This window comes from Planococcus sp. TJ-301 (genome assembly GCF_058268475.1).
The window spans coordinates 1151590-1382275 of record NZ_JBZDOH010000001.1; the positions used below are offsets into that span (position 1 = coordinate 1151590).

Sequence of the window (230686 nt, forward strand, 5' to 3'; positions counted from 1 at the left end):
TTTGACATCTTCTTCGCTATGAAGCAAGTCATCAAAACTTATATAAAGATAGTACTTGTTCTCGAAATGGTAAATGGCTGATTCAATTGGCACATATTCAAGCCGGCGTGCTAGAGGCACCAAGTCCTCTACTTGCAAGACATTAAATGTATAGTCCATTTTCTTTAAATCCGGCTCTTCAAATACCGGTTCAAACTCATCGAATTCCGGTGCAACAGCATCTTCACTTCCGAATAATTTACGTCTTTCTTCTATATCATCAGGCAGATCGAGCTTTTGGCCATCTTTAGTAAGCTGAGCTCGCGTAACTGTCACTTCCAGCCCTTTATCCATCGCTTGCACTTGAATCCATAATGGGCCTTCCATAACAAAATCTGCTTCTTCATTAACTTCGTCCATCATTTCCCAAAAAAGCTCTTCGCTTTTATCCCGGTTAAACCAAATTTCATCACGGCTAAAACCTCGTTCTTCAACATCTAGATAGGAAATGTAAAATTTTACTGTGTTGTCATTAATTCTTTCGATCTCCATTTTACACCTCTCCTTTCGAAATGGACTAAGAGGATCGTCCTAATAGGCCGTGCAATGATGCTAGCCCCATTATAGCCTTTTTCCTGGTGAATGAGAAAACTTATGCCTGTATATAGGTTCTTCAGGTACGTAAGAGTTTAGTCGATTCAAACGATAAATGCAAATAGTTGAGACGGCTTAAAATATAAAGAAAACTGCCCGGGATCTATTATGAATTGTCATAAAGACCGGGCAGCAAGTTAAATCATGTTCAGTTAACCATACGCTGAGCTTCGAGCAATTGGTACGCTCTGACTTTACGAGGAAGGAAGCGACGAATTTCATCTTCATTGTATCCGACCTGTAAGCGTTTTTCGTCCATGATAATCGGGCGGCGAAGCAAACCAGGATATTCTTGGATCAATTCATACAAGCGCTGAAGAGGAAGGCTTTCGACATCCACATTCAGTTTTTGGAATATTTTAGAACGGGTCGAGATAATTTCATCTGTACCGTCTTCAGTCATTCTAAGAATCTCTTTGATCTCGCTGATTGTCAGCGGCTCAGAGAAGATATTGCGTTCTGTATATGGAATATCGTGTTCTTCCAGCCACGCTTTTGCTTTTCGGCAAGACGTACAGCTTGGAGAAGTAAATAGTGTAACCATCATGGTGAAGCACTTCCTTTCGGATTCAAGTTAATTCGATGAATGATTATTAAATTAGAATCACTATAATGTAGAAGCTTTACATTCATTATACAACATTTGAGTTCAAATGGATATACTGTTGTTAAAAAAATATGCCGAAAGCTTATATATTGTCACATAATCGCTATATAATATCTGATTACCATTAACTTATATATAACAATAATTTACCCGCCCTCGTCCACTTTAAACCCTGTTATCAAAAAAAGTATTCTCAATTACAATTGCCCTTTGAAAACAAGTTTTCACTTTTCTTGCTCTTATTATAACGTTTCAGCTAGCAGAAAGTTTCAAAAACAAAACCTCCAACGTTAACCGTTGGAGGTTTTAAAGTTTTATGGTGTGTAGTCGACTCCTTGGGAATAGGTATTTCCAGCATTCCAAAGCAAAAACTCGTTAATGCCGTTATCGTTTAGCGCTTTTATCTGCGCTTGGACTTCGGCTTTGCCATAATTCTTATAGTTTCCTGCTCCTAGATAGGATGCTGTGAAATCTTGCAGCCAAGGACGTGAAACCGGGGCTGTTTTTAATTCCGCCAATTTCTTGTTTTCCATTTTGGCATATTCCGATACTAGTTTATACGGTTCTAGGTCCGGTTTCGGAATGCCGAAATACGCGGTCCAATGGCTAGGATAAATCATTGAAGAAATGACATCGACGTTTTCGGATATTTTCCCGAAATTCTGGCCAATGCCAGGCGCTTCAGCAAGCGTTGCCGAATAGCCGAAAATATCGACAGAAACCTCTACATCGTATGGTTTCAATTGTTCTCGTGCATACGCCACAAAATCCGTTACAGCGCTTACACGGCTTTGTACAGGGTCTTGAGAAGAATCGCCGTATTCACCCATTGAATAGTCCAATACATCCGCACGGTTTTCGAAGCCTTCGGGAAATCGCACATAGTCAAACTGAATTTCTTTAAACCCAAGTTTTGCAGCTTCAATTGCAATTTGTACATTGTAATCCCAAACTTCTTTTAGAAAAGGATTGACGAAAGATTCCCCGCGCCCATTCTTCCACACTGCGCCATTATCAACGAATGACAACTCCGGCCGCTTTTCTGCAAGGATGGAATCTTTAAAGACCACTACGCGTGCAATCGGGTAAATTTGCTTTTCTTCAAGCCTTTCCAGAACGGCTCTAGGATCTTTGATAAACGGTTTACCAATATCCATAGCGGCCAAATCTGTTCCCTCTTTAGGCATATAAGTCAAATGCCCCAGATCTTCTTTAATGTCAATTACCATCGCATTCAACTCCGTCTTATCGACAAAATCGACCAATCTTTCAAAGCGTTCACCACCTGCTGAATTGCCTGTGACAAATATGCCGCGTACAGCATCCGGGTATTCAAAATTCAATCCTGAGTCAAATCGATATAATGCTGAAGTTGTCAAAAGTTCCATATTAAATTCTGTGCCTTTATAGCTGCGTGGTGTGAACTCCGGCGATGCATCGTCTTCAGCTGCCGCCACTGGAGTCCCCAATAAAGAACTCATCAATAACACGCTAACAATTGCCCATTTCTTTTTAATCATGTTGCACCTGCTTTCTTTCTATTCTTCTATTCCAATTTTATCATTATTTAGGTAAATAGAAAGAAAAAAAACAACGATGCCATATATAGGCATCGCTGTTAAAAATTTTTCATCTTACGGCTACTGACGCTTTTAACGCTTCAAACTCTGAAGTCGAACATTGAACGAAATGGCCAGGCGTTATTTCTCTCATTTGCACATCATCTTTTTCTGTGTAATTATGCGACGCTGGATCGTAAGATTTACGGACCCGGTTGCGTTCATAATTCGGATCCGGAAGCGGGATCGCAGACAATAGGGATTGCGTGTATGGATGCATCGGGTTGTTGTACAAATCTTCCGCAGGCGCCAATTCGACCAATTTCCCGAAGTACATGACTCCGATGCGGTCTGAAATGTATTTGACCATTGAAAGGTCATGCGCGATGAAAAGATAAGTCAAACCCTTTTTTTCCTGCAATTCTTTCAGCAAGTTGACTACCTGTGCTTGAATCGAAACATCCAATGCAGAGATCGGCTCATCAGCGATGATGAAATCCGGATCTACTGCTAGGGCACGCGCGATTCCAAGACGCTGGCGCTGTCCGCCTGAGAATTCATGTGGATAGCGGTTGGCGTGCTCTTTGTTCAAGCCGACCGTTTCCAATAATTCAAAAACCATTTGTTTGCGTTCCGCCCCGTTTTTTGCCAAGCCATGGATGTCGATTCCTTCAGCAATGATGTCCATGACTTTCATGCGCGGGTTCAATGAAGCATAAGGATCTTGGAAAATCATCTGCATTTTGCGGTTGAATTTCTTTAGATCTTTTTTAGACTTTTTGCCGTGGACGTTTTCACCTTCATAAAAAACATCGCCGGAAGTTGCATCATATAAACGGATGATCGAACGGCCGGTTGTGGATTTACCACAACCGGATTCGCCGACCAAGCCCAAAGTTTCGCCTTTATAGATATCAAAGCTGATATCGTCAACTGCTTTGACCTCGTTGGCTTTGCCGATGTTGAAATGCTGTTTCAGGTTTTTGATTTCCAATAACTTTTCAGCCATTATACAGCTCCTCCTTCATAATATCTGCTTCCCGGAAATTTCTTCATCCGTTCGATGACAGATAACGGCGGCTCTACTCTCGGAGCGTCCGGATGCAAGAGCCAAGTGGCCGCTTGATGGGTTTCGCTCACCTTAAAGAATGGAGGGTTTTGTTCCATGTCGATTTGCAATGCGTATTCACTGCGAAGTGCAAACGCATCGCCTTTTGGAGGTGCCAATAAGTCTGGCGGCGTCCCTGGAATTGCATACAGTTTCGATTCTGCAGTATCCAATGACGGCATGGAGCTTAGTAGTCCCCATGTATAAGGATGCTGTGGATTGTAAAAGATTTCATCGACAGTGCCGATTTCAACAATCTTACCACCATACATTACAGCAACTCGATCAGCTACATTTGCCACTACACCAAGATCGTGTGTGATGAAGATAATCGAAGTATCGATTTTTTTCTGCAGATCTTTCATTAATTCCAAAATCTGTGCTTGAATCGTAACATCCAATGCCGTTGTCGGCTCATCCGCAATCAGAATCTGCGGGTTGCAGGCCAAGGAAATCGCAATAACGATTCGCTGGCGTTGGCCTCCTGAAAATTGGTGAGGATATTGTTTCATCCGCAGCTCTGGTTTCGGCATACCTACAAGGCGTAAAAGGTCGATTGCCACTTTTTTCGCTTCTGATTTACTGATTTTTTGGTGCTTTAAAATCGGTTCAGTGATTTGGCGGCCGATTGGCATGGTCGGATTCAAAGAAGTCATTGGATCCTGGAAAATCATCGAAATGTCTTTTCCACGGATTTTCTGCATTTCTTTATCGGTAAGTTTCGTCAAGTCGCGTCCGTCAAACAAGATTTCGCCGTTTTTGAAAACAGCTGATTGTTCAGGCAGCAAGCGCATGATGGATTTTGTCGTTACCGATTTACCGGAACCCGACTCCCCCACAATCGCCAAAGTCTCACCTTTATATAGATCGAAGTTTACTCCCCGAATCGCTTTTACTTCCCCGTTAAAAGTATTGAAGGAAAGCTCGAGGTCTTTTACTTGTAAGATTTTCTTCATTTTAAACTTTCCTCCTTAATCTTTCATCTTAGGATCTAGCGCATCACGCAAGCCGTCACCGATCAAGTTAAAGCAGATCATGATCAAACTCAAGAGAATTGCTGGGAACGCTAAGATATGCGGCTGGAATTGAAGCAGCTTATAGCCGTCGTTGATCAACGTTCCAAGAGACGCATCCGGTGCTTGAAGGCCCAGACCGATAAAGCTCAAGAAGGCTTCGAAGAAGATGGCACCTGGAATCGTAAACATTGTATTGATGATGATAATGCCCAGAACGTTAGGCATCAAATGTTTCCAAATGATATGAGAGTCACTGGCACCTAAAGTTCGTGAAGCAAGAACAAATTCTTGGTTCTTGTATTTTAGGACTTGCCCACGGACGACTCGTGACATTCCGGTCCATCCGGTTATCGTCAAGGCGATGATAATTGCTATTATACCCGGGTCCATAATCAGAATGAAAAGGATTACGACAACAAGGTTTGGTATACCCGTTAAAATTTCGACTATACGCTGCATAAAATCATCGATACGACCTCCGAAATAGCCGGAAATCCCGCCGTAGATGACGCCGATCAGCATATCAATCGCTGCTGCGACAAAGGCGATGAACAAGGACACTTGCGTCCCTTTCCAAAGGCGTGAGAACATATCGCGGCCAAGGCCGTCAGTGCCGAACCAATAATTCACTTCGACATTTTTCAAGTCATAGATATCAACATCTTTGCCACCTAAATTGCCATGTCCATCAAGGATGCCCAAATTCTCCATGACCGGAATTTTAGGCGGCAAGTTAGCATGTGTGATTGTTTGCGCGTTTGGTTCGTAAGGGCTGATCATCGGCCCCACGAAAGACATGATGACAATTAGCGTGAAAAGGACGATGCTGAATATCGCTCCTTTGTTTTTTCGCAGGCGAAGCCATGCATCCTGCCAAAAGCTCATGCTCGGTTTTGATATGCGTTCAGCTTGATTTGCATCAACCGTTATACGCTCGAACGAGCCTTTCGGCAAATTTTCTAGATTTTGTGTCATTAGTTTTTACCTCCTGAAAGACGGATCCGAGGATCGATGATGCCATATAGAATATCCACTATTAAAATGACGACAATCAAGAATACTGAGAAGAAAATCGTCGTGCCCATAATAATAGAGAAGTCATTAACCATAATGGATTTCACGAATTGTTCACCTATTCCTGGAATCGCAAAGATCTGCTCCACAACCAGTGAACCGGTCAAAATGCCGACTGCCATTGGCCCAAGAACGGTTACCAAGGGAATCAATGCATTACGGAAAGCATGTTTGAATGCGACTTCAAATCCGCTTGACCCTTTTGCTTTTGCAAGAGTAATATAATCCGAGCTTAAGACTTCAATCATTTCTGTTCGGATGAAACGCGCTGCAGTTGCCAACGGGAACATCGCCAATGCGATCGATGGCAGGACACTGGACATAAAGCCTTCTTTCCAGAGCGCAACCGGGAACCATTCCAGCTTAACGCCGAACCAGTATTGGAGAAGTGAAGCGAAAACGAAAGACGGTATCGATATTCCGATAATCGCTACCAACGTACTGGAATAATCCACCCACGTGTTTTGCCTCAATGCGGCAACCATGCCGAGGAGCACCCCAATAAATGTGCCTAGAACCATGCCTTGGAAACCGATTTGTGCAGATGGGCCCATGCGGCTCAAAATCAAGTCTGTAACATTGGCGCCTTTAAATTGGTTGATCGAGATGCCTAGGTCGCCTTGTACTAAACCGAACATATAGTCGAAATACTGAACTGGAAGAGGTTCGTTCAAACCATACCTCGCTTCGACAACCGCTCTTTGTTCAGGAGATAGTTTACTTGCGGAAGCAATAGGGGATCCTGGTAAAATTTTCATTAAGAAAAATGTGAATGTAGCAATCAGTGCTAAAGTGATTACCATATAAATCAATCGTTTTCCGATATATCTTGCCATGTTGCACCTCCAAGAAGATTAGATCTATTTTACATGGGCCATGAACATCTACAAATGGGTGCCATGTTCTTTTCATTAGTTAGCTGAAAATGGTCAATTTTCAGTGAATTTTCATACATTAGAAAAGAGAGTATATCGAACAAACTTATACGATATACTCTCTTACTATTTGTTTTTCACAGTGGCCAGTTTACAGAATTATTCTTTGCCTGATACGAATGCCCATTTGTAGCTATAATCTCCACCGAATGGGTGAGAAACGATACCTTGAACATATGGTTTTTGAAGTGACATAACACCGCGTTGGTAAATTGGCGCGATAGCAGCGTCATCTTCGATCAAGATTTTTTCAGCTTTAGCCATTGCATCCCAACGACCAGCAAGGTCTTGAGACAATTCGCCTTTAGCTTGTTCAATCAATTTGTCAAACTCAGGGTTAGAGTAAGACATCAAGTTGTGTGAAGAACCAGTTACGAACAAATCGATGAATGTCATTGGATCCTGGTAATCAGGGCCCCATCCAGAGTTTTGGATATCGTAATCTTGCGCCTCATCAAGTTCTAAACGAACGTTGAATGGTACAGCTTTAAGGTTTACAGTCAAACCTTCAAGATTTGCTTCAAGTTGTGCTTTCAAGTACTCATCCATTTTCTTAGCAAGCTCAGAGTCTCCGCCAAGCAATTCAAGAGTAACTTCAGTTTCGCCAAGTTCTTCTAAGCCAGTAGCCCAGAATTTTTTAGCTTCTTCAGCATTGAATTCGTTCATGTCGCCGTTTACTTCACGGAAATCCGCGCCGCTCTCGTCGAAAGTGAATTCAGTTGGTACTAAGTAGTTAGCTGGAAGTGATCCGTTAGCCAATACTACGTCAGTTAAATCTTGTTTGTTGAACGCCAACGAAAGTGCACGGCGGATGTTTTCGTTCGCAAGTGGAGTTTTTTCACCATTGCGTTCTTGGTTGAATTTCAAGTAGAAAAGAGTTGGTTCAAGTTCTTTGATAACTTCTGCATCATCAGCGTATTGCATAGCGTACTCGCCTGAAAGGCCAGCGCGATCTTTTTCGCCTGAAGTGTAAAGGTTAACTGCAGTACCTGGCTCTTTAACTACGTCAACATTGATTTTTTCAAGTTGAACTGTTTCAGCATCCCAGTATTCAGCATTTTTTTCCATTGACCATTTAAGTCCAGTGCCATCCCAGTTAGTCAAGACGAAAGGACCGTTTGAAAGTAAGTTGTCTGAGTTAGACGCGTAAGCATCGCCTTTTTCAGTAACGAAAGCTTCATTTTGCGGGTAGAAAGTTCCGAAAGCCATTAATGACATGAAGTAAGGAACTGGGCGCTCAAGAGTAACTACTAGAGTTTTCTCATCAGTAGCTTCGATTCCTAGTTCAGCTTTGTCCATTTTGCCTTCAGAGATTGCTGTAGCGTTTTTGATCGTTCCAGCCATCATGTATGGACCATAAGGTGATCCAGTAGCCGGGTCGATCGCGCGCTGCCATGAGAAAACGAAATCTTGCGCTGTAACTGGCGTACCATTAGACCAGTTTGCATCACGCAATTTGAACGTGTAAGTCAAGCCGTCTTCGCTGACTTCTGGTTCGCCTTCAGCTAGAGCTGGCTCAGCAACGTTTTCTTGGTTCAAGCGGAACAAACCTTCGTTAACGTTGTTCAAGATGTTGAATGCTACAGAATCTTCAGCGATAGCTGAGTCCATTGAAGGAATTTCTGCGCCTTCCATCAAGTTAAGTTCTTGTACTGCATCTGGTTCTCCTGCAGCAGGTGCTTCAGTAGTTGTTCCTTCTTTTTCTTTCTCTGGTGTTTCAGATCCTTCTTCGCTTCCGCCGCCACATGCAGCTAAAAATGCGCTTAGAACTAAAACTAGGCTCATTAGCCAAAATAACTTGCTGTTCTTCACGTACGTGACCCCCTTAAGTTTTCTGAAAAATTGGTACACTGTTAATTATACATATTCTTTTTTCCTTGTACAGCGTTTTTTTTAACCAGATTACAATCTGATGACAGCAAGATGTCAAAGAAAAGTCGTGAAGTAGCGTGAATATTGGGTTTGTAAGCGTTTACTAAGGAAAAATTTATCATTTTTTTTTGATTTTTTTTTGTAAATCTTCTACACTATATTAGAACTGAGGTGCAAAAAAATGAAAAAATCTTTTATCGGTATATTAATAATTCAATTTCTAATCTTGTTGACCATGACTTTTAGAAGTGATCCATTCTCTCTTTTATCCTACATTAATACTTCTTTCATCTATGGAGGGGTATTGGTTTTCATCGGTTTATGGGTTTTTGTGATTAGAACCGGTGTATTCGATATCTTCACGATGAGTATGCGGAAAGTGTTTAAAGGAAAGTCGACACTTGAAGACGATGAGATGAGGCTCCCTTCGCAAACAATGGCTTTCTCCAGCTCCCCTTTGTTGATCATCGGCGGAACTACGCTGCTCGTTATGGGAATCTGTTTGCTGATTTATATGATGTAGATATTGCGCTGAATTTCTCCTTTGGTTTATAATGGATGAATATATGAAGCTATGATAAAGAGTAGTAGGTGGTCTTCCTTCTATAATAGAGAGTCTGTGGTTGGTGGAAACAGGCGAAGGATTCCATTGAATGGACTTTTGAGCTGAAACGGTGAAGCAACGTAGCCGTTTCCGTGTTCTTCACGTTATGAAGAAGAGTGGCTGGAAACGGCAACTAGGGTGGTACCGCGGAAAAACACATCATTCGTCCCTTTATGCAGGGATGTGTGCTGTGTTTTTTTATTTTGAGGAGGAATTGTCGATGAAAAAGATTTTTTCAGGCGTACAGCCTACCGGTACAGTGACTTTAGGAAACTATATCGGTGCATTTAAACAATTTACGGACCTTCAAGACGAGTATGATTGCATATTTTGCATCGTCGACCAACATGCCATCACGATGCCGCAGGACAGTAAAGAACTGCGGAGGAACATCAAGTCCTTGGCGGCATTGTACCTTGCAGCCGGCATCGATCCGGAGAAAGTGACCCTGTTCATTCAGTCGGAAGTTCCAGCACATGCCCAGGCGGGATGGATGATGCAATGCATCTCGACTATCGGAGAACTTGAACGCATGACTCAGTACAAAGATAAATCGGCTAAAAACGCTTCTGTCTTGGCTGGACTATTGACGTATCCCCCATTAATGGCGGCTGATATCCTGTTGTACCAAACCGATATTGTCCCTGTCGGAGATGACCAGAAGCAACATATCGAATTGACACGCGATCTGGCAGAGCGGTTCAACCGAAAATTCAATGATATTTTTACGATTCCAGAAATCCGCGTCCCGAAGAATGGCGCACGCATCATGTCGTTGCAGGACCCAACGAAAAAGATGAGCAAGTCCGACACCAATAAAAAAGCGGTTATTACATTGCTGGATGATCTGAAAACGATAGAAAAGAAAATTAAAAGCGCCGTTACCGATTCCGAAGGCATCGTCAACTACGATCCGATCAATAAACCGGGAGTAGCAAATCTATTGACCATTGAAGCTGCATTGACCGGTGAAACCATTGACAGCCTGGTTGCTAAATATGAAGGCTCCGGCTACGGGGATTTCAAATCTTCTGTCGCCAAAGCAGTTACAGAACATTTGGCCCCGATACAAGAGCGGTATGCTGCATTGATCGACTCAGATGAACTGGACAAAGTTCTTGATGCTGGCGCAGAAAAAGCCAATGCCCTGTCAAATAATACATTAAAGAAAATGGAAAATGCCATGGGCCTTGGCCGTAAAAGAAAATAAAACAAAAAGGGCTGCAGGGATTGCAGCCCTTTTTGTTTACTCTTTTCCAGAAATATACGCCCATTTGTAGCTATACTCGCTTCCAAATGGGTTTTTTATTATGTTTTTCACATATGGTTTTTGCAACGACATGTATCCCATTTGATAGGTGGGGGCAATGGCCGCGTCTTCTTCGATCAGGATTCTTTCAGCTTCTGCCAATGCTTCCCATCGTGCATCCTGCTCTTGCGCTAGCTCCCCTTTTGCTGATTCAACCAATGCATCAAATTCTTCGTTTGAATAAGACATCAAATTGAGTGGAGAATCTGTAACAAACAAATCAATAAATGTCATTGGATCCAAGTAATCCGGACCCCATCCTGTATGCAGGAACTCATAATCCTGTGCTTCTTCAAATTGCAAAAGAGCTTCAAAGGGCACTGTTTTTATATTTACTGTCAATCCTTCCAAGTTTTCTTCCAGTTGACTTTTCAATTCTTCATTTAAGTTAATAAATACTTCATGATCTTCGCTTAAAAGTTCCAGTGTTATTTCATCCAGCCCTTCTTCTGCTAATCCAGTCTTCCATAGCTCAGCGGCTTCTTCAGCATTGAATTCCAGCATATCGCCATTTACAGAACGAAAATCTTTTCCGCTTTCATCAAAAGCGAATTCTATTGGCACTAAATAGTTTGCTGGCACTGAACCATCCGCTAAGATAGTGTCTACCATTTCCTTCTTATTATAAGCTTGTGACAGGGCTCTTCGAATATTTTCATTTGCGAATAAGGTTTTTTCCCCGTCACGCAGCTGATTGAATTTTAAGTAGAAGATGGCAGGACTTTGCTCTTCTACCACTTCCGGGTCATCAGCATATTGCTTCGCAAATTCACCAACAAGATACGTACGGTCTTTTTCATCTGAAGTATAAAGCTCAACTGCATCCGCAGGATCTTTTACGACATCAAAATTTATCGTCTCAAGAACAACTGTTTCTGCATCCCAATATTCTTCATTTTTCTCCATTGACCAAGTTGTTCCGCTGCTTTCCCAACTAGCCAACGTGAATGGCCCGTTATAAAGTACTTGATCAGCGTTTGTTGCATAAGCGTCTCCGGCTTCTGTAACAAACGCTTCATTTTGCGGAAAGAAGGTCGGGAACGCCATTAGGGAAATAAAATACGGCACTTGCCGCTCAAGCGTAACAACCAATGTTCTTTCATCCGGTGCTTTTATCCCTAATTCAGAAGCTTCCATTTCACCCGCAGCAATAGCTTCGGCATTTGCGACAGTGCCTGCCATCATGTATGGACCATAAGGCGATTTGGTAGCCGGGTCAATTGCCCGTTGCCAAGCGTAAACAAAGTCAGCTGATGTAATGGGTGTACCATTTGACCAATTAGCCTCACGTAAGGTGAATGTGTAAGTCAACCCATCTTCACTAATGTCTGGTTCTTCTGCAGCAAGAGCCGGAATCGCTTGATTATCTTCGTCTAGACGGAAAAGCCCTTCGTTAACGTTGGTCAACACGTTAAAAGTACCGACGTCTCTTGCAAGTGCCGAATCCATCGAATTAAATTCACCGATTTCTATTAAGTTTAAGATTTGTTCATCATCCCTCTCAAGACTTTTTTCGTTCCCACTCCCTCCTGTTTCTGTCGCCTCACCATCGCTTTGTACCGTCTCTGTTTTAGTTTCCCCTTCTTGTTCGCTGCAACCAGACACAACGACAACTGCCATTAAAACTAAAACAATCAATAAAAAAACTTTGGTGGCATTCACTTTCAGTCCTCCTTCGAGTTGAGTTGATATGTATGCTTTAATTATACGCCTTTTCATTGAAATTGATATCATTTATTTGATAATTCAGATAATTCTGATCAAATTTATATCATAAACTAAGTTTGCTAGCTATTAAAATTCTTTCTAGTATAGAAAAAACATAGCATTATATAATTATTTTCCGAAAAGCCATAAAGTAGTTGCTTAGCTTAAATACATAGCTTTCAGTTCTCGCAATTAAACGATTCCTCATTAAGTGGTTGCTTAAGACAAATAAAAAACGGCAAGCTGCAAAAATAGCCTGCAGCTTACCGTTTTCATTTATCAAACTTTAAATTTTCTTGAATACCAAAGAAGCATTGTGCCCGCCGAATCCAAGTGAATTGCTCATCGCGTATGTCAAATCCGCTTTGCGCGCTTCATTTGGTACGTAATCCAAATCACATTCCTCATCCGGCGTGCTGTAATTCGTCGTTGGAGGCATTATGCCTTCTTTCAACGCAAGCGCAGTGAAGATTGCTTCAATGCCGCCAGCCGCTCCTAGGAGATGGCCCGTCATCGATTTCGTCGAACTCATGCCAAGCTTATAAGCGTGCTCACCAAAGACCGTTTTCACTGCCATCGTTTCGAAAAGGTCATTATAAGGTGTACTTGTGCCATGCGCATTGATATAGCCGACATCGGTTTTCTCAACACCGCCGTCTGCAAGTGCCTGTGCCATTGCGCGTGCTGCACCTTCTCCGCCTGGTGCCGGAGCTGTGATGTGGTGCGCGTCACCCGTTGAGCCATAGCCCACTAGTTCTGCATAAATTTTTGCGCCGCGTGCTTTAGCCTGCTCATACTCTTCGAGAATGATGATGCCGGCCCCTTCGCCGATGACAAATCCGTCGCGGTTCTTGTCGAACGGACGTGAAGCAGTCGCTGCGTCCGGGTTTGTTGTCAATGCGGTATTCGCAGTAAAGCCTGCCACAGACAATTGTGTAATTGGCGCTTCCGCACCGCCCGTGATCATTGCATCCGCGTCGCCGCGCTGGATGACTTTGAATGCATCACCGATGGAATTCGTACCTGATGCGCATGCTGTTACGGAACAAGAATTGATGCCTTTCGCGCCGAAGTAGATGGAAACTTGCCCTGACGCCATGTCAGGAATGATCATTGGAATTAAGAACGGGCTGATGCGGCGGACACCTCTCGTGTTCAAAACATCCATTTGGTTTTCAATCGTTTCCATACCGCCGATTCCTGACCCAATCCATACACCTGTGCGCAAAGCATTCTCTTCATTCAATTCCAGTCCAGAATCTTTCATCGCCATAATCGATGCAGCTAATGCATAATGCGTAAAGCGGTCCATTTTTCGAGCTTCTTTCTTTTCAACATATTCTTCTATTGAAAAGTCTTTTACCTCCGCAGCGATTTTGGCCGGGTATTTATCCGGATCTAACCGAGTCAACGGGCCAACACCGGATTTCCCGGCTTTTACTGCTTCCCAAGTTGTTTCAATGTTATTTCCTAAAGGAGTCACTGCCCCAATGCCTGTAACTACTACTCTACGATTTTCCATTCTATTCTATCTTCCTTTCGCTTAACCTTTTATTTGCCCCATCGCATTGCTATCGCGCCCCATGTTAAACCGCCGCCGAAACCGACCATAACGACGACATCGTCATCTTTGATCCGGCCTTCTTCCACATCTTCCACCAATGAAATCGGAATCGATGCTGCTGAAGTATTGCCATATTTGTGGATGGTCTTCGACATTTTCTCAATCGGTAGATCCAAACGGGTGCGAGAAGCTTCCATGATTCTGATATTCGCTTGGTGAGGGACAAGGAAATTCACATCTTCCTTTGTTAGTCCCGCTTTTTCAATTACATTGATCGCAGATTCGCCCATTTGCCGAACTGCGAATTTGAACACTTCCCGTCCGTTCATCACCAAATGGTCTTTCTCGTCCTGGAAAAGATGCTTTCCGCCGGTGCCGTCCGCTCCAAGTTCAAACGACAAGATTCCCCGTCCTTCTGAAACTTTGCCCATGATGACCGCTCCGGCTCCATCGCCGAAAAGCACAGCTGTATTGCGGTTTTCCCAATCGGTGATTTTCGATAATTTCTCGACGCCGACGACTAGAACGTATTTATAAGTGTCAGACTCGATAAATTGCTTCGCTGTAATCACGCCGTACATGAATCCCGCACAGGCTGCAGAAACATCCATTGCCGCTGCATGCTTGGCTCCGATTTCTTGCTGGATCATGCTTGCTACGGATGGGAACGGCTGGTCAGGCGTTACTGTTGCAACCAGAATCATTCCGATTTCTTCTGGATCGATGCCGGCGTTTTTTATCGCCTGATTTGCAGCTTCCAACGCCATATGAGATGTATCCTGGTCGTCTTTCGCAATTCTGCGCTCTTCAATGCCAGTCATTGTGCGAATCCATTCATCTGAAGTATCCAGGCTTTTTTCCAAATCCTTATTCGTCAATATACCCTCTGGCAAACATCTTCCTACGCCGAGTATCCCTGCATTCATGATTGGTCCCTCATTTCAATTAACATCAATTATTAGTACCTGGTAATAATAATACGTCATTTGCCCATTTATTTCAACTCGCTGACAAATTTCGGACAAATAATCTTTGAAAATCGGAAACTTTCTTTCTGTCTGTGAACCGGTATGATATGATTAACACAGATATTTCTATGTCGAGGTGAAAATTGATGCAATTTCTAGGTACATTCTTTTGGTCTTTCTTGTTGATTTCGTTATTGAATTACGTAGTAAGCGCAGTGCAGAACGTTCCATTCGACTTTATGGTGGGTGTCTATATTTCTGTAGCTGTGGCAATCTTGATATTCGTCCTGTCTTCATTGATCCCGGACGGCCCTGCACCTGAAAAACATTAATAATAGAAGAAAAGAAGCGTAAGCCGGAATTCCGGATTACGCTTCTTTTTTTATGATGGCCAAACGGTTGTCTTCCATTGTCAGCTGCAAAGTAGAGTTTGGTTGGATATCCCCTTTGATCAGCTCACGTGCGATATTGGTTTCTATTTCCCGCTGAATAAAACGTTTCAGCGGACGTGCTCCAAAAATCGGATCTGTCCCCGCTTCAACTACATAGCGAATGACTGATTCATCAACATCCAATTTTAATTGCTGCTGGGCCAAGCGTGCTCCGAGTTCTGCAAGCATTTTTTTGGCGATGCCATAGAAATGGCTATTATCCAAGGCATGAAAAATGACGATATCGTCTATACGGTTTAATAGTTCCGGCTTGAAATGCTTGCGGAGCTCCGCCATGATGATGTCATCCAATGAATGCTCTTTCGTTTCCTGCCCGATAAACGCCGATCCGATATTTGATGTCATGATGACGACGGTATTGGAAAAGTTCACGAGCCGTCCGTGGCTGTCCGTGATACGTCCGTCATCCAGAATCTGAAGCAATATATTGGCTACATCAGGATGTGCTTTTTCAATTTCATCCAACAGCACAACCGAATACGGATTTCGCCGCACCGCTTCCGTCAATTGGCCGCCTTCTTCATAGCCGATATATCCAGGAGGCGCTCCCACCAAGCGGGAAACACTGTGTTTCTCCATATACTCCGACATGTCGATGCGGATGAAATGATCTTCCGAATCGAAAAGGTTGGCAGCCAATGCTTTAGCTAGTTCCGTCTTCCCTACCCCTGTTGGTCCAAGGAAGATAAACGAACCTATCGGCTTTTGCACGTCTTTGATGCCTGCTCTGGCCCGCCATACGGCTTCAGTCACCAACTCTACCGCGCGATCCTGGCCGATTACACGTTCTTTCAATGTATCGCCGAGGCGCAGCAATTTATCCCGTTCCCCTTCAACCAATTTCGTCACCGGAATTCCCGTCCAACGGGCTACGATCCCAGCAATTTCCTCTTCCGTCACTTCTTCCCGCAACAGGCGTTCCGCCCCTTCTTTCTCGAGGTCCGATTCTAACGAAGCCAATTCTTTCTCAAGTTCAGGAATCTTGCCGTGGCGCAGCACTGCAGCGGCGTTCAAATCGTAGCGGTTTTCAGCTTCTTCAAGCTGTCTTCTATATTGGTCCAGCTTTTCGCGTTTTTCCTGGATTTTCTTCAATGCTTCTTTTTCAGAAGTCCATTGCTGCTTCATGCCGGCGGAAGACTCTTTCAGCTCGGCAATTTGCTTGCGGAGCGTTTCCAGGCGTGCTTTGCTGGCTGCGTCTTTTTCTTTCATCAATGCCTGCTCCTCGATTTCAAGCTGCATGAGCTTGCGGGTCACTTCGTCGAGCTCTTGGGGCATCGAATCGATTTCTGTGCGGATCATTGCGCACGCCTCATCGATCAAGTCGATCGCTTTGTCCGGAAGAAAACGCTCTGTAATATAACGGTCCGACATTGCCGCAGCCGCTACAATTGCTCGGTCATGGATGCGCACCGCGTGGTGCAATTCAAAACGTTCTTTCAAACCGCGTAAAATCGATACGGTATCTTCCACAGAGGGTTCACGCACCATAACTTGCTGGAAGCGCCGTTCCAGTGCTGGATCTTTTTCGATGTGCAATCGATATTCATCTAATGTGGTTGCTCCGATGCAATACAGTTCGCCGCGCGCAAGCATCGGCTTCAGCATATTCCCAGCGTCCATTGCGCCTTCCGTTTTACCGGCGCCGACAATCGTGTGGATTTCATCAATGAACAAAATGATTTGGCCAGCACTATCCTTGACTTGTTTCAAAACGCTTTTCAAGCGCTCTTCGAATTCTCCGCGGTACTTAGCACCAGCAATCAATGCGCTCATATCCAGCTCATAGATAACCCGATCCTTCAGACCTTCCGGCACATCGTTGCGCACGATGCGCTGTGCCAAACCTTCGACAATTGCGGTTTTCCCTACGCCCGGCTCACCGATCAATACAGGGTTGTTTTTCGTTTTCCGCGATAAGATACGGATTACATTGCGGATTTCCTGATCCCGGCCGATGACGGGATCCATTTTCCCGGATTTCGCCTGCTCCACCATATTGCGTCCATATTGTTCAAGCGGCGATTGCTGTTCTTGATTCTGGTTTGGAAATTGAACCATTCTGCTCACTCCTTTAAAAGTTTGACCTTTCTTGACTAATTCAATTATATGAAATTCGCCCCTTAAAAGCAAACGATTAAACCATAAAAAAAGGCCCTCAGGAAAAATGAATTTCCGGAAGACCTATCCGCTTTAACGGATGCCAAGCGCCATTTTGGCGTAGCGCGACATATTTTCTTTGCCCCATACCGGCTGCCAGACGATTTTTACATCGACTTCTTCAATTTCAGGCAGTTCGTATAATGCTCTTTTCACCATATCAACAATCTGGGGCCCCATTGGGCAACCCATTGAAGTCAATGTCATTGTTACGACAGCAAAACCGTCTTCTGACATATCCACGTCATAGACTAAGCCGAGGTTTACAATATCGACACCCAATTCCGGGTCGATAACTTGTTCCAAAGCGCCCATCATACTGTCTCTCATATCTTGATCCATTTAAAGTCCCTCCTTCTTCTGCTCTTTCTATCTTAACAAAGTTTCCGTGTATTTCAAATTCCCCTGCTTATTGTCCTGCCGTATGCCTCGCCAGCCAGTCGGTTGCCGCCAGCATCCCGCTCCGGCTGACAGCATGCCCCGCTTCTTTGTCACGCATAAAATAGAGGCGTTCGGGAACTTCTGCATAATCTTCCACTAATGCTTTGTAAAAGCTGAATATCGGCGAAAATGGCACAGTGGCGTCTTGTTCGCCATGCCAAAAAAACACCGGCCGGCTATTGAAAATCGATTTGTTCTTCGTAGCATCGAAATGCTCCAGCGTTTGCAACATTTTGCGCCGCTCTTCCTCTGTAATAGGCAGCTTGAATCCTTTTGACTCAAATTGCTGCATTTGCGCTTTCGCCAATTGGACATAGTTTGCGGCACCCATCATGACGGCCGACGCTCTGATCCAAGGATAAACAGTCAGCGCACCGAGTGTCGTGATGCCTCCCATGGAAGTGCCCCCGACGCCAATCTCACCCGTAGCCAATTGCTTTCTATGTAATTCATTATTCAAAATTTCCAGCTCTTCGATCGACATCAGTACCACTTCCCAAAAGCGCAGGCTCATCTGGATCCCGTCTAGCCCTTCTTCCCGTTCCCCGTGGAGATGTGCATCCGGCAACAATACACGGAGGCCTTTTTCAGCCAATTGATAGGCGTAATGCAGATTATGTTCTTTAGCGCTCATATGCCCGTGAAAAAATACCACGGTCGGCAGCCGTTCGTCGATTTTGTCATCCGGCACCACATGCAGCAGCGGTATGCCTTTCCAACTTTCTCTCTCTACACGCATCGATCTCACTTCCTTCCCTTTCATCCTATCAATGTTCTGAAACACCGGCAAGCATTCCACAGCCACCTAAAAAATTTCCAAAAACGGTTGATCAGCTATCAAGTTTCTTTGACGAAACAGTTGCCTTATCGCTACACTATATAATAGAGAGAAAGGAGACGGATACCATGAAACAACACCTGATTGTACTGGACTTGGACGGGACGCTATTAACCGATCAGAAAGTCATATCACCTAAGACCAAGCAAACCTTATTCCAAGCTATTGAGGCGGGGCATCAAGTTATGATTGCCACTGGCCGCCCTTATCGTTCGAGTGAACCTTATTATAAAGAGTTGGGTTTGCAGACGCCGATAGTCAACTTCAATGGCGCTTTTGTGCACCATCCAACAAATAATAGTTGGGGGACGCACCATACGCCTATTTCGCTGGATGTCGTCCATGAAGTCGTCGAGTCAATGCATGATTTCAACTTCCATAACATCATTGCGGAAGTATTGGACGATGTCTACGTCCACCACCACGATGAAAAACTGATGGACATCTTCAGCATGGGAGACCCAAGCATCACGATCGGCGATTTGCGGAATTACCTGCGGGTAGATCCGACTTCAATGCTGATTCACGCACCTTATGAAAAGGTTGAATTGATTCATGCACATTTGAACTCTGTCCATGCGGAAGTCATCGATCATCGCCGCTGGGGTGCTCCGTGGCACGTTATCGAAATAGTCAAAAGCGGCTTGAACAAAGCGGTCGGAATTGACCGCGTCTCCAAATCACTCGGCATCGCAAAAGAAAACATCATTGCTTTCGGAGATGAAGACAATGATCTTGAAATGATCGACTATGCAGGAGTTGGAGTTGCAATGGGCAACGCTATCGGCCCCTTAAAAAATATCGCCAATGAAATTACATTGACGAATAATGATGACGGCATCGCCGAACTGCTGATTGACCGTTTGAAATTAACTAAATAACATATTGCAGGTCCAAAATAAAAAGGAGGATTTTTATGAGATTATTTGCTGACAGCGCTTCTGATTTGCCGAAACAGTTTTTCGTAGACGAAAACGTTGATTACTTCCCATTGCGCGTCCATATCGGCACCGCAGAATATGAAGACATCCGCACAATCCATTCCAAAACTGTTTACGATGCGATCCGTTCAGACATCCAACCGAAAACTTCGCAAGTTTCACCGGAAGAAATGATGAACACATTTGAAAAATTGGCGAAAGACGGAGAAGAAGGGCTTTATATCGCCTTCTCTTCAGAATTGTCGGGTACATACAATACAGCGGTCATGGTCGCTGACCAAGTCCGCGAAGACCATCCCAATCTGGATCTGACAATCATTGATTCGAAAGCTGCATCACTTGGCTATGGAATGATCGTCAAAGAAGCCGCGCGTCTCCGTTCTGAAGGACAGCCGCGCGCCGCTATCATTGACGCAGTCAATTTTATGGTTGCACATCTGGAAAGTCTATTTACAGTTGAAGATTTGGATTATATGGCGAAAGGCGGGCGTATTTCCAAAGGAAGTGCCTTTGTCGGCGGCATATTGAACATCAAACCCCTACTTCACGTAGAGGACGGCAAACTAGTACCAATCGAAAAATTGCGCGGCCGGAAAAAAGTACTGAAACGCATGGTTGAATTAATGAAGGAACGCGGCTCCGATTGGAAAGAACAGACGATTTCAATCAGCCATGGCGACGATATCGAGTACGCGCTGATGTTGAAACACGAAATCGAAGATCAGCTCCAGCCGAAAAACGTGGAAATCTATTTGATCGGCTCTGTCATTGCAGCACACACTGGCCCTGGAACGCTCGCTGTATTTTTCCTAAGCCAATTGAAAGCCTGAGGTGAACAGACAATGAGGAAGATTGTAATCATTGGAGCGGTCGGCGGCGGCGCGACTGTCGCGGCGCAAATTCGATTTTATGATAAAGAGTCCGCCATCGCGGTGTTTGATCGCGATTCGACGATGAGCTATGCTGCTTGCGGCACGCCTTACGCTATTGGCGAAGTCATTGAAGACCCTGAGTCTTTGCTGATGGCAGACCCTTCATCTTTCAAAGAAAAACGCGATATCCAAGTTTTCCTAAAGCACGAAGCGTTAGAAATCAAACGCAGTGAAAAGGCTATCACAATAAAAAATACGACCACTGGTGAAAAATTCGATGAAAGTTATGATGTGCTAATCCTGGCAACAGGCGGCTCCGCAATTGTACCTGACATCGACGGATTGTTCTCCGCCGAAGTATTTGTACTCCGGAGTTATGGAGATATGGAGAAGATCAAAAAATTCATCAAAGAACGCAAGCCTAACAGCTGCTGCATTTCAGGTGCCGGGTTTATTGGCATCGAAATGGCTGAAAATTTGAAGGAGCTTGGCATTGATGTGAACCTGGTCCATAAATCGCCGCACGTCATGTCGATCCTTGATGAAGACATGTCTGCTTTGGTCAAAACAGAGCTGCAAGCGAATGGCGTCAATGTCAGGACTGGCGTTAATGTAGAAAAAGTTGACCGGAACGCGGTAACTTTATCAAATAGCGAAACATTTGAAACAGATTTCCACATCCTGAGTGTAGGCATCAAGCCTAATACGGAACTGGCTGAAAAAGCAGGGCTCCCGATTGGCGATACAGGCGGCATCAAAACAAACGGCTTTATGCAAACAGCCGATCCAAGTATTTACGCTTTAGGGGATTCATCTGAAAATACTGATCTCGTAACTGGTGCTCCAAAGCGCATCCCTCTAGCATGGCCTGCCCATCGGCAAGCCTACCTGATTGCGCGCCATTTGACCGGCAACACCATTCCGAAAACCGGCTTGCTTGGTACATCCATTGCCAAAGTATTTTCGAAAACTATCGCCATGACGGGATTAAGCGAAACGATGATACAGGAAAGCGGACTTCCTTATGAAACCGTCATCCATAAAGGCAATTCAAATGCCGGCTATTATCCTGACCATTCAAGATTAACGTTGAAAGTGCATTACCACTCCGAGTCCCGCAAAATTTTAGGTGCTCAATGTTTTGGCGGAAAAGGCGTCGACAAACGGATTGATGTAATCGTCACTGCCATGTACGCTGGCCTAACGGTAGAAGATCTGCAAGCGCTGGAGCTTTGCTACGCCCCACCGTATTCTTCACCTAAAGACCCGATCAATATGATCGGCTATAAAGCTGTTAAATAAGAAAAAACGGTCCCTCGAAACAGGGACCGTTTTTTCTTATTTTTTTTTCGCAGCTCCGTCAGCTTTGCGCTGCTTTCCTTTTCTCCAGACTAACCAGATGAAAAACATGAACAAGACATAAAGGACAGCAAGCGCCGCCAGATAAGCAGTATTCAATCCTTTTTCTTCTGTCACGTGGAATGTATCGGCAATTTCCCGGTCAAGCGTGATGCGATAATTGCCATTGCTTTCCTGACGCACAACGTCGCTTTCAAACAATCCGCGCATTTCTTTATCGCTGCCGATTTCTGCCGCAGGGATGCTGATGCTTTTCGTCGACGATGAATTATTGATCGCAACAATCCACATTTCCTCTTCGTTAAAACGCTTGTAGACGATCCAGCCGTCTTCTTCATGAAGCACTTCGGTTTCTCCTGTGCGCATTGCCTCGGAAGAGTTCCGCAGCGAATTCAAATTCGTGATGTGGTCAATCAATTCTTCTTCCACTGCCAAATCCATAATCTGATGCGACTCAGGCAACTCACTGCCGTTCATCGCTGTTTCCGAACCGTATTGCACGACTGGGATTCCAGGCATCGTCAACAGCTGGGTCATAATCAGGCGCCAGCGCGTCGGTGGAAATCCTCTCTCTGCAACAGCGTCGGCAGTAAACCGGGAACCGAGAAGCGAATCAACGCGGACCAGGTCTTCCGGACTTTTCTCAATAAGTTCGGGCAGCCCCGAAGAATCTTGGTCGAAGTTCTTATAGCTGCTTCTGAGCACTTCTTCCGCACCAGGCAATACAACTGCGTCCATGCCGTCTATCCCTTCACTTTCCTGATCATTGATCAGGTAAACGTTGCGGATATTTTTCATTTCGCTGGAAAAGATTTCGATAAATCCAGTATCGACCTTATCCGATTCCAACAAACGCAAACCATCAACTTCATATTTCTTGATGAAATCGCCGATTGCGGTCACCAATTGCTTTTGGGCTTCAGAATTCGATGTATCAAGTGCTAATGTGCCGTCCGTGTTCTCGGTAAACCACTCTGGATTTTCAGCCGCCCAGGCGTGATCCCTGCTCAGGCTTTGCGTCGGAATATCCACCATGACTTTCATGTCTTCTTTATGGCTTTGTTCAATCAGGGCCTGAAGCTCTTCTTCGGTTCCGAAGTGGCGCTCCAACTGGCTATAATCCAGCACAGTCTTGCCGTCATATGTAGAAGTGGCAAAAACGGAGCCAATCGACATCATCGTGAAACCCATGTCCTTTATGTGCATCATTTGATCTGAGAGGCCGGCAAAATCCCCGCCGCTGAATGCCGCTGGGTCTTGTGCGCTCACTTCAAAATCATTGTCGATCTTTTTATTGAAATACCGGTCAACCAATACATCGTAGATGATTTCGTCCTCAATCGACCGTTCTTCCGCCGCCGCAGCGGGTTCGATCGGACTTAACAACAGTGCTCCGATCAGCACGCTTAATAGCCATTTTGCTTTCAATCCAATATCCTCCCTCAATGAGGCTCAATTAATCCGTTTCACTCGGTCTATTTTATCAAAAATCCACAGTTCCCTGTTGAAGAAAATGCAAATAACCAACAGTTGTCCGGCACTTTCGTCTAAACTGTGAATTTCAGCATAAAAAAACAGGCGCAAAGTGCGCCTGTTTTTCTAAAGATCATGCCAGGAAACTAATGCCTACTGGCAATTTGAAGCCTAGGAACATTGTTACAAATAAAAAGACAGCGAACAACGCCCAGAATAAAGTGACCGGTTTTTGTTTTTTCGAGCGTACCAGCACCATTTCCATCATGCCAATTGTCAATATTCCGAATAGGAACTTCATGCCGTACAACATTGCATCATAAGAAGAATGTTCGACGAACAAAGTCAATCCGGAAATCACGATCAGAATGTAGAACAAGCGAAGGACCATATGCGTAATCTTGCGCCCTTTGCTTTCTTTGGCCATGAATGCAGCCACTAGAAACAAGACAATGCCGATGACCCAAGTCGTAATGTGTAGATGTGTAGTATCAGTTAAGAAAGCCAAATCGTCACCTCTTCTAAAATTGTCTTTTTCAGTTTAGCATAACTTTGCACCTAAAAGACATGTTTGCCGTTATGACAAATGTGTGACGAGTGTGCCGATTGATTCGATTGATACTTTAACTGTATCTCCAGCTTTCAGGAATTTTGGCGGGTTAAACCCTTTCCCCACTCCTGCAGGTGTTCCTGTCAAGATTACATCACCTGGTTCTAGCGCGATGTATTTCGATACTTCCGAAATGATGTCATCTACGCGGCGGATCATATTTTCCGTATTGCCATTCTGACGGACTTCATCATTCACTTTGGTGACGACTGAAAGGTTCTGAGATTGTGGTATCTCATCTTTAGTGACGAGATATGGTCCCATCGGGCAAGAACCTTCAAGGCTTTTCCCTAGGAAGTACTGTTGGTGTTTCGTTTGCAGATCGCGCGCCGTTAAATCATTGGCGATTGTGTATCCAAAGACATAATCGTAAGCCATCTGCTTCGGAATTTTTTTGCCTGCCTTACCGACTACAATAGCCAATTCGCCTTCATAATCATAAGCTTTTGTTAAGTCGCTATGGACTGAAACCGTTGCTTCGTCTCCAACAATTGTACTCGGCGTTTTAGTGAAGACCACCATTTCAACAGGTGCTTCCCCGCCCATTTCCTTCGCGTGGTCCGCGTAATTCTTGCCGACACAGATAATATTTTTAGGTGTCCGTGTAATTGGCGCTAGCCATTCGATATCTGAAAAAGAGAGTTTGAATTGCTCAGGATGTTCAGATTTTCCAGCTGCTTCAATCAGTTTCCGCATTTGTTCAACAAATTCCATTCCCTCGGAAACCCCTTCAACAAGCTTTTGTGGAAAAGATGGCAGCACTTCCAGCTCTTGCTGAATCGCTAATACATCCCATACTGCTTCTTCTTTCTTAACTTTCGGTCCAAAACGTTCTTCCCCTTCAAATCGAAAAGATAACAGCTTCATACTTCAAACACTCCTTTTCTATGATTCCATTCATTATACACATTCATTGTTTTGAATTGTTGCTTTTTTCGAAATTTCGTCCGTAAGTCGCTTTTTTCCATACAAACTCAAGTGGTCCTTGTGAAAATTTGGAAAGCCATATTTCTGCGAAGATAAGTTGTACTGCAAAAATCCCTAATGCAATCAAAGTGCCGACCGCTATGTCCACCTGGCCATAAAGCCCGAATCCATAAGAATAGAAGATGAATGTCGCAATCAATGATTGCATGATGTAAATTGTCATCGACATGCGCCCCACATTGGCTAGTGGGTGGAAGAGTTTACGGAAACCTTTATAACGCGACAGCAAAACGATTGCCGCAGCATAGCCGATTGAAACTAAAGGTCCACCTAGGGAATCCTGGACATACATGAACGCATAGTTTTTTTCAAAAAGGAACGGCGTTGATTTTAATAGAAGCCCTATTCCCAATCCTCCAACAGCTAGTGCTGTCCATACACCCTTTAGCTCCGATGCCCGTTCGACAAGCCGCCATTTTGCAGCAGCCGCTCCGAGCATCATATGCGGCAGAATCATTACAAGCAGCAAAAGATAAGTCGATGGGTTGTTCCCGTTCATCCAATCATCCAAGCGCTGACGAAAAATTTCAGCGAATGAACCCCTCGGATAAGCTGAAAGCGAGTTTTGGACTTCTTGCATGCCCGTGTAGAAATTCGGATCTACTGACACCGCGATGAACATCAACGCAGTCAAGAAAAACTGCGGGATGGCATACAGCAAAGCCGCAAATCCCAATAGCCACGCCGAAGGCAGCCGCAGCATGCCAATCAGCAAGATTCCCGATATGGCATAAGTGATCAAAATATCCCCATACCAGATTAAAAACGCATGCACAATGCCGATCAGCAGCAGGAAAGCCAGGCGTTTTACTGCCAGCGGTGCAAATTTCCGCCCGCTCTTCTGCGCTTTAACGAACTGCATTGCTAAACCATACCCGAATAACATAGAAAATAACGGGTAAAAACTCGCTTGCACAAATATATCCAGAAAAGTGAATACCTCCGTATCCCATTCGCCGTCAAACCAGCTATAAGGATCAATATAAGAAAATGGTGAGTGGAACGCAGGCATATTGATCAACAGGATTCCAAGAAGCGCAAATCCTCTCATCAAGTCCAATGCCTCAATTCGTTCGTTGGTAGCCACAGGTTGTATTTTCACTTAAATCCCCCTAAATCTTCTCTGTCCGGTCAGCGGCGAACAAATACAGCAGGCGTTCTTGGATGCGGATCTGCAGAATAGCCTCTGCCGCTTCCTGGTAAACGGCTAATTGTACACTGTAGCGCGATGCCATCTCCTGTCCGATATCCGCAATTCCCCGGACACTATCCGTTTTATAATCCAGCAGAACCCAGCCCCCCTCTTCTTCAAAAAGGCAGTCAATAATCCCCTGGATGATTTGGTGGTCGCCATCTTGGTCTTTTTTCGCATAGGTAAAGGGAACTTCGCGTTTAATGTTCTTGGACCTCGACAAGCGGCCGTATAGCTCACTGCTGTAAAATTTACTGATGCTGCTGGCGCGGACAGCCTTTCCTTCGTCTTCCGATAATATTTCCTTGCCTACCAGCTCTTCTATGAATTCCTGGATTTCAGGCACAGACATTTTTTTGTCCAGTGGAATATGCTGCATGACAGCATGGACGGCGGTGCCGACATCTGCAGCCGACATCCGTTTTTCCTGCATGAAGTCCGGTCGGTGGGCCAATGCGCGCTTTACCGCGCCTTCGGTTGCATTGATAAATGATTCTGGTTCATCCAGCCGCTGCAGCATCTGCAGGCGCTTCATCTCGGAGACAGATTGCTTCGACCTTTTCTCGACTGCTTGTTGATGCGGATAGCGGAAATCGAATCTTCGCCACACTTCATCCGTGTAATCGATATCCCCCGTCTCCGCATGGAGCAATTCTTCGACGTCCAACACTGCTGGCAGCAATGAAGTGGATTCGATGATGCTGACATGGAAACGGGAGTGGTGCGGCAATTGCTGTCCGCCAGTGCCGAATATTTCTGCTGCATCAGGATGGCGCGACAATGCAGGACCAATCCAATCGAGATACGTTTTCGCACGGGAACGCAGGAAATCAGGCATCAAAATCTGCGGGGAGTTGACCTTCCATTTTTCAAGCAGCCGGTCTATGTCTTTAACTGAAGCCGTCATGTACAAGCGTTCTTTGGCGCGTGTCATCGCAACATATAAGACTCGCATTTCTTCCGCTTTCATCTGCAGTTGTTTCATTTCTTTTACCGCCAAAAATGGCAGTGAGGTATATTCCAAGCGGGTATCCGGATTGATGGCTTTTACAGCCAGCCCATAATCCTGGTCGAATAGATAAGATTTCCGAAAATCCATTTCGTTGAACGATCGGCCGGTTCCGGCAAAAAAGACGACCGGAAACTCCAAGCCTTTCGATTTATGCACGGTCATCAAACGCACGACATTTTCTTTTTCACTCAACGATTTAGCGGTTCCCAAATCGTCCCCGCGTTCGCGCATCCGGTCGATAAAGCGCAAAAAGCGGAACAGTCCGCGGAACGAGGTTTTTTCATATTCCAGCGCACGGTCATGCAATGCACGCAAATTCGCTTGGCGCTGCTTGCCGTTCGACATGGCCCCGGCCATTTCATAATAATTCGTGTCCAGGTAAACCTGCCAAATTAATTCTGCAAGAGAGCCCCGGCGAGCCAGGTTTCGCCAGTCTTCCAGCTGGTAGGTAAAGCGTTGAAGTTTTTCTGCTGCTGCCGGGTCGATGCCCGTACCGTTGCGGATAAACGTTTTCGCCGCTTCATAGAACGAAGCGTTCGGTGCAGCCAAACGGATTTCCGCCAATTCATTTTCCTTCAATCCGATGAATGGAGCCCGCAGCACCGATGCTAGCGGGATATCCTGGTACGGGTTATCGATGACGCGCAAGGTGTTGAGCATAATCATTACTTCCAGCGCATCAAAATAGCCGCCGGTGAGTTCTGCGTATAGCGGAATTCCTGCCGCCTTGAACTCATCCGCAAAATCGCCCGACCACGTCATCGATCTCATCAAGACGACAATGTCGCTGTATTCCAGCGGCCGATTGTCCTGCTTCCATGGATCATAGACAAGCGTCCCTTGCGCCATAAGCTTGTGGATTTCGCCTGAGATAAAACGTGCCTCCCATTGTGACTTCGCCATATCATCTTCCGGCTCTTCTTCCGTTTCCGGCTCATGGATCAGCACCATTTCGAGCGGCACTTCCATTTCTGGGAACGGCGCTTGATGCTTCAATTCGGCGGACGCGTCGTAAGTGATTTCCCCGACGCGCTCACCCATGATCTGTGAAAATATATAATTTGTGCCATCGAGGATTTCTCTGCGGCTTCTGAAATTGGCGTTCAAATCGATTTTCAGGCCAGTGCCTTCCGCCTCAGCCGTGAAGCGTGAATATTTGCCGAGGAACAGCATCGGCTCCGCCAAGCGGAAGCGGTAGATTGACTGCTTGACGTCACCTACCATGAACAAATTGCCTGCTGCCTCCGTGCCGGATTTCACCAACGACAGGATCTTTTCCTGCAGCATATTCGTATCCTGGTATTCATCCACGAGCACTTCCTTGAATTGCCGCTGGTAGTCTTTTGCGATGTCCGAAGGGTTTCCGCCATCACTCAAAATCTGCAGCGCGTAATGCTCCAAATCTGAAAAATCGACAATTGCCCGGTCAATCTTCAAAGCTTTATAACGTGAACCGAAAGTCTTCGTTAAAGCTGTCAATGTTTCCATCAACGGTGCCATTTCACGCATTTCTTCAAGCAGCCGTTTTGGTCCCCTTGTAAAATAAGACTCAAAAATGCCATTGACGAGTTTTTTCACTTCGTTGCGTCGCGCCTTTGCTTCTTCCGCCAGTTTCGCATCGCATGAATCTTTTTTAATTGACGCCGCTTTTGGCCATGCCACTGATTTGCTCAGTTCATGCAGGCTTTCCCAAGATTCATCCAGTGCCCCAATTGCACTCTGGATGACCGCAATGTCCAAATCGAATGTGCCCACAAGAACCTCAGGGCCTTCCGGTTCGAGTGCCAGCGCCTTGCCTTCATGCGCAAGCTGCAGCGCTTCATCAAAAGCATGGCGGATTGCCATTTTCAAATCACCGATAAACGGCAAATCATCAATTGACGCGCTTTCCGGCACTGCATATAGCGCCGGCACTTGGTCCAGCCATTGCTCAGGGTCCGGATGGACGCGCGAATAATCGTAAAGCTTATTCAACAGAACTTCCATCGCCTGGTCGTTGCGGTCTGAAGTGAAACTGTCGGCTAAACGGTATACAGCTTCAGCCCCTTCGCCTTCATAAGCTTCTTCAAGCACCGCTTCTAGCACATCGTCCCGCAGCAGCGCCGCTTCGGTTTCATTGGCGATGCGGAAGCCTGGATCGATTTCAAGCAGGTACGCATACTGCTTCACCACTTGCAGGCAGAATGAATGCAAAGTCGAAATTTGCGCTTTGTTGATGAGGCGCAATTGCTTCCGCAAATGCTTCGATTCCGGATTTTCAGCCACCGCTTTTTCCAGCGCCCCCAGCATGCGGTGGCGCATTTCAGCGGCTGATGCATTGGTGAACGTCACGACCAACAATTCGTCGACGGAAATCGGATCGTTTTCCGCCAGCACTTTCTCAATCATCCGGTTGATCAGCACTGCCGTTTTGCCGGAACCGGCCGCGGCGGACACGAGCATATCCTGCCCTTTTGCCCAAATGGCCTGCCATTGTTCGTCTGTCCAAGTGGCATCAGTCGGTTTGTTCGGTATCATCGCCTGCAGCCTCCTTTCGAATAAGTTCAATTGCCTTGTCCGTGTTCAAAACAGGCAGTTTGCGATAATGCTGATCGGGGTCTGCCGGATCGAATTGGCAAACCGACCGATAAGAACAAAACTGGCATGGTGTCTGGTCTTTTACTTTATACGGCGTAATTTGGGTATCACCTTCCAAGATGCCGTTGCCGGCTGCCTGGTGTTTGCCGCGGACAAATCTGCGGATGGCTTGCATGTCTTCTTTCATCACCGTTTTCGATTGCGACTTGGAAAGTTCACCGCTTTTATTCAGGCGCACCGGAATAACATTGGAATAGCCGTCGATGCCGCTGTCCATCGCCTCGATGACTTCGGGATCTTCAACAAGCAGCCCGTTCATCTTGAATGATTTGGCGACTTCCTCTTCTATTTCATCCGCTGTCATCAGCTTCGAGAGTTTCAACATCGGATTGTGCATGTGGAAATATAGCACGCCAGCCGGTTCTGCCGGGTTGCCTAGGAGGCGTTCCGAATTGTCGAGAGCTACGTCCAGGTAAGTGAATGTCTGAAGCGCCAACCCGTGGTAGACATCGCCCAGTTCAAGCCCTTGTTTCGATGATTTATAATCGACGATGCGGATATACGACTTGTCATGGATTTCCGTTGAATCGATGCGGTCAATACGGCCGCGAATATTCATGAGCCGCCCCTTATGCAACGGCACCTCAAGCGGAGGAATCGATTCTTTAAGACCAAAGCTGACGTCCATCGCTACAGGCCTAAAGCCGGTCACTTTCGCGTGCTTGCCAAGCATGAATGCGGTCTGTCGGATAATGGCTTCAAGTTTATGCTGGATATAGCGGTAGCGGTGGGAACTCATCAAGATGTGATTTACGAAATAAGGCGATAATTGGTCTATTGCCGCCTTCGCAAGTTCATTGCATTGCTTCTGGCTTAGCGAAGACCAGGATACACCCAATCTCGCAACTTCATCTGAAATCCATTTGATGGCTGCGTGGAACAGATCCCCCATAGCCGGAGCAGCCAGTTTATATTGACTCCGCTCTTCAAGCCGGAGGCCGTAGGAGACGTATTGCGCAAACGGGCAGCCGAAATAGGTTTCCACCCGCGACACGCCTGACGAAATTGTTGTGCCATACAGCGGCTCTGCGATTTCTTCGCGCAGCGTATCCGCTGTATTCGGTTTAATCGGTTCCAAAATCCTTGCCACTACCGAAGACCATAAAGGATCTTCGCGGTAATAAGCGAGGACTGCACGCCATTCCGGCGCCAATTTGCCGCCGCGCAGCTGCGACGTCAGATAGGAAAGAGAGGCGCGTGGATGTGAAATATAGTCAAGAGGCGCTGCATCTTTCAATTCCGTTGGGTCGATAGCGGCCGGCGTCAAAGCGATGCCGAACATATCCTGAAGCTTTTGGATGTAAAGCGAAGGCAGCAATGCCTTCCCTTCTTCGTCTGCAATTGGATAAGAAACAACAAGCAAATCCGATGCTGATGTAAATGTCCGGTAAGCCATATAGGTCTCATCCATCAAACGACTTTTGGAAGTCGGCGCCAATTCAAAACCGATTTGGGCAAACCATTCCCTGTCCGTATCTGTCAGCAAGCCTTCTTGTTCAACGCGCTTCGGCAATATACCGTCATTCGCGCCGATGACAAAGACCGACTTGATGTCCATTAAACGGGCCAAATCCATTTTCGAAACCGTAACTTGGTCCAAGGAAGGCGGAATCCGTGAAAATTCCAAGGTTTCAAAACCTTCATCCAGAATTTTCGCGGCTGCCGGCAGACCGATTTCCTGGTCGCCGAACATGAGGACGAATTGATCGAGCACTGCCACCCATTGGTTCCATGCCTGTTCGTGCTCGGCAGCAGCCAATAGCCGGTGCTCCCTTTCCTCCCGGTCTTTGAGCGTCTGCAATTTGCTGTAAACATCCTGTTCTTCGATGAACAAATAAAGCGCTTCTGCAAAATCGCGCCCCGTCCGGCAGCTGCCGAAGTTTTCCTTCAGACGTGAAAGAGGATCCCGAATAAGATCGCGCACAGCATGAAGCTCAACTTGCGCCGCCCGCTCTTCGTCGGTCTGGATGCCGGTATGCATTTCAAGCCCGCGGTATTTCTTAAAGAACCAGCGTTTGTCATCAAACCAGCGGTCGCCGAAAATGCCGTTGGCGATGACGAAGTTTTCAAGTAGATCGCTCCGCTCGCGCCATTTCGAGACGCTTGCTTCCGGAAAAAACAAATCCGTCTTGACCGCGCGGAACACGGGTTCATATGAATAATTGGACAGCACGGCTTCAAGCACCGAGCGGCTGAATTCGATAAGCGGATGGTGCAGCATCGTTTTCTTTTGGCTGATGAAATAAGGGATATCGTATTGCGGTAAGATCGTATTGATCAATTCATCATATACTTCCGGCTGGCGGTAAAGCACAGCGATCTCGTTATAGCGCATCCCCTCCTGCGCTTGGTGGCGGATAGACCGTGCCATAGCATGGACTTCTGCCCTGCGGTTTGAAGCTTCCACCAAGCGGATATGGCCCTGCGACACAAAATTCGGCTGTGGGTAATCATCAAAATACTGCTCCAAATGGGCAAGTTCCGCATTTGTGAAACGCCGCTGCCTTTCCATTTGGACCGGATGTTCAATATCCACGCTTTCTTTTCGTGCGAAGTCGGTCAGCCGCTGCGCTGTATTGGCGGACTGATGGAAAAGCGCCTGCTCATCCCTTCCATCAGAAGCATTGTCCATCGGTAGCGCAATCGTGACGTTTTTTGCGTATTTCATCAGCTCCACGATGATCTCGTATTCACGTGCAGTGAATGACACAAATCCGTCGATGTAGATGTCGGCATCTTTGACAAGCTCTGAATGCCGGATTTTTTCCGCCAATAACGCCAAATGGCCTTCGGAATCGACGAATACTTTCCCAAGGCGGCTTTCTATTTCAGCTAAGATCAATTCCAGATCTGCTGCTTTATCAAGCAGCGTTCGCGGGGCACCGGCCGTTTCCAGCGAAGAACGGATGGTCGAAAGCTCTCCGCAATCGACGCAATATCTGGCGAACTCTTTCACCAATTGTTCAATTTGATCGGTGAACCCGCGTTTGCCAGCAGCTCTGCGAAAAAGCTGGAACTCGTCTTTATGTTCTTCAAGGAGACTGCGGATCAACATCCGGTAGCCGAAAGCATCGACTTCTTTGCGGCTGATGCCGCCAACTTCCTGCAGCACCCGCCATGCTAGGCGCTTAAATGTCACTGCCTGCGCGCGGATCATGCCGTTCATGCCGTACGCAGAAGAAAGCCGATACTCCGTAGAGAACGACATTTGGTCAGGAACGACGAAAAATATCGGATCCCCGTCTCTGCTGCGCTTTAATTCTTCAGCAATTTCTTCCTGTATAAACCGGGTTTTGCCGGAACCTGCACGTCCATAGACAATTCGCAATGACACATTACCACTCCTTTTCAGAACGTTTGTTCTTATTATATAAGAAAAACAGGTAAGTTGCTACTTTCCGCAGCCTTCTCATCCCTGTTTTTTATTGTTTTCTCCTGCTTGCCTGAAGTCTTCTTCCACTCTTTTATGCAGTCTTTTTTCGAAAATCTTGCCGACCACATAAAGCAGCAAAATGACTGCAATGACGATTGCTGTCCGCAGCGGCTGCGTGAACAACGCCCGGATATCATAGCCCACAAACGAAATGATGAAGACCATGACAAATTTTCCTGCCATTACCGTCAATAAATAATAATGGCGGCTGATATTCGACAAGCCGGCCACCAAGTTGACCAATGCGGATGGTGTAAACGGAAAGCATAATAATAAGAACAACGGGCCAAAGCCATTGCGTTCCACCCAGCGGATCAATTTCTGCACTTTTTCATGGCGCGTCATGAAATTCATGAAGCGCGCTTGTCCGTATTTCCGCACAATCAGGAAGACGGCGTATGCCCCTACTACTGTCCCAAGCCATGACAGCAAAAACCCGAACCATAATCCATACGCTGTGGCATTTGCGAAGACAAATACGAAGAGTGGCAAAAACGGCAAAAATGCCTCGAGAAATGGCAGTAAAAATCCGATGAGCGGACCGAATGCCCGGTATGATTGCGTTAATTCGATAATATTTTCCAATGAAAAAAAGTCTGCCATGTAGCCCATCCTCTGCCTCTGTTATGTGCCGTTATGTAGACGCACCAATAACCAACGAATCCTATAGAAGCATTGGAACTCGCTGGAACTGGCCGCCAATTGTTTTTTTAGACTATACTTCATAAGCCGAATTATCTTATGATAGACTATATTGATTACTTTACACTCTTTCCCCTCATTTGGAAAAGAGAAATACTTTTACATAAGGAGTTTGCCCCATGACGGAACGTGGTTTTACTGCTGGGCTGAAAGCCGGCACCAGTATTGCTATCGGCTATTTCCCGGTCGCCTTGACATTCGGGCTGCTGGCAAAGACTACCGGCTTGTCGCTCATCGAAGCAACAGCCATGAGTATTTTCGTATTTGCGGGAGCGGCGCAATATATTTCACTGTCGCTGATCACCGCCGGAGTCGCACCGATTCTTATCGTGCTGAATACATTCGTCGTTAATATCCGCCACTTTCTGATGACTGCTGCGTTAAATGAAAAAATGGAACCTGCAGCCGTCTGGAAAAAAGCGTTATACGCGTTCGGCATCACGGATGAATCGTTTGCAGTTCTCGCTATCCAGGAAGACAGCAAAGTGCGCACGTCTTTCGCAGCGGGCGTCATCGCCATCTCATACGGCAGCTGGGTGGTATTCACAGCGTTCGGCCACTTGATTGGAGCCAACCTGCCAAAATTTCTGCAGGCAGCCATGTCGATTGCGCTGTATGCTATGTTCGTCGGCCTTTTAGTCCCCTCGATGCGCGGAAACCGCAAAGTGTTCAGCTTGGCAGCAATTGCCGGAATCATCAACTCCGTCTTCTACTTCACCGGTTGGCTGTCCACCGGATGGGCTATCCTATTTTCCACTCTCGCTTCTGCCGTCATCATTGAAATCATTTCTTCGAAAGGTGTGAAAACATAATGGGCGATTGGTTTTGGTGGATGATTTTAGGCATGGCACTTGTAACTTACTTGCCGCGCGCCATTCCTTTAACATTTCTGGAAGGCCGTGAACTGCCGGACACCGTCCAGCGGATTCTGCGCAATATTCCTTACGCCGTACTGGGTGCCTTGATTTTTCCAGCGATCCTGTTTATCCAGGATGATAATATCTGGTTCGGCGCCATCGGGGCGGCGGCCGCATTCGGCATTGCTTTGGCCGGCGCCAACGTCATGCTGGTCGTGCTGGGCTCCATTGCAGTCCTAGCCGCTTACAGTCTGTTTTTCTCCTAAAAAAAAGCCGTTACTCATCTTCATGAGTTTCGGCTTTTTTCGTGCGGTGATACATCCGTGTTGCATACCAGAACCCGAATGTCAGGGAAGCAGCGTTTACGGCATATAAAAACCACGTATTGGTGTATCCTGCATAAACTGCAGCTGCGATCAATGCAACCGTTAAAATTAACCCCACAATGTGATTGAAAGTGACCCTTGTAAAGAGTACGACCAGTAGGCCAGGGATCAGCAGGGACAATAAAAACTTTGTAAGCATCGATTCCATTTTATTAGCTCCTTATTTAACAACGATGAGCCCCAAGCGATGGTGGTCATGCCGGAAAATAACGTGCTGGCGCAGCCTTACTTCCCGGCTGTGGTCAAGCACTTCAAGCCGGCAATGGGCAGCATTCACTTGGATGGCTTCATATAATTCCATTTCGTTTGATACCGATAAACCGTTGACTTTGCGAATCACTTCTCCGCGCAGCAAGCCCATCTTATGTGCCGGCGAATCCGGCAGCACGTCAATGATCATCACTCCGAGAGACTGCGGCGCAACTGCATTATTGCCTTGGCGTTCTTTCAGCTCAAAATTCACAGTAATCGCAAGGCGTCCCGCTGCACCGGCAACAAGCGCGATGAAAGCGAGCGGCTCCCATAGCAATGCCACAAGCGACAGCAAGATAATTGCCGCACCGAGCTTCCAGACGAGCCCTCCGATTGCCGGATATAAATAAATCGGCATCGTTTTTCTGGCACGGCTTTGAAAACCGAAAACCATTGGAAACAGGATGAACGAAAACATGCTTTGACCGATTGGCAGTTGCGGCCAGTATGGCGCGTATGATTCGATAAGATCTCCCGGCACAACCAGCAGCACTGGCAACAGCCACAGGCGTTTTGCTGTATAAGCTGCGGCCGCCAGCCCTCTGGAAGAGGTTTCAAGCCTTGGCGAGGCGGCTTCCGCTCCGTGCCTGCGAATCAGCAAGCCCTCGGCAACCACCATGGCCCCGGAAATCAATGCAACCGGCACAAGCCAGCCCCAATTGACCGCGTAGCCGCTATAGCTATATATTCCAAGATCCAGGATCCAGCCGTTGGCTCGGAATAACCAGCCGATGAACACAGCAGCCGATGCCAAATAGATGAACGAGCCGAGCTGATAAACGCCGGTTACCATTAGCAAAATAGCCGCCGCACTTAAAGCGATCAGCCATTCAATTGGCACAACCAACCCGATGCCAGCAAAAAGCACTGAAAAGACAAGCGCGAACAGCAATCCGTCCTTCAGAAGTCCGGCAAATTCCCGCCAGCCCCAAACTATGCGTGTCCGAAACATTTTCCGTTCTTTCTTGACTCGGAAGTAGCCGAGCATCACCGCTGCCAACAAAGCTATGTAAAAAACAGGGTTTATAAAAAATTTTCCTATGTCCAGCAACGCATCCATTATCACTTTTTACACCTTCCTATTCACAACCACTTGCATTACTTCCCATTGTACCAAAGAAACAGAGCTCACTGCACTTCTTTTTCAGTTTTCAAACGCAGCGCCAAGCTGCGATAAAATATCATCAGTTCCTTCAATTCCAGCTGATAAGCGGATTACTTGGCGCGTAACCCCAATTTTCTCTTTTTCTTCAAGGGACAACGCCCGGTGCGAAGTTCCGAACGGGTAGGAAACCGTCGTTTCCACTCCAGCCAGAGTAGGAACAATTTTGATCCAGCCCAATGATGAAAAGAATTTGGAAACATTCATTGATTCCGGCAATGCGAATGTAACAATCGCGCCCTTGCCTGGATACCAGACTTGAGCTTTGCCCTCAAGAAACGCTGCAATCGCAGCCGCATTTTCTGTCTGTGCCTTCATCCGAACCGCTAGCGTCTTGATGCCGCGGATAGTCAACCATGCTTCAAATGGGCTTAAATTCATTCCCAGGTTAACGATGCGGCTTTCAGCCAACCGAATCAATTCGGCGTCTCCGACAAGCACGCCTGCCGTCACATCGCTATGGCCACCCAAATATTTGGTAGCGCTATGCGCGACAAGATCGACGCCTAAAGCATAAGGCTGAACCGTATACGGTGTAGCAAATGTATTGTCGATCATCAGCTTCACACCGTAATGTTTTTTCAATTGCTCAAGTACTGCAAGATCTTCAACTCTTAGAAATGGATTGGTGATGGACTCACTGAAAATCAGTTTTACTTCCGGATAGTCTATCAGAATTTGTTCAACTTGGCTGAGGTCCGTGAAATCAGCAAAATGGACGGTCATTCCCAGGTGCACCAGTTCTTCCTTCAGCAAATGGAATGTGCCGCCATAAACATCTTCAGCTGCAAGGATATGGTCGCCTGCACCAGCGACGGCGAGAATCCCGGCAAGAATGGCTGCCATGCCAGAAGACGCTGCAACTCCCTGTGGAGCTCCTTCAAGATCTGCTACCGTTTGGCCGAGCGCATCAGTATTCGGATTGGCTGTCCGGGAATACAAATAGGTGCCATTTCCTTCATAATAGCCTTCCAATTCTTCTAATGAAGAAAAAGCAAAGGCTGAAGTCTGGTAAAGCGGCATCACTTTTGGTTGGATTGTGCGTTCCTTCATAGTTGCAGTATGCACTGATTTCGTGTTAATCGAGTCCATCTTCTCATCCCCTTAGTCTATAGGCGTTATGATTTGTTCAATTGTAGCTCTGTCCATCGGCCCGACAAATTTCGTCTGGACGCGGCCTTGCGTATCCAGTATATAGGAAGTTGGTATTGTCACAGCTTGGTACAACGCGCCAATTTCTCCCTTTTCATCCATCGGAATCGGGAATGACAATCCGTACTCTTTTTTAAATGTCTTGATTTTTTCCAATCCGTGGTCTTCTTTTGTCAAGTTCACGGCTAAAATTTCTACATTGTCCGCAGCTGCCTGATTTTCATAATATGTCTGCATGTGAGGCATTTCTGCCCGGCATGGCGGACACCATGTAGCCCAGAAATTTAGAATAACTTTTTTCCCTTTATAATCAGACAGCTTGACGGTTTCCCCGGCCAACGTCGTCAATTCGAAATCGGGGGCCATTTCACCTTTAGCCAGCCCTTGTTCGGTCGCCAAAAAATCAACGTCGCTGCCAAGTGCGATATTGTCGAACTCATTGGTTTTTTCAATATTGTCTTTTACCACTCCAGCAATCGCTATCCCGATCAATACCGCAACCAGTGTCAAGCCGATCAGTTTTTTCGACATTGCCTTTTCACCTCGCCTAACTTTCATCATACGTTAAACCAAGGGCTGAAATCCACTATGCTAACCACTGATTTGTGAATAAAAATAAAAACCGGCATCGCTGTCGATGCCGGCCTTTCTTATCTTAAGGAAACGAATCTTTCAGGATCGACAGCATTGGATCGTGCACCGTTCCAAGGGCCGACGTGAATTTCAAAATGGAGATGGTCGCCGAATGAACGTCCCGTGTTCCCCATTTGTCCGACACTTTGTCCCTGAGAAACTGATTGGCCAACAGAAACGCCAATCGCGTTCAAGTGAGCATAGACTGTGGCATGCGTCTGGCCATTAATCGAATGGGTTACGATGACAACATTGCCGTATCCATTCATTGAACCCGCATACGACACAAATCCGTGCGCTGCTGAGACAACATTCGTCCCTTTACTGTTTGCTATATCCACACCTTGGTGGAATTCCTGTCCTGCGCCAATATCGCGCCATCCGAAATCAGATGTGAAGCGTCCCGAAGTTGGACGGATAAAGTCTGCACTGATCGGTGCCGTATAAGATACAACAGGTACCGGAGCAGGGGTTGGAGCTGGAGCTGGAGTTGGTGCTGCAGCTGGTGCCGCTGGTGCACTTGCTGCCGGCTCAGGTTTAGCGCTCGCTTTTTTGGCTGCAGCCGCTTTTTCCGCTGCTGCCTTTTCTGCTGCTGCCTGTTGTGCCGCTGCCTGTTGTGCTGCAGCAAGCTGTGCCGCTGCTTGTTCAGCCGCCGCCTTTTCTGCTGCTGCTTTCTCTGCCGCTGCACGCTCAGCAGCTAATTTGCGCTGGCGCTCTTCTTCAGCTTTTCTGGCTAGTTCAGCCAATCGTTCCTGTTCTGCTATAATCTGGTTTTCCAGTTCTGCAGAAACTTCAATTGATTCATCGCGCTGAACAACCAAATTGGCTTTTTCACTTGCCAAACGTTTTTGTTCTGCTTGCAATTCTTTTTGCAATCCGGCTTGCTCAGCTTTCTGCCCGCTGAGTGATCCCTTCAATGATTCAAGTTCAGCGCGGCGCTGTTCCTGCTGCGCCAATTTCGTTTCGACTTGCGCTTTTTGTTCTGCAAGCAATTTTTTATCATACGCTTGTTCTTTCATGATTTCCCGATCTGCCTCAATCAACGTGTTGACAGCTGAAAAACGGTCGATGAAATCGATAAAGCTGTTCGCTCCGAGCAATACGTCTATGTAATCGACAGAACCGCCGCTCAACTGAATAGCACGGGCTCTCTCTTGAAGCAATTCCGTTCTATCGGAAATCTTGCGCTCCAATTCTTTAATCGATGCTTTCAAATCATTTATTTCGGTTACTGTTTTTTCTATGTCGCCTTCTACGCTGGAAATCTTCGCTTCGGTCTCACCGATCTTAGCTTCCAGTTCCTTAATCTGAGACAAGAGTCTTTCTAAGGTCGTCTCATTTTTTTTCATTTCCCCTGTTTTTTCAGAGATGCCTGAATTTAATTGATTTTGCTGCTGTTCTGCTTGTTGCTGTTTTTGTTCCAGCTCAGTTAATTTATCCGCATTAGCGGTCGGTATTAATACCGACAATGCTAATACAGATGATAAACTGGCCAATACCCATTTCGACTTCGAGCCCAAGTTCGTGTTCCCCCTTCGGTATACGTTCTTTCTTCTCTCTCTTATCTCGCTGTCTTCTCTATCTCTAAGTTGTAAATTATACGCGCAGGAATTTCCGGATTGACATGAAACTGCCCCAGACACCAATAAAGACGCCCATCAGCAAGATCAAGCCGCCCACTTGGTAGATGAACGGAGTAAAGCCAAGCAATTGGAATAATTCCCCACTCAATTTCGGTTGTATAAATTCGAGTGTATTATAGTAGAGTGCAGCAACCAGGCCGATTGGTATGATCGATCCCAGTAAGCCAAGCCACATGCCTTCAAATATAAATGGCACGCGGACAAACCAATTGGTCGCCCCTACAAGTTTCATGATTTCAATTTCCCGACGACGTGCCACTATCGTGATCCGGATCGTATTGGAAATCAGGAACATTGCTGTAAAGAGCAGTGCCAGTATTAATACCAAACCGACATTTCTTCCGGCATTAAGGAAATTGAATAACTTCTCAATTTTGCCTTTGCCATACTCTACTTTTTCTATGTTCTCAATTTCAGCAATCTCAGCTGCCACATTTCCCGTCTGTTGAGGATTGGAAGCTTTGACATAAAAAACATCGAATAATGGATTGTTTTGCTCAAATAAATCCAGCTCATTTCCGAAATCAAGAACAAGATCAGCTAATTCCTCTTCTTTTGTGGAATAGACTGCTGATTCCACTTCGGGTATGTCAATTATCGTCTCTTCGATGCTTTGTTTTCTGGCATCGTCCGTCTCCAATGAAACAAAGACCTTCATCTCAACATCATTTTCCAGATCATCGGCAACTTTGTTTAAGTTCATCATGATCAAAACGAAAACTCCAACAAGCAGCAAGGTTACTGTTACAGCACTGACAGATGCAAAAGTCATCCAGCCGTTGCGGCCGAGGCTTTTAAGGCTTTCACGGAAATGGCGCCATAAGGTTCTAGCTTTCATAACCGTAATCACCTCCAGCTACGTCACGGACAATCAGTCCGCCTTCTATGGCAATTACGCGATGGCGTATTGTGTTGACGATTTCCTTGTTATGTGTCGCCATTAAAATCGTCGTGCCCGTTGCGTTGATCTTTTCGAACAGATTCATGATATCCAAAGCAGTTTCAGGATCCAGGTTTCCTGTAGGCTCATCGGCAATGACCACTTTCGGTTTGTTGACGATCGAGCGTGCAATCGATACCCGCTGCGCCTCACCGCCGGACAATTCCGTCGGGAACATGCGCGCTTTATGCTTCAACCCCACCATATCCAGCACGTCTAAGACGCGTTCACGGATTCTAGACGGGGATTCTTCGATAACTTCCAATGCGAATGCAACATTTTCGTAAACATTCAACCTTGGCAAAAGTTTGAAGTCTTGGAATACGACGCCCATTTGGCGGCGCAGCATTGGCACTTTTTTGTTTTTCAATGTAGCAATGTCGATGCCATCTACGAACATTTTCCCTGATGTCGGACGTTCTTCCCGATACATCATTTTGATGAAAGTCGATTTCCCGGCCCCGCTGGGTCCTACTACATAAACGAATTCGCCTTGGTCGATTTCAACATTCAGTCCGTTGAGCGCTACAATGCCATTCGGATATTTTTTATAAATATTCTTCATTTGAATCATTTAATAACCACCTATATGAATTAAGTTTCCCTAAGCTGAGTTTTTCTAAAAAATTCCGGCAGAATCATTATAACATCCTAAACCTTTTTTTTTATTACAGTTCTGTATCAATTGGGTTTGTTGATATATGTCTATCATTATAGAAATATAAAGTAATAGTTGATTGGGCTATAACCAGCTGTTGAGAACGTCGTTTAATTTAACATATAAATGTTCTATTCGCAAATTATTATCATTTCTGTACAAAAAGAAAAAACCGGCTGATCAGCCGGTTTATTTCTTCTCGGACAGCCATTTCGCTACAGCTGTCGCTTCTTCACCTTCAATAATTTTTGCAGGCATTGCCCCACGGCCATTTTCAATGACGCCTAAGATCTCTTCTTCTGATAATCTGGCACCAACATCATTTAATGGTGGGAAGTTTCCTTGCCCTTCAAGATTTTCACCATGGCAAGAAATACAGTTTTGCTGAACAACTTGTTCAGCATCAACAGCTGCCGTGTCTCCGTTTCCTGAGTCTGCAGGCGGTGCAACAGTATCTTCTCCGCCTCCGCATGCTCCAAGAACCAAAGCAGAACCGAATAATAAAGCCATCAATTGCTTTTTCATTCTTTGTTCCTCCTCGCTTTAAGTATCTACACAATACAGTATACCAATACTATGCTCTTTTGAAACCCTCTCCCAGGACTTCTGCTGCATCAGAAACTATGACGAATGCCGCAGGATCGACATCCTTGACCAATTTCTTCAACCGGGTAAATTCAGTTTGGTGGACGACCACTAGAAGAATTGGCTTTTCAGCTTCTGTATAACCACCAGTTGCCGTCAGCTTTGTGACGCCACGATCAATTTCTTCATAGATGGCATCGCGCATTTGGACTTGTTTGTTGGTGATAATGTATACAAGTTTTGACCTGCCAAATCCGACTTGCACCAAGTCGATGGTTTTTGTCGTCACATACAACCCGACCAATGCGTATAAGCCCTTTTCAATATCAAAAACGATGGCAGCAGCAAGCACAATCAGTCCGTCTATAAGCGCGACACTAGTGCCTAGTGTAAATCCGGTATACTTCGTGATAATCTGCGCAGCTAAATCGGTTCCCCCGGTCGAAGCATTACCGCGGAAGACGATGCCAAGGCCAAGCCCGACAAGAATTCCTCCGAACAAAGCCCCAAGAAGCGGATTCAGCGTCCACGGTTCCCAAGCTTCCGTCAAGAAGACAACAAGCGGCAGGAATACCGTGCCCACTGCCGTTTTGGCACCGAAATTTCGTCCGAGCAAAATGATGCCCGCAATGAACAATGGAATATTGAACGCCCATTGAACGAAAGCTGGCTTCCAGTCGAATACGCCTTTTAAGATCGTACTGATGCCGCTCACGCCGCCTGAAGCCACTTCATTCGGCAGCAAAAATACATTAAACGAAATTGCCACAATTGCGGAGCCGACGATGATGCTGAAATACTCACCAAATATTCGCAGCAGCGGATGTGGATCTTTACGGTTGCGTTGTTTGTTTTTCATCATGATGGTTTGAATCCTCTTTCCTTAATAAGCTCTTTAACCCCGTCAGAGTATACCAAAGGAACAGTCGCTTGTGAACTTCATTAAGATAAAGCAGGTTGCCATCTAACTCACTTGGTAACGAAAAAGCCCGGAAGCGAAAAACGCTTCCGAGCTTTTGATTTGTTATAAAGAAAATCTCAAATATTCTTTTCATTGCGCTTTAGGCAGACGCTTTCCGCAGGCACCGCTTCAGCCGCTTCCCTCGCTTTGCTCAGTCCAGGGTCTTCAGCTCGCGTCGCTCTGTCGCTTTGCTCCGTCACTGCTCCCGCAGGAGTCGCCGCCTTCCGCTTCATTCAAAGTATTTCTTTATAGCGAATTATTTGTTTTATCGATAGACTTTAAAGATAAATTTGATGCTGTATCTTTCATATATTTAGACATGAAGCAAAATAGCTCCGACTCCCGTGGGATTTCGGCGCAAGCCCGCAGGAAAGCGGAGCTGTTTTGTGGAATGTCTGTTAACTAGTTAGCTTTAGCTTATTGCATTTTTGAACGCAGCAATGAATTGATGAAGCCGTCAATATCGCCATCCATGACAGCCTGAAGATTTCCGGTTTCGTAATTCGTGCGGTGGTCTTTGACCATAGAATACGGGTGGAATACGTAAGAACGGATTTGGCTTCCCCATCCGATTTCCTTTTGTTCGCCGCGGATTTCAAGAAGCTGTTCTTCCTGTTCCTGTATCTTAAGAGCATACAATTTCGCTTTCAGCATCTGCATCGCTTTCTCGCGGTTTTTGATCTGCGAGCGTTCTTGTTGACACGTTACAACCGAATTGGTTGGAAGGTGGGTGATGCGGACAGCGGAATCTGTCGTGTTGATATGCTGCCCGCCGGCGCCGCTGGCGCGGTACGTATCGATTTTCAGATCTTCCGTGCGGATATCAATTTCAATTTCACCAGTAAACTCCGGCATCACTTCACAGGATACGAACGACGTGTGGCGGCGCCCCGAAGAATCAAATGGTGAGATGCGGACGAGTCGGTGCACGCCTTTTTCAGCTTTCAAGTAGCCATAAGCATTATGCCCTTTGATGCCGAGCGTGACAGATTTCACCCCTGCTTCGTCTCCAGCCAGGTAATCCAATGTTTCCACTTTAAAGCCGCGTTTCTCAGCCCAACGCGTATACATGCGAAGCAGCATCGAGCACCAATCCTGCGACTCTGTTCCGCCTGCACCTGGATGCAATTCCAAAATCGCATTGTTTTTATCATAAGGCTCGCTGAGCAGCATCGTCAGTTCGTAATCGGCTAGTTGCGAGATGAAGGCTTTTAACTCTGAAGTAAGGTCATCATACACTTCTTCGTCTTCTTCCTCACGCAAAAGTTCAAGTGTCATTTCCAGGTTCTCCTGGGTTTCCACAAAGTTATAGTAGGTATTGACGATTTCCTTTAAGCCATTCGCTTCTGATATCACCACTTGCGCTGAATCCTGGTCGTTCCAGAAACTTGGGTCCTGCATCATTTCATCTAATTCTTGAATGCGGGCTTCTTTGTTCTCTAAGTCAAAGTGACCCCCTAAAGTCGGCCAATTTGCTGGCGGATTTGTCGAGCTCGTTGCGGATGCTTGCTAATTCTATCATTGAAAGTTCCTCCTCAAAATAACACCGAAGAGCATTCGCTCTTCGGCATGTCTTGCTTGTTATGCTGTTGTCGTACCATGACAATTCTTATATTTCTTGCCACTGCCGCATGGGCAAGGGTCGTTGCGCCCTATTAATACATCCTTGCGTGCGGGTTCTTTTCTTTTAACTGCCGCTGGCCCATCCTCTTTCGGATTGACCGCTTGGCCTTTTGCAACTTCTTCGCGTTCCAAGTTGCTGCGAATTTCAGCTTTCATGGCATATTTCGCAACATCTTCTTCGATGGCTAGCACCATTTCCTCGAACATTGCAAAACCTTCCTGCTGATATTCACGGAGCGGATCGTTCTGGGCATAAGCGCGCAGGTGAATCCCTTGGCGAAGCTGGTCCATCGCATCAATATGATCAATCCATTTTGTATCGATCGAACGGAGGAGAACGACTTTTTCGAACTCGCGCATGCGGTCCGATGTCAATTCCTGCTCTTTTTCATCGTAGCGTTTATTGACAGCCGCTGTGATGAACTCAATCAGTTCTTGCTGGTTCTTCCCTTCGAGGTCAGCCAAGGTAATTGTGTGTTCCGGCAGCAGATTCGCACCGATCAATTCGGACATCGCTTTCAGGTTCCAGTTTTCCGGTTTTTCATCAGCCGTGTGGCTATAGACCATCCGTTCGATAGAACTGTCGATCATTTTTTCCACTAACGCGCGCATATTGCCAGTTTCAAGAACTTCCATTCGCTCTTTGTAGATAACTTCCCGCTGCTGGCGCAAAACATCGTCATATTGCAGCAAGCGTTTACGTGCGTCAAAGTTGTTTCCTTCTACCCGTTTCTGGGCGGATTCTACAGAACGCGTCACCATCTTCGACTGAAGCGGCTGCGAATCGTCCATGCCCAATCTACCCATCATAGAACGCATTGCGTCAGAACCGAAACGGCGCATCAAATCATCTTCCAATGAAAGATAGAATTGCGTAACACCCGGATCTCCTTGGCGCCCTGAACGTCCGCGCAGCTGATTATCGATACGGCGGGATTCATGGCGCTCTGTGCCAAGCACCGCAAGGCCGCCCGCTTCGATGACACCTTCACCAAGTTTGATATCGGTACCACGGCCTGCCATGTTAGTTGCAATAGTCACTGCGCCTTTTTGGCCGGCATTCAAAATGATTTCAGCTTCTGAAGCGTGATTCTTGGCGTTAAGAACGGAATGCTTGATGCCTTCTTTTTTCAGATAAGCTGAAATGATTTCAGAAGTTTCGATAGCGACAGTACCGACAAGCACTGGCTGGCCATTTTTATGGCGCTCAGCGATATCTTCCGCAACCGCTTTGTATTTTCCAGCGATTGTCGCATAAATCAAATCGACCCGGTCATCCCGGATAATCGGCTTGTTGGTCGGAATTGTAATGACGTTCATATTGTAAATATTGCGGAATTCCTCTTCTTCTGTTTTCGCTGTACCGGTCATCCCCGACAATTTCGAATACATACGGAAGAAGTTCTGGAACGTGATCGTTGCCATCGTCATTGATTCATTTTGAACTTCAAGGCCTTCTTTTGCCTCGATTGCTTGGTGCAGGCCATCAGAATAGCGGCGGCCTTTCATCAAGCGTCCTGTAAATTGGTCAACGATGACCACTTCGCCGTCTTGTACGACATAATCGACATCGTTATGCATTGTCACTTGCGCTTTCAGCGACTGATTGACCGCATGGTTCAAACGAACATGTTTCATGTCGAATAAATTATCGATGCTGAATGCTTTCTCGATCTTTTCAATGCCTTCTTCTGTCAACACAACGCCTTTTGTTGTTTCATCAAACGTATAATCCGTGTCTTTCATCAGAAGGCGAGAAAACGCATTGGCTTGCATATAAAGCTGGGCCGCTTTTGCTGCTTGCCCTGAAATGATCAATGGAGTCCGTGCTTCATCAATCAGAATTGAATCGACTTCATCAATGACGGCGTAATTCAACGGACGCTGAACCATATCATCTTTATAAAGCACCATATTGTCGCGCAGGTAATCAAACCCAAGCTCATTATTCGTGCTGTATGTGACATCCGCTGCATAAGCTGCTCTTTTTTCGTCTTTCGTCAAGTTGTTCAAATTCATGCCGACCGTTAAGCCAAGCCATTCATATAAACGGCCCATTTCGATAGCATCCCGGCTAGCCAAATATTCATTGACCGTTACAACGTGAACACCTTTTTTTGCAATTGCATTTAAATAGACGGCAAGTGTCGAAGTCAAAGTTTTACCTTCCCCGGTCTTCATTTCCGAGATATTCCCTTCATGCAGGGATACTGCCCCCATAATCTGGACGCGGAAAGGATACATGCCAAGAACCCTCTTTGATGCTTCGCGTACTGTTGCGAATGCCTCTGGAAGCATTTCATCCAATGATTCGCCTTTTGCATAGCGTGCTACGAACTCATCCGTTTTCGCTTTTAAAGCGTCGTCGGATAAAGCTGCAAAATCAGCTGCCAATGCCTCGACAGTGTCAGCAGTCTTTTCTAATTTTTTCAAGTCCCGTTTGTTCGGATCGAATACTTTATTTAATACTCCAAGCATATATAACCGCTCCCTGTATAGTGTCTGGCTGTCCCTTAACAAGATGCCAAAACGCTTTTGCTATTGTGTGATAATCTACAGGCGCCATAATGCCATTGCCTCGGCGCCTTTTATTTCTAATCCATGACAAAAATTCTCATGACTCATTTTAACACTGCTAGGAACCCTGTGCAAATAAACAAGAATGCTTTAATTGGCTGGTTAAGCACATTCATCACAGAAAAAAGCCTCTCGCTAGGAGAGGCTTTTTATCGGCGTCAGCTCGTTTCGATCAAGCCGTATGTTCCATCTTTTCGTTTGTAGACGATATTCGTGCCGTTCGATTCTGCATCGGTGAAGACGAAGAAATTATGGCCCAGCATATTCATTTGAAGAACCGCTTCTTCTTCATCCATCGGTTTCAAATCAAATTGTTTCGTGCGCACAATTGTCAGATCCTCCTCGTCCTCTTCAATCGAGTCAAGGGCTCTTGCTTCGTTTTCAATCGACGCAAACGCTGTGCCTAGGCTTTCACGGTCACGGAACTTGCGGTTGATGCGTGTTTTATATTTTCTGATTTGGCGTTCCAGTTTGGCAACGATCAAATCGATAGCTGCATATAAGTCTTCATGGCGCTCTTCCCCGCGGAGTACCAGGTTTTTCATCGGCACTGTAACTTCCGCTTGAGTTTGGCTGTTATTGATCGTTTTTAAGTTGACCATAACCGTAGCATCAGTTCCTTCAGGGAAATAACGTTCGATTTTTTCAACTTTCTTTTCAATATGTTCGCGAATTGCTGGAGTTACCTCAAAGTTGTCGCCTCGAATGTTAAATAGTAGCATGTTAACTCCTCCTTCTATTAGCTTACACGGTATTATTTCTATAACTTCCCTTAACATTCCTGCTTAAAACGTGAAAAGTTTCAACTTCGTAAAGATTAGGTAAATAAATTAATAAGGAGATGAAAATTATGTTAAAAAACAAAATTGTTGTCGTCACCGGTGCTGCTCAAGGAATCGGAAAGAGCATCGCAGAGCATTTTGCAAAACAGCAAGCTACAGTCATTGCGCTGGATATTGAAGAAGTGAAAATCGACGGGGTGGAATTCCGGCGTTGCAATGTCGGAAACTTCAACCAAGTGATTGAGACATTCGCTTCTATTAACAATGACCATGGTGCCATACACATTCTCATTAATAATGCGGGCATATCCGAATTCAAATCCATATGGGAAGTGGATGAAAGGGAATGGGACAGGGTCTTGGACACTAACCTTAAGAGCGTGTTCATCTGCAGCCGTGAAGCTGCACGCTTCATGACCGAGGATATCCGTTCCATCGTCAATATGGCTTCAACACGCGCTTTCATGTCAGAACCCAATACTGAAACATATTCAGCTTCTAAGGGCGGCATTTACGCATTGACCCATTCACTGGCTGCCACTCTTAGCGAAAACAGCATCCGGGTCAACTCTGTCGCTCCGGGATGGATCCACACCGGAGATGAAAAAGACTTGCGCCCCTTAGACCACCAGCAGCATTGGAGCGGACGTGTTGGAAGAGTTGATGACATTGCACGCGCATGCCTGTTTCTCTGCGATCCGAAAAATGACTTTATTACCGGCGAATGCTTGAAAATCGATGGTGGCATGACCCATAAAATGATTTACGAACATTAAGAAAAGAAATAGGCCTGCCGGCTCGGCAGGCCTATTTCTTTTCTTTCAAAGCTTTCACTTCATCTGCGATGAACATTTCGCGGACAGCGTCCCGCGTTAAGTGGAGGCCATAAATCCAACCGCCGGCCGCTTCTTTCTTCCATATTATTAGGCAATCAGCGCTGATCCTTTCATTCGTAATGGCGAAAGAAATGTTTAAGGTGTCAGCATTGGCAGGGATTTCATCGTCAACAAACACCCGTGCTCCACAAGGCGAGATATCCAGCAGCAAACCGAATACGGAATTTTCCCGCCCTGACTTAAATTTCATGCGGACTTCTGGAGGCTTTCCAAACGCATGCCTGAAACTTTCCGTTCTGTCGAAAATCATGATTGCCCTCCTCTGCGCTTATGCCCGTATCAAGGTAAACAGCTCAATTTCACCGGCTCCCGCCATTTTCAATTCTTTTGCAGCGTGGCGCATTGTCGTGCCAGTTGCATACAAATCATCGATTAACATGATTTTATCCGGTATTTCGTTGCCATTCCACTCAAAAAGCTTTGCACTTTCCAAGCGTTCTTGCCGATTCTTCTGGCCTTGAACTTGATCTGTCTTCGACAGCAGGTGGGTAAAAGGCAATCCAGCAGACGCCAGCAGCTCGTCCACTTGCGAAAAAGTCCTTTTTTTCAACTTTTCCTTATTCATTGGAATAGGCACTAACATGGAGCTGGAATGGCGCAGCGCTTCGTTGATGTCACCTGCAAAGACTTCCGAAAGAACAACGTCCTGGAGGAATTTATATTGGTGGAGAAAGGTTTTCATCGCTTCATTATACAAATACAGGCTTTTTCCGGAATCCACCATCCCCGCATATTCTGTCCTTTCCCATTCGCTGCAGTCCCGACAGATTGCATCCCCTGGAAGTCCGCATATGCCACAGCAAGCCTTTGGCACCCTGCAGAATTGGGCTTTGCACGACGGACAGGCTGTTTCAGATAAATCACGGAAGAACAGGCTTCGCCATGTTGGCTCATGCCGCATTTTCTGATCGCATAAATAACAGTTCAGCGCATTCCCCTCCTATTGTAAAAAGTGATCATCGATTTTGCCTTGTCCATTTCCCGGGAAATACCATCGTGGAAAAAGGTTACATCGCCAGCCGGATAAGAAATCGAACGCCCAGCCCTCCCGGCAATCTGAATCAATGCGGAGGCATTAAAAAGCGCATCGTCCGCTCCGACCACCGCCACTTGTACATTTGGTATGGTAATGCCCCGCTCCAATATGGTCGACGTCAAAAGTCCGGGGATGTTTCCATTGCGCAGTGCCATAACTTTTTCCTTGCGCTGAAGATCTTTGGAGTGCACTGCTTCAATACGGGCATCCATTTTTTTGAAGAGCGGAATGCTGTGGTCAATTAATTCAATCGTCGGCAAAAATAGCAGGAATGGTTCTTTTTTGGCGATGCGTTCCTCGATCCATAACCTAAGTTTTTGAGGAATGGCGTTGCGCCTCAATTTTTTCTTATAAGCCCAAAGCGGCTTGAATACGGGCACTGGCAGGTCATGGCCATGAAAACGCTTAAAGATTTCGGATCGGTTCGCTGCCCGCTTCAATAATTTATTGGAAGGGGTCGCTGATACAAAAACAATCGGAGAATCGGGTTTTGCTGCTTTTAGTACAGCCCTCTCCAAGGCCTCGTCAAAAGAATAAGGAAAAGCATCCGCTTCGTCGACAATCATGACATCGAACGCCTTTTCGAATCTGTACAATTGATGGGTCGTGGAAATAACGATATCTGCGAATCCTTCTTCCACTGACGCACCACCATGTAGTGTATGGACAGTCGTTAATGGGAACACCCTACGGATTCTCGGTGACAGTTCCAGGACAACGTCCGTGCGCGGGGCTGCGATGCAGATGCGGAGCCCTTTTTGGAGCGCATCGAATATCGGCTGAAAGAGCAATTCCGTTTTTCCCGCTCCGCAGACCGCATAGACCAGATGATTTTCCTTTCTTGCCATGCTGTCAGCCACTTCTGTCGAAGCAGCCTGTTGAGCAGCAGTCAGCGTGCCGCTCCAATTGAATGAATGGTTCAGGTGTAGTTGGGGAGATGAGGACGCCCAGGAGATCAGTTCCGTACAGGAACTGATGCGCCCCATTTGAATGCAATGCCGGCAATACAAGCAGATGCTGCCGCATTTCGCACAATTATAAGATAGGATTTTTTGAGGGGATTTTTCCAGGCAGCGGGCGCATTGTCCGTCTGCTGTGATGCCTCTGGTGACGAGCAGGTCGCCTTTGGCTATGGCGTGTTCAATTTGTTCTTCCGAAAAAGGCGTAAAATCTTTCAGCCAGATTCTTCCTTTGAAAAATGCTTCCAATTCATCCATTCGCATCCTCCTTCCATATTATAAGTGAACTTGGCTGGTTATTTTCTAACCCAGCCAAGACCCATAGCGCCTTCACCTAAATGCGTTCCGATGACCGGTCCGAAAAAGGAAATACCGAAGTCCACTTCAGGGCATTCCGTTTTTAATTGTTCCATCCATTTTTCAGCCTCTTCCAGACGGTTGGCGTGGATCACTGTCGCCTGAATTTGGCCGCCGACTCTTAAATCCTCTTTCAGCAAGTCTCCGATTCGCTTCATTGCTTTTTTGCGAGTCCGAATTTTCTCAAAAGGCACAATCACTTTTTCATCAAAATGGAGCAGTGGCTTAATCTGCAGCATACCACCGACTATCGCTTGTGCGTTTGACAAGCGGCCGCCACGGCTCAGGTGCATGAGGTCTTCAACCATGAAATACGCTCGCATCGACTCTTTCATTTTTTCCAACTGTGCGATGATATTCGCGGCTCGTTCTCCGGAATTAGCCATTTCCGCCGCTTTTATGGCATAAAATCCTTGCATGGCACAGGAAATTTCCGAATCAAAAGAATAGACTTTTACGCCTTCCACAAGATCATTTGCTTGAACAGAGCCATTGAACGTTCCGCTGATGCCGCTTGATAAGTGGATTGAGACAATTTCATCGTGATGCTCTGCAAGTCTGCTGTACAAATTGACAAATTCGCCTAAAGGCGGTTGAGATGTTTTAGGCAATGTGCCGCTCACTTTTTTATAAAATTCATCGACATGCAATTCCTTTTCTTCCGCAAAAGACTCATTATGAAAAGTCACTTGCAGTGGAATCATTTCGATTTTTTTCACTTTCCGGACATGCTCCGGTATGTATGCAGTACTGTCGGTTACAATCGCTGTTTTCAATTCTATCAGCCTCCATTGCCAGTTTAACAAAAATAACAATATAAAAGTACATAAATATGTGGCCTCAATAGCAAGCCCTATGAGGCGAAAACAAAAAGACGGGACAGGGCGAAACTTCCGCCTTGTCCCGTCTCCCTTTAGTTCTTGCTCAGCTTTAGGCATCGCTTTAGCTTCCATTCACTCGTACCGTACGCATTTATTGGCTGCCGATAAAGTGCAGTGCGCTGACAAGCCAGTTTCCTTCTTCTTTCTTGAAGACCACTACTTGTCTGCCGGTCTGTCCTGTGCTTTTATCGGAATTCGGATCTTTCATCTCTACAGCGATTGTGGCGTATACTTCAGCGCGGCCAGCTTCGTACTTCACAATGGTTTCATCAGAAGTCGTATAAGTCGTATCAAATGCAGCAAATGCTTCTTCCAAAGCCTTTTTGTCTTCTTCCCGGTCAAAGCCTTCCGGATTTTCGGAAATTACTGTCATGTAGCGGTCCGTATCTTCCGCATTGAATGCTTCAATATACTCTTTATAGGATGCTAAAATCGCTTTTTCCTCTTCAGCGGGAACTTCTGCCTGCTGCACATTGCCTTCATCGTCCAGCGTGAAACCGACTTCCCCTCCGTCTTCGATGCCATGACCGACAGCATTATTTTCAGCTGAGGCATTGCCATCTTCCGAAGTATTGCCGTTTTCTGCCTCTTCTTCTCTATCGGAACACCCTGCTAGAACAAGGATGAGCCCTGCAGCTACTAGATATTTTTTCATCTCGCATTCCTCCTGCCGTCAATTTTGCCATAGCTCGCCACCAATTACAATGAAGAAACTGTGTCCAAACACATAGAAAAAAGCCTGCATTTTCAGCAGGCTTTTAAAGTATTTTTATCGCACTTCAACCCAGCCATTTTTAATCGCTGTGACAACCGCTTGTGTACGGTCATTCACCTGCATTTTTTGAAGGATGCTGGAAACATGGTTTTTTACCGTTTTTTCAGAAATGAACAAGGTTTCACCGATTACACGGTTGCTTTGTCCATCTGTCAAAAGCTGGAGCACTTCGCTTTCGCGTTTTGTCAGCAAATGGTATGGGCGGCGAATTTCAGTTTGATGGAATGAACCTTTGTTTTCGCGTTCGCTTAAACGGCGGAATTCCATCACTAAATTGCGCGTAACTTTCGGATGCAGGTACGATCCGCCTTTAGCCACAACTTTAATGGCTTGGATGATTGCTTCCGCGTCCATTTCTTTCAGCATATAGCCGAGTGCGCCTGTTTTCAAAGCATGTGTCACATACGACTCGTCGTCATGGATCGACAGCATAATGACCTTTGCATCCGGGAACTTCTCAATCAATTCACCAGTTGCTTCTACACCATTTTTCTGTGGCATGTTGATATCCATCAACACGACATCCGGCTGGTATTCTTCATACAATTTAACTACTTCTGTTCCGTCTCCGCCTTCAGCGACGACTTCAAACGAGTCTTCAAAATCAAGAATGCGTTTTACTCCTTCGCGGAACAATTGATGGTCGTCAATAATAATAATCTTCGTCATTATGTTGTCCTCCTCAATACCGTCTCTTAACTTTCAGTCTCCAATGGAATCTGGAACATCAATACCGTGCCGTTGCCAGGCGACGAATTGATAAAAAATTCACCGTTCACCAATTCAATCCGCTCTTTCATGCCGAGCAGACCGAACGACTGGTTTTTCACAATGCCTTGGTCAAATCCAGATCCATTGTCTTTTACGATCAGCGTTACATGGTTTTTCAACCATTCCACTTTCACTTCTATCTTAGAAGCTTTGCCGTGCCTGACTGCATTAGTTATGGCTTCTTGAACCAGCCTGAAAATGGCAGTTTCGTAATTGCCGGGAAGCCGCACTTCATTGCCGTTAGACTGAAAGTAAAGTTTGGTACCCTTGTTGTAATCTTCTGTGGTTTCAAGATATTTCTTTAATGTCGGTACAAGCCCCAGATCATCCAAGGCCATCGGCCGCAAATCATAAATGATTCTTCTCACTTCAGTGAGCGCGTCCCGCACCATTTCTTTTAATGATTTAATCTCCTGGAAAGCCAGTTCCGGTCCTTTTTCCCTGTATGTCCGTTCGATCAGGTCTGAACGGAGCAGCACATTCGCCATCATCTGGGCGGGACCGTCGTGAATTTCCCGCGAAAGCCGTTTTCGTTCTTCTTCTTGCGCTTCAATAATGCGCAGGCTATAATCTTGCTTTAGCTTGGCTTTATCGATCGCTTCACCGACATCTTCGTAATCGGAAGTCAAATAGCTCATCGTTACGTTCAGCCGGTTGACAAGATGCTCTGCGCGTTCAATCGTCTGCAAAAGTGATTGCAACCGGCGCTGCAGCCGATCCCGTTTTTGGCGAAACTGTTTTTCTTCAGCCCGGTTTTCCGCTAACTGCACCTGCAGCCCATTCGCCAGTTCATACGCTTGGCTGACTTGGCTTTCTGAGAGTGTATCAAAAAACTTTGAGACTTCTGCTAGACGCCTTCGCGCCGCGCGTGTTTTGTCTTCCAGAAGGTCGCCGGTCTTTACAATCCGCGTGATATTCGACCGGACATCTTCGAGTTCATTTTTCATATCTTCATAACTTTGGCGACTTTGTTCACTGATGACGAAAATATCCTGCTTTGAACTTTCCATTCTATCCAGGACATCGCCGAAAATGGAATCCAGTGCTTTCACATCGTATTTTTTAGCCATTTTAAAACCGCCTTAGCTATACTGAACTGTATATAGGGGTAAAATCTGTATACCTTTATGCCTGTTACGACTTAAACTAGTATATCACTTTATAAGCAAATCCATATTAAAAACACATTACATATTATCTGATTACATTTTACACCAGGAGGCATTAAAATGCGAGAAAATTACAAAACTATCGGTGAATTAAACCAATGTGAAATCATTATACAAAAATCCCGTTTTATTGGTTACGCAGCTCGCGCAGAAACCGAAAAAGAAGCAATTGATTTTATTGATTCCATTAAGGCCAAGCATCGGAGCGCAAATCATAATTGTTCGGCCTATATAATCGGCGAACATAATATTATCCAAAAAGCGAATGACGATGGGGAACCTAGTGGAACGGCCGGCGTCCCAATCCTGGAAGTGATAAAAAAACAAGGGTTAAAAGACACAGTAATTGTGGTCACCCGGTATTTCGGCGGCATCAAGCTTGGCGGAGGCGGATTGATCCGCGCATATGGGAAAACAGCCAGCGAAGCAATCCTAGCCTCCGGAGTGGTGGAACGGCGGCTGCACAGACGGATGAACGTCTCGATTGACTATACATGGCTTGGCAAAATCGAAAATGAGATACGACAATCAGAATATCCATTGGATGACATTATTTACTCTGAAGGAGTAGGTCTCCACATCTTTGTTCCCGTGGAAAAAGAAGATGAGTTCATCACATGGATCAACGAATTGACTAATGGCCAGGCTGTCATCAGCTGCTTAGAAAACAAATTTTTGGAGTTTAAAACCATTTGATCAATTATCGTTTACGTATCATTTAACTCAGTATATAATAAATAGAATCTATGTATGCTGACTTGTATACAATGCTGATTTAAAATCGGAAAGATTGGATCGATCGAATTCTATACTCGGTTAACCCATTCCTATTATAGAGGAGTTTTAACCATGAATCGTAAACATTACCGCAAAAGCAAAAGCGAAAAAAAGCGCACGACGATTAAAGTATTGATAACTTTAGCCCTATCTGTTCTCATATGCGGTTCTGCCTATGGCGTCTATCTAATAAAAAAAGTGGAGAATGCTGCCGAAAACGCTTTTGAAACTGCCGGAGACCGCGGCAAGTCCGAACTGAGAGAAGAACAGGTTGAACCTCTGCACGATAATGTTTCCATCCTATTCATTGGCGTTGATAATAGTGAAAAACGAGGACAAAGCGATAGCAATACCCGTTCCGACGCATTGGTTCTCGCCACATTGAACAACGAAGACAAATCGATCAAGCTAGTGAGCATTCCGCGAGATACCTATACTTTTATCCCGGACTCTGGCAGGGAAGATAAAATCACACATGCTTATGCTTATAATGGACCCAGTTCCACAATAGAAAGTGTGGAAGGTTTGCTGGATGTACCGGTCGATTATTATGTACGCATGAACTTTGATGCTTTCATCGATGTAGTTGATGCCCTTGACGGCATCACAGTAAACGTACCTTATGATTTGAAAGAACAAGATGAAAATGATAAAAAAGATGCGATTGTTCTTGAAGAAGGCTTACAGACATTAAACGGCAGTGAATCGCTTGCCTTAGCCAGAACCCGCCATTACGATAATGATATTGAGCGCGGAAAACGCCAGCAAATGATTATCGAGAGCATCATGAACAAAGTACTATCCGCTTCTTCATTAACTAAGTACGGCGATGTTATTGATGCAGTTGGGGGCAATATGAAAACTGATTTGACATTCAAAGATATGCAATCGTTCTTTGAATATGCAAAAGACGGCAAACCGGATGTTGATACATTGACTGTACAAGGATATGACGACATGTCTACCGGCACTTACTACTGGCAACTCGATAAAGAGTCTCTTTTAGAAGTACAAGATATTCTGCAAAGCCATTTAGGGTTAAAACCAGATACATCCACCCTTTCAGACAATAGCGATACTAAGTTTGCAGAAACTCCAGAAGATAAAGATGATTATTAAAACCGCAGCCTTGCTGCGGTTTTTCTTTTGCTATTAACCAAAAAAAATCTGAAGCGCAGAGCGCTTCAGATTTTTTATTTTCCGATGAGTTTGACAAGATTGATAAGGGGCCGGTAATTCTTGCCAGCGAGCCCTACCACTTCAACGAACAATTCGATGGCAATCAGCATAACACTTATGAGCAGGATGCCGCCCCACAAAGTTGCTTGTGAGAAAAGCAATGCAGCTAAGCCGAACAATGCGGCAATGCCGTAAATGATCAATACGGTCTGTCTATGGGAGAAGCCGATGTTCAATAAGCAATGGTGTAAATGCGATTTGTCAGCAGCAGAAATCGACTGCTTTTCGCGCACTCTTCGAACGATGGCGAAGAATGTATCCGAAATTGGCACTCCCAGCATAATAATAGGAATAATCAATGCTACTACTGTAACATTTTTAAAGCCCATCAAAGCCAGTACTGAAATCATGAATCCAAGGAACAAAGCCCCTGTATCTCCCATGAAAATTTTCGCGGGATGAAAATTGTAAAACAGGAAGCCGATGGAACTGGCGGCCAGGATTGCAGCAAGTGACATAACAAATGGATCACCCATGATAAATGCCATAATTGCCAATGCTGTCAAGGCGATTGTTGAAACGCCTGCTGCAAGGCCATCGAGCCCATCAATTAAATTGATTGCATTTGTAATACCGATAATCCAAATAATTGTCAAAGGAATACTGAAATACCCGAAATCAAGTACTCCCCCGAACGGCAAGTTGATAAACGAAATTTCAAGTCCCCCCGCTACAACGACAATCGCTGCAGCAAGAAATTGGCCCAGCATTTTCGCTTTAGCAGTAATTTCATACATATCATCCAATACACCTGTAATGGTGATGATAACGGCGCCGATTAAAATAGCTGTAGAAATCGGGATAAAGGCCGGATCCACGGCATTTGAAATCGATTCTTCTGGGCGTAAAATGAAATAACCGATAACAAATGAACCAAATATTGCCAATCCGCCTAAGCGAGGCATAATTCTCGCATGTACTTTTCTATAATTAGGGCGGTCAACTGCTCCTATACGGAATGCCAACCGTTTCACAATCGGAGTGAGAACTATAGAAGCGATAAATGCCAAAACCAATGTTAGGTATAGCATGTCTTTCCTCCTCAAAACTTCTTTTACCACATATATATCCAATTTTTATTATAACACGCAGCTTAAAGAATACTAGATTTTTGCATAAAGTTTTTATTCTATAGTAAGACGCATTTGCCCATGAAAAGTTTCACAGATTCCCATAAAATAAATCAGTATTTCATTTTTTAAAAAGAGCCAGCAGCTCTTGTTCTTTTTCCCAGCTAATACCTGCTTGCAATTGCCCTTCACCTCGTGCAGTAAGCCATTCCCGGATATCTCCGGCAGTTTCGTCGGCCGCTCGGCATTGAAGCCCCGCTTTCTTCGCTTTGGAATTGTCGACTGCGATAAATCCTTCAGGATGTTCATCGGACACCGGTATCCACAATGGAATCTCAAAAGCCTCAATGCCCTGGCCCATTAGAAATTCATCATCAACCCATATAGCGTCTGTTTCCCCTATTCCAACAGCGCAGACAAATTGTTCCATGTCGATTGCGTCCGCCGCCACATTGAAGATCCCCCCGTTTTCCTCTTCGATTTGCCTAATGACAAAGCTCGCCAAATCTCGTGCATCGATCCACTGCACTTTTCGTGCCTTGCTGCCAGGAATCAATGCTTTCCCGCTTTCCGCCAATTTACTTGCCCAGAACGTGAAGCGGTCAGTAGGATCATAAGGCCCAGCGACGATGCTTGGACGTACAATCAATGCACGGCTTCCGAAAGCATCCATCACTATTTTTTCAGCCTGCACTTTTAATGGTCCATAAGTTTCACCGGTCACTTCATCATTTTCCAGGTGTTTGTTTAACACCTCTGAAGTTTCTATGGGTGCACCATTGGTGTAATCGCTGTAAACCGATATTGTCGAGATGAAAACGTAAAGTTCGGTTTCAATATGTTCGAACAGCGGCGCCAAATCTGCTGGTGTATAAGCACATGTATCAATTACCGCATGCCAGGCTAGCCCAGATAATTTACCAGCATCTTTTCTGCGGTCGCCGGTAATATGGCGCAGTTCCGGAAAGACATCCGGATTGCTTAAGCCGCGGTTGAACAAGGTGACTTGGTGGCCACTTCGCAAGGCGGCTTCTACAATATGGCGCCCTACAAAAGATGTCCCACCTATCACTAGAATATTCATCTTATCGCCCCTTTCTTCTAAGCATTTCTATTTTGTTTAATTTTTCTGATAACGTGATATAATACTGGTAAAACTACCTATATGCACTTTAATGACTCCATGCCCTTTTGCCAAACTTAAATAGCAACTTGCATTAATCCAACATACTTCAAATAGGGGTGCAAAATTAATGAACGGCAATCACCAATTTTACGCAGGCTTGACTGACTGGACGCCATGGGACGAAGCGGACGTGTTGAAGATGCAATACAATGAACGCGCCGCATTGGCCGAGTTGATCACATGTACAGGATTACTTGTCGACTTGTCAATGGACCAGCATACAGAGGTGCGAAAAGGCGTAGCTGCCAATCCTTGCACGCCTGCCCCAACTTTAAAGCGGCTGGCTGAGGAAGACTTTTGCAGCAGCGTTCAGGAGACTGCGAAAAAGACATTATCCACCCTAGAAGAATAAGATGCCAAAAACTTTCAATTCATCTTGAAAGTTTTTATTCGTTCTATTTACTTCTTTTCCCTTTATTCTCGAGCCTTAAAACTGCAACTGCTAAAATATGCAAGAAATACTCTCATTAATTTTTAAAGTTTAAAAAATTCACTTTCTCCTATATACTAATATTTTGTGCAAAGTTTATTTAGATAGGAGGCTTACATGGAAAAGAAAACGCTTACACTAAATGAATCCATTACAATCGGCCTTATGCTTTTCGCCTTGTTTCTCGGGGCCGGTAATATCATATTCCCACCTTATCTAGGCCAGTTGGCTGGCGACAATATTGTTATCGCTTTAATTGGCTTTTTATTGACCGGAGTCGGCTTGCCGCTGCTCGGCATCCTCGCTATCGCGAAAGCCGGCGGCGATCTTCAGACGATTGCGGGCCGAGTCCACCCGGTATTCGGTATCGTTTTTACCGGGATTGTCTATATGGCCATCGGACCTTTCTTCGGTATTCCGCGAACTGGGACAGTCGCCTATGAAATTGGAATTGCCCCGTTTTTATCAGAGCAGCAGTCCTCTTCATTGCCACTATTCCTGTTTACACTCGTGTTTTTTGCTATTGCGGTGCTCTTTGCCTCAAATCCGACTAAACTTGTCGACCGCATCGGTAAAATACTGACGCCGATTTTGATACTGGTCATCGGCTTGCTTGCTGTTAAAAGCATTGTTTCACCAATGGGCTCGATTAACGCGCCCGTTGGCAATTACACAACTGAGCCGTTTTTCGAAAGTTTCCTGCAAGGCTATTTGACCATGGACGCGATTGCAGCGCTCGTTTTCGGCATTGTCATTATTCAAGCCATCCGCGCCAAAGGGGTCACCGACAAAAATGTCATCTTGAAAACCACGGCATTCGCCGGAGCCATTGCTGCTGTCGGACTGGCTGCAGTCTATCTATCTCTGGGCTATATCGGCGTCACGAGCGTTGACGCAATCGGGTTGCAGGATAACGGAGGAACCATCATCGCAATGTCAGCACGGATTTTGTACGGTGATTTCGGCGGAATCATTTTAGCTGCCGCGATTTTATTCGCCTGCCTGACAACTGCAATCGGGCTGATATCGGCGAGCGCTCAGTTTTCCAATAAAATTTATCCTAAGATTCCTTATATTGCTTATGTACTCATTTTTGCGGCATTCAGTACAGCAGCTGCCAATGTAGGGCTTACTCAATTATTGGCCATTTCATTGCCGGTGTTGCTGGCGATATACCCATTGGCGATTGTACTGGTAATTTTGTCGTTCTTCGATTATGCATTCGGCCGTAAACCTTTTGTCTACATCATTCCATTGGCGTTGACAGGCGTTATTAGCGTCTTCGATGGGCTGCGGGCGGCCGGAATTGAATTCCAAGCAGTTGATGCCTTCCTTAATAACATTCCATTACACGAGCAAGGCATAGGCTGGCTGTTGCCAGCTGCAATCGGTACCATTATCGGTGTCATCATTGCGCGAAAAATGATGAAATGAGCTTTTGCTTAATTGCTTTATAAAAGAAAAGACCTAATACCCCGTGGAATTGCAGGGCATTTGGTCTTTTTGAATTTAAATTAGATAAAGAGTTGCAAAGCCTGTTTTTAAAAAAGTTTTGGTGATGGCGGAGTGTCTGATTTGCGATCTTCGCCATCGTAGTTGCGTCGCGTTCCATCGGGATTAAGAGGCTCTTCGTAATCACCGTTCTCATCTTGCAGGAGATGTTCTTCTTCTGAATCCCGTCCGAATGGAGCTGGCCCCAGATTCGGATCGACTCCAGGAGATTGTTCATCTTGCCGGCGATTGACACCATCTTCGCGATTCAAATTGTCAATTCCTTCTTTCGTGCCAAGCGCCGGTTCATGTTCCATTAATTTTTCTGAAGGCGAACTTTCGTCAAGTGTCGGCCGGTCTGTCGTCGGATGGATATTTTCGCCTTTTAAACGGCTATCTTTGTGCTCGTCTCCATAGTTTGGCACACCATATTGTTCCTCGCGCGGAACAGCTGTAGTGTAAATTTCACCGGAATCCTTTCTGGAAGGATCACTATAATCAGTTTTTACGTCTTTATCATTCAAAGCGGTATTGCGGTTTACTTCATCGCTGTCCAAAGCTCGCGTGTCATCCCCGAATGAGGATTGGTTGTCGCGTTCTCTAGATAATGACCCACGATCTGTGTAAAGGAGAATTCCGCCTTTTTCCAAATCATGTTGATAATTATCGATTTCCCGCTGCTCCAAATCAAGGTTTTTCAATTCTTCCCGCACGCTGTCACGTCCTGTGAAAAATGACTTAAACTTGCTTCCAACACCGCCTGCGTTATGCGTATGGACTCCAGCAAGATCATCTGAAGCCCCTAACACTGCACTATCTTCCACAAGAATGTGGATGTCACTTTCGCTATAGCCGCGCCCTTTCAATTCTTCGATTCTGCTTCTTAGTTCTTCCGGACTGTATACTAATTCAAAATCACGGTTTGTCGGTTCCATCTAAATCAGCCTCCTGTTTAATAGTTATTAATTCTTGTCTACCCTGCCATCACGAAATCTGAAACATTTCACTTGCCGTTTCAAAGGGCGGCAAATGACCTTCCATTAATCGAACTTATTAAAAAAAGCCCTGCCTACTGGAGGCAAGACCGCTGAATCATTTGTATTTCTTATCACTCGACGAATGGCGTTCGCCTTCAGTCATGCCGCCTCTTGCTTTTTCTACTTCCGGCTTTTGCTGGGTAGTGAAAGAAACATGATGCTCATCGACTACAAGATTTGGATCATGCTGGAAGCTTTCACCTCGGGCAAAACGGTCTTCTTGCTCATCAAAATTATTGTCTACAGAATTGACGAACTCATTTGACGACGGCTCGATGGGATTGCCTTCACGGTCGCGCAAACCGCCCGCATGGATGACTTCGCTAATATTGTCCCGGCTTTTATCGACATAAACTAAGATGCCGCCTTTTTCCAGGTCTTCTTGATAGCGCTTCTTATCTTCGTCCGTTAAATCCAGCGCTTTAACGCCGCCTTTTCCAAAAATGCCTATAAATTTTTCAGAAAAACCACCAGTTTCTTCTATTTCAATGTGAGTGCGCTGTTCCGCTCTTTCAAAGCGGTCCTCGTCCTCTGCCATTAAATGCAAATCTTCTTCGCTGTACCCTTGTTGTTTTAGAGCATCAACCTTCTTAAGCAAATCTTCTTCTGAAAATAATACTGCTAGAACTTGAATATTTGAACTCATGCAAATAACCTCCAGGGAAATAAAGTATTTTCAACACTTTACCCTTCTTCCGCTAATACCTAAACTTGCCGATCATACTGGCAGCTTTACAAAATCTGAAAACCATTTTCTGTTTATTGCTTCACAAGAATATGCCTGAAAAGAAAAGTTTTTATTATTAAACACCCTTTCTTTTGAGGATTAGAAGAAGAACTGGAATAGATGGCGTAGATTCTTCTTAATTAAACTATTTCATGCGTTAAAATACATTATAAATTTTCCATTACTAGGTATAATTTACCTTTTAAATTAATTACCACAAATAGGTCTTAAAAAGGCAGTTTATTTAGAAAATTGATGATATCATGGAAATACGAAGTTTTTTTGGAATATACTATTGTTACTGGAGGCGAATACCATAGTACTTAATAATCTATCATCGCTCTCTTATCCAGACCCCACAGTCCTGCAGGATAAGAACTCTCCTACTTGGATGATTGAAGTTCTTCCCATGCAGATGGAAAGGAGAGAATCAATGGATACAGGTTTGCGCCTTAAATACCATAGGCTTAAAAAGAAAATCAGTTTGGAAGAAGCTGCCGCTGGAATTATCACCCCACGGGAGCTTAAGAAAATTGAAACCGGTGCGAAAGAGCCGGCTCTAAAAGAGCTGGAAGCTCTATGCAAAAAACTCGAAATCCCTCTCGCTCCAAAAGACAATCCCGTAGGAAAAGTGTTAGTGAAAAATTTCAAAACTTCTTTGCTGCACCCACAAAACAAAGGAAAAATTATGGAATTATATTCGGATATCCACGATCATCCGCTGCTCCATGTGAACGAAGACATCGAACTTGAATACAACATCCAGCAAATCCGTTATTTTATCATCACTGGTGACTTGGACAGTGCTGAAGAAAAACTGAAAAACATGGAACATTTCAAGGAATTCATGGACCAAGAGCAATTTTATTTGTTCCATAAATACAACGGCAATTATCATTATATTTTAAATGATTTTGAAGCAGCTTTGAAAATATACTTGATGGCTGAAAAAATCGTACCTAACTCTGTATCCCCTTCCGAAAAAGGGGACTTGTATTATTCTATCGGAATCTCCGCTTCACAATGCTGGGAAACTGAATTAGCATTTAAATACACTGACATGGCATTGAAAACATATCAACAGGAATTCATTCCAAAACGCATCGTAGAATGTCATATGAACATGGGCGTAATCCACACACGATTTGGCAATTATAAAACATCTTTAGAGCATTATAAAAATGCTCTCACTATTGGAAGAAAGTTAGAAATTGATATTTTACGCTTCACTACCGAGTACAACGTTGGATATCTATATCTTCTTAATCAGCAATTCAGTTTGGCTATTCATCATACAGAAGAAGCTTTAAATTACGTGCCTCAAGAATATACAGCAGACATTCTTTTGAGTTATAGCGTATTAATAATGTCTGAATTAGAATTAGGGAATTTTGAAGCGGCTAAAGCTTGGGCAATTAAAGGTTATGATTTAATTGTTTCAAAAAATTTAAGCATAAATTCACCAACTAGTGATATTTTCAAAATAGCTTTTAGACAAAATATGGCTCTATACTATTTGATAAACGAAAATTATGATGAATTTGAAAGCATCGTTGTTAACCATTTAATACCAAGTTTAATAGATTATAAAAGTTTTTATGAAATGGGATATTTTTATAATCAGTTGGGTAATGTATACTATAAACAGAAGTTTTTTGAAAAATCAGCAACTGTTTTGAAAGAATCTCAAAAAGCTTTTAGAAACTTAGTTACATTCAGATGAGGAGTGAAATAAATGAAGAAGACAGCTAAATTTATTTTCGCATCAATACTAGTAATTTCAAGCTTGCCGGCTATTTCAAACTTAGCGGAAAATGAAATTGCTCAAAGCCGCATTCCTGAACCTTGGTCCGTTGGATCAGAGTTTGCTCAAAGCCGTATTCCTGAACCCTGGTCCGTCGGAACAGAAGTTGCTCAAAGCCGCATTCCTGAGCCCTGGTCCGTCGGAACAGAAGTTGCTCAAAGTCGTATTCCTGAACCTTGGTCCGTCGGAACAGAAGTTGCTCAAAGCCGTATTCCTGAACCTTGGTCCATTGGAACAGAAGTTGCTCAAAGCCGTATTCCTGAACCTTGGTCCGTTGGAACAGAAGTTGCTCAAAGCCGTATCCCTGAGCCCTGGTCCGTTGGAACAGAAGTTGCTCAAAGCCGTATCCCTGAGCCCTGGTCCGTCGGAACAGAAGTTGCCCAAAGCCGCATCCCTGAACCTTGGTCTGTCGGAACAGAAGTTGCTCAAAGCCGCATTCCTGAACCTTGGTCTGTCCAGCAATCATTTAAAGCCTAAACAATCGTATTTAAAAACGGCAGCTCACGTGAGCTGCCGTTTTTTATTTGATTTATTTTTCGTAACCTGGTTTTCCAAGCAGTTCAAACATGTTCTGTTTGTATTGTTCTACGCCCGGCTGATCAAACGGATTGACGCCTGAAAGGTATGCACTCATTGCACAAGCCTTCATGAAAAAGTAAAGAAGGTATCCTGCATGATGCGCATCGAGTTTCGGCACCTCTAGCGATAGGATTGGAACGCCGCCTTCTGCATGTGCCAAAGCTGTTGCTTCCATAGCTGTCTGATTCACTTCGTGCAATGATTTTTCTACAAGGTAGTTTAAGCCATCGCCATCTTCTTCGTCGAATGGGATTTCCGTCTGATTTTGGTCTTCTGTAAAGCTGACCATTGTTTCAAAAAGCATACGGCGCCCATCCTGCAAATATTGGCCCATAGAATGCAAATCAGTTGAGTATATGACAGATGCCGGGAAAACACCTTTACCCTGCTTCCCTTCACTTTCACCGAATAATTGCTTCCACCACTCATTGATGCCCGCCATCGCCGGTTCAAAACTAGCCATAACTTCCACAGAATAGCCGCGCGAATTGAGGATTTGGCGATAGGCTGCATAAAGGTATGCGTCATTTTCCATTAATGCTGGATTCGCTAAAGTGCTCTCTGCCAATGCCGCACCTTTCAGTAGCGCACGGATGTCCACTCCTGCTACCGCTAAAGGCAAAAGACCGACAGATGTTAGTACCGAATAGCGCCCTCCAACATCGCCTGGAATTACGAAAGAAGTATAGCCAGCTTTATCAGCGGCTTTACGCAATGCGCCTTCCTTTTCGTCTGTAGTTACGATAATGCGGTTTGCTGCCTCTTCTCCGTATGCCTCTATCATCCATTTGCGAAGGATTCGGAATGCGATCGCTGGCTCTGTCGTTGTACCAGATTTGGAAATGACGTTCAACGCCACTTTTTTCCCTTCGATGTGTGCCATCAATTCTTCTAAATAGCGCCCACTGATATTGTGGCCCGCGAATATCACTTCTGTTCCGCCTGAGCCAAATGCTGGCAGCAATAAATCCTGAACCGCTTTTGTGCCAAGATAAGATCCACCGATGCCGATAACTATAAGCACCTCTGCATCACTTTTTATCTTTTCTGCAGCCTCTTCCAATCGGCTCAGTTCAGCTTCGTCCATTTTTGATGGCCAATCCAGCCACCCTAGATATTCTGCTCCCGCACCGGTCTTATCATGAATTTTCTTGTGAGACGCTGCAACAAAATCTTCTAATGCAGCCAGTTCGTTTGCATCCACGAACTCCTGTATAAATTTATTGTTTACTTTAGCTGTCAATTGCATAACCTCCACTCTTTAGGATGATTTCAGTTTACCATTTTCCAAGGGCTTAAAAAAGAGTTGCTGGGGTACCGTAGCTTCTATGTTAATGGAATTGAAAAAGCGTCCCATGTCTTGGGACGCCCAAAGATTATTGGTTTTGATCTTTGTCTTTTGCACATTCTTTGACAAAACGATCGAAAAGCTTTTTAGAAGCCTCGTCACCTTCTACAGCAAATTCTTCAGGGTGCCACTGGATTCCCATGACAAATTGATATTTATCACTTTCAAGCGCTTCAACCAGGCCATCGGCTGCACGCGCTGCAACTTTCAATTCTTTGGAAACGTCTTTAACGCCTTGATGGTGGAAAGAGTTCACATGGAAACTCTTTTCTCCCATGATGCTCAGAAGCTGGCTATCGTCTTCCAACGTCACTGAATGTGTGCGGTGGGTGCGAAGCGCCATTTGCTTATGCTGATAAAGTGTGCCTTCAAATTGGCTCTCCAAGTCTTGATAATTGGTGCCGCCCAATGAAATATTCAACATTTGCAGGCCACGGCACATGCCGATGAAAGGTTTATCTAACTTCAAAAAATTCAAGATCAATTCTTTCTCGTAAAGATCGCTGCCTGGGTATACCGCTCCTAATTTCAAGTGCGGTTCTTCGCCATACAAGCTCGGGTTGATATCTCCTCCGCCTGTAACGATGAGGCCGTCCAACCGTTCGCAAAGCGCTGGGATATCTTCTTCATCTACTATTGGAACAATAAGCGGAAGGCCGCCTGATTGTAAAATCGCTTTTCCGTAAACTGGATCAAGAGCATATGTTTGATCCTTTTCAACTCTTGCTGTAATGCCGATAACTGGCTTTTTCTTGTTTTTCATAATGTTTTCCCTCTTTCCCTAAGGCTTACTGTTTAACTGTCTACGTGCAGAGTCCGCTAACAAAGCCTAACCTAAAAAAAGCATACCGAAGGATTATACCCCGTATGCTCTGCAGCTAAACTTTGAACGCATTCAATGCGGTATGCCATTATGTATTTTGCTTTTCCCTTTTAACCAGCCACAAGGTATAGCCTTTTATTGCGGCTCGAATCTATAAAGGCGCAAGTCGACCTTGCCTGATGCTTTAACCTCAACGCCTTCTTCTTCAAGAAAAGCTTGCTGTGTAAACCGGGATTCTTCGTCGCTTACCACAATTTGGCCAGCTGCGTTCACTACCCGATGCCACGGCAGTCCGTATTTGCTGCTCATGCTGTGTAATAGCCTGGCGACTTGCCTAGCGCCTCTCGGACTCCCGGCAAAAGCAGCAATCTGACCATAAGTCATGACTTTGCCTTCTGGGATATTCTTGATGATTTCGATCACTTTTTCAGTAAATGCTTGCACTTCTTTTCATCCTATCCTGTTGCTGAATCATTATTGATCGAGATGCTGATTATGGGACTTCGCTTCATACAACAAATCCCCTGTGCGATATCTTTCAACGACATTATGGCTGAATTCAAATAAAGGCAGTTTCGCTGTATCTAGCGACATTCCGGAACTTTTATAATGCAGGTATTTATAATAATCGATCATATGGACAATCACTTCTTCTAACCCTTGAATAGATTCTTCGTCTTCAAACTCAAGCTTTTTACTAAGGTTCATGGATTTGACGTCCTCGGCATAGAGATCTTGAAAACTGTCTAAATCCCTTACGGTTTGATCGAATAATAATTGCTTTCTTTCGAATCTGTAATAATGGCGCCAGTAGACGAATATTTCTTTTGCGACTCCCAACGTTTTCGCTCCATCAGAAGCATTCAACCCTTTTTCTACGCAAAGCCCGTACATAATTTTCTTTAAGGATTTTTTATATTCTCTTTCAATGAGTCCTTTATACTGTAAGTATCTCATAAAAAAACCTCCCCTGGCTTTTAAAAAAATTATTTTATTATATGGTGTACGGATTTTAGACATTCCGGTAACGCTTGATCGTATCCGTTTCTTCTAGTACGTTCAATTCTTTATAAACGGAAGCATTATGAATTTTTTCGCAGATATAAAACATGTCCGGCTGCATATTGGCTATACTTTTTTTGATGGGCAAGATTTGGGCACTTTCCATTTTAAAATCTCCGCCTAAGTGATAGAAAGCCATATTGTTATCAGCCCCCCATTCGGCAATTTTCAGATGGAGTATTTTTGCCGTTCCTGTTTTCTCTTCCCCTTCTAGCGTTCCATCTAAATGCTGGTAGATCGTGTTTCCTTCTGCCAGAATATAGCAGGCAGTGATAAGTTTTTTGTCGCGATATGCGCCGAACAAGTGCAATATTGGACCCATATTGCTTATAAGCGCTTCAAAGTAGTCCTCGGTAAAAAAATAATAGCTGTCCGCTTCTTCGCGCCTTCTCACTTCCGAATAATAAAGCACCAAGAATTCAAACATATGGCGCACTGTTCCCAATTTTTTAACCACAATCCCTGGCTCTTCTGGATTATTTAGGGATGTAGCCTCGGAATTTTTTAATAGCCTATCCAAATCGATGGTATATGTTTCATATAGCGGCAGCAGTTTCAGATGCTTTTCAAAATAAGCGGCATTGCCGAATAAGGGATGAAAACGGATATATTCTGCTATAATTCGTTCATCCCGGCAATAGCCGGAAAATGCTTCCAGGAACTTGTCCACTAATGCAATGTGATCCCCATCTGCCCGAACTACTGGCCCCCCATATCCAAAAGGAGTCGTAATATCGAAATATACAGTGGGCTCCCCGTCTATCTGACGCTTAATATAAGGGTATACGATGCTGCCGTCCTCGTCGGAATAATAAAACATTAGGGCTTCGCCAGGATCCAAACTCAATGCACTGAGGAAATAATGGCTTGAATAATAAACATTTCTTATCCGCATGAAATCCAGAATTTCCTTCCAGCGCATCCCTTCCTGTATGGAAATCACCTCATACATCCCGCTCACCCCTGTTTTATCAGCTGAATCCTATTTGAATACCGTCTGTATCTTGTTCACAGAAGATTGACTTTCTTTTTTCCCTGTTTTAAATACCGTATTTAGCATTTCCAAAATGAAAGCCATCAGAATTCCTATAATCAATCCAAATGCCCCTGCAACCCCCAAGCTGAAAGCCGTATTTTCCTCGAATAGAGTTGACTCAGGTACTTCCGAAGCGCTGGCGATGATAACGGCATTGGTCGCCTGCGTCAGATTCGGAATTTCTTCTATAAAGATAGCGCCCAATGAATTCGCAATTGCTGCGGCTTCGACTTTATCTTCTCCTGCTACAGTGATATTTAAAACTTGTGAGTCAACTGGTTTGGTTACAATAATTTGTTCATGAAGCTCAGAAATTGTTGTATCCAGATCCATTTCAATGATGACCTTTTTCAGCACTTCAGGGCTTCTGACAATAACGCTATAGGTATCGGTGATGGCTGGTCCAGCGCCCATTGAAGGTGCATCAGCCATCTGAGCGGCCACAAGGGGTTGCTCGATGAATATCTGCGTAGTCGCCTGATATTCCGGAACAATTATAAAGCTGTTTAAAATCCATACGATTGCAACTGATAAAAGCGAGATCGACAAAATCATCTTGACGCGCATTCTTAAGTTTTTAACGATAATGAGAACAAGCGATTTTTTACCCATACAATATACCTCCTTTTAAGCAAAAAGACTTACAGTTAAAATCATTTCTTAAAATTCAGATAATTATAGTTCATTTATATCACACTTTTTTAGTACAATCTACTATTATCGTGAAAAATTATTATAATTTTTTAATAATTTTAAGCAATTAGTCTACTAATATAATTTAAGTTAATTTTACAAACGAAGTAATGGTTCTATTTAACCAGTAATTAAATTTAAAAAAATTAGATTTTTTATAACAAAACCATGAAAACCTGGATTATTAAAGCATTTCGTTCTTGTGTTCCGACAAATTTCAGAGGGAACCATCTCCCGGAAATGTTTAAACTCTCTATTAATACCAAAATTCTAATCGACATCGCTAGAACTGCTGACAATAGAATAGTATTAAATTAAAGATTGCTGAACAAAATAAAAAAGCCGCTTCATTTAAGAAGCGGCTTACAATTTTTAATCCTCCCATAATCCTATAATGCCATTCCGTCGATAAATGATCCGATTTGCTTCAAGCGTTTTTAACACTTTGGATAAAGTTTGATGAGGTATATCCATATCCGTTGTTATTTCTTTTATAGTTTTAAACAGCACGCCATCAGCAGTAGCATTTCTCATAAAGTATTCTATAAATGTTTGCCCTATTTCTGCGATACGGTCTGGTTCTCCTGCAAAACAATTGATGCATTGCTTCATGACTTTCTGTTCTTTAAATGGCCGAGTTTCATAAATGTTATTTCTGCCTGACATTATAATCTCGCCTCCCACTTATTAACTATTATATTTTCTTATTTACATATATACCCTAAATTCCATTAGTTATTCAAGATATTCAGAATACTGTTCTATAATTTCAAATTATTGCTTCAAATACCTGAAAAACAAATAAAAAAAGCCCCGTCTCAGAGGACAGGGCACATTATTTTTAGTTTTTCATCGCGTTTTCAATAAAGTCTTTCAAAGCATGGATTCCATATACGCAATCATTCAACGATGACCATTCTTTTGGATTGTGGCTGATGCCGTCCTTGCTTCTGACAAAGAGCATTGCCACCGGAATGTAACGTCCGAGTACCATGGCGTCATGCCCTGCACCACTTGGAATATGAACAGGTTTTATGCCCAGCCCGTTCAAAGACTGTTCCAGTTTTTGCTTTAATTCATCCTCGATTGGCACAGGCATGATTTTGGTATTTTGCTTAATAGCCAATTTAACGTTGCGGCGGCTAGCAATTTCTTCGGCGTATTGTTTGATCTGTTCAAGCAGTTCGTCCCGCGTTTCTTCTTTGATGTCGCGGATATCGGCGTGGAGAACAACTTTTTCCGGAATGACGTTGATGCCATTCGGAAACACTTCCATTTTTCCGATAGTCGCAACTGAAGTCCCGCTGACTTGTGCAGGAAATTCAGGAATTCCTTGAATAAATTCAGATGCTGCTACAAGTGGATCTTTGCGGCCTATCATCGGTGTATTTCCAGCATGGCCCGCTTCACCTGTAAATTCCAGTTCAAGCCAGGCGGGGCCGGCAATGCCACTGACGATGCCTACTGGCTGATTTTCTTGTTCCAGCCGTTTTCCTTGTTCTATATGCACTTCAACAAATAGTTCCAATTCGGTGACATCTCGCTTTGCTTTTTTAAAAGCATCCAGGGAACTGCCATAATGTTCAAGCACTTGCTCCAGATTTTCTCCATTATAATCGCGGAGCTGTTGTATTTCTTCTTCGGTAATGTCGCCTGCCATTGCCCGGCTGCCAGTCAACCCGCTATTGAAGCGGGAGCCTTCTTCGTCCGTGAAAATGATCAGTTCGTAAGGCTTTTCTGGAACAAATCCATTTTCTTTCCACGCTTCTGCAACTTCCAATGCCGACAGGACACCGAGCGGCCCGTCAAAGTTTCCGCCATTTGGCACGCTGTCCAAATGCGATCCGGACGCAATTGCTTTAGCGGAATTGTTTTTACCCGGAAGTCTGCCGATTACGTTGCCGGCTCCGTCTTCTCTTACGGAGAAGCCAGCTTCCGCCATCCATTGTTTCACCAATTCCTTCGCTTCTTTTTCTTCGGCCGACAATCCGGGCCTCCGGACGCCTCCGATCTGGGTATAGCCGATTTTTGAAAGTTCATAAAGGCGCTTTGCAAGCCGTTCTCCTTTTAAGCCAGAACTATCCAGCTTTGGATCGTAGCCATTCATCAAGTCATCATATATCGGATTTTCTAAAGCCATTTTCATGCCCCTTTGCTTTCAGTCATTTAGTTAAGTAAGCCCAGGCGTATTGAGCGTATAATTCAGCACCGGTTGCCATGGCGTCTTCATCGATATTGAACTTCCCGTGGTGGTGGGCCCATTCGGTATCTTTCCCGGCGTTCCCGCTGCCTACAAGCGCAAAGCTGCCCGGTACTTTATCCAGGTAAAAGGAGAAGTCCTCCCCTCCCATTGTCGGTTTTTCATCAAATACCGATTCTTCACCAAATGCTTCCGCTGCCACCTTCTGGACTAGTTGCGCGCTTTCTTCGCCATTAATTACGGCTTGTGTGCCGCGGATATATTCCACATGGGCTGTGCCGCCATAAACAGCAGCAGTATGCTCTGCGTAAATTTTTAATTGTTTTTCAATATGGTCCCGGATATCCGGATCAAAACAGCGTACGGTTCCTTCAAGTTCCGCATTTTCGGCAATGACGTTAAAGCGTGTACCGACTGTCATCTTGCCGACAGTCACCACCGCAGGCTGCTGAGGATCAATCGTCCGGGATACAACCGACTGCACGTTCATAACAAAGGCCGATGCGATGATGGCTGCGTCGATGCAGTCTTGCGGCATCGCGCCGTGTCCGCCCTGCCCTTTGAAATGCACACTGAAAATGTCCGCCGAAGCGAAAGAAGGCCCAGGCTGGCACGCTACTTTATGCGTCGGCATTTGTGACCAGATGTGGATGCCGAAAACATCATCTACTCCGTCGACAGCCCCTTGGCTGACCATTGCCTTCGCTCCTGTAGCCACCTCTTCTGCCGGTTGGAAAATAAATCGAACGCTGCCAGGAATCTGTTCTTTAACAGCAACAAGCGCTTTCGCCGCTGCAAGCAGCATCGCCGTGTGGGCATCATGTCCGCACGCATGCATTTTGCCAGCTTGGGCTGACCTAAATGGCAGATCTTCATTTAATTCGTGCACCGATAAAGCGTCCATATCCGCCCGGAGCGCAACCGTTTTTCCAGCCCTCTCCCCTGTAAGCGTGCCAATAACCCCAGTAGGTTCTGTCTTTCGGCAATCAATCCCGAGCTCTGTCAAATAATCATAAACAAACTCGGAAGTCTTAAACTCTTCCCACGACAATTCCGGTTCGCTGTGGAGCTTTCTGCGGATATCGATCATTTCTACGCTATTGTCCTGAATCGCTTTTTTGATGGTTTCATTGATCATGAGTTAGAACCTCCATTTTTATAGGAAGCCGACAAATATTCCGGCTAGAATGACGGAAACAATCGTCACGGTAATAAATCCAGCAACAAGCATTGGCGGCAGCATATGGCTGGTCAACACTTCACGCTCTTGTTCATCTTTTGTCAACGAATTGATGACTTCCACAGTGATGACGTAATCCGCCGGGAATCCATAAAGGGCCGTCAAAGATACAGCAAAAGCCATTTCTTTGCTGACTTTCAGCAATTTTCCGACGATGAAAGAAAACACATACATACCCGCTACCCCTAACGCAATCAAGGTAACAAGCGGATAAATGATTTCAAGCATCATGCTTGGCGTCGCATTCTTCAAACCGTCGAAGACGAATAATAGCAATCCAAGGATTGCGAAACCGAATCCGTTCGCTTTTTGGAGCGGATGACGCTCAAGGAAACCGATGCTGCGTGCTACTACGCCAAAGAATAGACACAAGACAAATGGACTGATTTCTACATAGGGAGCAGCCAGGGTAGATACCAAGTATGCTGCATAGCCGACGAGGGCCAAACGGAAGAATTTGAAGAAATCGGTATTATATTCTGGTGGTATTTTAGCGAACATTTTTGGTTCGCGTACTTCTTCATTCGGTTTAGCTTTTTCATCTTTAGGGCCACTTTCCTTGAGCATCAATTCATTGTTTCTATATTTCTCCAATAGCGAACGTCCTTCGCGTTTGAGCATGATCGAAGTCAGCGGATAGCCAGCAAAGCCCTGCATGACGTAGATGACGATTGCGAAAACCGCCAATGTCGGCAAGCCTGCTGCCTCTGCACCTTCGGACATGATCAATGCGGAAACGACACCACCAACCAATGGCGGAATTGCCACTACGACTGTTTGGAAATCGAAAAGCAGCATACCGATGCCAAACAGGGCTGCAATGATCCCCAGGATACCGGACAAAGCGATCAAAATAGTTTTCCATTGTGCTTTCAGCTCTTGAACCGACAGCAGCGTACCCATATTAGTGATTAATAGATAAATGAGCACTGTGACAACAGCCGGCGGAATGCCTGCTATCGCTACGATTTCTGGAGGGAAGAACGTCCAGTACCCCAGCAAGAATAAGAATCCGCTTATAAAAATAGAAGGAATCCAAGCTTTTGTGCGAATCGAAACAACTTCGCCGATGAACAAAATAAATGCTAAAATCGAAAATGCCAACATTTGAGCCATACGTTTTTGCCTCCTAATCTTTATCCTTCAACAATCCTTTAACCGAATAAAGGATTGTTGACATCTTAGCATAATTTTTTACTTAAGAAAATAGAATAAATGCACAATTTAGAAATTGCCAATTCTTTTGAAAACGATTACAATTGCATTGTATTGTGCATTTAGCTTTGTAAAACTTGATATTATATTTCCCTGCTACTTTACCATGGTTTATCTTTTCCGGTTAGAGGTATGTGGATAGAATAGTTATTAATAGAAGGAGGCTGCATGGATGGAAGGTAAAAATTATATCAATGGTGAGTGGAACACAGAAGGAGACGGCGTCATCAACGTCATGAACCCAGCAACCGGTGAACAAGTCGGAACGGTTCCGAACGGCGGCGAAAAAGAAGCGACCGCTGCTGTCGAAGCTGCTGCTGCCGCATTCCCCGGATGGTCCAAGACAACTGCGTATGAACGCGCTGAACTTTTGATGAAATGGCATGATTTGCTTTTGGAACATAAAGAAGAAGTCGGCGAGATCTTAACGAAGGAAATGGGCAAGCCACTTGCTGAAGCCATCGGTGAAGTTGAATACTCCGCTTCGTTCATCTCATGGTTCGCCGAGGAAGGCAAGCGGCTATATGGCCGCACGATTCCAGCGAGCAAAGAAGGCAAACGGATTCAAATCAATAAGCAGCCGGTAGGCGTTGTGGTGTCAATTACACCCTGGAATTTCCCTGCAGCGATGATGGCGCGCAAAATGGCTCCTGCGCTCGCAGCAGGCTGTACATTCGTTTCCAAACCAGCGAAGCTGACGCCACTTACTGCTGTGCGCATGTTTGAACTGGCGGAAGAAGCCGGATTTCCGAAAGGCGTCATTAATCTGGTGACAGGCAGTGCTAGCAAAATCGGTAAAGTCTTCACCAGCCACCCTGATGTGCGGAAGTTGACCTTTACCGGTTCAACGGAAATCGGCAAAGAATTGATGAAGCAAAGTTCAGAAAATATGCTTAACCTGTCGCTTGAACTGGGCGGACATGCACCAATCATCGTGCTGGACGATGCAAATCTTGATCTGGCTGTCGAAGGCGTAGTGGCTTCCAAATTCCGCAACGCTGGCCAAACTTGTGTTTGCGGAAACCGGATCTACGTCCAATCGGGTATTGCAGATGAATTCTCGAAACGCCTGCAGGAAGCGACCGCGAAGCTGAAAGTCGGAAACGGCATGGATGAAGGCGTGACGATTGGGCCGTTGGTTGATAAAGACGGATATGAAAAAGTCCAACAACATGTTCAGGACGCAGTTTCCAAAGGCGCGAAAGTATTGATTGGCGGTGACGGTTCAACGGATAACGATTCCTATTTCTATAATCCGACTGTGCTGGTAAATGCGAGTTCCGATATGCTGGTCATGCACGAAGAAACGTTCGGCCCTGTGGCGCCGATCATGACATTCGAAAAAGATGAAGAAGCAATTAAGCTGGCAAATGATACACGCTTTGGCTTAGCCGCTTATTTCTTCACTGACAGCATGACGCGTGGTACTTATATTGCTGAAAACCTGGATTACGGCATTGTGGGATGGAACGACGGAGCGCCGTCAACCGCTCAAGCGCCATTCGGCGGCATGAAAGAAAGCGGAATTGGACGCGAAGGCGGCCAAGAAGGCCTCGAAGCCTTTGTCGAAACCAAATACATTTCCATCAAAATCTAGTTACGCAAAAAAAAGCGGTCCGGGAATATACCCGGACCGCTTTTTCGCGTGCTAGACCACTGTCTCAAACGATTTTATACCCGATGTGCTCGGTTTAGTAAAACTGCAATCGTAATGCGGAAATAGTTCACTTAAAGAGTTGCAGATTTCTTGCTCCCGGCCTTCTGGAGCTACGATGAACAGTGAAGGGCCCGCTCCGCTGATAGCAGAACCATATGCCCCTGCCGCCCGGCAGGCCTGGCGAATCCTATCGAAATCTGGAAATCTGCTTTGCCGGAAAGGTTCATGGAAAGCATCCTTTTCCATCATGCGACCCGCCATCCGCCAATCGCCGCGCACCATTGCGGCTGATAAAACATTGCCGGCCGCACTGCTTCGAATTGCCGTGCCGTATGCAAGACTCTCTGGCAGCAGCCCTCTCGATTCCGAAGTCAAAAATTCAGTTGGCGGCACCATCAGCACTACTCCTACTGCAGCATCCGGAATGTGGACCACTTCCAAATCCTCGCCATCCGCATAGGAAATTGTCAATCCGCCCATGAGCGAAGCTGAAATATTATCAGGATGCCCTTCCATTTCCGTGCCGATTGCCACTTTTTCCTTCATCGGCATATCGATTCCCAGCAAACACACGCAAATTTCGATGCCGCCGGCAATGGCGGAAGCGCTGCTCCCGAGACCACGGCCGAGAGGGATGTCCGTCTCCACAAAAAGTTTGGCAGGCGGCAAGGTTCGACCGATCTTGCTGGCTGTGTGCATTGCCGCTTCGACGATTAAATTTTCGGCGGCACCGGATAAGTGGCTGTAGCTTTCATCCTTGTATTCAACGTGCCATTGTTCAGCACGGGAAACGTGGATCGTCAATTGGAGGTCTAAAGCAAGGCCGATCGAGTCGAAGCCGGGCCCCAAGTTTGCAGTCGAAGCCGGAACGATGACTGTGAAATCCGTCCACATCATACCTTAACCCCTTTTTTCAAATCCTCCCAGAACCGCTCCATGTCTTCAGGGAACAGCTGTGCTTTGTCGGCATTGACCGCAATGGCGGTTTCAGGGTCTTTCAAGCCATTGCCAGTCAATACAGCAACAATCGATGCCCCTTTTTTGATGCTGCCGTTTTCTACTTGTTTTTTTATGCCGGCAATTGATGCACAAGATGCCGGTTCTGCAAATACACCTTCTGTCGAAGCCAGCATTTGGTAGGCTTCCAATATTTCTTCGTCAGTCGCTTCCAAAATTGTACCTCTTGATTCATCCAATGCATTAAGCGCAAGCTGCCAGCTCGCTGGATTGCCGATGCGGATTGCTGTCGCTACCGTTTCCGGATTGTCGAACACCCGGTTATGGACAATCGGCGCCGCGCCCGATGCCTGAACGCCCAATAATTCTGGCCGTTTCGCCCCTGTTTTTTCAGCGTATTCGCTGAAGCCTTTCCATGAAGCGGAAATATTGCCAGCGTTGCCGACCGGCAACGCGAAGATATCCGGTACTTTCCCGAGCTGGTCAATCACTTCGAATGCAATTGTTTTCTGCCCTTCCAGGCGGTAAGGGTTCACCGAATTCACCAATGCAATGCCGGCTTCTTCCCCTACTTCACGAACCATCCGGAGAGCTTCGTCAAAATTGCCCTTGATCTCCAGTATTTCGGCGCCGTACATTTTGGCTTGCGCCAATTTTCCAAGTGCAATGCGCCCTTCCGGAATAACGACGATTGTGCGCATGCCAGCTCTTGCGCCGTAAGCAGCAGCCGATGCTGAAGTATTGCCCGTCGAAGCGCAGACGAGCACCCTTTTGCCTTCTTCTTTCGCTTTTGCCACTGCCATGACCATTCCGCGGTCTTTGAATGAGCCCGTCGGATTCGCCCCTTCCAGCTTAACGTATAAATCGATGCCCCATCGCGCGGACAATTTATCCAAACGGACCAATGGCGTGTTGCCTTCTTGCAGCGTTAATGCCGGTGTGTTTTCATTGACCGGCAGCCATTCTTTGTATTGCTCTATCAAACCAGGCCATCTCATGCCGATTCCTCCCCTTCAATGCGGTAATGGCTGATGACGCTAGCCGTGCCTTCCAAATCGCCTAACACATTCAAATGCTGCTGGCGGGAAATGCGGTGTGTCAATAAAACCAATTCCGCTTTGCCTTCCTCTTCCGCTGGATGCTGCATAACCGATTGGATGCTTGCGCCATGCTTGCCATATATCGACGTCATTTTCGATAATACGCCCACTTCATCGTTGACCAAAACGCGGTGGAAATACTTCGCAAATTGCTTCGATTCCGGCTTCATGACCCGCTCGTGCTGCGCCGAATGGACGCGCTTGCCATTGACTTCCAGCAATAGATTGCGGCAAGCCGCGATAATATCAGAAACGACTGATGTGGCAGTCGGCAAGGAACCCGCTCCTGGACCGTACAGCATCGTCTCGCCGACCGCATCGCCGTGGATATAAACCGCGTTGTATTCGTTGTTTACAGACGCTAGCGGATGTGAACTTGCCATAAATACAGGTTCAACGGCTACTTCAATGCCATCTTCGTCTTTTTTCGATGAACCGATCATTTTCATTGTATAGCCGAAATTGGCAGCCATGTCGAGGTCGCCATCGCGGATTTCTTTCATGCCCCGGACGAGCACATCATCCAGATGGACCTCGGTGGAAAACGCCAGCGATGATAAGATGACCATTTTCCGTGCTGCATCCAGTCCGTCGACGTCTGCAGATGGATCTGCTTCCGCGTAGCCGAGCCTTGTCGCTTCGGCGAGTGCATCCCTGTAGCTCATATTTTCTTTTTTCATTTTTGTCAGGATGAAATTGGTCGTACCATTGACGATTCCCATCAGGCTTCTGATGCGGTCGGATGCGAGTCCGTCTTCGAGCGTACGGATGATTGGAATTCCGCCAGCTACACTCGCTTCGTAAAACAAATCGCATTTTTGTTCATCGGCGAGCTTCAATAATTCATGGCCGTATTCCGCCATGACATCCTTATTCGCTGTCACAACTTGTTTGCCGGCTTTCAAGGCTTCCTCAATGGCATTTTTAGCGCCACTGATGCCGCCCATCACTTCAACAATGATATCTAATGAAGGATCATTCAATAATTCATGAATATCTGTGCAAAACACAGACGGATCCAGACTGGATAGTCTTTCTTTGTTAATATCCTTGATCAGGACTTTTTTGATGGTTACCTGAACGCCCAACTTATGGCGTAAATCCTGCTGATGCTGTTGCAGGATGGTCGCTACACCGCTTCCTACTGTCCCGAGTCCTAATAATCCGATTGAAATTTCATTTTTCATTGACGATTCCCCCTAGGCTGTGTACACTGTGAAAATACAGTTGTTTTTTGCATAAGGACATTATAGTATTATATAAATTTGAAAGCAACCCTTAATCCCACAAAGATTGGATCTGATGAGATGAAAGTAAGTAAATTCGGCGGCACTTCAGTCGCTAGCGCCGCCCAAATAAAAAAAGTGGCAAACATCATCAAAGCGGATCCAAGCCGGCGCATTGTCGTCGTTTCCGCCCCCGGCAAACGATTTGACAGTGATGTGAAAGTGACAGATCTGCTGATCCGGCTGGCAAACGCCTCGCTGGCCGGCGAACCCGTTGACCGAGCGTTGGACGATGTGTTGGCCCGTTACCGGGAAATCGCTATAGACCTCGGGCTTGGCGACAATATCGCCTCCATCATAGCGGATGACTTGACTCGCCACTTAGCCGCATCGAAAGAAAATCCTTCCTTGTATTTTGATCAATTAAAAGCGAGCGGTGAAGACAATTCCGCTAAGTTGATCGCAGCATATTTAACTTCAATCGGCCTTCCTGCCGAATACATCAATCCGCAAGACGGCGGACTCGTCGTCAACCATCCGCCGGCGCGTGTCCAGGCACTTCCAGAATCTTACGCCAATCTTTCGGCACTCCGCAATCGCCAAGCAATAAGCGTATTCCCAGGATTTTTCGGTTTTACGGAAAGCGGCATGCTGCGAACATTCGATCGCGGCGGCTCCGATATTACCGGCTCTATTCTTGCAGCGGCTGTCGGCGCCGAACTTTACGAGAATTTTACAGACGTCGATTGTGTGTTTGCGGCCAACCCGAAAGCTGTCGACAACCCGATGGAAATCGAAAAAATGACATACCGGGAAATGCGTGAATTATCCTATGCGGGTTTTGCCGTGCTCCATGATGAAGCATTGATGCCCGCTTTCAAAGCATCCGTGCCAGTGTGCATCAAAAACACGAATAATCCGTTTTCTAAAGGAACGATGATTGTTGCCGAGAGGGATTCTTCTGTACGGCCGGTGACTGGTATTTCAGCTGATAGCGGATTTTCCACCTTATATGTCAGTAAATATTTAATGAACCGTGAAATCGGATTCGGGCGCAAATTGCTGCAGATTCTTGAAGAAGAACAGGTTTCCTATGAACACATCCCTTCGGGCATCGACAACCTTTCCGTCATCGTCAGAAGTTACCAATTGACGCCAGGCAAAGAACAGCGCATCGTCGACCGCATCAAAAACGAATTACATGCAGACGATGTTTCATTCAGCAGCGGCTTTTCGATGGTCGTCTTGGTGGGTGAAGGCATGAAATACACGACCGGGCTTGCTGCCCGCGCGACGCTGGCGATTGCCCGCACAGGTGCCAACATCGAAATGATCAACCAAGGCTCTTCGGAGGTCAGCTTGGTGTTCGGTGTTTTGCAAAAAGACGAAACGAAAATCCTGCAAGAACTCTACAGCGAATTCTTCACTCCGGTATTCGCCGGTTAAACTTTCCCCTGCGTACAACGGCAGGGGCTTTTTTTACGCCAAGACAGGAAATCATTTCTAGTAATCAGAAAATTATGATATTATGGAATCATTCTGAAGGGAGGCTTTTTAATGACAGGAATTATCAAACCGAACCCGAAATTGTACGTGATGGATAACGGCCAGCTCAGCATGGATAAGAATTACATGATTTCCATGCACAACCCGGCAAGCGCGGAAAATCCGAATGTGCCAAATGAGCTGGTGAAATTCCCAGTTTATACCGTCCTGATCGATCATCCGGATGGGAAAATCCTTTTCGACACAGCCTGCAATCCCGAATCTACCGGCTTGAACGGGCGCTGGGGCACCGCGACTCAGTCACTGTTCCCGCTCGATATGCCAGAAGAGTGCTACCTCCACCATCGACTGGAAGAACTCGGCGTACGGCCTGAAGACATCAAGTACGTCGTTGCTTCCCACCTTCACCTAGACCACGCGGGTTGTCTCGAACTCTTCACAAACGCCACCATCATCGTTCATGAAGACGAATTGAATGGCGCTCTCCAAACATACGCAAGAAACACCAAAGAAGGCGCATATATCTGGGGGGATATCGACGCTTGGATTAAAAATAACCTCCAATGGAAAACTGTGCGCCGGACTGAAGACGGATTAAAACTTGCAGAAGGCATCCATCTCCTTAACTTCGGCAGCGGCCATGCCTGGGGAATGCTCGGACTGCACATCAATTTGCCGGAGACCGGTGGAATCATTCTTGCTTCAGATGCCATCTACACGGCGGAAAGTTATGGTCCGCCCGTGAAACCGCCAGGCATACTTTACGATTCCGTCGGCTATACCTCGACCGTCGAACGCATTCGGCGCATTGCGCAAGAAACGAATTCCGACGTCTGGTTCGGGCACGACGCAGCGCAGTTCAGCAAATTCCGCAAATCCACTGAAGGCTATTACGAATAATGGAGGACATGATCCATGACTGTTTCTAAATTGGTTTTCGCCCCTTTAAGCTATACCGGTTGGGGGTCACTTGAACAGCTGATTCCGGAGATTGAGCGCTTTTCGCCCAATAAAATCCTCCTCGTCACCGATCCGATGCTCGAAAAAATCGGACTGTCTGATCGAGTGGCGAAACCTGTCCGGGACGCCGGCTTTGATATAGCGCTCTACACCGACGTCGTGCCGGAGCCGCCGCTTGAAACCGGCGAGAAATTGGCAGCATTCACACGCGATAACGGCTTTGATCTCGTTATCGGAGTTGGCGGCGGAAGCGCGCTTGACTTGGCAAAACTTGCAGCAATCATGGCAACGCATGAAGGGCCTGTCGCAGACTACCTGAATTTGACCGGAACGCGCAAAATTGAACACCAAGCACTTCCCCTCGTTCTGATTCCGACAACTTCCGGCACCGGTTCCGAAGTGACGAGTATTGCCGTATTGTCGCTCGAGTCATCCAAAGATGTCATCACGCACGACAATATGATCGCGAGTGTAGCGATTGTCGACCCGCAGCTGACGATTTCAGTGCCGCCGAAAGTGACCGCTGCGACCGGCATCGACGCTTTGACACATGCAGTCGAAGCCTATATTTCGATTAATGCCAGCCCTGCGACAGACGGCTTGGCATTGCACGCCATCCGGCTTATCTCGAAATCGCTGCGCATTGCCGTTAAAGATGGTGAAAACAAGCAAGCGCGCACGGACATGAGCCAAGGCAGCTATTTGGCTGGACTCGCATTTTTCAATGCAGGCGTCGCGGGCGTCCATGCATTAGCTTATCCGCTTGGTGGCCAATTCCACATTCCGCATGGCGATTCAAACGCAGTGCTGCTGCCTTACGTCATGAGCTATATCCGCAAGAGCTGTCCGAAACGCATGGCGGATATCCTTGAAGCGCTTGGCGGCAACCCAAGTTTCCTATCGGAAGAAGAAGCATCCTATAAATGCGTCGATGAGTTGAAGCGCATTGTAGAAGATGTCGGCATCCCTTCGACCCTGTCCGGATTCGATGTGCCGGAGTCTGCGCTCGACAGTCTGACAGCGGACGGCGTCAAACAAAAACGGATTCTCGCCAGAAGCCCACTGCCGCTCGAAGAAGCGGATATCCGAAAAATCTATCAGTCTGCATTCGACGGCGTCCCTGTAGAACCCGCCACATAAAAACAAGCCCGAACCGCTTTTGCGGTTCGGGCTTGTTTTATTTCCACTGTTCTTGCAGCGGTCCGTTCTTGCCGTAAACAGGATCTGTCTGCGGCAACGGTGTATTTTGAATGTCTTCGAGCACATAAGGCCGTTCTTCCGCATTGCCGGTTTTCAAGTTATAGCTGACGCCGTTCGGATAAGCCCCGATAACTTCAAAATCAGCTGATGCTTCGATTTTCTTATGGCCGGTGCCTGCCGGCAGAACGACCACATCCCCGGCTTTCACCTTCACCTGTTCGCCCTGCTCCCCGCCAAGCTGTAAAGTCGCCGAACCCGCACGGACTCCAAGCGCTTCATGAGTGTTGCTGTGGTAATGGTGGTAATCGAAAACTCCGCCGCTCCAACTATTGTGCCAATTATGGCGGTTGAACACCTCTTCGATTTCTTGCGGATTTTCTTTGAATGCAGCGGGGTAGAATAAAACATTCAACGACGGGTTGTTCGGTATTTCGCCGTCGTCTTCGAAATGGAAAAACTGTTCATTCGCCATTATGCGCCAACCCCTTTCATTTATAGGGACTTTACCCCATGCAAGGCTTTATTAATCGCGCCAGCTGTCCTTTGCTCCACTCAAAATCCAAGTCTCCCCCTGACGCTTGCCGCATAGTTTTGGCTGACCGGCAGCAAGGAACCGTCTTTCATCGTCAGCTGGTAATTGGAAGCCATATCGCGGGTGATCTCTTCTATATGATGGATGTTTACAATATATGCGCGGTGGATCGGCAGAAAAAAGTCCGGCAATTGATTGCGCAGGTTTTTCAATGTATGGATCGAACAATACGTGTCATCTTCTGTATAGAACCATGTTTTCTTCTGACTGCTTTCAATATGAGAAACGCGTTCCACCGAAACCGGCCGCCACGCTTCATCCAATTTGCCTGTCAGGAACTTCAGCGGCTGCAATCTGCAGACAGCGAAGTCAGGTGGCAGAATGATGACGACGACACCCCTATTGCCATCAAGTTCCACAGGGTAGCCGATACCATAATACGCTGTGCCAAGCACCGATTCTTCCACTAACATCTCGACACGCCGCTGTTCCTTGCCGGCCCGCGCCGCTATGCTACCTGGAATGACGGGCTGGCCTTCAGCAATCCTCAGGTCATAGGCGCCCGATTTATAGTAGATATAACAACTTTCTGCCGCAATCGCAATCGAAGCCTCTTTTGGAACCCAGTCCCCAATAATCGCCCCCATCTGCTCCAATACCTTGTTTTCCATCCCTTCGCTCCCCTTCCATCTGCTGTTATCGTGAGATTTCCGCTTTTGTCGCTGCATATCCGCTTTTATCCAATTTTCAAGACAGTCAAACTATTCTGTTATATATTAATATACATTAACAACAACTGTATTAATACAGTTAATAAAATCTTTTATTCGAAAGGGATGAATTGGATATGGCGAACAAACAACAGCAAGCACAGGAACTGAAAAAGAGTTGGGAACAGGACAGCAGATGGAACGGCATTGAACGCCCATATACGGCAGAGGAAGTCGTGAAGTTGCGCGGTTCGGTACTCATTGAACATACACTGGCGAAAAAAGGCGCAGAACGCCTCTTCCATTCAATCCATGAAATGGATTTCGTCAATGCACTTGGCGCATTGACCGGCAACCAGGCTGTGCAACAAGTAAAAGCAGGCTTGCAAGCCATCTACTTGAGCGGCTGGCAAGTAGCGGCGGACGCCAACTCTGCCGGCCAGATGTACCCGGACCAAAGCTTATATCCGGTCAATTCTGTGCCGGATGTGGTGAAAAAGATCAACCGCGCATTGCAGCGTGCAGACCAGATTGACAGCGTTGAAAACACGGAAGGCTTCGACTGGTATGCGCCGATTGTCGCGGATGCAGAAGCGGGATTCGGCGGACCGCTGAATGTCTTCGAATTGATGAAATCGATGATCGAAGCTGGCGCTGCAGGCGTCCACTTTGAAGATCAACTCGCTTCGGAAAAGAAATGCGGACATTTAGGCGGCAAAGTATTGCTGCCGACACAAAATGCGGTAAGAAACCTTGTATCTGCCCGCCTGGCAGCCGATGTGCTTGGCGTTTCGACATTGATCATCGCCCGCACTGACGCAGATGCGGCTGACTTGATCACAAGCGACATCGATCCGCGAGACCATCAATTCATCACCGGCGAACGGACGCCTGAAGGCTTCTACCGGACAAACGCCGGCATCGACCAAGCCATCTCGCGTGGATTGGCTTATGCGCCATACGCAGACTTGGTGTGGTGTGAAACGTCGCATCCGAACTTGGAAGAAGCTCAAGCATTCGCGGACGCGATCCATGCCGAGTTCCCTGGCAAACTGCTTGCTTACAATTGCTCGCCTTCATTCAACTGGGAAGCGAAACTTGATAAAGAAACCATCGCGAAGTTCCAAGTCGAACTTGGCAAGATGGGCTATAAATTCCAGTTTGTTACGCTTGCCGGCTTCCATGCCTTGAACCACAGCATGTTCGAACTGGCGCACGATTACAAAGACCATGGCATGGCGGCATATTCGAAATTGCAGCAGGCTGAATTCGCCAACGAAGCAAAAGGCTATACGGCAACTCGCCACCAGCGAGAAGTCGGCACCGGCTATTTTGATGAAGTATCGCAGGTCATCTCCGGCGGTACCTCTTCGACAACTGCCATGAGCGGTTCTACTGAATCTGCCCAATTCACAGCGGCGAAATGAAAGGATGATCTCTTTGCTGACAAAATCGACAATTCTCATCACAGGCGGGCCAGTCCCGCAGATGGAAAAGATCTTGACGCCAGAAGCCTTGGAATTCATTGAAAACCTGCATGCAAACTTTAACCAGCGCCGCGAAGAGCTGCTGGAACGGCGACAGCTTCGCCAGCAAGAAATAGATGCCGGCAAAGCGCTTGATTTCCTGCCCGAAACAGAGCATATCCGCGATGGTGATTGGACGATCGCCCCATTGCCTTGGGATATGCAGGACCGGCGCGTCGAAATCACCGGTCCGGCCAACCGCAAGATGCTCATCAACGCATTGAATTCCGGTGCAAAGATGTTCATGGCGGACCTGGAAGACGCGACTGCGCCAAACTGGTTCAATGTCATCGATGGACAAGTGAACTTGGCCGACGCCGTGCGCCGCCAAATCGACTTTGAAGCGCCGGATACGGGCAAGGCCTACAAGCTTAATCCCGAGACGGCTGTGCTGATGGTGCGCCCCCGCGGATGGCACCTATTAGAGAAGAATATCGAAATCGGCGGCAAGCCGATATCTGGCAGCCTGGTCGACTTCGGGCTTTATTTCTTCCACAACGCCAAGGAATTGAAGGAGCGCGGGACGGGGCCATACTTCTACCTTCCTAAGCTCGAAAGCCATCTGGAAGCGCGCCTTTGGAACGATGTCTTCGTTTTTGCACAAGATGAACTTGGCATCCCCAAAGGTACGATTCGGGCGACGGTTCTGATTGAGACCATTCTTGCAGCATTTGAAATGGATGAAATCCTTTACGAGCTGCGCGACCATTCAGCCGGCTTGAACTGCGGCCGTTGGGATTATATTTTCAGTGTCATCAAGCGCATGCGCAACCGACCGGAATATCTCTTCCCTGACCGGGCGCAAGTCACGATGACAGTGCCATTTATGCAGGCATATACCCGCCTCTGTATCCAGACATGCCACCGGCGCAGTGCACCGGCGCTCGGCGGGATGGCGGCACAGATTCCGGTCAAAGGGGATTCCGAAGCCAACGACGCCGCATTCCAAAAAGTGCGCGAAGATAAGCGCCGTGAAGCAATTGACGGACACGACGGCACATGGGTCGCACATCCAGGAATGGTCGCCGTTGCGATGGAGGAATTCAACGAGTCTATGCCAACGCCAAACCAAATCGCCAAACAGCGAGAAACCATTGAAGTTTCTGCCCAAGACCTGCTCGAAGTTCCAGCAGGCACCATTACAGAAGACGGACTGCGTTCCAATATATCCGTAGGCATCCAATACATCGCATCTTGGCTGTCTGGCAACGGCGCCGCTCCCATCAATCATTTGATGGAAGATGCGGCAACAGCCGAAATCTCACGCTCCCAAGTCTGGCAATGGATCCGCCATCCGAAAGGTGTTCTAGATGATGGCCAAAAAATCACCGTGACTTTATTCCATGAAATCACGGAACAGGAAAACGAAAAAATACGGGAAGCGGTTGGTGCTGAGAAATACCAGTCCGGACATTACGAAGAAGCACGCGAGTTGTTTACTCAACTCACATTGCAAAGTGATTTTGCCGAGTTTTTGACATTGCCAGGGTATCAACAACTAAACTAACCTATTGGAGGAGATCATTATGAAAAACATGCAAACTTACGGAATGTACCCTAAAAAAGAATGCCAGGAATGTGGTTGTGAAATCAAAGAGCAGCGCGAATCGATCAACTACGAATGCGAACGCTGCAGCGCGAATAAAGACGAATAGTGTTTCCTGGGACGTCCTTACGGGGGGCGTCTCTTTTTGCTTGTGGAAAGTATTTGGCGTTGCTGGGACAGTATTTGTCGGTGTTAGAACTGTATTTTGATGCTGACGGACCGTATTCGCGAGTGATGGGACAGTATTTTGTTCCGCATAGGAATAAAATATTAAATTTTCCAAGTAAAAAGGCATTCCAGCTCTCACTGGAATGCCTTTCGCTATTAGCTTTGATCAGAAGATTTGATCCGGTAAACGGTATCATCCTCTACTGTGTTGAACACTTCGATAAAGCGCGTCCCCTGGCCGCTTTTCCCTGCCACATCGTCCGCGACAACCGCTGCAGGTTCAATGACGCGGGAATCGAAATCCTCCATCAAACTTTGCAACCCATCGTAGCTGTCGATGCCTTTGTCCTTTTTTACTTTGTTGAAAAGCTGTTCCGATTCCGGTTCCGTCAGCTCCACGTATCCTACTGTAATGCGCTGTATACCCATGGTTACAACCTCCCGCACAATTTCTCTTCCTATACCCACGGAAACAAGTTGGATAAACCTGCCATAGCCTCAGCCCCGCCTTTCCGTTATGATGGGTGAAGGAAAAAATTTATGAACCGGAGTGAATGCCATGCGCGTTGCGATATTCGATTTTGATGGGACCTTATATTCCAAAGAAACTTTTGGGCTGATGATGGAGCATTTGAAGAACCACCCTGTCCACAGCAAGCGCTACCGCCAATTCTACCGCGCGATCATGCCGCCTTATATCGGCTCGAAACTGAAGCTCGTATCGGTTAAAAAGATGCGGGAAAGTTCTGTTCAGGCTTATTTAGCGGCACTCGAAAGCTTTACGCAAAGTGAACTGGAAGCCTATTTCCGCGAAATCGCCGACAGAATGCACGGCGATTTCAATCCGGAAGTTGTCGAACGGCTGAAGCGCCATGTTCAGAATGATGATTACATCATGCTCGTATCGGGTGCTTTCACTCCGCTATTGCACGCCGTGACGGAAAATCTGCCGATCCGCACAATCATTGGTACGGAAATCCCATATGCGCAAAACATCCTTGATCACCGCGCCAAGATTTCGCATGTCCAAGGCCCATTGAAAACGGAGAAAATCATACAAGCGCTTGCAGGAGAAGATGTGGATTGGGCAAACAGCTCCGCTTACGGGGACAGCCATTCTGATTTGCCTGTGCTCGAGCTTGTGGGCAATCCTGTCGCAGTGCGGCCGGAACCACGTTTGCGGGCAGTTGCAGAGCAGCGCCACTGGGAAATCATTTAATCTGCAGGAGGAAATTCAATGGAACCGACTCACACCCGCCTATTGGTGGATAATTATAAAGAATGCTTCGCTTTTTATCGGGACGTCCTGGGATTCGATGTGAAAACAGGCGATGAAAATTCCGCTGAAGCTGATTTGCAATTCAATCATTGTACGGTGGAACTTATCGAACGGAGCCGCATGGCGCCTGGCTTCGACTCTCCTTCTTCGCCAGACACACTAGGGACTGTAATTTTCGAAGTCGAAAATACCGAAGCCGCTTACGAAAAACTAAAGCATTCCGTGAAATTCATCACTTCCCCGACAGCCCAAGGCGGCCAGGGCAGCAAAGTGGCCCATTTCAGAGACCCTTCCGGCACGCTGATTGAACTGAACGAAGCGATCGCAGGTTAATAGCTCCAATGCAAAAGCAGCCGTCTGTCATAAACGGCTGCTTTTTAATATTCTCCCAACACTTCGATGCAGATTTTTATGCCCCGGACGAGGTCCGCGTGGGACCAACTTGGAATTTTACCGTGTTCGATTCCAAGTTCATGCGAAGCCGGGATGTGAATAAAACCCGTATGCATGCTCGGTTTCATCGTTTCCGCGAAATGCAAGCCTTCGTACATGACGTTATTGCATAGATAAGCGCCGGCAGTATTGGAAATATCCGCAGGCAGTCCTTCCGTTTTGAGCCGATCAACCATCTGCCGTGCCGGCAAAGTGGTGAGGTATGCCGACTTGCCGCTTTCTCTTATCGGTTCATCCACCGGCTGATGCCCTTCATTGTCCGGTTCGCCGTCTTTGACGTTGATGGCGATGCGTTCGGGTGTGATTTTATAGCGCCCCGCTGCAAGGCCAAGTGAAATGACCGCGTCTGGCTCAACCTCTTCGATATGCGACAGCAAATGCTGGCCGGATAAATGAAAATCAACCGGCAGCACTTTGCTGATGATCGTAAAGCCGCCGATTTCTTTTCCATCCAATTCTGCAACAATCCGCATCGTTGGATTGACGGTAAATGCCAAAAACGGTTCAAATCCTGTAAGTAATAGTTTTTTCATAATCCCCCTCCATTCTCCGCCATTATACGTCAGAATCCGAAAATCCTAAACCTGTCCCTCTCTATGAAAATAAAACTTTGCAAATTCCATGATTTTTGTTAAAATGCATACAGATGAATATTTATCCAAATATACTCATATAGGGGGAAAAACATTGACTATTACTAAAAAACACACATTAGCTGTTTTATTTGCATCATCTGCTTTGCTTCTTGGAGCTTGCGGAAGCGATACTCCGGAATCCGGTGGTTCAGGCGCTTCTGAAGAAGACAAAGTCTTAGAAATGGGAACTTCAGCAGAATTCCCGCCATTCGAATCGCGTGATGCATCCGGTGAATTCGTCGGATTCGACATCGATATGGCTAATCTCATTGCTGAGGAAATGGGCTATGAATTGAAAATCACCGACATGAAATTCGATGGTTTGATCGGCGCATTGCAGAACGATCGTGTCGATATGGTAATTGCGGGCATGTCAGCGACTGAAGCACGCAAAGAAAACGTCGATTTCTCGACAGAATACCATTTCTCAGGAGAAATGTTCGTAACCCCGAAAGACTCAGATGTGAAAACGCTTGAAGACCTCGAAGGCAAAAAAGTTGGTGTCCAGCTTGGTACAATCCAGGAAGAAGGCGCTAAGGCCATTATCAAAGAAGAAGGCATAAACTTTGAATTAAAAGCGTTGGATGATTCCGGCGCATTGATCCAGGAAATCCTTTCTGGCCGCATCGATGCAGCTTACATGGACAAAGAAGTAGCAAAAGGCTATATCGAAGCGCAGGACTTAGGCGCCTTTGATGATCCGACAACTTCTTCACCAGGTATGGCTGTCGCATTCCCTAAGGGCAGTGAATTGGTGGAAGAAGTCAATGCTGTCCTCGCTGATCTGGAAGAAAGCGGCGAATTGGAAGAATTGAAGAAAAAGTGGAAGATTGAAGAATAAAAGACATTCCATTGAGCGGCGGGCTTTGTCCGCCGCTCACTATTTATTAGAACATCCCCATTGCCGGGATGAATCTTCAAAAGAAAAGAGTTGTAACTTATGAATTTGGACTTTTCACAAATGGTTCCTTATATCCCCTTTATCCTGGAAGGGATTTGGGTCACATTAAAATTCGTGATTGTCGCAATCATCCTCGGTTCGATTCTGGGAACGATTTTGGCATTGTTCAAAATCGGCTCGATCAAACCGCTGCGCTGGTTCGCTGACGCGTATACATCGATATTCCGCGGCACGCCCCTGATCCTGCAATTGATGATCATCTATTATTCGATTCCGCAGCTGACCGGCTATGACATCTCGCCTTTCTTGTCCGCGATTTTGGCATTTGGCTTGAACTCATCCGCTTATATTTCTGAAATTATCCGCGCCGGTATCCAAGCGGTCGACAAAGGGCAAATGGAAGCTGCTCAAGCTCTCGGCATTCCCTACCGTGCCATGATGAAAGATATCATCTTGCCGCAGGCGCTGAAAAATATCCTGCCGGCGTTGATGAACGAATTTATCACATTGACGAAAGAATCTGCAATCGTTTCAACGATCGGCTATCTCGATTTGATGCGCCGCGCGCAAGTGGTCGGCTCTGATTTATTCCGCAACTTTGAACCGCTGCTGTTCGTCGGCTTGATTTACTGGTGCCTGGTTATGGGATTGACTGTACTTGGCAGAATGTTTGAACGGAGGCTGAAGCAAAGTGATTAAAGTGGAGCATTTGTACAAGAAATTCGGATCCAACGAAGTACTGACAGACATTACTGCTGAAATAAAAAAAGGCGAAGTAGTTTCCATCATCGGCCCTTCCGGCTCAGGAAAATCGACGTTTCTGCGCTGCTTGAACATGCTGGAGATTCCGACAGCCGGAAAAGTGATCATTAATGGGCAGGACCTGACAGGACCGAAAAAGGATGTACAGAAAATCCGCCAGCAAATCGGCATGGTGTTCCAGCATTTCCACTTGTTCCCGCATTTGACGGTTCTTGAAAACCTGACATACGCTCCGATGAAAGTGAAAGGCGAGAATAAAGCGCTGGCTGAAGAAAAAGCGCGTGCGTTATTGCTGCGCGTCGGCCTGTCAGAAAAAGAGAAAGCTTATCCGAGCAGCTTGTCCGGCGGCCAGAAACAGCGTGTGGCAATCGCCCGGGCGTTGGCGATGGAACCTGAATTGATGCTTTTTGATGAACCGACATCCGCACTTGATCCTGAAATGGTCAAAGAAGTGTTGGATGTTATGAAAGATTTGGCGAAATCCGGTATGACGATGGCTGTTGTGACGCATGAAATGGGCTTTGCACGGGAAGTCGCAGACCGCGTGCTGTTCCTGGATCACGGCGTCCTTGTCGAAGAAGGAGAGCCGCGGGAATTCTTTGCATCCCCGAAAACCGAACGAGCCCGGGATTTCCTGGAGAAAGTATTATGAAAGATGCCTCTTGGGGCATCTTTTTTTGTCGATTTGTTCATATCCATCCCCTATTTCCCGCCTCAGCTCCCCGCGCGGCCATGATATAATCAACGGTGAAGAAAAAAATTGAGGTGTCCCCCGAATGTTAAGGAAAATCATTGTTTTATTTGCCGTCGCATTTTTTATGGTGCTCATCATGTTCACCGGAATGATGTTCATGACCAATACAACAGAAATCTATTCACAAGATGATATAAAGTTGGAGATCGAAAAACCAGCTTTCTTTACGCTGGCAGAACCGGACGCAGACGGCAAGCGGAACATTACGCTATTCAGCTTGCCGCTCGGCAGCTATACGTTAACGGAGCGACAATTAGACAATGGCACCACAATTGTTTTCGAACATCTTGAAAACACAAGCTGGCTGCCGTTCGTCGTCTCTATGAATACAGCAGGCATCGGAGACGCAGACGTGCGTTCTTGGAACCCCGAACCCGGCATGCTCACAACAGATCCGGAATACGGCAACGACCCGACTACTAATCCATACGGCATCATTGCGATGGATTCTGCTGAAATCCTGCAAGGCAATATTTACGTTTCACGGAATCTGGCGCTTGGAAATGGCGATCCAGTCAACGAATTGCGCCATGAAATAACGGAATTGACAATCGAAGAAGGCAAACTTCTGAAAAACTTTTGGCTTCCGCCGAAGCATCAAGCTGACAGCTGGTTCTTGATGTCGCCGGAACCCTTTTTCAGCCTTCTGCAAGACGAGGAAGCTTGGCTTTCGCACACGGCTCAAAATCCACGCGAACGGTTGAACTGGCTGACACCGGAAGGGCCAATGGTGAAGATTCCCCTGACTGATGATCTACGCACAGAAATGGCTTATAGCGCATCTTCTAATACCGCTGGAGCAATAGCAGAGGAATGGCAAAAAGATTCTCCAGCTGTCTATTTCGAAAGCATCCTGTTGAATGCCGAAGCAACCGAACAGCAATAACCAAAACCCGCTCGAGCCACAAGCTCTGGCGGGTTTTGGTTTCAATAAAAAGCATTGAAACTTTATTAATGACGGAATAGTCAGTATAATAAAGCATATAGACGTCCGCCTTCCTTCACTGGCTTTAATCAAACATCAGCGGAAAGGAGGTCGTTCCAATGGCCAAAATCAGAATCGATCCGCAGGAAACACCGCGCGAAATCGAAGAAGATTATAATGCTGCCCAAAACATGATTGGCGAAGGCGCACCAGATTATGCCAACTCGAAAGATGACGATGCACCCCAGGAAATCAAAATTGAAGCGCAGCAAGCTAAACGGCTCCAATAGCTTCCGCTCCTTGCACCGCCAAATCCTGGCGGTGCTTTTTATTGCACAAAAAAATCCCCGCCAAAGCGATTGCTTTAGCAGAGACATGGTATTTATTCCATCATATCACCAAGAAGGCTGTAAGAACGCAGGCGGTCTTCAAGATGAAAAATCTGGGAATTGACAATGACTTCGTTCGCTCGGGTTTTATTGATAAAGTTCCGCAGCTTTTCGCGGACCACATCCGGTGTGCCGACAATCATCGATTCTGAAGCCAGTTTTTCTTTGAAAATGGCAATTTCACGGTCCGACCAAACCTTTTCGAGATCATCGATCGGCGGCTGGAAATGGGTCGGCATACCTCGCATCAGCGCAAACATCTGCTGCTGGCCGGATGTTGCAAGCCATTCCGCCCTCTCCTGTGTATCCGCTGCAATGACATTGACGCCGACCATGGCATACGGCTCTTTCAATGCGGCGGAAGGTTTAAAGTTCTGGTGGTAGAGCTGCAAAGCCTGAATCGTGTAGTCCGGCGCAAAATGGCTGGCAAATGAAAATGGCAAGCCTTTAATCGCCGCAAGCCTAGCACTGAAGCCGCTTGAACCAAGCAGCCAAAGCGGCACATCCAGACCGGTTCCAGGAAAAGCGCGGACGCTGCCTTTTGGATTTTCGGAAAAATAGTTTTGCAGTTCTTCTACTTGCTGTGGAAACTCATCCCCGCTGCTGTGCAACGTTCGGCGCAGCGCATAAGCTGTCGCCTGGTCGCTCCCGGGCGCGCGCCCTAAACCAAGGTCAATGCGGCCGGGGTACAGCGATTCAAGCGTACCGAATTGCTCTGCGATAACGAGCGGCGCATGGTTCGGCAGCATGACGCCTCCTGAACCTACACGGATCCGCTTTGTTTGCCCGGCAATGTGGCCGATTAAAACTGATGTCGCAGAACTGCCGATGCCCGGCATATTATGGTGCTCAGCAAGCCAAAGCCGGTTAAAACCTAATTTCTCTACATGCTGCGCCAATTCGACGCTGTTCTTGAATGATTGAGCCGCATCGCTGTCTGCGTTGACCGGCGCCAAGTCTAGCACAGCCAATGGTATGTTTTCGAATTTTTTACTAGTCATCATTCATCACTCCTCACTTTTACAAGTGTAGCGGTATTTTCTTTTTTCTACACGGTTCCTGCTCAGCACCCAGAAAAACCAGTCAATTGCTTTTCCCGATAATGTTTTTCAAGGCGCTCGGTTTTCTTGAACGCATCCCTTCTTACCTAGTCAAGATAGACTTTTCCGATGTCCATTCAAGATGAAACGACAGTTCGTTCAACTTTTTCGTAATTCAAATTAACCGGAAAGAAACAGAGCCATCTCAACTTTCTGATCTACAAATAATTTTTTAAAAATTTAAACTTTCCCTTGTAAAATTCGCCCTGCTGTATTAAAGTAAACTTTATCTAAAGGCGCTGTTTGATCGGTGGACCTTTACCCTGCACGCACATTAAAACTTCATATTTTATTTCTTATCTAGAGAGACGGAGGGATTTGGCCCTGTGAAGTCTCAGCAACCAGCCCTTATGGCTACGGTGCTAATTCCAATAAGCCTCGGCTTAGAAGATGAGAAGATTAGGTTCCCAAAACAGGGGCTTTCTTCTTTTTCAAGAAGCGAGCCCCTGTTTTTATTTTGAAAGGATGATTCCCATGGAAAAATTCGGCATTGAAACGCAACTAGTGCAATTAGGCAATAAAACCGATAAAACGACAGGGGCGGTCAGCACCCCAATTTATTTGTCGACCGCTTATGAACATGAGGGGCTTGGCAGGTCGACAGGCTATGATTACACGCGCACCAAAAACCCGACTCGCTCCGTACTGGAAGAAGGCATCGCCGCTCTTGAAGGCGCGGATGCTGGATTTGCCTGTAGTTCCGGAATGGCGGCAATTCAACTGGTGCTGTCGCTGTTCAGGCCTGATGACGAGCTATTGGTACCGGAAGATATTTACGGAGGCACTTACCGGCTGCTCCAGCATTATTCGGAGATTTACAATATCCGCACCGTTTACGCAGATTTCAATGATGTCAGCCACACTGAAAGCTTGATCACAGATAAAACGAAAGCGTTATTCATCGAGACGCCAACCAATCCATTGATGCAGGAAATCGACCTGGCCGCCTACGGAAAACTGGCGAAAAAACATGGTTTGCTGCTCATTGCCGACAACACCTTTTTAACGCCTTACCTTCAACAGCCTATAACATTAGGCGCAGACATCGTCGTGCACAGCGCGACAAAGTATATCGGCGGCCATAATGACGTGCTCGGCGGCTTGGTTGCTGCTAAAGGCCAGGCGCTTTGCGAGAAACTGGGCGTGCTTCACAATTCAGCTGGCGCAGTGTTATCGCCGTTCGATTCCTGGTTGTTGATCCGCGGCTTGAAGACGCTGCCGCTTCGCATGAAACAGCACGAAAAAAATGCGTGCGAAGCTGCTGAGTTTCTGGCACATCACCCTGCGGTCACAGATGTCCTTTATCCCGGAAAAGGAGGCATGTTGTCATTCCGCTTGCAAGACGCATCATTGGTCGGTCCGTTTCTGGAAAATTTGGAACTGATCACGTTCGCTGAAAGCCTGGGCGGCGTGGAAAGTTTCATCACCTATCCCGCCACCCAGACGCACGCCGATATCCCTTATGAAGAGCGGACGCGCCGCGGAATTTGCGATTGCCTGCTCCGCTTTTCCGTCGGCATCGAAGACATTGAAGACCTGACAGCCGATCTTACCCAAGCATTCGCAAAACTGGACAAGGAGGTCCTTCGCCTATGACACATTTGGAAACTCAATTCATCCACGCAGCCGGAGTCGACAAAGAAACCGGGGCGGTCAATGTCCCGATTCACTTGTCTTCCACATACCATCAGGCCAGCTTTGACGAATTCGGACCGTTCGATTACAGCCGCTCCGGCAATCCCACACGTTTAAAGCTGGAAGAAACCATTGCCAAACTCGAAGGCGGCACACGCGGATTCGCTTTCGCTTCCGGCATGGCTGCCATTTCTTCCGCGTTCATGCTGCTGTCGGCTGGCGACCACGTCCTTGTATCGGAAGATGTCTACGGGGGCACTTACCGCTTTGTCACGGAAGTGCTTACCAAATTCGGAATTTCCTATAGCTTTGTCGACATGACCGACCTCAGCGAAATGGCCGCAACTATCCAGTCCAATACGAAAGTCGTTTATATAGAAACACCATCCAATCCGGTCATGAATATCACTGACATCGAAATAGCCGCCAAGCTCGCAAAAGCCAATGGCTGCTTAACATTTGTCGACAATACATTCATGACGCCTTTGTACCAGAACCCGCTTGCTTTGGGCGCAGATGTCGTCTTGCACAGCGCGACGAAATTTCTATCCGGCCACAGCGATATCATCGCGGGGCTCGCAGTCGTCAAAGATCCGGAATTGGCGGATCGTCTCGGCTTTATTCAAAATACGTTCGGTTCGGTCTTGGGGGCTCATGATTCCTATACCTTGATCCAAGGCATCAAAACTCTGGGCGCACGGTTGAAGCAATCATCCGCTTCTGCCCGTGTCATTGCGCAATATTTGCATAGCCATCCCGCCGTGGAAGAAGTCTATTATCCGGGCTTCACATTCCATCCGGGCAATCCGATCCATGAGCGCCAAGCACGCGACGCGGGAGCTGTTGTATCGCTGCGCCTGAGAGACAAAGATGCTGCCCGGATTTTTGTGGAGAGCCTCCAAATTCCGGTATTTGCGGTAAGTTTGGGAGCAGTCGAAACGATTCTTTCTTACCCGGCGACAATGTCCCATGCATCTATGCCGAAAGAATACCGCGAGAAGCGCGGCATCACAGACGGTGTTCTGCGTTTATCTGTCGGCCTCGAAAACCGCGACGATTTGCTGGAAGACCTTGAACAAGCGCTGCAAAAAGTCCGCCGCGCAATACAAACTCCCGAACTGGTGAAATAAATTCCCGAACAAAACCGCCCATTCAACTTGCTGAATGGGCGGCTTTCTTTTAATATATCGTTTTTCCTGAAAGAGCTTCCTGTGCAGCGGAGGCATTTGTACCAATCGGCCGCTTAGCCACACCCGTATCAATCGCAGCTTGCGCCACTGCGGCTGCTACTGCCGGTGCAACGCGCAAGTCGAATGGCGCTGGAATGACGTATTCATCGTGGAGTTCGTGCAATTCCAGCAGCCCGGCAATCGCTTCTACTGCCGCAATTTTCATCGCATCATTGATTTCAGTAGCACGGACGTCCAGTGCCCCGCGGAAGATGCCTGGGAACGCCAGGACGTTATTGACCTGGTTCGGGAAGTCGGAACGTCCCGTGCCCACAATGCGGGCCCCTGCGCGTTTTGCCGCGTGCGGCAAAATCTCCGGGTTCGGGTTCGCCATCGCAAAGATGATGGGTTCTGCATTCATCGATGCCACCATTTCTTCACTCAAAGCTCCCTCGGCCGATACGCCGATAAACACGTCCGCCCCTTTGATAACATCTCCAAGTTTGCCTTCAGACCGGCCATAATTGGTCATTTCTGCTACTTCTTCCTTGAATGGATTCATTCCGTAGGAACGGCCTTTAAAAATGGCGCCTTTCGTATCACACATGATCAACTGGCTGAAACCGTATTTGCTCAGCAGCTTTACGACCGCAATCCCTGCGGCTCCTGCCCCGTTGACGACCACTTTTACTTCATCGACATTTTTACCGACCAGTTTCAGGGAATTGATCAATCCGGCAAGCGTCACAATGGCCGTTCCATGCTGATCATCGTGGAATACCGGGATTCCCATCTCATCTTTCAAGCGCTGCTCTACGATAAAGCAAGTAGGCGCAGAAATGTCTTCCAAATTGACTCCGCCAAAGCCGGGCTCCAGCAGTTTAACCGTTTGGATGATTGTTTCAGCGTCTGTTGTGTCCAAGCAGATTGGAAATGCATCAACGCCCGCGAATTCTTTGAACAGCACCGCTTTCCCTTCCATTACCGGCAACGCCGCATGAGGGCCGATATTGCCAAGTCCGAGAACCGCGGTGCCATCTGTAATGACTGCCACCGTATTGCCTTTCATCGTGTACTCGTAGACTTTCCCCGTGTCCTGCGCAATTTCCTTGCACGGCTCTGCTACTCCGGGAGAATAGGCGAGACTTAACTCCCTTTCATTTCCGACCGCCACTTTTGAACGGACTTCGAGTTTTCCTTGATGTTCCCGATGCAGATGCAAAGAGTCGTTTCTCAGGTTCGCCATTGCCTCATCTCCCTTTGTTTATAATTGTTCATTATAAAGCGTTTAGAGCCAATTGAAAGACTTTTCTGATTTTTATTGTATTATTCGGACTTTTGACTGAGACAAAACTCATATGAAAGCGCCTTCATATTAAAAGAGTCCCAGAAGTCTCCATTTGCAGTCAGGCAACTACTAATAATAAAAGGCAGAGAAAACGAATCGTTTTCTCTGCCCTTCAATATTATTTGCTTTATGGTTTGACGTTTTATACGTCAAATGGCGGTCCATCCTCCGTCGACTTTGATTGTTTCGCCTGTCACGAAATTCGATAAATCCGAAGCGAGATACAACACAGCTCCAGATATGTCTTTCGGCTGCGCGAGGCCGTCCAGTAGAATGCGGCTCTCGACGTCTTTCTTAAATGCTTCGTCTTCGAACATCTTCGCTGTGAATTCTGTTTCGATGAACGTCGGAGCTACGGCATTGACCTTTACCCCGCCTTTCGCCCATTCCACAGCCAGCGCTTTGGTCATTTGCACCATTCCGCCTTTGCTTGAGCAATAGGCTGCGCGCTTGATATAGCCGACAAATGCCATTTGGGAAGCAATATTGATGATGCGCCCGCTTTTCTGCGCAAGCATATATTTAGCAGCTGCCTGGCTAGCGAAAAAGGCTGATTTCAAGTTCAAATCCAGGACCGTGTCCCAGTCTGATTCCGTCACTTCCATCGCAGGTTTTGCGATATTAACGCCTGCATTATTCACCAGCACATCGACTGTACCGAAAGTGTCCGCTGCTGTGTCAATCAGCCGCCGTACTTCTGTTACTGCACTCAAATCACCGGCCACTGCGATGCAGCGCGGATTAAATTCATGAAGCTCGCTCAGCGCATTATCGAGCGTTTGCTGATTGCGTCCCGAGATGACGACATTCGCCCCCAGTTCTGCAAAAGTCCGGGCAATATCCCGGCCAATTCCTTTGCTGCCACCGGTTACAATGACGGTCTTGCCGGCAAGTTCGGAAAAGTATGCACCCATTATTCGCTCTCCCCCATTGCCTGCAGATCATTTTTCAGGAAATGGATCAGCGTCCTTTCCCGGTCTGCATTGAGTTTGCGCGATACGGCTGGCTCCCAATCGTAGAAGCCTTTGCCGCTCTTGTCGCCCAAATTGCCGTCTGCCGCAAGTTCCGACAAAATTTTGCCTGAGCGCTGGTCGGTCGCCAAATCTTCGAACAAATAATTCGAAATTGCCGAAAACACATCCAAGCCGCCCATATCGGCTGTCATTAATGGTCCGGTCACCGGCAAGCGGCGCCCAATGCTATAAGTGACTGCTGCATCAATATCTTCTTTTGACGCCGCTCCGGAATCCAACAGCGCTTGCGCTTCACGGAACAACGCGTATTGCAGACGATTGCCGATAAAGCCAGGCAGTTCTTTTTGCAATAAAATCGGTTTCTTATTCATATCCACAATAACTTGCATCGCACGCTGCACGGTTTCTTCGTCGGTCTTGCTGCCTTTGACTACTTCGACCAACGGAATAAGATGACCTGGATTCCAGAAATGCGTCACGACGAACCGGTTTGGATGCGCCATTTTTTCAGACAGCAGACTTGGCATGAAGCCCGATGTATTGCTCGCGATAACGACGTCTTCTCCGACAAGCTTCTCAAGAGTAGCGTACATTTCTTTCTTCAATTCCAGCACTTCCGGAATCACTTCGATGATGAACGTCGCGCCTTCGACAGTTTCTTCAAGAGAAGTCGAGAATTGGATGGTGTCTTTGATGCGTTTCGCATCCGCTTCGCCGAATAAATCGTTGTCGACCATCACGCCCAGTTTATTGGCAAGGCCGTTGTTTGCATTTTCCAGGTCTTGCTCATTAATGCCATAAACTTTTACAGGATGCCCTGCCCACGCTGCTGATAATGCGATGGAATGCCCCATCGTGCCGCTGCCGAGAATTGAAATCTTTTCCATGTTTTGCACCTCTTCCAAATAGTCCATCTAAAAAAAGTATACCCAACAAACTAGCTGAAAACTAGCTCATTGGGTATTTAGATCTTATAAACCTAGAGAGAACAACACTACTGCGAGAACTGCGCCAAGAAGCGGCACCACTACAGACAGCGCACCGAATGCAGGATATGCATCCTTATGGGTCTCACCGGCAATCGAACGGATTGTCGTTACCACATAACCGCCTTGCGGCAAGGAATCCAGGGAACCGGATGAAATAGCGACCGTTCTATGAAGCGCTTCCGGGTCAACGCCCAGATCCAGGTAATGCGGTGCCAGAAGCGGCAAGGCAATCGCTTGCCCGCCTGATGACGAACCTGTCAATCCGGCGATGACGGCAACGGCAAGCGCGCCGCCGATCAGCGGACTTCCTGGAATACCAGTAATGACGCCGACAGCTGTTTCAAATGCAGAAGTCGCTTTGACGACTCCGCCAAATCCTACAACGGCTGCTGTATTGGCAATCGCAATAACTGCGCCAAGCGCTCCGTCGCCAAACGCCTTGCCGATATTCGTAAAATACTTGCGGTTGATCACATACGTAGCGGCGATCCCGCCGCTAAGCGCTATGATCAACGCAGAAGTTCCCAGTGAATCGTGGAAAATGAACGAAATGATCAACACCACTAACAACGGCACCATGCTGAGAAGCGGATTCGGTAATTCTTTGCGGGTATCCGCAGTCGGATCCGTTTTTCTCGAAACGAAATGCTCGCCTTTCGAGACAGCTTTTGTGATCATCTTCTTCAGCCACCAATAACCGAATATCATCATAAACACGGCGACAATCGCACTGACTTCCCAGCCAGCGTATGGCGTCGTGCCAAGGAATTCAATCGGAATCCAGTTCTGGATTTCAGGTGAACCCGCTGACGTCATTGTAAATGTGGTCGAACCGAATGCCAGTGCAGCCGGTATAAAGCGGCGAGGCAGGTCCGCTTGCTTGAACAAGCTAAGCGCCATCGGATAGACCGAGAAAGCCACGACGAACAAACTCACGCCGCCATAAGTCAAAACGGCACAGGCGAGAACGACAGCCAGCGCCGCCCGTTTCATACCAAGTTTGCCAACAATCCATTTTGACACACTGTCGGCTGCACCGCTGTCTTCCATCACTTTACCAAAAATCGCACCTGTCAGGAACATCAGGTACCACGAGGCGATAAAACCCGTAAATCCTGTCATGTAATTTGTCAGGAAGTTGGCTGCGCCTTCTTCCGCAAGCTGCGGGAAGAGCGGCAACCCGTTCATGATTCCGACAAGCAAAGCAGTGAGCGGTGCCGCAATCAGCAAGTTCATGCCTTTCATCGTCAAGTAAATCAATAACGCCAATCCGCCAAATAAACCTATCATGCCAATCATATAATTTCCTCCATCAAGCTTTGGGATATGCCAACTTTCTAAGAGACACTTGTTAGCTCTTTTCATTTCGCTTCAGGCGGACGCCTTCCGCGCTGCGAAAACCATTGCTCCTACAGCGCCATGCGCTTCGTCGCAAACAAGTTGGTCAAAATCCTTTTGCCCAACTTGTTCGCCGCCTTCCGCTACATTCAAAGGTATTTCTTTTTAGAGAGTTTTTTCTTTACTGAAGAGCATGAAAGATACACTTTCTGCAGTTTCTTTCGGTTCTTTAGATATGGAGCAAAATAGTCCGACTCCCAAGGGAGCAGTGAAACGATGAAGTGACGACTAACTTGTTCGCTAGCACGAGTTAGTTCGGCGCAAGTCCACGTGAAAGCGGGACTGTTTTGCAAAATATCGGCTTAATAAGCACTCTATTATTTTTTACCGTAGCGTTTTACGCGCAATAGCGCTTGTTCTGCGTGGCCTGCAAAGTTTTCAAGCTGGCACAGTCGTGCAGCGTATTCACCGATATAGGCGCTTGCTTCAGGTGTCGTGATTTTTTGGTAAGTGACCGTTTTGATGAATTTGCCAACCCATAAGCCACCTGTATAGCGTGCTGCGCCTTTTGTCGGCAAGGTGTGGTTTGTGCCGATGACTTTATCACCGTAAGCGACGTTGGTTTCTGGCCCTAGGAACAAGCAGCCGTAATTCGTCATATTTTCCAGGAAGTAATCCGGGTTTTCCGTCAGAATTTCCACGTGTTCAAATGCAAGGCGATCTGCTTCGATGCGCGCTTCTTCGATAGAGTCGACAATAAGGATCTGTCCATAATCTTCCCATGATACGCGGGCTACGTCAGCAGTCGACAAAGTTTTGAGTTGGCGCTCAATTTCTTTGACTGTCTCTTCAGCCAATTGCTCAGAAGTGGTGATCAACGCGCCTGGCGACGTTGGACCGTGTTCTCCTTGGCCTAAAATGTCTGTCGCGACCATTTCTGCGTCTGCTGTATGGTCTGCTACCACCAAAGTCTCCGTTGGGCCTGCGAATAAATCAATCCCGACTCTGCCGTATAATTGGCGTTTCGCTTCTGCAACGAATGCATTCCCCGGTCCTACGATCATGTCGACCGCTTCGATTGTCTCAGTGCCGATTGCCATTGCAGCCATTGCCTGAATTCCGCCAAGCAAATAGATTTCATCTGCGCCTGCTAAAGACATGGCAGCAATCGTAGCATTCGGAATTTCTCCGTTGATCGGCGGCGTGCAAGCGATTACACGTTTAACGCCGGCAACTTTTGCAGTGAGCACACTCATATGCGCAGATGCCACCATTGGATAACGCCCGCCTGGGATGTAACAGCCTACACTGTTGACTGGAATATTTTTATGGCCCAGAATGACGCCTGGAATGTGTTGGACTTCTACATCGCTCAATGACGCGAGCTGTGCTTCAGCGAATGCTTTGATGTTCTTTTGTGCGAATTTGATGTCTTCAATCACAGAGGCAGGGACTTTGGAAACGATTTCATTTACTTGCGCTTCAGTGAGTCTGAATGCTTCAGGAGACCATTTGTCGAATTTTTCCGACAACTCTCGAACTGCTTCATCCCCGCGCGCTTCCACATCTTTCAATGCTTCTGCAACAATCTGCGACACTTTAAAATCGTTTGCGCTTACTTCTTCTTGCGATTTCCCAGCTTTATATACTTTTACCAATGGGATTCCCTCCAATTTTTGAATACGTATGCAAAATACGTGCTACCAAGAAGAATATTGCAATTAATCTTGAAAGTCAATAATTTTCAGGCAGTTTTTCGTTTGATTAATTTCCCATTAATCTCAACTGCCCTTACTAAGCCAGTGTAATCAACGATTTCATCCATGATATATTCAATTGTTTTTTCCACCATTTTTACAATGGGCTGCTCCCACGTAGTCAGCTGATAACCCAACCATGCTGCCATATCGATGTTGTCGAATCCGACCACTTTTACGTCTTCCGGAATACGCAGTGAATTCTTTTTCAGCGCGTCGATAACGCCCAGCGCCATAATATCGTTCGCAGCAAAAATAGCCGCTGGAACTGGTCCTTGTTCCACTATGCCCAGTGCAGTCTTGAAGCCGCCTGAATATGTATAGTCCGATGCATATTTCCGATGGCTAATGCCTTTTTTCTTCAAGACTTCCATGAAACCCGCTTCCCGTTCGAGACTGGTCGACGTGTTGCCGTTGCCGGAAATGTAAACCATCTCTTTGATGCCTTGGCCGATCAGGTACTCGGCGACTTTTCTGCTGGCGTCCAAGTTATTGCAGCACACCGAATAAAATTCATCCGTGTTTAATTTGCGGTTGAAAAACACAAGCGGAATGCGGTTTGAACGGAAATCTTCTGCTACTTTCAATGACATCGCAGCATCCGTGATAATGACACCCGCTACATTATAATTCAGCAAAGTTTCCACATCTTCAGGCTGGATTTCCTCATTTTGCGTATGCACAAATAAGATGCTGTAGCCCAGTTTTTTGAACGCCGTTGTAAATTGCTTCAACACTTGCGGATAAAAGGGATTCTCGACCCCTTTCATCACCAAGCCGATGATTTTGGTTTTGTTGGTGATCAGACTGCGCGCAAATTCATTTGGCCGATAGCCCAACTGTTCAGCCGCTGCCAGCACTTTGGCACGGGTTTTCTCCGAAACTTTTGCCCCTTCAAAATAGACCCGTGAAACGGAAGACTGGGATACCCCTGCCAGTTTCGCTACATCATTCGCTGTAACCATGTGCTTCATTTTCTTCATTCCTTTGCGCTTGATATCGAATTCTAGAATACACCATTTTCCTGCTTTTGGCATTTATTTCTTAGATAATTCAACAAAAAAACGGCCTGCGAACGCACAGGCCGGATACTGGCTTATTCAATCGATTCCAAAGATGATGTCACTCGGTACTCATCCGTTCCTTCTCCCATGATAAACTCCCGCTTCACTTCACCGAGCCCTTCCACGTAATAATTGCGGATTGTCGCGCCATCATCTTCATGTTTCTCGGTCATGATTGCATTATCGAAATTTGCATAAGGGGTTTCCGTCGCAACATCGATCTCCACTACCTCTAATCCGTCCACTTTATCGCCGACTCCAATCGGCAATTCAAAGAAGCGGGAAATCGGTTTCAAGGCTTTGAGCTCTTCAAGCGGCGGATTATATTCTTCATAGAACTCCGGCTTCTCCAGAACCAAGTCCGCCGCATTATCGGCGATCCGGAATACCTTCAGAATTGTAGTACCGCCATTGTCTTCGTATAAAGCGATATAGTCCTCTTCCAGAAAAACGGTGCGGACCGTGAGCTGTGCATATTCGTTTCCATCCCCTCTAAAATGCGCGATGGTGCCATCTTTCATAAAAAAGCTGTAAGGATCGCTTTCCACGCCTGCAGGTTCTTCCGGTTCCTCTGCCGGTTCTTCTGCTGGTTCTTCTACTGGCGGCTGCCCACCGTTTTCCGGAACTTCCGGATCCCTTTCCGATCCGCACGCTGCAACTATTATTACGAATAACATCATTATCATAAGCTGGACAAGTTTCATAGCCATCTCCCCATTTCTCAGAATAGACGCCAATAAAAAGTAAGTCTAGCTGTCACGCTACGCTTGAGTCGTTTTGGCCATGGCTTCCGTGAATCGCAAAAGGGCCATCCCTCACCGGAATGTCCCTTCAACTCCCTTATCAATTATTAAAAAGGTTTTTAATAACACGGATGACTCGATTTTGCTGGGCGATTGTCATATTCGATCCCGACGGCAGGCATAAGCCGTGGCGGAAAATCCGTTCACTGACTGCTTCGCCATCGCCATCTTTGTAAAAAGGAGCATCCTTGAATAACTCTTGTTGGTGCAGCGGGTTCCAAATATTGCGGGATTCGATTTCCTCGGTCTCAAGGGCGCGCTTGATGTTTTCAGGCGTCAATGCGGTAATATCCGTGTTAAGCGTAAAGGCGCTCAGCCAGCGGTTTGAACGCGTATCTTCCAGTTCTGGCTGGAATTCAATAGCTTCGATATCCTTGAAGGCTTCTGCATACCTCTCATAAATCGCACGGCGGGCATTGACCCGGTCTTCAATCGCCTCTAATTGCGCTCTGCCAACTCCTGCAAGGATGTTGCTCATTCGGTAATTATAGCCAACTTCATGGTGTTTATAATATGGCGCAGGATCCTTTGCCTGTGAGGCAAGGAATCTAGCTTTCACCAGCGCTTTAGCATCATCGGAAATCAGCATTCCTCCGCTTGACGCTGTGATGATTTTATTGCCATTGAAGGAATAGATGCCAAATTTACCAAGGGTCCCGCTGCTGCGACCTTTGTAAAGAGAGCCAAGAGATTCAGCCGCATCTTCAATGATGGGTACGCCGTACTCGTTGCAGATTTCCAGCAATTCGTCCATCTGCGCGCTTTGGCCGTATAAATTGACGACAATCACTGCTTTGGGCAATTTCCCTTCTTCTGCCGATGCCACAAAGGCTTTTCGAAGAGCAGTTGGGGACATGTTCCATGTCTGTTCTTCCGCGTCAATGAAAACCGGTTCTGCTCCTTCGTATAAGATAGGGTTTGCGCTGGCAACGAATGTCAGTGATGAACAAAATACTCGATCCCCTTTGCCGACACCCAATAAATGAAGGGCCAAATGAATTGCTGCCGTGCCAGAACTCAACGCAGCCCCGGCTGCCGCTCCTGTATACGCAGCAAGTTCCGCTTCGAACTTGTCGACATTCGGCCCGATTGGAGCGATCCAATTGGTATCAAATGCTTCGTTGATGTATTTCATTTCGTTTCCGGTCATATGAGGAGAAGAAAGGAATATCTTTTCCTTCTGGTATGGCGCTTGAATGTAAAGATTGGTGCTCTGGTTTTGTTCGATTGGTAGAATCTTCATCAATAAATCACCCCGTCAAATTTCAGCTTTTCGCCTATTTTTCTTGCAAGCAGTTCGTTATCCGTTCAGATTATTGATCACCAGCCGGAATTTACTGTTCGGCTGCATAGGAATTTCTTCTACGATGCGCATATTAAATCGCATGTCGTTGCCAAAAATATAAACCATTTCTTCATGGATCGATTCAGTCATAGCGTTCGTATAACTTTCTGCCGCTTCTATCATCACGTCGATGACATCCGGCGAATTTTGGATAAACTGTATTTTCCGTATGCTGCCGGAAAAACGGCTGCTGGCCATAGACATATACAGAGCCGTGAATTTGCCTTTGCTTTTCGATTGGAGAAAATCATCTCCCCGGTCCTGTAAAGGGTGGACGACCGGATGAGCGCTGCCGCATTCGCAGTATCCCCCATCTTTCGCCATATCGATGCGTTCTCCGGTTTTGTAGCGAATCAATGGCGTTCCATACGTATTGAAACCCGTTATGATCATTTCCTTGTCGATTGTCGTTTCGATGATGCCCGAGCTCAAATTATAATGCAGCCTGCCTTTCGGGCATTCCGTTATGAACGGCGCCCCTTCTGCGGAAGCATAATGATTGCGGACCGGGCAATCGAAAGCCATTTCAATTTCCCGGCGGTGCTGAGGCGTCAAAGTTTCGGCGGACGAGAAAATCGCAATCGGATGGAACGACAAGATGATCCGGTGCTGGTTGATGTATTTCGCCACCTCATAAAGGGCTGATGGCAGCCCGTCGATGAAGTCCGGCTTATAGCCATCAAGATTTTCCACAAAAAAACCTGCGTTCTTTTCGTTGCAGTAATAAGCGGAATACAGGCGCTGCTTGCTTGAATAATTGTCGCGCCAGAACACCTTTTTCTGCTGCCTCTTCGGTATAAACCGATTGGAGCTGAAAGAAGCTCTTTTCATTTCCAAATTGGTGACTCCGTGCTGTTTTTTGAAAAAATCCAAAAACGCCATATGCTTTTGCATATCCTCTTTAGTGAAAAGGAATTTCAGCGGAATTCCGGCTGAGTCCAACGTATGGGATACGATGGCAGAGTTTTCGGAGATGGTGTACATGGAAGAGATGTTCTCCCGGACCATCTCTTTTTCCAGCACCGGCAATCTCTTCAAGTCATCTACCGTTTTTATTGAGCTGATGTCGACCCCTTTGTAGAAGTCCCGGTAAAACGGGCTCCTTTCAAAGGCATATTTGACTAGCTTCTGGAGTTCCTGTTCTTGATAGGTTTTTTCATAAACCGCATCAGAATAATCCCGTTTGCCCAATTCTTTCAGGTATTTGAAGTAAATGTTGCCATGTCGGCTTTTTGTCCTTCTGTATCCCTCCACGCTCGCAAAAAGGTTTTGGAAGTAAATCGGCGAATTGTCGTATATTTTCATGGGCAAATCACGCATCCGCACTTCCTCCTTTAATGTATTTTTCTCTAGTAGTTGTGGTGCTTCATCAAGGATGGCAGACGGTTTCTCAAAAACCTATGCGAACTTGCCCGCTGCTTTAGCTTTCCATTGATCTTGCCATTCAGGCGGCTGGCCATTTTCCGGCCGCTTGCGGTTAGCGAGTTTCAGCAGGATTTCCTTCGTTTCCTCAGGACCTAAATCCGGAAGCTGTTTCAGGACGCGGCTCATCTCGACTTGGCTGATTGGAGTCGCCTTGCCGATATAGATTTTCGGGAAAATCTTATCTGTCTGTATTTCACTTTCATCAAGCAATTCTTCGTATAATTTTTCTCCTGGGCGCATGCCGGAAAATTGGATTTTAATGTCATTTTCTTCGAAACCGGAAAGTTTGATCAAGTTCCGCGCAAGATCGACGATTTTCACCGGTTCGCCCATATCCAGAACGAAGACCTCACCGCCAGAAGCGAGCAGTCCCGCTTGGATCACCAGCCTGGAAGCTTCCGGAATCGTCATGAAATACCGCGTCATATTTTCATCCGTTACCGTGATCGGCCCGCCTGCTGCAATCTGCTGCTTAAAGAGCGGTACTACACTGCCGCGGGAACCTAGAACATTGCCGAAGCGAACTGCCGCAAAGGTGGTATTGCTGTTGACGGCCAAGTTCTGTACGATCATTTCCGCAAAGCGTTTCGTTGCCCCCATAATATTCGGAGGATTGACGGCCTTGTCTGTGGAAATCATGACAAAACTGCCTACGCCGAACTTGTCAGCTGCCTCTGCCACGTTTTTGGTGCCGAATATATTGTTCTTGACCGCTTCCAGAGGGTTCGCTTCCATCAGCGGTACATGTTTATGAGCTGCAGCATGATAGATGAGATCCGGCTCAAGGGTCTTGATGACGTGGAATATCCGTTCCCTGTCCTGCACATCCGCGATGATTGGAACAATTTTCGTCGTTTTCGGCACTTTTGCCCGCAGCTCCATATCGATGGTATAGATGGAATTCTCACCATGCCCCAAAAGCAGGATTTCTGCGGGATTGAATTTTGCGATTTGCCGGCAGATTTCAGAACCGATCGACCCGCCTGCGCCTGTTACCATGATTGACTTGCCGCTAAGCTGGTCATTGATTGCTTGCATATCCAGCTTGACTTCCTCGCGGCCGAGCAAATCCTCGATTTTCACATCACGGATATCGCTGACTTGGATTTTTCCGGTCATCAAATCTTCAATTCTCGGGATAGTCTGTGTTTTTGCGCCAGTATCCAAACATTTTTTTGTCAGTTCCGCCATCGCTTTTTTAGATAATGAAGGAATTGCGATGACTATTTGATCGATGCGGTGGTCTACGACATAGGCCGGGATATTGTCGAGCGCGCCGACAACTTCGATGCCCAGCATCTCGAGCCCCCATTTTTTCTTGTCATCATCCACAAAGATCACGGGATTTCTTCCCCATTCCGGATTATCCTTCATATGCCTTGCTATCATTCTTCCTGCCTGGCCTGCACCGATGACCATTGTTCGACTAGTTAATACCGCTTTACGCCTGATCGCCTGTTCCTGGATCAACCGCAGCGAAAGCCGCGAAGCTCCGAAAAAGAAAACCAGCAGCAGCCAAGAAAGCATCAGCGTTCTCACATATAATTGTGTAGAATACGTGTATTGCATGACGGCTGCTACAAGAATGGTGAACGTTACTGCCATGACAATCGACTTGAGTTCATCGATTGAAGCATAGGCCCAAATTTTCCGGTACAGCCCGTAATGCCAGGCAAATGAGTGCCAAGCGATGAACAGCGCTATCGTGCTGATGAAAAGCATTTCATTGGTCAACACGCTGGCATACGGATATAAGAATAAATAACAGGCATAGATAGAAGAAATAATAATCAACGAATCGATGAAGAATAACGACAGGTATCTTTTCTTAATCGTCAATTGAATTACCCCATCTCATCTCTGTTTTTTAATGTTGCTATTCGTCTCCGTAACCTTGGTAATAATAAGTATCTTTGCTGATTTCATAATTATTCATGACCACACCCATGATGAAGGCTTTAGAAGTTACCAGCGCGTCCCTTGCTTTAATGACGCTTTCCTTCTCGGATCTGCCGGTATTGACAACCAATACTGTGGCGTCGCATTTATTCGCCAGGATTTTCGAATCGGTAACCGACAACAGCGGCGGCGAGTCGAAAATGATCAAATCATATTTTTCTTTCATCTCTTCAATCAGCGAGTCAAGAGCCGGAGAGCTGAGAAGTTCAGCCGGATTTGGCGGAATCTGGCCGCATAGCAGCAAATCAAGGCCCACCACACCGCTCCGTTTCACGCTATCCTGGAGCCTGCCTTTTTTCAGCAGAAGATTCGACAGGCCGACTTTATTGCTTTGCTGGAAGGTATGGTGCAATGTCGGGCGTCTCATATCCGCATCGACCAGCAGCACACGTTTTCCGGCTTCGGCAAACACAATTGCCATATTGCAGGAAGTCGTCGATTTCCCTTCCTCTTTCGCTGCTGATGTAAATAGGATTGTCTGTGTATCAGGGCCTGGCATAGAGAAATTGATGTTTGTCCGAATCGTACGGTATTGTTCAGTAGTAATGGATTGGGGGTTAGTACGAACCACCAATTTTCGTCCCACCGATCGATTTGATTTTTTCGCTGTCCACATCTACCAACAACTCCTTCTTATCTTTTAATGTCGAAGATCTGCGTTTTTCCTTGCCGCCTTCAGTGCGGCTGACGATGCCCAGTACGTTAAGGCCGACTATCGCTTCGATGTCTTCCTCAGTACGGATTGTTGTGTTCATCTGATCGAGCAAAATTGCAAGCCCTGTTCCAAGCATAAGGCCGATGATTGCCCCGACACCCATATTGAATAGCGGATCCGGTTTAACCGGTTCGGGCTCAATCGGTACAATCGCTGGCGCCAGAATATTAACGTTGTCGACTTTCATCAAGTTTTTGATTTCAGCCTGGAATACGGATGCCGTCGTATTAGCGATAAGGACCGCTTTTTCCATCGAGGCGTCTTCCACATCCAACGTCACTACCTGTGAATTTTCAATATTTGATACCGTAATGCGTTCGTTCAGTTCTGCGACCGTCTCGTTCAAGCCAAGTTCTTTAATGACAGCCGATAAAATGATTGGGCTTTTGATGATGACATTGTACGTGCTGATCAACTGGATATTTGCATCAATGTCCTGCGTATCGAATGGCTGCGCCGCCGTCGTATTCTGGTTGACCAGAATTTGCGTCGAAGCCTGATAAATCGGCTTCATCATGGTGTAGCTGACAACCCCGCTTAACGCAACGAATAGCAAAGTCACCATAATGATCAGTGGAAGCCGCTTGCGTAAAGCCTTTAAAAATTCTTTGACGTTGAATGTACTCTCCATTTCCTGACACCTCTGTTTCCAATGAATTTTGTGATGCTTTTAACGCAAATGCTTTTCAGCAAATTGTCCAATGTAGAAGACTTTTGAATATTTGCCGTTAGAGGCGTTTAACATAAGGATGATCCAAAGCACTAAACCGATAGGCATTAAGATCACTCCTGATAACCAGCCGATGACTGGAAGCATCCCAAGGACGGTGAATACAGTAACGAATGCGATTGAAAGCAAAATCGACTGCAGCGCATGAAAGCGTACGAAGCGATTTTCCCTTTCGACGATAAGAAGCAGGAACCCGGATACAAAACCGAATAGATAAGCCAGCGATCCGGCATGATTCTCGGTCAGCCCGATGACGGTCCCAGTGGGGCCGGAAGCTCTTAGCGCTTCGGGGCGTTTGAATACAGTTTGACTATCGAAATTGCCAAGCTGCCGATCGTCTGTGATTTTAAAATTGTTTTCAACCATTTTCTTTTCCTCCTTTATTCTCAATCATTTGACCTAATACTAAAGAGGCAAGGTTAAAACAAAGTTAAATAGATTTAATTATTAAAATATTTTAAATTAAGCTTAATTGATATAAATTTTAATCTAATAAAAGAGCTGATATTTCGCAAAATAGTCCCGCTAAAACGTATTCTCCTGCATCGCTGCAATAGCTTCGTCGCAAAGAATTGGCCGAAGGTAGTTCGGCCAATTCTTTGCTGCGGGCTCGCACCAAACTAACTCGTGCTGACGCATGAGTGGATTTAGGCACTTCATCGCTTCACTGTTCCCTTAGGAGTCGAAGCTGTTTTGCTGCATATCTGGAGAACTGAAAGAAACTGCAGAAAGTGTATCTTTCGTATTCTTTGATAAAAGAATTTGATTCGTATCAAGAGACAATTTTGAGTGAAGCGGAAAGCGTCCGCCTGGAGCGAAATGAAAAGGACTATGTTAATCCCGCAAAACAAAAACAGCCCCGCCGGGATGGCGGAGCTGTTGCTGGTTGATATTATTCTGTTGTGAACTTATAGCCGAAGCCTCTGACGGTCCGGATATGCACCGGATTAGCGGGATCTTTCTCCACTTTCCTCCGTAGGTTGCTGATATGGACTTTGACGGTCTGGATATCCCCTTCGGAATAATAGCCCCAAATCCGGTCGTATAATTGTTCTGCCGTCCACACGCGGTTCGGGTTTTGGGCCAACAGGAGAAGCAATTGGAATTCCTTATGATAAAGCCGGACCTGCTCGTCGTTAACGTAAAGTTCCCTTGCGTCGATGTGGATTTTCATGTCCCCGAATTCCAAAATGGCCAATTTATCTTCGTCGCCGTTTTTCCAGCCGTTTCTCCGGAGGATGGCACGGATGCGGGCTTCAAGTTCATTGAAGTCGAAAGGCTTGGTTATATAATCGTCCCCTCCCGCTTCGAGGCCATTGATCTTATAGGAAAGTTCTTTGCGGTAGCTGACAAATAAAATTGGCATTTTCGTCTGCAGTCGGATTTGTTCACAGACTTCCAGGCCATTCATCCCCGGCATTTCGATGTCGAGCAAAATAATGTCAGGGTTTTCCTTCGCCAATTTATCCATTGCTTCATAGCCATCTTCAGCATCTATGACGCGGTAGCCTTTTTTAATCAGGAACAACCGCATGAGTTCGCGGATTCCTTCTTCATCTTCAACGACCATTACAGTAGCTTCGTTCATGGCAAACACCTCCTATCGTTTTTAAAAACTCAGTGGCAAAGCAATATAGAACACGCTTCCCTTGCCCGGTTCGCTTTCAGCCCAAATTTCCCCTTTATGGGAAAGGATGATTTCTTTTGCAATGGCGAGGCCCAAGCCGCTTCCTTTGTAATGTTCCGATTTCTCCATTTTAAAGAATCGATCGAAAATATGCGGCAATACTTCCTGGTCGATCCCGCTTCCGGTGTCCGCCACTTTTATGATGACTTCGCCCTCAAATTCCTCCAGGTCAAGCACTGCCCCTTCCGTGCCACTTGCGTAGACTTCGGTTGAAATCGTGATTTTCCCATCCTCTGACGAAGTATGCTTTACTGCATTCCATAGGACATTGGAAAACACTTGGTCGATTCTGTCGACGTCAATTGACAGGATAAACTGATCTTCGAGCGGATTGCGTCCTCTTGCACTGTGTTCGAATTTCCTTCCGCTTTGAGTGACATCGGATTCCATGCCGGTGGTCAAGCGGTTCAGCCACTGGCTCAGCTTCACTTCTTCAAAGCGCAGCGTCATATTGCCGGATTTGTATTTTGACAGCTCGGTTAAATCTTCTGTCAGGCGTTCCAACAACAGCAGTTTGTTATGGATCATGTCCAGGTATCTCGGATTTTTCTCGTCGATGAGGCTTTCTTTGACTGCCTGAATATAGCTGTGAATCAGTGTAATCGGCGTCCCCAATTCGTGAGAGATCGTCGATAGCATTTCGTTTCTGGATTTCTCGATTTCCTGGATTTCATCGTTTACAGTCACCAAGTTCATATTGGTGATTTCCAGAGCCATCGTACGTTCTTTGATGTTGCGCTCCAGGAAATAATTGACGTTCGTGATTTCCTGCGTCAAGCTTCTCAAATTGGCCAGAGTTTCGACGCGCAGCAGGAATTCTTCCTTATCGCACGGCTTCACCAAATAATCATTGGCGCCTGCGGTGAAAGCGTTTGTCTTATGGCGCATCCCTTCTTCTTCCGACATCATCAGGATCGGCAGTTCCGTTAACGTGAATTCTTTTCGGATGCTGCGGCATAATTCGTCTCCGGTCATATCTGCCAGCGCCCATTCAAGAATGACAAGATCGATCGGCTGTTCGCCGAGAAGTTTGAGCGCTTCTTTTCCTTCGGAAACCCCGGTCACTTCAAACCCTTCCCGCATCAGATGGTAGGTCACCATCTGCCGATTGACATCGATATGGTCGACAACCAGAATACGGATCTGTTTTTGTTCCCGTCTACGCTGGCTAAGGGATTGCGTAAGCTCTGCAGTGGACAATTCTTCGATTTTAACTTTCTCGGCTTCCTGCGGTTCGGTCAATTCTTCTTTCATATAGATAGGCAGCGTAAAGCTGAACGTCGACCCTTTTCCAGCTTTCGATTCCACTTCCAGCCAGCCGCCTTGCAATTCGACGAGCCGTTTGGAGATGTTCAAACCGATGCCGATACCTGTATCCCGGATCCCGTCGACATCCGATTCCGGCTTCAATGGAAACGGTTCGAATAAAGTCGGAATCTCTTCTTCTTTGATGCCGATACCGGTATCCCGTACGGAAATTTGAATCTGTTTGCCGATTTGATTAGCAGTAATGACAATTTCGCCCGAGACTGTGTATTTGATGGAGTTGTCCAGCAGATTGAAAAGAACCTGCTGCACCCTGTCCGGATCAGCAATAACCTCCGGAAGATCTTCCGGAATCGTGTGGTACAAGGAAACGTCTTTGTCTTTAAGCAATGGCCGGCACACTGTAAGCACTGTTTCAGCCAAATCAAGCAGTTTCACCGGTTCGACATGAACATCGAGCGCATTCTGTTTAAGCTTGGAAAAATCCAAAATATCGTTGATCATATGCGCCAATTTCTTCCCGCTTGTAACAATGGTTCCGAGCTGCTGGTTCGCATTTTGCGGAATGCGTCCATATGCCATTTCCTGCAACGACTCGGCAATGCCGATAATGCCGTACAACGGTGTTCTTAAATTATGGGATGTCATCGCAAGCAACTCATCTTTGCGCTCATTGGCATGCTTCAAAGATTCCATTGCCATGCGCTGCCGCTCAACAGCCTTGCGTTCAAGCTCCTGTTTCTCCAACCTCTTAACTGCCGCTTTATCATTCAACGCGAGTGCGGCTAACAGAATTCCCAGCCCTACTGCTAGATAACCACCATGGCGCGTTCTGAGAGTGAAAAGCATATAACCATTCATAACCAGGAACGAAACCGTGATGCCGAACATCATCAAGAATGCGCCGACAGTGTAATACCTGGCATAAAGGATATCTTTTTCCAGACATATTACCGAGATGACGAAAACTGCGATGGAACTGGCGACAAGCAGCAGCGGCAAAAAGAGGCGAATAGCATCTAAGTTCAACAACAAGATGAACAGCAAGATCAAGTCAGCAGCAATTAGTCCCTTGAACACTTTTTCAAGCCAAGGCAAATGCCGCCGGATATCCAGAAAACTTTCAGTGAATAACAGCATGAAGATGGTGCTCAAGCCAATGAAAAAAAGGATCGAGCGTTCGTTCCACCAAATCATATCTGGCCAGATAAATGCCAGCGTCAAACCTGTGAGCGAGGAAATCGCGAATAAAATCGACATTGACAAGAGCGCGAAATATAAAAAACTTAATTGTCTGAGCTGTACGAATTGGAGTAGATGATAGGCTGTGATGACGATGGCGATTCCTGACCCTACACCGATCAATGCTGTAGTCGCTCTTGTTTCCGCTTCAAAAGCCTTTTCTTCCCAGACTGTCACAGGAATTTGCATCGGTCCGTCAGATTTTGCATGGAGATAAAAGGTCCCTGCAGCGCCTTCCTCCATATCAAGGTTGAAAACGAGATTCCGGTGGTAGTATTCGCGCTCGCCGACTGGCACAGACCGGCCGCTTTCCTTCGCTTCGAATCCGCCCCCGGGTGCGGGCATATACAATGTGACATCGTCCAATGTCGAAGAAGCGACTTCCAACAGCCACTTCTTGTTCGCTGACGTATTCTGCAGATCGAACCTGATCCAATAAGCACTGTCTGTATATCCCTCATTCAGTGTTCCTTCTATATTCGGCATGAACTGCATGCTTAAAATCGGCTGTGAAACCTCTTCCATCGTCAAACTGCCTGAACCATCTTCTAAAATGGACATTTCACTGTCCAATCGGATCTTATCCATTGAATCAGTCAACATCAGCGTTTCGCCGCTTTCTTCTAATCCGCCTTCCGGGCTTTTGGCCGTTATAAAAACCAGCAATATAATAAGGATAAATACTATTTTCACGGTTATAGAAACATTCCGGTAAAGTCGGGACATAATCATGCACCTCTGTTTTTCTAGAATTCGTTTAAGATAATCATTATCAAATCAAAAAAACAGTAACAGTCATAAATTATTACTTAAACCCTTACCTAAATTCTAACTTGTATAATTTATTTTGAATATTTAAATTATTAAGATTCGCCATTTATGAACCATAAGTATCATTATCAATTGATAGAATAATACCATTATACTTGGAAAAAGAAAACATTTTTTTATCTGAAAATTCAAATAAAACTATTGACCCAGAACCTACTTGCGATTATTCTATAAAAAAGGACACTCTAGGTTCATTTGTCGCATGAAATTTGAATCGGGCATTTAATGCCCCAGAAGAGGTGATAGCGATGTTCCAGAAGAAATCTTCAACCCTTCCGAAAAAGAAGAAGAATTGGTTCGGTATTTTTGTAAAGATTTCCATTCTCGTAGGTGCACTATACTTACTGGTCCTATTTCCGAAAGCAACTAGTACATTGGATGAAATCCATGAACCACTGGTCAGGGAAGCATCCCCTAAACGGCAAGAGAAAGTCGTCTTGGAGGATAAGGATCCAATTTCCGTCCTGCTGCTCGGTGTGGATGAGCGTGCGGGCGATAAAGGCCGCTCGGATACGATGGTTGTTGTTGCCATCAACCCGGAAAAGGAATCCACCAAGATGATCAGCATTCCACGTGACACTTATACCGAGATTGTCGGACTCAATATGTCTGATAAGATCAATCACGCGTATGCTTTTGGCGGCATTGAAATGTCGATGGATTCCGCAGAAAACCTGTTGGACATTCCCATCGACTATGTCGTCCAGCTTAATATGGAAGGATTCGAGGACATCGTCGACGCATTGGATGGCGTAAAGGTCGACAACTCTTTTGCCTTTGACGATTTCCCCTCAGGCGAACTGACTTTGAACGGCACACAAGCATTGGATTACGTACGGATGCGCTACAACGATCCGGATGGGGACTTTGGCCGCCAGAACCGCCAAAAACAAGTTATCCAGAGCATAATGACCAAAGCCGTTTCTGCTAAAGCGCTTTTCAATTACCCAAAAATTTTCAACGCGTTAGGCAATAACGTAAAAACCAATATGGGCTTCAACGAAATGATTGATGTCCAAAATAATTACCGCAGTGCCACAAACGACCTGGAACAGCTTTATTTTGAACAGGGATACGGTGAAACAATCGGTGGCATCTGGTATTACATGATGGATGAAGAAGAACTTGCTGAGGTGCAGTCGGTTTTCAAAGAGCAACTGGAAATAAGCCCATAATAAAAAATCCAGCCGCATGTGTGAAATGCGACTGGATTTTTTTGTCCATTATTTTTTAGGTGCGAGTTCGACAGCTTGGCGTAATGCTTCCACTAAGCTTTTTTCATCTGCCTTGCCTGTGCCCGCAATATCAAAAGCGGTGCCGTGGTCCACACTTGTCCGGATAATGGGCAGGCCAACAGTAATGTTGACGCCCGACTCCAGGCCCAGCACTTTGACCGGACCGTGGCCCTGGTCATGGTACATGGCAACAACGATATCAAAATCACCGCGCACCGCGCGGAAAAATAATGTATCCGCTGGCAGCGGCCCTTGCACATCAATTCCTTCTGCTTGTGCTTTCTCCACTGCCGGAACGATTTTGTCCGCTTCTTCGCCGTAACCGAACAAACCATTTTCCCCGGCATGGGGATTGATGCCGCATACCGCAATCTTCGGAGAAGCTATACCCGCTTTGGATAAAGTCTCGTGTGCCAGTTGAATGACGTGCAGAACACGTTCAGGCGTGATCATATTGATCGCATCAATGATGCCTACATGAGTGGTGACATGGATTACTTTTAAATTTGGAGCCGAAAGCATCATTGAATAATCCTTGGTACCGGTCAGTTCAGCCAGTATTTCTGTATGCCCAGGATAAAGATGGCCCCCTTTTTGCAAGGCCTCTTTATTCAGTGGGGCGGTGCAGATAGCATCAATCTCTTTGTCATTGGCCAAACCGATTGCTTTGGCCAAATATTGAAATGCTGCATTACCGGCTTCCGCAGACACTTCCCCGATTGGCAGCGTATCTGGTAAAAGAGCGAGATCCAAACAATCGATTACAGCTGGATCGAATTGCGCTTCTCGCGGGTGATTGATGCGGCGAATCTCTTTTGTGCTGCCCGTAAATTTTTTTGCGCGCTCCAGAATTGAAGCATCCCCGATCACAAACGAACGGCTAGTTTCATGGACAAGCTCATGTTCGAAGCTTTTTAAAATGATTTCCGGTCCGACGCCTGCCGCGTCCCCCATTGTAATTCCAATAATCGGCCTATAATTTTGCATGTAATCCCGCTCCTCTCAGATAATCGACGGCATCGACCAGTGAATGGCTAGTGCCAAAACCCCCTGCTTTTGTAATCGCCGCCATCTTTTTGTTTTTCCAGTCCACGATCCCAAGCGGCAATCCTGGCTCTACTTCAAACTTCAATTCCATGTCGTGGATGCCCAAATTATTGCAAATCGCCTTCGCAGTGTCTCCGCCCGTCATAATGATGGCGTCGAAAGCGGATTGTTGCAGAGCAGCTTCCGCCAGTAAGCCAAGCCCTTCCGCAATCCCTTTTCCGCATGCAGCGGCTGACCATCCATTGCTGGCTGACCATTTCTTGACCCTTTCGCGGTTTTCTTCGGAACCATCCACATAAATCACCGCAGCGTCCCATCCATCCCGAGCTAATTGTTGCCCCATACCCGCGAGGGCCTGAGCTGGATTCTGCAATAATTCCAGCGGATCCGCTTCCGCCATAACCGTTCCTTCTCTTTTCTTTAACTCCGCCAATTGTCCACTTGTCTGACTGGACAAACTGCCGGCAGCCACAAGGACTTTTTCTGCCCCGATAGGTTGCCGTCCATTATTTTTACCTGTGCTTAATTCAGTATACAAATGGTTGATCATACCAGCGGATCCAGCCCAGCCGATTGTCAAGGCCACTCCTTTTTCCAAAATTGCCAGTTCAGCGAAATCCGCTTCATCGACCGCATCGCACACCACCCATTCCACACCTCGTTCAAATTGCTCCTGCACCCACTTTGCAGCGTCTGCGCTAAAGAGCACTTCCCGTGTAAGAACCGCCGCTTTTGCGGGTCCCGCCTCCAATAAATCTGGAATAAAGCTTTTCAAAACCGGTGTTTTAGGGTCTTTGGCAAACTCAGTTTCCGTAATTTTTACGCCGTTTACGTAGAGAACGCCTTGCTCAACGGTTCTGCCCATTACCGGAAAAGCGGGAACGATCCATATCATGTCCATTCCGCCGGCATCTTTCATCGCCTGCAACTCAGCTGCTACAGGGCCGCGCAACGTTGAATCCACTTTTTTATAAAAGTCAGTGATGCCGTTCGTTTTAAAACGCATAATTTCCCGGTGGACTGCTTGGTAGGCGTCAGCTGCAGCCATTGCCCGGCTGTCGGTATCGACAATCCAAACCTCGATTTCTTCATCGCCAAAATTTGAAGCGTTTACTGAATCCGTCAGCAGCACTTTTGTCCGAAGCCCTTTCTGCGCAAGCCGCACGCCCGTGTCATTGGCTCCGGTAAAATCATCTGCAATGATGCCAATCCCTTTTGCCACATCCCCAACCCCTTTGCCGCAAGCAGCTTGTGCCGCCAGTCTTTCTTTTACTATAAAACGAACACTAAATATTGCAACATTTAAAACTCTGTTTTCTTCTCTAAGCAAAATAACGTTTAAAAATGCAACAAAATCGCTGATTCATGATTTGAGTTTGCGCCATAATGTTGCCCGATTGATTCCTAAGCGAAGGGCTGCTTTGGTCTGGTTTAGCTTTTCTTCTTTCAAGACATGGTTGATGATTTTCTGCTCAATTTCTTTCAGTGTCTCGTTGTCGTTGATGCTGATCAGCCCGTGAGCAGAGTCACCAATCGGCATGAATGCTGTTTTCTGCAATGTATTGCTGTTAATCACGTATGTTTTTTCAATCAACGCCAGATTTTTCACATAAGCTTTCAAAGATGCCAAATTGCTGTCTTTTACTGAATGGATAATGTTTTCCAATGCATCTTTTTGCACTTTGACCGGCTGCGTTCCCAGCGTTTGATGAAACTCCTCTAAATAATTTTGGACCAAAGCCGGAATGTCTGTCTGACGATTTGCCAATGTTGGAACCGCAAGCACGATTGCCTGATCAAAACCAGTGCGTTCTGCTATATCTGTCGTCAATGCAGCGGCGGAAATCATCAACTGTATATTTTTCGCATCCGCCTGTTTTGCAATGTGTGTTAAATAGGCCATCTTCTTTTCATCCGGAATAGCGGTCAATTCAATAAACAAGGTCGAAAATGAATCTGGTAGGCGGCTAATCTCTATTTCCTGAAGATCCCGAGAGCCCGCTTCAGCAAAAAATCCGATTTTGCCATGAAAAGCATGTATATAGCGCGCCAGTTCCCGTTTAGCCAAGCCGTCTTTTCCAACCAGCAGCAAAAGTGAAGATGTACACGCCGGGGCTTCTGCTGCCAATAGCAGATTCCTCATCGCTGCACTTTCTGCAACAAGCAGCGGCAGATGGTTGATTTGTTCAAGCTGCATGGCTTCCGCCTCCCGCGCATCGAGCCGTTCAAAAAAGAAATAAACGAGCGGGCCGTCCCGATCGGCAACGAGTTCCGCTTGCACTGTGAAAGAAAATCTCCCCCTATGCGATGTGGACAATACAGGAATTCTGCTGCTCAGTAATTTTACCCGCATCCCTTCCAGTTCTTTATTTGAAATCGGCTGGCCCTTGAACAACGTCCATTGAGCTTCGATTGCCTGGCCATCTTCTGACAGCGCCATGAAATCGAATTTTTCGCGGGCAATTACTGTGTGCAGGATGCGCTGCTTGCGCCTGTTTTTTTCCAATGATGTGATTAAGCGTCGCGCTTCTTCGATTGCCTCCATCACGGACTCACGGCCTGACTGGATCAACAACCCTTCCATGCCCATCCTCTCCGCGGCTTCCACCGTCACAACATCACCGAGAACTCGGCTGACCCCTTCTTTTTTCAGAGCCTCCAATACTTTACCGATTTCTTCTGCCTTTTGTATCGTCGCCACTTTAATATCCATATCCAGCAAGCCCGCTATCGAACTTGCCCCCATCGTTACAGAAGGAAAACCCGCTAATGCGCTCTTTGCTTGTCCAGGTGCGCTCACTAGCATAATGGCACGCAGCAGATCGTAGCCTGAAATTCGGATATCGATGACCGGCAAGTCCAATGCATTACGGATCATTTGCGCCGTCCCGCCTCTGCTGATGATCAAATCTGCACCTTCCCGCTCCATGCGCTTAGCCACCAGGACTCCTGCTTCCAGATTACCCGCTTCCACAAGAAGTTCGATAGTTGGATAAGCTTCTTTTAAATCTTCGATTAATTGCGCCATCGCTTCGTATGGCGGGATAATTCCAATTGTGATATTCCTTGCCACCACTCTTCCCCCTCTGTATTTCTAGTTGTTGCTATTATAGCAATGGACAGGCTCAAGCACCGTATTGCTAATGTATTATTCTGTCAACTTCGTAGCCGCTTGTTTATAATAGCTTTAACAATAGACTGAAAAGGGGCTGTCTTCATGTGTTTGATTAATTTCCAATTGAACGGTCATCCGAAATACAAATTAGTGTTGGCTGCAAACCGGGATGAATTTTACTTACGCCCGACAGAATCTGCCCATTTTTGGAAAGACGAACCACAATTATTGGCTGGCCGCGACCTGATGCAGATGGGTACTTGGCTTGGCGTCACGAAAACCGGGCGAGTTGCTGCTTTGACAAATTTCCGAGATCCCTCAGCGCCTGAAGCCAATAAAATTTCACGCGGCTCGATTGTGCGGCACTTCTTGTCTACGGATATGGATGTGCGGCTTTTTCTGGAAAACTTGATCCCGGAAGATTATGCCGGTTTTAATATTTTAGCCGGTGACAGCAGCCAAATGTTTTATTACAACAACCTGGAAGCGAAAGCCGCCGAAGTGGAGCCAGGAATTCATGGCCTTAGCAACCATTTCCTCGACACGCCTTGGCCGAAAGTCGTAAAAGGCAGTATGCATCTCGAACGCTACCTGACGGACAACGAAGATGTGCACATCGACGATTTGTTCGACATTCTGCAGGACGCAGAAGAATCAGTAGACAGCGATTTGCCGGACACGGGAATCGGCTCTGAGCTCGAACGCAAGCTGTCGCCGATGTTCATAAAAACGCCGGAATACGGCACCCGCTCTTCCACCGTCGTGCTCATCAGCCATGACGACCATGTCGTTTTTGCTGAACGCGTATACAATAGCGGCAAATTGCAGGAAGACAACCGCTTCGAGTTCGATATTGAAAAATGAAGTACGTGTTTTGAGCTAATGCCGGTTAACTTTTAAGCAATTAATGTTAACTTCTTCTTAATTCATGTTAACTCTCTCGTACTTCATGTTAACGAAAAGCTAAATCATGTTGAGCCGAATTACTACATGTTAACGAAAGAACCTTCTTCCCATACTTACAAATGGTTGCATTTCGCCGGGGCGAAATGCGCAACTGCTCGAGAAGGAGCTGTTCGCCTGAGCGAACGGCTTTTCCATTTATGTTCTTGAACTTGGATCGCGGAGAGACGCATACACTTTTCCACTCTTTCAAAAGGAACCATTACAGCGACTTCATTTTAAACTCTAAACAGTTCATGTTAACGCCCGATTAGATCATGGTAACGTCCTTCCAATTCATGTTAATAGCTTGCTTAGTCCTGTTAACTTTGAAATAACATTTGTTAACGAGTAAACTTTCTCCGCTTTTAAACTATTTTCACACTGCCTGAATACGCTTGAACATCAAAAGGAGCCCTTAGCAGATTTGCGAAGGGCTCCTTTTGAACTTGAAATGAAAATTGCATCACTTATATAGCAACGTTACCGTTATGCAAAGTCGATGGTCATACTGTCGAGCAGCCTTTTGTATTCCGAGAATTCCTTTTCCCATTCGGCGTGCCGGTCGATTCCCTCACCCTTCAACAGAGACTCGATTACATCCAGGCAAACATGCCAGCCCGCAAGGTCCTTTGCTGTCTGGGGTGTGATTTTACGGATTGACTCGATCAGTTTTAATTTCGTCTCCTGATTTCCAGGTGACACTTCAAAACGGATTTCATCTTCCCACCAATTGAACGCCAGAACTTTGCCTTCTTCAAAATCAACAATCGCCAAGCTTTCAGATCTGCCGTCCCCCATATCGAAAGTTAACGACCCGCCTTTGCGCAAATCGGCAATCTCCAACTCCGAAAACCATTGATTGAGCTTTTCATTGTCCGCCAGCATTTCCCATACCTGTTCACTATCAAATGGCAATGTCCGTTCGAATCTTGCCTCGTACCCTTGATCTTTTTGTGTGATTTCTGCTCGCATGCCTGTTCCCCCTAATCTAATAGTCATGATTCTATTATACACGAACACGCGGCAAGGTTTTGATGGGTGCATCGTGCTAAAATCGGGTATAGGAATTTAAGGAGTTGACGATCATGAGATTAGGCTATGCTTGTATGAATACTGAATTGAAAACCGTCTTCCGCACGGTGCGCGTTGCGACTGTGGAAATGGAAGGATCGGCAAAAATAAAAGAATTGACGATGCAGAATATGCAGACCACTTTGGAAATCTTGAACTGGAATGTGGAGAATGGCATTTATTTTTATCGTGCGTCCAGCTCTATTATTCCTTTATCGACTCACCCGATTAACGACTGGATTTGGTGGGAAGATCCAGATTTCCTTGAAATAGCCGCACAAATCAGAGCGCTTGTTGATAAGTACAAGATGCGGATTTCAATGCACCCCGGCCAATATACCGTACTTAATTCACCAAAAGAATTGGTGGTCGAGAAATCAGTCCAGGATTTGGAATATCACGACCGCCTGATCGAATTGCTGGGTGGCAACGACTTGATCCTCCATACGGGCGGTGCTTATGGCGATAAAGAGGACGCCAAGAAAAGGTTCGCTGAAAATTATGCGCAACTCCTTTCCAGCTCCATCAAGAAGCGGCTGCGCTTGGAAAATGACGACAAAACATTCACGATACGCGATGTGCTCGACGTCAGTAAAATGACTGGTGTTCCGGTATGCTTCGATATCCACCACCATAATTGCAATAACGACGGTCAACCGGTCGACTTTTCGGAAATTTTAGCGACATGGGAAGGTTTCGGGACGCCGAAAATCCATATCAGCACAGGCAAAGAAGGGTTTACCGATTTGCGCCACCACAACCTTATTGCCGAAGAAGATTTCAATGAACTGCTCTTGCTGCTAGGCGGCATTGATGCAGACATCATGTTCGAAGCGAAGCTGAAAGAACAAGCCGTCCTGCCATTCGTACGCAAACTTCAAAGCGTGCAATGACACCGTTGGACGCCAACGGAAAATAATTTAAAAAGCGAAAGGAGGCCGATTTAATTCGGCCTCCTTTCTATTGGGCTGTAGGGAATACCAGTGTAAATATGGTGCCTTTGCCTTTTTCAGACTGGACGTTTATTTCGCCACGCAATTGGTGCGCAATGCTATACGACACCATCATTCCGAGCCCAGTACCTTTGCTTTTCGTAGAAAAATAAGGCTCTCCAAGGCGTTGAAGCTCTTCTCTGGTCATGCCCCATCCTTCATCTTTTATGAGAATCAGCACAGAAGGCGCTTTTTCCTTGATGCGGATCGTCAAGACACCGCCGTCTGGCATGGCATCGATTCCATTGCGGATGATATTGATAAGCATTTGGTGGAACTTTTGACGGTCGGCCATGATTTCCGCCTTGCAGCCGCCATCGATTAAATTGATGGTGACTTTCTCCCAATTGGCATAAGGGGTAAGCACCTTCAGCACATGCTGGATTTCCACTTTCACATGGATTTGCTCAAGCTTGCCGCTCGCCGGTTTCGCAAATACCAAGTAATCTTCAATCAATTGGTCCGCTGCTGTGATTTCGTGAAGAATCGTATCGTAGAATTCAATTTGCTTGTCACGGCTATACTCATGCTCTTTCATTAATTGAACGAAACCTTGAATGCTTTGGATCGGATTCCGGAGTTCATGTGATACCGAAGCCGCAAAATGGCTGACGGTCTCTAACTTTTCATGCTTCATCAATGAATTCAACAAATATTCCTGGCGTTGGATATGTTCGATCAATAATGCTGCGATTGCCGTGACAGCCCCTTGGTTCAGCATAAGCATCAGCCAAATGCTCAGAAGACTTTCAATCGGGTCTCCGAACAGCCAAAAACCGGCAAGCAAATTAAAGCCTAAGGATGCGATAGTAATTGCAAAGACGAGTGCCGTCTTCTTTAAACGGTTGATGCGCAAATAAAGAGGGCGCAGCAGCGGCACACCTACAGCGACCACGAATAAATTCAATACCCCAATATACATGCCATCACCACCAATAGCGATGCGTCCGACTGCCGAAACCAGGAATAGAATCGCACTGACAGCCGGTCCGCCGTAAAGTGCGCCGACAATCAATGGCACTTGCCTGAGGTCAAAGATGTATTCTTCTCCCATAACTTGATAAGGAACGACCATGCATAAAATGATGGATACCGAGAACAGCGCAGTCAATATTGCCCTGTGGCTTTTAAAAAAATTTCGTTTGCCAGCAGTCGCAAACATCTGATAAATCAGGATGGGAAAGATGATGAAAAATATATTATTGATCATTCCTGTCATCATTTCAAATATCTCGTCCATCCCCTCGCTGAATCCGTTTGAAATTTATTATACAACTTGGACAGTAGGACAATCCACATATTTCGGGCATATTGCCATGCTCTTTTAACGATAAAAATCATCCGGCATCCCTCTCCTGATCTTTTCCAGCGCCCGGCCTTTCCTCTTTTTCAAGCCTGAAACGGATAGCCCTTGCTGCTCAGCGAGTTTCCGAATGCTCTCGCCGTTGACAAAAAGATCTTCAAGAAGTGATTTTTCCTGCGCTGACAGTGGGACGGAATCCAACCATTCTGGTAATATATTTTCAAAATGAGGACTTGCCGGTTCTTCCAAACCTGGATTCTCCATTACCGCAAAACGGATGGAGAAACGGTTTTCCCGATTTAATTCATCCAGCATCGCTCCCTGGATCGAACGGTAGGCGAACGGCGTAAAATCTCCTTTTGTTTCGTCAAACCGCAGCCATGCTTGCCATAAGGCCACTTCGCCAATTTGGCGGTAACTTTCAAAATCTCGGTAAATGTGCAATTTGCGGATGAGGGCCGAAATCATCGGCGTGTATTGCTGCAATACTTCTTCTATTGTATCCACTTGCAATCCTTCTGGACGTCCTTGTTATTCCCGGGTAAGGTTACCTTAGCCAACCCAGAAGAACATCACAAAAGCACCATTAAAACGTCTAACCTATCATCGAATATTTTTGTATACTCAATACATGACGTTTGTCGTATTAAATTGTCATAAAATATCCTATTTTCTGATTATGGTATTGATTCTCCAAAAATCGAATGGTAAGATTCTCTAGTACGCAGAAAGGGGATCAACTGCTTGGGAAAGTATGATGAGAATTTTATTGACCGCTCCACATTATTTCTGTTGTCTTCATTTGAAACAGAACGTAAGTCGAAAGTGGTGACGAAGCACGGGGAGTATTATTCACGGCTCTCAGCCCTGCAGCTGATAGACAGGGCGTGCATGCTTTACGCTTCGACTTACGAAGGCCGGGTCAAGGCAACGAGGTATAACCTTAAGCAGCACAAAAAAACACCCATTCTCATCTCAAGTGACGGAGTTGCAGCATTTCCAACAAAATCCCCTTCCCTTCCGGAATGCGTTTGGATTTTCAACCATGATTATCGGACCGAATTCGTTTCGGTCGGAAAGACTAAAATCATTTACGAACAATATGGCATTTCTGTAGTGCTTGACGTTTCCATCCATACTTTGGAAAAGCAGCGCACCCGCATGTATGAAATGCTGTATTATTATTTGAAAGTTCGCGACAGATACGATATATAATCAGCATATTGCTATTTTGTACATTCTTTCTTAGAAGCAAAAGACACCTCACTGTGCATTGGACGATTCATCCAATTCAGAGAGAGGTGTCTTTTTCGTTATGCTGCTTCATCGCGGACCAGCAAAAGCAGGATTTCAATTTCCCATTTCTCAGGATCCGGCTCTATTTCCGGATTCGTCAAAAAAACTTCAAACCGGCCATTCCAAATTTCGTATTCCTCTTCCCAGCGCTTGTCGAATTCCAGTCCCTCCGCCTGCGCCCATTGCACCAACGCTTCATGCGACTCCGGCAGATTATCAGGATGCCCACGGTGGATCGCTTTCAAATACGATCCCCCGGGAATCGTGCTGACAACAACCCGCTCATCCCCCGCTGCCATCCTGTCCACTGGCACGCCGACTTCCAGCGTAAAAGCTTCATCTCCATTGCCTGATGAGCACCAATACCTGTACAGCGGCATTCCCGCAGTCTTCAACTTCCTTTTTCCAAGCCACTCAACGATTTTCGGGATCAATGCAGCAGCTTCCTCCCATTCCACATCCACCGTTTCGAATGCAATCGCTGCATATGGTTTTTCCTTCTGGTACTCCACTATCGGCTCACTTATATATTTATGGGCCATGCCAACCCTTCCTTTCGACTATGGTTATGCGTGTTTCCATCTGAGAGATCAACAGCTTTTCCACTATAATAGGTGAGCTAAAGAAGCAGCCTATTAAACACTGCTTCGAACGCTCATGGCAGAGCAACGACCATTGTCTCTGTCTCTGTCTCTGTCTCTGTCTCTGTATCGCTGCGCTAGCTTCGAGACATGAAAGTGCGTTGCATCGCTGCGCTAGCTTCGGGACATGAAAAAGCGTTGCATCGCTGCGCTAGCTTCGAAACATTGAAGTGCGTTGCAATGCTGCGCACTTCGTCACAAAGACTTGTCCTCGCATACTTCGGCCAATGTCTTGCCTGCGGGGCAGCCAAGCGACGAGACAGCCGAGACCCCGGAAGCACGAGATTAGCGGGCTGAGGAGGCTTGGCGCTAGCCCGCGGCAAGCGAGACAGGTTTGCGGAGTATACTACTAAAACTTTAGCTCAACTTATATAGTAATAATTCGATAACTGCAGTGAAATTCCTGCATTCTGCAACGACATTAAATGTACATATCTTGAGGCCTCCAAGAAATTGATTTCCTGTGTCTTGAGCCTTATTGTTAATGTATGACCAAATGGTTACTTTTTATGACTCATCGGTTACAAGGAGGAAATAAATGGATAAACGTCAAGAATTAATGAAGCAAGCTACCCGCTTGTTTTCTTCAAAAGGATTTCATCAAACTTCTGTCCAGGAAATCGCCCATGGAGCTGGCATTTCCAAAGGAGCATTCTATAAACACTTCGATTCCAAGGAAAGCCTTTTCATCGAATTGCTGAAACGCTACCAGCTGGATTTGAATTTAGCGCTGGCTGCTCCACGTTTTGTGGATGCCGCCGACAGCAAACAGGCGTTTATCGATAAACTGGTTTTTGAAATTGAAAAGACCATTTCCGACAAGGACTTCTTCCTGATGATTTTCAAAGATTTCCCGAAAGATGACAGCGGCCAAATGCAAGTCTTGTTACAGGAACTGCGAATTGCCCAGCTGGACATCACCAAAAATATGCTACTTGAAGTTTATGGTGATTCTGCTAAGCCATTCATCGCAGATTTGGCGGCACTGTATGACGGCATGAAGCGCGAGTTTTTCATTTACCTCATTTTCGAAAATGAGCCCTTGGATGTGAACAAGCTTGCGCAATTCATTGTTGCCAGCATGGATGCCATCGTCCACAATCTGGAGCATATGGAACCGGTCCTATCCGCCATTCCTCCCACGCCAAGCCCATTAGACAAAGCTTTTGCAGCTTTAGAAGATAAAATGCGAAGCACCGGAAAAGACACCGAAAAACGGTTGTCTTCGCTGCGCCTCTTGAAAGAAGAAGCCGGCAAGCCGGAACGCCAGGATTTCTTGATTGAAGCGCTGATCGCCTATTTGGCGCAAGAATCCAAGTTTGAGCCCGAACTTTCATGGCTCGAGAAATTGATTTGACACAGAATTCATTTTTATACGAGGAGAATATGCATGAAAAAGATCATTGATTTTTCCCTGAACAATAAATTCGCGCTGTGGATCTTGACGATCATGGTGGTCGTTGCTGGTTTATTCGCCGGATTGACGATGAAACAGGAGTCCATACCGAATATTACGGTCCCTGCGCTGACGGTCGTTACACCTTATCCGGGCGCTGCCCCTGACGAAGTGATGAGCGAATTGACGGTGCCGATCGAACAGCGCATCCAAAACATGAACGGCGTTGAGTTGCTGACGTCGTCATCACTCGCCAACGCTTCATCGATCCAAGTCCAATTCGATTTTGATACGGACATGGACGAAGCGCTGCGTGAAGTGGAAAGCGCCGTGTCCGAATTAACATTTCCGGATGGAGCTAATGATCCTCAGATTTCCCGCATCAGCATTGATGCTTTCCCTGTCCTGACGCTTAGCATCAGCGACGAGCAGCAATCCCTTGAAGAACTGACAAAAACAGTTGAGGATACCGTATTGCCTGAAATTGAAGGTGTTGCCGGTTTGTCGGACGCCCAGATTTCCGGCCAGCGCCTCGAGAAAGTCACAATGGCTTTCGACGAAGAAGCGATGGCCCGTTACGGATTGACGCAAGATGCAGTCCAGCAATTGATCCAGGCTTCGAACCTGACGTTCCCGCTTGGCCTCACGGATTTTGGCGGTGAGATTAAAAACCTGGTAATAGACGGCAATGTGGCAACTGTTGATGATTTAAAAGCGCTGCAGATTCCCGCAGTGCCACAAGCTGCACCACCTGGGAGCCCCACTCAAACGCCTCCAGGTGCAGAAACTGTACCAGATGCAGCAAGTGCAGTTCCCGATCAGATTCCAACTGTCGCTTTAAGTGAACTTGCCGATATCCAGATTGTCAGCGAAGCCGAATCGATTTCGCGCACGAACGGCGAAGAATCGATTGGCATCCAGATTGTCAAAGCGCCTGACGCCAACACGGTCGAAGTTGTCAATGCGGTGAAAGACATCACAGCCGATTTGGAAAAGGAATATGACCTGACGATCACGACAACATTTGACCAAGGCGAACCGATTGAACAGTCTGTCGAGACCATGCTCAGCAAAGCATTATTCGGCATCCTTTTCGCAGTCGTCATCATTTTGATGTTCCTGCGCAGCTTTAAAACGACCATCATTTCGATCATTTCGATCCCATTGTCGTTATTGATGGCAATTTTCCTTTTGAACCAAATGGACATTACGCTTAACATCATGACACTCGGTGCTTTGACGGTTGCGATCGGCCGCGTCATCGATGACTCGATTGTCGTTATCGAAAACATATACCGCCGCATGTCGCTGCCTGGCGAACCGTTGCGCGGCAAATCATTGATCCGCGAAGCGACGCGCGAGATGTTTATCCCGATTTTTTCATCCACAATCGTAACGATTGCGGTATTCCTTCCCCTGGCACTTGTCAGCGGGCAGATCGGCGAACTGTTCCTGCCGTTCGCATTAGCCGTCGTATTCGCATTGTCGGCCTCATTAGTAGTCGCAGTGACAATCGTCCCGATGCTTGCGCATTCCATGTACGCCAAGCAATTGAACGGCCAGCTTGCCAATAAGTCAGGCCACAGCGAAGAAAAGCCAAGCAAATTGGCCCACACGTACAAGCGCATCCTTGAGTGGTCGCTGAACCACAAAATCATCACATTCGGCGCAGCCACCGTATTGCTTGTCGCAAGTTTGTTCTTGGTGCCAGTCATCGGCGTCAGCTTCCTGCCGGAAGAAGAACAGAAAATGGTCATGGCAACTTATTCACCGGAGCCAGGACAGACGCGCGGCGATGTTGAACAAATCGCCACTGACGCAGAAAGCTTGATCAGCGAACGCACTGGCGTTACGACTTATCAATACTCGCTCGGTGGAGAAAATCCGATGGCCGCCATGTCCGGCGGCGGCAATAATTCCGCGCTGTTCTTTATTGAATACGACAGCGACTTCGAGAACTTCAGCGAAGAAGGCGGAAAACTGATTGACGAATTAAACAGCAGTACCGAAGCTGGCGAATGGAAAACGATGGACTTCGCCGCTGTCGGCGGAAGCGGCCTTGAGCTCTTCGTCTACGGCGATAACACGGAAGATATCCAATCCGCCATCGACCAGATTCAGCCGATTATGGAAGACAATAACGGCTTGGAAAATGTAGAATCGAGCCTGACGGAAGCATACGAGCAATACACGCTTGTGGCTAACCAGGAAACGCTGAGCCAATACGGCCTGACTTCTGCACAAGTCGGCATGGCGCTTCGCGGAACCGGGCAAGCTCCTGCATTGACAACAGTCCAGCAAGACGGCAAAGATTTGGATGTCTATATTGAAATGACAGAAACCGAATATGCCGACATAAACGATGTCACAGCTATTGAAGTGCCGACCTCACTTGGCACGACTGTGGCAATCGGAGACCTTATGGAAGTCGAAGAAGGACGTTCACCGGATACGATCAACCGCCGCGACGGCCAGATGTACGCATCCCTATCGGCGGACGTTCTTGGCAATAACGCTTCGGATATAGCGGCTTCTCTTGATGAAAGCGTCAACGGCCTGGAATTGCCGAGCGGCGTTTCAGTTGACCAAGGCGGTGTTGCGGAACAAATCAACGAATCGTTCACGCAGCTCGGTATGGCGATGCTCGCTGCAATCGCGATCGTCTATTTCGTCCTGGTCGTAACGTTCGGCGGCGCATTGGCGCCATTCGCCATCCTCTTCTCATTGCCATTCACCGTAATCGGCGTCTTAGTGGCATTGTGGATTTCAGGCGAACCGTTGAGTGTCAACGCTTTGATTGGCGTCCTGATGCTGATCGGCATCGTGGTCACCAACGCAATAGTACTGGTTGACCGCGTCATCCACAAAGAAAAAGAAGGATTCACGACGCGCGCCGCCTTGCTTGAAGCAGGTACTACGCGGCTTCGCCCGATCCTGATGACGGCACTTGCGACAATTGGCGCGTTAATTCCGCTTGCCATTGGTGCAGAAGGCGGCGGCCTGATTTCGAAAGGCCTCGGCATCACGGTTATCGGCGGTTTGACGAGTTCGACATTGCTGACATTGGTCATCGTGCCGATCGTTTATGAAGTCGTATCGAAATTCCGTAAAAAAGAAGTGAATTAACGTCCAAAAGCCTGCACACTCGAAGATGAGTGTGCAGGCTTTTTTATGTTTATTTTGAAATACGCTCTGTTAGTCTCAAAATACGCTCTACTACAAATAAAATACGCCCCCTTGCAGCCGAAACACGCTTCCACATCACTATTCGGCCGAAAAAAACTCCCGCTGCTGTCGCATCAGCGGGATCTTCTCTTTATTTAGCTAGTAAAAATTCAAATACTTGCTCATCAATTTGATTGTCTTCAGTCCAGCGGTCGTCGAAGTTTTCGCTCAATGCGAATGTCTTCAGCGCATCTTTCACTGCCCCTTCATAGGAAGGATATTCCGTGTGAAGGAGCAGTTCCAACTCCGCGAGCTTGCGCTTCACCTTTTCAAACACATCGCCTTCCAACGCCAAAAAATTCTCCGAAGGCGCATTGAATAATTGATGGAGCTTGTAGAGCCGCTGCAGTTCATCGATCGGCTCCGGGTGGTCATCGACGCGCAGGTCCACTTTGACATCATTGTAGCCGCCGTAGCCCGCACCTTCCTGCAGCACATAAACTGCTGCAGATTGCTTGCCGCGGCTGTCGCCCCCTGCCAGCTGAGCCGCGGCAAGCGCTTGGAGCAAGCGTTCAGCAAGTGTTCCGGTTGCGCGTTCGAATGTTTCACTCATCGCTGATACCGTCTCTTCGCTGACAAGAATATTGCCTTGCGCTGAATGATGGCGGCCGATCTTGTGGCCCGCCCAGTCGTAGCATTCCTCGCCAGTAAATGCAGCTGATTCGCCACTCGCGCTAACAATTGCAACTTGCCGCAGGCTTTTGCCTTCGTCCGAGCCGACAAGTTCTTCAATCACCGCTTCCGGCGTTAAGCCTTGCTCCAGCAATTCCAATCCTCTTGGCCCGTAAGATGTGTTCGCCCACGATTGCGTAGCCACTGCACCGACATTTGCCTTCACCCACGGCACCACCGAACCTACTGCCAGAAACTTGGATTGCACCGCAACGCCGACCTCTCCTGTTGATGGATCTGCTGCTGCTATCGAAAAAGTCGCCACTAATTTATTTTTGCTGACTTGCTCCATTCAAAAATTCCTCCATTCATCTATTATCAGAATAATTAAATCTTACCCTTCTCTGAAATCCATGTAAACTTTTTCGCAGAGGCCTCTATTCGAATACGGCAACGACCACTGTTCGCCAAAACAATTTTTTATTACAAATGCAACCCAACTATTAATTATCGTAATTATCTGATATAATAGAGTCATATAAAATCTGAATTTTCAAATTAAAAACACATACATAGTAAAATCGCCTCACCTTATTTATTTACATAGCCGGGGGAGAACCCGGAAATAAAAAAGGGGTGAGGATTGTGGGGAGTAAAATATTTAAAGTTATTGCTGCTCTAACGCTCATATTGTTCACGGCATTGTCGTTCTCTCTAAAAGCGGAAGCAGCCGCTTCGACTTACGTCATAAAAGGAGCCACATCAAACAAAGTCGTTGCACTGACTTTTGACGATGGCTCGGACGGCACAAACATCAACAAGATTCTTGGCATTCTGTCGACCAATAAAATCAAAGCCACGTTCTTTTTGACTGGATCTGGCGCCGCCAAGCACCCAACGTGGATCAAAAACATCACCACTCAAGGACACGCCATCGGCAACCATTCGTATTCGCATCCGGATTTCACAAAATTGACGGCTGCCAAGATGAAAGCGGAACTCGATAAAACAGAAACAACAATCAAGAACATCACTGGAAAAACGACAAAACCGCTGTTCCGCGCGCCTTTCGGGGCTGTCAATTCAGCTGTACTATCAGGAGTCGGCGCAGCAGGCTATACGCACACCATCCATTGGAATATTGACACCGTTGACTGGAAAGGCGTTTCATCGACCGCCATCACCAACAAAGTCGTCAATAATATCGTTCCTGGCTCGATTGTTTTGATGCACACAGGAGCCGGCGCATCCGGAACGCCCGGCGCGCTTCCTGGAATGATTTCAAAACTGAAAGCGAAAGGCTATTCATTTGTAACAGTCCAGCAGCTGTTGAATCTGAAAGCTGGCACCGTCAAATACACCGTCAAAGCTGGCGATACACTTTACAGCATCGCCGCTAGATACAAAGTTACCGTCGCCGCGTTAGCAAAAGCCAATAACATTACAAACTACAATCTCATTCGAGTCGGGCAAGTGCTGATTATTCCAATCACTCCGCCTCCGGCAACCGTAGTCAAATATACCGTCAAAGCTGGCGATACCTTATACAGCATCGCCCGGAAGTACAATACGACCGTCGCAAAAATTGCCACCGCCAACAAAATTGCCAGCCCGTACATCATCCGTGTCGGACAAGTGCTGGTTATTCCGAAATGACGGTAAGCCATTCGATTCAAAGCATAGCTTCATAATTAAAGGATGCGCCGAATTCAGCGCATCCTTTTGGCCATGGCAATTCTGCTCTTTCAATCGCTCGCTTTGGATATAGTCATTTCACTCTAAACGTATTATAATAAAAGCCGGAATAATTACAGCATTGATTTAAATTTTGGAGATGAGACCGTTTGGAATTAATCCTGATCGTTAAATTCAGTTTACTGGCGATAAGCATTATTTTTGCCTTGATTGCCTTGTCCATTCATGTGAAAGCTTACAGCGCGCATAAGAAAACAGGTGCTGAGCGAATCAGCCGATATGCGTACCACCAACAAACGAAAAAAGCGTTCGCCTTTTATGCCTCTTTTGCCGTCACCGCCATTATTGCTTTATTCTTATAGCACACAAAAACGCTTGGAGTTTTCCAAGCGTTTTTTTATGCTTCTGAAAAAACCAAGTCCACTTCGTGTTCCAAATCCCCGATTAGCGGCACTTGACCTTTCCGTTCTTTCACTGCATTGACAATCCCCTGATAATACCAAGCCTGCTGCTCTTTGCCCCTGTTGAAACGGGTCCATACTTTTTCGCCGTGGCGAACGATATCGAGCCGAATGGAACGCAGGTTGTGCAATTTATCCGCAATAATCACAGCCAGCTCATCATCCGAGCGCTCTGCAAGAGATGACATTGTATGGCGTTTGCGGTCTTCCCAAGGCAGCGATTTATCAGGCTCAGACGCTGCTTCGATAAGCTTTAGTACCACCGCTCCAAAAATCGTTAAAACTTCTTCTGCGGTGGCCGCTGTATCTTCGAGTGTATCATGCAATATACCGGCGGCCACCACTTCAGCTCCATGCCCCGCTTCCTGCAGAAGCATTGCCACAGCGAACGGATGGCTGATGTATGGAACGGCTGTGGATTTCCGCAATTGCCCAGCGTGTTTTACAGCGGCGAATTGGATCGCCTGATCGATAATCCCTTCCATATCCTCACACCTCTCTCCCCACAGTATAGCGCGCTTGTCCCACAAAAGCCGGATTGCGGCATTTTTATGCACTTTTCATATGGCAACCATTCACACTTTTCAAAAGTACAGCGGAAAATTTTTGAAATTTTACACACCCTTCGTATTACCTTATGCGCCTTTTGAGTTATAATTAGTTTATAAAAAAGTTTTCGAAAGAAAATTTAAATTAGATTGTATTGGTGATTGGGAATGAGGAATATAGATGAAAAAGATTATTTTTACGGTATTCGCCATTGCGTTTTCATTGGCATTGCCTGTGGTGGTTTGGCAAATCCAGAATAAAGAGCAGCTTGTGCCGGAAACGATACAAGCGGAGCGCGAAGGCATTAACTACCCTTCCCGCATTAACGGACAGGAGTTTGAAGTTTATCAGGATGGCGAATGGCAGCCGCTGACCGTCAAAGGTGTCAATATGGGCATGGCGAAACCGGGCACTTTTCCTGGTGAAGCAGCTATCTCGCCAAGCGAATACGAACGCTGGTTCAAGCAAATTGGCGAGATGAATGCCAATGCGCTGCGGATATACACGCTTCATCCACCGGGCTTTTATGAAGCTTTAAAGCGCCACAACGAAACGGCTGAGGAGCCGCTTTACCTTTTTCAGGGCGTGTGGATAGACGAAGAACCGTTAGCCGAAAAAATGGACGCCTTCGATTCGGAAATCACAGAGCGCTTCCAAAAGGAGATCCGCAATCTGGCGGATGCGGTCCACGGCAATGCGGAAGTGGAACCGCAGCCTGGCCATGCATCCGGCAACTATACAGCGGACGTTTCGCCTTACATGATCGGCTGGGTCATCGGCATCGAATGGGACCCCGTCATGGTCCAGGAAATGGAACGGCTTTATCCAAATCTCGGTGACTTTTCCGGCAGCCACGTCTATACCGAAAACGCCAACCCGATGGAACACTGGCTTGCGGTGCAGCTTGACGGCCTTGCAAAATACGAAATGGAAACCTATCAAAGCATGCGCCCGCTAAGCTTTACAAACTGGGTGACGACAGACAATCTTGAGCATCCATCTGATGTAGGAGATATCGAAGATATTGCAACCGTGGATCCGAACCACATCAAAGTGAAAGAGAAGCTTTCGGAAACAGGGATGTTCGCTTCCTACCACGTATATCCTTATTATCCGGACTTTTTGAATCTCGAGAAAAAATACACTGAGTTTATTGACCATCGCAATGAGCGCAATAATTACGCAGGTTATTTGAAGGACTTGAAAGATTCCCATGAACTGCCCATCCTGATTGCAGAATTCGGCGTTCCTGCTTCCCGCGGCAAAACGCACGACAACCCATTCGGCTGGAACCAAGGATTCATCTCGGAAAAGCAGCAGGGCGATATCGCTCGGCACCTCTACGAAGATATCATGGAAACGGATATGCTCGGTGGAATCGTGTTTTCTTGGCAGGACGAATGGTTCAAGCGCACTTGGAATACGATGGATTACGACAATCCTGACCGGCGCCCGTTCTGGTCGAACGCCCAGACGAGTGAACAGCAATTCGGGCTGCTGGCGTTTGACCGCCATAAAGTAAAAGTGGACGGAGAAGACGACTGGGATTCCGGCACTGATTTGTATCAAGACGGAAGCGGAGCGATAGAATCGCTTGCCGTCGACCACGATGAACGTTATCTCTACATCAAATCGGCATTCAATGAAGATGCGAAGGAGTGGTTGGGCAACGATACTTTCCACCTGTATTTCAGCGTTCGGGAAGACGGAGGAATCCAATTCAGCCCTTCCACTGGCGAAACCGCGAAAGCTGATTTCCATTTGTCCATAGACAATAAAGAGTCCGCACGCCTGATGGTCGCCGGTGATTACGACACGTTCTATTACAATTATGCGGAGCAACAGCAACTGATCGCACTTTCTGAAAAAGACATTGCGGAAGAATTCCATCCCATTCGCCTCGCGCTGAGTAAAGAAATTACTCGAACGGATACAGACGAAGTGATCCCGTTCAGTTCCTATGAAACCGGAATTCTGCAGTATGGCATCGCGAATCCCGAAATGGCGCAATACGATTCGCTGAATGACTGGTTCTACTCCGAAGACACCGGGATTCTGGAGATTCGGATTCCATGGATGCTGCTGAACGCCAAAGACCCAAGCAATAAAGAGTTTATCGGCGACCTTCAGAAAGACGGCATCGACTCATCGATGACCATCGACGGAATCGGCATTTCCGCTGTGCTGACTGACAGTGAAAGCAACATCATCGATTCTTCAGTTTCAGGGAAACCGCCTTTCTACACATGGGAAAGCTGGTCATTGCCTGAATCCGAAGAACGCCTCAAGCAATCGTATTACATCCTCCAAGACTATTTTGGCGGTATCAAATAAAGGAATCGCATCGAGCGTTCCTTTTATAAAATCAAAAGAGGTATCGGACTGAGTCCGATACCTCTTTTGATTTTAAGGGCTATCTTCTTTCGAAAAAACGCCCTGTCTTTCCATATTGCCCCATTCCACATTTTTACTGAATGCCCGCACCAGGCCCTCCACGCGCCAGACGTTCATGATGATGCGGTACCAGAAAGATTCCGTCAACGCAAAAAAGTACAGGATGATAATGCTCTTCACATCTGAGTATTTATGGTAGGTCCATTCTTCGAGCAGCACGGCTAGTGCAGATAGAAGCGAACCATAGAGGATCATCACGATCAGCATAATCAGGACGATGTTGGTATCGACAAGTGAAAACAGCAGCGAGGAAATGATGAAAGTATAGCCCAGCACTTCAAACACTGCACTCAATAATTCGATGAGCAAGAAATACGGCATAGAGAACATGCCGATTCCGTGATATTTCGGATTCAAAATCATTTTCCGGTGAATCCAGATGGTTTCAGCTAACCCCCGCTGCCAGCGGATCCGCTGAGCGCGCAGTGAAGCGACAGTGCTCGGGCCTTCTGTCCAGCAGACAGGATCCTGGATATATTCAATCCGTTGCTTCGATTTCTCTTCTTTGATTGATCGATGGATCCGGACGATTAATTCCATGTCTTCGCCGACTGTTTCCCGGTTATAGCCGCCTACTTTCACAACGCGGCTTTTTTCAAATACTCCGAACGCGCCAGAAACGATCAGCAGGATATTGACTCTGCTAAAGCCGAGTCGGCCAATCAGGAATGATCGGAAATATTCGATGATCTGCATGATTTCAAGTGGACTTTTTGGCAAACGCATTTGTTGGACAGACCCATTGACAATTTTGCAGCCATTGGCAATGCGCACAGTGCCGCCGGTCGCAGTGACCAGTCCATCCGAATCGATGATTGGCTTGATTGATTTGAGCAATGCATCTTGTTCAAGAATCGAGTCGCCGTCTATCGCCGCAAAGTACGGATAATGGGAGAAATTGATTCCAGCATTCAATGCGTCTGCCTTGCCGCCATTGATTTTTTCAATCAAAAACAGGTGCGGATGAAGCTGAGACTGAAAAGCCCGAACCATTACTTCAGTTTTAAAATAACTGCGGGCAGCAAGATCGATTGGCTTCATCTGAAAACGGCTTATGAGTTTCCCACTTGTGTTGTCCGTCGAGCCGTCGTTGATGACTACAACTTCAAATTGCGGATAGTTCAATGCTATCAATGACTGCACCGTACTTGCTATTCCCATTTCTTCATTGAATGCGGGAACGAGGACAGAAATCGGATACGTATCTTTGTTGATCAACATTCCTTCAATCTGTTCAAGGCGATTCAATTTTTTCTCCCGATTGATTTTGGGGGCAGCAATCAAAAACAACGTCAAATAAATCAAATTCGCTATTACCATATAGACGATAATCGCCCAGCCAGCCCATTCCAACCACAGTTTCAGCATTTCATCATTCATGAAACCGCCCTGCCTTTCCTTGTCAGCATATGGTTCGCAATATCACGCGCGAAAGCATCTTTGCTAGTCGATGCAATGTCCTTCAGCAAGAGCGATCCATCCTCTAGGCCGAAGATATTGTCGGCTGCCGCAAAACGCACCCACCAGACAGGATCTGAAAACAGCAGCGCCATCGGTTTCTTGTATTCATCAAGTTTGCAAGCGCCGGCCAATTTCGCAGCATACATCCGCTCTTCCCAAAAGATGGATTTGAAAAATCCGGATAGCATCGATGGATCCGAAACTCTTTCATAATCGCAAAGGCTTTTCATTGCCTTGATGCGGACTTCTTTTCGTTCGTCAAAGATCATTTTCTCGACAAAAGGAAAAAACGCTTCATTTTTCTGTTCGCCACTAAATGTGATAAAGGCGAATAGCAGGTTCTGCGGCACTTCTTTGCGGGATTCGATGTGTTCAGCCAAATCCGATAACATCGTTTTGTCCATCCGCACCAACAGTTCTTTGTTAAAACCGATTGATAAGGGCGGCTCAGCAAACATGGCGGCGCTGATGCGGCCTTCACCTAATACAGCAGCTGTCCGCAAACATTGCCGAAGCTCTTCATCCCGCTTGACCAGGCCTTTATAATGGGCATACAGATCTTCCTTCAACTCTAGCATCCGGAAATCTTCGATGAAGTATAAGCAGTTGATCCGCTCGGCCCATGTGCCTTTTTTGAGCACTATCTGGTAAGTGTCCGTTAAGAGCTGTTGGGCCAGCTCCGTGATCCTTTTTCCATTCTCTGCACTAGTATGGGCATGAACCATACCTTCAAGCAAGCGTTCGACAATAGCTATTTGAAACCGGTTCTTCGCCGGAGCTTCTGGATAGCCATGACGGCGGCCTGCAACAAAATCCTGGTATTGCGGTTGTAGCCTAACAACTTCTGCATTGATCTTTGTTTCATTGCGCAGCATCACCGTTTTCCAGCCGATCAACCCTATTAATAATAATATTTGCAGCATCAGTAAAATACCGATCATCCAAACAAAAAAACTTGTCATATTCTCACTTCCATTCTGATTAATTTTACTAACTATGTTAAATACTTGTCTTTATTGTTAAAATAAAACATTTAATATTCCAATAATACTACATCCTTTGGTGAAATACTACAAAAAAAAAGAGCATTCCCTATGCGGAAATGCCCAGACTCATTTTAAGGAAGCTGCTGTTCAAGCTGCTCCATCCATATATCATATCCTTCACCCATGAGATGGAGGCCGTCGATCGTGATTTCTTTTTGCAGCTGTCCATTGTCATCTTCGAAATGCGTATGCAAATCCACATATGCAACATTATTCTCGGATGCCACTTTTTTAAGAATAGCATTGAAGTCATCGACTTGGCTGTTCGGCAAATCGTTATTGAAGCTGTCGTTGTTGACCGGCAGAAGCGATTGCAAGACCACGCGGGTTTTCTCTTGTTCAAATGACTGGACAATCTTTTTCATGTTTTGCTCGTATGTTTCTTTTTTTACCCCCGCAGCAATATCATTGACACCAATCATGATATAAACTTCTTCCGGGTTTCGCGATACTACTTCATCAATGCGGTTAAGCACGCCTTTTGTCGTGTCTTCCGCGATTCCGCGGTTCAGGACTTTTTCATCCGGAAAATATTCCGGGAACTCCCCATGGTCAGTGATGCTGTCACCGAGAAAAATCTTGTCGGCGCTTTCGCCTTCAAGCGCTTCGAAAATATCTTTTTTCTGGCGATAATACTCTGGGAATCCCTCTTTCGATTCCATCGCTTGATATTGTTCTTCTATAAAGCCTATGCCGCCTTGTTTATTGACAATGATCCCTACCGCTCCGATCAACAGCACATTTACTGCGAGCGACGCAATCAATAATTTTTTCTTCGTTTTCACGTTAAGCCACTTCCTATTTCTCTGAGATGTAAGGGCTAGCGCCCAATACATTTTATAGCCTTCTTCCGGCATTCTTAAACTTGACCGCCAATTCCCATTTTTCGGTGAGCTCTAGTTTTGCCCATAAAAAGAACCGCTCCGAAACCCGGTTTTCACCGGCTTCAGAACAGCCCCCTTCCAACTTGCCTAATCTTCGTTCCACACTGCTTCCCATTCGATAATTTCGTAATCTCTTGCCCCTTCCACGATAAAAGGGTCTTGTTTAACAAACTCCTCGCATTGTTCGTAGGAATCTGCCCGGTAGATGACCAGTCCGCCTGATCCGTCCGTAAATTTGCCATTGACGCGGACATGCCCTTCATCCCTCATCTTCTCAAGAAATGCCAAGTGATCAGGACGGTACAGCGCGCTTTTTTCTTTATCAGCCATTGGCAGCAGCACAGCAAAATACTTCATGGAATCCTCCTTTCAATTAAACAGCTAATCTCATTTATCATACAGTCTTTTCCATGGGAAATGCCATCGCAGCGCTTAAAACCTTCACCTTTCACATGGTCCGCTGGAAGGTTCCCGTTTGCTGGAGCAGCAATTGGTGGTAGAATTGTTCCAATTCCATCCAAATCGCCTCATTGCAGTAATTGGCTTCAGCATGGACTTTGCCGTTCGCGCCGAGCCGCTGCCGCAGCGCCTTGTCATTGATAAGCAGTTCCAGCCTATTGATAACTTCTACACCATTTAGAGGATCTACCAAAAAGCCGGTTTCCCAATCGTTGACTGTGTCTCGAGCTCCTGTCACATCACCTACAATGACGGGTTTCCCTGCAAGGGCCGCTTCAATCGAAACATTGCCGAACCCTTCCCTTTTCGTCAGGAAGAGAAAAATATCCAGCATGTAGAAATAAGGGATCGGATCTTTCTGGTAAGGGACCAGGATGATGGACGGATTGTCGAAGATTTCCCGTTTCGTGTTCTCCCCAATCGGATCGCCATCTTCAAAATCTCCCACCAGCAGCAGCCGGAGCTGCGGATATCTTCGGCTCAGCCCCAGAAACGCTGCAACGGTTTCCTCGACGCCTTTGTCTCTTGTAATGCGGCCCATATAGCCAATCACAAGGTGATCCATTGACAAACCAAGCTCTTTTTTGAGGGAATCGATTTTCATTCGTAGCTCATCGTCCATTTCAAAATCTGTCAGATTAAAGCCGTTAAGGCTGCCATTCCCTAAGACCCTAATCTTCTCAGGAGCAGCAATCTCATTGGAGACCAATTGCTCTGACAGGCTAGGCGAAACGGACAAAACATGAGTGGCTGCTGTCGCTGTAATTTTCTCAGCCGTCAATAAAATCAATCTTTTCAGCCCTGTCGTTGTTTCCAGCCTCAAACCAAGCACATTATAAATACGGATTGGCACACCGGTTAAAAAAGCCGCAAGTATGGCGACGAATCCTGCTTTTGGAGTTCCCGCATTGACGATATCTGGCTTTTCTTTATAAAACAGTTTTATGCAAGTGATCAGCGAGGTTAAATCTTTTAAAAGGGAGATCTCTCTTTCCATTTCCACAATGAGTACCTCTACACCCTCCGACTGTTCATAGTCTTGGATATAATCCCCTTGGGAACTTAAGGCCATCGTGTCATATCCCTTTTTCTTCAAATAAGCCAGCTGTCCCTTCATCAGTTTCAAGGTTTGCGGCACAGTCACAGCATGGATCACTTTAGCTGCCATATTTCTCCCCGCCTTTCTTTGCAAAATAAAACTCCTTTATTCAGATGCTTCCATACTTCAGTACAGGCGCTTGAATCTGTTCAACTAATATGTGGGCATAATCTGTGGGGTTCGCCGCCTTCAATGAGAAAACTTTTTCGCTATTGCTGATCAGCTCTGATAATATAGCTTTTTCCTGTGCTGCTGCGTACTCAATATCCAGCTCCGGATTAAAAAATTCATAAGCAGTTAAAAATGGCGATTTCAAGTAATGGAAAGCATTGCGGTTCAAATTCAGCATTTTCCGAACTGCCTCCGCATCATCTTGAATGGCCACTTCTTCGATCCCTCTTTCCAAGATAGCGACATGAGTTACAATTTCCTCGTCAAGGATAGATCCTGTATCTACGTAATCCGTCACTGGCTTCGCTTTGGAGAAAGAGACATATTCAAGAGGCGGCAATATTTTAACCGCCTTATTTTTCATTTTCGATGCAGTGCTTGGTTCCATATTGGAGTAGAAGCGGAACGTACTCGTCCAAGGCACTGAATAGATTTTTTTGCCGTCGGTGATGGCGAGGTCTTCTGCGATAAACTGAGCTCCATGGTCCATGCACGCCATCATGCTGCTCAAGGTTTTTCCAGTGCTCGGTGGTGCAAATACAGCCACAGCCGAATTGCCTTTTTTAAATGCCGAACAATGAATTGGCGCATAGCCTTTTTTCAATAACAGCAATGTAGCCAAATCGGTCAGGATATAGCCGACCGAATGGAGATTCATAATCCGGTGTGTGATGAATTTAAAGTAATTCGGGTTAAATGTGATTTTCGGTTCTTCTGACAATAGATTTTCTGCTTTGATCCTAAGCTTCATCCTCATGGCAAAATTACGGGTGTAATAAATTTTACCGGCGCCCGGATCGCCATTGAAATAGTGGTATTTCCCCAGTTTCTCTAAACCTTCGTCTTCATTAAAATCTTCGATTGCCAGATGCAGCTTCACTTCGCATTGTTCGTACTCCTCTTGGGACGCTTCCGGCATATTGTGGCCGAACGACCATTTAAAGTCTTTGACATTGGTTTTGATAGCCAACAGCCCTTTGGCTGCAACATAATAATGCATCACTCAATCTCCCCCTCTTATCCGCATAATGTCTACTTTTTTATAAGATTTGCCTTGCTGGGCGCATGCGTTCTGCGAGGCATTGTTGATAAAATCCATCCAGCTCATTCCAGATCGTGGCATTGCTGAAATTCTCCGCTGCCCAACGCTGCCCGAATTCCCCCATCCGAGCGCGCATCTCGGGAGCCAAAATGAGCAGCTCCAATTTCTCGGCAATATCTTGCTGGTTTTCACAATCCACTAAAAATCCGTTTCGGCCGTCGACTATGGTGTCTTTTGCCCCCGTGACATCAGAAACGATTACCGGTGTTCCGCAAAGCGCTGCTTCAATCGATACATTGCCGAAGCCTTCCCGTTTGGTCAGGAAAACGAAAATGTCCATCATATGGAAAAATGGCACTGGGTCTTTTTGAAAGCCTGTAAACGTGATATCCGGATGTCCCTCGATTTTTGATTTGGTTTCTTCATCCACGGGATCCGTCGATTCATAATCCCCTACGATCAACAGCTTCAGGTTTTCATACTTGCTGGCCAATTGTTCAAAAACGTTAACGAGTTCCGTGATGCCTTTATCATTCGTCAAGCGTCCGGCAAACCCGAGCACCAAATCGTCCGGAGCGAAACCATATGCCGTTTTCAAATCAGCCATATTCCGTTCTTGTTCGCTGTCCAAGCGGAAACGTCCGACATCAAAGCCATCTCCGCTGCCTTTACCGAGTACTGAAATTTTCCCGCTATCCACGATTTTGAAATCGATGACTTGGTCTCTGAGGCTGTTAGAAACAGCCAAGCAATGGGTTGCCGCACCTGCAGAAACTTTTTCAGCTGCAAGCAAAATTTTACGCTTTAACCCGCCGGTGGTTTCCAACCTCAGCCCCCGCATATTGTAAACGCGGATCGGTACGCCGCATATCAAAGCTGCAAGCGTAACGACGAGCCCTGCTTTCGGAGTGCTGGCATTGACGATATCCGGCTTTTCGCTGCGCAGGATCCGGATGCATCTGATTAATGCCCGGAAGTCTTTCGCCAACGAGATTTCCCGCTCCATATCCAACAGCAAAACCTGTGTTTCTTCATTGGATTCGAATTCTTGGGCGTATTTGCCTTTCGAACTCAAGGCTTTGGCTTCATAGCCGCGGCTATTCAAATATTTCATTTGCCCTTGAAGAAAAACTAAGCTTTCTGAAATCGTCACCGCATGTATCACTTTCACCGCCATATGGTTCCTCTCCCTTATTTCTGCTCCGGCTCCATCCGTCAGTTGTCGCGGGCATCCTGATTTTTCTTTTTCACTTCCGGTTGTTTGCTCTCACCCCTGAAAACACCTTCGGAGTTAAATACTTTCTCCACAGTCTGCAACAGGATATAAAAATCGAAACGCAGGCTCTGCCGTTCGATGTACTCGAGATCCAACTCGATTTTTTCATTCCAGCTCAGCGAATTGCGGCCTCTCACCTGCGCCCATCCTGTGACTCCCGGCTTAACAAGGAGCCTTTGCATCTGATAAGGGCTGTAACTGTCCGTCTGGGAAGTCAAAGTTGGCCGCGGGCCTACAAAAGACATGTCTCCTTTGACAATATTGATCAGTTGCGGCAATTCATCCAAGCTCATTTTGCGGAGGTAATAACCCACTTTCGTGATGCGGCTATCTGTTTCCAAAACGTGGATAGTGTCATCGCGCAGTGAATCATCGTCCGCCATTGTCCGGAACTTATAAATCAAAAAATGGACATTGTCCTTGCCGCCGCGCATTTGCGTGAAAAAGACAGGTCCTTTCGATTCTGATTTGACAAGAATCGCAATTACCAGAAATACCGGCGACAGCACTGCCAGCATTAGCAGCGCAGCGATGAATTCAAAAACCTGTTTGATAGAGCCTTTCACTTTGTTTTTTCTCTTTACCGGATCTACCGTTTCAAGAGTCATGTAAATTCCTCCCTATAATCTCCATAATTCAACGTTCTCAGGTTTGCCTTCCTGCTCCAAAACCCCTTTGACATCGAAAACCATGCCGCCTTGTCTGTCCAGCAGGGGCTGAATCAGCTTCCATCCCGCCTCTTTATATTGCTTATGGGGCATGGCCAAAATGACAGCCGACGCTGGCAGCAGTTCATGTTCCGGCGTCAGCATCACGCCATACTTCCGATCCGCGTCTTGCGGATCGGCACAGCAATCGGATGTCTGGACTTCAAAACCGTAATCGTGCAATTCTTCAATAACATCAATAATCTTTGAATTCCGAAGATCTTGGACATCTTCCTTGTAGGTGATTCCAAGAACAGTCACACGTGTTCCGCGGGATGGCAGATTGCGCTGGATTAGCCGTTTTGCTACTGTCCGAGCAATATAATGCCCCATCCCGTCGTTCACTTTTCTGCCGGCAAGAATGATTTCCGGCTCGTAGCCCACTGCACGGGCTTTATGCGCCAAATAATGCGAATCAATTCCTAGCCTCGGCCCGCCTGCAAGTCCTGGCGTAAATTTCAGAAAGCTCTTTTTGGTGCCGGCCGTTTCCAAAACAGCGCCCGTATCGATGCCCAGATGATTAAAAATCAAAGAAAATTCGTTGATCAAGGCGATATTGACGTCTTGCTGGGTGTTTTCAATGACTTTTGCTGCCTCAGCAACACGGATTGATTTTGCTTTGAAAATGCCGGCATCCATGACGCTGCCGTAGATTTCCGCTACGTAATCGAGAACCGCATCATTCTGCCCTGCCACCACTTTTTTTATTTTGGTGATGGGAAACTTCCGTTCACCAGGGTTAAAGCGTTCCGGAGAATAGCCGACAAAAAACTCAACACCGCTCTCCAGACTGGAATACTCCTCCAACACGGGAATGCATTTTTCTTCTGTGGCCCCTGGGTAAACTGTCGATTCAAACACGATGACAGCCCCTTTTTTCATGTACTTTCCAACAATGCTGCAAGCTTCAATCAATTGGCTTAAGTCTGGTTGGTCTGCTGAGTCGATTGGCGTCGCAACAGCGATCATGATAAAACCTGCGGCATTTAAAGAGGACGGGTCAGAAGTGTAAGCAATACCGCACTCCGCAAGCTGCTGCGCGTTGGCTTGACCAGTTTTGTCCTTTCCTTCAAGCAACTGTTTGATGCGGATTCTATTGCTGTCGTAGCCGATAACACTGTATTTCTTGGCAAAAGCCATTGCTAAGGGCAATCCAACATGCCCGAGGCCAACTACTCCAATAGTCAATTTGTCGTTCATCATGCCGCTTTCTCCCCTTCAGACTTCCGGAAACGACTGCCGGCTATTTTTAACAATTGTTTGCTGTTGGCAATAGCAAAGGTGATCAGCAGCAATGGAATAATTTTATTGCGGTGGCGCATGGCCGTTCCAGCGCTCTGGGTCCCGTATGAATAAACCAAAACGGTGATGCCGAGGAACAGCAGGATGAATATTTTATTGCGCAGCGGCATATCGCTTTTGAATAGCCCGTAAATTGTTGCCCCTACCAGGAAAATATAGATCGACGAATCGAACAGGAAGCTCGCTACATCGCCGAGGCCCCGCCAATCCAGCGGAATCGGGGAGAACATAAAGTAAAACATCTTGAGCGGCGCCACCAGCAAAGCAACGATGCCCGTCAAACCATTTAAACTGGACAAGTACATCGATCCCCCGCGACCTGAAATTTCAAGAGCAGAAACTGCGGTGCCTTCAGGTCCCATGAACTTACTGAGGAAAAGTTCCGAATTCTGAATCATAATGGCGGCCATGACCACCAGCAACATGAGAAAGAGTGCGTTTTGCATTACCTTTTTCGAACCGCTCGTGCTGAGGAACATGAATGCCAGAACATAGGCGATAACAAAACCGATCATGCCGGAATGGAACATCATCGACCCGAGGGCTAGCAAAACTGCCATGATGAAATTCGGGAACGTGCCATCGGCGAACCAGCGCACAAAATGATAAAGCGAAACCGTAATCAGGAAAATGATGATGGATTCACGCAGCAGGATGCTGGACATGAATATGCTGTTTGGCATAACCGTGAAAATCAGCATTGCAATGAAAATCAATTTTTTGTCGATTTCAAGATGCATTAAAGCCTTCATCAAATAGACTGCCGCGAACACCCAAAATGCCACATTAAGGAATTGGGCGAACGGCCTTTGGTCACCTACCATGTAATAGATGGCTGAAAGGAAAGGAACGTAATTGGTCGCGCCGTCTTCCAGTGGGAACATGCCATTTGCGATTAGCAGCGAAATTTCATGGAAATATTCCGTGTCAGTTCCACTGGAGAAAATCTGGATTGAAGGTACATACAAATCGATGAACAGCACCAGCACCCTGATTACAAATCCTGCAAAGATCAGCAACAGCCATTCTTTTTCAAGCGTCCGGTACAAATACAGCGAAATTGCGGCGATGCTGGCAAACAGCATCATCATGCCGTAGCCAGGACCAAGCACAATATAGTCTTTGAGTAAAAAAGTGATCAACACTTCTAAAATGAAGAAAGCTAGCACGAAGAGCATGATTCAAGCACCCCCTGGAATATTCTTGTCTGCTTTTTTAAAAAACTCTTTAACGTTTCGCGAGTGCTGCTAACCTCGCTTTGTAATAAGCGATATCGCTGAGCTGAAGCAGCCAGAGCATCAGTCCGTAAACCAGAGCACCGGAAATGATGCCCCCCGCAAGAGCCAGCAATTCTGTCTGTGGACTGTCGAGATAGGAAAACACACTTTTTGCAGCTACTCCCATGACGGCTGCTGCGATAACGCCTTTCGTTATATCCATCAAGATTTTTTTCGTATTCATCGATCCGACTTTCCGAACCAGGGAGATGTATAGCACGCCGGTTGTCGCCAATGCCGAAATGCTGGTCGCGAGCGCCAATCCGTTGATTCCCATGAACCGCGACAACACGATGTTTAATACGACATTTAAGAACATCGCCCCGACCGCACTGATCATCGGCGTTTTGGAATCTTCCAGCGAATAAAAGACTTTCGCCAGCACTTCCCGCAAGCCGAAGCCCAGCATGCCGATTGTGTAGAAGAAGAGTGCTCCGGATGTCATAACAACTGCATCGTTTGTAAATGCGCCGCGGCCGAACAACATCTCTGTTACTTGTTCCGAGAAAATCATCAACCCCACTGTCGCTGGAATGACTAACAGTGCAACCGTGGTGACGATTTTTCCAACTATATCCTTTAAATGTGCGATATTGTTATTTACTGCTAATTTGGAAATTTTAGGGAACATTACAGTGACAATCGCAGTTACAAAAATTGCCTGTATGAAGAAGACAATCCGATGGGAATAAGTCAGTGCTGAAATGCCTCCTTCAGAAATCTGCGAAGCCAATGTCTTATCTACCAGGACATTGATCTGATCTGCGGAAACGCCGACAATCACCGGAATCGCCAGCAGCAGCATCCTTTGGATGTTCTGCTCTCGAGGGGCCGCAGTCAGCCTGTGCCGATAGCCTGTTTTACGGATTGAAGGCAAGAGGAAGAGAAATTGCACCACCACGGCGACGACTGATCCGATCGACAGCAGATAGAAGTTCACTTCAAAGCTGAGGTAGATGAAGAAGATGATCAGCAGGTTCAGTGGCAAGCCGCTGAGCACAGTTGCCAAGAAGCGTCTGTTCACTTCCAAGTAACTACTGAAGATATAAACGAGTGCGGTAAAATAAATGCTGAAAGCGGAAATCCTCGTGAAATCTGAAGCGATCTTAAGCGTTTCCCCTTCAAATCCGCTGGCAAAGATTTTCACGATTTGTACTGGAAAGAGCTGCATGGTTATGACCAGCACTGTCGACAGCAAAAGGACGATATTTGTTAAATTGGCTGTGAAGCGCTGTGCGTATTCCGGCCCCTCATTTTCGTTGATCTTAGTGAAAATCGGTATAAAGCTTGCAGCTATTCCCATCCCGACAAAGGAAAAAAGAACGGAAGGTATTGTCTGGGATATCAAGTAAGCATCAGTCAGCCCGTCGGCACCGTAAAAATACGAAAGGGAAATGTCCCTTGAAAAGCCAAGCACTTTTGTCGCTATGATGACAGCCATTAGCGCAATGACGGTTTTCTCCATGATTTTCTCCCTCGCTTGCTTGTGTATTCTGTCTTGCTTTCTACCCATCTGCATCATCGGCGGAACGTATGACTATCTCCCCCTCTTTCGCCTCTATTATTGAGCTTTATACTAAAGCGTTTAGGTTAAAAGTAGGTTAAACTGTTTTAATATTTAAAATACTTTAAAATTATTGAGTAGATAGCGCTAGGGTTTGCTTTAAGCAGTAAGTTCTGCAGAATTGTTGTATTAGAAATTTGTTGCTCTTAAATGTCGCTTAGCACGCTCAGGACATGGCTCACACTAAAAGCAAAGCAGGAATCGCCCCTCTTCTTGCTCCGCCTAGCCCGTATTCGCGCCTGTGCTAGATAAGCGGTTGATAGAAGATAGTAATATTTGTTTTATAAATGCCCAAACATAAAATAATGAATATGGTATAGCTGGAAATGAGTAGCCGAAATTAGTTCTTATTCCCTGTTTTGACACACAAAAAAAGGCAGCCTCCAAAATGCCATTCTTACTGGCCTTTTGGGGCTGCCCCTTTTGTTTTTATGTTATTCCATTCAGACGTTCTCTATTTCTTTCAACGACCTGGATCTGTATGCCGGGAAATATTCAAGATCCGACTCTACATCCACAGCTTCGCATAATTCTTTGTATATTTCTGGATGCCATATTTTTTTGCCGATATAAAATTTGAAACCAGTGTTCTTTCCAAATTGTTTTTTGAAGAGATATAGCTTGTCGTCCAAGCTATTGGTCCGTCCACCGCCGTCATGAATTAGATCGACGCCGTTCTCTTTGCCCCAAACAACCAGTGCGTACTGCAGGATGTATGCCGGGGACAAATGGCGAAAATCGTTGAGTGTTCCGGAAAGATGGGTGTGGATCATGTTGTCGTAGACAAAATTTAAGCCCATTCCGATGGTCTGCCCTTCGTAAACCGCTTCCACCAACAACATATTTTCGCCGAAATAAGCAATGAGCCTTTCGAAATACACATCATCAAAATAATAATACGTATCTGCTTGATTGCGGGTCATCGTTTCATGGTAAATACCTTTGAACTCTTTAAATTCATTTGGGCCCATAATCACGTTGAACTCCACTCCGGCTTCCAAGGCTTTCCTGATATTCTTGCGTGTTGATTTGGAAAATTCCTTTTGCACTGGATCGTCGTACTCCTTCAAATTGGTTCCTACCGTATTGCGAATATAAACCACATCGTAGCAACTTTCGAAATCTTGAGCGTTGTCGATGACTGGCTGGAAACGGATGAATTCGCTGACAATGTCATGCTCTTCACAATAACGCTGAAAAGCTTCTTTGAATGCCTCGACTAACAGTTCCTTTTTGCCCGGGCTGCATTCTTCAATCAACGGGCCGCCATAGCCATAAGGCGTTACAATGTCATAATAAGTCTTGCCGTTCAGTTTTATAGGGATCTCACGTTTAATGAACATGTGACGTATAGTTCCGAGTGAATGACGGAACTGATATACCTCGCATGTCCCGTTTTCAATCTCCTCGTACAACCGCCCATAATTTTCATCAAAGTATAAATCTCTCAAAATCTCAACTCCATTCATGAAATGAATTCGCTTAAATTTTTGCTTCTTCAAATCTTATTGGATAATTCCCTATAAAATACAAAATTTGTATTGTTGGAATTATCAGATTATATACAAGGCAATTATACCTTGCTTGCGACAAAAGTTCTAGGGATAATCGAGAAAACGTAGGATTTTATTCTTTTTGTATCTGTAAAAGTCTATGTCCTCATTATTGTCTAAATTTCCCTTAATGCAAACTGCTTTCTTACACAAAAGTCCGCACAGCATAATTCCACTGTGCGAACCAATTCTTTTTACATTTTCAGTTTGCTTTATTTTTTTACCCTATAAGCTGGAAAAAAATGGACTTCTTCATTGATTCCTGAAGCTTCACACAAAGCTTTATAAATTTCGGGGTTCCAAATTTTCTTTCCAATGTAAAAATGGCAGTTACTTTCTTTGCCGAATTGTTTCTTGAATAAATACAATTTATCGTCCGGATTATTCGTACGCCCTCCTCCGGCATGGATCACATCAACCCCATTTTCTTTGCCCCATTCCGCCAAAGCATGGTAAATGACAGAGGCAGGAGAAAGATGGTTATACTCCGATAACGAGCCGGAAAGATGGGTATGGGCCAAATTGCCATAAACAAAATTTAATCCGGCGCCAATTACTTTGCCTTCAAACTTTGCTTCGATCAAAAGCAGATTCTCTCCGAAAAGTTCCATTAACTTTTTAAAATAGGCATCCTCGAAATAGTAGAATGAATCGGCATGGTTCCTTTCCATCGTTCCGTTATAGATTTCTTTGAATGCGTCCAGGCTAGCCGGATTTAACGTCACCTTGTACTGGACTCCCCCATTCAACGCTTGGCGGATGTTTTTGCGCGCTGACCTTGAAAATTCGCCATCAAACGGAGTATCATGCTCTCTTAAATTTGTGCACACTGTTTCTCGCAGATAAGTTACTTCGAATGCCTCTTCAAAGTCGGCTGCGTTGCCAGCAAGAGGATGGAAGCGGATAAATTCAGAAACGATTTTATTGGAAAGGCAGTACTCTTTAAAAGCTTTTTCAAACTCAGCGGCCAGTTCAAGCCTGGAACCTTTGCTGCCTTCGACAATCAATGGTCCTCCATAACCGTAAGGCGTGACTAGGTCATAAAAATGTTCACCGTTCAAGGCAATCGGTATTTGCCGTTTGATGAATAGATGTTGAACACTGCCTAGTGGATGCTTGAAGTTGAACTTGCCTGCTTCCCCATTCTCCATTTCTTCGAATAACTTTCCATAACGATCATCGAAATAAATATCTTTCATGATTCTCTCTTCTTTCTCTGATGGTATGCAGTACCTAAAAGATGAAAAGGCTGAAATATTAATTTTTTATAGTATATTCCTTCCAACGGGAAAGTGCTACATTTAATTTCCTTTAAAGTACTTGTGCAATTCGGTTTATATAGAAGGTTTAAAATGCGGTATTCAGCTATACACACCTCATTTACCAAAATATTTTTCATAATAAAATGTTAATAGTTAATAATACCTATTTTATAAGAAGCGACTTATGCTTATACTATTCTAGATATTACAATATTTACCTAGGAGGTAAGGAATGAAACGCTTGTTTTTAATGATTTTATCAGCTGCATTAATGTTTGGATTTTTGCCTGCATCCGCTTTAGCAATGGAAGCAAACGACAAAGGGTTTGATGAGTTTCTTAAGGAAATCCAGTGGGAAAAATCGGCCTACATAGATTACTTGGAAAGCAAAGGCTATTCTTTAGAGGAGTTTGAGTCTGCCGATGACTTGGGACTGCCAATCACTGAAGAAACGCTTCAATCCGTTCTTACGGATTTCGAATTAAGCCGCAGCGAATTGAATGCACTTCTAGTCGAAAATGGTGACATTGAGCAAGGGCAAGATGTTCTAGATACAGAATGGTATTTGTTCATTGAAGACCTTTCAGATGGCATCAATTTTTACTTGAATGGCGGCACAGCGATTACAGATGCAAATTTGCAGGAGCTTCTTGAATACTACGAATTCGAATCCAAAGAAGAGCTAGAAAACTTCTTGAACGAACAAGGCGATACAATTGAAAACTATGAATTCATTGAAGACCTTGAGTACGCTATAGATGATTACATTTACGGATATGGCGAAGAATACGATATTGAAGTTGATATCGAAGGAATATTTACTGAACTTGGATTGACAATGGAAGAATTGGAAAGATTAGAAGCTCACTTAGAGACTCTTAATTTTGAAGATCCTGCCTTCCAAGATAGAGCTACTGCACTTGCTGACCGCATGATGATGATCGAAGAATTCGAATCAGCTGATGAATTGACGGCGGCACAGATTTCAGAATTGATCGCAATCTACACGGAAATGCTTGATTTGCTAGAGCTGGATACTAAATATTATTTGGTAAAAGGCTCAGAAAAGTTGCCGATTACTTTGGGGACATTGATAACGCTTGAAACAGTTGACGGATATGACCTATTGGTTGAAGTTTACAACACACAAGGCACATTCTTAGCTGACTTCATTTTGACAAACGACTCGTTCGGTTCTGACATCATTAAAGAAACGGGCGAAGACATTAAAGTGGTTGAAGAAGACGTTAAAGAAGACGTTAAAGAAGAAACAAATGTCGTAGTTGCCCCGCCTGCAGTTAAAACGCCAGGCAAAAAATTGGAAAAAACACCAGTGAAGAAAACCGTCAAAGGCGGAAAACTACCGAAAACAGCTTCTGATTACCTTCCAAATGCTTTGATCGGATTGGTTATCGCGCTCGCAGGAGTTGCGTTGTTCCGCCGTTCAAAAGCTATGGGATTATAATCTATGAAAAAAAGGTCGAAAGAAGAAAGAAGAATCGGGCGCTGCAAGCGCCTGATTCTTCTTTCCCTGTCAGCCGCATTAATTGTTTTTGGGCTTTGGTTCAGCACTACAAATGCTTCAACATTTTTAAAAGGCTACCTTCTATATAAAGCCGATTCTGCTATCGAGTCTACCCAAGCCGAACCTGCTGCTGAAGAGCCGGCAGCCAAAAGTACCGGAAAAACTCTGAAACCGAAGGCGCTTTATCAAGAAAAGCCTGTGGAAGGCGACAATATCGGCGACTTGTACATTCCAAAACTCGAAGCCTCTTTGCCGATCATCCACGGAACTGACGAAGAAGAACTTGAAAAAGGCGTCGGCCATTTCGCCGGCAGCGTCCTTCCTGGCGAAGACGATAACAGTGTTCTCTCAGGCCATCGTGACACCGTGTTCCGTGAACTTGGTGAAGTAGGCAAAGGCGATTTGCTCGTTGTCACTACCGAAGCTGGCAAATTCACTTACAAAGTCCGCCAAGTCCGGATCGTCGATGAAGATGACCGCACCGTCATCGTCCCGAAACCTAGAGCCACGCTCACCGTATCAACGTGCTACCCGTTCGATTTCGTCGGCTACGCACCCGATCGCTATATTTTAGTCGCTGACCTCATTTCTTCGGAATGATGCAAGCATTTTAAAAGATCACAAGCAAGCTCAAGAAACACGAGCTGCTTGCGGTCTTTTTATTTAGCTCTCGAATTGTCTGATAAAAATAAAATATCTTCTTTTCACCCCTACAATAAATTCTATCAAAGAAATATCCCCTCACACTCTATTGTTCAAAGAGCTTATCCAGCGAAGGCGTGTCAAGGGGCTAGGCAAGGAGATGGCCAAATGAAATTTGGACCATTTCCTTTGCTTCGAAGCTAGCGCAGCGATGCAGAAGCAGGAGGTTTTTAGTATTGATACGAGTGTTCTTCCCGGCTCATTGCAGGAGCCAAGGAAGTGCCAGGCACTTGCGGCAACTCCTTTTCGACGAGCTTGTGCAGGAGCCATCGTTTTTGCACTGCCCAAAGCGTCCGAAGCGGTGCCCTTTAAGTCATTTCTTCAATTCAACTTAAATAATAACTAATAACGAACAATACTTAATAAAAATAAGTTTTTTTATGTAACTTCCTGATTTTCTTTTCGAGTATTCAACAACTTTTTTACTATGGATTGTATTGTTTAATATTTTCAATCGTGTTAATATTCAATTAATTAAGGTAAATATTTATTAAGTTTCATTGATTCTTATCGAAAATTATGCGAGGAGGATGGTGAAATGAAAAAGTATGGGCTTCTGTTCGGTGCTGTAATATTGATACTGGGAGGTTATCTGGTCTACTTGTTTGAGTTTAAGGAATACAATACATCTGATGCAGAAGTCGACGTCCTGACAAAAGAAGAATATGTCATTGAGCTTGCGGATGGCTCGAAAATTGTGTTGGATAAAAACGGCAACTTGATCCGCCACATTACAGGGACAGATGGCAAAGTGACTACAGTCGACTTTGCAGGCAGCTTGCCCATTTCACAGGTCAGTGAACTAGCGGTCGCTACTGCCACTAGTGAAAACGATAAGTCCTCCGTCCGAAAAGGCGATTCCGGCAATTCGGGCAAAGCATTTGAATCTAAAGCGTCCAAAGGAGAAGCTCCAAAAGCTTCAGTGAAAGATATCAAGCAACATTATGCGCCAGCTTTAGCGGATATCGAAAAACAAGCATATGACAACTTGGACAATCTGATCGATCTCGCCAAAAGCGAATACTTGGAAATGGAAGCCAATGACCAGAATATCAGTTATCCATATTTCTACAATAAATACACTGGCGCCGCTGCTAAACTTGAAGAACGGACTGACAAAGTGTTCAATGTGGTCATGCAAATTATGGAACATGATTTAAAAGCGAATGGGCATTCCACTGAAACAGTAGCGTCTATGCAGAAGGAATACAAAAACAAGAAGAACAAACTCCGCCGGGACATCCTGAAAGAAACCGCTGGTTTATAGAAGAAACCATTTAATTGAAATTCCTTTTAATGTATATTGAAAAAACATCCGCCGCGCCGAATCCCTAGCGTTGGCGGTTTTTAGATTTTTTCTCCCGAAAAATCAATGCATAGGATCTTGAATAAACTTAATTTTACAAATTCTTTGAATAGTATCGCTTAATTTTAACTAATTGGTTAGAATAGAAGTATTATTACAAATTAAGAGCTGGTGGTAGATGTAGGCATTATGCCAGCAGCTCTGGGAGCCACTAAATTGAAATGGCTTTTGAACGCAGGATAACGTGAGGAGGAAATGCAAATGAGAGAAAAGATCAATGATTTATTGTCCAAAGAGAATTACGCTTTCGATAAAGACAAATGGAAGTCGATTGAAAATGTGCCTTTCTCGTATAACGCAGGAACTATCCAGCTTCTCAACAAGATCAAAAAAAATATGGGCATGGCCAAAGGCATCTATATTTTCAGCGATTCCAACGAACGGATTCTATACATTGGAAAAGGTGCTCCAATCTACAACCGGATCCGCCGCCATTTCGCTAAACTCAAAAAGACCTCCACTGAACAGGAAGCTGCATTTCCTGCAAACGATGTTCCGCGTTCAATTTCAATTTACTGGGTAGAAATCGAACAGCCTGAAACTCGGGATGTTGTAGAGCACATGCTGTGCTATACCTTAAACCCGGAATACAAGAAATGGTATGCAACATAATGATGATATGGCTGGCAGAACCGGCCATTTCAGTGCACGCCGCCAACTAATATTCCCTTTTACTTCATCAAGCATCTTGGATGCATTGATGATTTTTTCTTTTAGGGCAATGACAAAAAACTCTCCAGAAGCAGATGCGCTTCAAGAGAGTTGAGTTTAAACAATGGAAATGTGAAGGACGTCTTGTTCTTTCTCCATTTCCTGAACAAGCGTTTTGGCGTAATGCGTGGGATTGGCTTTTTTCAGCGAAAAAACTTTCTCACTTTTCCGGCTGAGGCCAGACAATATCTCGAGTTCTACGCGAGTGGCATCGTCGATCATAAGGCCAGGATTAAAAAACTCATAGGCGATCAACAATGGTGCTCTGAGAAAATTGAATTCGTATCTATTCAAGTTCATCAATTTGCTGACAGCAACGCTTTCCTGCAGCGGTACCACTTCATCTGCCCCTTTTTCCAGGATGGCGATATGTGTCACTTCCGCAATCATTAGACTTTTCTTTTTCACATTTTTTGATGACGATTCTGCGCCCTTTTTATCGTTATTTTTTGAGTAATGGCAAAACGAATTTGTCCACGGCACCGCATAAATTTTATGGCCATCGGTTATTGCTAGATCTTCCGCTATGAACTGTGCGCCATATTCCATACATGCAGTTGTTGCGCTCAATGTTTTCCCGGTATCCGGCGGAGCGAATATTGCAACGGTTTTTCCGTCTTTTTCAAATGCGGAGCAATGAATCGGGGCATAACCCTTTTTCAGCAATAACAGCGCCGCGAGGTCGGTAACGATGTAATGGATTGAATGCAGATTCATGATTCTGTGCGTGATGAATTTATAATAGGCTTTGTTGACTGTGATTATCGCTTCATCTGACATCAGATTTTCCGCTTTCACTCTCATCTTTTGATTTAATGCGAGTTTGCGTGTGTAATAGATCTTGTCTTCCCCCGGGTTGCCATTGAAATAATGGTAGCGCCCCATCCCCTTGAGTTGCTCATCATCATTGAAATTCTCCAATACGACATTGATTCTGACCGCGCATTTGTCGTATTCTTCCTTTGTCGCTTGCGGCATTTCCGTACCGAAACTCCAAGTGAAATTTTTAATATTCGTTTTTACCCCGAGAATGTTCTTCGATGCGATGAAATAATAAGTCATTAAACGTCCTCCCCTTCCACATGATCCGCATGATCAGTTGCTGCCTCCCTCTATTCAAGTTAGCATGCATATCCGGAATTGTTTCACCTCCTAAAAATTTCATTTGTTGCTATTTTATCTTTGAAACGTTAAGGAGAGGTTAAATAGAACTATTTTGTTTTACATATATGTAATAATATTTACTTATAAACAAAAAAAAGTATTATACGAGGTGAATCCCTCGTATAATACGCTACTCCTACTCATGATTTATAATATCTGAGACATAATAGAACCCATTTTCATCCATCACAATTGTATAGGATTTACGCCGCTCCTCTACAGTCAATTCACCTTCCGCATTCTTTAAATCAAATGACTCTTCCGTCTGCACAACAGCGTGATCGTCTTTAATTTCAATGTCGGTTATCTCTAACTTCCGGAAATTGAATTCCATGCCTTGACCCGCAATTTCATTGATATAATCTAGGATACTATTGTAAATATTACTTTTGTAAACTAGGACATTCTGTACATAAAAGAAATCTTCATTTTGCAGCGCCAATTCATAGTAATAACGGAAATCTCCGATAAATTGTTGTAAATTTGTCTCACTGAATTCCATTTCCAAATCGTACTCGTACTCGTACTCCTCGTCCTCATAGCCGCTGAAGTCATCGTAGACATGAAATTTCCCCTCTACTTCTTCCGGAGAAAGCGGGTTTACAGCCCATTCCATAAGTTCCGCGTGCATGGAATATAGCGGAATTGAAAATCCGATTGAATCCCCTTCCGTCATGACGAGAGAATTGATGCCTATCACTTTTCCTGTGCTGGCATCCAATAGCGGTCCCCCACTGCTTCCCGGAGCAATCGGTGCGTCAATTTGATAAATGTCGTCATACATGAATTCCTGCTCAAAATCACGGTCAATGCCAGTCAGGTATCCAATAGTCGCCGTGTTTTCAAAACCGGAAGGACTGCCGAGCGCAATCACTTCCGTGCCAACATCCGTTGGTTCCAGCTCACTTTCAAGTGGCACAATTCCTTCGAATGCTTCCACTTTAATCAATGCGATATCGGACTTATCAGAAATGCCGACCACTTTTCCGGGAACATCTTGTCCGTTAATATTTCTTACGATGACTTCCTTAACCCCTGCGACTACATGGGCGTTTGTCACTACCATGCCTTGGTCGGTGAATAGAAATCCAGAGCCTTGTCCACTCTCAGTTAAAATGGTATATGTTTTTTGCTGCGATTCTTTAATTACTACTGTCTTTCCAACCTTTTTAGGGTCCACTTTCTCGGGCTGTTCAGAAGGCGGAATGATGTCTTCCGCTTGAATGACAGCACCTTCAACAGGTTCTTCCGTCTTTACCAATTCTTCCGGCTCGGCAATCTTACTATCAGCAATTGAAGAAGATGGCGTTTTTTCTTCTGGCAAAATCCATGCTGCACCAAGTCCGATACTCCCTAAAACTAGAAGGAAAAGGGCTATCACCGCCACCTTTTTATTTAGTTTGGCAGTCTTTTTTTTATTCATTAACGCTTTTCCACAATTTCCGCAGAAATTGTCTTGCAAGCTATTTTCATGTCCGCACTTGTTACAAATCATATCAGTACCCCCTTAGATGCAAAAACCTCATTCGATGTAATAGACCTCATTATAAACCCATTGACGAAGCCAAACTACAACTAGTTCCTAATTGTAATAAAATAATCTCATTTGTAATAAAACTATATTTTACATATATTTAACAGTTAATCAATTTACACATCAAATTGTAAAAATCGTTTTGCACTTTAGCAAAAGAAGGCTTTTTTTGTATTTTTTTTACCCTATTTATCAATAATTAAAAATAATCAGTAAATTTGGTTAAAAGTATCTATACAGCACTTAGGTAGATTGGTATAATCATGTTAATTAAGCATTACTACCTAGGGGGTTTGTTTATGCAAGATTTTGTAAATGCCGTCAAAAAGTCATTCGATTTGAAAGGGAGATCCAGAAGAAGAGAATTTTGGATGTTTATGCTGATCGCTTCAGTGCTCGCTGCAGGCCTAACAATTATCGAAACACTGCTTGGGCTGCAATTGGCTCAGGATATTGGCATCTTATCTACAATCTATGCACTCGCCATTGCCGCTCCAACCGTTTCTGTGACGATACGCCGCCTGCATGACACCGGCCGCAGCGGATGGTGGTCCCTCCTGTATCTCGTTCCTGTCATCGGATGGATTGCGCTTATCGCTTTCACATTATTCAATAGCGACCTAGGGGCAAATGCATATGGCAAAAGCCCGAAAGCATGGAACTCCGTCTATACGCCGATAAATTATTACTAATGCCGCCCGCTCTTCCGAACTTCGGAAGAGCGGGTTTTTCATTGTCCTTTTCGCCCGTTATGCCGGTACACATCGATAAGGCCCATCCGTTCTAAATCCAAAGCTTTTTTTTTGGGCAGCTTGACGTTGAACAGGAAAAGCGATAGCGAAAAGAGCCAAATCTGCAATGTGAAGATATTGATGCGTTCCACTAGGCCGGCAATGGCCATGCTATTGTTCAGCACAAGGGGTGTCGCGATTCCCGAAATGGTCACAACCACAGCGCAAAACAGCGACAGCATCCCGATTGACCGGAAATGCTCTGTCTTCAGCAGACCGAAACTAATGGCAAAAATCGCGCCGATTGCCGACAATGCGACAATGGCTGTTACTGCCAAATGCATGAGGTTTCCAACCGTCAGGACAGCCCCTCCGTCTTGGAGCGGAAAAAGGTTGTAGCCTACAAGCGATGTAAACTCCATGAGGATCAACAGCGCTGCTCCCGTCAATGCCCATTTATGGACGTTGTATTTCAAAAAAAGCATGTATACCGATACCGAAAAAACCAAAGCCAATACGCCGTAGATAACTGTGAATATTTTCAGCATGCCCGCATTCGGAGCTCCGTTGCCAGTCAGTTCGCTGATGGTTTGCCTGACATGGCTGTAGCCATCCCATAAAGCGCCGCCAATGATGACATGCAGCGTATAGACGATAGCAGCAGCCGCTCCACTAAGGGCCATTTTTTGCCACAAGCCCTTGCCTTTTCTGTTCCCCATGTTTCCACCCCGTTTCAAAGAATGAAAGCTTATTTACTGAATAACATACGACGGCAGGCGCAATAACCCTTTTTTTCAATAAAAAAAGCCTATGGATCTAAACATCCATGGGCTTTTCGTTCAGTTTATGGCCGAGAACAAAGGATGGTCAGCTGCCATTCTTTGTTTTAAACGTTCTGGTGGCCGCTACTGCTTGCTGCCAGCCGCTGTAAAGCTCATCTCGCTGTCCGTTTTCCATGGACGGATCAAACGTCTTATCGAGCTTCCATTGATGTGAGATTTCTTCTTTGTCTTTCCAGTAGCCGACAGCCAGACCGGCTAAATAGGCTGCGCCTAGGGCAGTAGTTTCTTGGACTTTCGGGCGTTCTACAGGCACTCCGAGCATATCGCTCTGGAATTGCATCAACAGGTCATTGGCTACCGCTCCGCCATCGACGCGCAATGTTTTCAGTTCAATGCCGGAATCTTCAACCATGACATCCACAACATCTTTCGTTTGGTACGCGAGAGATTCAAGCGTGGCACGGATCAAATGAGACTTTGTGGTGCCGCGCGTCAATCCGAAAATTGCCCCTCTCGCATCCGTATCCCAATAAGGCGTCCCAAGGCCGACAAAAGCCGGCACCATGTAAACCCCCTCAGCCGTTTCCACTTGCCTTGCAAACCCTTCGCTATCAGACGCCTTGTCCAGCAGCTGCAGCCCGTCACGCAGCCATTGAATAGCGGATCCCGCTACAAATATACTGCCTTCTAGCGCATACTCCACTTGGCCGCCGACTCCCCAAGCAATCGTCGTCAGCAAGCCGTGTTCGGATTTCATGCCTTGCTCGCCGGTATTCATCAACATGAAGCATCCAGTACCATAGGTATTTTTTGCCATGCCTTTCTCAAAGCAAGCCTGTCCGAACAAAGCTGCCTGCTGGTCTCCGGCAATTCCCGCTATCGGCACTTCACAGCCGAAGAAATGATAGTCGATTGTATGGGCATAGATTTCAGACGACGGCCGTACTTCCGGCAGCATGCTTTCGGGCACCGTTAAAATTTCCAATAATTCCTTATCCCATTGGAGTTCGTAGATGTTGTACATCAAGGTGCGGGATGCGTTGCTGTAATCCGTAACATGGCGTTTGCCGCCTGACAGCTTATAAACTAACCATGAATCGATCGTGCCGAACATCAGGTCGCCGCGATCCGCTTTTTCCCTGGCGCCATCCACATGGTCAAGGATCCATTTGACTTTCGTCCCGGAGAAATAAGCGTCGAGCAAAAGCCCTGTTTTCTCACGGAATTTCCCTTCAAGGCCTTGCTCCTTTAAATCTTTGCAGATTGCATCTGTCTGGCGAGATTGCCAAACGATGGCTTTGTAAACCGGGCGTCCGGTATGGCGGTCCCAGACAACTGTTGTTTCACGTTGGTTCGTTATGCCTATCCCCGCTACCTGGTCCGGATTGATGTCAGCAATACGAAGCACTTGCGCTATGCAAGCGAGCACCGATGTCCATATTTCGCTGGCGTCATGTTCAACCCATCCCGGCTTTTGGAAGAATTGTTCGAATTCCTGCTGCCCGACCGCAACGATTTCCCCTTCGTGATTAAACAGAATCGCCCGTGAACTGGTGGTCCCTTGGTCGATGGACAATATATAATCTTTTGCCATTATGCTTCCCCCTCTAGAATAAGAGCTTCTATTGATGGTTCCTGCTCAAGCCCTTTTTCCCATTTTACCCTTCGCGACCTCCTTAAAACCAGCGTTAACTGTGAAATGCCAAAGCACTTTGAGAATCGAATTATGCAGGAAAATATTCCTGTTTCCGCCTCTCTGTACATGCTTATTTTCTATCAATTCTGATAAAAAAGGTTTATAATACAGGTAAAGATTAGGGAGGTGCTTGTATGGAAACGGAACGGAAATTGGTGCAGTGGCGCAATGAAGGATTGCTGGACCAAGCGGCTTTCGATCGCATTTTGGCATTTGAAAAACGCCAGCCGCAAAAGAGAAAAGTGCCGTTGCTTTTGGTCATCGGACTTATTTTCTTCGCTCTGGCCGTATTCAGCTTTATCGCTGCCAACTGGCAGCTGATTCCGGATTTGCTGAAAGTGGCTATGGTCGTTTTGTTGATGTGGATTTTTTATATCTTAGCTTATTTTTCAGAGAAAAAGCATTTTGGCCGTCCAATCATTTTCAGGCTGCTCGGTTTGGCGATGTTCGCGGCAAGCATTCTGGTCGCTGCGCAGACATTCCATTTTTCTACGTCAAACTCGGTGTTGCCATGGGCTATCTTCATCGCTGCACTGGCTCATTACTTCTACTGGCGCCATTTTGCTTACGCTGTCGTCGCATTCATCTTCGGCATCTCAACGCTGACTTCATTCCTGCCATTTACCAGCTGGCTTGAATGGGGAATCTTCGTTGCAGTGGCCTTGGCATGGTTCTTCTTCAGCAAAGACGATGCTTCGATGATTTTCAGCTGGATGCTGTTGTTCTTCTCAGGTCTGACGCTTTGGGATCTCGTTGAATACACCAGCCCATTTTGGCCAGTATGGACGCTGTTCGCGCTCGTACTCCTGCTGTTCATCATACCGGCTGACAAACAGCGCTTGCTGTCGCCGCTATACCTGGTTTTTGGCGCCATCATGCTCGTGGTCTATTTGGCGGTACGCGGCGAAACCGAACTGTCGCTTGTCGACTTGAATTGGCCGGAATCGATTGCGTTAGCTGTGACTGGGCTCGTTGTCCTAGTAGTGACGTATATCAAATTCCGTCCGATCATGTGGATCGCCCTGCTCGGTGCGACGGGCTTGCTGCTGTTTGATGAAACAGCCATCGGTTTGGCGATAGTCGCCGAATTATCGGCTCTCGCCTATTTGATCATTGCCCAGCGGCAAGATAAGCCACTGGCACTCGGCTTTGTCTATTTCATCGTTGTCCAGTTCGTCATTTACTTCATCTATGCATGGGAACGCCTGGATATGTCGCTATTCTTCCTGATCGGTGCGCTTTTGCTTTTTGCCCTTTCCGGCATCGCCTGGTGGCTCAACCGTAAGAGAGAAGGTGTATCGTCATGAAAGCATGGCTCTTGCCGATCATTATGACCATATTTGTCGCAATTCTTGTCACAAGCTTCTACGCTGCCTCCTGGTTCGGTGATGAATACTTGCTGCGGGCAGAACCATATGATCCTTTCAATCCGTTTTACGGAGAATATGTGATGCTGCAATACCCAGATCTCGAAGCGCCTTCCGGCATCAAGGACGGTCCCGTCTATTTCACGTTGAAAGAAGAAGCAGATGGCTACGCGGTCGTTGACCGGATGGAAAATGAACCGTTCTTCGGTGCCATTTCCGGATCCACTTATGACAATCGGGTCGCCGCACCCCAGCTTGAACAGTATTATGTAGAACAAGGCCTCGGACCTGAGCTTGAAGAAGCGGTCGATTTGCAAGTGACCATCGATGTTTCCCCGTGGGGAACGATACGCCCGATCAATTTGGAAGTACGGGAGGAATAGGAAAAAGCCGCAGCGGCGCTGCGGCTTTTTTAATTCGTTTTCATTCTGATATATTTATTCCATGAGAACCCATTAAGGTTGGCTGACTTTCCAGGCACCTTTCGCACGGTATGCAGGAAAGAATTCTTCTTCTTCCGCAGCTCCGGATGCGATGCAGAGCTCCGCATAGACCGCCTCATTCCATACCTTGCGCCCGACATGGAAATCGAATTCCGTGTTCTTGCCGAATTTCTTTTTAAAGAGCAGCAAAGTATCATCCGGTTCGTTGGTGAACCCGCCGCCCGCGTGGATCAGTTCCATGCCATTTTCCTTGCCCCATAAGGCAATCGCATACGTCATAACGTAGACTGGCGATAAATGGTGATAGCCTTCCAAAGTACCGGATAAATGCGTGTGGATCAGATTATTATAGGTGAAATGCATTTCTGCTCCAATAACTTCGCCTTCAAACATGGCCTCTACCAGAACGACATGCTCGCCAAAATAATGCAAGATGCGATCGAAATAAGCTTTGTCGAAATAATAGAACATGTCGGCGTGCACACGTTCCATATTGATATGATAAAGTTCGGCAAATTTATCGAGGTTTACCGGATTAACAGTAATGCGGTACTCGATTCCTAAGCGCAGCGCATGGCGAATCGCCTTGCGCGTCGATTTCGAAAATTCTTCCTGGACAGGATCGGCGAAATCCTTCAAATTGGTACCCACCGTTTTCCTTGTAAACTCGACATCGTAGCATTCCTTGAAGTCCTCGGCATTGCCGAGGACTGGATGGAAGCGGACAAATTCGCCCACGATGTGGTTGGCGTCGCAGTATTGCTGGAAAGCATCTTTGAACGCCCGGACCAATTCGGCTTTATCGTTTTCTGCACTGCAGGTGATCAGCGGACCGCCGTAACCATAAGGTGTAACGATGTCATAGTATTTTTTCCCATCAACAAGAATCGGTGCTTGCCTTTTTATGAAAAGGTGCGTGACGGAGCCGAGCAAATGCGAAAACTCATAAGCTTCGCAAACCCCGCCCTCGATCTCCTCGTATAATTTTCCATAATCCGGTTCGAAAAAAATATCCATCATCACGCCGTCCCCATTTCTGCTATATACGGTTCATATCGTGCAAGGATCATTTCATTTTTGTCAGTCACTTCTGTCAATATAGCACGGCCTTCCTGCACCGTGTAATTAAATTTGACACCACTGTCATTATCGATTAACTGTTCAACAAAGAGAGGGAATTCCATTTTTCCCCATAGAATTTCTTCGCTGCTGTATTCCTCGATGACCGGCACATTGAATGTGCGGCAGAATTCCTTGAATTTGTCCTTGTTCGATGTAATCGCCAATTGTTCATTGGACGCATAGAACGGCAAATTTAGTTTTTTGCATAATTTTAAGGCATTCCACGTATTGAGGTCATCAAACGCTGTAAAAACCCCATCTATTCCTTCTTCATTCGCGATTTTCGCCAGCTTTTCGGTATCCGAGGTGCTGATGTCATAAGCTTTGTCTGCAAATTTCTTAGCGGGAGATCCGACATTATTGTCCGTTACAATAGCATACATCCCCATTTTCTTAGCGGTTTTCACAACATCAATCATATGTGTAATGCCGCCAAGTATCAGCACTTTTCTCTGTTTAGCTGTTTTCATCCATAACATCTCCCAGCATGTTTTGTGAATGAGCAGCAATCGCTAATCACCCCTGTTGCACCGTGCTTGCGTTTCCCGCTTTTCATCCATTGTCGACCCTAGAGAGCAAATACACATCATGAATTCAACTAAAATCTGGATGTTCCAGAAACCTTTTACCTATTAACTACCAAGTTATCAGTTCGTTGCCGCAATGTCAATATACTATTCTGAATTTTTAAATACTTGAATATCTACGCTTTCCGCTTAGGTATATCAACTCTTTTACGATAGAATCCCGAATATTTAAGTTCCTAGCGTATGTTTTTTTTCCTACTTAATGAGTATGATTCATTTAACCTAGTTTTAACCAATCATAATTATCATTAATTTAGATTTAAATAAAACACTCGAAATTTTTTATTTGCAGCTATTCAAAGGAGGAAGCACGAAATGGCGGTTATGCTGACAACATTATTGTCTGACATTTTTTTCTTGCCGGAATGGGGCAAGGCCTACGCAACACAGGACTTGGGAGAGAGCAAAGTTTTCGAATTCGCTCCCGATTACGGCTACATCTACTACCAGTTTGTCCTGCGGCCAATCCCGATTGCTTTAGGTGATGTAAATTATTACGACACGATCACCCCGTTTGGCCAAAGCGGTCCGGTGATCATCAGCTGTGCTGCCGGAAGAAGAAAAGAGCTGGCAGCGGCATTCGACGCAGAATTCCAAAAATACTGCATCGCCAATAATATCGTTTCTGAATATGTCCGCTTCAACTCCTGCGTGAAGAATGCGGTAGATTTCAATGAAATCTACAGCATGGACAACCGGGGGATAACGATGTACATCGATTTGAGCGTAGGCGATTATTTCCTAAAAGAATTCAAATCCAGCACGCGGCAGCAAGTTCGCCGTGCATTAAAAAACAATGTGGAAATTGAGTATGATTATACGGGTGCCACGATCGATGAGTTCCACCGCCTCTATGAAATCATGGCGAAAAGGAATAACATCCCGAATCATTACCGGTTCTCAAAAGAGCTATTGGCGGAATCTTTTACGTTGCTGGAAGGCAAACAGTTTATCGTCTATGCGAAATACGATGGCCAATACATTTCAGCGGCGATGTATTTGCACCATGGCGATTTCCTCCATTATCACCTGTCTGCGAATGACCCTGAATTCTTCAACGTCGCCGGCAACAGCCTAGTGCTGAACGAAGGCTGCCGCTGGGGTGTCGAGAATGGCAAAAAACAATTACACCTTGGCGGAGCAACGAGCGACGTGCTGTACCGCTTCAAGCGCGGATTCACGAAAACTGAGCCCCTCGAAATCCTGACAGGCAAGAAAGTCCGCAACGAAACAATTTACAACCTCCTCGTGGATTATAATTTAAGCAGAGGCGTAATTGAGAATCCGGGACATTTCCCGCTTTACCGCGGATAATTTGGAAACGAAAAAGGCAGGAGCGAATTTATCGCCTCTGCCTTTTAGATTTACCGAATTTTTTATTGGACCCTTGTTTTGGCTGGTTCGTGCTTCGCCAGCACCATATCCGCACCTTCGATAGACTCAATTTCCAGAAGTTTGTAGAGTTTTTCGATGGCGCTGTGCAACGCTTCTTCTGAAGCTGCGACCAGATTGAACCTGCCGAACATCTGCGCATACGAGCCGTTCGCCACAATCACATCTCCCACTTCGTGGTTTAGGCAGTAGGAAACGACTTCTTCCATGCGATCGATTTTGTCCATCCCGCTGACTTTCGCAATGATCCCATTATCGAGGAGAATCGGCAGGTTGCACGATGGCTTGGGCATATATCCATAATCGAATGCCGGAACATCGTATTTTCCGATATCTTCACCTACCGCGAAATCGAGCATCATTTCCAGTAAATTGATGCCTGTCTGCTTCTCGATAATTTTATAATGCTGCTCACCGCTGAACCGGAAGCCCATCTCGTAAATGTAGAATGCTCCGTCTTCGTAAAGCGATTGGATGAACACCAACCCATTCTCAATCCCCAAGCCACTGATCAGGTTTCGGACATTCGGATCCACGTTGTCAATATAATGCTGTTGGTGTTTCGAAGGGAACGTCATCGCTATCGGCAGCGGTGGATGCTCTTTCGACTGCTTGTGGACATATCGGTCAGTCGTGCCATTCAACACAATCTCGCCATTGCGGACGGCGTAAAATATCTGGACTCCGTAAGAATTATCGATGAACGGCTCAACAATGACTTTTCCCGATTTCGAAAAGCCAAGCGCGTTCTCAAATCCGGCCTTCACTTCTGCTGAATTGTGGCATACGGTAATCCCTTTGCTGGCATAGCTGTCCACAGGTTTCGCAATGACAGGGAACTTCATGTTTTGCACCACTTCATCATCCAGCGTTCTATCTGCGGTGTATTCCGGGATGACTGGAACCTCATAACGCCGGCAGAATTCCTTGAATTTTTTTTTATTCGAGGAGACTTCCAGCTGCTCCTCGGTAGCGTAAAATGGGAGGCCAGTTTCGCGCGCCAATTTTTCCGCATTCCATGTATTAATGTCCTCAAAAGCCGTAAATACTCCGTCTACCTTTTCTTCACGCACGATTTCTGCCATCTTTTGAATGTCGGCAGTACTTTCATCAAAAAACTTAGCTGCATGGACCTTAGCCGGAGAGCCCGCTACATTATCCGCGACAATTGTATAGAATCCCATCGCATTCGCCGTTTTTACAACATCAATCATATGGCGCGTCCCGCCGAGAATCAGAATCTTCTTTTTCCCATCAATCAATTCGAATCCCACCTTCCCTACAGAGCTATGGCATCATCCAACATTACAAACGCATTGCCCATCAATTCAAAAATAACGTTACTTTCCGCACAATATAAACCAGGGTATTTATAACTAGGATATCAAGCTGTTAAAAGCAAGTCAATTAATTATCTGAATTTTTAATATTTATACCCACTTTCTCTTTCTAACTTTTCAGCTACACAAAAAAGCGCCGACTGATTCGAATAACGAATCGGCCGGCACCTAATTAATATTTTAACTCGATTGCACGTTTCCGTTCAGCCAACAAAGCGGCCATGATGCCAGCGACTTCCTCGGCATACTCGTCGTTTTTCAAGGCGAACTCCATCGTTGTCCGGATAAACCCGACCATCTCCCCGACATCATAGCGCTTCCCTTCAAAATTATAGGCAAACACCTTTTGATGCTGATTCAAAAGTTGGATAGCGTCTGTCAATTGGATTTCTCCGCCGGCTCCAATTTTATGCTGGCCCAGAAACTGAAAGATTTCCGGCGTCAGGACGTAGCGCCCTAAAATCGCTAAATCAGATGGGGCTGTTCCCGGCATCGGTTTTTCTACAAAGTTCTCGACTTTAAAAAGGCGGCCATCCGCCTTACCTGGATCGATAATGCCGTAGCGGTGGGTTTCGGACATCCCGACTTGCTGGACGCCGATTACGGACGATCCTTTGGCTTCGTACTGCGCCATTAATTGCTTAAGCGCTGGGGTTTCAGATTGGATGATGTCATCCCCCAGTAAAACGCCGAAAGGCTCATTGCCGATAAACTTGCGCGCACACCAAATTGCGTGCCCCAAGCCTTTCGGTTCTTTTTGGCGGATATAATGGATTTCCACTTTGGATGAATCGCGAACTTGTTCCAACAGCTCATATTTTTCGCGTTTCAGCAAATTGTCTTCAAGTTCGAAGTTATTGTCGAAATGGTCTTCAATCGCTCTTTTCCCTTTACCGGTTACGATAATAATGTCTTCGATCCCCGATTCGATCGCTTCTTCGACTATATATTGGATTGTCGGCTTATTCAATATTGGCAGCATTTCTTTTGGCATCGCTTTAGTAGCAGGTAGAAATCTGGTACCCAGTCCCGCTGCGGGAATAATTGCTTTCGTCACTTTCTTTTTCACTTCGGAACCTCCTCTGATGGTATCGAATTTGCTTAGTATACATATTTCACTTGTGGATACTCCGCAAAACCGCTAGGCTTGCCGTGGACGAGCGCTGAGCCGCTTCGCTCCTGTCCCTGTCTCTGTCTCTGCAACGCTTCGCTAGCTTCGAGACATGAAGGTGCGTTGCATCACAGCGCTAGCTTCGAGACATGAAAAAGAGTTGCCTAACTTCGGGACTTGAAAAACCGTTGCAGGTCTCAGCTTTCTCGTCGCTCCACTGCCCCTTTGCAACGAAGCGCATAGCTCTACAAGAGCAGTAAAGTTTTCTCCGCAGTTTTGCTACGTATCTACAGAAGTGCTTTTTGACATTTTTTATAGTTTTAAATCCATTCTACCAAGACGCTTAATAAGATGTGTCTTCTGCAGCGTCACGCTTGAAGCTTATCACGATAATAACAAGGACAAATGCCAACAGTATGCCCAAACTGTCGATGAAGGCATCAAAAAGCCGTCCGTCCCGCTCAAAATACAATTGCAGGATTTCTGTAAATACCGCAAACACCACGGCAATGGCTACCGCCGGCAAGTGCTTTTTCAGCCAGTTGAACAGGAGCACATACAATAACGCAAAAGACAGGAAATGACCTGTTTTTTGTATTAAATAGAAGCTATCTGTAAAATCTATGTCGTTGATGATCAGGAGATCCATCAAATCAGGAGACGCATTGAAACTGAATCCGACGATCCGATCAAATAGAAAAGCGTGTGCATCATTATTGCAGGTTGCAACGATAATGGCCGCAGCCCACAGAAATGCGAGAAACGGTTTCATCCCCATTGGCCAACTCCCTTCATTTCAACTACAGATTCTATGCTTTTATACCTTCTTTTAAACTTTTTTAAATAAGCGATGTGAAAATATTATGTTCTTCATTAGACTTATTGTCTACAAAAAAATCTGATAAGTCAAATAACTATCATTCTCTACCCTAAATCACCCATCTGTATTATCCTTAGTGCAAGAGAATTTATTTATATATGCCAATAAAACAGGAAAGGGTTGTTTCCGATGATCCGAATCCGCAACACGCCAAATTTTGCCGGCGTCCATATTTCGGGCGACTATTCCGATTTTGATGAGTTGAACGAGGCTGTTTACCGTATTATACGCAGCCGGGAAGAAGACGATGGTTACGGTCAGCCGCGTCGCCGGATTCTCGGACTGTTCAGTGAGCTGCAGCAGGCACAGCTCGGCAACCGGGGAATTGAGGCTGTGCCGAACGTCTTTAGCGAGGAGGAGGATCTTGGGATACCGGTGGAATACACAGGCAATAATGTGTATTTGAGATTTGAAGCGCTATGGCCTGAGGTTCTTTTTGCAGCATTTGCCTTCAACGATTTCATCAGCCATTATACGGACGGCGAAAGGGCCCATAGCTGGGACCCATCGGTAACGGCTGTCCGCAAATTTCAAAGCGCTTTAGCAAGCTGCTTGGAGGAAACACTTAGCCCTAACCGTTACCGCCAGCTCCGGAAATACATCGATCCCCATGGCCTGTTCGCAAAAACGAAATACCAAAATTACTTGGTGCAGTACATCGACCGATTGAATATCCATTTTCTCCGGCTGCCGCCTGCAAGGCGCAAAGAAAACATCAGCATCATGGCAAAACGCATTTGCGAACTCGATTCGCTGTATTTTGCCTTCCGTTCCGATTTCATCGATTTGGCAGAAGGCCTGCAAGTCCACGTTTCCGAGCTGCGATATAAAGAGGGTTATCCTGAGGACTTTGAATGGTAATGGAATAATCGCATCTGAAAAACCGTTGATCCAAAGCTGGATCAACGGTTTTAATTTGCATTTGCTCCATTCAATTTTTCCTTTAAGCCTTCTTTGTCCAGAAATTCAATTTCTCCGATTTTTCCCTCTTCCGGAACAATCGCTTTTCCTTCGAATTTGTACTGGCTCCTTTCGCTGCTTTCATCTTGATACGCTACTTGAAAACTGAAATTGTATAATGTGGATTCGTTTTCACTGGCATTGATTTTTATATCCGAAGCGCTGAGTTTATAGGATCCCTCATAGATGCTATACATAAAAGCAGGGTTTATATTCAGGAAGTTGGCGTAGCCGTTTTCAGTAAAATAAGATGCGTACGTCTTTTCCATATAATCAGCGTACGCTTTATAGACAGGCGTTTTCTTATAAACAGCGGATTCTTCTTGATTCGCGACGGCATCAAGACTTTCCATCGCTGCGTATCTCAATTTCTTGTATTCTTCATCAGGAGCATTGAATTCTTTTTCGATGACCGACTGGATTGCTTTTTTATTTTTTTCATCCACCGGTTCCACCTCCGAAACTCCAGTTTTTTCTGCGGTTCCTTTTTGTGAACATCCGGCTATTACTAGGCAAGAAAAGAGTAAAAGCACAACCCAAAAAGCTTTTCCCTGTATTGATTGCCTGTGAATTTCTGTTGATTTCATTTTCATTCTCCCTTAAATATAATGCTGAAGTACTTAAACCATAAAAGCATTCTACGATTCAAACCTTTAAAATATTCCTTTTTACCACACATCCAATATCCTATCAAAATAAAAATACCAGAAAAACAGCTTCTCCAACTCGCATCATCAGATTGCAAATCCTGCGAATTGGCGTGCTTTTTTCGGATTAGCGACCCGCTTCCTGGGGTCTCGCCTTTGTGCCAGCCCAGTTTTTCGCCTTTCGCCATTCGGTTAACCCTAAGGCTAAGCTGATTCCAACAAATGCACCAGTGCTGTCGATGAGCACATCACGAAGTTCACCGCTGCGGCCCGGGATGAAAAATTGGTGGAATTCGTCCGACATTGCATAAAGTGCGCAGATCACCAAAGCTGCAAGGGCCCCCCGATAGCCGCGTACGCTGCTTTTGAGCAGCGCGCGAAACACCAATACACCTAATACCATATAAACCAAGAAGTGGGCATTCTTTCTAACGAATGTATGCAGAGCATCCGTATCGATTGACGCTTCTGAAGAAATTTGGGAAATCGCATTTAAAATGGTTTCTGTAATCCCGGAACTCATGCCGCTTGAAACAGTTGCAGGCTGATGCGAGAATCCGAAGATGAGGGCCATCCATAAAAGGACTATGGTCCACGAAAGTGCTTTAGAAGTATTCATAATCATTATTCCTTTTCTAGTTACTATTTTTTTGTTATTTTTCACCAAATATTATTATAGCACGCCTTAAATGTCCCGAAAAGAGAAAAATCCATAAAAAAACAAGTCCGGCATTATGCACCAGGACTTGCGGAAACGAATCTTTTAATAATCATGCACAACTGCCTTGCTGTATTTCACTCGAATCAATTCCATTTGCCCTTCGATGCCTTTAAGCTTGGCCGAAAAACGCTCACAATCTAAGTCTGCGTTGTTCAGCAGGCTTTTCAACTGCGCTTGTTCAACATATTCCTGGCCAAAGACGATGTCGCCCCCATGCCCCTGCGCTTGGATCCGCGCCGAGATATTGACGGTGCGCCCGAAATAGTCGAGCCTTCCGTTCGAGTTGACTGCAATGGCCGGACCGCTGAACAGCCCGACACGCAGGGTGAAATCCTCTTTGGCGCTGTTGTTGAACTCAGCGATGTCGCGCTGGATTTGGAGCGCAGCTTTCAAACCGTCCGCCGGCAGATGGAATACGGCCATGACCGCGTCGCCAATCGTCTTGACAATGCAGCCGGAATTTTTGGAAATGCGCTGCGACAAAAAGTCGAAATGGTTCCGTACCTGCCCGTATGCGCTGGAATCTCCGACTGTTTCATACAGCGATGTCGAGCCGACAAGATCGGTGAACAAGATAGTCACGTGCCCGATACCGATGTTTTGCCCAGGCGACAGGACTTCCGATGAAAACAAGTCGCGGAACTCCTGCAGTGCTGTCACTTTCGCAGCCGTTACCGTATCTTTTTTCCACGCAGTTTCTTCCAATGCGACGACAATGTCATTAACGCTGTCGTTGCGCATCCGGATAGCTGTGCTGTATACCACTGCGGCAGCCGACCATTTAGCGCCATCGTAGGATATTTCCCCAGCGTCTCCCGCAAGCGAGATATCCGCTATGGCATTGGCTTGCAGCACGCGTAAGCGCAAATGGCTTTCTATGGAAGGAACTGCAATTTCTGCCGCCTCGCCGCGCTTCAGCACTTTCTGGACTTTAACGTGCGGCGTGATCATCGGCGCGCCGACGCAAAATACTTCCGCGTACGCTTTGCGGATCGATGGATGAACAGAGAAATGCAGTTCGACAAACTGATCGAAGTTCGCATCGTAGACGACGCCGCATAAATCGCAGTGGAAGTCCGGCTGCAATTGCTCGAGCGAACCCATCTGCTCTTTCGATACCCTGCAATTCGGGCATATTAAATTCCAGCTGAGGTCTAGCATGCCGGCTTTTGCGGCATACAACAGGACCCGAAGCACCTTGTCCGGATCTTCGTTCCATTGCTGTGCCACGGCGTGTGTTTCGATATGGGCGACGTCATGGTCGCCTTGCTCTTCCAAATAGCGCCGCAGCAAGCCGACAAGTTCGCCGTCCACCGGGTATTTCCGAAGAATGCCTTCCAGCCGCTCCAATTCCTGCGTGTTGACTTTGTGGTCCAGCGATTTCTGCGGCGCCTGGAACACTTCTTTCGCGCCAGATAATAGGAAATCATCCATATAACCAATGGTCTTTTTCACAGACGGCGCAGCAATCAGCGCAATTGCAGCAATGCCGAGTACGTTGCGCGGAACGAATTTCCCCGTCACCCGGATAAGTGTGTGTTCCGGATTGCCCGAAGCACTGTCCAGAAATTCGATGCCGAATGAATAATTTTTCATCGGACCAACCAAGTAGCGCCGTTCGACCTGGTAACTTTCATGCTCCCGCCATTCGAACGGGTATTCCTGCCAACGGATCGGCACGACGCCAAACGCTTTCGCTTTGGCGTTACGGAAGAAAATGCCTTGCTTTTCTTGCGTCACACCGCTGAAGACAACGGGAAACAGACCGATATAGCGGTTCATGCGGTTATTGTCTGCGAGCAGACCCCACGCGGTTTCCTTCGAGACTGGGTATTCTTTTTCTGCGGTATAAGTTCTTGCTTTTAATTCCATGTTGGTTGCTCCTATGAGATGGCGATGGCGATCGCCAGCACGATAATGTGGAAAATCTGGTCCGCCACGATCAGCAGCCATGGCTGTTCATTGTCCTTGACGGTCTGGACATGCTTGACCCAGAACTCCACAAAGGTCCTGCGGTCCAACACGATATGGCTGAAAAAAATTAGCGCCATCGCCAGCATCGATAAGCCGCCCGCTGCGGCTCCCATGGAGCCGACAATGATCGTATAAACCGTGACGTGCACCAAGAGCGGCAGCCAACGCGTCGCCTTATGCTGCGCCATCCAGCTCGTCTGCAGCAGAAAATCGCCGATTAAATGGCCTATCAATAAATATTCGAATTTCGTCATAATCCATAACCCCTTGTAATGTCACCAAATCCCTTCCCAACTTGGTAATCGCTTTCTTCCAAAACTTCTATAAAAGCATCCACCAACGCTGCATCGAATAACGTATCTCTGCAGCGAATCAATTCCGCTGCCGCTTCCCGCAACGGTAAGCCTTTGCTGTACGAGCGAGCTGTCGTCATCGCATCGAATGCATCCGCGATGCCGACAATGCGTGCGAACAACGGGATGTCGTCGCCTTTTAAAGCATCCGGATAGCCGGAACCATCGAGCCGCTCGTGATGGGAACGCGCCGTTGCAATCGCTTTGGCCATCGCTGCTTTCGGTTCCATATTGGACAGGATGCCCGCTCCGATAACCGTGTGGAGCTTAATATCCTCGTACTCCTTCTGCGTAAGCTTTGAAGGTTTCCTCAGAACATCGTCAGCGATGCCGATTTTTCCGATATCGTGGAGCAATGCCGCTTTGTACAGTTCTTCGCATTCATGGGCATCCATGCCGGTGCGCTGTGCAATCGCCATTGAATACCGGGCCACACGCTCTGAATGCCCTGCCGTGTAAGGATCGCGCGCATCCAGAATTTTCGCCAGCGTGCGGATCATACTCAGCAGCATGCGCGACACTTCGTCGAACATCTGGCTGTTATGCAGCGCGAGCGCAGACTGGCTGGCGAGAGCGAGCGCAATGCGCATATCCTGCGTAGAAAACAGCCCGCCGCCTGTTTTGTTCAACAGCTGCAGCGCGCCGAGCACATTGCCTTTCGCTGCAAGCGGCACCGTGATCATCGACTTCGTGACAAAACCACTTGTCGAATCGACACGGTTTGCCCATTTAGGATGCACCGCAGCGTCGTTGATCAATTGCTCAACGCCGCTCTCGACGACTTGTCCGACAATCCCTTCGCCCTTTGCCATCTCGAAATCGAGAATCTTCGAAGCCGATTCGCCGTGTGCAGCCACTGCCGTAATCACTTCACGGCCGGTATTGAACACCCATAATGTGCCCGCTTCTGCGCCTAGTACATTAACCATCTGCAACAGAATGTCTTGAAACACATCTTCAATCTCTATATTGGAATTCAATTGCTTAAAGGCCTCTAACAGGCTCATTAGCTCTTGAATCCGTTGTTCCAATTCCATTGTTTCTTGCATGTGATGCCTCCAATGGCGTATTTTGCGATTAAAAAGTCATGGGTATCATGTCCTTACCACTATTGTAACATGATTATTATAAATTTATTTATGTAAAATATTGTAAAATTATTCATTGCAAGTCTGCTAATAAAGTTCCCTTCAAGATTTGAAAATGGTGCCTATAATACAGGCTCGAGTACGATGTGTTAAATTCGCGGATTTTCAGCTGCTGTTGATTGTCGATATTGAACGGTGCCGTCAAGATGCTGTCGAAGCTCTCCGCTCAATTGTGGAAAAACAGCTCCATTTCATAGAAGCGCCCTTGCGCCGGGCTCTGCCTTTCCTGTAAATTGCGCATATTCTGCAAGGTGTTCTGAGCGACCACTTTATCGCCTCCGTCCAACTTTTCTATTAGCCGCCCAAGTTCTTGCGTGGGTGAAGCCGCATCCGTTTGCAGGTTCCTGATCGCCTCTTTTGTAGCCATATGAGTCTTCTGTCTAATCATAATTATGCTCACACCCTGTTTATCGCATTATAGGCTTTAAATCTTATATCGGCTGATGCTCCCTAAACGTTAATACCCATAAAGAAAAACCATCAACTTTTTTTGGCTATACTGCCCGTTTCAACAAAAAAAATCCCCCGGGCAATTCGGGGGATTTTTATCTGAATTGGCTGTTGCGTACAAATCAACTCTTCTTCAAAAAGCTATTATATATCCAACCGCTTTTCGTGCCATATTTGACCATGTACCAGGAGCCGCTCTTTTTCACATATGTGACGGTCTTGCCTTTTGGCACGACCATAACCACGCTGTTATTCAACGACGCGCCGCTGCGCATATTAACAGCGGAAGTTGTCGTATATTTCGTCGCAACGACCGTTGTTGAAGCCGCAGCGACTTTCACTATTTTTGCCGCACCTTTATTGTTTGCAGCGTCTACGGCATATACCGCAATCGAAGTGCCCGCTTTTTGCTTGGCAATTTTAATGGAATACGCGCCGCTTATCGCAACCGCTTCTCCCAGCTTCACTTTGCCGGCATAAGCGTAAACTTTTGCATTGGATTCCGCCTTGCCGGTGATTGCGAGCGAAGTGGATTTCACGGCATTGACTGTTGGAATCGCCGGTGCTGTTTTGTCCGCAACTTTCACTGTGGCACTTGCGCTTTTATTTTTCGCAGCATCGACTGCGTAAATGGATATCGTCGCTCCAGGTTTTTGCTTGGCGATAGGAATCGTAAACACGCCAGCTGTGGCAACCGCTTCGCCAATTTTCTGAGTTCCAATATACGCGAATACTTTTGCGTTCGCTTCAGCTTTACCTGCAATGCTGGTTGAAACGGATGACACCGGATTGACGGTCGGTACACTTGGCGCGAGTCCGTCTTTGACAATCACTTCTTTGTTCTTGCTGACAGTCCCTGCTTCATTTGTGCTGAAAACGAGCAATTTGGTGCCGATGGGCTGTTTGGGAATCGTGACTTTAAATCGGCCTGCGCTGTCCGCCAACCCTTGAGCCAGGACGGCGCTGCCAGATTTGACCGTTACGGTTGCAAGGGCTGCAGTGGTTCCTTTAACAGCCGTTGAGTATTGAAACACGCCAGAGACATAAGGCACCGGAAGAAAATCAATCATCAACGCTTTTCGGGCATTGACGCGGCCGTGGCCATAAAACGGATCTTTTCCAGTTACGCCGAGGTCGTCAGCTGTGGCATACAGCCGGTTTTCAATTTCAATATTGCTCAATGCCGGTTCGCTGCCTTTGATGAGCGCCGCGACGCCTGTAACCATTGGCGCAGCCATGGACGTGCCGTTCATGACGCCGTAAGTGCTTTTCGGCAAGGTGGAGTATATATTGCTTCCCGGTGCGGCAATATCAATAAATTTGCCGTAATTCGAGAAATTAGAAACTTTATCCAAAGATGTTGTCGACCCGACTGAAATGACGTTTGCATAGGAAGCCGGATAATAAGGGTTTTCGACTCTTTCATTTCCGGCTGCCGCTATAAGCACGATGCCTTTTTTATGGGCATCTTGAATCGCGGTATTTAATGCGTTGCTGTACGCATAGCCGCCCAGACTCATATTGATGATATCCGCACCTTGGTCCACTGCGTGGTAGATGCCTTGGATGATTTCAGACGTATAAGCAAACTCTCCGCTGAACACGTTGATCGGCATGATTTTTGTATCCGGGGCAATTCCGGAGCCGCCGATGTTATTGTTCATCGAACTTCCGATAATGCCCGCCACATGCGTGCCGTGAACACCGACACGGATGCTGCTGTTTTCTTTAACTGTATCAAACGGCATGATGATTTGGTTTTTCAATTCCGGATGGGTCACGTCGATGCCGTCATCGATGACGGCGATGACGACATCACCCGAACCGCGAGTTTTGTCCCAAGCCAACGCTGTTTCCACTTTTTGATGATGGTATTGCGATGTACTGACATGCGGATCATTCGGACTATAATTCAGCTGCACCAAATAATCGGGTTCTGCATGCTGAATATCGGCATGTTTTTCCAATTCTTCGATAAAAGCATCGACTGTTTGGTCTTCCGGAACTTCCACCGAAACCAGCTGGCCATTGCCTTGCGGGTCACTGGAAACCGTATCGGAATTCTTCAGATTAATGCTGGCGTCGTCTTTTAAAGTAATAATGACTTGATCTGTTTTTTCTTGCGCGGGTGCGGATAAATTATCATCATTTGCAAACGCCATTTTTTCAGTAACGGAAAAGAGCATCAAAACGGATAACGCCGACAGTATTTTCTTCACTAAGCATTCTCCTTCCAGCCCTTGAATTTCATTCGTAAATTTTTTCTTTTTTTACCTCTTTGACTCAGTTTATATCAAATTCCCATCAAGCTCTAGTGCAAAAGTGAACTTTTGTCTACTTTCTGATGAATATGCATAAAATTTATAGCGAAGATTTTAAAAAACGCCTACGCCTCAGCACTTTTCTTCAAAGTAGTGAAGCGTAGGTATTTAGTATTTGCTGAAATTTCATAGTTGCCTTAACTATTTATCCATACAGTCAGCTGTTCAAAATATTCGTCAATATTTTCTTTATCGACTTTCATGTAATAAGTTCCTTCGCCTTCACCGGTTTCCATCGCGCGAATCATACCATCCCCGACTTCAGGGTAGTAATGGAATAAATCCATCCAGTTTTCATCTTTTTGCGTCCATTCACTTGGAATCAGAAAAGCCGTGTAACTGCCAAAGACTTCGATGATTTCCCTTACGGATCGTTCATACGCGTTAAAAAAATTCGGATTTTTCAAATAGACTTTCAGGCGGGCTTCGTGCGCAACTTCCGAAAAAACGACAAAATTCGCAGTTGGATTGTCTCGCTTGATATTTTGTAATTCCTGTTTAAAGGAATCCATGTAATTCAACTCAGTTTTATAATCTGATTTATCGTACCGCTCTTTAAAAGCAATCTTTGCTTTTTCTAGCTTTGCATTTCCGTAGGTTGTTATGACTTGGTTGTCGCGCGTGTATGCGCGCTGCAACGGGTAATGATTGATTTTTGAAGTCTCATAATTCTTAAGTGATTTTTCCAGTGTATCTTTTGAAAACAAAGATGTATAATCCAAGATCCGGTCTTCCGCTTGCTCAATATAGCTTTCCGGCATATCACGCGCAACATCACTGTTAGCATTATACGCATTGAACGGTGCTTCCATATAAATGTTCTTCAGCTCTCCGCCATTCTTTTCTTTAGCGTAAGCGATATAGTCCCTATACTCTTTAACATGAAGCGAACTCAAGCCGTAGTTGAATACCTCATCTTCTTGGAAAGCATCTGTATTCATATATGTAACACGGCTTGTACCAATCAAAAGTGATTCAAATTCCGTTGACTCGTTTGCCAGCAAATTGGTTTTTTGAAGACGCTCTTCAAAACCGTTCTGGTAATCATTATTGGCATGAGCATGCTGGAAGTTCCAGTACGGATCAATATAAAAATTGAAGCCCATTAAGCCGAATACCGGTATAAATACAACTCCCATGCTAATTATAAACATTTGAAACCATTTCTTATAACTCAATTGCAGGCACTCCTAAAAGTTAAAGTATAAAAATTCACTATTCTTATGCAATACATACGTAACAAACATGACTGAGATGATGCATGCATTGGCCAACATCAAAGTTGAAACTTTCGGCTGAAAATCCTCCAGCAGCTGGATGGAATTCGGCAGAAGAAACGCCGCTGCCAAAAACAGCAGGATAAACGGAATTACAAACGCTGGATCTGCCAACAAAGGCAAAGTGAAAATCTCTAAAGTCGCCCAGCTCTCAGCAAACGCCAATGGTTCTGAAAGGTTTTGTTGAATGTTATTGTCTAACGTAAACATTTTTTCGACCAATGCATTTGCCTGCCCTACACTTTCCGCTCTGAAGTAAATCCAAGCGAAATTGACAAAGAAAAAGGTCAAGAGCCAGGACACTAGGTATGGCAGCTTGATTTTTGTTTTACCCCATAATCGGACAATGATGGAAGCTAGCCCATGGAGCATCCCCCAGATGATGAACGTCCAGCCTGCGCCGTGCCAAATGCCGCTCACGAGAAAAATAATACCGATATTGATATAAGTCCGAACTGCACCTTTTTTGCTGCCGCCAAGCGGAAAATACAAATAATGCGTTAAAAAACGATTTAATGTCATGTGCCAACGTTTCCAGAAATCCTGAATGTTTCGGGCTTTATATGGAGAAAAGAAATTCACCGGCAATTGGAAGTTGAATAATAACGCTAAGCCGATGGCCATGTCGCAGTATCCGCTAAAGTCAAAATACAATTGCAGTGTATAAGATAACGAGGTAATCCACGCTTCCACAAATGTCAGTGTTTCGACTTGCGCAAATCCATCATTTGCCCAGATTGCGAAAGTGTCCGCAATCCCCACCTTTTTAGCGAGGCCTATACAGAAGATGAAGATACCTTGCACAATGTGATGACCTTGAATGCGATACTTCGATTTGTCCTGGAACTGTGGAATAAGTTCATAATGCTGGACAATCGGACCCGCGATCAATTGCGGGAAAAAGGTGACAAACAAGGCGTAAGTCATGAAAGAATACTGCTTCGTTTCCCCGCGATATGTATCAATCAGGTATGCAATTTGTTGGAATGTAAAAAAACTGATTGCCAATGGCAGCAAAAAATTCTTTAATGGAAGATTTGCATCAAACACCCAATTCACGTTTTCCGCGAAAAAGTCATAGTACTTGAAATACCCCAACAACAAGACGTTTCCAATGATTCCAAGCGACAATAATGTTTTGCGCTCTTCTATTTCATCTTTTCGGTTCATTAACATTCCGAAGATAAAATTGAACAACATGGAACCGACAATCAACCCCAAATAAATTGGATTCCAGAAACCGTAAAACAGCAATGACGCAGCAAATAATGCGAATAACGCCACTTTATGCAGCCTTAATTTATGTAAGCCGAAATAAAGAAAGAACACAATCGGCAAGAAAAACAAAAGAAATTCAATGGAATTGAAAAGCACTTGAGTCACCTATATTCTACAAAATTTAACAACCTTCATATTATATTCATAAATTTCCCATTCGTCAATGAGTCCTTTTTTTATGCTAAAAGTCGACTATCCATGATTTTTTAATTCTACAAAAAGAAAAAACTGCCGAGAATTTCTCGACAGCCTGGCCTTTCCAATTTACAGTTTATATGCGCCTTCGAATGTGCAGATGTTTTTCGTATCCAACACGAGCTTGTCTTGGATCGTTGGCATATTTTCTTTGATGTGGTCATGCCCCACCATCACGACAAGCACCTCGATGTCATTCATGAATTCATCGAAGCCCATGTATTGGTTATCGACCATCTGTTCTTTGACAAACGGGTCAAACACTTTTACGCCGAACGCCAAATGTTCATCCAAAATCTCCAATAATTGCAGCGTCGGGCTTTCACGCGTGTCGTCAACGTTTTCTTTATACGCCAAGCCGTAAAGGCCGACTTTCGAAAGGTCGCTGATGTTGTTTTCTTTCATGATGTCGCGGATGCGCCCCAAAACGTGCGTTGGCATCGAGTCGTTGATTTTGCGGGCAGCTAAGATCAAGTTCGTCAAATCCGGATAGTCTCCCACTAGGAACCATGGATCGACCGAGATGCAATGTCCGCCGACGCCTGGCCCTGGCTGCAGGATGTTGACGCGCGGGTGCTTATTGGCGATTTTGATAATTTCGTACACATCGATATTATCCGTGCGGCAAATTTTCGCCAGCTCATTCGCGAATGCGATATTGACATCGCGGTACGTATTTTCAATAACCTTCGACATTTCCGCTGAACGGATATCCGTCAAGACGATTTCCGACTGGCAGAAACTTTCGTAAATCGCTTTTGCTTTTTCAGCGATTTCCGGGCTGTCTGCACCAATCGTACGGGAATTATGTTCAAGTTCATAAATCATATTCCCAGGAATGATGCGTTCAGGAGCATGCAGCAAATGCACGTCTTCCCCGATGGTAAAGCCTCTTTGTTCAATGATCGGGCGGATGTGGCGGTCGATCGTCCCTGGTGAAATCGTCGACTCAACAATAATCGATGCTCCTTTATCGCATACATCAAGCACATTATTGACGGCTGAAATAACGTATTTCGGATCAAGTTTTTTGTTTTCTTCTATATAAGGAGTCGGCACAGCCAAAATGTACGTATCGGCTTTTTGGTATTCCGTGCTGAAAGTCACACCGTTTGCCAATGCCGCTTGGAACAGTTCTTCCAATCCTTCTTCTTGGAACGTCAATTTGCCTTGGTTCAATGAATCCACCAATTTTTGGTTCAAATCTGTTCCTACTACTTGAACTCCACTTTTTGCCAGCATCAATGCTGTTGGCAGGCCAATATAGCCAAGCCCGATCACGTTTACTAATGACATGTGTTTTCTCTCCTTCTACTGCTATATGGGTCTCTAATGAGACAGATTGATAAAATGTTGAAGCTGAAAGTCCAAATTGATGCCTGATTTTCGCTTTGCATAAATCGATTATTCGACTGTAATGCTGTTTTTGATTTTTTGCAAGCCTCACATATTATAGCATAGTTTGTAAAAGCGGTGATAAGCCTGATTTTTATGTCAACTTCCCCTTCTAAAACAGCAGTTGACAATATTTTAATCATTCATATAGAATTACTGCAGTGTTTTAAATTATAACTGAATTTCACCGAAAAACTATGAAACAAGAGAGAAGGTAAAAGCTGTGAAACGCTTTTTGTTTTTTGATTGGCTGCGGGTCCTGGCAACGATTGCTGTAGTGACCATCCATATTTCCGCCATGTTTATCACTGCCAATTATTTCGACGGCAAGTCTTCTTGGCTCGCTGCAAATTTCTTTGAATCGTTCACCCGCTGGAGTGTCCCTATTTTTGTGATGATCAGCGGCGCCTTGATTTTGAGCGACCAGCGCGAATATACCTATAAATCTTTCTTGGTAAAACGGATCAGCAAGATTTTCATTCCCCTTCTTGGTTGGAGCATCCTGTATTACGTGTTTTACTTTATCCAAGGCAGAGTTGAACTGAATCCGATTCAATTTGTTTCAAGGTTCTTGAATAACGGCATTTCTGTCCATTTCTGGTTTATCTACATGCTGCTCGGCCTAACGCTTGTCAGTCCGTTGATCAAGCTGATGCTGAAGAATGCCACACAAAAGGATTTGACTTATTTTCTCGCTCTGTGGTTTTATGCATCTGTCATTTCGCGCGTACTCGAAAATATGTTCAGCATCACTTTTAACATGGAGCTGTTTTTCGTCACTGATTACGTCGGCTATTACATCCTGGGCTATTATTTACTGACGTACGAACTTCCGCTGTGGTTGCGCAAGTTTCTGTACTTCGGCCTCGTCGCCGGATTGCTGTCGACTTTCGCCGCTACATATTTCTTGACCGTCAGAGCGGACGGAGCGTTCCAGTCATTCTGGTACGGCTACCATTCACCAAATGTAGTGCTGGTGAGCATCGGATTATTCGTATTGTTCAAGCACAGTAAAATTTTCAACGGCCAAAAGCTTCCTGCTGTTCCGAACCTGTTAAACACCGCCAGCTTCGGTATTTACCTGGTGCATATGATGGTCCTCAAATTCTTCGCAGATTTTCTTCCGCAATTTTGGCTGACTAATTCCCATGCAGCCATCGCCATCCCTTACCGGGTCCTGGTAACAGTGGTGATCAGTACTGTAATTGTCTTGATCATGAAGAAAATACCGGTAATAAAAAATTTAACTCCTTAAAAATTACGCAAAAAAGACTGCGCGCCGCTTCCTATTCGGAAACGGCGCGCAGTCTTTTCTTATGTTTTACACCAGCTATTTCGTTTGTTTCTTAACACTCACCAATTCAAAAACCACCCGGCCTTTTTCATCAACGGATTTTATCGTTGAGAACCCTGGTGCCATATAATATTTAAAACCGGTTTTCGTGGTCACTTCGGTGGCATTGGTAAATGTTTTATAACGCGTTTTCACTGTTTTATTGACAGCGGTGATCGTATTGACATTCGTTTCATCACCCATGCCGGTCGTGAATTTTTTGCCCACTTTGACAGGATACGCGAGGGCCAGATCGTATTCAGAATACGGATAAGCGAAAGCGAATAAATGATAATCCTCAAATTCCATGTAATTATAGACTTCCCCATCGGCTTTCACTGTCCACATAAAGCCGAATTTCAAGCCGTCTCGGTCTGGCACATCCTTGAAACGGTGGACTTCTGTCGAGCCGTTTGGCCGCACATACGTATAAACCTTTGTTTTGTCTTTTTGGTATGAATGCTTGATCACGGCATCATTTTTGAATTTCGGCTCCATGGCCCGCGCCATGAAAGCTGCAAATTCTCCGCGCGTCATCTTCGTTTTCGGGCGGAATGTGCCGTCTTTATAGCCTGTCGTTATATTGGCTGCGAGCGCTTTTGCAACCCCTTCAGCCAATGCAGTATTTGGCTGAACATCTTTGAACTTTGTATTAAACGTGAACGGCAGTTCGAACGCACGCGAAATGATCAGCGATGCTTCCCCACGGTTGACAGTTCCTTCCGGTCTGAACGTACCGTCTTTATATCCCTTCAAATAACCTGCTTTCGCGACTCCCGCGATGAAGCCGCTCGCATAATATTTTTTCTTTACATCCTTGAACGGCGTGTCTTTTTTCCGGCCATCCAAGCCTTTCATCCGTCCTATCATCACCGCCGCTTCTGCCCGGGTAATGAGCGCGTTCGGACGGATTTTCCCGCCGCTCCCTTCTTTCATGATGCCTTCTTTTATCAAATACTGAATTTCATCATAATACTGATGTTTTTTTGACAGGTCTGGAGCAGCCTGAACGCTTGAGACCACCAGAAATAATGCCAAGACAATTGCGATAGGAGCCAATAATTTTTTCACTTTGTCACCCCTCTGATCATAAGTCTTTCTTGTCTCCATTTTACCCCATTCGCAACTGTCAAAGCTACATAAATGTCTAATTATTCAGATTATTTTAGCGTTTATTTTCTGAAAACCATAAGAAATGAGGTGCCCCAAAAGTAATTTGGAGCACCTCATTTGCGACGAAGCTAGCGCAGCGTTGCAGGGACAGGAGCAATAGTATTCCCTCTTCGCTAAGTTAGAATAAAGGGCTGTCCAATAAGTCTGTTATTCGACTTATTGGACAGCCCCATTGATTTCACAAACCTATCTCAGATGCCTAAACTCGTTTTAGGGGTCTATATTCTTTTGTTTTATTCATTCGAAATCGAATTGAATTTGCCTTTTCGATTTTGAAAATATGCATATACTTTCATTATGAGTTTAGAAATCACATACATTGCTGTCGCGATTCCAATAAACAAGATGAACATAAGTGGCTGGTTGTATCGCGGGAATGCAAAATAAATCGAGTTGAGGCCCGTATTGTAGACAATGATGCTGATAAGCAGGACATACTCTTTCCAGCGATGCCGCATGAACAATAACGCGAACAAAGACAAAAGTGCCCAATCGACAATATGCTGGTGAATGTTATTGATCACCGACTTGGAAAAACCGTAGATTTCTATCCAATAAAACTGCTTCTCCCATTGGATCTTCGGTTTTAATTCCAAATAGGTTCTTAAAAATGATTCTCTGTCGTCAGCCCACCAGATGCTTATCCGTTCTTTAGCAAGTTCATCTTGTGCAAGCAAACGATAGTATGCATTCTGGTCTTTGTATTGTTCCTTAATCTTTTCGAACTCTTCTTGATAAGGCTCTCCGTAATTTATGCCCGCCCCTTGATAAGTTCCCAAAAGCAAGGGGTTTCCCCCTCCCCCAGTCAGCGGGATGAAATCTCCGAAATGCACATAATTTCTTGCCCACCATGGACCAAGTATGAGTAACAGCATGATCGCTGCCACAGCAAACTGCTTGAGCCCAATTTTTATCGGATACTTTTTCAAGATAAAGTAAAGCAGGAGCAGAACTGGATAAAGCGCGAACGTAGCTTTGAACATAATAACGGCTAAATAAGACAACATCAAAACAAAGAAGTATTTCCAGTTGCTTGGTTCATTTGCAAGCTTAATCGAATAATAGACAAGCAGAAACAGCGCAAACATGAAAGGCGCCTCTGTGATGAACAGATTATCCGTCAGGATTTGCGGAATGAAAACAGCGAGCATCGCAGCTGATAACAAGCCGATGAATTTATTGCCGATAATCTTCCCGATCTTATAGACCATGAATAGATTGATCGTACCAAAAATAATAAAAATTAATTTTCCTATTAAAATGCCGAAGCTTCCTTTGCCGAACAAAAGAAAAATAAATGCCAGCAGAAACGTCTGTCCTGGCATAATGTGGACAGTTGGCATGTCCGTTTGGTGATACGTCAGCATACCCGTTTCGAGCAATGTCAAAGCACTGTTCACATAACCCATATCATCGCTGTCGAGTGATAAATCACTTCCGTATTTGACAATCACGCCAAGGCGCAATAAAAACCCAACGACTAAAATAAGCGCTAGCCAATAATTTGATTTGATCAGTTCGAAAAGTTTTTTATTCATTGATAGAGTTCACATACTTTCCAAGTCATGATTAAGCAGCCGAAGAAAAACCGATAAAAGAAACACCGATCATAATCAATAACACCCCGATGATTTTCATGGGGGACAGGGGTTCATTGAAAATATAAAATGCGCCAAATACCGCAAAGACATAAGCCAGGCTTTGCAAAGGATAGGCAACGCTCAAAGGAACGCGCGTCAAGATGAAGAGCCACAGGACCGTCGCAAAACCGTACATTGTCAGTCCTGTTAATATGTATGGGGAAAACATCAATTTGATGATTTCCCCTATTGAAGAAAAACTGCTTTCCTTGTTGACCATGCCAAATTTCCATAAAAACTGGCCTGAAACGAGGATCAGTGTATTCAGCAAAATGAGTATATAGTTAACCAACATGCTAATTCTCCCCTTTTTTTATCTCTTCCTGAATCTCATCTAAATATTTCATCGTGTAGGAGAGCTGCTGTGCAATTTGTTTGATCTGCGTCTGTTGCTTGGTAATGGTTGTCGTTTGAAACACGAGCATGGTAAGAATAATTAAAAATGCAAGTACGAAAATGAGTGACGGCATGTATTCAATCCCCAACCACTGCGCGACTGTGTCCATTACAGGCAAAAATAAGGCAATCATTAACCCGCTAAAAGACAAGATCAACCAAAGAAGCGCTTGCTGATCCTGCAGTTTGTTTTTGGATGTATAAAAAAGCACTTGAGCCAGAAACAGAATGGCCACTATGATAGAAATTCCCTGAACCATAAATAACCTCCTAAAACACTGACCGTACCAGTGAAATATACGTCACTTTGAACATATAATAAATTGATTTTTTCGGCGTAATCGATGACTTGCCGCCTTGGCGCTGGTTCATTTCAACTTTGATTTCTTTTATTTTAAAATTCCTTCTAGCCAAATTCACCAGCACTTCCACTTCTGGATAATCAGTTGGGTAATACTTCGTGAACGATTCGATGACTTTCCGATTGACGATGCGGTAACCCGATGTCGGATCGGTAATTTTCATTCCGGTTAAAAGGTAGATGAATTGATAAAAATAATAAATCCCAATCCTCCGCGTCAAACTGCCTCTGTATGCACTTTTCTCTACGAACCGCGAGCCGATGACCATGTCATAATCCGTCTCCCTGATTTCTTCAATCAAACTCAGCAAATCATCAGGATTATGCTGGCCATCTGCATCAAGTTGGATTGCGTAGTCATAGCCGTGGTCGAGCGCATATTGATAACCTGTTTGCATGGCTCCGCCAATCCCCAGATTAATAGGCAAATCCATGTGATTAAATCTATTTTCATCAAGCAATACACGGGTTTTGTCCGTAGAGCCATCATTGACGACGATATAATCTACGAGTGTAGCAGCTTTGATATTTTTCACAGTTTGTACAATCGAGTCTTCTTCATTATAGGCAGGAATTATGACAATTACTTTTACAGACAACTTTAAACCTCCCTACTAGCAATAGATAATGTAAATACCATGAACTTATTCATAATACATAAAATTTACTTCAATTACCATCAAATCTTGCCTTAATATGTTAAATTCATGTGATTTAAATCTGTATTTCTATTCCTTTTTTTACATTTTTTCATTTAAATGCGCAGAATATACGAATCTCGATTTTCCAAAAACAAAAAGCTTTCATATTCCGCTTTTGAACTTTGCAATCATGGAGAACAGCTTCTCGGCTAGTGCCGGATAAAACCGGAATAGTGCCTGTTATCTTCTGGCTAGTGCAAGATGAGCCTCAGACAATGCCGGATAACTTGAGAACCTTCTTTCCAAACCCTCAGATGGATTGCATTTCGCAGAGGCGAAATGCAAAGTGCACGAAAAAAAGCCTCAAGCAGCCAGCAGCTGCTTGAGGCTTTTCTATTTCCTCTCTTGAACTTGGATCGTGGAGAGATGCTTTTCTATTAGTCCGCAATAAGTTCGGAACTGGGCCTGTTACCTGCAAAACATCGCTTGTTAAGAGAAAATCTTTTTCCCCAAAATTAAAAAAAGCTCGCATCTGCGAGCTTTTGAACTTCCATGTAAAATTCTATCTCTTTAAGAAGTCTATAGACGAATGGGACGAAAAGTGACAATAATCACGAAATTCTATTTAAATATACGAGATTAAATACCCAATTAGTAATTATCAGATAACACAAAAAAGGGCCATACCTCCCAGTTGTCACACAAACGTAACAGTACTGCAAAGAAAATGACATTGTTAAATCATATGTACTTCCATATAGTTTACAAAGAGAGATAAAAAATTATTAAATACTGGAAATAATTACAGAGATAGGGGAATTATAATGAGAAAAACTGTGTTAACAATCATATCAGCTAGTGCTTTATTATTATCGACTCTACCAAATAATACCCATTCGGAGCAATTGCTAAACATTGCTGCTCCAAATTTATTATTGAGCGAAACCGCTTATGCTTTTGAAAACTCTCAAAGGGATTTAGTCATTGATTTAAATGGAGCTTCACAAAAAGTTTCAGAAGTCGCTTATTCTTATGCTACTGCTAAATCTGGTTCGTATACGTTAAAATACAACACCAATGTCCGTTCAGATGCAGGCACAAAAAATAGAATCCTGACTGTCGGTAAAAAAGGCGCTGCGGCTACCGCAACCCATCAGAAAAAAGTCGGCAGCCAAGTCTGGTATAAAGTGAAAGCCAGCGGCAAACATGGCTGGGTCTTAAGCACATTGCTTTTGCCTAAAGCCTCTGCGGCTTCAGCAACAACTGCCGTTTCTGGATCGTATAAATTAAAATACAATTCAAACGTTCGGGCAAATGCTGGCACAAACTACAAGATTGTTACTTATGGAAAAAAAGGCGCCACGGTCAAAGCAACCGCTTCTAAAAAAGTCGGCAGTGCTATATGGTACAAAGTTACAGCCAACGGCAAAATCGGCTGGATCCTCGGTACTTTATTGACGAAAACAAGTGTTGCGGCTAAAGCACCCGCTAAAGCGGCAGTGGCAACAGCAGCTGCTTCAGGTACATACAAAACAAAATACAACTCCAACGTCCGCGCAAATGCAGGCACGAATTACAAAATCGTTACATTGGCCAAAAAAGGCGCTACTGTTAAAGTAGCTGCTTCTAAAAAGGTTGGCAGCGTCACGTGGTTCAAAGTGACAGCCAACGGCAAAATCGGGTGGATTTCAAGCGCATTGCTGACGAAAACAACCGTTGCGGCTAAAGCACCCGCCAAAGCGGCAGTGGCAACAGCAGCTGCTTCAGGTGTTTACAAAACAACTTACAATTCCAACGTCCGCGCAAATGCAGGCACGAATTACAAAATCGTTACGTTGGCCAAAAAAGGAACTACCGTCAAAGTGTCTGCTTCTAAAAAGGTCGGCAGCGTCACGTGGTTCAAAGTGACAGCCAATGGCAAAGTCGGATGGGTTTCAGGCGCATTACTGACAAAAACAACTGCGGCAGTGGCGAAAGCATCAAATGGCGTCTCCTCTACTGCTTCCTCTTCAGAGATCACATCAACTGCATTATCCCTTAAAGGCGTGCCTTACCGTTTCGGTGGCACAACACCTGCTGGCTTTGACTGCAGTGGATTTATCCAATACGTTTTCAAGCAAAACGGCAAATCCGTCTCGCGTACAACATTGACGCAATTTGCGGAAACGACAACGGTCTCTTCTCCGAAGCCTGGAGATTTGGTATTTTTCGCTAACACTTACCGCCCTGGCATTTCCCATGTCGGCATTTATATCGGCAACAACCAGTTCGTCCATTCTGGCGGAGCGAAAGCAGAAGTCAAAAGCTTGAATGACGTTTATTGGGGACCAAAATTCCATAGCTTCAAACGTTTTTAATCAGCGCCAGCAAAAGTCGAAAAAATACTTCAAGCCCATCACAAACCGGAACGGCCATTTTTAAGGCCCGTTCCGGTTTTTTTGTTTGTCGGCATTTACAATCCTCGTACAATGCCGACACCTTTTCTTCACAATGCGCCGCTACACTGGAGGAAGAATTATAAACGAAGAGGAGGAATTACATATGGCAAAGATGAAAAAATTGCTTCCTGCAGCGGCGATCGGTGTGCTGTCGCTGAGTTTATTCCATTCACCACCCTCGGTACATGCCGCGGCGGAATCAGTGGATGGCATCAAGCTTTATGAAAAAAGCAATAAGGGCTTGGAAGTCAACTTGCTCGGCCGCTATACGAGCGGCGCGGAAATTGATGAAGGCGGAACGGAAATAGTGGCTTATGACGCGAAATCATTCCGTGCTTTCTCCGTGAACGGTGCAGCGAGCGCAATCGACATCATCGACTTGTCCGGATTGAAAAAAGATTCAACTGCGGACATTCCTCTATTAAAACGCATCCCTCTCAGTGAATTCGGCGTCGAAGCATCTGACTTGACCAGTGTCGCGATTCATCCGGACGGCGGCTATATCGCCGTTTCGGCGCCGGCAGCCGACAAAACCAATGCCGGCTCTGTCGTCTTCATGTCAACAGACGGCGAACCGCTCAGCCATGTCCGCGTCGGAGCGCTGCCGGATATGCTGGCGTTCACGCCGGATGGCAGTAAATTGCTGGTTGCGAACGAAGGCGAGCCAAGCGAAGATTACAGCGTCAACCCGGAAGGTTCTGTCAGCGTCATCGACGTCACGTCGCCAATCCGTTCGATCAGCGACAGTGATGTGTCAACCGCTGCGTTCACGGATGATATCATCGATGAAGACGTCCGCAAAGTGCATCCGGACAGCACATACGCCCAAGACCTGGAACCCGAATTCATCACCGTTGACGGAGATGGCGAACACGCGTATGTCGCTTTGCAGGAAAACAACGCCATCGCCAAACTCGACTTGGAAAGCGATCAATTTGTTTCCGTGCAAAGCCTCGGCTTGAAAGATTATTCCGTTCCTGCCAACAAACTTGACGCTTCGAACAAAGACGACGCGATCGATATCCGCAACTGGCCGGTGCTGTCGATGTTCCAACCGGACGGCATTGCGGCGTTTGAATCCCGCGGCGAAACCTACATCCTTTCAGCAAATGAAGGCGACGTCCAGGATTGGGAAGGCTTTTCTGAAGAAACCCGCGTGGCGGACTTGGCGGGAGAATATGAACTCGACGCCAGTTTGTATAAAGGCTCCAACCAAAAGCAGCTCGACCGCCTTGTGAAAAACGGATTATTTGAGGAAAGCCAATTAGGTCGACTGACGACATCCGTTTCCCAACCGAAAAATGAAAAGGGTAAGTATGAAGCAATCTACGGTTTCGGCGGCCGTTCGTTCTCGGTCTGGCATTCGGATTCGATGGAACTCGCTTATGACAGCGGCGATGATTTCGAACAAATCGCGGCTGATGTCTATCCCGATTCTTTCAATGCTACGAACACAGAAGACAAATTTGACAACCGCAGCGATGACAAAGGCCCTGAACCAGAAAGCGTCATTACAGGCGAAGTAGATGGCACCCCTTACGCCTTTATCGGCCTGGAGCGCCAAGGCGGTATCATGGCCTACGATTTATCGAAGCCTACCAAGCCTAAATTCAGCACCTATTTCTCTAGCCGCGTATTCAACGGCGGCGACGTTACCCAAGAAAGCGGCGATGTCGCCCCTGAAGGAATGACGTTCATCCCGGCAGAAGAAAGCCCGACTGGCCAAGAACTGCTGTTGGCTGCACATGAAGTGTCTGGCACTATAGCCGCTTATTCTTTGGAAGATGGCCATAAATACGGAAAGCCGCAAAAAAATAGACGGTAACAAACCAACAAACCCGCCTGCAGCTCCTCTGCAGGCGGGTTCGTTTTTTCGCTACACGAGCGGCGTCGTGTGCGACACCATCCAGGACCGGTGGCGCCGGCTGTAGAAAACGTTGATTTTAAAGCCGATGCCAGCAGGCACTTCAATGCCGAAACGGCCGTTGACCCGATTAACCTCAGCAAAATCGCTAACGAGCTGAACCGGCAAACCGCCGCTGTCTTCTACGAAAATTTCGAGTTCTTCGCCGAACTCGTGGGCAGGAGGTGCCGGGAGCCGGATGACAGCCGGGCCAATCGCATTCGCCGGCTGGTTGACGAAAATGCGCGGACCCGTTTCTGCTCCGAACGTGAAACTGCCGTTTGTTGCGTGCACATATTGATAGGTTCGGCCGTTATAGATGATGCTCGTCGTCATATAGTCGAACGGCAAATTGCGCAGCGACGTGATAGAATCGACGCCGCCCCCTGTACCATCAATCGGTTTTGCGAGCAGCGGGTCAATGATCGACAATCCTGAAGGGTAATCCAAGATAACGTTGGCGTAGCCGTTCGCTTCGAAATAAGCGTGGTGAATGGTGTTTGAATAAGAAGGTGTGGTGTTGATCGTGCCGCTGCCAACGTGGATGCCCGCAATGCCGTTGGAATCGAAGTTGCCGCCTTGGATATTGTGGCCGTAAAGCCCGCGCTGCACGAGCCCCGCTCCAGCATTGCCGACGAAATGGCAATCATAGATGCCGTAGACGTTGTTGTCGCTGCCGCGGTCGATCTGCAAACCGGAACCGATATGCATTTTATACTCGGTGCCTGCACGAAACGTATTTTTCAGGTTTGGCGACACTTTGATGCCGCTTCCGGACACTTCATCGATATGGTAGACAGAACCCGTCCCGGCGCCGATTTTGATGAATGCCCCGGCTTGGACATTGTCTCTTTCCATATTCAAACTGGAAAAAGTGATATCATTGCCGGAGCCGCGGGCGTCAGTTCCCGTCAGCACTTTGCCGTTTTGTTCGAACTTGCACGATTGGTCGAAAACGCACAGGTTGTTATTGCCTTCCTCCAAGATCTGCAGACCGTGGACGATGCCCCAGCTGAACGATGTATTTGAAAAAACCTTGTTTCGGATGTCGCTTGCAATCATGCACACTTTTGCGTTGCGGACAAAGCCATTGGCGGGGTCAGAACCCATGAAGCCGATGCCTTTGATGCCGCCGTCGCTGCCACGCATGCGCACAAGGTAGTCCATCGGTTTGGAAGGGGCGATGATTGTGCTCTGGTCGCTGTAGCCGACCCAGGAGACAATCGTCTGCTTATCGCTGTCGACTTCCGGCACCTCAAGCGGTTCGCTGATGCGGTAGAGTCCAGGCGGGAAAAACAGTGTGCCGCCGCCTTGCTTATTGTAAGCGAACGCAATCGCTTGCTGCAGCGCCCGCCAATCGTCTGACTGGCCATTGCCTTTGGCGCCGAATGCTTTGACGTTGAACGTGCGGTCCGGCCGTTCGCTGAATGTCACTTCCTCGCCGAGTTTCTTGATTTTCTTTGCAGTCGATGCCTGGAGGCCGTACTTACTTTTTTTGGAGCCGAAAGCCATTCATGTCCTCTCCTTGGAAGCGATTTTTCGTGAGCATTTTAACCTAATTCAATTTTCACATAAATTATCCTGCTTTTAAGATAATTAAAAAGGCAAGCCTTCCATCGGGTCTTCATGCGATTTCGCTTCCTGTTTCTCCAGAAATGCGCTGAAGCCGTCCCAGCCATCCGGATTATGCGTCGCGAACAATTCCGCCATGAACTTGCCGAAAGCATCCGGCCGCGCCTTGTGATCCCATACGCAGTGAAAATTGCGGCTGTAAGTGACGCGGTTGAAATTCCCGAAAATATGAGTCAGCGTGCTGACGAGCACCCGCACCTCCGCAATCGCCGGTATGCCCATGAAGCGGTTCTCACTGAACACGAAACCGTTTTGGTCAAGCAACCGGATGCCAAAAGAATTTCCGTGTTCCTCCAGCAGCAACACCAAATCCTGTCTGCCTTCCATACCGCCACCTGCTTTCCCTTTGTTTCTTTAGTCCTTCTATTTTACCACCTCCAAGCACCATTTTTAAGCGTGAAGTCCCGGGATGGCCTGACGATAAAAAAAATTCGGAGGCATCGTGCATGCCTCCGAATCTCCTACTTCCCTTGAACGCCTAAATATTCTTCGAGCGTCAACCCGCTTGCTTTCACTTTAGCAGCGATATTATCGCCGATATAGCGGAAATGCCACGGCTCGTACATATAGCCGGTGATGTTTTCCTTGCCTTTTGGATAACGCAGGATAAAGCCGTATTTATGCGCATTGGCTGCGAGCCATTTGCCTTCTTTCGTATTGCCGAATGTCTCTTCAAGCCAGTTCGCATTATTGTTCTTTCCGCCGAAATCGAACGCCAAGCCCGTTTGGTGTTCACTGAATCCCTGTTCCGCAGCAAAACGGTCAGCTTCGTTCTGGCCGTATTTTAAGACATAATTGGCGTACAATTGCGCCTGGTAGGAATAAGAACGGTATGCGCTGATTGCCTGCAAGTAAATGCCTTGCTTTTTAGCATCAGCAAGCATGGCGTTTGCGCTGCGCAGGGCTATGGCGTTAATGCCCGGATTATAGGTGGACGGCAAGCCGTATTTCTTGTTGACGACCAAGACGCCGCTTTTATACGTTCCCGGTGTTCTCACTGAAGGCGCCGGATAATCCGATGCCCCCGGCTTTTTCAAATACGAGGAATTGACCCAGCCCGTTTTCGTGCCGTATTCTACTTTGAACCAAGAGCCGTTCTTGCTGACGTACTGGACCGTTTTCCCTTTCGGAATTACAGCCGAAACGCCATATTTCACAGAAGCCCCGGTCCGCATATTCAACATGTCCGTCGTTTCATATTTGACTGCGCTCGCCACAACTTTTGCCGTGCTGATTTTACTTTTGTTCTTTGCGGCGTCCAATGCGTAGACGGCTAGTGGCGAGCCGGCTTTTTGTTTAGTGATATTGATGGAATATACGCCTTTTGCTGCAATAACATCTCCCAGCTTCGTCTTGCCTGCGTATGCCACGACTCTCGCGCCGGACTCCGCTTTCCCTTTAATTGCCGCTGATTGGTCTGTCACTTTATTGACCGAAGGGGCTGCGGGTGGTGTCTTATCTGCTGTGGCCAATGCGAATCCTTGTTTTCCCGATCCATCCGCAGGGACAGCTGCCGTTACAGAAAAGGCTAATGCCGCTGTGATCATCCATTTCGTCCATTTCATCTTCCCACTCCTTTTGCTGTTCTGTGCCTGAAAGCTTAAACCATTTATGTACTTCCTCATCAAAGAAATTCAAACCGCGTTATTTCATTAGTTTATCACCCATCGTTTTCCAATAAAACAAATATCCCCTTAACAAAATTGCCTTCTGTTAAGGGGATTTGTTTTATTCGACTGCAATCAGTTCAAACACGACCTGGCCTTGCGCATCGATTGACTTGATCGTCGAGTAGCCTTCCGCCATATAATACCTCAACCCATCCGGCGCCGTCACTTCCGTCGCGTTTGTGAAGGTCTTGTAGCGCGTCTTCACGGTTTTGTTGACAGCTGTGATGGTATTGGTGATTTTTTCATCACCGAGGTAATTGACGATTTTCTGCCCGACCTTCACTGGATAGACGAGCGCGATATTGTATTCCGAATATGGGTAGCCGAACGCAAACATCGTGTAGCTTTCAAGCTCCTGGTATTCGTAGACGTCATCTCCTGACCTGATCGTCCACATAAAACCGTATTCCAGTTCGCCTTTGTCCGGCACATCGATAAAGCGATGAATTTCACGGGAACCGTCCGGACGCAGGTAAGTGAAGGCTTTGGTCTTGTCTTTCTGGTAGGAATGCGGAATCACCGCCCGATTCTTAAAACACGGTTCGAGCGCTCGCGCCAGGAATGCTGCGAACTCGCCGCGTGTTACATGGACAAGCGGACGGAATGTGTTGTCTGAATGGCCTATGTCGATATTCGCCACCCGCATTTTGCTGACAGCCTCGAAATAATACGCGTCTTCCTTCACATCCGCAAAGCCGCCGAACTGCACGCCAAGGCTGAACATCCGGTCAAGGATCACTGCCATATCGGCGCGGATGATAGGTGCATTCGGCCGGTACGTGCCATCGGGATACCCTTTCAGCAAGCCAGCTTTCGCCGCTTGGGCGATATATCCGCTCGCGTAATGGCCAGTCGGCACATCGGTGAAAGGCGTCGCGCTGCGGTCACCGTCAAATCCTTTCAAACGGCCGATCATCACCGCCACCTCTGCGCGCGTTACCTTCGCCTCCGGCCGCACCGTGCCGTCTGGGTAGGCGATGATAACTTTCCTATCCATCAAATAATCGATTTCATCATGATACAAATGGGTACTGGGCAAATCCGTGGCGGCACCGGCGCTTGAAAGGACCAGCACCATCGACAAGGCAATCACAAATGGACTCAATAGTCTTTTCAAATCCTCACTCCTCCACAGAAAATTTTCTCACTTCATTCTACCAGTAAAAAGTTAATAAAATCTATAAAAATTACTAAATACTCTGTTTTTTCCCTTTCCATTAAATGCACAAAAACCGCTGTCAGGAATCTTTAGGATTCCGGCAGCGGTTTTCATTTAACTATAAAAAATATTATTTCGTATCCGCGCTTTCTCGAAAACTCAAAAAGCAATTTAAATGTATAAACTAAATTTTCTCCGGCAATGGACCGCATTTAATATGTCTTTTAATATTCTGTTTTAACTTTCATCCTGAAGCAGTCCCATTTCTCTCGATGACTCAAAGTCGAACATTCCGGCCGGGTTCTTTAAAGTCGGCAGCATCTCAACGAATGGAAACAATTCTTTTTTCGCCACTTCAAATACTCTACGCAGCTCTTTAACCGGATCGGCGTGTTCATCCACCCGTAAATCGACGAGCGGATATTCTTCGGTGGAGTAGACTTTCACCGAAGCAGATTGCTTACCTCGCTTGTCTCCCCCTGCCAGCTGCCCGGCTTCGAGCGCTAGGAGCAGACGCTCGGCCAAGGTCTGGCCAAGGGAACTTTTAAAGGATTTTTCCATCTCTATGATAGTTTCTTCGCCTACGAGCATATTGCCCGCGATTGCATAATTCTCTCCCGTTAAATGGCCATACCAGCCATCGCATTTATCCCCAGAAAACGCGACGGCATTGCCGTGCTTGTCGACGATGCCGAACTGACGGATTTCCGGATTCGGATCTTCTTCTAAAATCCTCTCCATCACTTGCTGAGCTGACCCTCCTTGCTCCAAATACTTCAAGCCATTGATGCCGATATAAGGGTTCACGAACGATTGAGTAGCGACTGCGCCCACGCCCGCTTTAACAAATGGACAAAGTGTCCCGACTGCCGGCACCCGAGTAGAAACGGCCACGCCGAATTGTCCCGTTTTCTCATCCCGTGCGGTTATTGAAAAAGTATTGAGTTTTATCATGTTCTTCCTCCTTTTGTCTACCAAATATTTTTCTTTTTGAGCTCATAGATAAAGTACCCGAATATCGTCATCATCAACAAAGCGGACCCAAGAATGCTGACCCAAATCAAGAAGGTGAATGCCCCGAGAGAAATCGTCATTTACGCACCTCCTCTGAGGATTGTTTCCGCCCGACCCGGTAGAGTTTATCCCAATCGTAGTCGGCCGGTTTCACCAAGCTGCCGATAAAGCAAACCAGGAAAGAAATCCAGCCGCTTGCCACGACTCCTTGCAGGCCCCCGACTGTAAAGTAGACGTAATATCCTACGATGATGGCAAGGATTGAGGCGGCAAAGCTGACATGCGCGTGCAGCTTTTTCCAGAACAGACCGTAAATGATTGGGAAGACGAAGGCGGCGTTGATGACGCCAAGAAAAATGAGCATCTGCAGCATGGTCAGGAATTTTGGCAATGAAATCAATAGCGCCAAGACCCCGATTGCTACCGTGAGCAGTTTACTGATGCGCAGCAATTTTTCATTGTCCGCTTTCGGATTGATCGATTGATAGATATCGTGGATCAACAGCGAGACCAAGGCGTTCAGTATTGCGGCAATCGTCGAAGCGAGCGCCGACCAGACGCCGACCAAGAATACCCAGCTGACAAATTCCCCGCCGTAGATCTGCGCAATGAACGGCGCTACTTGGTTGATTTCATCCGGTGCCTGGTTCGTGCCGATTGCGACAAATGCCAGAGTAGCGGTCGCCAGCGGAACGAAAAACCAGCCAATGCCAGCGAGCGCAAAAATGCTCATCAACTTATCTTTGCGCACGGCATAAGCCCGCTGCCAGAATGTGTTGTCCATGAACACTTCCCCGATGGCAAACATCGCACCGGCAAACATGAACAAGATTCCCGCCGGCAGAAACAGATCGAGCTTCTCCGGAGCGAATTCCGCCATGCCCTGATAAACCGGCGCCACCCCTGTCGAGAAATAGACGATAGGCGGCACGACAATCACCACAATGAATATCAGCATGACCTGGAAAAAGGCAATTCCGGTAATAGACGAGAAGCCACCCATAGTCGCATAGGCGATAACGATGATGAACGTCAACACCACCGCCAATGTGTACGGGACTTCAAAAATTTGTTCAAGCAGCAGGCCGCCGCCGATGCCTTGCGTCATGAGAAGACCGAACATATAAAGAAACAGCATGACCATGAAAAAGTAATAGTTCTTCTTATCAAATCGGTTTTTATAAAAATCACCGACAGTTTTACCGTTCGGGATGATTTCATGGATGCGTTTGCCGAGCGGCGAAAACGACACAACGGCCACACCTCCAAGGAACGAATAGGCGATTGCTCCAATGACGCCCATGCCATATGCCGCTTCCGGCGCTGCCATGATCGTATTCCCAGTGACCCAGAAAGCCAGAAGCGACGTGGTGCCGAATGCGACGCCCAGTTTACCGTTCCCGGAAATATATTCATCCGCAGTAGACACTTTCCGCGAAATGAACCAGCTTGAAATGATGAAAATGGCTCCGAGAATCAAAATGACGATGATGTTGCCCCACGGAATGTTCATTCGCTGCCATCTCCTTCCCCTCTGTGTTTCATCTCACCGTACAATCCGAACAAAGGACCAAAAGCTGAAATAATAACAATTACAAAAAGCACAATACTGCTTGTAATCCAAAATGTCATTATGTCTCCCTCCTTTTAATTTCAAGAATATTATATGTTATCAGAAAATAAACATAAAGATTTATTTTTATTATTTTATCAGGTTTTTAAGAATTCCTTTTATTATGCTTTAATAATAGTAGTGCTATTAACCAACAAAAGCCCTTTTAAAAGACGACTCTCAACTTTTCTGGCACACTGAAGATACCTAACACAGAAGGAGTTCCTGACATGAAACCGATCTTGCGGCCACTCAGCACGCTCTTGATGGGCGGAACGTATTTGGTGTCCATCTTTTTTCCGTTCCCTTATGCTTCTGCGTTCGTCAGCCTATTTGCATTGATTGCGCTCTTGTCTTTTTTCCCTTATTTGAAACGGGTACCAAAAGTGCTGATCCTCATGCTGACAGTCGGGGCACTCGCAATGGACATCAGCAAAGATGGCCTGTACGCGTTTTTCATCGGCTTGCAGACGAATGCGAACGTCCTTGCCATTTTTATCTTCGTGCCGCTGCTTGCGATTCCAATTCGGCAAGGCAATTACCTGACATACATAGAAGTCATTTTTTCCTACTATATTAAAAAGACAGACCACCTGTATCTGTTTTCGACCTTGACCGCCGGCAGCATCGGAGGCGTCATGAACATCGGCTCTATTCCGATTCTCTACCAGCTGACGGATACGCCAACATTCCAGCCGTACACAATACTGCGAATTAAGGCGATGGTGCGCGGATTTGTCCTGGCTTTCTTATGGTCGCCTTATTTCATCTCGGTCGGGCTTGTCCTGTCGTATTTTGATGTCACGTGGACGCAGCTTTTTCCAGTCGGCATCGGGCTGACATTGATCATCATGCTTTGCGGCTATCTGCTAGAGAGAAAATCTACGGAACCTATACCGCGGAACGCACCGCTGCCTGACCCTTTGGAATTGCACCGAGCGAAACAGAAAGTTGCCGAACTTACTGTGATAGTGGGCTTGATCACGGCCATTATCATGGTCAGCGAAAAAGCGACCGGTTTGTCGGTGCTGACGGTCATCCCGCTCGTCGCCATCGTTATGTCATTTGTGTGGTCTCTGTTTTTTTCGACTCGGCAGCAGCTCATCCGCAATTATCAGACCTTCTTCGACGCGCGTGTTCCTGGCATGGGCAACGAATTGTCGCTGTTCATCATCGCTGGTGCATTTGGCACTGCGCTCCTCAACAACGGCGCTGACGATTGGATCGTGGCATTGCTCGACGCCTTGAACATTACAAGCGTCCTGCTCTTGGTTCCTTTGATGCTTGCGCTCATGGTCATCCCAGCGCTCCTCGGGCTCCATCCTGTGATCACCGCCACAATCCTGGCCATCACGTTAAGCGATTCGCCGCTGTTTGCCGATGACCATTTCTATTTGAGCCTCGGGCTGCTTGCGAGCTGGATGGCAACAACACTCATCTCGCCGTTTTCCGGACTGAATCTGCTGCTTGCCGCACTCAGCCGGCAGAGTCCCTTTGAAATCAGTTTGAAACACAACGCCGTTTTCGCATTGATGCTGTGGATCATTTGCTATGCGGCCATCGTTGTCTTATACCTTCTGGAACGATAAAAACAGCCGTCCTGGAGTTCTCTAGGGCGGCTGTCTTCATTTTTTTCCTTATTAATGTGGATCGGCTGGTTTTGAGATGTCTTCAATCGCTTCTCCTGCGTGTTGGTCTGACGGGTCTTTCACCGCAATGTCTCCGAGTGAGACAATACCGACCAATCGTTCTTCTTCAACAATCGGCAGACGGCGGATCTGGTTTTTTGCCATCAATTCCGCTGCATCTTCAATATCCATATCCGGGCTGCCTGTAACGAGCTGTGTTGAAAGGATTTGACTGACAGGTGTATCGAGCGATAACTGCGCTGCCACTCCCCGGGTCACGATGTCCCGGTCGGTGATTATGCCAGTCAGTTTTCCATTGTCTGTAATGGGAATAGAACCGACATCGAGCTTAAGCATTTGCGTTGCCACATCCTGGATCGTGGTATCCATCGTGCACATATCTACGTCACCTGTCATAATTTCTCTCACTTTCATGATACTGCCTCCTTTAGTTTCTTAAACTATCCGTGGCTCATGAAATTTAGTTATCTTTCGAATAAACCCTTTATCGCAATCGACTTTTGCTATTTCTCCAGCTCAAAGGCAGCTTCCTTCGCTCCCATGAAAGCCAAAAACAGTTGGCTATCGGTCGGCTTTTCCTATGCCTTTTTGGCAATCGAATCTGCGAGCTACGTCAGTCCGCCGGAAATGCGTATCATCGAATTGAAAGTTAAGATATTCTTTTTCATCCCTTCACCTCTCTTTTTTTGCAAATCTTTATTTATACAATTCCCATTTCCAATCCAGATAAACCGCTTTTTAATGCTTCACTCAACCTAATAAAAACAGCCGCTCTCACGTTCTGAGAGCGGCTGTTGCTGGGATGATCTTTATTCAAACACAGGCGCAATGCGCTTTTTCGTCGCCTGTTCATATGCATACGCGAGGCTGATCAATTTCGCTTCGCTCCACGCCAAGCCGCTGAACGTTACACCGACTGGCATGCCTGTTCCGGTATACCCTGCAGGCACTGTGATGGATGGGTAGCCCGCTTTCGCTGGCATCGCTGCGCCGTGGTTGTTCTCGAACAGCAAAGCGTCCAAATTATGCGCTGCCATGACGGCGTCGATGCCTTCTGCCGTCGACTGGCGCACGTCAGTTTCCCGGTGTTCCATGTAGCGCGGGTCTGCAGGGTCATCAGTCAGCCCATAAGCTTTTTCCAGTTCCGCTTGCCCGAACTTCATCCGTGATTCAGGATCTTGCTTGTTGAATTCGATGACGTCGGCAAGCGATTTCACTGGCACCTTATCCGTCGTTTTGCTGAGGTAATTGTCGATTCCCCGCTTGAACTCATACCACAAAACTTCCGATTCGAATTCAGGACGCGGCATCAACACGTCCTCGATGATGGCGCCTTGCGCTACCATGTCGGCGATTGCTGTTTCTATGACCTTCCGCTCTTCCGAATCCGCAGCGCTCAGGAACGTGTGGTCAATACCGATGCGCACCCCGCGCAGCGCGTCTTTTTGCAGATGCAGCGTGTAATCCGCCAATGCGTTGCCATCACTTTCAAGCGTCTTCGGATCTTCTTTGTCGAAGCCGGCAAGAATCCCCAGCACGACTGCTGCATCTGCAACGGTGCGCGCCATCGGTCCAGCCGTATCCTGGCTTTCCGCAATCGGGATGATCCCGGTGCGGCTGATCAATCCGACTGTAGGTTTAATGCCGACAATGGAGTTGGCACTTGCCGGGCTGAGAATAGAACCGGACGTTTCCGTACCGATGCCAGCAGCTGCCAGATTCGACGCAATCGCTGCGCCAGTGCCTGAACTCGATCCTCCAACACGTCCTGCTTCAAACTTTCCAGGGCCATAAGGATTTTGCACTTGGCCGCCGAGCGCGCTATAACCGCTTATGCCATTTTCCGCCATGAAATACGCCCATTCGCTCAAATTGGTTTTTCCTAAAATGATCGCACCGGCCGCTCTCAATTGCGCTGCCACAAAAGAGTCCACCATTGCGTAATTCTCCTGCAGAGCGATGGTCCCTGCGGTGGTCGGCATATCATCCGTCGTGTCGATATTATCTTTCACTAGCACCGGGATGCCGTATAATGGGCCTTGTCCAGCCTGCCCGCGGATAGCGTCCAACTCTTCAGCGATTTTCAGCGCATCGGGATTCACCGTCAGCACCGAGTTGATTTTTGGTCCATTCTTGTCAAATTGTTCGATGCGGTCCAGATACAACTGAACCAACTCCACTGATGTCAATTGCTCTGCGGCAAATGCCTCCTGGATTCTTTCTATCGTTGCTTCTTCTATATTAAATGTCGTTTTTTCCATATTGTCAGCTCCTTTTGCTATCAAAAAACCCGAATGGGGTCCACTTTAAAAGTGTACCCCATTCAGGCAAATGTATATCCTTTGCTGAAGCATTTTTTATTCGCAGGTATGATCAACCAATCACTTCAAGTCTTCAAATTCCTTCGCAATGCGTTCCAACGCCTCTTTGATCAATGGGCGAGGTGACGGAGTGCATATGCGCTGATACAGCTCGCCTTCTTCCCCAAACATTGTGCCATCTTCGAGGATAACGTTCGCTTTATTGTAGATGCGGTCGTGGATTTCCTCAGCCGAAATGCCGTAGCCGCTGAAATCGAGCCACATGATGTAAGTGCCTTCTGGAATAAAGGTTTTTACTTTCGGCATATGCTCCGCCAAAAACTTTTGCGTGAACTGCATTGTACCGTCGATATAGTCTTTCAGCTGCTCCAGCCATTCGTCGCCGTCGTTGTAAACGGAAATCAACGCTGCAATCGCGAATGGCGATGACAGTTGGAAGCCCATTTCGGTACTGAACTTGACGCGCAGCTCTTCGTCGGTAATAACGGCATTTGTGCAATGCAGGCCGGCGACATTGAACGTTTTGTTGATAGCCGTCAATGTGATGATGTGGCTGCTGTCTTCGACAACCTTCGCCATCGGCAGGAATGTCTGCTCTTTGCGCACCAAATCCCCATGGATTTCATCCGCGACAATGACCACATTGTAGCGGCGGCAAATATCCGCCATCTTCACTAGCTCATCTTCTGTGAACACGCGTCCAGTCGGATTGTGCGGGTTACACAAGATGAACATTGTCGTGTCTTCTTCCTTCGCCTTGTTTTCCAGATCTTCAAAATCCACCGTGTAATAATTATTGTCGTCGGCAATCAATGCGTTATTGACCACTTTTCGGTCGTTGCCTTCAACCGCCGAAGTGAAAGGTGGATAAACCGGGCGCTGAATGATGACGCCGTCGCCTGGATTGGTGAACGCTTTTACCGCAACATTCAGGGCGTGAACCGTGCCTGGGCTGAAAATGATTTGTTCTTTCTCGATCTTCCAATCGTGGCGCTTGCTGAACCAATGCTGGATTGCCTGGAAATATTCGTCCGGGAATACCGAATAGCCGAAAATCCGGTGATCGACCGTTTTATGCAGCGCGTCGATGAGCGGCTGCGGCACAGGCAAATCCATGTCCGCCGTGAACAACGGAATCGTATCCTCATCGTAGCGATCCGTGATGCCGAACTGCTTGATGATGTCTGCGCCGTCCCATTTCAAAGAATATGTACCTCTTCTATTAACAAACTCATCGAAATTATAGTTCATTTATAAACACCCTTTCCTTTAAATGGCTTCTCCATCCATCGTAACGCAAATGCTTTCTTAAATCCCGATTTCCGGCTTGCCTGCTGGGGGAATTAATTCAGAAGCGAGAAATCGAGTTATCCCCCCAGCCGCGCCACCGCACGCCAGAAATGATAGAGCACGCCGTCGTACCACAACAGCGCCTCGACTTTTTTCAGCACGAGATCCAACTCTTCGCCGGATTTCGCTGCGCGCACAAAGTATTCATCGCGCCGGACTTTGCGGTGGCTCGCCATCGCCGCTGATGCTTCGCCGAGCTCTTTGATCAGTTTCGGCATAGCTTTATCATCCAAAATGCGCTGTTCAGCGTCTTCCATCAACGGCAGCCAGCGCTCGGCAAGCCCGGGGTGGAGACGGTCCGCTCCTTTAGCGGAAGGTTCACTGAGCACCTGCAGCAGCCGGTCGATGTGGTCGAGTGCGTGCAGAATTTGCACGTGGCGGTTGAACACAATAGGCGACATCGTTTCGATTTTTGCCAGGAATGTACGAACTTGCATCGCTGCATCGTGCAGATGGGCAATCTGGTCTGCATCGGTATCGCCGTCTGCGAGTGCACCGCGTGCGAGTCCGAACAGCTTCGCCAAAATCAGCTGGATGGTGCGCTGCGCCGCTTCGAGTGCGACTTCCGGGATGCCAGCTACTGGAGCATCCAAATGATGCAGCAAGGGATCGCCTTTGTCCGGAACCAGCCATTCAAGCAGCTGGACAAACCACGGCAGCACTGCTGCAAAAACCGCGACTCCCAGCACATTGAACAGCGTATGGAAAATCGCGATGCCGACCGCAGCGTCGAATGTGCCGAAAAGCGCAGTACTGAGCGCACGGGTCACCCAGATCAATATCGGTGAAAGCAGCACGGCAAGGACCGCCGTCCCTAGATTGAACAGCACGTGCGTCAGCCCCGCCCGTTTCGCTGCAGTGCCTGCACCGATTGCAGCCAATACTGCCGTCAAGGTCGTGCCGATATTCTGGCCAATGACCAGATAGACGGCTTGTTCAAAGCCGATGACACCAGAAAACAAGGCTGTCAAGGTCGTCGCAACTGCGACCGATGACGACTGCATGATGACCGTCATCAACGTGCCGACAGCGATCAGCAAAAAGATGTTCGTCATGCCTTCGAACGACACTGCTGCCTGCAAATCCACCATGCCCGTCTGCAATACCCCGACGCCAAGAAACAACAGGCCGAATCCCGCAACGACTGTACCGTAGGCTGCTGGACGCTTTTTAAAGACCGTCTGTGCCAAGACGCCGATGCCGACAATCGGCAGTGCCCACGACAACAGATCCACTTTGAAGCCAATGAGCGACACCAGCCATCCAGTGCTCGTACTGCCGATGTTCGCCCCCATGATGACGCCGATTGATTGCCGGAACGGCAGCAAGCCCGCGCTGACAAAGCCGATCGTCAAAAGCGTCACTGCTGTTGACGACTGGATAATGGCGGTGATGAGAGTGCCGGAAAAAATAGCGCGGCCGGTCCCGCCGGCAATTCGGTTCATCCAAGCTTTGATGAACTCGCCCGCCAGCTCTTTCAACGCCCCTGTCATCATTCCCATGCCAAGCACAAACAAGCCGATGCCCCCGATAAGCGCAGCCGCCATCTCCATGGCTTTCACCTCCAGCCGTTCCCTCTCCCCTAGTGTAAAACAAACCGGTGATAAAAAAGCAACTTTTAACTGAAAATTCTTTCTTTTTAACGAAGAATATTGATATGATAATAAAAACATGAGCAACACGGCGCGATGTAGTTGCCATTATACGCTCTAGTTCCGCTTAGTTTCTTGCAGAACGGGTAAATTCCTACTAAGAATATATTGCGAAGGAGGCCAGTTTATGAACATGAAATTGCTGATAGGCTTTATTGTAAAATTCGTCATGATTACGGCGGTTCTGCTGATTGTGCTGGCATGGATTTTTGATGTGCCCGTCGTCGACACACTGCTCATCAGCCTCGCGCTGACAGCGTTGTCCTATGTTATGGGTGACTTGTTTATCTTCCTGCATGCTGGCAATCCAGCCGACCAGAAAACGCGCAATTCCATCGCAACGTTCATTGATTTCACCGTCGCGTTCTTGCTGATCTGGCTCATCGGCCGGATTCTTGGCAGCACAAGTGAAGAATTGCTGGTGCCTGCGCTGTTGTCCGCTTTGATTCTTGCCGGCGGCGAATGGTTTTTCCACAAATATGTCGACCGCAGCATCATGCCAGGGTACAACACTCCTGTCCGGAGCCGCTGACTCCCATGCCTGCTAAAAAGCCCGTTCCAGAAAATCTGGATCGGACTTTTTTGGTTTATTTTTCATAAGCTACCGGTATCGTGTGCGACACCATCCATGAAGAACTCTTTTTGCTGTAATAAGCTGAAATCACATACCCGACTCCACCGGGAACCAATACCCCCAAGTTCCCCGGCTGTTTATTGACGGAGGCATATTCGCACACCAACTGCACCGGCTGGCCGCCGCTGTCTTCGACAAAAATCTCGAGCTTTTCCTTGAATTGATGCTTCGGCGCAGACGGCAGCCCAATGACAGCCGGGTTCTTTGCGCCGGCAGGACGGTTTATTGCCACCTGGGAAGTTTCTTCCATCGAAAAAGGTTTGCCGCAATCCGTTTCTGCAACATAGCCGTAGTTCCGGCCATTATAAGTGATGCTTGTTGTATCATAATCGAAGTAATAGCCGCGCAATGAAGTAATCGAGTCGATATCACCCGCTGTCCCATCGACCGGTTCCGCAAGCAGCGGCTCAAGAATAGTTAAACCGGACGGGTAGTCGAGAATTATATTCGCGTAGCCATTTGACTCGAAGTAAGAATGGTTGATTATATTGGAATAGGCAGGCGTCGTATTGATCATGCCGGAACCGATATGGATGCCGGTGATGCCATTCGCATCGAAATTGCCGCCTTGGATGTGATGGCCGTATAGCCCGCGCACCATGAGACCGGCACCGGCATTGCCGACGAAATGGCAGTCGTAAATGCCGTAGACGTTATTGTCGCTGCCGCGGTCGGTTTGGAGGCCACAGCCGATGTGGATTGCATAATCCGTTCCCTGCTGGAGAGGAGTTTTCAAGTCAGGAGACACCGTAATGCTCCCTGAACATACTGTATCGACATGGTAGACCGAACCTTTGCCGGTGCCGATCTTTAAATAAGCGCCGACGTGGACATCGTTCATTTGCGGATTGAAATCCTTAAACGTCACCGTATCTGCCTCACCTCTTGCGTCGGTGCCTTTAATGACAATTCCGTTCTGTGAAAACTGACACAGCCGGTCGAACACGCATAGATTGTTATTGCCTTCCCCTGTAATCTGAAGCCCATGGACCGCTCCCCAGACAAACGCCGCATTCGAAAACGCCTTGTTCCGGATATCCGTAGCGAGCATACAGACTTTGGCGTGCTGTGCGTAACCGTTCATCGGGTCCGTCCCCCGGAATTTGATGCCTTCGATCATTCCATCGCTTCCCCGCATACGAACCACATAAGGCATCGGTGCAGAAGGTGCAATCACTGTTGATTTCGGGCTTTGGCCGATCCAGGAAACGGTGTTTTCCGAATCCCTTTCCGGCACTTCAAGCGGCCGGCTGATCCGATACAGGCCTGGCGGAAAAAACAGTGTCCCGCCGCCTGGATTGCCGTAGATAAAATCAATTGCATCTTGAAGCGCGCCCCAATCATCCGCTTCCCCGTCTCCTCCAGCACCAAAAGACTTCACATTATAAATAGCGTCGACTGCGCTGACATCACTTCGCGTATTCAAATTACTCGGACTGGGTTGGTTGCCAAAGAGTTTGCGTTGTTTCGGTCTGAATGCCATGGAATTCCCCCCTAATAGATTTTGCTTGAAATAAGACTATCTATTTTTCAGAAAACATACAATAAAAAAACCATTGTTCCATGCGATAGCTCGCTTTGAATCCTATCCTATCCAAAAAACTCCCGCACCAATTTCCGGTGCGGGAGTTTACTTTGATTCATTTCACCAACAAGCCGCGTGCTTCTCTGAACTCGGTGATGTGGTGATCGATAATGCGGCCGTTTTCGATGACGACTGCTTCTTTGACCATGTCGGACCAATTGCCTTCCGTCAAGTCATCGAGCATGCTCCAAAAGCCTTCGCTCAGCACTTTTGTGACGGTGTGCGGGAACATTGCCGGCGTGTTGTCGACTGTGTAATGGATGATGCCATCGACCGTGTAGACCGGGTTGTCAATCGTCGACGGGCGTGACGTTTCGATTTCCAGTTCTGGATCGCAGCTGACATCAACAATCATGGCGCCTTTTTTCAAGCGCTTTAAGTCTTCTTTGTAGATGATGCGGTCTGTGCGCTTCGTGTCCCACATAACGCAGTTTACGAGAACATCGTATTCGGTCATTTTCTCACGGAACAGCGATTCGAGCCTGCGCCCGAACACATCAACTTCCGCGCCAAGTCCGTGGAGGATGCGTATAGCACCTTTGGCGGTATGGCCGTTGCCAAGGATCGCGACTCTCGTTTCGTACGGCATTTTGCCGGCATATTGGTAAGCTTGCAGAATGGCTGCTTCGCCTGCTACTTCACGATTGCGGTAGAAAATATAGCGCCCGCCTTCGAACATTTCTTCCCACGCGATAACCGTGTGCTTGCCTGCAAGTACTGCGTCAGTAAAACGGATGTCCTGAACAGCGTGCGCCCAGCCGATCAATAATTTGCCTTCAGTGATTTGGTCAAAGTAATCGGCGTCGCCGAGCTTCACGTCGACGATTGCTTCGCATTCCAATGCGCGTTCGCGTGATACGATATGGACACCGTGTGCAGCGTATTCTTCGTCCGCTATGCCGAGTGCTTCGCCGTAGCCTTGTTCAAAATACAAGCGTTCAGGGAACTTGATGCCCGACATATCCTTCGGCAAAATCGCCCGGCGCTTTTCGTTGTTTTTATGGCTGATGACAAATCCTAATGTGTAAATAATAAACCCTCCGCTTCAACTTAAATCCGATCAGACGGCAGCTACGGCGAATTATGCCGCTGCATGAACCAGCCTCTCTCTAAATCATACCATGACCGGTGAAAATCAGGCATATTTAGATATTATTTATTGTGGCAGCGGATTGATGTTCTTCCTTATCTTTAAGTGAAAGAGAATCCAAGCGGCGCTGTTAGCCATTCAAGCGGCGGCATTCCTTCAAAACCAGGGACACCTTCTACCGCGGCGAAAAGTTTGTCATAGGCTTCCTGGTTCCAAATTTTCCGGCCGGCCCAAGACTCAAAGCGCGTGTTGCGGCTGAACTGCTCATTCAAAGCGAAGCCCGCATCATCGCGAGTGATGCCTCCAAGGTGGATAAATGACGCGCCGTGTTGTTTGCCCCAGCACGTGAGGCCGTATTGCAGCACGTGCTCCGGCGACAGATGGGAGAAGCTCGGCAGCGCCGCAGTTAGTTCCGGCTGCAGCACACCTCCGGTAAAAAGACTCAAGGACATTGCAATGGTGCGTTCTTTAAAGACCGCTTCTGTGACAACAAGATGCGGCCCCAGCTTTTCGATGCAATTGGTGAGCAGGTACCGGTCCAAGTTACGGCCTCGCGGATTTTGTTGGCCCGCAAGCGATAAATACAGCTCGGCAAACCGAGCCGCGTTGGACGGGCCAGCAGTCACACGCGCATCCACACCGTATTCAAGCGCTTTGAACAGCATCTTTTTGCCGCCTTCCGAAAATTCGTCGCAAACCGGGTTTTTGACGCGGAGGTCGATCGCCGCGGTTTCGCCGATGAATTCCGTTTCGTAACAGCCCGCAAAATCAGCCGCATTGCCGAGTTCCGGATCGAAATACACCTGTTCGCTGATGATGTTTTGCTCCAGGCAATACTTACGGAACGCCCGCTCAAACGCAGCGGCGAGTTCCCAGCGTCGGCCTTCTTTGCACGCTAAAATAACGGGGCCGCCATAAGCGAAAGGCGTCACCGCTTCAAAATAAGTTTGGGTATCGATGGCAATCGGAATCTCCCGCTTGAGGAAAATGCTGCGCACCGTACCCACTTCATTATGGAATTCATAGACGGCGATTTCGCCGCCGCCTATTGATTCAACTAGCTGCCCGTAACGTTGGGCAAATTGTAGATCGTCCATTGCCATAACCCCTTTTCATCGTTGAAATAGAGAGCGTGCGCTTTGGAATCACTTTGCGTGACCTGTTTGTTTGTTAACTTCATAATAGAAAACGTAGGTTAAATCGAAGTTAAATTGGAAAAATAATTCCTTTCATTGAATTTATTCGTAAACCGAAGGGTTAAGGCATTGCTTCGAAGGGTATCTACTGAACAAGTAAACTTATTTGAAAAAGGGGATCTGCTGAATGGAATTTGTAACGTTGAATAATGGATTAAAAATGCCACAGCTTGGCTATGGGGTTTGGCAAGTGCCGGACAACGAAGCAGCCGATGCGGTTACAGAAGCGTTGAAAGCCGGCTACCGCTCGATTGATACCGCGATGATTTACAAAAATGAACAAGGCGTCGGGCAAGCATTGAAGGAATCTTCCGTGCCGCGCGAAGAATTGTTCATCACCACAAAAGTGTGGAACAGCGACCAAGGATACGACAGCACATTGCGCGCTTTCGAGGAAAGCCTGGAACGTTTGGGACTCGACTATGTTGATCTGTACTTGATCCACTGGCCAACGCCGGATTTCGGCCAATACGTCGATACATATAAAGCGCTTGAAAAGCTTTATAAAGACGGCAAAGTCAAAGCGATCGGCGTCTGCAATTTTGAAATCGAGCACCTTGAGCGCTTGCTTGAAGAATGCGACGTTGCGCCTGTCTTGAACCAAGTCGAATGCCATCCTTACTTGGCACAGACTGAGCTGAAGGAATTTTGCGCACAGCACGATATTTTCGTAGAAGCGTGGAGCCCGCTTGACCAAGGCGGCGAAGTGCTGCAGGACCCAACGGTGATGAAAATTGCCGCTGCTCACAGTAAGTCACCGGCACAAGTCGTGCTGCGTTGGCATTTGCAGAACGGCACCATTGCGATTCCGAAATCCGTTACGCCGTCCCGCATTGCCGAAAACTTCCAGCTCTTCGATTTCGAGCTGTCGGCTGACGACATGGAAAAAATTCATGCATTGAACAAAGACCGCCGCAAAGGCGCACATCCAAACGAAATGAACGTACGCTAGTAACATAAAAGAAAGCCCATTCCAATTGGAATGGGCTTTCTTTTAGCTTGCCGAGGTTACAGCACCAGCAGCAATATCGGAATCGTCACAATGCTCGCTAATGTGCTGATGAACATTGCACTCGACACCAAATCCGGATTCATATTGAATTTGATGGCCAATAGCGTCGTTGTCGCCGCAGTTGGTGTTGCAGCAGCGACCAACAACACTTTCGCTTCCAGCGTGTCTGCCGGATATAAAAGCTGCAGCAGCACGAATGCAAGCGCCGGAAACACAATCAGCTTAAACAGCACCGCTGTGCCGATAAACGTGGCGACGTTTTTCAGCTGGACCGATGCCAATGTAATGCCAAGAAGCGTCAGCATCACCGGGATTGACGCCTGCCCAAGCAAGCCCGCCGCGCTTTCAATCGCAGCCGGCACTGGGGTTCCAGTAATTTTCAAAAACAGCGCAAGCAAAATAGCGATAAACGCCGGCATCCGCACGACCGTCAGGAAGATGTCCTTTTTTGGCGCATGGCGGTGGTTTGATGCGTAGAACACTCCTGCCGAATTCATCAAGAAGGATTGCATGACAAGGTAGATGATTCCAATTGCCAGCCCTGCTTCGCCAAATGCAAAGAGGATGATCGGCAGTCCGTAATTCCCCGCATTCGGAAACCCGCTCGCCAACATCAAGGTGTTTTGATAAGCCCCTTCCCATTTGAAAAGCTTTCCCGCTAGCCACACGAACACCGCGAAAATGATAAACAGTGTAAACGAAAAAACCACGATCCGGCCAAAATCGTCTAAATCCATCTCGGAAGTCGAAACCGAATAAAAGAACAGTGCAGGGCTGAAGACGTAAATCGACAAATCCGACACCGACTTCGAATTGATTGACATCGTTTTGCCAACGATAAAACCGACAGCCAGCAACAGGAATACCGGCAACACCACATTTAATATTTCAGTAAGAACCAACTGCATTCACATCCGTTGTTATTATAGGAAGGCGTCACCGCTATTTCCTTATCCGTCAATTCTACAAAAAGGTTGTGAGGAATACTAGATTTCAGGGATATTTTAAATGCTGGAACATTCCAGGTTGTAAAAATCCGTATTTAAAAAGGAACGAAGCGGAAGCAATAGGGACTGGCACAGGCCGCCGCATTTTGAAATCTTGACAATCGCTGAAAAAATTCCCGACTCTTTTTATTCGCATTATTCATGATAAATAAAAGGAACGTTTCTCTATCAAAGAACGCTTTTTAAGTGCAGATGGATAATACCAGGTTTATAGAAAAGACAAGAAAGATTATAAAACAGAAGTTTTTATCCCCTTGCAAAATCCATTGATATCAGTCACCATTAGGAAGGTGTTTTATCAAAATTCTATTAGAGGCTGGAGCAAGATACTATGGTAAGTAAATTTTTAAACAATGAAGTTTTTCGTTTTGCATTAGTTGGCGGCTTCAACACGCTCAATTACTATATTCTATATCTTCTTTTTTTCTATGTTTTTTCCATCAGCTATTTAGCAGCTCATATTTCAGCTTTTTTAATTAGCATGGTAGGCTCTTTCTTTCTGAATGCGTATTTCACTTACAAATCGCGGCCTTCTTTAATGAAATTTCTAAAGTTCCCTTTAACTTATGTGGTAAACATTTTTGTTTCTACTTTAAGTATTTATGCGCTTGTGGAGTTACTAGGGTTAAATGAAACAATTTCTCCTTTAATCGCCACTCTGATCGCTATTCCGTTTACCTTTGTTATTTCAAGAAAAATATTAAAACCGGAACATAGCACTTGAACAACGGATTTCAAAGATGGAATACAACTAATCTTTGCTAAAAATCGGGTGTAATAGAAAAAGAAGACCGGCTGAGAAATCATAGATTTCACTCAGCCAGGTCTTCTTTTCATTTATTAACCATTCCGTTGCTTTTCATTTTTTCTTAAAGCAAGTGGTGAATAATATTCATCAACCAAATAAACCGGCCGCTTTTTTGTTTCATTAAAAACCTTGCCTAAATATTCTCCGATTATACCCAACGATATCAACTGAATTCCACCCAAAAACAAAATGACTGTCATTAATGAAGGATAGCCTGGAACAGATCCTCCAAATAATAATGTCCGGATAAAAATGAAGAGCATGAATAACAGTGCACAAATAGAAATGACAATTCCGAAAAATGAAGAAATCCGCAACGGAGCTACCGTGGAGGAAGTTATGCCATCAATGGCTAGGTTAAAGAGTTTAGGATAATTCCATTTAGTAGTACCCGCCGCCCTCGGTTCTCTATCAAATAATAATTCCTTTTTATTAAAACCGATCCAACTGAACATGCCTTTCGTATAACGCTGAGATTCGCGTATCTGTTTCAACGCCTCTAAACATTTACGGTCTAATAACCGGAAATCTCCCGTATTATTTTGGATGGGGATATTAGAAACTTTTTCTAGAATTTTGTAATAGGAATTAGATGACCATTTTTTAAACCAGGTCTCTCCCGCTCTTGTATTTCTTTTCGCAAAAACATCGTCATAACCTTTCTCCCAATACCGGATCATTTTTGGGATAAGTTCAGGAGGATCTTGTAAATCTGCGTCTATAATAATAACCGCGTCTCCATTGACATGGTCAAACCCTGCCAACATGGCGACTTCCTTGCCAAAATTTCTCGACAAATTGATATAGGAAATTTCCGAATGCGTCAGTGCCAACTTTTTTAACATTTCAAGTGTTCGATCGGAACTTCCATCGTTGACAAATAAAAATTCAAAATGATAATTTGATAACTTGGACGTGACAGCTTTTAATCGATGCAGAAGCGGATTCAGTACTTCTTCTTCGTTATATGCCGGAATAAGAATTGTAATTAATTTCTTTATTTGGATTCACCCACTTTGTAAATATTATATTTTATGTAATTATAATACCATATAAAGATAAAATACTCATACTATCGCTCCATAAATTGGAATAAAAATCCCATACAACATTTTTTTATGATATAATTTTAAAGGTTTTTAAAAAGGAAAGACATAAGGGATGTTGATGTTGTTTCAAGAATTCGAGTTAAAATATTAGACCGCTTAAAGCAACCTGATATTGAACGATGCGCAGCTCTGTCGTCGAATTACCTCAAATGAACGTTCGCTTATCTCGTTTAATTTTTTTAAAGAAAATGCTGAACACATGAGCGGCTTGAACATTAAAAAATTTTCATCCACCGATATTTACAATTTTTTAGAAAGTGAAATTACTACTTAAAAAGGAGAAAATGATGCCAGAACAACTTATTCTTAAATGGGGCCAAATGATAAAACCGCAATGGAAAGTGGCTTTTTTTGCATCCATTGTAATTGGTTTCCTAACGCATGTGTATATATTTACGAACGCTTTACCAAATCATGACGGATTACTCAATATTTACAGCCCACAGATGAAATTTGGTCTTGGCCGCTTCTTTCTGGCACCATTTAGTGGCATCAGTTCATATTTTGATTTGCAATGGGTGAACGGAGCACTTTCTATTTTATACTTAGCTCTGGCTACTGTTGCCCTAACAGAATTATTCAACTTAAAAAAGAGTATTTCTATTATTTTAACTGCTGGTCTGCTCGTCACCTTCCCTACTGTCACATCAACTTTTTCTTATATGTTTACAGCTGATGGATATATGGTTGCATCGCTATTGACCATACTCGCGTTACTGATCACCAAAAAGTATACATACGGTTTTCTGCCAGGTGCGTTGCTTTTTTATCTAAGTGTCGGTGTATATCAAGCCAACCTGCCTTTTCTATTAACTTTAGGCATGGTATTTCTAATTAGTGAAATCCTTTGCCATCAAGTCACATTTAAAAAACTAATGGTTTACATTCTCCGATTTATCGCGTTAACGGTAATTGGAATGGGATTATACGGCATTACATTTTATGTATATACAAACTTCTTTGCTGGAGAAATTTCAGATTACCAAGGGTTGAAAGAAGTCGGCAGTACTTCAAGCACGTTATCCGAACGCTTGACACTGATCAATGATTCCTTCAAAGAATTCTTCTTTCGTGGATATGTTACCGAAATGCCCGTCAATCTATTTGAGGTATTGAATGTCTTGGTTTTCGCCTTGATTGTGATCGGCTTTATCTGGTTTGTTTTCAATAATAGACTTTACCGCCGCATACCGATGATATTGATTGCGATCATTTTGCTACTTAGTTTGCCTTTAGCAGCTTATAGTTTATATTTCGTTTCTTCTAACGTCAGTTATCATATGCTCATGGTTCTAACGCTCATAAGCTTTTACTTACTTCCTGTTATTTTTTACGACAATTACACAAGCCAAAAATTAATCTCTCCGGCCATTTCATGGAGTACAGTTTTAATTTCGGCGCTTATTGTTTTCAATTTCGCTTTGATTGCCAACATTTCCTACTTTAATATGAATTTAAAATACGAAAAGTCCTCTGCCTTCTTGAATCGTGTCGTTTACAGGATTGAACAAACCGATGGGTTTAATGAAGCATCAAAAATTGCCGTTTTTGGCAGAATATCCATGGATTCTAATGTTAGTACCACAGAAGTTCCGGAAAACGTCCCTGACATGACCGGCATGCTGGGAAACAGGTTCTTGGCTTATCCGGCTCATTACAAGAGAATGATGATAAATTATTTCGGGATTTCATATGGTTTAGTTACTGATGCAGAGAGTGAAAAAATCAAATCAAGCAATTTATATAATGAGATGGATATTTGGCCAGCAGCCAGTTCGGTTCAGCTGATCGATGACACTATCATTATTAAGCTAAGCGAATAAAGCTTTGTAGCAATGTAAACTGCCTTGTCCTTGTTAGCTATCTTAACTTAGGCAAGGCAGTTTTATGTAGTTGTTAAGTAAAGTATTTTGTTATTTTCACTTCAAGAATAACTATAAGAAAGTGCTCGCTCAATTCCGTTTTTCAGAGAGCGGCGCATTTCATAAGAACTCCACATCTTGGTTATCTTCGCCATGATTTTCATTTAACCACTCCTATAAATCAAAAAAACATTTTATATTCAACTACTAAGCTTTTTTCAACTAGCAAAAAAGGACAACTAAATTTAGTTGTCCTCAAGGCCTTACTATTTATTCGAATAAGATTCCTGCAGCTTCTTCTCAAACAACTCCAGCAACTGTTCTTTCAACTCTGGGCGCTTTAACGCAAATTCAATCGTCGTCTCGATAAATCCAAACTTCTCACCGACATCAAACCGTCTTCCTTCGAATTCATATGCATACACTGACTGGATCTCATTCAGCTTCTGGATCGCGTCAGTAAGCTGGATTTCTCCACCCGCACCTAAGTGATGCTCCCCTAAGAAATCAAAAATTTCTGGGGTTAAGATATATCTACCCATAATCGCATAGTTTGAAGGTGCTGTTCCGGCGGCCGGTTTTTCGACAAAACGTTTGACTTCAATTAACTTGCCTTCGACTGAAATAGGATCAATAATTCCATACCGATTGGTGTCTTTAGGTGCTACCTGCTGAACACCAATGACACTATTGCCTGTCTGGTCATACTGATGCATCAATTGTGCCAAGCAAGGCTCGTCATTCTCTACAATATCATCGCCTAATAGAACAGCAAATGGCTCGTCACCGATGAATTTGCGGGCGGACCAAATGGCATGTCCTAGACCAAGTGGCTGCTTTTGGCGAATGTAATGGATTTCGACTTTCGATGTTTTCAAAACGGAGTCCAACATATCCATCTTGCCTTTCTCACGCAACATTTCTTCCAGTTCAAATGCATGATCGAAATGGTCTTCAATGGCTCGTTTACCTTTACCCGTCACGATAATAATATCTTCAATGCCGGAAGCAATCGCTTCTTCCACTATGTACTGGATGGTTGGTTTGTCTACGATTGGCAGCATTTCTTTCGGCATTGCTTTTGTTGCTGGCAGGAATCGTGTTCCAAGACCTGCAGCTGGAATGATTGCTTTCTTTACTTGCATTTTTTCACCTACTTATAAATTTTGAAAATCTAATGTGATTTTATCTCCATGAATAATCTACATATTTTTACATTAATTGAAATGATTATAGCATACTTATAAATTACAGAGCATCTAAATCATAAAACAATTTATCAAAGACGTATTTTTCCTCTCAGGGAACGGCACAATTCATTTGCTGCTCTCTTGAAAGAGAATACCAGAAAGAATTAAAGCACAATGGATATAAAAATTGATTCCAGCTTTATTCTCTTTTCCAGTCCCCATATAATTTTCGTATTTCCCCGAGATGCTCCCTACGTTGTGTACATTCATTACTCCTCCACTTTCCCCATGTACATGCGAAAACCGCTGCCGGGAATCACAAAGATTCCCGGCAGCGGTTTTTTTTTTTGCGTATTGTAGCGTACAAACAGACTCGTCTCCGACACAGTGTCAATCCACGATACGTTCGCCCTTCGCTGTTGTAGTGTATACAACCGCTTTTTCCATTTTGAATTGCTTATAGCCTTCCAGGAATTCCTGGTACATTTCCAAATATGTTTTAGTATGCTCTTCCATTCTTGTTTCTTCTTTAATAATAGCAGTCATCCGTTTCATCCTCCTCAGAATTGTCTCTTACAACACTCTATTTATACAGACGTTCTTTTCTGCTTCCATGCAGAGTAAAAGCGCAATTAGTTCAAATTCTGATTTAATTAATAAAAAACGATTTAATATGGATTCCACTTGCTGCTGTTCGTCTAATCAAAGATGCGATTTCAAGTAATGAATTTCCTGTGTGTGAATTTCAGGTGATAGGGCGTGATGTAAAAAAGCTCAGCAGGACAATTTTTCGATAACTGATATACGGTATAGAAGACGTTGGGTGTAAGTTCATATCGTTGCATGCAGTTCGGCATGGCTTTAGCCTTTTCAGATGCGTTCCCCATCAAAACCTCTTCTATGCCCACCCATACGGGCTGAATCCGGGTCTGTTCCACTCCCTCTTTTTTAAAGGAAGTTTCTCTTGTCAGGCGAGCAAAGAATGTGATGAAAGCAACTCCATTTTCAACATGCACATCTTTGGATCTAAGAAAAAAATAGCCAACCGATTTTTGAGGCAAATGCTCCATCTGTTCCATATTCGCTTCTCTCCTCTAAACACCAATTATCGTGTGACATCCCGCTCCTTTCTTTTATCCGAGTGTATGGAGCGCTTCGGAAAGGCGTTCAGCAAAATCTTTGAAAGGTTCCTGAGATGTTAATCGAATGCAATGCATTCCGCGCTCCATTGAAAGTTGCTGCGAATAACTGATGGGAAGTAAAATAGGATGCTCGATAAGTGCCCGTGTAAAAATCGGCAGTTCTTCGGGAAGAAGAAAGACTTCAGCCTCATTAACAGACTCTTGGACATCAAGAAGCAATCTAAAAGAAACTGTTAAGTCGAGTGACCAGTTGACACACATACCAGGACTTTTTTGAGATTTAATCATACGTTTCTTTTTGAGCTGCCAAAATTCTGTATCCATTTCCACTTCAGTGCCCATAAATTTGATTGTTTTCTCAGCAGTTACTGCCTGTGAACCTGTTTCTACCACTTTAAACACCCCTTCCACTCTCTCCAACAAATTTGCTGGCGTGCCAATCCATTAACTGCGATTTTCATAATGATTATTTCTAAAAACCAATTATCCCCATAGAAATAAATGCGATTTGAATTTCTCAAATGGAGCTATTCTATTCACTTGGTTTTCTGAAAATAAACTAACGAAAACAATTATTCAGATTATTCAAAATTCAATTTTGTAATATTCTTTCTAAAACTACTCATTTTCTTCTGTTCCACACTAAAATTTACTATCATTTTTTCGTTTACCAATACCATAAACCTATAGTATAGGCTAAAATATGTAAAGGGTTATAGAATATTCTTTTAATTCAGAAATCTTTATTGTTTTTCTTATATACTTTTAACCACGATGAAACTGGTTTTGATAAAAGATAAGAAGATGTGGAAATTCATGCATCTTCTTCTTCTGTCTAGCCCTTACTCTTTTCGCAAAAAAGACTTTGAAATAATAGTTTGTAAAAAGAAATTTCAATCGATGTGCCAAAAATGGCAGCATCAATCCAAAAAATCTTCACTCCTTCTACCAGCGTGAAAGAATACTTCGATCAGAAATACATATCAAACCCGAACTTCTCTTCCACTTCATTCCCACATTTGCCGCTTTGGTGAGTTGGCTTCATTCCTTCACACTTTCTCATTGACAATCATTCTCAATAACCGTACTCTAATAAAGACAGTAATTGAAAATGATTATCATTATTGATTACTGTCACCCCCTTACTACCGCTCCACCCATAAAAGCCTACCGAGAAAAGGAGAACATCATCTTGAAAAATCTATACATAGCATTCCTATTATTGGCCGTGCTGATCCTTGGCGCTTGCGGCACCGATAAGTCTGCAGCCGAAAGCAGCACAGCCCAAAAAGATTCGGAAACCTTCACGTACGAGTCAGAAACTGGTCCGGTTGAAGTTCCAAAAGATCCACAACGGGTTATCTCGCTGACGAACGGCCCTAACGCATTGGCTTTGGACGCGAACATCGTCGGCATCGACGAATGGACCAATGCCAATCCTCTTTTCCAAGAACAACTCGAAGAAGTTGAAGTCGTGTCGGAAGACAACCTCGAGAAAATCATAGAGCTAGATCCCGATTTGATCATCGCCGGCTCCCAGATGAAGAACATCGACAAGCTAAGCGAAATCGCTCCCACTGTCGTTTACACATGGGGCAAACTCGATTACCTCACCCAGCAAGTCGAAATCGGTAAACTCCTCAACAAAGAAGCCGAAGCGCAGCAATGGGTCGATGATTTTAAAGAACGCGCTGCCACTGCCGGCGAAGCGATCCGCACGAAAATCGGCGACGAAGCTACGGTTTCTGTCATCGAAAGCGGCAACAAGGAATTTTACGTCTTTGGCGACAATTACGCCCGCGGTACGGAAATTCTGTACCAAGCAATGGGCTTGAACATGCCTGAAAAAGTAAAAGAGCTCGCTCTTGAAGCCGGCGTCTACACCTTCTCAACAGAAGTCCTGCCAGAATTTGCTGGAGATTACGTCGTCTTGAGCAAAAACCCGGACGCGGACAATTCCTTTATGGAAACCGATGTCTGGAAAAACATTCCTGCCGTCAAAAACAATCAAGTCATTGAAATCAACACTTTGGAATCCACTTATAGCGATCCGATTACGCTTGATCACCTACTGACGATTTTTGAAGATGGGTTTTTGGGTAAATAATTTGATATCGTTTTAACTTCCTAGACGCATAAAGCCGTTGCTTGAATCTCAAAGATTCCTGGCAACGGCTTTTTTCTTTTTTATTTGTCGTATTTATACTAGTTGCCTATCGGCTGGTGCAACCGATGATGCACATCTTCCCAGTGCCATTTCATCCAATTCTTCGGCTGGGAATAGCTTTTAATATTTAATTACTCCATGACGATTTTGACCGGTATCCCGGCCAGCCTCATCTTAATCGCCTTCATTTTGACTTCTACTGGATAACAGGCTCTTGTAGCCACAGAAAAAACACCTCCATGTTGATTTACTGGTTTTTTCATACCCGTTTTTCAACGAAAGGTGTCTTTACTTGTCTCATACTCTTTGGTCACTGCTATGTAGTAACAACCACAATATGGAGGTGTTTTTCAGTATGCTTCAAAAGAGGTCAATGAAACGATTCTCTCCAGAGAAAATCACATTACAGGCCAGCCTGTCACTTCGGCAATTCAGAATCCAAACCAACCAACGGCCAATAATACATTGCGCTGAGCAACACGATGACAATCACCATCGGCGCGAGCAATAATCCGGTGTGAAGTAGGTTTTTCTCTGTGTAATACCCATAACTGAAGGTAAGTAAATTGGATGTGGACTGAAAAGGAAAAAACAACCCAAAAGAACAAGCGATTAGCATAACCTGAGCAAGCCACAGCGGATTAATCTGCCACATTTCTGCAAGGCTTAGCGTGATCGGCAAAATGGTGGCGGTGATAGCCAGCATTTCAGCAAATCCCAACCGCATGAACAAGACCAGGACCAAGATAAAAAGAGCTGCCCAGAATGGACTCGCTGTCGGGATGAACTCCGTTATTTGCATAGCGAGCCAAGAAGCTGTTCCATTTCTCTGAATCGCATCAGCAATTGCAAAGCCCGCTCCGAAAAGAATGACGGCATCCCATGAAATGACAGGAGATACCTCTTTCCATTTTTGAACACCGACTTTCGGCAGACAGGTAATGATCGAACCGATCAAAGCAGTCAGCGGCACTGAAAGACCGTGATAAGGCTCTGTCGTCCAACTGACCAAGACAAGGATTCCTAAAACCATGATCCTCAACTCAGCAGCGGTCATTTTCCCGAGTGCTGCCAATTCGTTTTTGATGAAGCTGTCGTCTTTTGGTACAGCTTCATCATCTATCGGAAACAGTTTTTTCAATACAAGCCACAAACACCCGACCACGACAAGCATTATGGGAAAGCTGCAGACAAGCCAATTGAGATAATTCCATTTATAGCCGATTGTCGTCTGAATGGCCGCTACCGCGTAAATGGAAGAATTCGACCCCGTCAGAAGTGCCCAACAGATAAAACCGGATGTGAAGGTGGCACCTATCATGATGGTTTTGGCAAAATTCATTGCCTGCTGTTTGTCTTTTACGACTCCGATCATTCCCAAACAAACCGGAATGATTGTCGAAGTGCGTCCAGCTGCAGTAGGGATGAAAAAACCTAGTACGATCAGCACCAAAAACAGAAAAGGGACGGTCCGCTTCGTGTTGCCTTTTGCAAAATGGAGCAGGTTAAAAGCGACTCTTTTGCCGATTCCTGTTTTTTCCATTGCTGCTGCGAAGATGAATGCTGATACCAACAACCAAACAAACGGTTTACTGAATCCTGATAAACTTTCTTCAAATGTTCCTAAACCCAAAATCGGAATCAAAACAATGATGGCTAGTGAAACAACAGAAGAAGGCAATAGCTTCATGCTCCAACCAGTAAGCGCAAACGTTAAAATAATTAACATTTCCGCATGCGGTCCAGGAACCAGAACAGAAAACAGCAAAATCGCAAAAACATTCAAAGAAGCGAATACGAGTTGGTACAACTTAATCACTTCCCAAAGAAGGATGGCGCATTAATTCTCAACCAATGCCTTTTTGATCTTATTGTTTTTGTTTTTCAAGAACAAAGGCACTGCAAGCCATAGGCCAGCAATCACCAGAAATACTGCTGCCATCGGTTTTTCAACGAAAATCATATAATCTCCGTTTGAAAGAGTTAAAGCTCTCATCAAGTTATTTTCCAGCATTGGCCCTAGCACAAGCGCTAACACCAATGGAGGCAATGGGAAATCATTTTTCGATAGAAAATAACCAAACACACCCGCAACCAGTAAAAGCATCAGATCGAAAGTAGTGAATTGAACAGCGTATACTCCAAATACCGAGAAAGCGATGATCAGCGGCATTAGATACTTGACCGGTGTATCGATAAGTTTTGCAAAGATTTTAACCAATGGCATATTTAAAACCAGCAGCATCAAGTTGCCGACAAACATACTGGCGATCAATCCCCATACGACGTTGGGATGGTTTTGAAACAATAACGGACCCGGTTGGATATTGTACATGATAAAAGCACCCATCATAATAGCAGTTGTTCCAGAACCCGGAATGCCGAGTGTCAGAAGCGGAATAAGCGCACCGCCGGCGGCAGCATTGTTGGCCGTTTCAGGTGCCGCTACTCCTTCAATCGCACCTTTCCCAAACTTCTCTGGATTTTTGCTCAATTTCTTTTCCATTACATAGGAAAATGAGGAAGCGATTGTCGCTCCTGCTCCTGGCAAAACCCCGATGAAGAAACCGAGCACAGAAGAACGAGCGATTGGGAAAGCAGAATCTTTCATATCTTGTTTTGTCGGCATTACCCGCGTGATTTTTGCAATCGGTGCATCTGTCGAGTCTTTTTCCAAAGTAGTTTTAAATACTTCTCCTAGAGCAAAAAGCCCGACTGCAATTGTCAAGAATGCTAATCCCGAGTACAGAACCGGAATATCAAACGTGAAACGAGCGGAACCCGAAACCGCATCTATTCCGACAGTTCCTAAAGCTAGCCCAAGCATCATCATCATCAATGCTTTTGTCATCGATTTTCCAACAAGTCCGCTTACCGCAAGCAGGCCCAGCACCATAAGTGCAAAATATTCTGCAGGTCCAAAACGAATGGCAATGAGCGATAAAGGTTTTGCCAGTAAAATCAACCCGATCAATGCTACAATGCCAGCCACGAAAGAACCGATGGCCGAAATGGCCAACGCCGCACCCGCTCTGCCATTTTTAGCCATCTGGTAACCATCTAAAGTCGTCATGACCGATGCCGACTCTCCAGGTGTATTCAAGAGGATGGATGTAGTAGATCCGCCGTACATGGCTCCGTAGTAAATTCCAGCTAGTAAAATCAACGCACTAGCCGCCGCATTATCAGGGCTTAACCCTGCTGTCAGAGATGCTGTGACTGGTAAAAGCAACGCAACTCCGTTCATCGGCCCGATACCTGGCAATACGCCGACGGCTGTCCCAATCAGCACGCCTGCAAAAGCGAAAAGAATATTTTGCCATTGAAACGCTACGGCAAAGCCTTGCATCAAAAAATCAAAAGTATTCATAAATGACCTCCTACAGTATGCCCAGCCAACTAGAAGATGATGGGAGAGGGACATTGAGTAAATTATTAAAAACAAAGAAAACACCTAATGAAAATGATGCAGCAATTGCAATGGATGCCAGCAACTTCCCTTTTTTCATCGCTTGGAACCCGATTAGTAAGAAAAGGAATGTCGTAACCGTGTAGCCCACATCCTCCAGGAACAAGCAATACAGAACGGCTGCCCCTAAAATAATGCCAAATCTTTTGTAATTCAATTTTTCTTTTTCCATTTCGTCTTTTTGGTAGCTAAAGGTTTCATAGATAAGCCGAAGGCTCAAGATGCCCAAAAGAATTCCTATTCCAAGCGGGAAAATATTTGGCCCCACTGAACTTCCATACGAAGCAGTATTGATTTTTTGGCTTTCAATGATAAAAAAAGAAGCAACAGCCAGAAATAGAACTCCAGCATAGCGGTCAAAGTTTTTATTCACAAAACATCCCCCTTTCTCAAAGAGGCAAAAAGGAGAAATTTCTTTCTCCTTTTTTCTCTCTACTCTTTATTTCAACATATCAAGCTTGCCCAAAATCTCTTTAAACATAACTTCCTGTTCTTCTAAGTATGTGGCGAATTCTGTAGAGTCCAAATATCCCGGTACAAAACCACTAGCGGCGATTTCATCTTTAAATTCCTGTGATTCCGTCAAGGCTTTTAAGTTCTCATCCCAAAAACCGACGATGTTTGGATCCAAATCTTTCGGCCCGAAAATTCCTCTCCAGTTGTAATAGACTAAATCCACGCCTTGCTCTGTGTAAGTCGGCACATCTGCCAAGTCACCGCTTAGCCGCTCCGGTGAAGCTACAGCCAAGATTCGAACATCTCCGGATTTCACAAATTCAGTAATGCCCGACAAATCAGTTGTCAGTGCATCGCCATTTTCACCAAGCAAGGAAGTTAACGCGTCCCCGCTGCCATCGTAGCCGATATATTTCACTTTTTTAGGATCGATCCCTGATTTATCTGCAAGCAGCATAACAGTCAAATGATCTTGTGAGCCAGGGCCCGATCCGCCGACGATGGAAATTGCTTCAGGATTTGCTTTCAAATCCGCCACAAATGATTTTAAATCTTTGTATTTCGAATCCTTTTTCACTGCTAATATCGCAATATCACTGTAAATCATCCCTAACGGCGTCACGTCTTTATAGCCATAAGGGCTGTTTCCTTCATTTCTGAGATTATTGATGATCGTTGGAGGTGAACCGACATAAAGGCTATGCGAGTCTTTATTGTACTTTGTTGCAAATTCAGCCATGCCGACAGCCTGGCCGCCGCCCGGTTTGTTTTGCACCGTAATCGGCTCTGTAACCAATTCCAATTGCGACATTAATTTGGATAATGTTCTTGCTGCAGCATCGTTGCCACCACCCGCTGAGTTAGGTACTACTGCCGTTATCGGTTGTGTCGGGAAATCAACTGTAGCCGTTTCTCCACTTTTCTCACCTGAATCCGCATCAGCCACGCTTGATGCCTCTTCTCCACATCCGCTTAACCCTATAACCACAGATACTGACAGCAACACCGGTAACCACTTTTTCAATACCATAATTTTATACACCCCTTTGTATGATTTTTTAAAACGATAAAACCCCTTTAAAGTAAACGCTTACATTTTCGTCTTAAGAGATAGTTATTTTCTTGCTCAACTGATTGCAAATCGCTTCGGTCATTTCATCCGTAGTAGCGCTTCCGCCCATATCAGGTGTCATAATTCCTTCGACGATAACTTCCGAAACCGCTTTTTCAATCGCTTGTGCGGCTTGCAGCATTGCCTGGTCATCGTATTTAATCGCCAACCACTCCAGCAGCATTTTCCCTGACAAAATCATGGCGTAAGGATTTGCCAATTGCTTTCCGGCAATATCAGGTGCCGAACCATGTGTTGCTTGTGCCATCGAATACTCACTGCCGATGCTAAGTCCAGGCGCCATTCCTAAGCCGCCCACTAGACCCGAAGTTAAATCCGATAAGATGTCGCCAAACATATTCGTTGTCACCAGCACATCGAATTTTTGAGGCTTCATAACCAAAGCAGCTGCTGCAGAATCTACAATCAATTCATCAAATTCAACTTCGGGATAGTTTTTTGCTACATTTCTGCAACATTCTACAAACAAGCCGCATCCCAATTTGTATACGGTGTCTTTATGGATAGCCGTCACTTTTTTTCTTCTCTGCATCGCCAACTCAAACGCAGATTCTGCCACCGCTGTTGAGTTTCTTCTTGAAATCACACGAACCGACATCGCCAAGTCTGGATTTGGCATAAATTCACCCGTGCCAGCGAACATATTTCGATCTGGCTGAAATCCTTCATTGTTTTCTCGGACAACGACCAAATCCACATCTTTATGAATCGATTGGACATTGTTGAATGATTTGCTTGGTCGGACATTGCTGTGCAGATCAAACACTTTCCGAATAATCGGATGAGGATTGATCGCTTTCGGATCATCTTTCGGATAAGCCATATGTCCGATTGGTCCTAAGATCCAACCCGTCAATTCTTTCAGCTTGTCTTGTGTCTCCTGTGGGAAAGTTTCTCCACTTTCCATGTAAGAAGTATGCCCAATCGGCAATTC

207 protein-coding genes, 2 pseudogenes, 1 riboswitch and 1 other annotated feature (2 of these 211 running past the window's edge) are annotated in these 230686 nt (G+C 45.9%); of the genes and pseudogenes, 58 read left to right on the top strand and 151 right to left on the bottom strand.

The window, feature by feature from the left end:
* The 8 genes from mecA to AC4EHJ_RS05925 form a co-directional block, all read right to left on the bottom strand.
* A protein-coding gene (gene mecA, locus AC4EHJ_RS05890; protein ID WP_490974635.1) for an adaptor protein MecA crosses the window boundary here: on the bottom strand, positions 1-531 show its 5' portion. The gene continues 126 nt to the left of window position 1, outside the view; only the first 531 of its 657 coding nucleotides appear in the window; the start codon lies at positions 529-531; its stop codon lies beyond the left edge, outside the window.
* 250 nt (positions 532-781) lie between these two features.
* Positions 782-1177 (bottom strand): transcriptional regulator SpxA, encoded by a 396-nt coding sequence (gene spxA, locus AC4EHJ_RS05895; protein ID WP_175580282.1) that lies wholly within the window; start codon positions 1175-1177, stop codon positions 782-784.
* A gap of 377 nt (positions 1178-1554) precedes the next feature.
* Positions 1555-2760, bottom strand: a complete 1206-nt coding sequence (locus tag AC4EHJ_RS05900) for a putative glycoside hydrolase (protein ID WP_490974636.1) — start codon at positions 2758-2760, stop codon at positions 1555-1557.
* A 109-nt stretch (positions 2761-2869) separates the two neighbouring features.
* Positions 2870-3808 carry an ABC transporter ATP-binding protein gene (locus AC4EHJ_RS05905; protein WP_490974637.1) on the bottom strand — a complete coding sequence of 313 codons (939 nt, stop codon included), beginning with the start codon at positions 3806-3808 and terminating at the stop codon, positions 2870-2872.
* Positions 3808-4863, bottom strand: coding sequence for an ABC transporter ATP-binding protein (locus AC4EHJ_RS05910; RefSeq protein WP_490974638.1), 1056 nt, complete (start codon positions 4861-4863; stop codon positions 3808-3810). Before AC4EHJ_RS05910 ends, AC4EHJ_RS05905 begins: the two co-directional genes overlap by 1 nt.
* Before the next feature lie 15 nt (positions 4864-4878).
* On the bottom strand, positions 4879-5898 hold the full coding sequence (gene opp3C, locus AC4EHJ_RS05915) for an oligopeptide ABC transporter permease (protein WP_490974639.1): 1020 nt from the start codon (positions 5896-5898) through the stop codon (positions 4879-4881).
* Complete coding sequence (opp3b, locus tag AC4EHJ_RS05920) at positions 5898-6833, bottom strand: oligopeptide ABC transporter permease (protein WP_490974640.1); 936 nt, start codon at positions 6831-6833, stop codon at positions 5898-5900. Before opp3b ends, opp3C begins: the two co-directional genes overlap by 1 nt.
* A gap of 198 nt (positions 6834-7031) precedes the next feature.
* On the bottom strand, positions 7032-8744 hold the full coding sequence (locus tag AC4EHJ_RS05925) for a peptide ABC transporter substrate-binding protein (protein WP_490974641.1): 1713 nt from the start codon (positions 8742-8744) through the stop codon (positions 7032-7034).
* Positions 8745-8985: 241 nt separating this feature from the next.
* Between AC4EHJ_RS05925 and AC4EHJ_RS05930 the strand changes: the two genes are divergently transcribed.
* Both AC4EHJ_RS05930 and trpS read left to right on the top strand, forming a co-directional pair.
* Entirely contained in the window at positions 8986-9327 is a 342-nt protein-coding gene (locus AC4EHJ_RS05930) for a DUF3899 domain-containing protein (protein ID WP_490974642.1), read from the top strand.
* Between the two features lie 42 nt (positions 9328-9369).
* Positions 9370-9582, top strand: a binding site (T-box leader).
* 46 nt (positions 9583-9628) lie between these two features.
* Positions 9629-10618: a tryptophan--tRNA ligase gene (gene trpS / locus AC4EHJ_RS05935; protein WP_490974643.1), complete on the top strand. Its 990-nt coding sequence runs from the start codon at positions 9629-9631 to the stop codon at positions 10616-10618.
* A gap of 36 nt (positions 10619-10654) precedes the next feature.
* Here the strand turns inward: trpS and AC4EHJ_RS05940 are convergent, their stop codons facing one another.
* The 3 genes from AC4EHJ_RS05940 to AC4EHJ_RS05950 all read right to left on the bottom strand — a co-directional run bounded on the left by AC4EHJ_RS05940 (position 10655) and on the right by AC4EHJ_RS05950 (position 14914).
* Positions 10655-12379, bottom strand: coding sequence for a peptide ABC transporter substrate-binding protein (locus AC4EHJ_RS05940; RefSeq protein WP_490974644.1), 1725 nt, complete (start codon positions 12377-12379; stop codon positions 10655-10657).
* A gap of 331 nt (positions 12380-12710) precedes the next feature.
* Positions 12711-13946, bottom strand: coding sequence for a beta-ketoacyl-ACP synthase II (fabF, locus tag AC4EHJ_RS05945; protein WP_490974645.1), 1236 nt, complete (start codon positions 13944-13946; stop codon positions 12711-12713).
* 29 nt (positions 13947-13975) lie between these two features.
* On the bottom strand, positions 13976-14914 hold the full coding sequence (locus tag AC4EHJ_RS05950; protein ID WP_490974646.1) for a beta-ketoacyl-ACP synthase III: 939 nt from the start codon (positions 14912-14914) through the stop codon (positions 13976-13978).
* A 188-nt stretch (positions 14915-15102) separates the two neighbouring features.
* On the opposite strand from AC4EHJ_RS05950, the gene AC4EHJ_RS05955 reads away from it, so the two are divergent.
* Positions 15103-15288, top strand: a complete 186-nt coding sequence (locus AC4EHJ_RS05955; protein ID WP_490974647.1) for a YjzD family protein — start codon at positions 15103-15105, stop codon at positions 15286-15288.
* Between the two features lie 36 nt (positions 15289-15324).
* On the opposite strand, the gene AC4EHJ_RS05960 is transcribed toward AC4EHJ_RS05955, so the two are convergent.
* The 3 genes from AC4EHJ_RS05960 to AC4EHJ_RS05970 all read right to left on the bottom strand — a co-directional run bounded on the left by AC4EHJ_RS05960 (position 15325) and on the right by AC4EHJ_RS05970 (position 18745).
* Positions 15325-17466, bottom strand: coding sequence for an ATP-dependent Clp protease ATP-binding subunit (locus tag AC4EHJ_RS05960; protein WP_490974648.1), 2142 nt, complete (start codon positions 17464-17466; stop codon positions 15325-15327).
* Between the two features lie 132 nt (positions 17467-17598).
* Positions 17599-17907, bottom strand: a complete 309-nt coding sequence (locus tag AC4EHJ_RS05965) for a metal-sulfur cluster assembly factor (protein ID WP_135502344.1) — start codon at positions 17905-17907, stop codon at positions 17599-17601.
* Between the two features lie 67 nt (positions 17908-17974).
* The gene (locus AC4EHJ_RS05970) at positions 17975-18745 is read right to left on the bottom strand and encodes a prolyl oligopeptidase family serine peptidase (protein ID WP_490974649.1); all 771 of its coding nucleotides are present in this window, start codon (positions 18743-18745) and stop codon (positions 17975-17977) included.
* Between the two features lie 167 nt (positions 18746-18912).
* On the opposite strand from AC4EHJ_RS05970, the gene AC4EHJ_RS05975 reads away from it, so the two are divergent.
* Genes AC4EHJ_RS05975 through AC4EHJ_RS05985 form a run of 3 tightly spaced genes read left to right on the top strand, consistent with a single transcriptional unit; the run spans position 18913 to position 21959 of the window.
* Positions 18913-19725 carry a Cof-type HAD-IIB family hydrolase gene (locus tag AC4EHJ_RS05975; protein ID WP_490974650.1) on the top strand — a complete coding sequence of 271 codons (813 nt, stop codon included), beginning with the start codon at positions 18913-18915 and terminating at the stop codon, positions 19723-19725.
* A gap of 35 nt (positions 19726-19760) precedes the next feature.
* A complete protein-coding gene (locus AC4EHJ_RS05980) occupies positions 19761-20615 on the top strand; it encodes a DegV family protein (protein WP_490974651.1) in 855 nt (284 codons plus the stop codon).
* Between the two features lie 12 nt (positions 20616-20627).
* Complete coding sequence (locus AC4EHJ_RS05985) at positions 20628-21959, top strand: CoA-disulfide reductase (protein ID WP_490974652.1); 1332 nt, start codon at positions 20628-20630, stop codon at positions 21957-21959.
* A 36-nt stretch (positions 21960-21995) separates the two neighbouring features.
* On the opposite strand, the gene AC4EHJ_RS05990 is transcribed toward AC4EHJ_RS05985, so the two are convergent.
* From AC4EHJ_RS05990 to AC4EHJ_RS06020, 7 genes are all read right to left on the bottom strand, one after another.
* On the bottom strand, positions 21996-23444 hold the full coding sequence (locus AC4EHJ_RS05990) for an alpha-amylase family glycosyl hydrolase (RefSeq protein ID WP_490974653.1): 1449 nt from the start codon (positions 23442-23444) through the stop codon (positions 21996-21998).
* Positions 23445-23622: 178 nt separating this feature from the next.
* Complete coding sequence (locus tag AC4EHJ_RS05995; protein WP_490974654.1) at positions 23623-23997, bottom strand: YisL family protein; 375 nt, start codon at positions 23995-23997, stop codon at positions 23623-23625.
* 69 nt (positions 23998-24066) lie between these two features.
* The gene (locus AC4EHJ_RS06000) at positions 24067-24966 is read right to left on the bottom strand and encodes a fumarylacetoacetate hydrolase family protein (protein ID WP_490974655.1); all 900 of its coding nucleotides are present in this window, start codon (positions 24964-24966) and stop codon (positions 24067-24069) included.
* A gap of 43 nt (positions 24967-25009) precedes the next feature.
* Entirely contained in the window at positions 25010-26188 is a 1179-nt protein-coding gene (locus tag AC4EHJ_RS06005) for a DUF418 domain-containing protein (protein WP_490974656.1), read from the bottom strand.
* Between the two features lie 10 nt (positions 26189-26198).
* Positions 26199-29807, bottom strand: coding sequence for a helicase-exonuclease AddAB subunit AddA (gene addA, locus AC4EHJ_RS06010; protein ID WP_490974657.1), 3609 nt, complete (start codon positions 29805-29807; stop codon positions 26199-26201).
* Positions 29785-33261 (bottom strand): helicase-exonuclease AddAB subunit AddB, encoded by a 3477-nt coding sequence (gene addB, locus AC4EHJ_RS06015; RefSeq protein ID WP_490974658.1) that lies wholly within the window; start codon positions 33259-33261, stop codon positions 29785-29787. The genes addA and addB overlap by 23 nt, the downstream gene beginning before the upstream one ends.
* Before the next feature lie 75 nt (positions 33262-33336).
* The gene (locus AC4EHJ_RS06020) at positions 33337-33963 is read right to left on the bottom strand and encodes a TVP38/TMEM64 family protein (RefSeq protein ID WP_490974659.1); all 627 of its coding nucleotides are present in this window, start codon (positions 33961-33963) and stop codon (positions 33337-33339) included.
* A 218-nt stretch (positions 33964-34181) separates the two neighbouring features.
* Between AC4EHJ_RS06020 and AC4EHJ_RS06025 the strand changes: the two genes are divergently transcribed.
* Both AC4EHJ_RS06025 and AC4EHJ_RS06030 read left to right on the top strand, forming a co-directional pair.
* On the top strand, positions 34182-34874 hold the full coding sequence (locus AC4EHJ_RS06025) for an AzlC family ABC transporter permease (RefSeq protein WP_490974660.1): 693 nt from the start codon (positions 34182-34184) through the stop codon (positions 34872-34874).
* Positions 34874-35185, top strand: coding sequence for an AzlD domain-containing protein (locus tag AC4EHJ_RS06030; protein ID WP_490974661.1), 312 nt, complete (start codon positions 34874-34876; stop codon positions 35183-35185). Before AC4EHJ_RS06025 ends, AC4EHJ_RS06030 begins: the two co-directional genes overlap by 1 nt.
* A 10-nt stretch (positions 35186-35195) precedes the next feature.
* Here the strand turns inward: AC4EHJ_RS06030 and AC4EHJ_RS06035 are convergent, their stop codons facing one another.
* From AC4EHJ_RS06035 to hpf, 13 genes are all read right to left on the bottom strand, one after another.
* Positions 35196-35453 carry a CsbA family protein gene (locus tag AC4EHJ_RS06035; RefSeq protein ID WP_490974662.1) on the bottom strand — a complete coding sequence of 86 codons (258 nt, stop codon included), beginning with the start codon at positions 35451-35453 and terminating at the stop codon, positions 35196-35198.
* Between the two features lie 12 nt (positions 35454-35465).
* On the bottom strand, positions 35466-36617 hold the full coding sequence (locus tag AC4EHJ_RS06040) for a PDZ domain-containing protein (protein WP_490975627.1): 1152 nt from the start codon (positions 36615-36617) through the stop codon (positions 35466-35468).
* 84 nt (positions 36618-36701) lie between these two features.
* Positions 36702-37811 carry a trans-sulfuration enzyme family protein gene (locus AC4EHJ_RS06045; protein WP_490974663.1) on the bottom strand — a complete coding sequence of 370 codons (1110 nt, stop codon included), beginning with the start codon at positions 37809-37811 and terminating at the stop codon, positions 36702-36704.
* A gap of 12 nt (positions 37812-37823) precedes the next feature.
* Positions 37824-38402 carry a peroxiredoxin family protein gene (locus AC4EHJ_RS06050; RefSeq protein WP_490974664.1) on the bottom strand — a complete coding sequence of 193 codons (579 nt, stop codon included), beginning with the start codon at positions 38400-38402 and terminating at the stop codon, positions 37824-37826.
* Between the two features lie 119 nt (positions 38403-38521).
* Complete coding sequence (locus AC4EHJ_RS06055) at positions 38522-40024, bottom strand: murein hydrolase activator EnvC family protein (protein ID WP_490974665.1); 1503 nt, start codon at positions 40022-40024, stop codon at positions 38522-38524.
* Positions 40025-40100: 76 nt separating this feature from the next.
* Complete coding sequence (gene ftsX / locus AC4EHJ_RS06060) at positions 40101-40985, bottom strand: permease-like cell division protein FtsX (protein ID WP_490974666.1); 885 nt, start codon at positions 40983-40985, stop codon at positions 40101-40103.
* Positions 40975-41661, bottom strand: a complete 687-nt coding sequence (gene ftsE / locus AC4EHJ_RS06065) for a cell division ATP-binding protein FtsE (RefSeq protein WP_490974667.1) — start codon at positions 41659-41661, stop codon at positions 40975-40977. Before ftsE ends, ftsX begins: the two co-directional genes overlap by 11 nt.
* 273 nt (positions 41662-41934) lie before the next feature.
* The gene (gene cccB / locus AC4EHJ_RS06070) at positions 41935-42270 is read right to left on the bottom strand and encodes a cytochrome c551 (protein ID WP_490974668.1); all 336 of its coding nucleotides are present in this window, start codon (positions 42268-42270) and stop codon (positions 41935-41937) included.
* 49 nt (positions 42271-42319) lie between these two features.
* Complete coding sequence (locus AC4EHJ_RS06075; RefSeq protein ID WP_490974669.1) at positions 42320-43192, bottom strand: YitT family protein; 873 nt, start codon at positions 43190-43192, stop codon at positions 42320-42322.
* A 176-nt stretch (positions 43193-43368) separates the two neighbouring features.
* Positions 43369-43524 (bottom strand): hypothetical protein, encoded by a 156-nt coding sequence (locus AC4EHJ_RS06080; RefSeq protein ID WP_490974670.1) that lies wholly within the window; start codon positions 43522-43524, stop codon positions 43369-43371.
* Positions 43525-43708: 184 nt separating this feature from the next.
* Positions 43709-44813 (bottom strand): peptide chain release factor 2 gene (gene prfB, locus AC4EHJ_RS06085; protein ID WP_490974671.1). Its coding sequence is split into 2 segments (ribosomal slippage): positions 43709-44737 and positions 44739-44813, totalling 1104 coding nucleotides; the frame shifts between segments, so codons are not numbered across the junction.
* 59 nt (positions 44814-44872) lie between these two features.
* Positions 44873-47392 carry a preprotein translocase subunit SecA gene (secA, locus tag AC4EHJ_RS06090; protein ID WP_490974672.1) on the bottom strand — a complete coding sequence of 840 codons (2520 nt, stop codon included), beginning with the start codon at positions 47390-47392 and terminating at the stop codon, positions 44873-44875.
* A 257-nt stretch (positions 47393-47649) separates the two neighbouring features.
* Positions 47650-48213 carry a ribosome hibernation-promoting factor, HPF/YfiA family gene (hpf, locus tag AC4EHJ_RS06095; protein ID WP_490974673.1) on the bottom strand — a complete coding sequence of 188 codons (564 nt, stop codon included), beginning with the start codon at positions 48211-48213 and terminating at the stop codon, positions 47650-47652.
* Positions 48214-48341: 128 nt separating this feature from the next.
* Between hpf and AC4EHJ_RS06100 the strand changes: the two genes are divergently transcribed.
* Positions 48342-49049, top strand: a complete 708-nt coding sequence (locus AC4EHJ_RS06100) for an SDR family NAD(P)-dependent oxidoreductase (RefSeq protein ID WP_490974674.1) — start codon at positions 48342-48344, stop codon at positions 49047-49049.
* 31 nt (positions 49050-49080) lie between these two features.
* Here AC4EHJ_RS06100 and AC4EHJ_RS06105 read toward each other — a convergent pair whose 3' ends face one another.
* From AC4EHJ_RS06105 to AC4EHJ_RS06135, 7 genes are all read right to left on the bottom strand, one after another.
* Entirely contained in the window at positions 49081-49419 is a 339-nt protein-coding gene (locus AC4EHJ_RS06105; protein WP_490974675.1) for a PilZ domain-containing protein, read from the bottom strand.
* Between the two features lie 18 nt (positions 49420-49437).
* On the bottom strand, positions 49438-49893 hold the full coding sequence (locus AC4EHJ_RS06110) for a ComF family protein (protein ID WP_490974676.1): 456 nt from the start codon (positions 49891-49893) through the stop codon (positions 49438-49440).
* Positions 49894-50093: 200 nt separating this feature from the next.
* On the bottom strand, positions 50094-51422 hold the full coding sequence (locus tag AC4EHJ_RS06115) for an ATP-dependent helicase ComFA (protein WP_490974677.1): 1329 nt from the start codon (positions 51420-51422) through the stop codon (positions 50094-50096).
* Between the two features lie 38 nt (positions 51423-51460).
* Positions 51461-52297 (bottom strand): DegV family protein, encoded by an 837-nt coding sequence (locus AC4EHJ_RS06120; RefSeq protein WP_490974678.1) that lies wholly within the window; start codon positions 52295-52297, stop codon positions 51461-51463.
* A 196-nt stretch (positions 52298-52493) separates the two neighbouring features.
* On the bottom strand, positions 52494-53057 hold the full coding sequence (locus AC4EHJ_RS06125; protein ID WP_490974679.1) for a DUF4440 domain-containing protein: 564 nt from the start codon (positions 53055-53057) through the stop codon (positions 52494-52496).
* A 114-nt stretch (positions 53058-53171) separates the two neighbouring features.
* Positions 53172-53846: a response regulator gene (locus tag AC4EHJ_RS06130; protein ID WP_490974680.1), complete on the bottom strand. Its 675-nt coding sequence runs from the start codon at positions 53844-53846 to the stop codon at positions 53172-53174.
* A gap of 26 nt (positions 53847-53872) precedes the next feature.
* The gene (locus tag AC4EHJ_RS06135) at positions 53873-55018 is read right to left on the bottom strand and encodes a sensor histidine kinase (protein WP_490974681.1); all 1146 of its coding nucleotides are present in this window, start codon (positions 55016-55018) and stop codon (positions 53873-53875) included.
* A gap of 159 nt (positions 55019-55177) precedes the next feature.
* On the opposite strand from AC4EHJ_RS06135, the gene AC4EHJ_RS06140 reads away from it, so the two are divergent.
* Positions 55178-55813 (top strand): YigZ family protein, encoded by a 636-nt coding sequence (locus tag AC4EHJ_RS06140; RefSeq protein WP_490974682.1) that lies wholly within the window; start codon positions 55178-55180, stop codon positions 55811-55813.
* A gap of 153 nt (positions 55814-55966) precedes the next feature.
* Complete coding sequence (locus tag AC4EHJ_RS06145; protein WP_490974683.1) at positions 55967-57013, top strand: LCP family protein; 1047 nt, start codon at positions 55967-55969, stop codon at positions 57011-57013.
* A gap of 74 nt (positions 57014-57087) precedes the next feature.
* Here the strand turns inward: AC4EHJ_RS06145 and AC4EHJ_RS06150 are convergent, their stop codons facing one another.
* Positions 57088-58164, bottom strand: a complete 1077-nt coding sequence (locus AC4EHJ_RS06150) for a glycosyltransferase family 4 protein (protein WP_490974684.1) — start codon at positions 58162-58164, stop codon at positions 57088-57090.
* A 160-nt stretch (positions 58165-58324) separates the two neighbouring features.
* The gene (locus tag AC4EHJ_RS06155) at positions 58325-59287 is read right to left on the bottom strand and encodes an NAD-dependent epimerase/dehydratase family protein (RefSeq protein WP_490974685.1); all 963 of its coding nucleotides are present in this window, start codon (positions 59285-59287) and stop codon (positions 58325-58327) included.
* 169 nt (positions 59288-59456) lie between these two features.
* Between AC4EHJ_RS06155 and AC4EHJ_RS06160 the strand changes: the two genes are divergently transcribed.
* Together AC4EHJ_RS06160 and brnQ are read left to right on the top strand one after the other, a co-directional pair.
* Positions 59457-59741: a hypothetical protein gene (locus AC4EHJ_RS06160; protein WP_490974686.1), complete on the top strand. Its 285-nt coding sequence runs from the start codon at positions 59457-59459 to the stop codon at positions 59739-59741.
* 195 nt (positions 59742-59936) lie between these two features.
* Positions 59937-61253, top strand: a complete 1317-nt coding sequence (gene brnQ, locus AC4EHJ_RS06165; protein ID WP_490974687.1) for a branched-chain amino acid transport system II carrier protein — start codon at positions 59937-59939, stop codon at positions 61251-61253.
* A gap of 107 nt (positions 61254-61360) precedes the next feature.
* Here the strand turns inward: brnQ and AC4EHJ_RS06170 are convergent, their stop codons facing one another.
* Positions 61361-62245, bottom strand: coding sequence for a YflT domain-containing protein (locus tag AC4EHJ_RS06170; RefSeq protein WP_490974688.1), 885 nt, complete (start codon positions 62243-62245; stop codon positions 61361-61363).
* A 157-nt stretch (positions 62246-62402) separates the two neighbouring features.
* Positions 62403-62993, bottom strand: a complete 591-nt coding sequence (locus tag AC4EHJ_RS06175) for a general stress protein (RefSeq protein ID WP_490974689.1) — start codon at positions 62991-62993, stop codon at positions 62403-62405.
* Positions 62994-63507: 514 nt separating this feature from the next.
* Between AC4EHJ_RS06175 and AC4EHJ_RS06180 the strand changes: the two genes are divergently transcribed.
* Entirely contained in the window at positions 63508-64797 is a 1290-nt protein-coding gene (locus tag AC4EHJ_RS06180; RefSeq protein ID WP_490974690.1) for a helix-turn-helix domain-containing protein, read from the top strand.
* 12 nt (positions 64798-64809) lie between these two features.
* Entirely contained in the window at positions 64810-65355 is a 546-nt protein-coding gene (locus AC4EHJ_RS06185) for a hypothetical protein (RefSeq protein ID WP_490974691.1), read from the top strand.
* A gap of 52 nt (positions 65356-65407) precedes the next feature.
* On the opposite strand, the gene AC4EHJ_RS06190 is transcribed toward AC4EHJ_RS06185, so the two are convergent.
* The 10 genes from AC4EHJ_RS06190 to AC4EHJ_RS06235 all read right to left on the bottom strand — a co-directional run bounded on the left by AC4EHJ_RS06190 (position 65408) and on the right by AC4EHJ_RS06235 (position 74975).
* Positions 65408-66706: a glucose-6-phosphate isomerase gene (locus AC4EHJ_RS06190; RefSeq protein WP_490974692.1), complete on the bottom strand. Its 1299-nt coding sequence runs from the start codon at positions 66704-66706 to the stop codon at positions 65408-65410.
* 127 nt (positions 66707-66833) lie between these two features.
* Positions 66834-67568, bottom strand: a complete 735-nt coding sequence (locus AC4EHJ_RS06195) for a gamma-glutamyl-gamma-aminobutyrate hydrolase family protein (RefSeq protein ID WP_490974693.1) — start codon at positions 67566-67568, stop codon at positions 66834-66836.
* 195 nt (positions 67569-67763) lie between these two features.
* Positions 67764-68072, bottom strand: coding sequence for an MGMT family protein (locus AC4EHJ_RS06200; RefSeq protein ID WP_490974694.1), 309 nt, complete (start codon positions 68070-68072; stop codon positions 67764-67766).
* A 30-nt stretch (positions 68073-68102) separates the two neighbouring features.
* Positions 68103-68585, bottom strand: coding sequence for a hypothetical protein (locus AC4EHJ_RS06205; RefSeq protein WP_490974695.1), 483 nt, complete (start codon positions 68583-68585; stop codon positions 68103-68105).
* Positions 68586-68640: 55 nt separating this feature from the next.
* Positions 68641-69642: a GNAT family N-acetyltransferase gene (locus AC4EHJ_RS06210; RefSeq protein ID WP_490974696.1), complete on the bottom strand. Its 1002-nt coding sequence runs from the start codon at positions 69640-69642 to the stop codon at positions 68641-68643.
* 30 nt (positions 69643-69672) lie between these two features.
* Positions 69673-70338: a YveK family protein gene (locus AC4EHJ_RS06215; protein ID WP_490974697.1), complete on the bottom strand. Its 666-nt coding sequence runs from the start codon at positions 70336-70338 to the stop codon at positions 69673-69675.
* A gap of 453 nt (positions 70339-70791) precedes the next feature.
* Complete coding sequence (locus tag AC4EHJ_RS06220; RefSeq protein WP_490974698.1) at positions 70792-71085, bottom strand: replication/maintenance protein RepL; 294 nt, start codon at positions 71083-71085, stop codon at positions 70792-70794.
* A gap of 175 nt (positions 71086-71260) precedes the next feature.
* Entirely contained in the window at positions 71261-72565 is a 1305-nt protein-coding gene (locus AC4EHJ_RS06225) for a M20 family metallo-hydrolase (RefSeq protein ID WP_490974699.1), read from the bottom strand.
* A gap of 16 nt (positions 72566-72581) precedes the next feature.
* Positions 72582-73757 (bottom strand): amidohydrolase, encoded by a 1176-nt coding sequence (locus AC4EHJ_RS06230; RefSeq protein WP_490974700.1) that lies wholly within the window; start codon positions 73755-73757, stop codon positions 72582-72584.
* 18 nt (positions 73758-73775) lie between these two features.
* Positions 73776-74975 (bottom strand): hypothetical protein, encoded by a 1200-nt coding sequence (locus AC4EHJ_RS06235; RefSeq protein ID WP_490974701.1) that lies wholly within the window; start codon positions 74973-74975, stop codon positions 73776-73778.
* 271 nt (positions 74976-75246) lie between these two features.
* Here AC4EHJ_RS06235 and AC4EHJ_RS06240 point away from each other — a divergent pair, with 271 nt between their 5' ends.
* A complete protein-coding gene (locus AC4EHJ_RS06240) occupies positions 75247-76671 on the top strand; it encodes an NAD-dependent succinate-semialdehyde dehydrogenase (RefSeq protein WP_490974702.1) in 1425 nt (474 codons plus the stop codon).
* A gap of 51 nt (positions 76672-76722) precedes the next feature.
* Here AC4EHJ_RS06240 and thrB read toward each other — a convergent pair whose 3' ends face one another.
* Genes thrB through AC4EHJ_RS06255 form a run of 3 tightly spaced genes read right to left on the bottom strand, consistent with a single transcriptional unit; the run spans position 76723 to position 79975 of the window.
* Positions 76723-77628 carry a homoserine kinase gene (gene thrB, locus AC4EHJ_RS06245; RefSeq protein WP_490974703.1) on the bottom strand — a complete coding sequence of 302 codons (906 nt, stop codon included), beginning with the start codon at positions 77626-77628 and terminating at the stop codon, positions 76723-76725.
* Positions 77625-78686, bottom strand: coding sequence for a threonine synthase (gene thrC / locus AC4EHJ_RS06250; protein WP_490974704.1), 1062 nt, complete (start codon positions 78684-78686; stop codon positions 77625-77627). The genes thrB and thrC overlap by 4 nt, the downstream gene beginning before the upstream one ends.
* On the bottom strand, positions 78683-79975 hold the full coding sequence (locus AC4EHJ_RS06255) for a homoserine dehydrogenase (protein WP_490974705.1): 1293 nt from the start codon (positions 79973-79975) through the stop codon (positions 78683-78685). The genes thrC and AC4EHJ_RS06255 overlap by 4 nt, the downstream gene beginning before the upstream one ends.
* A gap of 120 nt (positions 79976-80095) precedes the next feature.
* Here AC4EHJ_RS06255 and AC4EHJ_RS06260 point away from each other — a divergent pair, with 120 nt between their 5' ends.
* The 3 genes from AC4EHJ_RS06260 to AC4EHJ_RS06270 all read left to right on the top strand — a co-directional run bounded on the left by AC4EHJ_RS06260 (position 80096) and on the right by AC4EHJ_RS06270 (position 83620).
* Entirely contained in the window at positions 80096-81460 is a 1365-nt protein-coding gene (locus tag AC4EHJ_RS06260; RefSeq protein ID WP_490974706.1) for an aspartate kinase, read from the top strand.
* A gap of 111 nt (positions 81461-81571) precedes the next feature.
* Positions 81572-82420 carry an AhlS family quorum-quenching N-acyl homoserine lactonase gene (gene ahlS, locus AC4EHJ_RS06265; RefSeq protein ID WP_490974707.1) on the top strand — a complete coding sequence of 283 codons (849 nt, stop codon included), beginning with the start codon at positions 81572-81574 and terminating at the stop codon, positions 82418-82420.
* Between the two features lie 15 nt (positions 82421-82435).
* Positions 82436-83620: an iron-containing alcohol dehydrogenase gene (locus AC4EHJ_RS06270; protein WP_490974708.1), complete on the top strand. Its 1185-nt coding sequence runs from the start codon at positions 82436-82438 to the stop codon at positions 83618-83620.
* Between the two features lie 37 nt (positions 83621-83657).
* Here the strand turns inward: AC4EHJ_RS06270 and AC4EHJ_RS06275 are convergent, their stop codons facing one another.
* Positions 83658-84152, bottom strand: coding sequence for a cupin domain-containing protein (locus tag AC4EHJ_RS06275; RefSeq protein WP_490974709.1), 495 nt, complete (start codon positions 84150-84152; stop codon positions 83658-83660).
* A gap of 80 nt (positions 84153-84232) precedes the next feature.
* Positions 84233-84883, bottom strand: coding sequence for a LytTR family DNA-binding domain-containing protein (locus tag AC4EHJ_RS06280; protein WP_490974710.1), 651 nt, complete (start codon positions 84881-84883; stop codon positions 84233-84235).
* 176 nt (positions 84884-85059) lie between these two features.
* On the opposite strand from AC4EHJ_RS06280, the gene aceA reads away from it, so the two are divergent.
* The 3 genes from aceA to yhfH are packed head-to-tail and all read left to right on the top strand — an operon-like array spanning position 85060 to position 88103.
* Positions 85060-86349 carry an isocitrate lyase gene (gene aceA / locus AC4EHJ_RS06285; RefSeq protein ID WP_490974711.1) on the top strand — a complete coding sequence of 430 codons (1290 nt, stop codon included), beginning with the start codon at positions 85060-85062 and terminating at the stop codon, positions 86347-86349.
* A gap of 4 nt (positions 86350-86353) precedes the next feature.
* Entirely contained in the window at positions 86354-87955 is a 1602-nt protein-coding gene (gene aceB / locus AC4EHJ_RS06290) for a malate synthase A (RefSeq protein ID WP_490974712.1), read from the top strand.
* Positions 87956-87974: 19 nt separating this feature from the next.
* A complete protein-coding gene (yhfH, locus tag AC4EHJ_RS06295) occupies positions 87975-88103 on the top strand; it encodes a protein YhfH (RefSeq protein WP_490974713.1) in 129 nt (42 codons plus the stop codon).
* A gap of 215 nt (positions 88104-88318) precedes the next feature.
* On the opposite strand, the gene AC4EHJ_RS06300 is transcribed toward yhfH, so the two are convergent.
* A complete protein-coding gene (locus AC4EHJ_RS06300; RefSeq protein ID WP_490974714.1) occupies positions 88319-88591 on the bottom strand; it encodes a hypothetical protein in 273 nt (90 codons plus the stop codon).
* A gap of 130 nt (positions 88592-88721) precedes the next feature.
* Between AC4EHJ_RS06300 and AC4EHJ_RS06305 the strand changes: the two genes are divergently transcribed.
* Entirely contained in the window at positions 88722-89381 is a 660-nt protein-coding gene (locus AC4EHJ_RS06305) for an HAD family hydrolase (protein WP_490974715.1), read from the top strand.
* An 18-nt stretch (positions 89382-89399) separates the two neighbouring features.
* On the top strand, positions 89400-89774 hold the full coding sequence (locus AC4EHJ_RS06310; protein ID WP_490974716.1) for a VOC family protein: 375 nt from the start codon (positions 89400-89402) through the stop codon (positions 89772-89774).
* 44 nt (positions 89775-89818) lie between these two features.
* Here AC4EHJ_RS06310 and pcp read toward each other — a convergent pair whose 3' ends face one another.
* A complete protein-coding gene (gene pcp, locus AC4EHJ_RS06315) occupies positions 89819-90427 on the bottom strand; it encodes a pyroglutamyl-peptidase I (protein WP_490974717.1) in 609 nt (202 codons plus the stop codon).
* 160 nt (positions 90428-90587) lie between these two features.
* Here pcp and AC4EHJ_RS06320 point away from each other — a divergent pair, with 160 nt between their 5' ends.
* The 5 genes from AC4EHJ_RS06320 (at position 90588) to AC4EHJ_RS06340 (ending at position 94161) form a co-directional block, all read left to right on the top strand.
* Positions 90588-91370 carry a transporter substrate-binding domain-containing protein gene (locus tag AC4EHJ_RS06320; protein WP_490975628.1) on the top strand — a complete coding sequence of 261 codons (783 nt, stop codon included), beginning with the start codon at positions 90588-90590 and terminating at the stop codon, positions 91368-91370.
* Between the two features lie 99 nt (positions 91371-91469).
* Positions 91470-92129, top strand: a complete 660-nt coding sequence (locus tag AC4EHJ_RS06325; RefSeq protein ID WP_135500423.1) for an amino acid ABC transporter permease — start codon at positions 91470-91472, stop codon at positions 92127-92129.
* A complete protein-coding gene (locus tag AC4EHJ_RS06330; protein ID WP_490974718.1) occupies positions 92122-92844 on the top strand; it encodes an amino acid ABC transporter ATP-binding protein in 723 nt (240 codons plus the stop codon). The genes AC4EHJ_RS06325 and AC4EHJ_RS06330 overlap by 8 nt, the downstream gene beginning before the upstream one ends.
* Positions 92845-92968: 124 nt before the next feature.
* Positions 92969-93832 (top strand): hypothetical protein, encoded by an 864-nt coding sequence (locus AC4EHJ_RS06335; RefSeq protein WP_490974719.1) that lies wholly within the window; start codon positions 92969-92971, stop codon positions 93830-93832.
* A 158-nt stretch (positions 93833-93990) separates the two neighbouring features.
* Positions 93991-94161, top strand: a complete 171-nt coding sequence (locus AC4EHJ_RS06340; protein WP_490974720.1) for a hypothetical protein — start codon at positions 93991-93993, stop codon at positions 94159-94161.
* Between the two features lie 92 nt (positions 94162-94253).
* Here the strand turns inward: AC4EHJ_RS06340 and AC4EHJ_RS06345 are convergent, their stop codons facing one another.
* Positions 94254-95261 carry an LLM class flavin-dependent oxidoreductase gene (locus AC4EHJ_RS06345; RefSeq protein WP_490974721.1) on the bottom strand — a complete coding sequence of 336 codons (1008 nt, stop codon included), beginning with the start codon at positions 95259-95261 and terminating at the stop codon, positions 94254-94256.
* A gap of 392 nt (positions 95262-95653) precedes the next feature.
* Positions 95654-95757: riboswitch (SAM riboswitch) on the top strand.
* A 77-nt stretch (positions 95758-95834) separates the two neighbouring features.
* Between AC4EHJ_RS06345 and AC4EHJ_RS06350 the strand changes: the two genes are divergently transcribed.
* Complete coding sequence (locus tag AC4EHJ_RS06350; RefSeq protein WP_490974722.1) at positions 95835-96956, top strand: methionine biosynthesis PLP-dependent protein; 1122 nt, start codon at positions 95835-95837, stop codon at positions 96954-96956.
* Positions 96953-98125: a cystathionine beta-lyase gene (metC, locus tag AC4EHJ_RS06355; RefSeq protein ID WP_490974723.1), complete on the top strand. Its 1173-nt coding sequence runs from the start codon at positions 96953-96955 to the stop codon at positions 98123-98125. Before AC4EHJ_RS06350 ends, metC begins: the two co-directional genes overlap by 4 nt.
* 49 nt (positions 98126-98174) lie before the next feature.
* Here metC and ystJ read toward each other — a convergent pair whose 3' ends face one another.
* The 15 genes from ystJ to AC4EHJ_RS06430 form a co-directional block, all read right to left on the bottom strand.
* Entirely contained in the window at positions 98175-99410 is a 1236-nt protein-coding gene (gene ystJ, locus AC4EHJ_RS06360; protein WP_490974724.1) for an NADP-dependent malic enzyme, read from the bottom strand.
* 251 nt (positions 99411-99661) lie between these two features.
* On the bottom strand, positions 99662-100426 hold the full coding sequence (locus AC4EHJ_RS06365) for an SDR family NAD(P)-dependent oxidoreductase (RefSeq protein WP_490974725.1): 765 nt from the start codon (positions 100424-100426) through the stop codon (positions 99662-99664).
* Positions 100426-101373: a 3-hydroxyacyl-CoA dehydrogenase family protein gene (locus AC4EHJ_RS06370; RefSeq protein WP_490974726.1), complete on the bottom strand. Its 948-nt coding sequence runs from the start codon at positions 101371-101373 to the stop codon at positions 100426-100428. Before AC4EHJ_RS06370 ends, AC4EHJ_RS06365 begins: the two co-directional genes overlap by 1 nt.
* A gap of 84 nt (positions 101374-101457) precedes the next feature.
* Positions 101458-102774 (bottom strand): GntP family permease, encoded by a 1317-nt coding sequence (locus tag AC4EHJ_RS06375; RefSeq protein ID WP_490974727.1) that lies wholly within the window; start codon positions 102772-102774, stop codon positions 101458-101460.
* A 416-nt stretch (positions 102775-103190) separates the two neighbouring features.
* Complete coding sequence (hisD, locus tag AC4EHJ_RS06380; protein WP_490974728.1) at positions 103191-104471, bottom strand: histidinol dehydrogenase; 1281 nt, start codon at positions 104469-104471, stop codon at positions 103191-103193.
* Between the two features lie 86 nt (positions 104472-104557).
* On the bottom strand, positions 104558-105544 hold the full coding sequence (locus AC4EHJ_RS06385; RefSeq protein ID WP_490974729.1) for a LacI family DNA-binding transcriptional regulator: 987 nt from the start codon (positions 105542-105544) through the stop codon (positions 104558-104560).
* Positions 105545-105666: 122 nt separating this feature from the next.
* On the bottom strand, positions 105667-106338 hold the full coding sequence (locus AC4EHJ_RS06390; protein ID WP_490974730.1) for a hypothetical protein: 672 nt from the start codon (positions 106336-106338) through the stop codon (positions 105667-105669).
* Between the two features lie 139 nt (positions 106339-106477).
* A complete protein-coding gene (locus AC4EHJ_RS06395; protein WP_490975629.1) occupies positions 106478-107587 on the bottom strand; it encodes an aminotransferase class I/II-fold pyridoxal phosphate-dependent enzyme in 1110 nt (369 codons plus the stop codon).
* A gap of 150 nt (positions 107588-107737) precedes the next feature.
* Positions 107738-109102: a phenylacetate--CoA ligase family protein gene (locus AC4EHJ_RS06400; protein WP_490974731.1), complete on the bottom strand. Its 1365-nt coding sequence runs from the start codon at positions 109100-109102 to the stop codon at positions 107738-107740.
* Positions 109103-109180: 78 nt separating this feature from the next.
* Positions 109181-111046, bottom strand: a complete 1866-nt coding sequence (locus AC4EHJ_RS06405) for a polysaccharide biosynthesis protein (RefSeq protein ID WP_490974732.1) — start codon at positions 111044-111046, stop codon at positions 109181-109183.
* A 37-nt stretch (positions 111047-111083) separates the two neighbouring features.
* Positions 111084-111737, bottom strand: a complete 654-nt coding sequence (locus AC4EHJ_RS06410; RefSeq protein ID WP_490974733.1) for a CpsD/CapB family tyrosine-protein kinase — start codon at positions 111735-111737, stop codon at positions 111084-111086.
* Positions 111724-112512, bottom strand: a complete 789-nt coding sequence (locus tag AC4EHJ_RS06415) for a YveK family protein (protein WP_490974734.1) — start codon at positions 112510-112512, stop codon at positions 111724-111726. The genes AC4EHJ_RS06410 and AC4EHJ_RS06415 overlap by 14 nt, the downstream gene beginning before the upstream one ends.
* Before the next feature lie 39 nt (positions 112513-112551).
* The gene (locus AC4EHJ_RS06420; protein ID WP_490974735.1) at positions 112552-112977 is read right to left on the bottom strand and encodes a DUF4870 domain-containing protein; all 426 of its coding nucleotides are present in this window, start codon (positions 112975-112977) and stop codon (positions 112552-112554) included.
* Between the two features lie 526 nt (positions 112978-113503).
* Complete coding sequence (locus AC4EHJ_RS06425) at positions 113504-114199, bottom strand: response regulator transcription factor (protein ID WP_490974736.1); 696 nt, start codon at positions 114197-114199, stop codon at positions 113504-113506.
* 21 nt (positions 114200-114220) lie between these two features.
* Entirely contained in the window at positions 114221-117532 is a 3312-nt protein-coding gene (locus AC4EHJ_RS06430; RefSeq protein ID WP_490974737.1) for an ATP-binding protein, read from the bottom strand.
* Positions 117533-117885: 353 nt separating this feature from the next.
* Here AC4EHJ_RS06430 and AC4EHJ_RS06435 point away from each other — a divergent pair, with 353 nt between their 5' ends.
* Positions 117886-118812: an LCP family glycopolymer transferase gene (locus AC4EHJ_RS06435; protein ID WP_490974738.1), complete on the top strand. Its 927-nt coding sequence runs from the start codon at positions 117886-117888 to the stop codon at positions 118810-118812.
* A 48-nt stretch (positions 118813-118860) separates the two neighbouring features.
* On the opposite strand, the gene pdxA is transcribed toward AC4EHJ_RS06435, so the two are convergent.
* The 3 genes from pdxA to AC4EHJ_RS06450 all read right to left on the bottom strand — a co-directional run bounded on the left by pdxA (position 118861) and on the right by AC4EHJ_RS06450 (position 122992).
* Positions 118861-119859, bottom strand: a complete 999-nt coding sequence (gene pdxA / locus AC4EHJ_RS06440; RefSeq protein WP_490974739.1) for a 4-hydroxythreonine-4-phosphate dehydrogenase PdxA — start codon at positions 119857-119859, stop codon at positions 118861-118863.
* On the bottom strand, positions 119846-121141 hold the full coding sequence (locus AC4EHJ_RS06445) for a four-carbon acid sugar kinase family protein (RefSeq protein ID WP_490974740.1): 1296 nt from the start codon (positions 121139-121141) through the stop codon (positions 119846-119848). The genes pdxA and AC4EHJ_RS06445 overlap by 14 nt, the downstream gene beginning before the upstream one ends.
* Before the next feature lie 141 nt (positions 121142-121282).
* The gene (locus tag AC4EHJ_RS06450; RefSeq protein ID WP_490974741.1) at positions 121283-122992 is read right to left on the bottom strand and encodes a sigma-54-dependent transcriptional regulator; all 1710 of its coding nucleotides are present in this window, start codon (positions 122990-122992) and stop codon (positions 121283-121285) included.
* 144 nt (positions 122993-123136) lie between these two features.
* Here AC4EHJ_RS06450 and AC4EHJ_RS06455 point away from each other — a divergent pair, with 144 nt between their 5' ends.
* Entirely contained in the window at positions 123137-123898 is a 762-nt protein-coding gene (locus AC4EHJ_RS06455; protein WP_490974742.1) for an NRDE family protein, read from the top strand.
* 567 nt (positions 123899-124465) lie between these two features.
* Here the strand turns inward: AC4EHJ_RS06455 and AC4EHJ_RS06460 are convergent.
* Positions 124466-124951 carry an SRPBCC family protein gene (locus AC4EHJ_RS06460; RefSeq protein WP_490974743.1) on the bottom strand — a complete coding sequence of 162 codons (486 nt, stop codon included), beginning with the start codon at positions 124949-124951 and terminating at the stop codon, positions 124466-124468.
* Between the two features lie 113 nt (positions 124952-125064).
* Here AC4EHJ_RS06460 and uvsE point away from each other — a divergent pair, with 113 nt between their 5' ends.
* Positions 125065-125943 (top strand): UV DNA damage repair endonuclease UvsE, encoded by an 879-nt coding sequence (gene uvsE / locus AC4EHJ_RS06465; protein WP_490974744.1) that lies wholly within the window; start codon positions 125065-125067, stop codon positions 125941-125943.
* Between the two features lie 67 nt (positions 125944-126010).
* Here uvsE and AC4EHJ_RS06470 read toward each other — a convergent pair whose 3' ends face one another.
* Positions 126011-127282, bottom strand: coding sequence for an ATP-binding protein (locus AC4EHJ_RS06470; RefSeq protein ID WP_490974745.1), 1272 nt, complete (start codon positions 127280-127282; stop codon positions 126011-126013).
* 84 nt (positions 127283-127366) lie between these two features.
* A complete protein-coding gene (locus AC4EHJ_RS06475; RefSeq protein ID WP_490974746.1) occupies positions 127367-127852 on the bottom strand; it encodes a sigma-70 family RNA polymerase sigma factor in 486 nt (161 codons plus the stop codon).
* A 237-nt stretch (positions 127853-128089) separates the two neighbouring features.
* Here AC4EHJ_RS06475 and AC4EHJ_RS06480 point away from each other — a divergent pair, with 237 nt between their 5' ends.
* On the top strand, positions 128090-128560 hold the full coding sequence (locus AC4EHJ_RS06480) for a competence protein ComK (RefSeq protein WP_490974747.1): 471 nt from the start codon (positions 128090-128092) through the stop codon (positions 128558-128560).
* A gap of 98 nt (positions 128561-128658) precedes the next feature.
* On the opposite strand, the gene AC4EHJ_RS06485 is transcribed toward AC4EHJ_RS06480, so the two are convergent.
* Positions 128659-129183 carry a GyrI-like domain-containing protein gene (locus AC4EHJ_RS06485; protein ID WP_490974748.1) on the bottom strand — a complete coding sequence of 175 codons (525 nt, stop codon included), beginning with the start codon at positions 129181-129183 and terminating at the stop codon, positions 128659-128661.
* 637 nt (positions 129184-129820) lie between these two features.
* Here AC4EHJ_RS06485 and AC4EHJ_RS06490 point away from each other — a divergent pair.
* Both AC4EHJ_RS06490 and AC4EHJ_RS06495 read left to right on the top strand, forming a co-directional pair.
* On the top strand, positions 129821-130639 hold the full coding sequence (locus AC4EHJ_RS06490) for a TetR/AcrR family transcriptional regulator (protein ID WP_490974749.1): 819 nt from the start codon (positions 129821-129823) through the stop codon (positions 130637-130639).
* 33 nt (positions 130640-130672) lie between these two features.
* Complete coding sequence (locus AC4EHJ_RS06495; RefSeq protein WP_490974750.1) at positions 130673-133804, top strand: efflux RND transporter permease subunit; 3132 nt, start codon at positions 130673-130675, stop codon at positions 133802-133804.
* Positions 133805-133994: 190 nt separating this feature from the next.
* Here AC4EHJ_RS06495 and AC4EHJ_RS06500 read toward each other — a convergent pair whose 3' ends face one another.
* Complete coding sequence (locus AC4EHJ_RS06500) at positions 133995-134867, bottom strand: DUF1028 domain-containing protein (protein ID WP_490974751.1); 873 nt, start codon at positions 134865-134867, stop codon at positions 133995-133997.
* A gap of 293 nt (positions 134868-135160) precedes the next feature.
* On the opposite strand from AC4EHJ_RS06500, the gene AC4EHJ_RS06505 reads away from it, so the two are divergent.
* A complete protein-coding gene (locus tag AC4EHJ_RS06505; RefSeq protein ID WP_490974752.1) occupies positions 135161-136171 on the top strand; it encodes a LysM peptidoglycan-binding domain-containing protein in 1011 nt (336 codons plus the stop codon).
* Positions 136172-136359: 188 nt separating this feature from the next.
* Positions 136360-136572, top strand: a complete 213-nt coding sequence (locus AC4EHJ_RS06510; protein ID WP_490974753.1) for a hypothetical protein — start codon at positions 136360-136362, stop codon at positions 136570-136572.
* A gap of 35 nt (positions 136573-136607) precedes the next feature.
* Here AC4EHJ_RS06510 and AC4EHJ_RS06515 read toward each other — a convergent pair whose 3' ends face one another.
* A complete protein-coding gene (locus AC4EHJ_RS06515) occupies positions 136608-137156 on the bottom strand; it encodes an HD domain-containing protein (protein WP_490974754.1) in 549 nt (182 codons plus the stop codon).
* A 244-nt stretch (positions 137157-137400) separates the two neighbouring features.
* Here AC4EHJ_RS06515 and AC4EHJ_RS06520 point away from each other — a divergent pair, with 244 nt between their 5' ends.
* A complete protein-coding gene (locus AC4EHJ_RS06520; protein WP_490974755.1) occupies positions 137401-139554 on the top strand; it encodes a hypothetical protein in 2154 nt (717 codons plus the stop codon).
* Between the two features lie 72 nt (positions 139555-139626).
* On the opposite strand, the gene AC4EHJ_RS06525 is transcribed toward AC4EHJ_RS06520, so the two are convergent.
* From AC4EHJ_RS06525 to AC4EHJ_RS06585, 13 genes are all read right to left on the bottom strand, one after another.
* A complete protein-coding gene (locus AC4EHJ_RS06525) occupies positions 139627-141054 on the bottom strand; it encodes a glycosyltransferase family 2 protein (protein WP_490974756.1) in 1428 nt (475 codons plus the stop codon).
* The gene (locus tag AC4EHJ_RS06530) at positions 141051-142097 is read right to left on the bottom strand and encodes a HEAT repeat domain-containing protein (protein ID WP_490974757.1); all 1047 of its coding nucleotides are present in this window, start codon (positions 142095-142097) and stop codon (positions 141051-141053) included. Before AC4EHJ_RS06530 ends, AC4EHJ_RS06525 begins: the two co-directional genes overlap by 4 nt.
* Before the next feature lie 155 nt (positions 142098-142252).
* Positions 142253-142966 carry a DUF459 domain-containing protein gene (locus tag AC4EHJ_RS06535; RefSeq protein WP_490974758.1) on the bottom strand — a complete coding sequence of 238 codons (714 nt, stop codon included), beginning with the start codon at positions 142964-142966 and terminating at the stop codon, positions 142253-142255.
* Between the two features lie 186 nt (positions 142967-143152).
* Positions 143153-143422: a YciI family protein gene (locus AC4EHJ_RS06540; RefSeq protein ID WP_135503984.1), complete on the bottom strand. Its 270-nt coding sequence runs from the start codon at positions 143420-143422 to the stop codon at positions 143153-143155.
* A 91-nt stretch (positions 143423-143513) separates the two neighbouring features.
* Complete coding sequence (locus AC4EHJ_RS06545; RefSeq protein WP_490974759.1) at positions 143514-144692, bottom strand: glycosyltransferase family 4 protein; 1179 nt, start codon at positions 144690-144692, stop codon at positions 143514-143516.
* A 40-nt stretch (positions 144693-144732) separates the two neighbouring features.
* Complete coding sequence (locus AC4EHJ_RS06550) at positions 144733-145797, bottom strand: hypothetical protein (RefSeq protein ID WP_490974760.1); 1065 nt, start codon at positions 145795-145797, stop codon at positions 144733-144735.
* Positions 145798-145834: 37 nt separating this feature from the next.
* Positions 145835-147013, bottom strand: coding sequence for a glycosyltransferase family 4 protein (locus tag AC4EHJ_RS06555; protein WP_490974761.1), 1179 nt, complete (start codon positions 147011-147013; stop codon positions 145835-145837).
* A 38-nt stretch (positions 147014-147051) separates the two neighbouring features.
* A complete protein-coding gene (locus AC4EHJ_RS06560) occupies positions 147052-147720 on the bottom strand; it encodes a sugar transferase (RefSeq protein WP_490974762.1) in 669 nt (222 codons plus the stop codon).
* A gap of 12 nt (positions 147721-147732) precedes the next feature.
* The gene (locus AC4EHJ_RS06565) at positions 147733-149022 is read right to left on the bottom strand and encodes a nucleotide sugar dehydrogenase (protein WP_490974763.1); all 1290 of its coding nucleotides are present in this window, start codon (positions 149020-149022) and stop codon (positions 147733-147735) included.
* Positions 149019-150299 carry a hypothetical protein gene (locus tag AC4EHJ_RS06570; RefSeq protein WP_490974764.1) on the bottom strand — a complete coding sequence of 427 codons (1281 nt, stop codon included), beginning with the start codon at positions 150297-150299 and terminating at the stop codon, positions 149019-149021. The genes AC4EHJ_RS06565 and AC4EHJ_RS06570 overlap by 4 nt, the downstream gene beginning before the upstream one ends.
* 49 nt (positions 150300-150348) lie before the next feature.
* Positions 150349-151863 carry a murein biosynthesis integral membrane protein MurJ gene (murJ, locus tag AC4EHJ_RS06575; RefSeq protein WP_490974765.1) on the bottom strand — a complete coding sequence of 505 codons (1515 nt, stop codon included), beginning with the start codon at positions 151861-151863 and terminating at the stop codon, positions 150349-150351.
* A gap of 542 nt (positions 151864-152405) precedes the next feature.
* The gene (locus tag AC4EHJ_RS06580; protein ID WP_490974766.1) at positions 152406-153305 is read right to left on the bottom strand and encodes a lipid II:glycine glycyltransferase FemX; all 900 of its coding nucleotides are present in this window, start codon (positions 153303-153305) and stop codon (positions 152406-152408) included.
* Between the two features lie 422 nt (positions 153306-153727).
* The gene (locus tag AC4EHJ_RS06585; RefSeq protein WP_490974767.1) at positions 153728-154714 is read right to left on the bottom strand and encodes a GNAT family N-acetyltransferase; all 987 of its coding nucleotides are present in this window, start codon (positions 154712-154714) and stop codon (positions 153728-153730) included.
* A gap of 295 nt (positions 154715-155009) precedes the next feature.
* On the opposite strand from AC4EHJ_RS06585, the gene AC4EHJ_RS06590 reads away from it, so the two are divergent.
* The 4 genes from AC4EHJ_RS06590 to AC4EHJ_RS06605 all read left to right on the top strand — a co-directional run bounded on the left by AC4EHJ_RS06590 (position 155010) and on the right by AC4EHJ_RS06605 (position 158982).
* Complete coding sequence (locus AC4EHJ_RS06590) at positions 155010-156242, top strand: processed acidic surface protein (protein WP_490974768.1); 1233 nt, start codon at positions 155010-155012, stop codon at positions 156240-156242.
* Between the two features lie 3 nt (positions 156243-156245).
* On the top strand, positions 156246-156902 hold the full coding sequence (locus AC4EHJ_RS06595) for a class D sortase (protein ID WP_490974769.1): 657 nt from the start codon (positions 156246-156248) through the stop codon (positions 156900-156902).
* Positions 156903-157542: 640 nt separating this feature from the next.
* Positions 157543-158271 (top strand): hypothetical protein, encoded by a 729-nt coding sequence (locus tag AC4EHJ_RS06600; RefSeq protein WP_490974770.1) that lies wholly within the window; start codon positions 157543-157545, stop codon positions 158269-158271.
* Between the two features lie 300 nt (positions 158272-158571).
* A complete protein-coding gene (locus AC4EHJ_RS06605) occupies positions 158572-158982 on the top strand; it encodes a GIY-YIG nuclease family protein (RefSeq protein WP_490974771.1) in 411 nt (136 codons plus the stop codon).
* A gap of 156 nt (positions 158983-159138) precedes the next feature.
* Here AC4EHJ_RS06605 and AC4EHJ_RS06610 read toward each other — a convergent pair whose 3' ends face one another.
* The gene (locus AC4EHJ_RS06610; RefSeq protein ID WP_490974772.1) at positions 159139-160143 is read right to left on the bottom strand and encodes a hypothetical protein; all 1005 of its coding nucleotides are present in this window, start codon (positions 160141-160143) and stop codon (positions 159139-159141) included.
* 238 nt (positions 160144-160381) lie between these two features.
* On the bottom strand, positions 160382-161668 hold the full coding sequence (locus tag AC4EHJ_RS06615; protein WP_490974773.1) for a S1C family serine protease: 1287 nt from the start codon (positions 161666-161668) through the stop codon (positions 160382-160384).
* A gap of 410 nt (positions 161669-162078) precedes the next feature.
* Between AC4EHJ_RS06615 and AC4EHJ_RS06620 the strand changes: the two genes are divergently transcribed.
* Complete coding sequence (locus AC4EHJ_RS06620; RefSeq protein ID WP_490974774.1) at positions 162079-162471, top strand: DUF805 domain-containing protein; 393 nt, start codon at positions 162079-162081, stop codon at positions 162469-162471.
* A gap of 38 nt (positions 162472-162509) precedes the next feature.
* On the opposite strand, the gene AC4EHJ_RS06625 is transcribed toward AC4EHJ_RS06620, so the two are convergent.
* Positions 162510-163229 carry a DUF998 domain-containing protein gene (locus tag AC4EHJ_RS06625; RefSeq protein ID WP_490974775.1) on the bottom strand — a complete coding sequence of 240 codons (720 nt, stop codon included), beginning with the start codon at positions 163227-163229 and terminating at the stop codon, positions 162510-162512.
* A 148-nt stretch (positions 163230-163377) separates the two neighbouring features.
* Positions 163378-164886, bottom strand: a complete 1509-nt coding sequence (glpK, locus tag AC4EHJ_RS06630) for a glycerol kinase GlpK (protein WP_490974776.1) — start codon at positions 164884-164886, stop codon at positions 163378-163380.
* Positions 164887-165122: 236 nt separating this feature from the next.
* Here glpK and AC4EHJ_RS06635 point away from each other — a divergent pair, with 236 nt between their 5' ends.
* The gene (locus AC4EHJ_RS06635; protein ID WP_490974777.1) at positions 165123-166295 is read left to right on the top strand and encodes a DUF2157 domain-containing protein; all 1173 of its coding nucleotides are present in this window, start codon (positions 165123-165125) and stop codon (positions 166293-166295) included.
* On the top strand, positions 166292-166738 hold the full coding sequence (locus tag AC4EHJ_RS06640; RefSeq protein WP_490974778.1) for a GDYXXLXY domain-containing protein: 447 nt from the start codon (positions 166292-166294) through the stop codon (positions 166736-166738). The genes AC4EHJ_RS06635 and AC4EHJ_RS06640 overlap by 4 nt, the downstream gene beginning before the upstream one ends.
* A 72-nt stretch (positions 166739-166810) precedes the next feature.
* On the opposite strand, the gene AC4EHJ_RS06645 is transcribed toward AC4EHJ_RS06640, so the two are convergent.
* Together AC4EHJ_RS06645 and AC4EHJ_RS06650 are read right to left on the bottom strand one after the other, a co-directional pair.
* Complete coding sequence (locus AC4EHJ_RS06645) at positions 166811-167818, bottom strand: GNAT family N-acetyltransferase (RefSeq protein WP_490974779.1); 1008 nt, start codon at positions 167816-167818, stop codon at positions 166811-166813.
* Positions 167818-168390, bottom strand: coding sequence for a hypothetical protein (locus AC4EHJ_RS06650; protein WP_490974780.1), 573 nt, complete (start codon positions 168388-168390; stop codon positions 167818-167820). The genes AC4EHJ_RS06645 and AC4EHJ_RS06650 overlap by 1 nt, the downstream gene beginning before the upstream one ends.
* Positions 168391-168822: 432 nt before the next feature.
* On the opposite strand from AC4EHJ_RS06650, the gene AC4EHJ_RS06655 reads away from it, so the two are divergent.
* The gene (locus tag AC4EHJ_RS06655) at positions 168823-169821 is read left to right on the top strand and encodes a GNAT family N-acetyltransferase (RefSeq protein WP_490974781.1); all 999 of its coding nucleotides are present in this window, start codon (positions 168823-168825) and stop codon (positions 169819-169821) included.
* A gap of 62 nt (positions 169822-169883) precedes the next feature.
* Here the strand turns inward: AC4EHJ_RS06655 and AC4EHJ_RS06660 are convergent, their stop codons facing one another.
* From AC4EHJ_RS06660 to AC4EHJ_RS06670, 3 genes are all read right to left on the bottom strand, one after another.
* Positions 169884-171161 carry an ATP-grasp domain-containing protein gene (locus AC4EHJ_RS06660; RefSeq protein ID WP_490974782.1) on the bottom strand — a complete coding sequence of 426 codons (1278 nt, stop codon included), beginning with the start codon at positions 171159-171161 and terminating at the stop codon, positions 169884-169886.
* A 250-nt stretch (positions 171162-171411) separates the two neighbouring features.
* Entirely contained in the window at positions 171412-172308 is an 897-nt protein-coding gene (gene galU, locus AC4EHJ_RS06665; protein WP_490974783.1) for a UTP--glucose-1-phosphate uridylyltransferase GalU, read from the bottom strand.
* Between the two features lie 385 nt (positions 172309-172693).
* Entirely contained in the window at positions 172694-173128 is a 435-nt protein-coding gene (locus tag AC4EHJ_RS06670; RefSeq protein WP_490974784.1) for a VanZ family protein, read from the bottom strand.
* Positions 173129-173359: 231 nt separating this feature from the next.
* Between AC4EHJ_RS06670 and AC4EHJ_RS06675 the strand changes: the two genes are divergently transcribed.
* The gene (locus AC4EHJ_RS06675; RefSeq protein WP_490974785.1) at positions 173360-174091 is read left to right on the top strand and encodes a DUF6904 family protein; all 732 of its coding nucleotides are present in this window, start codon (positions 173360-173362) and stop codon (positions 174089-174091) included.
* Positions 174092-174141: 50 nt separating this feature from the next.
* On the opposite strand, the gene AC4EHJ_RS06680 is transcribed toward AC4EHJ_RS06675, so the two are convergent.
* The 10 genes from AC4EHJ_RS06680 to AC4EHJ_RS06725 form a co-directional block, all read right to left on the bottom strand.
* On the bottom strand, positions 174142-174636 hold the full coding sequence (locus AC4EHJ_RS06680; RefSeq protein ID WP_490974786.1) for a hypothetical protein: 495 nt from the start codon (positions 174634-174636) through the stop codon (positions 174142-174144).
* A 328-nt stretch (positions 174637-174964) separates the two neighbouring features.
* On the bottom strand, positions 174965-175456 hold the full coding sequence (locus tag AC4EHJ_RS06685) for a VanZ family protein (protein WP_490974787.1): 492 nt from the start codon (positions 175454-175456) through the stop codon (positions 174965-174967).
* 144 nt (positions 175457-175600) lie between these two features.
* Positions 175601-177430 carry an adenylate/guanylate cyclase domain-containing protein gene (locus tag AC4EHJ_RS06690; RefSeq protein WP_490974788.1) on the bottom strand — a complete coding sequence of 610 codons (1830 nt, stop codon included), beginning with the start codon at positions 177428-177430 and terminating at the stop codon, positions 175601-175603.
* Between the two features lie 11 nt (positions 177431-177441).
* Positions 177442-177786, bottom strand: coding sequence for a DUF3307 domain-containing protein (locus AC4EHJ_RS06695; RefSeq protein WP_490974789.1), 345 nt, complete (start codon positions 177784-177786; stop codon positions 177442-177444).
* On the bottom strand, positions 177783-178934 hold the full coding sequence (locus AC4EHJ_RS06700; protein ID WP_490974790.1) for an HD domain-containing phosphohydrolase: 1152 nt from the start codon (positions 178932-178934) through the stop codon (positions 177783-177785). Before AC4EHJ_RS06700 ends, AC4EHJ_RS06695 begins: the two co-directional genes overlap by 4 nt.
* A gap of 265 nt (positions 178935-179199) precedes the next feature.
* A complete protein-coding gene (locus AC4EHJ_RS06705) occupies positions 179200-179400 on the bottom strand; it encodes a hypothetical protein (RefSeq protein ID WP_490974791.1) in 201 nt (66 codons plus the stop codon).
* 205 nt (positions 179401-179605) lie between these two features.
* Positions 179606-181702 carry a S8 family serine peptidase gene (locus tag AC4EHJ_RS06710; protein ID WP_490974792.1) on the bottom strand — a complete coding sequence of 699 codons (2097 nt, stop codon included), beginning with the start codon at positions 181700-181702 and terminating at the stop codon, positions 179606-179608.
* A gap of 239 nt (positions 181703-181941) precedes the next feature.
* On the bottom strand, positions 181942-182982 hold the full coding sequence (locus AC4EHJ_RS06715) for a hypothetical protein (protein WP_490974793.1): 1041 nt from the start codon (positions 182980-182982) through the stop codon (positions 181942-181944).
* Positions 182983-182994: 12 nt separating this feature from the next.
* Positions 182995-184455 carry an MBOAT family O-acyltransferase gene (locus AC4EHJ_RS06720; protein WP_490975630.1) on the bottom strand — a complete coding sequence of 487 codons (1461 nt, stop codon included), beginning with the start codon at positions 184453-184455 and terminating at the stop codon, positions 182995-182997.
* A gap of 168 nt (positions 184456-184623) precedes the next feature.
* A complete protein-coding gene (locus tag AC4EHJ_RS06725) occupies positions 184624-185850 on the bottom strand; it encodes a nucleotide sugar dehydrogenase (RefSeq protein WP_490974794.1) in 1227 nt (408 codons plus the stop codon).
* 322 nt (positions 185851-186172) lie between these two features.
* Here AC4EHJ_RS06725 and AC4EHJ_RS06730 point away from each other — a divergent pair, with 322 nt between their 5' ends.
* Positions 186173-187204: an acyltransferase gene (locus AC4EHJ_RS06730; protein WP_490974795.1), complete on the top strand. Its 1032-nt coding sequence runs from the start codon at positions 186173-186175 to the stop codon at positions 187202-187204.
* A 75-nt stretch (positions 187205-187279) separates the two neighbouring features.
* On the opposite strand, the gene AC4EHJ_RS06735 is transcribed toward AC4EHJ_RS06730, so the two are convergent.
* The 5 genes from AC4EHJ_RS06735 to AC4EHJ_RS06755 all read right to left on the bottom strand — a co-directional run bounded on the left by AC4EHJ_RS06735 (position 187280) and on the right by AC4EHJ_RS06755 (position 191451).
* Positions 187280-188353, bottom strand: a complete 1074-nt coding sequence (locus tag AC4EHJ_RS06735; protein WP_490974796.1) for an S-layer homology domain-containing protein — start codon at positions 188351-188353, stop codon at positions 187280-187282.
* Between the two features lie 335 nt (positions 188354-188688).
* Entirely contained in the window at positions 188689-189993 is a 1305-nt protein-coding gene (locus AC4EHJ_RS06740; protein WP_490974797.1) for a glycosyltransferase family 39 protein, read from the bottom strand.
* A 31-nt stretch (positions 189994-190024) separates the two neighbouring features.
* Positions 190025-190390 carry an EamA family transporter gene (locus AC4EHJ_RS06745; protein WP_490974798.1) on the bottom strand — a complete coding sequence of 122 codons (366 nt, stop codon included), beginning with the start codon at positions 190388-190390 and terminating at the stop codon, positions 190025-190027.
* 1 nt (position 190391) lies between these two features.
* The gene (locus AC4EHJ_RS06750; RefSeq protein WP_490974799.1) at positions 190392-190751 is read right to left on the bottom strand and encodes a DUF2304 domain-containing protein; all 360 of its coding nucleotides are present in this window, start codon (positions 190749-190751) and stop codon (positions 190392-190394) included.
* A 10-nt stretch (positions 190752-190761) separates the two neighbouring features.
* On the bottom strand, positions 190762-191451 hold the full coding sequence (locus AC4EHJ_RS06755; RefSeq protein ID WP_490974800.1) for a glycosyltransferase family 2 protein: 690 nt from the start codon (positions 191449-191451) through the stop codon (positions 190762-190764).
* A gap of 866 nt (positions 191452-192317) precedes the next feature.
* Here AC4EHJ_RS06755 and AC4EHJ_RS06760 point away from each other — a divergent pair.
* Both AC4EHJ_RS06760 and AC4EHJ_RS06765 read left to right on the top strand, forming a co-directional pair.
* Positions 192318-193850: a C40 family peptidase gene (locus tag AC4EHJ_RS06760; RefSeq protein WP_490974801.1), complete on the top strand. Its 1533-nt coding sequence runs from the start codon at positions 192318-192320 to the stop codon at positions 193848-193850.
* Between the two features lie 184 nt (positions 193851-194034).
* Positions 194035-195756, top strand: a complete 1722-nt coding sequence (locus AC4EHJ_RS06765; RefSeq protein WP_490974802.1) for a choice-of-anchor I family protein — start codon at positions 194035-194037, stop codon at positions 195754-195756.
* Between the two features lie 51 nt (positions 195757-195807).
* Here AC4EHJ_RS06765 and AC4EHJ_RS06770 read toward each other — a convergent pair whose 3' ends face one another.
* The 9 genes and pseudogenes from AC4EHJ_RS06770 to AC4EHJ_RS06810 form a co-directional block, all read right to left on the bottom strand.
* On the bottom strand, positions 195808-197346 hold the full coding sequence (locus AC4EHJ_RS06770) for a right-handed parallel beta-helix repeat-containing protein (protein WP_490974803.1): 1539 nt from the start codon (positions 197344-197346) through the stop codon (positions 195808-195810).
* 84 nt (positions 197347-197430) lie between these two features.
* Positions 197431-197793, bottom strand: a complete 363-nt coding sequence (locus AC4EHJ_RS06775; RefSeq protein ID WP_490974804.1) for a hypothetical protein — start codon at positions 197791-197793, stop codon at positions 197431-197433.
* Positions 197794-197927: 134 nt separating this feature from the next.
* Positions 197928-198338, bottom strand: a pseudogene (locus AC4EHJ_RS06780) (M15 family metallopeptidase); the annotation flags it as partial.
* A 171-nt stretch (positions 198339-198509) separates the two neighbouring features.
* Positions 198510-199091, bottom strand: a pseudogene (locus tag AC4EHJ_RS06785) (Ig-like domain-containing protein); the annotation flags it as partial.
* A 103-nt stretch (positions 199092-199194) separates the two neighbouring features.
* Positions 199195-200253, bottom strand: coding sequence for an S-layer homology domain-containing protein (locus AC4EHJ_RS06790; protein WP_490974805.1), 1059 nt, complete (start codon positions 200251-200253; stop codon positions 199195-199197).
* A 279-nt stretch (positions 200254-200532) separates the two neighbouring features.
* Positions 200533-201249 (bottom strand): DUF1028 domain-containing protein, encoded by a 717-nt coding sequence (locus tag AC4EHJ_RS06795; protein ID WP_490974806.1) that lies wholly within the window; start codon positions 201247-201249, stop codon positions 200533-200535.
* Positions 201250-201266: 17 nt separating this feature from the next.
* Complete coding sequence (locus AC4EHJ_RS06800; protein WP_490974807.1) at positions 201267-201389, bottom strand: hypothetical protein; 123 nt, start codon at positions 201387-201389, stop codon at positions 201267-201269.
* Positions 201386-202822, bottom strand: a complete 1437-nt coding sequence (locus tag AC4EHJ_RS06805) for a sodium:solute symporter family transporter (protein ID WP_490974808.1) — start codon at positions 202820-202822, stop codon at positions 201386-201388. The genes AC4EHJ_RS06800 and AC4EHJ_RS06805 overlap by 4 nt, the downstream gene beginning before the upstream one ends.
* Complete coding sequence (locus AC4EHJ_RS06810; RefSeq protein ID WP_490974809.1) at positions 202819-202941, bottom strand: hypothetical protein; 123 nt, start codon at positions 202939-202941, stop codon at positions 202819-202821. Before AC4EHJ_RS06810 ends, AC4EHJ_RS06805 begins: the two co-directional genes overlap by 4 nt.
* A gap of 210 nt (positions 202942-203151) precedes the next feature.
* Here AC4EHJ_RS06810 and AC4EHJ_RS06815 point away from each other — a divergent pair, with 210 nt between their 5' ends.
* Positions 203152-204510 carry a hypothetical protein gene (locus AC4EHJ_RS06815; RefSeq protein ID WP_490974810.1) on the top strand — a complete coding sequence of 453 codons (1359 nt, stop codon included), beginning with the start codon at positions 203152-203154 and terminating at the stop codon, positions 204508-204510.
* A gap of 51 nt (positions 204511-204561) precedes the next feature.
* On the opposite strand, the gene AC4EHJ_RS06820 is transcribed toward AC4EHJ_RS06815, so the two are convergent.
* The 4 genes from AC4EHJ_RS06820 to AC4EHJ_RS06835 form a co-directional block, all read right to left on the bottom strand.
* Entirely contained in the window at positions 204562-204984 is a 423-nt protein-coding gene (locus tag AC4EHJ_RS06820) for a CBS domain-containing protein (RefSeq protein ID WP_490974811.1), read from the bottom strand.
* Positions 204985-205379: 395 nt separating this feature from the next.
* The gene (locus AC4EHJ_RS06825) at positions 205380-206831 is read right to left on the bottom strand and encodes an amidase family protein (protein WP_490974812.1); all 1452 of its coding nucleotides are present in this window, start codon (positions 206829-206831) and stop codon (positions 205380-205382) included.
* Positions 206832-206951: 120 nt separating this feature from the next.
* Complete coding sequence (locus AC4EHJ_RS06830; RefSeq protein WP_490974813.1) at positions 206952-208142, bottom strand: MalY/PatB family protein; 1191 nt, start codon at positions 208140-208142, stop codon at positions 206952-206954.
* Between the two features lie 116 nt (positions 208143-208258).
* Positions 208259-209794, bottom strand: a complete 1536-nt coding sequence (locus tag AC4EHJ_RS06835; protein ID WP_490974814.1) for a Na/Pi cotransporter family protein — start codon at positions 209792-209794, stop codon at positions 208259-208261.
* A 226-nt stretch (positions 209795-210020) separates the two neighbouring features.
* Here AC4EHJ_RS06835 and AC4EHJ_RS06840 point away from each other — a divergent pair, with 226 nt between their 5' ends.
* Complete coding sequence (locus AC4EHJ_RS06840; RefSeq protein ID WP_490974815.1) at positions 210021-210425, top strand: DUF2512 family protein; 405 nt, start codon at positions 210021-210023, stop codon at positions 210423-210425.
* A gap of 55 nt (positions 210426-210480) precedes the next feature.
* Here the strand turns inward: AC4EHJ_RS06840 and AC4EHJ_RS06845 are convergent, their stop codons facing one another.
* From AC4EHJ_RS06845 to AC4EHJ_RS06855, 3 genes are all read right to left on the bottom strand, one after another.
* On the bottom strand, positions 210481-212010 hold the full coding sequence (locus AC4EHJ_RS06845; RefSeq protein WP_490974816.1) for a glycosyl hydrolase family 28-related protein: 1530 nt from the start codon (positions 212008-212010) through the stop codon (positions 210481-210483).
* 157 nt (positions 212011-212167) lie between these two features.
* Complete coding sequence (locus tag AC4EHJ_RS06850; RefSeq protein ID WP_490975631.1) at positions 212168-213145, bottom strand: N(5)-(carboxyethyl)ornithine synthase; 978 nt, start codon at positions 213143-213145, stop codon at positions 212168-212170.
* Positions 213146-213303: 158 nt separating this feature from the next.
* Positions 213304-214299, bottom strand: a complete 996-nt coding sequence (locus AC4EHJ_RS06855) for a GNAT family N-acetyltransferase (protein WP_490974817.1) — start codon at positions 214297-214299, stop codon at positions 213304-213306.
* A gap of 226 nt (positions 214300-214525) precedes the next feature.
* On the opposite strand from AC4EHJ_RS06855, the gene AC4EHJ_RS06860 reads away from it, so the two are divergent.
* Positions 214526-215350, top strand: coding sequence for an aldo/keto reductase (locus AC4EHJ_RS06860; protein WP_490974818.1), 825 nt, complete (start codon positions 214526-214528; stop codon positions 215348-215350).
* 56 nt (positions 215351-215406) lie between these two features.
* On the opposite strand, the gene AC4EHJ_RS06865 is transcribed toward AC4EHJ_RS06860, so the two are convergent.
* Positions 215407-216312, bottom strand: coding sequence for an AEC family transporter (locus AC4EHJ_RS06865; protein ID WP_490974819.1), 906 nt, complete (start codon positions 216310-216312; stop codon positions 215407-215409).
* A 436-nt stretch (positions 216313-216748) separates the two neighbouring features.
* On the opposite strand from AC4EHJ_RS06865, the gene AC4EHJ_RS06870 reads away from it, so the two are divergent.
* Positions 216749-217141, top strand: coding sequence for a GtrA family protein (locus AC4EHJ_RS06870; RefSeq protein WP_490974820.1), 393 nt, complete (start codon positions 216749-216751; stop codon positions 217139-217141).
* Between the two features lie 116 nt (positions 217142-217257).
* On the opposite strand, the gene AC4EHJ_RS06875 is transcribed toward AC4EHJ_RS06870, so the two are convergent.
* Positions 217258-218226 (bottom strand): glycosyltransferase family 2 protein, encoded by a 969-nt coding sequence (locus AC4EHJ_RS06875; RefSeq protein ID WP_490975632.1) that lies wholly within the window; start codon positions 218224-218226, stop codon positions 217258-217260.
* A 395-nt stretch (positions 218227-218621) separates the two neighbouring features.
* Between AC4EHJ_RS06875 and AC4EHJ_RS06880 the strand changes: the two genes are divergently transcribed.
* Positions 218622-220157, top strand: coding sequence for a glucosyltransferase domain-containing protein (locus tag AC4EHJ_RS06880; protein WP_490974821.1), 1536 nt, complete (start codon positions 218622-218624; stop codon positions 220155-220157).
* Between the two features lie 305 nt (positions 220158-220462).
* Here the strand turns inward: AC4EHJ_RS06880 and galU (AC4EHJ_RS06885) are convergent, their stop codons facing one another.
* The 4 genes from galU (AC4EHJ_RS06885) to AC4EHJ_RS06900 all read right to left on the bottom strand — a co-directional run bounded on the left by galU (AC4EHJ_RS06885) (position 220463) and on the right by AC4EHJ_RS06900 (position 222921).
* Positions 220463-221341, bottom strand: a complete 879-nt coding sequence (gene galU, locus AC4EHJ_RS06885; RefSeq protein ID WP_490974822.1) for a UTP--glucose-1-phosphate uridylyltransferase GalU — start codon at positions 221339-221341, stop codon at positions 220463-220465.
* Positions 221342-221776: 435 nt separating this feature from the next.
* Positions 221777-221932: a hypothetical protein gene (locus AC4EHJ_RS06890; protein ID WP_490974823.1), complete on the bottom strand. Its 156-nt coding sequence runs from the start codon at positions 221930-221932 to the stop codon at positions 221777-221779.
* A gap of 170 nt (positions 221933-222102) precedes the next feature.
* Entirely contained in the window at positions 222103-222465 is a 363-nt protein-coding gene (locus AC4EHJ_RS06895; RefSeq protein ID WP_490974824.1) for a hypothetical protein, read from the bottom strand.
* A 54-nt stretch (positions 222466-222519) separates the two neighbouring features.
* Positions 222520-222921, bottom strand: a complete 402-nt coding sequence (locus AC4EHJ_RS06900; protein ID WP_490974825.1) for a hypothetical protein — start codon at positions 222919-222921, stop codon at positions 222520-222522.
* 799 nt (positions 222922-223720) lie between these two features.
* On the opposite strand from AC4EHJ_RS06900, the gene AC4EHJ_RS06905 reads away from it, so the two are divergent.
* Positions 223721-224635: an iron-hydroxamate ABC transporter substrate-binding protein gene (locus tag AC4EHJ_RS06905; protein WP_490974826.1), complete on the top strand. Its 915-nt coding sequence runs from the start codon at positions 223721-223723 to the stop codon at positions 224633-224635.
* 478 nt (positions 224636-225113) lie between these two features.
* Here AC4EHJ_RS06905 and AC4EHJ_RS06910 read toward each other — a convergent pair whose 3' ends face one another.
* From AC4EHJ_RS06910 to AC4EHJ_RS06930, 5 genes are all read right to left on the bottom strand, one after another.
* Positions 225114-226505 carry an SLC13 family permease gene (locus AC4EHJ_RS06910; RefSeq protein WP_490974827.1) on the bottom strand — a complete coding sequence of 464 codons (1392 nt, stop codon included), beginning with the start codon at positions 226503-226505 and terminating at the stop codon, positions 225114-225116.
* Between the two features lie 30 nt (positions 226506-226535).
* On the bottom strand, positions 226536-228065 hold the full coding sequence (locus AC4EHJ_RS06915) for a tripartite tricarboxylate transporter permease (RefSeq protein WP_490974828.1): 1530 nt from the start codon (positions 228063-228065) through the stop codon (positions 226536-226538).
* A gap of 10 nt (positions 228066-228075) precedes the next feature.
* Positions 228076-228537, bottom strand: a complete 462-nt coding sequence (locus tag AC4EHJ_RS06920; protein ID WP_490974829.1) for a tripartite tricarboxylate transporter TctB family protein — start codon at positions 228535-228537, stop codon at positions 228076-228078.
* A 66-nt stretch (positions 228538-228603) separates the two neighbouring features.
* Positions 228604-229650 carry a tripartite tricarboxylate transporter substrate binding protein gene (locus tag AC4EHJ_RS06925; RefSeq protein ID WP_490974830.1) on the bottom strand — a complete coding sequence of 349 codons (1047 nt, stop codon included), beginning with the start codon at positions 229648-229650 and terminating at the stop codon, positions 228604-228606.
* 73 nt (positions 229651-229723) lie between these two features.
* On the bottom strand, positions 229724-230686 hold the 3' portion of the coding sequence (locus tag AC4EHJ_RS06930) for an isocitrate/isopropylmalate dehydrogenase family protein (protein WP_490974831.1). The gene runs 120 nt beyond the window's last position; only the last 963 of its 1083 coding nucleotides appear in the window; its start codon lies beyond the right edge, outside the window; it ends in the stop codon at positions 229724-229726.

Coding starts and splice junctions, on each gene's coding strand:
- AC4EHJ_RS06745 (WP_490974798.1), bottom strand. CDS start 190,390: ATGTTGGTTAACTATATACTCATTTTGCTGAATACACTGATCCTCGTT.
- AC4EHJ_RS06270 (WP_490974708.1), top strand. CDS start 82,436: ATGACTGTTTCTAAATTGGTTTTCGCCCCTTTAAGCTATACCGGTTGG.
- AC4EHJ_RS06425 (WP_490974736.1), bottom strand. CDS start 114,199: ATGAACGAAGCTACTGTAATGGTCGTTGAAGATGAAGAAGGAATCCGC.
- AC4EHJ_RS06300 (WP_490974714.1), bottom strand. CDS start 88,591: ATGGGTATACAGCGCATTACAGTAGGATACGTGGAGCTGACGGAACCG.
- AC4EHJ_RS06890 (WP_490974823.1), bottom strand. CDS start 221,932: ATGACTGCTATTATTAAAGAAGAAACAAGAATGGAAGAGCATACTAAA.
- AC4EHJ_RS06025 (WP_490974660.1), top strand. CDS start 34,182: ATGACGGAACGTGGTTTTACTGCTGGGCTGAAAGCCGGCACCAGTATT.
- murJ (WP_490974765.1), bottom strand. CDS start 151,863: ATGGAGAAAACCGTCATTGCGCTAATGGCTGTCATCATAGCGACAAAA.
- AC4EHJ_RS06860 (WP_490974818.1), top strand. CDS start 214,526: ATGGAATTTGTAACGTTGAATAATGGATTAAAAATGCCACAGCTTGGC.
- AC4EHJ_RS06650 (WP_490974780.1), bottom strand. CDS start 168,390: ATGAAAACAGCTAAACAGAGAAAAGTGCTGATACTTGGCGGCATTACA.
- AC4EHJ_RS05910 (WP_490974638.1), bottom strand. CDS start 4,863: ATGAAGAAAATCTTACAAGTAAAAGACCTCGAGCTTTCCTTCAATACT.
- trpS (WP_490974643.1), top strand. CDS start 9,629: ATGAAAAAGATTTTTTCAGGCGTACAGCCTACCGGTACAGTGACTTTA.
- AC4EHJ_RS06625 (WP_490974775.1), bottom strand. CDS start 163,229: ATGGGGAACAGAAAAGGCAAGGGCTTGTGGCAAAAAATGGCCCTTAGT.
- AC4EHJ_RS06160 (WP_490974686.1), top strand. CDS start 59,457: ATGAACGGCAATCACCAATTTTACGCAGGCTTGACTGACTGGACGCCA.
- AC4EHJ_RS06545 (WP_490974759.1), bottom strand. CDS start 144,692: ATGGCAGCTAAAGTGATCCATGCTGTGACTGTGCCGCAAACCTTGAAA.
- AC4EHJ_RS06685 (WP_490974787.1), bottom strand. CDS start 175,456: ATGAATACTTCTAAAGCACTTTCGTGGACCATAGTCCTTTTATGGATG.
- AC4EHJ_RS06130 (WP_490974680.1), bottom strand. CDS start 53,846: ATGACGAAGATTATTATTATTGACGACCATCAATTGTTCCGCGAAGGA.
- AC4EHJ_RS06140 (WP_490974682.1), top strand. CDS start 55,178: ATGCGAGAAAATTACAAAACTATCGGTGAATTAAACCAATGTGAAATC.
- AC4EHJ_RS05905 (WP_490974637.1), bottom strand. CDS start 3,808: ATGGCTGAAAAGTTATTGGAAATCAAAAACCTGAAACAGCATTTCAAC.
- AC4EHJ_RS06310 (WP_490974716.1), top strand. CDS start 89,400: ATGGAACCGACTCACACCCGCCTATTGGTGGATAATTATAAAGAATGC.
- AC4EHJ_RS05930 (WP_490974642.1), top strand. CDS start 8,986: ATGAAAAAATCTTTTATCGGTATATTAATAATTCAATTTCTAATCTTG.
- AC4EHJ_RS05985 (WP_490974652.1), top strand. CDS start 20,628: ATGAGGAAGATTGTAATCATTGGAGCGGTCGGCGGCGGCGCGACTGTC.
- AC4EHJ_RS06725 (WP_490974794.1), bottom strand. CDS start 185,850: ATGTCATTAGTAAACGTGATCGGGCTTGGCTATATTGGCCTGCCAACA.
- AC4EHJ_RS06580 (WP_490974766.1), bottom strand. CDS start 153,305: ATGTTCATTAAACGTGAGATCCCTATAAAACTGAACGGCAAGACTTAT.
- AC4EHJ_RS06260 (WP_490974706.1), top strand. CDS start 80,096: ATGAAAGTAAGTAAATTCGGCGGCACTTCAGTCGCTAGCGCCGCCCAA.
- spxA (WP_175580282.1), bottom strand. CDS start 1,177: ATGGTTACACTATTTACTTCTCCAAGCTGTACGTCTTGCCGAAAAGCA.
- AC4EHJ_RS06225 (WP_490974699.1), bottom strand. CDS start 72,565: ATGAAAATGGCTTTAGAAAATCCGATATATGATGACTTGATGAATGGC.
- AC4EHJ_RS06620 (WP_490974774.1), top strand. CDS start 162,079: ATGCAAGATTTTGTAAATGCCGTCAAAAAGTCATTCGATTTGAAAGGG.
- AC4EHJ_RS05965 (WP_135502344.1), bottom strand. CDS start 17,907: ATGGATCAAGATATGAGAGACAGTATGATGGGCGCTTTGGAACAAGTT.
- AC4EHJ_RS06830 (WP_490974813.1), bottom strand. CDS start 208,142: ATGAACTATAATTTCGATGAGTTTGTTAATAGAAGAGGTACATATTCT.
- secA (WP_490974672.1), bottom strand. CDS start 47,392: ATGCTTGGAGTATTAAATAAAGTATTCGATCCGAACAAACGGGACTTG.
- AC4EHJ_RS06215 (WP_490974697.1), bottom strand. CDS start 70,338: ATGGGTAAAAAATCGCTTGTTCTCATTATCGTTAAAAACTTAAGAATG.
- AC4EHJ_RS06400 (WP_490974731.1), bottom strand. CDS start 109,102: ATGCGTGATTTGCCCATGAAAATATACGACAATTCGCCGATTTACTTC.
- AC4EHJ_RS06420 (WP_490974735.1), bottom strand. CDS start 112,977: ATGGTTGAAAACAATTTTAAAATCACAGACGATCGGCAGCTTGGCAAT.
- AC4EHJ_RS05955 (WP_490974647.1), top strand. CDS start 15,103: ATGCAATTTCTAGGTACATTCTTTTGGTCTTTCTTGTTGATTTCGTTA.
- AC4EHJ_RS06585 (WP_490974767.1), bottom strand. CDS start 154,714: ATGAAAGATATTTATTTCGATGATCGTTATGGAAAGTTATTCGAAGAA.
- AC4EHJ_RS06820 (WP_490974811.1), bottom strand. CDS start 204,984: ATGAAAGTGAGAGAAATTATGACAGGTGACGTAGATATGTGCACGATG.
- pdxA (WP_490974739.1), bottom strand. CDS start 119,859: ATGCAAAATTATAGGCCGATTATTGGAATTACAATGGGGGACGCGGCA.
- AC4EHJ_RS06670 (WP_490974784.1), bottom strand. CDS start 173,128: ATGGGGATGAAACCGTTTCTCGCATTTCTGTGGGCTGCGGCCATTATC.
- brnQ (WP_490974687.1), top strand. CDS start 59,937: ATGGAAAAGAAAACGCTTACACTAAATGAATCCATTACAATCGGCCTT.
- AC4EHJ_RS06190 (WP_490974692.1), bottom strand. CDS start 66,706: ATGCAATTGACAGCTAAAGTAAACAATAAATTTATACAGGAGTTCGTG.
- AC4EHJ_RS06105 (WP_490974675.1), bottom strand. CDS start 49,419: ATGATTTTCGACAGAACGGAAAGTTTCAGGCATGCGTTTGGAAAGCCT.
- AC4EHJ_RS06880 (WP_490974821.1), top strand. CDS start 218,622: ATGCCAGAACAACTTATTCTTAAATGGGGCCAAATGATAAAACCGCAA.
- AC4EHJ_RS06640 (WP_490974778.1), top strand. CDS start 166,292: ATGAAAGCATGGCTCTTGCCGATCATTATGACCATATTTGTCGCAATT.
- AC4EHJ_RS06115 (WP_490974677.1), bottom strand. CDS start 51,422: ATGGATGAATTGGAAGCATTTTTCAAAGGAAGAATCTGGCTGAAAGAT.
- AC4EHJ_RS06460 (WP_490974743.1), bottom strand. CDS start 124,951: ATGCGAGCAGAAATCACACAAAAAGATCAAGGGTACGAGGCAAGATTC.
- AC4EHJ_RS06305 (WP_490974715.1), top strand. CDS start 88,722: ATGCGCGTTGCGATATTCGATTTTGATGGGACCTTATATTCCAAAGAA.
- AC4EHJ_RS06610 (WP_490974772.1), bottom strand. CDS start 160,143: ATGACTTATTATTTCATCGCATCGAAGAACATTCTCGGGGTAAAAACG.
- AC4EHJ_RS06605 (WP_490974771.1), top strand. CDS start 158,572: ATGAGAGAAAAGATCAATGATTTATTGTCCAAAGAGAATTACGCTTTC.
- AC4EHJ_RS06560 (WP_490974762.1), bottom strand. CDS start 147,720: ATGACTCTTGAAACGGTAGATCCGGTAAAGAGAAAAAACAAAGTGAAA.
- AC4EHJ_RS06220 (WP_490974698.1), bottom strand. CDS start 71,085: ATGTCAGGCAGAAATAACATTTATGAAACTCGGCCATTTAAAGAACAG.
- AC4EHJ_RS06345 (WP_490974721.1), bottom strand. CDS start 95,261: ATGACTAGTAAAAAATTCGAAAACATACCATTGGCTGTGCTAGACTTG.
- AC4EHJ_RS06370 (WP_490974726.1), bottom strand. CDS start 101,373: ATGGAAAAGATTTCAATTCTCGGCAGCGGCACGATGGGGCATTCCATC.
- AC4EHJ_RS06385 (WP_490974729.1), bottom strand. CDS start 105,544: ATGAAGCACATGGTTACAGCGAATGATGTAGCGAAACTGGCAGGGGTA.
- AC4EHJ_RS06810 (WP_490974809.1), bottom strand. CDS start 202,941: ATGACATTTTGGATTACAAGCAGTATTGTGCTTTTTGTAATTGTTATT.
- AC4EHJ_RS06125 (WP_490974679.1), bottom strand. CDS start 53,057: ATGAAAAAATATCTAGTAGCTGCAGGGCTCATCCTTGTTCTAGCAGGG.
- AC4EHJ_RS06750 (WP_490974799.1), bottom strand. CDS start 190,751: ATGGTTCAGGGAATTTCTATCATAGTGGCCATTCTGTTTCTGGCTCAA.
- AC4EHJ_RS06925 (WP_490974830.1), bottom strand. CDS start 229,650: ATGGTATTGAAAAAGTGGTTACCGGTGTTGCTGTCAGTATCTGTGGTT.
- AC4EHJ_RS06815 (WP_490974810.1), top strand. CDS start 203,152: ATGAAACCGATCTTGCGGCCACTCAGCACGCTCTTGATGGGCGGAACG.
- AC4EHJ_RS06075 (WP_490974669.1), bottom strand. CDS start 43,192: ATGATGAAAAACAAACAACGCAACCGTAAAGATCCACATCCGCTGCTG.
- AC4EHJ_RS06845 (WP_490974816.1), bottom strand. CDS start 212,010: ATGGCATTCAGACCGAAACAACGCAAACTCTTTGGCAACCAACCCAGT.
- AC4EHJ_RS06455 (WP_490974742.1), top strand. CDS start 123,137: ATGTGTTTGATTAATTTCCAATTGAACGGTCATCCGAAATACAAATTA.
- AC4EHJ_RS06415 (WP_490974734.1), bottom strand. CDS start 112,512: ATGGAGAGTACATTCAACGTCAAAGAATTTTTAAAGGCTTTACGCAAG.
- AC4EHJ_RS06135 (WP_490974681.1), bottom strand. CDS start 55,018: ATGGCTAAAAAATACGATGTGAAAGCACTGGATTCCATTTTCGGCGAT.
- AC4EHJ_RS06530 (WP_490974757.1), bottom strand. CDS start 142,097: ATGACAAGTTTTTTTGTTTGGATGATCGGTATTTTACTGATGCTGCAA.
- AC4EHJ_RS06255 (WP_490974705.1), bottom strand. CDS start 79,975: ATGAAAAATGAAATTTCAATCGGATTATTAGGACTCGGGACAGTAGGA.
- AC4EHJ_RS06145 (WP_490974683.1), top strand. CDS start 55,967: ATGAATCGTAAACATTACCGCAAAAGCAAAAGCGAAAAAAAGCGCACG.
- AC4EHJ_RS06840 (WP_490974815.1), top strand. CDS start 210,021: ATGAACATGAAATTGCTGATAGGCTTTATTGTAAAATTCGTCATGATT.
- AC4EHJ_RS06595 (WP_490974769.1), top strand. CDS start 156,246: ATGAAAAAAAGGTCGAAAGAAGAAAGAAGAATCGGGCGCTGCAAGCGC.
- AC4EHJ_RS06690 (WP_490974788.1), bottom strand. CDS start 177,430: ATGGAATTAAAAGCAAGAACTTATACCGCAGAAAAAGAATACCCAGTC.
- AC4EHJ_RS06110 (WP_490974676.1), bottom strand. CDS start 49,893: ATGGTGGATTCCGGAAAAAGCCTGTATTTGTATAATGAAGCGATGAAA.
- yhfH (WP_490974713.1), top strand. CDS start 87,975: ATGAAAAACATGCAAACTTACGGAATGTACCCTAAAAAAGAATGCCAG.
- AC4EHJ_RS06895 (WP_490974824.1), bottom strand. CDS start 222,465: ATGGAACAGATGGAGCATTTGCCTCAAAAATCGGTTGGCTATTTTTTT.
- AC4EHJ_RS06240 (WP_490974702.1), top strand. CDS start 75,247: ATGGAAGGTAAAAATTATATCAATGGTGAGTGGAACACAGAAGGAGAC.
- ftsX (WP_490974666.1), bottom strand. CDS start 40,985: ATGAAAGCTAGAACCTTATGGCGCCATTTCCGTGAAAGCCTTAAAAGC.
- AC4EHJ_RS05970 (WP_490974649.1), bottom strand. CDS start 18,745: ATGCGTGTAGAGAGAGAAAGTTGGAAAGGCATACCGCTGCTGCATGTG.
- AC4EHJ_RS06915 (WP_490974828.1), bottom strand. CDS start 228,065: ATGAATACTTTTGATTTTTTGATGCAAGGCTTTGCCGTAGCGTTTCAA.
- AC4EHJ_RS06020 (WP_490974659.1), bottom strand. CDS start 33,963: ATGGCAGACTTTTTTTCATTGGAAAATATTATCGAATTAACGCAATCA.
- AC4EHJ_RS06645 (WP_490974779.1), bottom strand. CDS start 167,818: ATGATGGATATTTTTTTCGAACCGGATTATGGAAAATTATACGAGGAG.
- AC4EHJ_RS06600 (WP_490974770.1), top strand. CDS start 157,543: ATGAAAAAGTATGGGCTTCTGTTCGGTGCTGTAATATTGATACTGGGA.
- AC4EHJ_RS06390 (WP_490974730.1), bottom strand. CDS start 106,338: ATGAAACTTGTCCAGCTTATGATAATGATGTTATTCGTAATAATAGTT.
- AC4EHJ_RS06590 (WP_490974768.1), top strand. CDS start 155,010: ATGAAACGCTTGTTTTTAATGATTTTATCAGCTGCATTAATGTTTGGA.
- AC4EHJ_RS06395 (WP_490975629.1), bottom strand. CDS start 107,587: ATGACCGGAAACGAAATGAAATACATCAACGAAGCATTTGATACCAAT.
- AC4EHJ_RS06795 (WP_490974806.1), bottom strand. CDS start 201,249: ATGATAAAACTCAATACTTTTTCAATAACCGCACGGGATGAGAAAACG.
- AC4EHJ_RS06100 (WP_490974674.1), top strand. CDS start 48,342: ATGTTAAAAAACAAAATTGTTGTCGTCACCGGTGCTGCTCAAGGAATC.
- AC4EHJ_RS06570 (WP_490974764.1), bottom strand. CDS start 150,299: ATGCTCTTCGTGCTAGCTTTCTTCATTTTAGAAGTGTTGATCACTTTT.
- AC4EHJ_RS06430 (WP_490974737.1), bottom strand. CDS start 117,532: ATGTCCCGACTTTACCGGAATGTTTCTATAACCGTGAAAATAGTATTT.
- AC4EHJ_RS06045 (WP_490974663.1), bottom strand. CDS start 37,811: ATGGACTCGATTAACACGAAATCAGTGCATACTGCAACTATGAAGGAA.
- AC4EHJ_RS06150 (WP_490974684.1), bottom strand. CDS start 58,164: ATGCTATACCTAACATTGGTTTTGGCATTTATCGCTTCTATAGTTCTC.
- glpK (WP_490974776.1), bottom strand. CDS start 164,886: ATGGCAAAAGATTATATATTGTCCATCGACCAAGGGACCACCAGTTCA.
- AC4EHJ_RS06675 (WP_490974785.1), top strand. CDS start 173,360: ATGATCCGAATCCGCAACACGCCAAATTTTGCCGGCGTCCATATTTCG.
- opp3b (WP_490974640.1), bottom strand. CDS start 6,833: ATGGCAAGATATATCGGAAAACGATTGATTTATATGGTAATCACTTTA.
- AC4EHJ_RS06700 (WP_490974790.1), bottom strand. CDS start 178,934: ATGCAAGAAACAATGGAATTGGAACAACGGATTCAAGAGCTAATGAGC.
- AC4EHJ_RS06175 (WP_490974689.1), bottom strand. CDS start 62,993: ATGAGTTCAAATATTCAAGTTCTAGCAGTATTATTTTCAGAAGAAGAT.
- AC4EHJ_RS06835 (WP_490974814.1), bottom strand. CDS start 209,794: ATGGAGATGGCGGCTGCGCTTATCGGGGGCATCGGCTTGTTTGTGCTT.
- AC4EHJ_RS06485 (WP_490974748.1), bottom strand. CDS start 129,183: ATGGCCCATAAATATATAAGTGAGCCGATAGTGGAGTACCAGAAGGAA.
- AC4EHJ_RS06740 (WP_490974797.1), bottom strand. CDS start 189,993: ATGAATAAAAAACTTTTCGAACTGATCAAATCAAATTATTGGCTAGCG.
- AC4EHJ_RS06080 (WP_490974670.1), bottom strand. CDS start 43,524: ATGAAGCGGAAGGCGGCGACTCCTGCGGGAGCAGTGACGGAGCAAAGC.
- AC4EHJ_RS06050 (WP_490974664.1), bottom strand. CDS start 38,402: ATGTCGAAAAAACTGATCGGCTTGACACTGGTTGCGGTATTGATCGGG.
- AC4EHJ_RS06615 (WP_490974773.1), bottom strand. CDS start 161,668: ATGAATAAAAAAAAGACTGCCAAACTAAATAAAAAGGTGGCGGTGATA.
- addA (WP_490974657.1), bottom strand. CDS start 29,807: ATGATACCGAACAAACCGACTGATGCCACTTGGACAGACGAACAATGG.
- AC4EHJ_RS06280 (WP_490974710.1), bottom strand. CDS start 84,883: ATGGAAAACAAGGTATTGGAGCAGATGGGGGCGATTATTGGGGACTGG.
- AC4EHJ_RS06170 (WP_490974688.1), bottom strand. CDS start 62,245: ATGGAACCGACAAACCGTGATTTTGAATTAGTATACAGTCCGGAAGAA.
- AC4EHJ_RS06805 (WP_490974808.1), bottom strand. CDS start 202,822: ATGAACATTCCGTGGGGCAACATCATCGTCATTTTGATTCTCGGAGCC.
- AC4EHJ_RS05975 (WP_490974650.1), top strand. CDS start 18,913: ATGAAACAACACCTGATTGTACTGGACTTGGACGGGACGCTATTAACC.
- AC4EHJ_RS06235 (WP_490974701.1), bottom strand. CDS start 74,975: ATGGCTCAAATGTTGGCATTTTCGATTTTAGCATTTATTTTGTTCATC.
- AC4EHJ_RS06435 (WP_490974738.1), top strand. CDS start 117,886: ATGTTCCAGAAGAAATCTTCAACCCTTCCGAAAAAGAAGAAGAATTGG.
- AC4EHJ_RS06230 (WP_490974700.1), bottom strand. CDS start 73,757: ATGATCAATGAAACCATCAAAAAAGCGATTCAGGACAATAGCGTAGAA.
- AC4EHJ_RS06275 (WP_490974709.1), bottom strand. CDS start 84,152: ATGGCGAATGAACAGTTTTTCCATTTCGAAGACGACGGCGAAATACCG.
- AC4EHJ_RS06525 (WP_490974756.1), bottom strand. CDS start 141,054: ATGAATGATGAAATGCTGAAACTGTGGTTGGAATGGGCTGGCTGGGCG.
- AC4EHJ_RS06655 (WP_490974781.1), top strand. CDS start 168,823: ATGGCGGTTATGCTGACAACATTATTGTCTGACATTTTTTTCTTGCCG.
- AC4EHJ_RS06340 (WP_490974720.1), top strand. CDS start 93,991: ATGGCCAAAATCAGAATCGATCCGCAGGAAACACCGCGCGAAATCGAA.
- thrC (WP_490974704.1), bottom strand. CDS start 78,686: ATGAGATGGCCTGGTTTGATAGAGCAATACAAAGAATGGCTGCCGGTC.
- cccB (WP_490974668.1), bottom strand. CDS start 42,270: ATGAAAAAGCAATTGATGGCTTTATTATTCGGTTCTGCTTTGGTTCTT.
- AC4EHJ_RS06335 (WP_490974719.1), top strand. CDS start 92,969: ATGTTAAGGAAAATCATTGTTTTATTTGCCGTCGCATTTTTTATGGTG.
- aceB (WP_490974712.1), top strand. CDS start 86,354: ATGATCTCTTTGCTGACAAAATCGACAATTCTCATCACAGGCGGGCCA.
- metC (WP_490974723.1), top strand. CDS start 96,953: ATGACACATTTGGAAACTCAATTCATCCACGCAGCCGGAGTCGACAAA.
- AC4EHJ_RS06195 (WP_490974693.1), bottom strand. CDS start 67,568: ATGAAAAACAAGAAAAAGCCAGTTATCGGCATTACAGCAAGAGTTGAA.
- AC4EHJ_RS06540 (WP_135503984.1), bottom strand. CDS start 143,422: ATGAAGTATTTTGCTGTGCTGCTGCCAATGGCTGATAAAGAAAAAAGC.
- AC4EHJ_RS06695 (WP_490974789.1), bottom strand. CDS start 177,786: ATGACGAAATTCGAATATTTATTGATAGGCCATTTAATCGGCGATTTT.
- AC4EHJ_RS05980 (WP_490974651.1), top strand. CDS start 19,761: ATGAGATTATTTGCTGACAGCGCTTCTGATTTGCCGAAACAGTTTTTC.
- AC4EHJ_RS06565 (WP_490974763.1), bottom strand. CDS start 149,022: ATGATGAACGACAAATTGACTATTGGAGTAGTTGGCCTCGGGCATGTT.
- AC4EHJ_RS06705 (WP_490974791.1), bottom strand. CDS start 179,400: ATGGCTACAAAAGAGGCGATCAGGAACCTGCAAACGGATGCGGCTTCA.
- thrB (WP_490974703.1), bottom strand. CDS start 77,628: ATGATGTGGACGGATTTCACAGTCATCGTTCCGGCTTCGACTGCAAAC.
- hpf (WP_490974673.1), bottom strand. CDS start 48,213: ATGCTACTATTTAACATTCGAGGCGACAACTTTGAGGTAACTCCAGCA.
- galU (WP_490974822.1), bottom strand. CDS start 221,341: ATGCAAGTAAAGAAAGCAATCATTCCAGCTGCAGGTCTTGGAACACGA.
- AC4EHJ_RS06365 (WP_490974725.1), bottom strand. CDS start 100,426: ATGGGTGCATACTTTTCCGAACTTGCCGGCAAGACCGTCATTGTAACC.
- AC4EHJ_RS06520 (WP_490974755.1), top strand. CDS start 137,401: ATGAAAAAGATTATTTTTACGGTATTCGCCATTGCGTTTTCATTGGCA.
- AC4EHJ_RS05900 (WP_490974636.1), bottom strand. CDS start 2,760: ATGATTAAAAAGAAATGGGCAATTGTTAGCGTGTTATTGATGAGTTCT.
- AC4EHJ_RS06765 (WP_490974802.1), top strand. CDS start 194,035: ATGGCAAAGATGAAAAAATTGCTTCCTGCAGCGGCGATCGGTGTGCTG.
- AC4EHJ_RS06635 (WP_490974777.1), top strand. CDS start 165,123: ATGGAAACGGAACGGAAATTGGTGCAGTGGCGCAATGAAGGATTGCTG.
- ahlS (WP_490974707.1), top strand. CDS start 81,572: ATGACAGGAATTATCAAACCGAACCCGAAATTGTACGTGATGGATAAC.
- AC4EHJ_RS06000 (WP_490974655.1), bottom strand. CDS start 24,966: ATGAAGCTGTTATCTTTTCGATTTGAAGGGGAAGAACGTTTTGGACCG.
- AC4EHJ_RS06325 (WP_135500423.1), top strand. CDS start 91,470: ATGAATTTGGACTTTTCACAAATGGTTCCTTATATCCCCTTTATCCTG.
- AC4EHJ_RS06375 (WP_490974727.1), bottom strand. CDS start 102,774: ATGATTGGCATGATAGGTTTATTTGGCGGATTGGCGTTATTGATTTAC.
- fabF (WP_490974645.1), bottom strand. CDS start 13,946: ATGGAAAATCGTAGAGTAGTAGTTACAGGCATTGGGGCAGTGACTCCT.
- AC4EHJ_RS05960 (WP_490974648.1), bottom strand. CDS start 17,466: ATGGTTCAATTTCCAAACCAGAATCAAGAACAGCAATCGCCGCTTGAA.
- AC4EHJ_RS06825 (WP_490974812.1), bottom strand. CDS start 206,831: ATGGAAAAAACGACATTTAATATAGAAGAAGCAACGATAGAAAGAATC.
- AC4EHJ_RS06855 (WP_490974817.1), bottom strand. CDS start 214,299: ATGGACGATCTACAATTTGCCCAACGTTACGGGCAGCTAGTTGAATCA.
- AC4EHJ_RS06040 (WP_490975627.1), bottom strand. CDS start 36,617: ATGGATGCGTTGCTGGACATAGGAAAATTTTTTATAAACCCTGTTTTT.
- AC4EHJ_RS06770 (WP_490974803.1), bottom strand. CDS start 197,346: ATGGCTTTCGGCTCCAAAAAAAGTAAGTACGGCCTCCAGGCATCGACT.
- AC4EHJ_RS06490 (WP_490974749.1), top strand. CDS start 129,821: ATGGATAAACGTCAAGAATTAATGAAGCAAGCTACCCGCTTGTTTTCT.
- AC4EHJ_RS06180 (WP_490974690.1), top strand. CDS start 63,508: ATGGATACAGGTTTGCGCCTTAAATACCATAGGCTTAAAAAGAAAATC.
- AC4EHJ_RS06760 (WP_490974801.1), top strand. CDS start 192,318: ATGAGAAAAACTGTGTTAACAATCATATCAGCTAGTGCTTTATTATTA.
- AC4EHJ_RS06210 (WP_490974696.1), bottom strand. CDS start 69,642: ATGTATGAGGTGATTTCCATACAGGAAGGGATGCGCTGGAAGGAAATT.
- AC4EHJ_RS06870 (WP_490974820.1), top strand. CDS start 216,749: ATGGTAAGTAAATTTTTAAACAATGAAGTTTTTCGTTTTGCATTAGTT.
- AC4EHJ_RS06035 (WP_490974662.1), bottom strand. CDS start 35,453: ATGGAATCGATGCTTACAAAGTTTTTATTGTCCCTGCTGATCCCTGGC.
- aceA (WP_490974711.1), top strand. CDS start 85,060: ATGGCGAACAAACAACAGCAAGCACAGGAACTGAAAAAGAGTTGGGAA.
- pcp (WP_490974717.1), bottom strand. CDS start 90,427: ATGAAAAAACTATTACTTACAGGATTTGAACCGTTTTTGGCATTTACC.
- AC4EHJ_RS06555 (WP_490974761.1), bottom strand. CDS start 147,013: ATGGCGGTGAAAGTGATACATGCGGTGACGATTTCAGAAAGCTTAGTT.
- ftsE (WP_490974667.1), bottom strand. CDS start 41,661: ATGATTCAAATGAAGAATATTTATAAAAAATATCCGAATGGCATTGTA.
- AC4EHJ_RS05950 (WP_490974646.1), bottom strand. CDS start 14,914: ATGAATGCAGGGATACTCGGCGTAGGAAGATGTTTGCCAGAGGGTATA.
- AC4EHJ_RS06500 (WP_490974751.1), bottom strand. CDS start 134,867: ATGGAGCAAGTCAGCAAAAATAAATTAGTGGCGACTTTTTCGATAGCA.
- AC4EHJ_RS06185 (WP_490974691.1), top strand. CDS start 64,810: ATGAAGAAGACAGCTAAATTTATTTTCGCATCAATACTAGTAATTTCA.
- AC4EHJ_RS06515 (WP_490974754.1), bottom strand. CDS start 137,156: ATGGAAGGGATTATCGATCAGGCGATCCAATTCGCCGCTGTAAAACAC.
- AC4EHJ_RS06470 (WP_490974745.1), bottom strand. CDS start 127,282: ATGGACGAGATATTTGAAATGATGACAGGAATGATCAATAATATATTT.
- ystJ (WP_490974724.1), bottom strand. CDS start 99,410: ATGGCGAACCTGAGAAACGACTCTTTGCATCTGCATCGGGAACATCAA.
- AC4EHJ_RS06350 (WP_490974722.1), top strand. CDS start 95,835: ATGGAAAAATTCGGCATTGAAACGCAACTAGTGCAATTAGGCAATAAA.
- AC4EHJ_RS06495 (WP_490974750.1), top strand. CDS start 130,673: ATGAAAAAGATCATTGATTTTTCCCTGAACAATAAATTCGCGCTGTGG.
- uvsE (WP_490974744.1), top strand. CDS start 125,065: ATGAGATTAGGCTATGCTTGTATGAATACTGAATTGAAAACCGTCTTC.
- opp3C (WP_490974639.1), bottom strand. CDS start 5,898: ATGACACAAAATCTAGAAAATTTGCCGAAAGGCTCGTTCGAGCGTATA.
- AC4EHJ_RS06205 (WP_490974695.1), bottom strand. CDS start 68,585: ATGAGATACTTACAGTATAAAGGACTCATTGAAAGAGAATATAAAAAA.
- AC4EHJ_RS06030 (WP_490974661.1), top strand. CDS start 34,874: ATGGGCGATTGGTTTTGGTGGATGATTTTAGGCATGGCACTTGTAACT.
- AC4EHJ_RS06800 (WP_490974807.1), bottom strand. CDS start 201,389: ATGACGATTTCTCTCGGGGCATTCACCTTCTTGATTTGGGTCAGCATT.
- AC4EHJ_RS06155 (WP_490974685.1), bottom strand. CDS start 59,287: ATGAATATTCTAGTGATAGGTGGGACATCTTTTGTAGGGCGCCATATT.
- AC4EHJ_RS06775 (WP_490974804.1), bottom strand. CDS start 197,793: ATGGAAGGCAGACAGGATTTGGTGTTGCTGCTGGAGGAACACGGAAAT.